The organism is Arenimonas fontis (assembly GCF_008386465.1).
Taxonomy (GTDB): domain Bacteria; phylum Pseudomonadota; class Gammaproteobacteria; order Xanthomonadales; family Xanthomonadaceae; genus Arenimonas; species Arenimonas fontis.
Genome location: NZ_VUOD01000001.1, coordinates 168,081 through 394,676, shown reverse-complemented (window position 1 = coordinate 394,676; position 226,596 = coordinate 168,081). Strand labels below are relative to the sequence as shown.

Sequence of the window (226,596 nt, the reverse complement as noted above, 5' to 3'; positions counted from 1 at the left end):
GCCGAAGCGCTCGGCCATCTTCATCAGGCGCAGGGCCTTGCGGTAACCCTCGGGGCGGGGCATGCCGAAGTTGCGGCGGATCTTGGCCTTGGTGTCACGGCCTTTCTGGTGCCCGATCACCATCACTGCGCGACCGTCCATGCGGGCCAGGCCGCCGACGATGGCGGCATCGTCGGCGAAGGCACGATCTCCGGCCAGCTCGTGGAACTCCTCGAACATCAGCTGGATGTAGTCGTTGGTGTAGGGCCGCTGCGGATGCCGTGCCAGCTGCGAGATCTGCCAGGGGCTGAGCGAGCGGAAGATCTCGGCGGTACGGGCGCGCAGCTTTTCCTGCAGGCCCTGCAGCTCGGCCTCGATATTGACTTCCGGCCCGGCGCTGGCCCGGCGCAATTCCTGGATCTTGGCGTCCAGTTCGGCGATGGGCTGTTCGAAATCGAGGAAGTTCGGGTTCATGGCGTCCTGGTTTGCCGGCCGCGGCGCCGGGACGGCCGCGGAGTGGAGCAATTGCTCGGGCCGGGGATTCTATCGGGCTTGCCCGGGCGCGGCCACGGTTCAGCCGCCCTGGGCCCAGGGGCGGTGCAGGGACAGGCTGACCCGGCTGACCCCTGGCAAGGCGCGCAGCTGACTGATCAGTTCGGGGTCGGTGCGCACCCCCTGGTTGCCGTTCACGCTGACGGTGCCCCTGGCCCGGGGCGTTACCAGGTCCAGGCGCAGCGGCGTCGCACCCGGGCGATAATCGGCCAGGGCCTTCTGCAGGCGTTCCCAGGCACCCTGGGCGCGCAGGTCCACGGTCAGGGCCAGGCAACGGGCGTGCTCGCTGCACAGCTGGCGGAAGTCCCAGCACTGGCGGGCCCGCAGCACGAAGCCGCCTGAGTACTGGTCCTCCCCCAGACTGCCCTCGACCAGCAGGATGCGGTCGCGGGTAAGCAGGTGGCCGAACTCGGTGCAGGCGTCGCGGAAGAAGGCCGCCTCCAGCTGGCCGCGTCCGTCTTCCATACGCACGAAGGCCATGCTGTCGCCGCGCCGGCGCACCCCGGTGACCAGACCGGCCAGCACCACGGCGGCCTCGCCGCGGCGGTCCTTCTTCGCGCTCCACAAGGCGTCCAGCTCGTTCAGGGAGACGCCGACCAGGGCCTGCAGCTCGGCCCGCCACGGATCCACGGGATGGCCGCTGAGGTAGTGCCCCAGGGTTTCACGTTCGCCCAGCAGTTTGGTTTGCAGCGGCCAGTCCGGGACTTCCGCCAGTTCGATGCGGATCTCCTCGCTGTCGCCGCCGCCGAACAGCGAGGCCTGGCCGGCGGCGCGCTCGCGCGCCAGTTGCTCGGTGGCCTTGAGCACCTCCGGCAGCTGCAGCAGCAGCGAGGGCCGGTTGGCGCCGAGCGAATCCAGGGCGCCGGCGTTGATCAGGGCCTCCAGCACGCGCCGGTTGAGCCTCGTGCCGTCCACCCGCCGACAGAAATCCAGCAGGTCGCGATAGTCGCCTCCGGCCCGGCGGGCCTCTACGATGGCCTCGCAGGCGCCACGGCCGACGCCCTTCACCGCACCCAGGCCGTAGCGGATGGTCCGGGCGTCCAGGGCCACGAACATGTAGTCGGAGGAGTTCACGTCCGGCGGCAGCACCTGCAGGCCGATCTCGCGCGCCTCGTCCAGGAAACCCACCACCTTGTCGGTGTTGTCCATGTCCGAGGACAGGGTCGCGGCCATGAACTCGGCCGGGTAGTGCGCCTTCAGCCAGGCGGTCTGGTAGGCGACCAGGGCATAGGCGGCCGAGTGCGACTTGTTGAAGCCGTAGTCGGCGAACTTCTCCATCAGGTCGAAGACGCGGCTGGCGGTGGCGGCGTCGATGCCGCGCCGTTCGGCGCCGGCTTCGAACTTGACCCGTTCCTTGGCCATCTCTTCGGGCTTCTTCTTGCCCATGGCCCGGCGCAGCAAGTCGGCGCCGCCCAGCGTGTAGCCGGCCATGACCTGGGCGATCTGCATCACCTGCTCCTGGTAGACGATCACTCCGTAGGTGGGGCGCAGGATCGGTTCCAGCAGCGGGTGCGGGTAGTCCACCTCGGCGCGGCCATGCCGGCGCTCGATGAAGTCGTCCACCATGCCGGCGCCCAGCGGGCCCGGGCGATACAGCGCCGCCAGCGCGATCAGGTCCTCGAACACCTGCGGCTGCAGCTTGCGGATGTAGTCCTTCATCCCGCGGGATTCGAACTGGAATACCGCCGAGGTCTGGCCCCTGGAAAGAAGGGCGTAGGTATCCGGGTCGTCCAGCGGCAGCGCGCCGACGTCCAGCGGCGACTCGCCGGCGGCGGCGCGCCGGGCATTGATGGCCTTCACCGCCCAGTCGATGATGGTCAGGGTGCGCAGGCCGAGGAAGTCGAACTTGACCAGGCCGACCGCCTCGACGTCGTCCTTGTCGAACTGCGTCACCACCGGGCGTGGGCCGCCTTCTTCGCCGCGCACCGGCGGGTCGGCGTACAGCGGGCAGAAATCGGTCAGCGGCGCCGGCGCGATCACCACGCCGCCGGCGTGCTTGCCGGCATTGCGGGTCAGGTCCTCGAGCCTGCGCGCCAGGTCAATCAGATCGCGTACCTCGTCTTCGGACCGGTAGCGGGCGATCAGCTCCTGCGAGGCCAGGTCCGGATCCCTGCGCGCCTTCTCGCTCATGCCCAGGGCATCGTCCAGGCAGATCCCCAGGGTGTTCGGGATCAGCTTGGCGATGCCGTCCACGAAACCGTAGGGATGGCCGAGCACGCGACCGCAGTCGCGTACCACCGCCTTGGCGGCCATGGTGCCGTAGGTGATGATCTGGCTGACCCGGTCGCGGCCGTACTTGCGGGCGACGTAGTCGATGACCTCGTCGCGCCGGTCCATGCAGAAATCGATGTCGAAGTCCGGCATCGACACCCGTTCCGGGTTGAGGAAGCGCTCGAACAGCAGGTCGTAGCGGAGCGGGTCCAGATCGGTGATCTTCAGCGCGTAGGCCACCAGCGAGCCGGCGCCGGAACCGCGGCCGGGACCGACCGGGATGTCGTTGCGCTTGGACCAGTTGATGAAGTCCGCGACGATCAGGAAGTAGCCCGGGAAGCCCATCTTGCAGATGACGTCGAGCTCGGTTTCCAGGCGGGCACGGTAGCTGGCAGCGTCATGACCGGGGGCCGGCGCGATCCCGCGCAGGCGTTCCTCGAGGCCGCGTCGGGCTTCCTCGCGGATCCAGGTGTCCAGGGTATGGCCTTCCGGCACCGGGAACATCGGCAGGTAGTACTTGCCCAGGCTCAGCTCGAGATTGCAGCGCATGGCCAGTTCGACACTGTTCTCGAGCGCCTCGGGCAGATCGGCGAAGCATTCGGCCATTTCCTCGGCCGACTTCAGGTACTGCTCGGGCGAATACTCGCGCGGGCGCTTGGGATCGTCGAGCACGCGGCCGCCGGCGATGCAGACCCGGGCCTCGTGCGCCTCGAAATCGTCGCGGGAAAGGAATCGCACATCGTTGCTGGCCAGCAGCGGCAGGCCGTGCCGGCCGGCCAGTTCGATCGCCGCGGCGTTGAAGGCCTCCTCGCCCTCGCGGCCGGTCCGGGTCAGCTCCAGATAGAGACGGTCCGGGAAGGCCCGCATCAGCTCATCCAGGGCTAGGGCAGCGGCCTCGTCGCGGCCGGCGGCCAGGTGCCGCCCGAGCGGGCTTTCCCGCCCCGCCAGGGCGATCAGTCCGCGGCAAGCCCCGTACAGCCAGTCCGGCTGCAGCTCGACATGGTCGCCGGCATGGCCGTCCAGATAGGCGCGGCTGAGCAGGCGGGACAGTGACAGGTAGCCTTCGCGATCCTGGCACAGCAGCGTCAGTCGCGCCGGCGCCAGCTCGCCCTGCGCCAGCCACACGTCGGCGCCTGCAATGGGCTTGACCCCGGCCGCTTCGGCGGTCTTGTAGAACTTCACCAGGGCGAACAGATTGCTCTGGTCGGTGATCGCCACCGCCGGCAAGCCCAGCGCGGCGCAGCGCGACACCAGGTCCGGGATGCGGATGCTGGAATCGGCGAGCGAGTACTCGCTGTGCAGGTGCAGGTGGACGTAACGGGGCGTGCTCATGCCGGGTGCCCGGGGCCGGCCGGCAGTTTACCCCGAGGGTGGGGTCGGGCAAGGCTTGACAGTCCCTGGTTGCCAGTGGCCTTGCCGCGGCCCCGTCGGAGAGATGCAAATACTCAGCTGACGCGGATCATCGGCCGCAGCGGCTCGCCGGCGGCATAAGGGCGGGCGCGCAACTCGCGTCGCTGCTGAAGCAGCGCCGCTTCGGCCAGCACGGCGTTTTCCCAGGCCAGGCGGCGCTCGGCCGGCGTGCCGCGCGGACGCCGTTCGCTGCGGAAGCGGCAGAAGTCCTGGTAATCGGCGGCCTCGGCGGCGAAGCTGTCCCAGGCCAGCTCGACCAGCAGGGCGTCGTCGAGCCGGCCGATCAGCGGCAGGTGGTCCGGAATCAGGTCGTGCACTTCCTGCAGGTAGCCCAGCAGCAGCGCCGAACGTTCGCGCAGGCCGGGTTCCGCTTCCCAGTCGTCGTCGGTCAGCATGCGCCGCAGCGGTTCTGCCCGGCACAGGCGTTCGGCCAGCACCGCCTCGGCCCGGGCCGGCGGCAGCGACAGCAACCAGCGGCCGAGGGTGGCGACCTGGTCGGCGCTGATCTCCGGTGCCTCCGGTCGCAGCTCGACCAGCAGGCGGTTGAAGCGCGCCAGTGCTTCGGGTGCCAACACCAGGCCGTCGAGCGAGCGGCGTTTCCCGGGGCCCGGGTGCAGCGATTCGAGCGGCAGGCGGTTTCGTTCGGCGACGGTGTTCATGCGGGGCCTCGTTGTCCGGCCGCCCCGGACCACCCGGGGCCGGCGCTCCATCCTCTGGATGCGCCACCAGCCTGCACCGTTGCAGTCGTTTCCGCCCCGGCCGTTGGTCGGCGTGACCTTTGGCCGGTTCAGTCGCCGGACAGGTCCCGGATCACACCACCCGCAGGCCGCCCTCGAGGGGTCCGTAATCCACGTAGTGCTGATTGCGCACGCGGTGCAGCTGTTCCCACAGCGCGCCTTCCTCCAGGCGCGTGCGCAGCCAGCGCTCGCGATCGGCGTGACCACCGTTCTCGTCGCGGAAGCGGCAGAAGTCGCGGAAGTCCTCCAGCTCGTCGGCGATCATCGGCCAGGCCAACTCCACCAACAGGGCGTCGTCGAGGCGGCCCAGGCGGGGCAGGTCGTCGGGGATCAGGTCGCGCGTCTGTTCGACGTAGTCGAGCAGGCGGCGGATGCGTCGGGCCAGGGCCGGCTCCAGTTGCCAGTCCGGGTCCTCGCACATCCGGCGCAGTTCCTCCAGGCGACCGAGCCTGGCCTGCAGCAGGGCTTCGGCCTCGTGAACGGGCAGTCCGTCCAGCCAGCGCGCCATGCTGGCGAGCGCGGCCTGGTCGACGTGCGGCGCATCAGGGTGCAGTTCGTGGAGAAGGTCGTTGAACGCGGCGATCGCGGCAGGCGCGAGCGGTACCGGCGTGGCGCCAGGTCCCGCGGGCGCTCCGCGCAAGGGCAGGGCCTGGCCTGCCGGAAGGGGAGCGTCGTGACGCATGGCAGTCCTCGCTGCCGGCCAGGAAGTCGGGGCCGTGCGCGGCCGGTCGGCTGAGCCGCCCGCGGCCGCATCCGTGCGGGATGCGCTTATTGGTCTACGCCTGCGGCGCCACGGAGTCAAATTGCCGGCATCAATCGAGAAGGGGCGTGGCCATCGCCGCCCGCACCGGCGCGAAGCTGCGCCGGTGCGCGTCGCAGGGGCCAAGCCGGCGCAGGGCCTGCAGGTGCTCGGGCGTGGGATAGCCCATGTGCCGGGCAAAGCCATAACCCGGGTAGCGTGCGTCGAGTTCGCGCATCAGCGCGTCCCGCGCGGTCTTGGCCAGGATGGAGGCGGCCATGATCGCCGGTTCACGGGCGTCGCCGCGAACCAGGGCGCGGGCCGGGCAGGGCAGGCCGGGCGGCAGCCGGTTACCATCCACCAGGACCAGGTCCGGACCGGGGCGCAAGGCCCGCACCGCACGCGCCATGCCGGCGAGAGTGGCGTGCAGGATGTTGAGGCGATCGATCTCGGCCACGTCCACCCACTCCAGGTGCCAGGCCAGGGCATGTCCGCGGATGAGCGGCGCCACCGCCTCGCGACGCGGTTCCGACAGCGCCTTCGAATCGGCGAGTCCTTCGATCGGCCGGCTGGGGTCGAGAATGACGGCCGCCACCGCGACCGGTCCGGCCAGGGGGCCGCGCCCGGCCTCATCCACGCCAGCGAGCAGTGCCGCTGCGCTCATGGCGGCAGCAGTTCGGCCACGGCATCGGCGGCGTTGGCCGAGGCCTTGCCGCGCAGCTTGGCATGGATGTGTTCGAAACGTGACACCAGGGCCGCACGGGCCTCGGGCCGCTGGAACCAGTGCAGCACCGCCGCGGCCAGGTTGCCCGGGGTGCAGTCGCGCTGCATCAGCTCCGGCACCACCGGCTCGTTGGCCAGGATGTTGGGCAGGCTATAGCGACTGACCCGCATCAGCCCCAGGCCCATGACCAGCCGATAGGTCAGCGGCGAGATGCGATAGCCCACCACCATGGCCCGTTTTGCCAGCATGGCTTCCAGCGCGGCGGTGCCCGAAGCCAGCAGGACCACATCGGCAGCGATCATGGCCTGATGGGCATCGCCGTCGAGCAGCAGCACGTTGGCCAGCGAGCGCCGCGACAGCTCGCGTTCGATGGCCGCGCGACAGGCGCGATTTGCCGCCGGCACCACCACCACCAATCCGGGCAGGCTCACCGTCACTTCCCGGGCGGCTTCCAGGAACGCCGGCCACAACCGCTCGATCTCGCCCAGCCGGCTGCCCGGTAGCACGGCCAGCACCGGAGCCTGCGGATCCAGCCGCAGGCGGGCGCGGGCGGCGGCGCGGTCGGGCGTCATCGGGAAGGCATCGGCCAGCGGATGGCCTACGAAGCGGGCGTCCACGCCGTAGCGCTGGTAGATCGGCGGCTCCATCGGGAACAGGCAGAGTACCCGGTCGGCGCTGCGGCCGATCTTCGCCGCTCGGCCCTGGCGCCAGGCCCAGATCGAGGGGCTGACGTAGTGCACGGTGCGGATGCCGGCCTGCTTGAGCTTGCGCTCCAGGCCCAGGTTGAAGTCGGGGGCGTCCACGCCGATAAAGGCGTCCGGCTGCCATTCCAGCAGCCGGCGACGCAGGCCGGCGCGCAGGCGCAGCAGGCGCGGCAGATGCTTCAGCACTTCCGCCAGGCCCATTACCGCCAGTTCGGAGCAGTCGTGCCAGGCGGCGAAACCTTCGGCGCGCAGCATCGGACCGCCGACGCCGGCGAATTCCGCATCCGGGAAACGGTGCCTCAGCTCGCGGACCAGGCCGGCGGCCAGCAGGTCGCCCGAGGCCTCGCCGGCCACCAGCGCGAACCGCCGCGGTCGGCCGGCGCCCGCCATCACCTTGCCTCAGCGCAGCAGGCCGCGCTGGCTGCGCTCGATGAACTCGAGCATCAGCCGCACGTCCTGCGATTCGCCGGCGCCTTCCGCCAGTTGCGCACGGGCCTCGGCCAGGGGTTTGCCGGACATGTACAGGGCGCGGTAGGCGCGCTTGATCGCAGCGATACGGTCGGCGTCGAAACCGCGCCGTTTCAGGCCCTCGGCGTTGATGCCGCGCGGCGAGGCATATCGGTCTGCCACCATCACGAAAGGCGGTACGTCGGCATTCACCAGGCTTCCCATGCCGATGAAGGCATGGGCGCCGATCGTGCAGAACTGGTGAATGCCGGCAAAGCCGCCCAGGATCACCCAGTCGCCCAGCGTGACATGGCCGGCGAGGGTGGCGTTGTTGGCCAGTACGCAGTGGTTGCCTACCACGCAATCGTGGGCGATGTGCACGTAGGCCATGATCCAGTTGTCGTCGCCGACCCGGGTGGCGCCGCCGCCGTCGCCGGTGCCGCGACTGACGGTGGTGAACTCGAAGAAGGTATTACGATCGCCGATCAGCAGCTGGCTGCGCTCGCCCCGGAACTTCTTGTCCTGCGGATCGTTGCCGAGGGTGGCGTGCGAATGCACGACGTTGTCGCGGCCGATCCGGGTCGGGCCGGTGATGACGCAATGGGCGCCGATGCGGGAGCCGGCACCGATCTCCACGTCGGGGCCGACGACCGCAAACGGCCCGATGACGACGCCGTCGCCCAGGCGGGCGCCCGGATCCACCACCGCCGTCGGATGGATGCCGCCGCTCATTCCCTGCCTTCGGCGCAGAGGATTTCGGCGCTGGCCACTTCCCTGCCGTCCACGCGGCCGATGCAATCGTACAGCGCCATGTTGCGGATCACCCGCTTGACCCGCACTTCGATGTCGAGCTGGTCGCCCGGGCCGACCATGCGGCTGAAGCGGGCGTTGTCCACCTTGACCAGATAAAACAGTTGCCCTTCCTTGTGCGCTTCCGGCGGCGCCGACAGCTGGGTGAGCAGGCCGCCGACCTGGGCCATCGCCTCGATCACGAGCACGCCCGGCATCACCGGCCGGCCGGGGAAATGGCCCTGGAAGTAGGGCTCGTTGTAGGTGACGTTCTTGATCGCGCGGATGCGCCGATGCGGTTCCAGCTCGACCACCCGGTCCACCAGCAGGAACGGGTATCGGTGCGGCAGCAGGTGCAGGATGCACGAGACATCCACGGGCAGCTTGATGGCGTCGTCGCTCATCCGGGGTCTTTCCTTGCTCGATCCTTGGTTGGGGCGCCTATCTTACGCGCCAGTTCGTCCAGTTGCCGGAAGCGAGCGGCATTGCGGCGCCAGGCGCGGGCCTCCTGGACCGGCATGCCGGAGGAGTACTCCCCGGGCTCGCTGATCGACGCGGTGACGAAGCTCATGGCGGTGATGGTCACCCCGTCGCAGATCCGCAGATGCCCGGCGATGCCGGCGGCACCGCCGATCAGGCAGTAGCGGCCGATACTGGCCGAACCGGCCACCGCCACGCAGCCGGCCATGGCGGTGTGGGCGCCGACGCGGACGTTGTGGCCGATCTGCACCTGGTTGTCCAGGCGAACGTCCTCCTCGAGCACGGTGTCGTCGATGGCGCCGCGGTCGATGGTGGTATTGGCGCCGATCTCGCAGTCGTCGCCGACTTGCACGCCGCCCAGTTGCGGCACCTTGATCCAGCGGCCTTCGTCCATAGCCAGGCCAAAACCGTCGGCGCCGAGCACGGCGCCAGGATGGATGCGTACGCGGGCGCCCAGGCGTACCCGGGCCACCAGGGTGACGCGGGCCAGCAGCACGCTGCCCGGGCCGACCTCGCAGTCCTCGCCGACGACGCAGCCCGGTCCGACGACCGCGCCGGCACCGATGCGGCTGCGGGCGCCGACGCTGGCGTGCGGGCCGACATGGGCGTCCGGGGCGATCACCGCGTCGTCGGCGACCACCGCACTCGGATGAATGCCTGCCGGCGTCGCGGCCGGCGGCTCGAACAGCGCGGCGATGCGGGCAAAGGCCACGTAGGGATCGCGGGCGATCAGGCAGGGAACCGGGCAGTCGGCCGCATCGGCCTCGCGCAGCACCACGGCGGAGGCGCCGGTTCCGGCCAGCCCGCGCCGGTACTTCGGATTGGCCAGGAAGGCCAGCTGGCCGGGGCCGGCGCCGGCCAGAGTGCCGACGCCGCGAATCCGAACCGTGCCGTCTCCGCGCAGTCCCAAGTCGAACCGCGCCGCCAGTTCGGCCAGGGCATGGTCCTGTTCCCGCGCGGGCAAGGCAGACTCCTCAGAATGTGCCGCCGAAGGTGAACTGCACGCGTTCGATGCGGTCGCTGCGCTCATACTGGAGCGGGATCGCGTAGCTGATCGCGATCGGACCCATCGGCGATTGCCAGGTCAGGGAAATGCCGGTGGAAATGCGCAGGGTCTTGGCTTCCCAATCATCGTAGCCGAGATAGACGTTGCCGACGTCCACGAAGGCGGACAGCCTGGCAGCCCGCGTCTCGAATGCCGTCGGGAAAATGAACTCGAGGTTGCCCAGGGTCTTCAGCGATCCTCCCAGCGGCTGCGGGAACCCACTGCCGCTAAAGGAGTAGGTTGGGCCGACCGTATTGGTCTCGAAGCCGCGAATGGAGCCCGGTCCGCCGACGTAGTAGTTGCGGAAGAACGGCAGGCCGCACTTGGCGGTATCGGTGATGACATCACCCTCGTTGTCGAACGTCGGGCAGTTGCTCTTGGCGGTGTCGCCGTAACTGTCGCCGAAGCCGACGTCGGCACCAATCTTGAGTACCAGCCACGAAGCCAGGGGCAGGTACTTCTCGTAGCTGTAGTTGATCCGGTAATACTCCAAGTCGCTTCCTGGCAACACCACCTCTCCGCCTATGCGATGGTAGGAGCCGCGTGTCGGCATCAGATAGTCGTTGCGCGAGTCGCGCAGCCAGCCTGCCTGCAGCCGCCAGGCATTGACGTTCCACTGGCGCAGGTTGCCGCAAGCCTGCTGGTCAGGGGTGCCCGGATCGTCGTCGTCGTTTTCCGGGGGTGTCGTTTCGTCGTCGTCATCGTCGACATCGAAACAGGGAAAGTAAGCCCGATCGCCCAAGGTGGCCACGAGGTATTCGATCAATGGCGGCGGCGTCGAGCCGTCGGATGTGGTGATTTCGTTGCGATCGATGCCCAGGGCAAACTGCACCGTATCGGTCTCGGTCAGTGGAATGCCCACCTGCACGTCGGCGGATGCCACCGTATTGTCGTAACGGGCAAGGTTGGAATCGCGACTGGCGTACTGCAGGTCCCGGTAGGAAAGGTTGTAGCCGAGGCTTATGCCGTCATCGGTGAAATACGGGTCGGTGTAGGAGAAGCCGAACTGGCGCGAGTAGCTGTTGTTCTGCACTTCCAGGGAGAACCGGTTGCCGGTGCCGAGGAAGTTGTTCTGGACCAACTGAATGCTGGTGATCAGGCCGTAGGTTTCCTGGTAGCCCAGGCCAAAGGTGAACTGGCCGGAGTTTCGCTCCTTGACGTTGACCACGACATCCACCTGGTCGGGTTGCCCGGCCACTTCCGGTGTCTGGATGTCGACCTCCTCGAAGAATCCCAGCCTCTGAAGGCGGACCTTGGAGCGATCTATCGCCGCCTGCGAGTACCATGCGCCTTCGAACTGGCGCATCTCGCGTCGCAGCACCTCGTCTGCGGTGCTGGTGTTTCCCTTGAAGACGATCCGTCGAACCTGAACGCGCGGGCCGGGTTCGACGTAGAAGTTCAATGCAACGGTACGGTTATCGCGATCCAGGGTCGGCACTGGCGTCACCTGGGCGAAGGCGTAGCCGATGTTGCCGAGCGTGGCCGTGATCGCGTCAGTGGTGAACTCGACCCGCGCCCGCGAGAAGGTGTCGCCCTCGGCGATCATCAGCAGCTTCTCGACGTCTTCCTGCGGAAGCACGGTGTCGCCGGAGATGCGCACGTCGGAAACCGTGTAGACCTCGCCCTCGACGACGTTGGCGGTGACGAAGATGTCGCGCCTGTCCGGACTGATCGCCACCTGGGTGGACTCGATGTTGAAGTCCACGTAGCCGCGGTCGAGGTAGTAGTTGGTCAGCTTTTCGAGATCGCCGGAGAGCTTTTCCCGCGAGTACTGGTCATCGCGCCGGTACCAGGACAGCCAGTTGCTGGTGTTGGACTCCCAGCCGCGGCGCAGCTGGGTTTCCGTGAACAGGTCGTTGCCGACGATGTTGATGTCGCGGATCTTCGAGGCTTTTCCCTCGGCGATCGTGATGGTGATGTCCACCCGGTTGCGGTCGAGCTCGGTCACGGTCGGCCGGATGGTGACGCCGTACTTGCCGCGATTGTTGTACTGGCGCAGGAGCTCCTGGGTCACCCGGTCCAGGGCCATCGGGTCGTAGGTTTCGCCCTCGGCCAGGCCGATGTTCGCCAGGCCCTTGGTCAGATCCTCGGTCTTGACGTCCTTGTTGCCGACCAGGGTGATCCGGTTGATGGCCGGGCGCTCCTCGACCACCACCACCAGGATGTCGCCCTGGCGCTCGAGCCGCACGTCGTCGAAGAAGCCGGTACGGAACAGCGCCCTGATCGCCTCGCTGGAACGGGTGCGATCGAGCAGGTCGCCCCGCTCCACCGGCAGGTAGGTGAAGACGGTGCCGGTGGAGATGCGCTGAAGGCCCTCCACACGAATGTCCGAGACGGTGAACGGCTCGAATTCCTGGGCCTGGACCGGGGCGGCGAGGGCGGCGGCGAGCGCGAGGCTCAGGAGGCGGCGGCGGGCGATCGGTCGCGTCATCATCAATCCGTGGGTGTTTGCGGGCGGAACGTTGCCCGCGATGGAGGTGGGGTCAGGATCCGAGCCGGAGGATGTCGTTGTAGAAGGCCAACCCCATCAGCCCGGCCAACAGGACCAGGCCGATGTATTGCCCTGCCATCAAGACACGCTCGCCAACCGGACTGCCCTTGACCAGCTCGATAAGGTAATACAGCAGGTGCCCGCCATCCAGTATGGGGATCGGCAGCAGGTTCATGATGCACAGGCTGAGCGACAGGATCGCCAGGAAGTTGAGGAACCAGGCCGGCCCCAGGCTGGCGCTGCCATTGGCGACCCGGGCGATGGTGATCGGACCAGAGATGTTCTTGAGCGACGCCTGACCGGTGACCATGCGCCAGAGCATGCCGGTCACGTCCCGGGTCATGCGCCAGGTTTCCGACAGCGCCGCCGGGATCGCCGCCAGCGGCCCGTGCCGCAGCAGCGCGTTGGCCTCCGGGGCCGCCGCCAGCACGCCCAGTTGCCAGGCCGGACCGCGCTCCGTCTCGACCCGGCGCGGGCTCACCGGCAGCGATACCCGCCGACCATCGCGTTCGACCAGGACCGTCAGGGGACGATCCGCGCCGGCCAGCGCCTGCAACATCGGCGCCAGCTGGTCCCAGGTATGTACCGGCAGACCGTTCAGGGCGAGGATGCGGTCGCCTGGCCGGAGCCGTCCGTCGGCGGCCGAGCCGGGCGCCACCTCGGCCACCACCGGCGGCCAGGCAGGCACCAGACCGAGGCTGGAGAAGGGGCGTTCCTCGTCGAGCGCCAGACCCGGGCGGTCCAGGGGCAGGATGCGCACTCGCTCGCCGCCGCCGACCGTGCGGACCCGCACCGGGGTCGGCTCGCGGTCGATGGCGGCGGTGGCAAGGGCGATGCCGGCCTCGGTGAGGGTGCGGATCTGGCGTTCTCCCACTGCCAGGATGCGGTCCCCGGGCTGGAAGCCGGCCTCGGCGGCGATGCCTTCGGCGCGGCCGACCTCGGGCAGGCTGTCGGGCTTGCCGACCAGGAACATGGCCCACAGCAGGGCCACACACAGCAGCAGGTTCGCCAGCGGTCCGGCGGCGACGATGGCGATGCGCTGGCCGACCGGCTTGCGGTTGAAGGCCTCGCCGCGCTGGTCCGGCGGCACCTCGACCTCGCGTTCGTCCAGCATCTTCACGTAGCCGCCCAGCGGCAGGGCCGCCACCACGTACTCGGTACCGTCCCTGCCCAGACGCTTCCAGAGCGGCCGGCCGAATCCGACCGAAAAACGCAGCACCCGCACCCCGCAACGGCGCGCCACCCAGTAATGGCCGAACTCATGGAAGGTGACCAGCAGCCCCAGGCTGACGATCAGCCACCAGACCGAGCCGAAGAATTCGCTCATCGCCGCCCCCTGTCGATCAGCGATTCCGCCACGCGACGCGCCTGCGCGTCCAGCGCCAGCAGTTCGTCGAGGCTGTCAGTGAGACCGCCGGGCAGGACATCGAGGCTGGCCTGGATCAGGTCGGGAATGCCAAGGAAAGCCAGCCGGCCCTGAAGAAAGGCTGAAACCGCCACTTCGTTGGCGGCGTTGAGCACGGCAGTGGCGCCGCGGCCGGCGGCCAGGGCACGGTAGGCCAGGCCCAGGCAGGGAAAGGCCTCGTGGTCCGGGCGCTCGAAGTCGAAGCGGGCGAGGGCGGCCAGATCCAGCGGTGCCACCCCGGATTCGATGCGTTCAGGCCAGGCCAGGCCGTGGGCCAGGGCGGTGCGCATGTCCGGGTTGCCGAGTTGGGCCAGCACCGAGCCGTCCACGTAGTCCACCAGGGAATGGATGACGCTCTGCGGGTGCACCACCACCTCGATGGCCTCGGGCGGAAGTCCGAACAGGTGCCGGGCCTCGATCACTTCCAGGCCCTTGTTCATCAGCGTGGCGGAGTCCACCGAGATCTTCCGCCCCATGGACCAGTTCGGGTGGGCGCAGGCCTGGTCCGGACTGATGTCGGCCAGCTGCTCGCGGCGGCGGCCGCGGAAGGGGCCGCCCGAGGCGGTCAGCAGCAAGCGGCGCACACCCTGGCGACTGCCGTCGGCCGGCAGGCACTGGAAAATGGCATTGTGCTCGCTGTCCACCGGGAGCAAGGTGGCATCGCCCTCGCGTACCGCCTGGACCAGCAGTTCGCCGGCCAGCACCACCGATTCCTTGTTGGCCAGCAGCAGGCGCTTGCCGGCCCGGGCCGCGGCGAGGGTGGAGGCGACGCCGGCGGCGCCGACGATGGCCGCCACCACGGTGTCGTTGGACGGGTCGGCGGCTACCTCCTGCAAGCCTTCCTGGCCGGCCAGGGCACGGGTGGCCAGCCCGAGCGCGCGCAGGCCCTCGCGCAGCGCCGGCCAGGCAGCCGGGTCGGTCACGACGGCGGCCTCGGGCCGGAAGCGCGCGCACAGGCTCAACAGCTCCTCCACCCGGGAGTGGGCGCTGAGAGCGCCGACCCGGAACCGGTCGGGATGGCGGGCCACCACGTCGAGGGTCGAGCCGCCGATCGAGCCGGTTGCCCCGAGCAGGGCGATCGTTCTCACAGGCCCAGCCATGCCTTGCCCACCGCGAACACCGGCAGGGCCGCCAGCAGGCTGTCCAGCCGGTCCATGACGCCGCCGTGGCCCGGAAAGATCCGGCCCGAATCCTTCAGGCCGGAGTGACGCTTCATCAGGCTTTCCAGCAGATCGCCCACCACCGAGGCGACCGCGGCCAGCAGCACCAGCAGGACCAGGGCAGGCAGCTGGCGCCAGCCCAGACCCAGCAGGCCGAAACCCAGCACTGCCAGCAATGCGCAGGCCGTCAGGCCGCCCCAGACGCCCTCCCAGCTCTTGTTCGGGCTGACCGCCGGGGCCAGCTTGCGCCGGCCGAACTTCGAGCCGGCGAAATAGGCGCCGCTGTCGGCCGCCCAGACCAGCGCGATCGCGAACAGGGCCCAGCGTGGGCCCAGTTCGCCGGCATGCAGCCAGACCAGGGCACACCACGCCGGTACGACCGCCAGGCTGCCGGCCAGCAACTTCAAGGCTCCGGCGCCCTGGCCCTCGCCGTCGGCAAACCCCGGGTGCAACACCCAGAGCACCACCGCCAGCCACCAGAGCACGCCCAGCAGGGCCAGCAGCTTGAGCGGGAACAGGCTGGGCCCGGCGCCCCAGGCCAGGGCGGCAATCAGCAGCGCGTTGGCGGCCAGGAAGGCGATCCGGGGCAGGGTGTCGCTCAGGCCGGCGAAGGCGGTCCACTCCCACAGGCCGGCCAGCAGCACGGCGGCGACCAAGGCCGCCAGCCAGGGCGTGGGCAGCAGCAGCAGCGCCAGGACCGGCAACGGCGCCAGCAGCAGGGCGGTGGTGACCCGCTGGCGCCGGCTCATGTGCCGCCTCCGGCCAGCTGGGCGCTGGTCAGGCCGAAGCGCCGCTCGCGCCGAGCGTAATCGGACAGCGCGCGCTCCAGCAGGGCCTCGTCCAGATCCGGCCACAGCGTCTGGGTGAACCACAGCTCGGTGTAGGCCAGTTGCCAGAGCAGGAAGTTGGAGATCCGCATGTCGCCGCCGGTGCGGATGAACAGGTCGGGCTCGGGCAGGCCGGCCAGTCCCAACCGGGAGGCCAGCAGCGATTCGTCTATGGAGGCCGGGTCCAGCCGGCCGGCCGCGGCTTCCGCGGCCAACTCCCGGCAGGCGCGGGCGATGTCCCAGCGGCCGCCGTAACCGATCGCCAGGGTGAGGACGAGGCCGGTGTTGCCGGCGGTCGCGGCCTCGGCCCGGGCCATGCGTTCGCGGATCTCCTGGGGGAAGGCGGCGCGTTCGCCGATGAAGCGCAGACCGACCCCGCGCCGGGCCAGTTCGTCCACTTCCGTGTCCAGCGTGCGCATGAACAGCCTCATCAAGGCGCCGACCTCCTCGGCCGGGCGCTTCCAGTTCTCGCTGCTGAAGGCGAACAGGGTCAGGGCCGGGATGCCGCGGGCCAGGCAGAAATCGATGCAGATCCGCACCGCCCGGGCGCCGGCACGGTGGCCGAAGGTGCGCGGGCGATGGCGGCGCTCGGCCCAGCGGCCGTTGCCGTCCATGATGATGGCCAGGTGGCGGGGCAGGTGGCCGGCGTCAGACGAGGAAGGCATGGGCCGGCGCGGCTCAGACCGCCATGAGCTCCTGTTCCTTGGCCTTGACCACGTCGTCCACGTCCTTGACGTGCTTGTCGGTCAGCTTCTGGATGTCGTCCTCGGCGCGCCGGGCCTCGTCCTCGGTGATCTGCTTGTCCTTCAGCAGCTCCTTGACGTGCTGGATGGCGTCGCGGCGGACGTTGCGGACGGCCACCTTGGCGTTCTCGCCCTCGTGGTGCACGTGCTTGCTGAGCTCCTTGCGCCGCTCTTCGGTCAGCGGCGGCAGGTTGATGCGGATCACCTGGCCGGCGGTGTTGGGCGTCAGGCCAAGGTCGGAGGCCAGGATGGCCTTTTCCACCGCCGACACCATGCCCTTCTCCCAGGGCGTGATGGTGATCGAGCGGGCATCGGAGACGGCCACCGTGGCCACCTGGCTGAGCGGCATGTCCGAGCCGTAGTAGTTCACCTTCAGGTGGTCCACCAGGGCAGTGCTGGCGCGGCCGGTGCGCAGCTTGGTCAGTTCCTGGCGCAAGGCCTCGACCGACTTGGCCATCCGGGTCTGGGCGTCCTTCTTGATCTCGTTGAGCATCGCGGGCTCCGCGTCGTTCTGGGCTATCGGCAGGGAAGGCGGGGATTATAGGCCTTGCGCCGGCGTCCGCCTCAGTGGTGATCGCCTTCGGCTACCAGGGTGCCCAAAGGCTCGCCGCGAAGGATCCGCATCAGCGCGCCCGGCTGCATCATGTCGTAGACCCGCACCGGCACCCGGTTCTCGCGGCACAGGGCGAAGGCGGCGGTGTCCATCACCTGCAGGTTGCGGGCGATCACCTCGTCGTAGCCCAGCCGCTCGAAGCGCCTGGCCTTGGGGTTCTTCTTCGGGTCGCTATCGTAGATGCCGTCCACCTTGGTGGCCTTGAGCAGGAGATCGGCGCCGATCTCGCTGGCGCGCAGGGCGGCGGCCGAGTCGGTGGTGAAGAAGGGGTTGCCGGTACCGGCGGCGAACAGGCAGATACGACCCTTCTCCATGTGCCGGATGGCGCGCCGGCGGATGTAGTCTTCGCAGACCTCGTTGATCTTGATCGCGCTCATCACCCGGGCGTAGCCGCCTTCCTTTTCCAGGGCATCGGCCATGGCCAGGGCGTTGATGACGGTGGCCAGCATGCCCATGTGGTCGCCGGTGACCCGGTCCATGCCGGCGGCAGCGAGGCCGGCGCCGCGGAAGATGTTGCCGCCGCCGATCACCAGGCCGATTTCGGCGCCGGCACGCTGCGCTTCGACGATGTCCCGCGCCAGGGTCTTCAGGACCTTCGGGTCGATGCCGTAGTCCTCGTCGCCCATCAGGGCCTCGCCGGAGAGCTTGAGCAGGATGCGGCGGTACTTCAGCGGGCTGGCGCTCATGGGGTTCTCCGGGCGGGGCAGACAAACGACCGGATTCTATCCGATGATCCGCGCCGCCGCGCGAAGGGATTCGGGGCGCCGCGGGCGAGAAGAGAAAGGGCCGCGAGTTGCCCCGCGGCCCTTCCGGGACGGCGTGCGGCCGGACGATCAGGCCAGGCCGGCCTGCTTCATCACCTCGGCGGCGTAATCCTCGACCACCTTCTCGATGCCCTCGCCGACGGCCAGGCGCTGGAACTGCACGACCTCGGCACCAGCGGCCTTGAGCACCTGCTCGACCGTCTGGTTGGTGTCGATCACGTAGGGCTGGCCGTACAGGGTGACTTCGTTGACGATCTTCTGCACCTTGCCCGAGATGATCTTCTCGAGGATCTCGGCCGGCTTGTTGCGGTCCTTCTCCGGCATCTTGGCCAGCTCGATCTCCTTCTCCTTGGCGAGGAAGTCGGCCGGAACGTCGGAGGCCTTGTTGTAGGGTGGGTTCATCGCCGCCACGTGCATGGCGATGCCGCGCGCAAGCTCGGCGTCGCCGCCCTTGAGCTCGACCAGCACGCCGATGCGGCCGCCGTGGATGTAGGCGGCGACGGTGTTGCCGCTGTCGATACGGACCAGGCGGCGGACCTGCACGTTTTCGCCGACCTTGGCGACGACGGCGGCACGGGCCTCCTCGACGGTCTCGCCGGAAGCGACCCTGGCCGCCTTCAGCGATTCCGCGTCGGCGGCGCCGGACTTCAGCGCGGCCTGGGCCACGGCCTCGGCGAATGCGCCGAAGTTTCCGTCCTTGGCCACGAAGTCGGTCTCGGAATTGATCTCGACCAGCACCGCCTTGCCGCCGTCCTGGGCGGCGACGATGCGTCCCTCGGCGGCGACGCGGCCGGCCTTCTTGTCGGCCTTGGCCAGGCCCTGCTTGCGCAGCCACTCGGCGGCGGCGTCGATGTCGCCCTTGTTCTCGGTCAGGGCCTTCTTGCATTCCATCATGCCGGCGCCGGTGCGCTCACGCAGTTCCTTGACGAGGCTCGCAGTGATTTCCATGGGGGTCTCCAGCTAGAAACGGGTCGCGACGGCAAGGCGCCGTCGCGCGGATTCGACGAAGGCCGCGGCGCCGTCCGGCGCCACGGCAGGGCGGGCCTTACTTGGCCTCGCGGCTGCGGCGCGGGGCGCGGCGCGGGGCGGACTTCTTCTCTTCCTTTTCTTTCGCCACCGGGTTGCCCTCGGCGTCCAGCTCGACGAAGTCGTCGGCGGCGGCGACGGCGGCCTGCGGCGAGGCGGCCTTGCCTTCGAGCACGGCATCGGCGGCGGCGCGCACGTACAGCTGCACGGCGCGGATGGCGTCGTCGTTGCCCGGGATGGCGTAGTCCACCAGGTTCGGGTCGTAGTTGGTGTCCACCACGGCCACCACCGGGATGCCGAGCTTCTTGGCTTCCTGCACGGCGATGTTCTCGTGGCCGATGTCGATCACGAACAGGGCATCGGGCAGGCGGTTCATGTCCTTGATGCCGCCCAGGGAAGCCTCGAGCTTGTCGCGCTCGCGGCGCAGGCCCAGCACTTCGTGCTTGACCAGCTTCTCGAAGGTGCCGTCGGTCTCGGCCGCCTCGAGCTCCTTCAGGCGGGCGACCGACTTCTTCACGGTGGCGAAGTTGGTCAGTGTGCCGCCGAGCCAGCGCTGGGCCATGTACGGCATGCCGCAGCGTTCGGCCTCCTCCTTGATGGCCTCGCGTGCCGAGCGCTTGGTGCCGACGAACAGCACGGTGCCACGCTTCTGGGCGATGCCGGAGATGAAGTTCATCGCGTCCTGGAACAGCGGCAGGGTCTTTTCCAGGTTGATGATGTGGATCTTGCCGCGGGCGCCGAAAATGTACGGCGCCATCTTCGGGTTCCAGTAGCGGGTCTGGTGGCCGAAGTGGACGCCGGCTTCCAGCATCTGGCGCATGGTGACCTGGGACATCGGGTATTGCTCCTGACAGGGGAACCGGCCGCCGGACAAGGGTTGGGCGGTGCGCCGCCCGGACGGGCGGGCAGGGTTCCGGGGTTGGGCCTCCCCGTCGCCTCCGTGTCCGAACCCCGGAGACGACTCCTGGGCACCCCGGCACGGGGAATGGCGGCGGGTGTGGATTCGCCGGTGACGCCCGGCGTGGGCGGCCTGGAGCCCGGTCAGGGCCCGGCAAAGCTGCGGGAGTATATCCGGCTGGCCCAAGTGCCTGCAAGTATTGGATAATCCGGGCCCATGAAGATCAGCCTCAAGAGCCCCCGGGAGATCGCCGCCATGCGCGAGGCCGGCCGCCTGGCCGCCGAGGTGCTGCAGGTGGTGGCTCCGCACGTGAAGCCCGGGGTCAGCACGGCCGAACTGGACCGGATCTGCCACCGGCACATCGTAGAGGTCCAGAAGGCGATTCCGGCCAACCTGGGTTACAAGGGCTTCCCCGCCACGGTCTGCACCTCGGTCAACAATGTGATCTGCCACGGTATCCCGAGCGACGCCAAGGTGCTCAAGGACGGCGACATCATCAACATCGACGTCACCGTCATCAAGGATGGCTGGCATGGCGACACCAGCCGCATGTACTTCGTCGGCGAGCCGAGCGTGAAGGCCCGACGCCTGGTCGAGGCGACCCGCGAGGCCATGTTCCGCGGCATCCGGGCGGTGCGTCCGGGCGCCACCCTGGGCGACATCGGACATGCCATCCAGAGCTATGCCGAGGCCCAGCGTTTCTCGGTGGTGCGCGAGTACTGCGGCCACGGCATCGGCCGGGTTTACCACGAGGACCCGCAGGTGCTGCACTACGGGCAGCCCGGTACCGGCCTGCAACTGCGCGAAGGCATGACCTTCACCATCGAACCGATGATCAACGAGGGCGCAAGGCATACCCGCCTGCTGCCCGACGGCTGGACCGTGGTGACCCGTGACAAGTCGCTGTCGGCGCAGTGGGAGCACACCGTGGCGGTGACGGCCGATGGGGTCGAGATCCTGACCCGGCTGCCCGGCGACGACAACGAGCTCTGAGCGGGGACGGCCGGTGAGCGCCGTGCAGCCCGTACACGAGACCGGCCTGGCCGGCCTGCTGGCCGGCGCGGCCACGCCGGACGCCTGGCGTGAGAAGGCCCGGACCGGCCTGGCGGCCGGCCGGGAAGCGCTGCGTCGCCGGTTCGAAGCCGGAGAGGCCGTGGACCGGCTGGTGCCGGCCTGCTGCGCCGATGCCGATGCCCTGGTGCTGTCGGCCTGGCGGCTGTGCCTGCCGGAGGACGCGCCGCTGCACTTGCTGGCTACCGGCGGCTACGGTCGGCGTGAGCTGTATCCGCAGTCGGACATAGACCTGCTGGTGCTGGGAGAGCCCGAGGCCCAGCAGGCCCACGAGGCCGCCATCGGCCGTTTTCTCTCCCTTCTGTGGGATGCCGGCCTGGCCACCAGCCACGCCGTACGCTCGCTGGCCCAGTGCGCGGAAGCGGCCGGCACCGACATCACTGTGCTGACGGCGATGATGGAGAGCCGCCTGCTGGCAGGCGATACGGCCATGCCCGCTGCCCTGGCCGCGGCCCTGGCGCCGCCGGGGCTGTGGCCGCCCGCGGACTATTTCCGTGCCAAGCGTGCCGAACAGATGCAGCGGCATGCCCGCTTCAACGATACCGCCTACAACCTCGAGCCCAACATCAAGGAAGGCCCGGGCGGGCTGCGCGACCTGCAGACGGTCACATGGATGGGCATGCGGCTGTACGGCGTGCCCGGCCTGCGCGCCCTGGTGCCGCTGGGCCTGCTGGGCGAGGACGAGTGCGCCAGCCTGGAGCGCGAATGGCGGGTGCTGGCCCGGCTGCGCTTCGGTTTGCACCTGCTGGCCGGGCGGCGCCAGGAGCGCCTGGGCTTCGACCACCAGAAGGCCCTGGCGGCCCTGTTGGGCCTGCGCGACGAACGCCGCGACAACCTGGCGGTCGAACAGATGATGCAAGGTTTCTTCCGCGCTGCCGCCACCGTCATCCGCATCAATGACCGCCTGCTGCAGCGCTTCGAGGAACAACTGGCTGGCGAGGAACTGCCCGAACCGGTCGGCGAACGCTACGAATTGCGCCATGGCTATCTCGCCATGCGCGAACCCGAACGCCTGCGCGCCGGCATGGCGCCGATGATCGAGTTGTTCGCCGCCTGGGCCGGCGCGCCGCTGGCGCGCGGCCTGCACTCGGAAACCGCCCGCGCCCTGGGCGAATCGCTGGGTGCGATCCGCCCCTATGGCGAACAGCCCGCGGCCACCCGTCAGGCCTTCATGGCCCTGCTGCAGGGCCCGGCGGCGGTGACGACCCTGACCCGCATGGCCAGGCTGGGTGTGCTGGGCCGCTACCTGCCGGCCTTCGGCCAGGTGGCCGGGCGCATGCAGTACGACCTGTTTCATGTCTACACCGTGGATCAGCACACGCTGACCGTGCTGGCGCACATGGACGGCTTCGCCCGCGGCCCGGATCCGCGTTTCGCCCTGGCCCACGAGGTGCTGCCGCGGCTGCGCAAGCCGCACCTGCTGCTGCTGGCCGGCCTGTTCCACGACATCGCCAAGGGCCGCGGCGGCGACCACAGCGAACTGGGTGCGGTGGACGCGCGTGCCTTCGCCGAGGCGCACGCGCTGCCGCAGGCCGACACCGACCTGGTGGCCTGGCTGGTGGAGAAGCACCTGCTGATGTCGGTGACCGCCCAGCGCCAGGACATCTCCGACCCGGACGTGGTGGCGCGTTTCGCCCGCGAGGTGGCCGACCGCGAGCATCTCGACTACCTCTACCTGCTGACCTGTGCCGACATCGCCGGCACCAGTCCCAAGCTGTGGAACGCCTGGAAGGACCGGCTGCTGGCCGACCTGTACGCGGCCACCCGCTTCGCCCTGCGGCGTGGCCTGGAGAACCCGGTGCATGCCAACGAGATCGTTGCCGAGACCCGGGCGGCAGCAATGGAGCGGCTGCTGGCCGAGGGCCTGTCCAGGCAGGAGGTGGAGCGGATCTGGGCGGCCTACCCGGACGTCGGTTTCCTGCGCTACCGGCCCGAGCAGATAGCCTGGCAAACGCTCGGCATCGCCGGTGCCGGCGGTGAGGAAACCATCGTGCTGGTACGCCCGCATGCCGCCGGCGGCGGTCTGGAAGCCTTCCTGCGCACGCCGGACCGGGACGGCCTGTTCGCGGCCATCGTCGCCACCTTCGACCGTTTGGGGCTGAACGTGCTGGAGGCGCGGGTGCTGGGCTCCAGCGACGGCCACGCGCTGGACAGCTTCCAGCTGATGTCGCCGCAGGGCACACCGCCGGAGCCTGCGCAGGTGGCGGCAGCCCTGCGCGCCGCCTTGCGCGATCCGGCCCGGGTGCGGCCGTCGCGGCGGGCGGCCCCGCGTCAACTGCGCCACTTCCGGGTGCCGGTACAGGTAGGCTTCGACCATCTGGCCGACGGCAGCGGTACCCGGATGAGCCTGGTCTGTACCGACCAGCCCGGTCTGCTGGCACAGGTGGCGCAGGTGCTGCGCCAGCATCGGCTGCGCGTGCACGATGCCCGCATCGCCACCTTCGGCGAGCGGGTCGAAGACTTCTTCCTGCTGACCGACGAGCGCGATCGTGCCATCGGCGAGCAGGCCAGACTGGAAAGCTTGCGCGAGGCGATCGTCGCCTGCGTGGATGGAGACGGCGGACATGGCAAGGAAAAAGCCCAGCACTGAACAACTTCAGGCGATCATCGAGGATGCCTTCGAGCGTCGCGCCACCCTGACCGCGGCGGAGATCGAGGGCTCGACCCGGCCGGCGGTGGAAGAGGCCATCGCCCTGCTGGAATCGGGCAAGGGGCGGGTGGCGGTACCCGGCGCCAAGGGCTGGGAAGTGAATGCCTGGCTGAAAAAGGCAGTGCTGCTGTACTTCCGGGTGAACGACATGCATCTGGTCGAGGCCGAGCCGGCGCCGTACTGGGACAAGGTGCCGTTGCGCTTCGAAGGCTTCGACGAGGCCGAATTCCACAAGCTCGGCGCCCGCGTCGTGCCCGGTGCGGTCGTCCGTGCCGGCGCCCACATCGGCAAGGACGTGGTGCTGATGCCGAGCTTCGTCAACATCGGCGCCTATGTCGGCGCCGGCACCATGGTGGACACATGGGCCACCATCGGCAGTTGCGCCCAGGTAGGCAAGAACTGCCACATCAGCGGCGGCGCCGGCATCGGCGGGGTGCTCGAGCCGCTACAGGCCAGCCCGACCATCATCGAGGACGATTGTTTCATCGGTGCCCGCTCCGAGATCGTCGAGGGCGTGGTGGTGGAGAAGGGCAGCGTGATCGGCATGGGCGTGTTCATCGGCCAGTCCACCCGCATCTACAATCGCCTGACCGGCGAGATCGGCTACGGCCGGGTGCCGGCCGGCAGCGTGGTGGTGTCCGGCTCGCTGCCGTCCGCCGATGGCCGCTACTCGCTTTACTGCGCCGTCATCGTCAAGCAGGTGGACGCGAAGACGCGGGCCAAGACTTCGGTCAACGAGCTGCTGCGTGGTGCCGTGGAGTAGTTTCTCGCCGCGGACGAACGCGGACGAGCACAGACCATGAGGCTTTATTCGCGTTCATCCGCGTCAGAACAATACCGACAGGAACCCAGCAATGGTAACGGTGTACGGCTTGGCCACCTGCGATACGTGCCGGAAGGCGCGCAACTGGCTGCAGCGCTTCGGCGTCGAGTTCGGTTTCGTGGACTATCGCGAGAACCGGGTGCCGCCGGAGACGCTCAGGTCCTGGGCCACCCAACTGGGCGGCTGGGAGAAGCTGGTCAACAAGGCCTCAACCACCTGGCGGCAGTTGCCCGAAGCGAGAAAGTCTCCCGGCAGCGATCCGGAATGGACCTTGCTGCTGAAGGAGTACCCGCAACTGGTGAAGCGACCGGTGCTGGTCACCGATGACGGCACCGTCAGCGTCGGTTTCACCGACAATGCCTGGAAGGCCCGCTTCGGGGTCCGCAAGTGAGCGATGTTCTGCGGCTGACGAAGGAACTGATCGCCCGGCCCTCGGTGACGCCCGAGGATGCCGGCTGCCAGGCCCTGTTGTCGGCGCGCCTGCAGGCGGCCGGCTTCAGGTGCCGGCAGCTGGACTTCGGTGCGGTGAAGAACCTCTGGGCCAGTCACGGCGAGGGCGGCCCGGTGCTGTTGTTCCTCGGCCATACCGATGTGGTGCCGCCCGGCCCGCGCGAAGCCTGGGACAGCGACCCGTTCGAACCGGTCGAGCGCGATGGCTGGCTGTACGGACGTGGCGCCGCCGACATGAAGGGCAGCGTCGCCGCCATGCTGGTGGCGCTGGAGCGGTTCGTCGCCGCCCATCCCGGCCACCCGGGCACCGTCGCCCTGCTGCTGACCTCGGACGAGGAGGGCGATGCCATCGACGGCGTGCGCCGTGTCGCCCAGCATCTGCGCGAAACCGGCCAGCCTGTGCACTACTGTGTCACCGGCGAGCCCTCGTCGAAGGAGCACCTGGGCGACCTGTTGCGCGTCGGCCGCCGCGGCACGCTCTCGGGTACCCTGCTGGCCAAGGGCATCCAGGGCCATGTCGCCTATCCGGACAAGGCGCGCAATCCCATCCACGACCTGATGCCGGCCCTGGCCGAGCTGTGTGCCCGGCGCTGGGACCCGGGTTACCCGGAGTTCCCGCCTACCAGCTTCCAGATCTCCAACATCCACGCCGGCACCGGCGCCAACAACGTCATCCCGGGGCACTGCGAGCTGCTGTTCAACTTCCGCTACAACCCCGGCTGGCAGGCGGAGGCGCTGCAGAGGGAGGTCGAGGAGACGCTGCGCCGGCACGGCGTGGACTTCGAGTTGCGCTGGCATCGCGGCGGTGAGCCTTTCCTCACGCCGGAAGGCCGGCTGCGGGCGGCGGCGCGGGCCGCCATCGCCGCCACCTGTGGCGGCATCGTGCCGGAGGAAAACACCGGTGGCGGCACCTCGGACGCCCGTTTCATCGCGCCCCTGGGCGCCGAGGTGGTGGAGCTGGGTCCCGTGAATGCCAGCATCCACAAGGCCAACGAGCGCATAGCGGTGGCGGAACTCGAGCATCTCCCCATGCTGTACCGGGAACTCGCCGAGCGCCTGCTGCTCGCCTGACCCTCCGCTTCTTCCGGTCGCCGCGGTTCAGGCCGCGGCGTTGAACCAGGCCTGCTCGGCCGGGGCTTGCGCCTTCACCGTCTCCCGCAGCTCACGCAGGATGCCCAGCACGCTGCGGTGCACCGCCTGCAGGCCCGGGTCCCGGGCCTGGCGGGTTTCGTGGTAGACCACCGCCAGCCACAGGGCGATGCCGCGCTGGCGCAGTTGCACGGAGCGGTCGGTGGCGCGCTGCGCCGCCCGGCTCGCCACCGGCGACCAGGGCTGGTACAGCGATTGCTGGGTGTCACCGTGCAGATGCGGTATGGGCAGGCAGGCGGCCGCCTGGATCTCGGCCAGGGTCTGATCGGCCGTCTGCCGGCGTTGTTCGGGAGTGAGGCCGGAAACGGCCCTGCGCACCACCTCGGCCTGGCGGGCCAGCATCCACCGGCGCCAGAGCGTCAGCATCGTAATCATCGTGTCCATCACCTACCTCAGCGGTTTGAAGGCTGCGATAGGTCGCTCCCCCTGCACGCGACCTGCCGGTCCGCCGCCCGACGGAGCAGTCGGGCGTGGGCCGTTTATGGCCGAAATCGTGACGGTTGTCATCCATTCATGCCGAAACTGTGAACCAGTTCACATTTCCGGGCGGAGTCTCAGGGTGTGGACCGCCGGGCCAGGCAGGAAGGGCGAGGGCCGGCCGGCCACCCAGTCGGCATGTCCGGCGCCCCAGAACGGTGACAGTGGATGGCCGCTCTGGCCACCGGGCATGTGCGCCAGGCCTTCGGCCTCGCGGCCCGGCGCCACCACCATGCGCTGGCTGGCGCCGAAGGCCGGGGCCTGCACCCGCGGCATGTTGCCGTCGCCGGGCAGCGGGTCGGCCGGCATGCACAGCGGACCGCGCAGGAAGCCCGGCAGGCCATTGGCCAGGGGGTGGCAGACGCGGGCGGTGTTGCGTTCGCCCCAGGTGCGCTCGTGCAGCGGGCCCAGGGCCTCCAGTTCGCTGCGCACGTCGCCGGCGGCCTCGGCCAGCAGCGCCTCCCAGCTGTCGTAGCGGCGCGGCAGCAGATGCATGGGCCGTTCCTGCAGCAGCGGCCAGGCCACCGCCTCGAACTGCGGCAGGTCGGGCATGACGAAGTCCTCGCCCAGGGCCACCATCGCCGGCGCCAGCAGCCCTTCGCGCAGGCGCTCGATCAGCCTCAGGCGCCAGGCCCGTACCAGCCGGTAACTCACCGCCTCGGGCATGGCGCGCCCTTCCCAGTCGCGCGCCGCCTCGGCGAGGGCGCGCAGGTCGGCATTCGGGGATGCCCGCGCCGCTTCCTGCAGCAGCCCATGCCAGCGCTGCAGGAACAGGGCACGGTCGTCGAGCTGGATGGCCAGCAGGTCGGCCTCGCTGAAGCGGTCGCGGGCGAACAGGCCGTCGCGGATCTGTCTGGCGCGGGCGCCGTTGGCGTAGCCGGCGTCGCCGACCAGGGCCAGGGCCGCGCCGTCCACCACGCGGGCATTGGCGGTCCAGACGCGGCCGCTTTCCGGGTCCACCAGGCTGGGGTTTTCCGTCGGCGCCAGCCAGCCGGCCCAGCGGCAGGCCTGCTCCGGTTCCAGCGGCGTCCGCGGGTCGCAGTCGCCGGCGCGCTCGGGTATCTGCGCGGTCAGGCGCCAGGCGATGCGGCCCTCCCGGTCGCCGATCACCAGGTTCTGGCCGGGAATGCCGGCGAGGTCGGCCACCGCCAGGCCTTCGTCCAGGCTGCCGGCACGGGCCATGCCGGCCAGGCCGAAATTGAGCGCGCCCGGCAATTGCGCCGCCCAGCGCAAGGCCAGCGAGCTGCCGTCGTCCAGCTCCACCGTCACCGGTCCCCAGCGGGTTTCGGTGACCTTGAGTTCGACGGGACCTTCGCCCTTGACCTCGATCCATTCCGATTCGGTGCGCGCCACCGCCTCGCCCCCGGGCACGCGGTAACGCAGCCGGTCCTGGTCCAGCCAGCGCACGCGGTAGAAATCGGCCCAGTCGCCGTAGCTGTTGGTGAAGCCCCAGGCGATGTGGCCGTTGCTGCCGACGATCACCGCCGGGATGCCCGGCAGGGTGAAGCCGGTGACGTCCACCCGGCCGTCGGGGGCGGCCGGATCGGCGTAACGCAGGCGGGCCCGGAACCACAGGGCCGGCACCTGCAGGCCCAGGTGCATGTCGTTGGCGACGATGGCATGGCCGTGCGCGCTCAGCGCGCCGGCGACGGCGAAGTTGTTGCTACCTGGTGCCGCCGGTTCGGCTTCCGGATAGTCGCCGCCGTCATCGGGGGCGGGCAGGGCGCGCAAGTCCACTTCGTCCGCGCCGGGCAGCACGGCATTGCCGCGCGGCCCACCGAGCATGGGCGCGTCCCACTCGCTTCCGTCCACCGCCAACAGCGCGTACAGCGGCGCCGGCAGCACCTGGCGGATGCGCCACAGGGCCAGCTCGCGCGAGTTCATCTCGTCCTGCAGGTCGAAGAACATGGCGTAGCCGACCAGGGCGGTGTCTTCCGGCGTCCACGGCGCCGGTTCCGCGCCCAGCAGCCAGTAGGCCCAGGGCTTGCTGTCCAGTGCCGCCAGGCCGGCGTTGGCGCCCTCGGCATAGGCCTGCAGCAGCGGTAGGCGGTCGCCGGCCACCTCCGGCAGGTACTGGCCGACGCGGGCGCGCAGGCGGTGCAGGCGGACCTCCCGGTCGCGCTCCAGGGCCAGCGGGCCGAAAAGTTCGGACAGCTCGCCAGCGGCGGCGCGCCGCATCAGGTCCATCTCGAAGTAGCGTTCCTGCGCGTGCAGGAAGCCCAGGGCGCGGGCGGCGTCCGCCTCGTTGGCGGCATCTATCGTCGCCACGCCCAGGGCGTCGCGTTCGATGCTCACCGCCGCCGACAGGCCGGACAGGGCACGTTCGCCGTCAAGCTGTGCAAGGCTGCCCCGCGCCAGCCAGAGGGCCGTCAGCACCGCCAGTGCGGCGAGGATGACGAGGACGGCCAGCAAGCGCAGGGCAAAGCGGGCAATGGATGGCGCGGGGGCCGGTGAGCCAGAGGATGACTGCCTGCTTTCCGGGATCGCCCGCATGAGCCCTCAGCTACCGATCATGATCAAGGGGTGGAGGCCGGTCGATGCTACGACGGCCATGATTGGTCTGGCAAAGAGCCACTGCCAGCCCAAAGCCGTGGCGGGACAGCTCCGGCCGGAGGCGCCGATCCACCCGCGAATGTCGTTCCTCAAGTGCTGTCCACCCGATCCACCTTGGTGAATCCTCGCGGCAGCATGTGGCCGCGGCTGGCACGGGCGCCCTCGTAGGCCTGCAGGTCGCGCCAGGACAGCACCAGCTTCTGCCGGCCGCTGTAGATGGTCAGCTCGCCGCCCTCGCGGACGCTGGCGACGGCCACCACCTTCTCCTGGCCGGCCTTCAGCTTCGCCGGCGGAATCTGGATCAGCTTGTTGCCCTTGCCCTTGTCCAGCTCGGGCAGCTCGGTCACCGGGAAGGCCAGCAGGTGGCCGGTGCTGGTGATGGCCACCACCCGGTCGCCGGCCGGGTCGGTGACGGGCACCGGCGCCAGCACCTCGGCCTCGCCGACGTTGAGCAGCTGCTTGCCGGCCTTGTTGCGGCCGGTGAAGTTCTCGAAGCGGGTGACGAAGCCATAGCCATGGCTGGAGGCCAGCAGGTAGCGCTGGTCGCTGTCCGCCACGGCCAGGCCGACGAAGCCGGCGCCGGCCGGCGGGCTGAAGCGGCCGCTCAGCGGCTCGCCATTGCCGCGGGCGCTGGGCAGGCTGTGGGCGAGGGTGGAATAGCTGCGGCCGGTGGAATCCAGGAAGGCCACCTGCTGCGTGCTGCGGCCGCGGGCGGCCTGCAGCAGGCCGTCGCCCTCGCGGTAGCTCAGGCCGGCGGCGTCCACGTCATGGCCCTTGGCGGCACGCACCCAGCCCTTCCTCGACAGCACCACGGTGACCGGCTCGCTGGGCACCAGTTCGGTCTCGCTCATTGCCTGGGCGGCCTCGCGCTCGACCAGGGGCGAGCGGCGGGCGTCGCCGAACTTCTTGGCGTCCGCCAGCAGCTCGTCCTTGACCAGCTTGCGCAGCCTGGCCTTGCTGCCGAGGGTGGCGGTGATCTGCTCGCGTTCCTTGCCCAGCTCATCCTGCTCGCCGCGGATCTTCATTTCCTCCAGGCGGGCCAGCTGCCTGAGCTTGGTCTCCAGGATGTACTCGGCCTGCTCCTCGCTGAGGCCGAAGCGCCGCATCAGCACCGGCCTGGGCTCGTCCTCGCTGCGGATGATGCGGATCACCTCGTCTAGGTTCAGGAAGGCCACCAGCAGGCCTTCCAGCAGGTGCAGGCGGCGCTCGACGCGCTCCAGGCGGTGGCGCAGACGGCGGATGACAGTGTCGGTGCGGAACTGCAGCCACTCGGAGAGGAAGTCGCGCAGGTTCTTCACCTGCGGGCGGCCATCCAGGCCGATCACGTTGAAGTTGACCCGGAAGCTCTTCTCCAGGTCGGTGGTGGCGAACAAATGGCCCATCAGGGCCTCGACGTCCACCCGGTTGCTGCGCGGGACCAGCACCACCCGCACGGGGTTCTCGTGGTCGGATTCGTCGCGGACGTCCTCCAGCCAGGGCAGCTTCCTGGCGCGCATCTGCTGGGCGATCTGCTCGATCACCTTCGAGGGCGAGACCTGGTAGGGCAGCTGGGTGACGACGATGTTGCCGTGCTCGCGCACCCAACTGGCGCGGGCGCGCAGGCTGCCGCCGCCGGTTTCGTAGATGGCGCGCAGCTCGGCGGCCGGGGTGATGATCTCGGCGCCGGTCGGGTAGTCGGGGCCGCGCACGTGCTCGCAGAGGTCGGCGACGCTGGCGTCGGGATCCTCGAGCAGGCGCACGCAGGCGCTGACCACCTCGTTGAGATTGTGCGGCGGGATGTCGGTGGCCATGCCGACGGCGATGCCGGTGGTGCCGTTGAGCAGCAGGTGCGGCAGCCGCGCCGGCAGCCAGCCGGGCTCCTGCAGGGTGCCGTCGAAGTTCGGATTCCAGTCCACGGTGCCGTGGCCCAGCTCGCCCAGCAGCACCTCCGCGATGGGCGTGAGCTTGGCCTCGGTGTAGCGCATGGCGGCGAAACTCTTGGGATCGTCCGGCGAACCGAAGTTGCCCTGGCCCTCGATCAGCGGGTAGCGGTACGAGAACGGCTGGGCCATCAGCACCAGGGCCTCGTAGCAGGCGCTGTCGCCGTGCGGATGGAACTTGCCTATCACGTCGCCGACGGTGCGGGCGCTCTTCTTGGGCTTGGCGGCGGCGCCCAGGCCCAGCTCGCTCATCGCGTAGACGATGCGCCGCTGCACCGGCTTCAGGCCATCGCCCAGGAAGGGCAGGGCGCGGTCCAGCACCACGTACATCGAGTAGTCCAGGTAGGCGCGTTCGGCGTATTCGCGCAGCGGGATCTGCTCGAAGCCGTGGAAGGCGGGGCGGGCGGGTTCGGTCATGTGGAGCAAGGTCGTGCGGGAAGCGGGTTCGACATTCTATCGCCGCCGGTGCCGGCGCCGCGTCGGCCGCGAGCTTCGGCGCCAGGCCGGCGCCGGATCGGCGCCGGATCGGCGCCGCCTCGCCGTGCGCCCCGTTGGGGCGGTGTTCAAGGGCCGGAGCACGCCTGGGGGTACGCTGCCGGGCTTCCCGCGTCGCGATCTTGCCGATGAACAGCCCGCTCGCCATTCCCCGTGCCCGCCTGGCCCTGATCCTGGCGGGCCTGGCCATGTTCGGGCCGTTCTCGATCGACACCGTGTTTCCGGCCTTTCCGGTGATGGCGGCCGACCTGGGCGCCGGCAAGCTGGCCATGCAGCAGACCATCAGCGCCTACCTGATCGGTTATGCGGCGATGTCGCTGTTCCACGGTCCCATCTCCGATGCGATCGGCCGCAGGAAGGTGCTGCTGGCCGGCACCCTGATGTTCGCCCTGGCCTCGGTGGGCGCGGCGCTTGCGCAGGACCTGCCCACGATGCTGGCCTTTCGCGTGCTACAGGGCCTGTGCGCCGGCGTCGGCCTGATCGTCGGCCGGGCGGTGATCCGCGACTGCCTGCAGGGCGACGACGCCCAGCGCCTGATGAGCCAGGTGTCGATGATCTTCGGCGTGGCGCCGGCGATCGCGCCGATCATCGGCGGCTGGATCCTGGGCGTTGCGGACTGGCACGCCATCTTCTGGTTCCTGGCCCTGTTCGGCGCGGCGCTGGCGGCGGTCACGGCCTGGGGCCTGCCCGAGACGCACCCGCCCGAGCAGCGCCTGCCGCTGCGGCTGGGGCCGATCCTGGCCGGCTACCGGGAAATGCTGGGCAACGGCCGCTTCCAGCTGCTGGCCCTGACCGGCATCGCCAACTTCGGCGCGCTGTTCCTGTACATCGCCTCGGCCCCGGCCTTCGTGATGGATCTTCTTGGGCTTGGAGAACAGGATTTCGGCTGGTTCTTCGTGCCGACCATCGGCGGCATGATGCTTGGTGCCTGGGTCAGCGGAAAGGCGGCCGGCCGCATCCCCGGCACCCGTCTGGTCGAATGGGGGTTCGGTTTTTGCGGGGCGGCTGCGCTTTACAACATCGTCTACAACCTGCTGGCGGAGGCCCCCAGCCTGCCCTGGGCCGTCCTGCCTACGGCAGTGGGCGCCTTCGGCATCGCCCTGGTGTTCCCGATCGTCACCCTGGCCCTGCTGGACATGTATCCGCGCCAGCGCGGCGGCGCCTCGTCCATGCAGGCGTTCATGGGCCTGCTGTCGAATGCCCTGATCGCCGGCGTGCTCTCGCCGCTGCTCAGCCATGACGGCCTGGCGATGGCGCTGGGTGCCGCCTGCTTCACCCTCACGGCCTGGAGCCTGTGGCGGCTGTACCGGGCGCGGATCGCCCACGCCTGAGCGCGCCGGGGCACGTTCGGCCCCGCGGAGTGAATGCGTCGCGGCCGTCCGGGCGGTTCAGGGCGTGGCCCGATAGGCGGCGCGCAGCAGTTCGTGGAAGTGGTGCAGGGCGTTCTCGCGGTGCGGGTTCAGCCGGCCGCTGCGGTAGGAGCCGGAGGCCAGTCCGCGCTGCACGTGTTCGCAGATGGCGATGTCCTCGTCCTGCACCTGGTGGGCAAAGGCATGGTCGGCGTGGAAGCGGGCTTCGCGGGCGCCGGTCTCGGCCTCGGCGTAGTAGTAGTCGAACTCTACCAGGCAGCGGTCTGGGCCCAGGGGCAATACCCGGTTGCTCTGCAGCCGTCCCGGCAGCAGGTTGAGCATGGTATTGGGATAGATGAAGTAGTACAGCGCGTCGCCGTCGCCATACAGGCCGGCCTCGCTCTCCAGCGGGCTGTACTGGTAGCTGAACCAGTCGCCGCATTCGGTCAGGTATTGCCGGTAGTCCAGCAGCCGGTTCAGGCCCGGATGGATGTGCGGGACGTGATAGCCCTCGAGGTAGTTGTCGCAGTAGACCTTCCAGTTGCAGGCCACTTCGTAGCGCACCCGCGAATGGAAGTGGTAGCCGCGCGGTGACAGTGAACGCAGGGGTTCGTCCAGTCCGCGGCTGAAGTCGGCGAAATCGGGCGCGCCCTCGCTGCCGACGAAGACCAGGCCCTGCCACAGGCCGACGCGGAGCTCGGGCAGGCGGACCGAGGAGGGCTCGAAGTCGGGGGTGCCCTTCATCTCCGGGGCGCTGCGCAGCACGCCTTCGAGGCTGTAGGTCCAGCCGTGGTACTGGCAACGCAGGGCCTTGGCGCCCTTGCCGTTGCAGGTGGCCAAGGGGCCGGCGCGATGCCGGCAGACATTGTGGAAGGCCCGCAGCACGCCTTGGCTGTCGCGCACCACCAGCACCGGCAGGCCGGCCAGGTCGGTGACCAGGTGGTCGCCGACGCCGGCCAGGCTGTTCTCGTGGCCCACCAGCTGCCAGCTGCGGGCGAACACCGCCCGCCGGTCGCGGGCCAGCATCTCCTCGCCCAGGTAAAAGGCCGCTTCCAGGGCGGTCGCCTGGGCCAGGTCCTGCGGGGCCAGCGGGTCGGGCAGGGCGGAGTTCATGCGGGTTCCGGTCGGGCGGCCAGCGGATGGTACCGCCGGCCGCACGGTGACGCTCGCGGGATCAGGAACCGGCCGGCATCCAGCCGCAGTCCTTGCCCTGGTTCTGCTCCTGCAGCCAGGTCTGCAGCGGCTGGAAGTACTCCAGCACCGCCGAGGCGTCCATCTGCTCGCCGCCGGTCAGCTCGCGGAGGGTCTGCTGCCAGGGCTGGCTGGCACCCCGCTCCATCATCGCCCAGTAGCGCTTGCCGGCCTCGGAACTGTTGGCGAAGTTGCAGGTGTACAGCGGGCCCTCGTGGCCAGCGGCGTCGCACAGCGCCTTGTAGAACTGGAACTGCAGCACGTGCGAGAGGAAGTAGCGGGTGTAGGGCGTGTTGCCCGGCACGTGGTACTTGGCACCGGGGTCGAAGAACTCTTCGCCACGCGGCTCGACCGGGGCCACGCCCTGGTACTTCGCCTTCAGCTCCCACCAGGCGCGGTTGTAGTTCTCGGGGCTGATCGAGCCGTCGAACACTCCCCAGCGCCAGCGGTCGATAAGCAGGCCGAAGGGCATGAAGGCCACCTTGGACAGGGCCATGCGCATCTGCGCGTTGATCACCGCTTCCTGGCTGAGCAGCGGCTTGTCCACCAGGCCGATCGAGGCCAGGTATTCCGGGGTCATGGACAGCACGATGGTGTCGCCGATGGCTTCGTGGAAGCCGTCATGGGCGCCGTTCTGGAACACCGGCGGCTGCGACTTGTAGGCCAGGTAGTAATAGATGTGACCGAGTTCGTGGTAGATGGTGGTCAGCTCCTCCTCGGTCGGCTTGATGCACATCTTGATGCGCACCTCGCCCTCGGTGTTCATGGGCCAGGCGCTGGCGTGGCAGACCACGTCACGGTCACGCGGCTGGATCAGCATCGAGTCGGTGTAGAAGCTCTCGGGCAGGGCCGGCATGCCCAGGCCGGTGTAGAAGCTCTCGGCCAGCTTGGTCATGCGCACGGCCATCTCGCGGTCGGCCTTGCGCTCGAGCTCGACCTGCTCGGCGGCGGTCAGCTTCGACATGCCGCCGGCCTCGGCGACCATTTCGGCCAATAGGGCGTCGCGCTGCTTCTTGAGCGCGGCGCTGATGTCCAGGCTGCCGGCGTCCGGATAGGGCTGCACCAGAGGCCAGAGGTTCGACCAGTCCTGCTGCCAGAGGTTGCCGGTGAGGTGGGCCGGGATCATCCCGTCCACCTGGCCGCGCTCGCCGTACCTGTCCTCGAGCTTGCCGCGCACGTAGCAGTGCAACTGCTCGTACAGGGGCTCGACCTGGCCCCACAGCCGGTCGGCCTCGGCCTGGAAGTCCTCGGCGGGCATGTCGTAGCCGGCGCGCCAGACTTCGCCGGTGTTGGCGTAACCCATTTCCCTGGCGCCCTCGTTGGTCAGCTCGACGAAGCGCTGGTAGTCCTTGCGCATCGGGATCGAGATGGTGTGCCAGCCCTCCCAGGCGGCCTTGAGCTGGTCGTAACTGTGGCCTTCGATGTCGGCCAGGATGTCGGTGATCTGGCCGATGTCCTTGCAATCGCCGTCCACGCACCATTTGCCGGCGCCGTAGGCGGCCTCCATGCCCGAGGCGATCGTGGTCAGTTCCTTGAGCTTTGCCGGATCGCGCGGAGCCGGCATCGAGGCGCCGACCTTGATCAGGGTGAGGGCGCGGGCGGTTTCCGGCTTCTGCGCGCTCACGTCGTACAACTTGGCCTGCTCGATGAAGCCGTTGGTCGTCGCCAGGGCGCGCTCGTTGGCGGCGGCGGCGACCCGCTGGCTGTCGGCATTGATGTAGGTGGAGGACAGCCAGAACGCGGAGGTGATCTCAGGGGTCATCTCCTTCTGGGTCTTGTTGACGCGGGCGATGAATTCGTCGGCGCTCTCGGCCGGCCGGGCATCGGCGGACTTGTCGTCGGCGGGGGTGCAGGCGGCCAGGCCGGACAAGCCGGCGGAAACGGCGAGCGCCAGCAGGGCGCGGTGGTATTTCACGGGTTCACTCCAGGCTGATGGTGCGGGAATGCGGTCCGCAGGCTAGTCCCCCCGCCGGGCCCGGCGCAAGCGAGAACCGCGCCGCCCGCCCCACCGACAGGGCGCATGCGGGGCCGGCGCCGCCTCAGGACGGCAGCCCGCGCCCGGCCAGGAAGGCGCGGGCATCCTCGGCATCGCCTTCGAACCAGGCGCGGGCGCTGCCCAGCCGGAAGCTGTAGCCCCAGGCATCCATGTCGGCCATCAGCCGCTCGCGGCCGACGCCGGGCAAACGATCCGCCAGCAGGATCTGCAGGTAGCAGGCGGCGTCCTCCTCCGCCACCGAATCGGTGGCGTCGGTATGCACGGCAGCGCGTCGCTCCGCCGGCATCACGATCAGGTGGCAGGCCTCGTGCAGCAGGGAATGCACCGGGGTGTCGGCGCGGGCGTAGACGGTGTTGCCGATCAGGCCGGCTTCGCACTCGCCCCAGTAGCTGCCGGGGATCGGCCGGCCTTCGGGCACGCGCTCCAGCCGCAGGCCGTAACCGGCCAGCAGGGCGGTGGCCGCCTCGAAACCGACGTCGGCCAGGCGCAGCACCGCCGGGGAGCCTGGCGGGCTACCGGCCGACACCGCACCGCCCGGGGAATGCCCGTCCCCCGCCGGCGTTTCTGCGCGGCCTGGCGACGGTGAAGCGGCGGCGACCGCGGCCGGGGCGGGGTCGCCCGCCATGTCTCAGCCGTTGGCGGCCGCCGGCTTGTCCGGCAGCGTGACGGAGATGTCCAGCAGCTCGGCGTCGCCGTCGCGGTGCAGGTCCACCTTCACCGCCTCGGCTTCCACGTTGATGTACTTGCGGATCACCTCGAGCAGCTCGCGCTGCAGCACCGGCAGATAGTCCGGTGCGTTGCGCATGCGCCGCTCCTGCTGGATCAGGATCTGCAGACGGTTCTTGGCGACACTGGCGGTGTTGCGGTTGCGCTGGGTCAGGAAATCGAACAGGCCCATGGCTCAGCCCCCGAACATCTTGGAGAAGAAGCCCTTCTTCTCGACGGTGGTGAAGCGCATCGGCCGGTCCTCGCCGAGGATGCGGGCGACCGCATCCTGGTAGGCCTGGCCGGCTGGCGAGGCCTCGTCCAGGATCACCGGTACGCCGGCGTTGGAGCTTTGCAGCACTTCCGGCGCCTCCGGGATCACGCCGACCACGTCCAGGCCGAGGATTTCCTGCACGTCCTTGATCGACAGCATGTCGCCGGCCTCGACCCGCCTGGGGCTGTAGCGGGTCAGCAGCAGGTGCTCGCGCACGCGCTCGCCGGCCTCGGCCTTGCGGGTCTTGCTGGCAAGCAGGCCGAGGATGCGGTCGGAATCACGCACCGAGCTGACCTCGGGATTGACCACGACCACGGCCCGGTCGGCGAAGTACATGGCCAGGAAAGCCCCCTTCTCGATGCCGGCCGGGCTGTCGCAGACGATGAAGTCGAAGCCGTCCTCGCCCAGGTCCCTGAGCACCTTCTCCACGCCTTCCCTGGTGAGCGCGTCCTTGTCGCGGGTCTGCGATGCGGCCAGCACGAACAGGTTGTCGAAGCGTTTGTCCTTGATCAGGGCCTGCCTGAGGCTGGCCTCGCCGTTGACCACGTTGACGAAGTCGTACACGACCCGCCGTTCGCAGCCCATGATCAGGTCGAGGTTGCGCAGGCCGACGTCGAAATCGATGACGGCAGTCTTCTTGCCCGCCCTGGCCAGGCCGCAGGCGAGCGAGGCGCTGGTGGTGGTCTTGCCGACGCCGCCCTTGCCCGAGGTCACCACGATGATTTCAGCCAATGTCGTTCTCCTGACGTCCTTTCAGTCGAGCTGCTCGATCAGCAGCTTCTCATTCTCGAGCCGGATCTGCACGGCCTTGCCGACCAGTTCCCGGGGGATTTCCTCCAGCACCTTGTAGTGCCCGGCCACCGCCACCAGCTCGGCATGGAACTCACGGCAGAAGATGCGTGCCGAGGCCAGGCCGGAGGCGCCGGCCAGGGCCCGGCCGCGCAGGGCGCCGTATACATGGATGGACCCGTCGGCGATGACCTCGGCGCCGGCGCCGACGGTGGCGCAGACGGTCAGATCGCGGTCCTGGGCATAAACCTGCTGTCCGGAGCGGACCGGCTGCAGGTGCAGAAGGCCGGCCTGCGCCCGCGGCGCCGGCGCCGCCCGGGCCTCGGGGGGCGGCGCGGACGCCGCCGCGGCGGCGCCCGCGGGCGGCGACACGGTCGCCGGCGTTTCGCCACCGGCCTGGTCGCTCCGTTCGTACTGGGCCCGGAATTTGGCCAGCAGCGGCAGCTCCACCGCCTCCGCCAGGGCCTCGACCTCGCGGGTGCCGTAGGCCAGGGCCACCGGCAGCACCCCGGCCCGGCGCAGGGCCTGGATCAGCTCGCGGGTGGTGGCCGTGTCCGGGCAGGGGCTCAGCCCGCCAAAATCCAGGATCACGGCCGCCCGGGCGAACAGCCTGGGCGCGCGCCGTACCCGCTCGGCCATCTCGGCTTCGAGCTTGTCGAGATCGAGCCGGCGGATCCGGAGATTGGCGATGCCGACCTGGCCGAACTTCAGCTCGCCGGCCTGTTCGTAATCCATGTTCGCCGCCATCGGGCTCAGGTTCCCGTGGCGAGGGCCGGGCGCCGGCCGCTCAGTTCGCGGGCCCGCAGCCAGGGCTGGTCGGGCAGGCGCCCGCCATAGGTCTGGGCGACCCAGGCGTGGCTGCACAACTCCTTCATGAGCATGGCGGCGCGGATGCCGGTGCCGGCCATCACCTGCTGGCCGACCTCGCGGAAACCGAAGCCGCCGTGGAAGAGCAGGGCGGGGTCGTTGCCGCTCTGCAGGAACACCTCGCAGCACAGCAGCGGCCAGCGCACCTCGGCGAAGCTTTGCACGTCGGCGTAGAAGGCCCGGCCGCGACCGCCACCGCGGCGGGGCCGGGCAATGACGATGCGGTCGATGTACAGGAAGCGTTCGTAACGCTCCCGGAACCAGAGGAAATTGGGGCTGTCGTGCGGGGCGTCCTGGCTGAAGGCGGCCAGGAAGCCGGTGATATGGCCGTCCTGTTCGGCGACCCGGAAATATTCGGCGTGGTCCCAGAAGAAACGGGCCCGGGCCGTGTCCATCGGCAGGATGGCCGGGCCGGCGGCGTTGTTAAGCGCCATTACTGAATCCAGCTCGTGCTCGCGCACGTCGCGGAGGGTGATCGGCATGTGCTCCGTCGCTCCGATGTCGGGGAACGCCGCCGCGAGGGGCGCGGGCGGCGCGATCGGGCCGGGATTATCGCATGGTCCGGGGGGCAGGGTGGGCGGCCCCGGGTCATGACTTCCGGGGCGGCGCGGCGCGCCCGGCTGCGCCTATGATGGCGCCATGCTCAACCGTCTCAGCCATACCCAGTTGCTGCGCTACGCCGGTCTGTTCACCTGGGCGGTGCTCGGCGTTCCGGTGTTCGTGGTGCTTTACCTGGGGCCGGATGGCACGGTCGGTGCGCACGGCGCCGCGCCGCGGGCGGTGGTGGCGATTTCGGCCTACCTGGCCTTCGGCCTGATCTACTGGAAGGTGACCCACTCGCTGGGCTTCCGCCAGCAGCGCCTGGGCGACCTGCTGCTGCTGGCGGCGCTGACGCTCTCGGCCATCCTGGTAAGCGCCGAGACCGGCACCGGCCTGGCGGCGATCCTGATGATGATCATCGCGGGGGTCATTCCCTGGCTGGTGAACATCCGGGTCGGCGTGGTCTGGCTGGTACTGCAGCACGCGGCCCTGATTCCGGTGTTCAACCGGGTCGAAGGCTTCACTCCCGGTCTGGCGGTGATGCAGGCCCTGACCTACGTCGGCTATTCCAGTTTCGCCCTGGTGATCGGCCTGGTGGCCCGACAGCAGGCCCAGGCCAGGGAGGAGCAGCGGCGCCTGAACGCCGAGCTGCGCGCGACCCGGGCCCTGCTGGCGGAAAGCTCGCGGATGAGCGAGCGGGTGCGCATCTCGCGCGAGCTGCACGATCTGCTCGGCCACCACCTGACCGCCCTGAGCCTGAACCTGGAGGTGGCCGCCCACCTCACCGAAGGCCGTGCCCAGGAACATGTGCGGCAAAGCCTGACCCTGGCCAGGCTGCTGTTGACCGACGTACGCGAAGCGGTCAGCGAGATGCGCGAGGACGGCGCGGTGGACCTCAGCGGCGCCATCCGCACCCTGGCCGAGGGCGTGCCGGCTCTGGACATCCGCCTGGACCTGCCCGAGCCGCTCAACATAGAAGATCCGGAGCGTGCCCACGTGCTGCTGCGCTGTGCCCAGGAGATCATCACCAACACCGTCCGCCATTCGGGCGCCCGCACCCTATGGCTGAGCGTCAGTCGGGACGGTCGCGAGGCCCGCGTGCAGGCCCGGGACGACGGCCGCGGCGCCGAGCCGGCCTTGCTCCAGGGCAATGGCCTGCGCGGCATGCGCGAGCGCCTGGCCGCCTTCGGCGGTCGGGTGGATATCATCACCGGGCGCGGCCAGGGCTTCGCGCTCGACATTCGACTACCGCTGGAGAACCCCGCATGATCCGCGTCTGCCTGGTTGACGATCAGACCCTGGTGCGCCAGGGCGTCAAGTCCCTGCTCGAGCTGGCCGACGGCATCGAGGTGGTGGCCGAGGCCGCCGACGGCCGCCAGGCCGTGGATATCATCCCGGAGATCGGGCCCGACGTGGTCCTGATGGACATGCGCATGCCGGTGATGTCCGGCCTGGAGGCGCTGCAGGCGCTGGGTGCCAAGGGGCAGCTGCCGCCCACCATCATCCTGACCACCTTCGACGACGATCAGCTGGTGTTGGCCGGCATCCGCGCCGGTGCCAAGGGCTACCTGCTCAAGGACGTGTCCCTGGACCAGCTGGTCAGCGCCATCCAGACCGTGGCCGCCGGCGGTTCGCTGGTGCAGCCGGCCGTCACCCAGCGCCTGCTCTCGGGCCTGGAGGGGCTGCAGAACGAGTTCGTCAGCCTGGACCAGCCCGACCCGCTGACCGACCGCGAGACCGAGATCCTGCGCCTGATGGCCGGCGGCTTCTCCAACAAGGAAATCGCCAACTCCCTGGGCGTGGCCGAAGGCACGGTCAAGAATCACGTCTCCAACATCCTGTCCAAGCTCGGCGTGCGCGACCGCACCCGGGCCGTACTCAAGGCCTTCGAACTCAAACTGGTCTGAGCCGGCCGGGTTGCGGCTTCATGGACGGGCGCTGCGCGTCCGCGATGGCCGGACGGCCCCCTGCCGGGCCCCGGTCCGACCTGATATCCTCCCGGGTTCATGCGGCCGGGCACCCACCGACCCCGCGCGCGGCCGCCCCTGGAGAGATTCCGAATGACGCGAATTATCGAGTGGCTGATTTCCCTGCTGATCGTCGTGGCGCTGTTCGTGGTGATCGGCCTGTTCCTGCCGGCGAAGCGTGTCGTCTCGCACTCCGTCGAGACGAACCGGCCGATGACGACGGTCTACGACACGCTCAACGGCTTCGTCCGCTTCAAGGACTGGAACGCCCTGGTCAACCATGACCCGAACGTCCGCCTGGACGTCTCCGGCCCGGAGGCCGGCGTCGGCGCCCGGCTCGCCTACGTCTCCGCCGACCATCAGATCGGCGAGGGCAGCTGGGAGATCGTCGAGTCGGTGCCGGGCCAGCGCATCGTGTTCGCGCTGAACACCCCGGGGCGCGGCAAGGACAAGCGCATGACCTTCGAGTTCGAGCGCACCGGCCAGCGCCGGCAGAACGTCAAGATTACCCAGACCTACAGCGTGGACTACGGCTGGAACCTGCTCGGCCGCTACGCCGGCCTGTACGTCACCCGCGACATCGGCGATGACATCAAGCGCGGCCTGGCCAAGTTCTCCAACCTGTTGGCCACCATCCCGCGCTTCGACTACAGCCGCCACGACGGCGAGTATGCGGTCGTCGAGCTGCCGGCCGTCAACGCGCTGCTGGCCAGGACCAACGCCAAGCGTGCCAACGACGAAATCGCCCTGGCCATGACCAACCAGATGAAGTGGATCGAGCAGGTCATGGAAAAGAGCGGGCTCGAGCCGGCCGGGCCGATGCGCATCGTCACCAACGACTTCGGTCCCGAGTCCTACGCCTTCGACGTGGTCCAGCCGGTCCGCCGCAAGGGCAGCGGCCCGGCCGAGGGCGAGGACGCCGCCGGGGAAGCGGACGGCAACGGCGCCGGGGACGGCGCGGACGCCGGTGCCGATGCCGTCGCCGACACCCTGCCGCCGGAGCGTCTGGAGGTGGTGCTGGACGGCGACAACAATCCGGTCTTCTACGTGCAGATTCCGGCCATGAAGGCGGCCACCACCACCTATGTCGGGCCGTCGCCGGGCCTGGCCCTGGTGCGCGACCAGCTGCGCGCCTGGGCGATGGTGCGCGGCCACGAGACCGGCGGCCGGCCGTTCGAGGAATACCGCGTCGAGATCAAGAACATGCTGGCCGAGGACGCGGAATTCACCGTCTACTGGCCACTGCGCGTGGACGGCAAGAATCCTCCGGAGCCGGTGCAGATCCTGCCGGAGCCCGAGGAAGACGAGGCGCCGGCGGCCGGCGAGGGCGAGGCCGAGGCCGGGCCGGCACAGGCGGACGAGGCCGCCTGATTCCGGCGCAGGGCGGGCCCAGTGCCCGCCCTGTCGTTTCCGGGGCCGGAAATCCGCCGCGGAACTTCCCGGCCCTCGCATTGTCCAGCGGGCTGGCGCCCGCCGCGCCTTCCCCGCATCACCGACGAGGCAGACGCAACGCGATGATCGAGGCAAACGCCCTGCACAAGCGCTACGGCCGCCTACTGGCCGTGGACGACATCAGCTTCAAGGTCGAGCCAGGCGAGGTGCTCGGCTTCCTCGGCCCGAACGGGGCCGGAAAATCCACCACGATGAAGATGATCGCCGGCTTCCTGGCCCCCAGCGCCGGCACTGCCCGGGTCTGTGGCCATGATGTCCAGCGCGAACCGCTGGCGGCGCGCCGCGCCTTGGGCTATCTGCCCGAAGGCGCGCCCGCCTACGGCGAAATGGAACCGGCGGCCTTCCTGCGTTTCGTCGGCCAGGTGCGCGGCTTGCGCGGCGAGGTGCTGAAGTCGCGCCTGGACGCGGTGATCTCGCGCCTGGCCCTGGGCGGCGTGCTGCGTCAGCCTGTCGACACCCTGTCCAAGGGCTTCAAGCGCCGGGTCGGGCTGGCGGCGGCGATCCTGCACGACCCGCCCGCCCTGATCCTGGACGAGCCGACCGACGGCCTGGACCCGAACCAGAAGCACGAAGTGCGCACGCTGATCCGCGAGCTGGCGCGCGAGCGCACCGTCTTGCTGTCCACCCACATCCTTGAAGAGGTGGAGGCGGTATGCACCCGCGCCATGATCGTGGCCCGCGGCAAGGTGCTGGCCGATGCCGCGCCGGCCGAGCTGCTGGCGCGTTCGCGCTACCAGGGCGCGGTCTCCCTGCAGGTCGAGGACAGCATCGCCGCCCGTGCCGCCCTGGAGGGCATGCCGGGCAGCAGCGGCCTGCATCACGATGGCGGGGACGGTCGGCTGTACGTGTTCCCGCAGGGTGGCAAGCCGGTGTCCGCCGAGGCAGTGGCCGAACGCCTGCGCCAGCGCGGTGTCGCCTTCAGCGGCCTGCAGACCGAGCGCGGCCGCCTGGACGAAGTGTTCCGTCGCATCACTACCGGGGAGGGCGCGGCATGAGCCCGGTGCTGTCGGTGTTCCGGCGCGAGTTCGCCGGCTACTTCGCCACGCCGCTGGCGGCGGTGTTCCTGGTGATCTTCCTGGCCCTGGCCGGTGCCTTCACCTTCTACCTGGGAGGTTTCTACGAGGCCGGCCAGGCCGACCTGCAGGCCTTCTTCCGCTTCCACCCCTGGCTGTACCTGCTGCTGGCGCCGGCGGTGGCCATGCGCCTGTGGGCCGAGGAGCGCAAGTCCGGCACCCTGGAGTTGCTGCTGACCCTGCCACTGACCCTGTGGCAGGCGGTGCTGGGCAAGTTCCTTGCGGCCTGGGCCTTCCTCGGTCTGGCCCTGGCCCTGACGTTCCCGATGTGGCTGACCGTGGCCTGGCTGGGCGAGCCCGACCACGGCGTCATCCTGGCCGGCTACCTGGGCAGCTGGCTGATGGCCGGTGCCTTCCTGGCGGTCGGCAGCGCCCTTTCCGCCGCCACCCGCAGCCAGGTGGTCGCCTTCATCCTGACCGTGGTGACCTGCCTGCTGCTGCTGTTGGCCGGCTATCCGCTGGCCCTGGACCTGGTGCGCGGCTGGGCGCCGCAGGCGGTGGTGGATGCGGTCGCCGGACTCAGCTTCCTGACCCACTTCCAGGCCATCAGCCGTGGTGTGCTGGACCTGCGCGACGTGGCCTTCTTCCTGCTCTGCATCGTCGCCTGGCTGGCCGCCACCGTGCTGGTGATCGACATGAAGAAGGCCGACTGAACGCCATGAAGAAGCTGCACAGACGTTCCCTTCCGCTGTTGGCCCTGGTCCTGCTGGCCCTGGCCTTCGTCGCCGCGGTGGCACTGAGCTCGGTACTGCTGCGCGGCGCCCGTCTGGACCTGACCGACAAGGGCCTGTACACGCTGTCCGAGGGCACGCTGCGCATCCTCGACAAGATCGAGGAGCCGGTAACCTTGAAGCTGTACTACTCCGAGCACGCCAGCCGCGATTTCCAGCAGTTCCGGGTGTTCGCCGCGCGCGTGCGCGAGCTGCTGGAGGAGATCGCCGCCCGTTCCGGTGGCAAGGTGAAACTGGAGGTGATCGACCCGCTGCCCTTCTCCGAGGCCGAGGACCAGGCCGCGGCCTACGGTCTGCAGGCGGTGCCGCTGGACAGTGCCGGACAGAAGCTCTACTTCGGACTGGTCGGCAGCAACAGCACCGACGGCGAGAGCCTGATGCCGTTCATCCAGCCGGACAAGGAGGCCTTCCTCGAATACGACGTGGCCAAGCTGCTCTCGACCCTGAGCGCCGACCGATTGCCGGTGGTCGGCCTGATCAGCGGCTTGCCCACCGGGCCGCGCCTGGATCCCGTCACCGGCCGCGCCAGCCCGGGCTGGGTGGTGGACCGGCAGATCGCCGAGCTGTTCGAGCTTAGGCGCTTGCAGGACTACCCGACCTCGATCGCCGAGGACGTGGACCTGCTGATGCTGGTGCATCCGCGCGAGCTGCCCGAAGACACGCTGTACGCGATAGACCAGTTCCTGCTGCGCGGTGGGCGCCTTCTGGCGTTCGTGGACCCCGACGCCGAGGCCGATGTCGGCGGCGTGGACCCGCTGGATCCGCTATCCGGTGCCGAGCCGCGGCCCTCCGACCTGTCGCGCCTGTTCGATGGCTGGGGCATCCAGTTCGATCCTGCCCGGGTGGTGCTGGACGAGAAACACGCCCTGCAGGTGCAGCCCGATCCCGGCGGGGCGCCGGTACGGCACCTGGCGGTGATCGGCCTGGATGCCGCCGCGCTCAACCAGGACGACGTGGTCAGCGGCGACCTGGAGCGTCTGCACTTTTCCACCGCCGGCGCGCTTGGGCTGGGCAAGGAGTCCACCCTGCAGATGGAGCCGCTGGCGCAGAGTTCGGCTGCCTCGGCGCTGGCCGATGCAAGGGCCGTGCGTGATGCCGCCGCCAATCCCGACCGCCTGCGCGAGGACTTCCGGCCCGGCGGCAATGCACTGGTGCTGGCGGCGCGCTTCAGCGGCGAACTGTCGAGCGCGTTCCCGGAGCGCGCCGATCGCGAGGGTCATCTCGCCCGCAGCGTGGAGCCGGTGAACATGATCGTGGTCGCCGACACCGACGTGCTGAGCGATCGGCTCTGGGTACAGGTACGGGACTTCCTTGGCCAGCCGGTCTACAACGCCTTCGCCAACAACGGCGATTTCGTCTACAACGCGGTGGACAACCTGGTCGGCAATGCCGACCTGATCGCCGTGCGCACCCGTGCCAGCGCCCAGCGGCCGTTCGAGAAGGTGGAGGCACTGCGACGCGCCGCCGAGCAGCGTTACCGTGCCAAGGAGCAGCAACTGCAGCAGCAGCTGGACGAGCTGGAGCGAAAGCTCGAAGCCCTGCAGCAGGCCGGAGCCGACGGCCAGGCCGTGGCGGTGACGGCGGAGCAGCAGGCGGAGATACTGCGCTTCCAGGACGAGCGCCTGCGTACCCGCAGGGAGCTTCGCGAGGTGCAGCACCGGCTCAATGCCGACATCGAGGCCTTGGGCAACCGGCTCAAGCTGATCAACATCCTGGGCATGCCGGCCCTGGTGGTGCTGGCGGCCCTGGCGCTGGCCTGGCGGCGCTGGACGCGCAGGCGGGCGGCGGCGGAGGGCTGAGCCATGCTGCGCGCACGCAATCTCGGCCTGCTGGCCCTGGCGGCCGGTGTGCTGGCCGGTGCCGCCTGGTGGGCGCTGTCGGAACGCGCCCCCGAGGGCGCCGGCGACGAAGGCCTGCTGCTGCCCGGCTTCGAGGACCGGATCGAAGCGGTGGACCGCATCGAAGTGGTCGGCGCCGGCGGCAAGACCCTGGTGGCCGTGGTCCGTGTGGACGGCTCGTGGCGCATGCCCGACCGGCTGGACTGGCCGGGCAATCAGCGCGAGATCAGCCGGGCGCTGTTCCGTCTGGCCGGCGCGAGGAAGCTGGAAGCCAAGACCGCCAATCCCGGGCTTTACGACCGCCTGGGCGTGGAGGACGTGACCGGCGAGGACGCCACCGGTGTCGAGCTGCGCCTCGAGGGCGGTGGCGATCCGGTCCGTCTGGTGATCGGCCGCAATCATCCCGGCCTGGGTGGCAGCTACGTGCGCCTGGCCGACCAGGCCCGCAGCTGGCTGGTGGACGAGGACTTGTCGCCGGCACGCCGGCCGGCCGACTGGCTGGACCGCCGCCTGGTGGATCTGCCCATGGCTCTGGTCGCGGAAGTGGAAGTGAAGCCGGCCGAGGGCCAGGCCTTCCGCCTGGTGCGCGACCGCGACGGCCGTTTCGTCCTGCCCGCGGCGCCGCGCACTGCGACGGTGCGGATGGACGAGGCCAGCGCCACCGCCGGCGTGCCCGACCAGTTGGTGCTGGACGACGTCGCCGCCGACGATGGAAGCGAGCCCGGCCAGACCCTGACCTGGTTTGCCGACGACGGCGTCCAGCTGAGCATCGCCCTGTGGCAGCCGGAAGGGCAGCAGACCTGGGCCCGCCTGTCCGCGCGCCTGGACGAAGACAAGGCCTTGGCCTGGTACGAGCGCGCCGTCCGTGCGGAAGTGAAAGCCCGCGCCGCCGAGTCCGGGGGAGGCGAGGGTGGCGCCGGCACCGGCGCCGAGGAGGCCGCCGACGAGGCGGGCGTGGTGGAAGAAACCGAGGCTGCCGCCGATGACACCGACACGGATGTGGCCCGTGCAGCCGCCGAACGTGTTGCCGCCCGTCGCGCCGAGATCGAGGCCTGGCAGGCCCGCTTCGCCGGCAAGCGCTTCCTGATTCCGCCCTACAAGGCGGCCAACCTGCTCAAGGGCCGCGCCGACTACCTCGAGGCGCGCCGGTGAGCATGGCCCGCCGCGTCCTCGCCGCCGGCGGCGCCGTCGCCTGCGCGGTCGCCGTCGGTCTGTCCGCCTGGGCCAGCCACGGCCTGAGCGGCGATGCCGCCCGCCTGGTCGGCCTGGCGGCGGCCTTCGCCTTCGCGCATGGCCTGGCGCTGGCACTGCTGGCGCCGCGCGAACGCCTGATCGGACCGTGGATGTTGGCGGCGGGCCTGCTGCTGTTCGCCGGCTCGCTGTTGGGCAAGGCCCTGGCCGGCTGGCCGGGCACGCTGGCGCCGGCGGGTGGTGTGCTGCTGATGGCCGGGTGGCTCGTCATCGCTTTCGGCGTTTTCCGCCGCCGGGACTGACATGCCCAGATACCGTCGCGGCTTCGACCTTGCCGCTGCCGCCGACCAACTGGCCAGGCGCGACCGCAAGCTGGGCCGCTGGATTCGCCGCATGGGTCCGCTGGACGTGGCGGCGCGCTGGCGCCGTCCCTTCGATCCCACCGATGCCCTGGCCCGCGCCATCCTCTACCAGCAGCTGTCGGGCAAGGCCGCCGCCACCATCGTCGGTCGGGTCGAGGCCGCCATCGGCGCCAGGAAGCTGCACGGCGACACCCTGGCCCGGGTGGACGACGCTACCCTGCGCGCCTGCGGCGTCTCCGGCAACAAGACCCTGGCTCTGCGCGACCTCGCCGCCCGCGACCTGCGCGGCGAGATTCCCTCGCTGCGCGAACTGGCGTACATGGCCGACGAGGCCATCGTCGAACGCCTCACCGCCATCCGCGGCATCGGCCGCTGGACGGTGCAGATGATGCTGATGTTCCAGCTCGGCCGGCCCGACGTGCTGCCGGTGGACGACCTGGGCGTGCGCAAGGGCGCGCAATTGCTGGATCGCCTGAAGGACATGCCGACGCCGCGCGAGCTGGCCGAGCGCGGTGAGCGTTGGCGGCCCTGGCGCACGCTGGCCGGCTTGTATCTGTGGCGGATCGTGGACGGCGCCGGCCCGGCGAAGGAACCGATCAAGCGTTCGCAGGACTGAATCGGTCGGGGGGAGCCCGTGCCGCAGCCCGCGGCCGTGATGGGCGAACGCTGGCGCCGTCCCTCGTGCCGCCGTGATCGGCGGGCTCAGGCGCCGTCCCGCGCGCCGGCCGGATGCCAGCACCAGTGCCAGGGCTCGTAGACGATGCCGTGCGGATTGCCGCGCGGATAGCTGAGCCGGAAACCGAACTCGCCGGCACGGCGGCGCAGCCAGGCAAAGGCCGGGGTCGTTTCGAAACTCTCCTCGGCCGGCGGTTCGCCCGGCGTGCCGATGTCCAAGGCCCGGCCGCCGTGGTGCTCGCTGTAGCCCGGGGCGGCGTTCACTGCCAGGATCCGCTCGACGCTCAGGCCGCGGGCGAGTTTCCGGGCGAAGATGCCCAACTGGTAGTCGTGGCTGCGGTAGCCGGAGATGGCCTGCAGCACCACGCCGTCCTCGCGGGCGGCGCTGCGCATGGCCAGCCAGGCGCGCGCGGCCGGCGCGCGCAGCCACAGCGGCCGGCGGAAGCGGTCGTGGCCGGCGAACTCCAGCCGAACCGGCTCGGCGACCAGGGCCAGGCCGCTGCGCCGGCCGTAGTCCTCGTCGATGCCCAAGCGCTGCAGGCGTTCCCGCAGGCCGGCCAGGGGCAGGTCGAGGTCGCAGCCGGCGCGTTCGAGGGGACCGTCCAGCGAGCTCAGGATGTCGGTGATGCCCGGCTCGCGATCCAGCCGCGGCACCAGGGCGCGCAGGCGCAGGCCGTCGAAGGTGGCCAGGTAACGACCGTCATGCTTGCGCCGCAGGCACCAGCGTGTTTGCGCCAGGGCGCGGGCGTCGGCATTGCCGCGCGCGCGCAGCAGATGCGCCGGCCAGGCCTCTACGTGTTCGCTGTTGACCAGATGCCAGGGCAGGGCGCGCATGCCCGGCAGCTTAACAAAGCCGGCTCAGCCGGCGCGCAGGCGGTCGCGGGCCTCGCGCAGTACCGACAGCACCGCCCGCGGGCTCTCGACGCTGAGCAGCCAGGTGCTGCCGTCGGCATGCGGCAGCATCAGCACCCGGGTCGGGTCGTTGACCAGGCAGAGGGCCCTGGCCTTGTTGCGCAAGCGGAAGTGTCCGGCCTGCAGGCCCGGGATGGCGAAGCCGTTGGTCTTGAGAGCGGGCTTGAACTCGGTATGCTCACGCAGGTCCAGCACCCGGGCCTGGTCGAGATCGAACTGCCGCACGTCGGCCTCGCGGGTGTACCAGGTGGCCTTGACCCGGAGCCTGCGGTCGTCGAAGGCCACTTCGCGCCGGAACATGGGCAGCAGCACCGCCAGCACGATCAGGGCCACGAGGGCCTGCACGCCCAGCACCACCGGCAGCCGGGCGCCCCCCGTCTGCACCTGCAGCATCAGGCCCACCGCCACGCCGACCGGCATCAGCACGCCCAGCAGCAGGGCGAACAGGACCGGGGCCTTGCCCAGTGGCGGCAGGCGGAAGCGGCGGAAAGCGCCGCTCACGGCAGGAACAGCAAAGCCAGTCCGGTCAGCAATGCCAGGGCCGAGCCGATCAGCCAGGGCAGGGCGGCGGCGAGCGGCTTGCCGGCGCGGCGGCGTTCGATCAGTTTCACGATGTGCAGCATGGCTTGTCTCCTCATTCTCCGTCGTGGACGTCAGCGCCGGCCTGCGATTCCCGCGGCAGACGGCCGGCCTTGCGCAAGGCCTCGCGCAATACGTACTCGATCTGCGCGTTCACCGAGCGCAGCTCGTCATCGGCCCAGCGCTGGACGGCGTCCAGCACCCGGGCGTTGATCCGCAGCGGATAGGCCTTTTTCTCCGCCAAGATGCCGGCCTCAGTACAGGCTGCCGGTGTTCAGCACCGGCTGGGTGCCGCGCTCGCCGCACAGCACCACCAGCAGGTTGCTGACCATGTGCGCCCGCCGCTCCGGGTCCAGGTCGACCACGTTGCGCTCGGAAAGCTGCGACAGGGCCATCTCGACCATGCTGACCGCGCCTTCGACGATGCGGGTGCGGGCGGCGATGATGGCGCTGGCCTGCTGCCGCTGCAGCATGGCCTGGGCGATCTCGGGGGCGTAGGCCAGATGGCTGATGCGCGCCTCGATCACGTTCACGCCGGCCTGGGTCAGCCGCTCCTGGATCTCTTCGGTGAGGTGCCGGGAGATCTCGGCGGCGTGGCTGCGCAGGGCGATGCCGCCGTCCTCGTGCTGGTCGTAGGGATAGCTGCTGGCCATGCCGCGCAGCGCCGCCTCTGACTGGATGTGCACGAAACTCTCGTAGTCGTCCACGTTGTAGACGGCTTCGGCCGAATCCACCACCTGCCAGACCACCACGGCGGCAATCTCGATGGGGCTGCCGTCGAGCTCGTTGACCTTGAGCTTGCCGGACTCGAAGTTGCGTACACGCAGGCTGATCTTGCGGGCGGCGTAGAAGGGATTGTTCCAGCGCAGGCCCTGGTCCTTGACCGTGCCGACGTACTTGCCGAACAGGCTCAGCACCGCGGCCTGGTTGGGCTCGACCATGTACAGGCCGAACATCAGGAAGAAGGACGAGGCCACGATGACGACGCCGGCGGTGATCCGCATCGCGTCAGGGTCGGCACCGAGACCGGAGAAGAAGGACCAGCCGCCTGCCGCCACGGCCAGCAGCAGGACGATCAGCAGCGGAATGCCGGGGATGGAGCGCAGCGGTTGTTCTTTCATGGCGGGTCTCCCGAGGTTCGGGAGAACGATATCACAACGATATCAACTTGCAAGGAGTTGGACGTGCGCCGCCGGCATGACGGAGAATCTCTTAAAAAACAGCTACTTGCCTGAGGCTTTCAAGCGGTAACGCAGGATCGGCGAGGGTAGCTGCTCGCTGGCCACCCGCAGTTCCCGGCCATCCACCGAGAAGGCGATGGCTTCGGCCTGGGGCATCCAGGGCATGGGCAGGGACTGGACCGGCCGCGCCAGCGCCTCGGCCCAGCCGGTGCCGGCCTCGCGTTCCAGGTAATGGACGGCGCGGTAGGTGAGCACCGCCAGGATCCGTCCGTCCGGGCCGAGATCGGCGGCGGTGACCTGCGAGCGGTAGCGGCCGTAGACCGGATTGCGCGCCAGGTCCTCGGCGCTGGGCTGGGGGATGCCCTGCAGGGTGCCCAGCAGTTCGGCCACCTGCAGGCCCTCGGCGCGCAGCGGCAGGCGGAACAGTTCCGGCGGTACCCGCTTCTTGGACACCAGCAGGATCTCGCCACGGGCCGGGTCCACGGCGACCGCCTCGCAGTCGCGCGGGCCGTCCGGCCAGCGGAAACGCACCGTCCAGGCCAGGGTCGGGGCCTGTTCCAGCGAGCGCGGCTCTTCCAGCACCTGCAGGGCCAGTTCCCGGCGCAGGCCGCCGTTGTCGCCGGTATCGGCGATCAGCAGGTAGCGGCGGCCGTCCAACTCGAACGAGGCCAGGTCTTCCCAGTCCACGTTCGGCACCGGCGCCGGCACACTGCCCATGAACCGGCCGCGGCCGTCCAGCAGGGCCAGCACGGCGGCATTGCCGCTGTCGTTGATCGCCCAGTAGTGGCCCGGCCGGGTGCGCGAGGCGGCCAGGCCGCTGATTTCGTCCACTTCCGCGCGGGTGACCAGGCCGGCGATCTCGGGTTCGCTCCAGCGGGCCGCCGGCACGGCGGCGGGCAGCAGCAACAGCAAGGACAGCAGGCAGGGGGCGATCGGCTTCACGGAAGCGGAAGCATCCCAGAAAACCATGACGGTCGGAACCGCGGCGGTCGCGCCGCTACAATTGCCGCCTCGCCACCGGAGTCGCGCCCATGACCGATGCCCCCGTCACCCTCGGAACTCCGCTCAGCGCCTCGGCCCTGCGGGTGCTGCTGCTCGGTTCGGGCGAGCTGGGCAAGGAAGTGGTGATGGAACTGCAGCGCTTCGGCGTCGAGGTGATCGCCGCCGACCGCTACGACCATGCGCCGGCCATGCAGGTGGCGCACCGCTGCCACACGCTGAACATGCTGGACCCGGCCGCCCTGCGCGACCTGATCGCACACGAGAAGCCGCACCTGGTGGTGCCGGAGATCGAGGCCATCCACACCCCGACCCTGGTCGAGCTGGAACGCGAGCACGGTCAGCGGGTGGTTCCGACCGCCCGTGCCGCCCGCCTGACCATGGACCGGGAGGGCATCCGCCGCCTGGCCGCCGAGACCCTGGGTTTGCCGACCTCGCCCTACCGCTTCGTGGACAGTCGCGAGGAGTACCTGCAGGCGGTGCGCGGGATCGGCCTGCCCTGCGTGGTCAAGCCGGTGATGTCCTCCTCCGGCAAGGGCCAGAGCACGGTGCGCCGCGAAGCCGACATCGAACGCGCCTGGGACTACGCCCAGACCGGCGGCCGTGCCGGCGGCGGCCGTTGCATCGTCGAGGGCTTCGTGGACTTCGACTACGAGATCACCCTGCTGACCGTGCGCCACCGCGACAGCACCCTGTTCTGCGACCCGATCGGCCATCTGCAGCAGGATGGCGACTACCGCGAAAGCTGGATGCCGCAGCCGATGTCGCCGGCGGCGCTGGCCGAATCGCAGCGCATCGCCCGCGCCATCACCGACGATCTCGGCGGCTGGGGCGTGTTCGGCGTCGAGCTGTTCGTGAAGGGCGACAAGGTCTGGTTCAGCGAGGTCTCGCCGCGGCCGCACGACACCGGCCTGGTGACCCTGGTCTCGCAGGAACACAGCGAGTTCGCCCTGCATGCCCGCGCCATCCTCGGCCTGCCGATTCCCTCCCTGCGTACGTATGGGCCCTCGGCCAGCTGTGCCGTGCTGGCGCACGGCCATGGCGTGCCGGTGTTCTCCGGTGTGGACGCGGCCCTGGCCGAACCCGACACCGCCTTGCGCCTGTTCGGCAAGCCGGTGGTCGAGGGTCATCGCCGCGTGGCGGTGACGCTGGCACGCGGCGCCAGCGTCGACGAAGCGCGGGCGAAGGCGCGGCGCGCTGCCGCCGCCCTGAAGGTCGAGCTGAAGGCCTGAGTCCGCTCGGCGACGCCTACTCGGCGTCCGCCGCCTCCAGGTCCACCCAGACCAGGCGGTGGTCGCTTGCATCCAGCCATTCGGCGCCAGGTTCGCCTTCGCGCGGCCAGAACACGCCGCTGTCCACGACCCGGAAGCCCACCGACGGCAGCACGTAGTCCACCCGGAACACGCCGGCGCGGCCGAACACCGCGGTGGCGTGGGCAGGCGCCCCGCGTTTCTCCGGCGGCGTTTCCCCGGCTGCGGCCTGCGCGGTGGCGATCGCGGCTTGGGTTTCCGGCCCGCCCTCGCTGCGCGGCGTGGCCATGCGCAGCACCCGCGGGTGTTCCAGCAACTGGTGGATGGCGCCGGGCAGGCTGGCGCCGTCGGCCGGGTCGGCGTTGTAGTCGCCGAGGATGACGAAGCGCTCGCCCTCGGCCAGGCCGCCGCAGCGGCCGTCGTCGTCACAGAGCCAGTCGCCGTTGCCCGGGTTCAGGTATTCGGCCCAGAGCCGGATCTCGTCGTGGTTGCGGTGGGCGTTGCGCCGCTCCGGCCCGTCGAACACCGGCGGAGTCGGGTGCGCTGCAAGCAAGTGGATGCGGCCCAGCGGCGTGTCCGCCGGCAGGTCCCAGTGCGATTTCGAGCTCAGCCGCAAGGCCTGCCAGACCTCGGGTGGATGGAAGGGGCGGCCATCGGGATGCCGCGGCCGGCTGGCCCGCGGCAGTGCGCTCCACTTCAGCAGGCGGAAGCTGCGGGCGGCGCCGGCGTCCAGCGGATGGCGCGACAGCACCAGCATGCCGTACTGGCCCGGATGCAGACCGTAGCCCCAGGCATCGTTGCCGCGCTGCCGGCCTTCGCCGCCCACCTGGCCATCGCCGTCCAGGTCCAGGCCGCTGGGCACGCCGGTGTTCACCGGCGCCAGGTAGCGCCAGGGGTAATGGATCGCCTGCTGGCCGTGCTGGCCGACCTCCAGGTAGCGGGTCCGGAACAGGTCGGCGGCCTCGCCGCCGGCGTCGTAGTCGAATTCGTTGAGCAGCAGGATGTCCGGGCGGACGCGCTGGACGATGGCGGCAATCCTGCGCGCGTTCTCGTCGCCGGCACGCAGGCGCGCGACCAGGCCGCCGGGCGCCTGATCGTACAAGGAGGCATTGAAGGTGGCGACGCGCAGGCGGAGTGGCTCGCTCATGGCCTGATCCCGGTCACTTGGCGCGACGGGCACGGCGGCGCAGGCGGCCAGCAGCAGGAGCAGGGCGAGAAAGGGGACGCGAGACGGCGTCGGGCGATGCGGCAGGTGCATGGGCCGGCATTGTGCCGCATGGACATGACAGCCGGCAGTCCCGCGGCAGTCCCCGCGACGGCCGACATCAATCCGGCATGGGTCGCCACTGGGCGCCGTCCAGGTATTCCAGCGGGCGGAAGGCGCGCTTGTATTCCATCTTCGGGTGTCCGCGCAGCCAGAAGCCCAGGTACAGGTAGTCGCGGCCGTCCTCGACGGCCCGCTGCACCTGGCGCAGGATGGCATAGGCGCCCAGGCTGCGATGGCCCAGTTCCGGTTCGAAGAAGGTGTACACGGCCGAGAGCGCGTCCGGCACGACATCGGTCACTGCCACCGCCACCAGCCTGCCGGCCAGGCGCAGTTCCATGAACTGGGTCGGGCTCCAGCGGCAGGCCAGGAAGTTGTCGAAGTTCTCCGGGCTGGGGTCGTCCATGCCGCCGCCGCGATGCCGGCTGTCCAGGTAGCGCCGGTACAGGGCGAAGTTCTCGCGATTGCGCCGGGCCGGCACGATCGCCAGCTCGAGATCGGCATTGCGGGCCATGCAGCGGCGCTGCGCCCGGTTGGGCCGGAACCGGCGCACCGGGATGCGCACCGAGATGCAGTCGCGGCAGCCCTTGCAGTAGGGCCGGTACACATGGCCGCCGGAGCGGCGGAAGCCCATGGCCAGGGCCTGGGCGTAGACCGAGGGCAGGTGCGGATCCGCCGGATCTATCACCAGGTCGCGCGAGAGCCGCTCCGGCCAGTAGCCGCAGGGATGCTCGATGGTCTGGAAAAGACGGATGGCGTGCTGCTGCTGACCCATGCCGGCCAGTCTAGCGCCGGATCAGCCGCGCGGCAGGACCTGGCCCAGGCGCTGCCCGACCCGGGTCGGCGCCTCGCTGTCGAAGCCGTCCAGCTCCACCGCTCCGCGCGGGAAAAGCAGGATGACCGTGGAGCCGTAGTTGAAGCGGGCCATCTCGGCGAAGCGGGCCAGGCGGATGCCCTGGCCGCGCCAATCGCGCCGCACGGGCCGGTGCGCGTAGGGTGGTATCTCCTCGCCGTTCCACACCGTCTCCACGCCGGAAACCAGCAGGGCGCCCACCATCACCACGCACATCGGCCCGAACTCCGTCCCGAAGTGGCAGACCAGACGTTCGTTGCGGGCGAACAGTCGCGGAATGGCGCGTACGCCCCACGGCGCCACCGTGAACAGCCGGCCCGGCACGTGCAGGGTTTCCTGCAGCTCGCCGTCCCAGGGCATGTGCACGCGGTGGTAGTCGCGCGGCGACAGGTAGACGTTGGCGAACCAGCCGTCGGCATAGGGCGCGGCCATGGCCTCGCTGCCCAGCAGTTCGGCGGCGCTGTAGTCCCGGCCCTTGGCCTGGAAGATGCGACCTCCGGCGATCCGCCCGACCTGGCTGACCTTGCCGTCGGCCGGCATCAGCAGGGTGGACGGGTCCGGGTCCGGCCGGCGCGCACCGGGTTTCAGTTCGCGGGTGAAGAAGGCGTTGAAGTGCAGGTAACTGCGCGGGTCGGGGTTGGCGGCCTCGGTCATGTCCACACCGAAGCGGCGGATCACCAGCCGGATCAGCCAGTCCTTGAACCAGCCCACCCGCACCCGCGCCACGCCGTAGGCCAGGCGCGTAAGCAGCCGGTGTGGCAGCAGGTACTGCAGCGCGACCTTCGGGCTCACGGGATCGTTTCCGCCAGCAGGCGCAGGTCGGCGGCGATGTCGGCCGGCACCAGCGGCGGCCGGATCAGCCCGGCCTGCCGGCCCCGCGGATCCAGCACCACCACGGCGGTGCTGTGGTCCATGCTGTAGTCGCCGCCTTCCAGCGGCACCTTCATGTAGACCAGGCCCAGGGCGGTGGCGAACTGCTGCAGGGCCGGCTCCTGCGCGGTCGCGGCCAGGGTGTCGGGGTGGAAGTAGCGGGCGTACTCGCCGGCGCGCTCCGGGCTGTCGCGGTCGGGGTCCACCGAGACGAACAGCACCCGCGGCCGGCGCGGTTCCGGAATCCCCATCCAGGCCCGCTGGGCGCCGGCCAGCTCGGTCAGGGTGGTGGGGCAGACGTCCGGGCAGTGGGTGAAGCCCAGGAAGACCAGGGTCCAGCGACCGGCCAGCTCGCTGCCGGTCAGCGGCGTGCCGTCGGACTGCTGCAGCTCGAAGGGCGGCAACGGTCGCGGCTGCGGGAAAAGGCGCACCGCGCTCAGGGTGGCCGGGTCGAGCGCAGGGCCGTCGTCGCGCGGCAGCGAGGGGGCGAAGGCGATCTGGGCGGCCCAGAGGCCCAGGCCGGCGGCCAGGGCGGCCAGCAGGATCAGCAGGGTCTGGCGGTTGAACACGATGCGGTTCCGGTCGGCGCGGGGTCGGCAATTATAGCCGGCCGGCCGCTATACTCGCGGTCCATTCAAAGGGTTGCAGGGCAATGCCGGCGGAACTGCGTACCATCGTCGACTTCATCCGTTACGGCGCCAGCCGTTTCAATGCCGCCGGCCTCAGTTTCGGCCACAGCATGGACAACGCCCTGGACGAGGCGACTCAACTGGTCCTGCATGCCCTGCACCTGCCGCACGACCTGCCGCCGGCCTATGGCCAGGCCGCGCTCACCGGCGAGGAGAAGCAGGAGGTGATGGCCCTGTTCGCCCGGCGCATCAACGAGCGCATCCCGGCCTGTTACCTGACCGGCGAGGCCTGGTTCGCCGGCCTGAGCTTCAAGTCCGATCCGCGTGCGCTGGTGCCGCGCTCGCCGATCGCCGAGCTGATCGAGGCCGGCTTCGAGCCCTGGCTTGGGGGACGGGAGGTCCGGCGCGCGCTCGACCTGTGCACCGGCTCGGGCTGCATCGGCATCGCCATGGCCCACTACCACCCGCACTGGCAGGTGGATGCGGTGGACATCAGCGACGACGCCCTGGCCCTGGCCGCCGAGAACGTCGAGCGCCTGCATGCCGACAACGTGCGGCTGCTGAAGTCCGACCTGTTTTCCGGCCTGCGCGGCGAGGTCTACGACCTGATCGTCAGCAACCCGCCCTATGTTACCCACGAGCAGACCGATGCCTTGCCGCCCGAGTATCGGCACGAGCCCGAGCTGGGCCTGCGCGCCGGCGAGGACGGCCTGGACCTCGTCCTGGCGATCCTGCGCGACGCGCCGGCGCACTTGTCCGAACACGGCCTGTTGGTCTGCGAGGTCGGCGAGAGCGAGCGGGCGCTGGCGATGCTGCTGCCCGGGATTCCCTTCGCCTGGGTCGAGTTCAAGGTCGGGCAGATGGGCGTGTTCGTGGTCGAGCGTGCCGACCTGCTGGCCCACCACGACCGCATCCGCGTCCTGGCCGACGCACGGGGGCGCTGAGCGCGAGCGCATGAGCGACAACAGCTTCGGCCGCCTGTTGCGCGTCACCACCTTCGGCGAGAGCCACGGGCCGGCCATCGGCTGCGTGGTGGACGGCTGCCCTCCCGGCATCGGGCTGGCGCCGGAAGACTTCGCCCATGACCTGGCCCGGCGCGCCACGGGCCGCAGCCGGCACACCTCGCAGCGGCGCGAGGCCGACGAGGTGGAGATCCTCAGCGGTGTCTACGAGGGCCGTACCACCGGCACGCCGATCGCCCTGCTGGTACGCAACACCGACGCCCGCAGCAAGGACTACGCCGCCATCGCGGGGCAGTTCCGGCCAGGCCACGCCGACTACACCTACTGGCAGAAATACGGTATCCGCGACCCGCGCGGGGGCGGCCGCAGCTCGGCCCGGGAAACGACGATGCGCGTGGCCGCCGGCGTGATCGCCAAGAAGTGGCTGGCGGCGAAGGGCGTGTCCGTGCGGGCCTGCGTCAGCCAGATCGGCGAGGTGCTGCCGCGCGGTTTCGACTGGGGTGTGGTCGAGGACAGTCCCTTCTTCTGGCCCTGCGCGGAGCAGGTGCCGGAACTCGAGGCCTTCATGGACGCGCTGCGCAAGTCCGGCGATTCGGTCGGGGCGCGGGTGCGGGTGCAGGCTCTGGGCGTGCCGCCGGGCTGGGGCGAGCCGGTCTACGGCAAGCTCGACGCCGAGATCGCCGCCGCCATGATGTCCATCAATGCGGTCAAGGGCGTGGAGATCGGCGCCGGTTTCGCCGCGGTCAGGCAAAAGGGCAGCGAGCACCGGGACCTGATGTCGCCACAGGGCTTCGCCAGCAACCACGCCGGCGGCATCCTGGGCGGCATCAGTACCGGCCAGGCCATCGAGGTGTCGGTGGCCTTCAAGCCGACCTCCAGCCTGCGCCTGCCCGGCGCCACCGTGGACGTGAGCGGCGCGCCGGTGGAGGTGGTGACCACCGGCCGGCACGACCCCTGCGTCGGTCTGCGGGCGCCGCCGATCTGCGAGGCCATGCTGGCCCTGGTACTGATGGACCAGGCCCTCCGCCACCGCGCCCAGTGCGGCGACGTCGGGCCGGTTGTCCCTCGGGTGCCGGGGGAAGGGTCGTAGTCGCGGCCAATAATCATCAAGGAACGATCATGAGCAGGACGTTCAATGTGGCGGTCGTCGGTGCCACCGGCGCCGTCGGCGAGGCGATGCTGGAGATTCTGGCGGAGCGGAATTTTCCGGTTGGCGAGTTGCATGTGCTGGCCAGCGAGCGGTCGGCCGGCCGCGAGGTGGATTTCGGCGGCCGCAAGCTGCCGGTGCGGGATCTGGCCGGCTTCGATCCGGCCGGCGTCGACGTGGCGCTGTTTTCCGCCGGCGGCAGCGTCTCCAGGGCCTACGCGCCGAAGTTCGCCGCTGCCGGCGCCGTGGTCATAGACAATAGCTCGGCCTTCCGCTACGACGAGGACGTGCCGCTGGTGGTGGCGGAAGTGAACCCGGAAGCGCTGGCGGAGCGCCCGCGCGGCATCGTCGCCAACCCGAACTGCTCGACCATGCAGATGATGGTGGCGCTGGCGCCGATCCACCGCGCCGTCGGCATCGAACGCATCAACGTCGCCACCTACCAGTCGGTGTCGGGCGCAGGCCGCAGCGCCATGGAGGAGCTGGGCCGGCAGACCGCCGCCCTGCTGAACTTCCAGCCGCAGGAGCCGGCGAAGTTCCCGGTTCAGATCGCCTTCAACCTGATCCCGCACATCGACGAGTTCCTGGACAACGGCTTCACCCGCGAGGAGATGAAGATGGTCTGGGAAACCCGCAAGATCCTCGGCGACCCGGACATCCTGGTGAACCCCACCGCCGTGCGGGTGCCCGTGTTCTACGGCCATTCCGAGGCGGTGCACCTGGAGACCCGGGAGAAGATCACGGCCGAGCGGGCGCGCGAGCTGCTGATGTCGGCGCCGGGCGTCGAGGTGGTGGACGAGCCGGAGGCCGGCGGCTATCCGACCCCAGTGACGCATGCGGCCGGTCGGGATCCAGTCTACGTCGGACGCATCCGCGAGGACCTTTCGCACCCGCGCGGCCTGAATCTCTGGATCGTCGCCGACAACATCCGCAAGGGCGCGGCCCTGAACGCCGTGCAGCTGGCCGAACTCGTGGTCAAGGCCGGCGGCTGACGGGTATATTCGGGCCGCCAGCCGGCCCGGCTGCCGCGGGGGAAGGCGTCGGGCCCATCAGGTTCTGCCGTCCAAGGAACGGGGAGACATCCGAGCGTGAACAACCGGCAATTGCAGCTGTCGCTGGCCCTGGCCCTCGCCCTGGGCGCGGGCAGCGCCCATGCCCTGGGCCTGGGCCAGATCGAGGTCAAGTCCCGGCTCAACGAGCCGCTGGTGGCGGAGATCCCCATCGTCTCGGCCGCCCCCGGCGAGCTGGAGGATCTGGAGGTACGCCTGGCTTCGCCCGAGGCCTTTGCCCGGGTAGGGCTGGAGCGTCCGGTCGGCCTGACCGCGAACCTGCAGATGGAGGTGGGCCGCAACGCCCAGGGCCAGCCGGTGATCAGGGTGACCACCACGAGCCGGTTCAACGAACCTTTCCTGACCTTCCTGCTGGAGGCCGACTGGGGCCGCGGCAAGGTCGTGCGCGAGTTCAGCGCCCTGGTGGACCCGCCCTACATCGCGCCGGCGGTGGTCAAACCACTGGAAACGCCGGTGGTTTCGGTGCCCGCCACGCCGGCTCCGGCACCCGTGCCGGCGCCGGCCGAGCCCGAACCGGTACCCGATCCCGAGCCGGTCTTCACTTACCGCGACATTCCGCCTGAGCCGTTGCCGGAGCCCGGCCCGGCGCCGGTGGAAGCCCTGCCACCGGAGACGGAACCGGCGGCGCCGGTGGCGATTGCCGAACCGGGTCCGGCCGCGGCGGCGGAGCCCGTGCCCGAGCCGGCTCCGCTGCCGGAACCCGGTCCGGCCCCGATGCCGGTGCCCGAGCCGGCCCCAACGCCGGCGCCGGAGCCGACCCCGCCACCACCCAGCCGACCCCTGCCGCCCCCAGCCCCGGCCCCCGGCGATGTCGGCCCGGTGGCCGACGGCCAGACGCTCTGGAGCATCGCCCAGCAGGTCCGCCCGGATCCGGCGGTCACCATGAACCAGGTGATGCTGGCCATCCAGCGGGCCAACCCCGAAGCCTTCATCGACGACAACATCAATCTGCTCAGGCGCGGCGCCGTGTTGCGCATTCCCGGCCGCGAGCAGATGTTGCAGTTGGGAGCGGCGGAGGCCGCGGCCCTGGTCCGCCAGCAGGCCGAGGCCTGGCAGGCCCGGCGCGTGCCGGTGCCGCAGCCGGCCGAGGCGGTCGCCGAGGCGCCGCGTCCCGCGCCTGCGCGCCCGGCCCCGACACGACCGGCGGCGGAGGGACGCCTGGAAATCGTGCCGCCCGCCGAGGGCGAAACCGCAGCCCGCGGTGCCCGTTCCGGCGCCAGCGCCGACGGTGCAGGCGAGGAGCTTCGGGCCGAACCCGGTCAGGACCAGGAGGATCTGGCTGCACGCGAAGCCGAGGTGGCCGAGCTGCGCTCGCAGATCGCCGAGATCGAGCAGCAGCAGGCCGACAGCGAGCGTCTCATCGAGATGCAGGAAGCCCAGCTCAAGGCCCTGCAGGACCGCCTGGGGCAGCAGCAGGCGCAGGCAGAGGAGCCGGCGGCGGCGGAGTCCGCGGCAGGCCAGCCACCGGCGCCCGCCCCCTGGTACCTCGATCCCTACGTGCTGGGCGGTGCCGGCGTGGTGGTGCTGGGTGGCCTGGTGCTGGCCCTGCGTGGCCGGCGCAAGCGCGAGGTGCTGCCGAGCCCGCCGCCGCGGCGCATCTCCGACGACGAGGCGCTCAAGCGCAGCCTGCCTGGCGCCGCCGCCGCGGCCGTGGCGGAGGAGGAGATCGACGAGGAGGAAGTCGAGGCCGCCGTCGACGACCAGGCCGAGGCCCTGCGCGAGCGCATCGCCGCCAATCCTTCCGACCTCGAGGCGCACATCTGCCTGCTGCGGCTGCTGCACTCGCGCGGCGAGGCCGCGGAGTACGAGCGCGCCGCCCAGGCCATGCGCGCGCAGGTGCGCAGCACCCTGGACCCGCGCTGGCGCGAGGCGGCGGTGATGGGCCTGTCCCTGCTGCCCGGCCATCCGCTGTTCCAGCAGTCCGGCTGGAATGCCCCGCGCTTCGGCGACACCGGCGTGATGTCGGCGACGGCGACGCCCGAGGCCGCTGCCGCACCGGAGCCGGCGGACGCGGAAGACGGCGACCGGGCGGTGCCGGCCGCGGAGACCTCGGACCGGTCCGGGGCGCCGGCGCCGGTTCCGACGTCCGGGGCTGAGCTCGTTGCCGACTTCGATGCCGCCGTCGATCTGGAAGAGGCGTTCCCGGCCGACCTGGCCGGCGACGCCGGCATGGCGGGCGAGGCCGGCGAAGACGAGGCCGGCGAAGGCGAGGCGCCCGCGCTCGACGATGACGCCAGCGCCACCAAGATCGAGCTGGCCCGGGCCTACCTGGACATCGGCGATGTCGAGGGCGCCAAGGCCATGCTGGAGGAAGTGATCGCCGAAGCCGGGCCGGCCGGCCGCGCCGAGGCCGAGAAGCTGCTCCGGGAAATCGGCTAAGCTGAGCCCACTCGACGGGCAATACGACGAGGGCCGGGGCGACCCGGCCCTCGGCATTCAGGGCATGCGCTACGCACTGGGCATCGAATACGACGGCACCGGCTTCCTCGGCTGGCAGCGGCTGGCGCACGGCGCCACCCTGCAGGCGGCGGTGGAGTCGGCGCTGGGCTTCGTGCTCGACCACGAGGTGCAGGTGACCTGCGGCGGCCGCACCGACGCCGGCGTGCACGCCGCCTGCCAGGTGGTGCATTTCGACACCGAGGTCGAACGCGGCGACTACGGCCTGCGCCAGGGTTGCAACAGCCGCCTGCCGCACGGAGTCACCGTGCTCTGGGCGCAGCGCGTGCCCGACGATTTCCACGCCCGCTACTCGGCCCGCGCCCGCCGCTACCGCTACACGCTGCTGAACCGGCCGACGCGGCCGGCCCTGTACCGGCATTTCCTCGCCTGGGAGCGGGCGCCGCTGGACGTGGAGGCCATGCATCGCGCCGCCCAGGCCCTGCTCGGCGAGCACGACTTCAGCGCCTTCCGCACCGTACACTGCCAGGCACCGCACCCGGTGCGCGAGCTGCAGGAAATCGAGGTGCGCCGCGAGCCCGGCGACAGGGTGGTGGTGGAAGTGCAGGCCAATGCCTTCCTGCACCACATGGTGCGCAACATCGTCGGCAGCCTCTTGCCGATCGGCCGCGGCGAGCGGACGGAGGCCTGGCTGGCCGAACTGCTGGCAGGGCGCGACCGGACCCTGGCCGGGCCGACCGCGCCGGGTGGCGGCCTGGTTTTCCTGGGGCCGCGTTATCCGCGCCGCTGGGGCCTTCCCGAGGAGGTCTGCCTGTGAGCCGCACCCGCATCAAGTTCTGCGGCCTGACCCGGCCGGGCGACGTGCGCCTTGCGGTGGAGCTGGGCGTGGACGCGATCGGCTTCGTGTTCGCCGCGGGCAGCCCACGCCGGCTCGAGCCTGGCCAGGCACTGGCGCTGCGCGAGGCGGTGCCGCCGCCGGTGGCGGCGGTGGCCCTGTTCATGGACAACCCGGCTGAGGAGGTGCGCCGGATCGTGCGGGCACTGCGGCCGGACTTGCTGCAGTTCCATGGCGGCGAGGATGAGACCTTTTGTCGCGGCTTCGACCGGCCTTACCTCAAGGTGCTTGCCATGGGGCAGGGTGGAACGGAGGCGAGGCAGGCGCTGGCGCGTTACCCTTCGGCAAGCGGCTTCCTGCTCGACGGCCACGCGCCCGGGCAGCGCGGCGGCAGCGGCCAGGCCTTCGACTGGTCGCGGGCGCCGGCGCCGGGTCGGCCGGTCTGGCTGGCCGGCGGGCTCGGCCCCGACAACGTCGGCCGGGCCATCCGCGCCGTCCGGCCGTACGCAGTGGACGTATCCAGCGGAATCGAGCGCGCGCCGGGCATCAAGGACGGCGCGAAGATGCAGGCATTCGTGGAGGAGGTGAGACGTGCAGACCGGTCCGGATCCGAATGAGTCCCCCGGCGGGCCACCGGCGCGGGGGGTCGGGACCTGGCCGGACGAGCACGGCCACTTTGGTCCTTACGGCGGCGTGTTCGTGCCGGAAACCCTGGTCGAGCCGCTGCGCGAGCTGGCGGCGGCCTACGCGGCCGCCAGGGTGGACCCGGCCTTCCGGGCCGAGCTGGAGCACGAGTACCGGCACTACGTCGGCCGGCCCAGTCCGGTCTATGAGGCCCGGCGGCTGTCGGAGGAGGTCGGCGGCGCCCGCATCCTGCTCAAGCGCGAGGACCTGAACCACACCGGCGCGCACAAGATCAACAACACCATCGGCCAGGCCATGCTGGCCCGGCGCATGGGCAAGACCCGCATCATCGCCGAGACGGGCGCCGGCCAGCATGGCGTCGCCAGTGCCACGGTGGCGGCGCGTCTGGGCCTGGAGTGCGTGGTCTACATGGGCGCCACCGACGTCGAGCGGCAGGCGCCGAACGTGTTCCGGATGAAACTGCTGGGCGCCACCGTGGTGCCGGTGCAGTCCGGCAGCAAGACGCTGAAGGACGCGCTGAACGAAGCCATGCGCGACTGGGTCACGAACGTCCGCGACACCTTCTACATCATCGGTACCGTGGCCGGTCCGCATCCCTATCCGATGCTGGTGCGCGACTTCAACGCCGTGGTCGGCCGCGAGGCGAGGGCACAGATGCTGGCCGAGTACGGCCGGCTGCCGGACGTGGTGACTGCCTGCGTCGGCGGCGGCAGCAATGCCATCGGCATCTTCCATGCCTTCCTGGACGATGCCGGCGTGCGCCTGGTCGGCGCCGAGGCGGCCGGCGAGGGGCTGGCCAGCGGCCGGCATGCGGCATCGCTGGCCGCCGGGCGGCCGGGCGTGCTGCACGGCAACCGCACCTACGTGCTGTGCGACGACGACGGCCAGATCGTCGAAACGCACTCGGTCTCGGCCGGCCTGGACTACCCCGGCGTCGGTCCCGAGCACGCTTTCCTCAAGGACATCGGCCGGGCCGAATACGTCGGCATCAGCGACGACGAGGCCCTGGAAGCCTTCCACCTGCTGGCGCGCAGCGAGGGCATCCTGGCGGCACTGGAATCCAGCCACGCGGTGGCGCAGGCCATCAGGCTGGCCCGCGAACTTCCCCGCGACGGCCTGGTCCTGTGCAACCTCTCGGGCCGCGGCGACAAGGACATCTTCACCATCGCCCGCCGCGAAGGTATCGAACTTTGAGTGGAATTGGCGGCGGCCGGATGCCCATGAACAGACTGCAGCGAAAGTTCGAAGTCCTGGCGAAATCCGGCCGGAAGGCGCTGGTGCCGTTCATCACCGCCGGGGATCCGTCGCTGGAGGCGACGGTGCCGGTGATGCATGCGCTGGTGGCCGCCGGGGCCGATGCCATCGAGCTGGGCGTACCGTTTTCCGATCCCATGGCCGACGGGCCGGTGATCCAGCGCAGCTCGGAACGGGCCATCGCCCGCGGCGCCGGCCTGCGCTGGGTGCTGGCGCAGGTACAGGCCTTCCGCGAACGCGACGCGACGACGCCGGTGGTACTGATGGGTTATCTCAACCCGGTCGAAATCCTCGGCGCCGGGGCTTTCGCCCGCGCCGCCGCCGAGGCCGGCGTGGACGGGGCGCTGCTGGTGGACCTGCCGCCCGAGGAGGCCGGCCCGACACGGGCGGCGCTGAACGCCGAGGGCCTGGCCCTGGTGGCGCTGGCCGCCCCGACCACGGCGCCTGCGCGTCTGCAGCGCCTGGCCCGGGAAGCGCAGGGCTATCTGTACTACGTCTCCCTGGCAGGAGTAACCGGCGCCGGCCATCTCGATCCGGGCGAGGTCCGCCGGCGTGCCGGCGAGCTGGCACAACGGGCGGTCGTTCCGGTGCTGGTGGGCTTCGGTATCCGTGACGCGGCAACGGCAGCGGCCCTGGCCGTGGCGGCCGACGGCGTGGTAGTGGGCAGCGCCCTGGTCCAGGCCATGGCCGGCGCCGGCGGCGCCGTCGAGGCCGCGCGCCGGGCCGGCGAGTTCCTGGCACCGCTGCGGGCGGCCCTGGACGGGGCGGCCCGGGCGACGCCTGCCGGGCCCCGTTCGGGATAAACTGCCCGCCCTCGCAAGACCAGACCGGATACCGAATGAGCTGGCTGAGCAAACTGATGCCCTCGCGCATCCGCACCCAGGGGACCGGCAAGCGCGGCGTTCCCGAAGGCCTGTGGGAGAAGTGCGACAGCTGCGGCGCCGCCCTGTACGGCCCCGAGCTGGAGCGGAACCTGCGGGTCTGTCCCAAGTGCGGACACCACATGGCGATCGGCGCCCGCGAGCGCCTCGCCGCCTTCCTGGACGAGGACGGCGTCGAGGAGATCGGTGCCCGCCTGGGCCCGGTGGACGCGCTGCATTTCAAGGACCAGAAGAAGTACGCCGACCGCATCAAGGCCGCGCAGAAGGCCACCGGCGAGCGCGATGCCCTGGTCGCCGTGCAGGGCCGGCTGAAAGGCCGGCCGATCTGCGCGGCCGCTTTCGAGTTCCGGTTCATGGGCGGCTCCATGGGGTCGGTGGTGGGCGAGCGCTTTGCCCTGGCTGCCGAACGCGCCGTCGAACGGGCCTGCCCGCTGGTCTGCTTCTCCGCCACTGGCGGCGCCCGCATGCAGGAAGGCCTGTTCTCGCTGATGCAGATGGCCAAGACGTCGGCTGCGCTGGGCCGCATGCGCGCCGCCGGCCTGCCGTTCATTTCGGTGCTGACCCATCCGACCACCGGCGGCGTGTCCGCCTCGCTGGGCATGCTTGGCGACATCAACGTCGGCGAGCCGCAGGCGCTGATCGGTTTCGCCGGCCCGCGCGTGATCGAACAGACCGTGCGGGAAACGCTGCCGGAAGGCTTCCAGCGTTCGGAGTTCCTGCTCGAGCACGGCGCCATCGACCTGATCGTCGATCGCCGGCAGATGCGCGACAAGCTGGCTGCGCTGCTGGCCCTGATGATGCGCCAGCCGGCCCCCGAGGCCGATCCGGCGCCGGCCGCTGCCTGAGCCCATGACGCGCAGGTATTTCGGTACCGACGGCATCCGCGGCCGGGTGGGGCAGTTCCCGGTCTCGGCCGATTTCATGCTGCGCCTGGGCGCGGCTGCCGGCCGGGTGCTGGCCAACGGCGACGCTGGCCACGCCACCGTGGTCATCGGCAAGGACACCCGCATCTCCGGCTACATGTTCGAGTCGGCCCTGGAGGCCGGCCTGGTGGCGGCCGGCGCCAATGTGCGCCTACTCGGACCGATGCCGACCCCGGCCGTGGCCTATCTGACCCGTTCCCTGCGCGCCGACGCCGGCATCGTCATCTCCGCCTCGCACAACCCGCATGAGGACAACGGGGTCAAGTTCTTCTCCGCCCAGGGCGAGAAGCTGGCCGATGCGGTCGAGGAAGCGATCGAGGCCGAACTGGAGCAACCCCTGCGAACCGTGCCGTCAGAACGCCTGGGCAAGGCCTCGCGGGTCACCGACGCGATGGCGCGTTACGCCGAATTCTGCAAGTCCACCGTGCCCGAGGACTTGATGCTGGGAGGCATGCGCATCGTGCTGGATTGCGCCCATGGCGCCACCTATCAGGTGGCGCCGCGGGTCTTCTCCGAGCTGGGCGCGCGGGTGGACGCCATCGGCGTCGATCCGGACGGGCTGAACATCAACCTCGGCGTCGGCTCCACCCATCCGGAGGCGCTGATCGCCAGGGTGCGCGAAACCGGTGCCGACCTCGGCATCGCCTTCGACGGCGACGGCGACCGCGTGCAGATGGTGGACGGGCAGGGGCGGCTGGTGGACGGCGACGGCCTGATCTGGCTGCTGGCCCGCGACTGGCAGGCGACCGGCCGACTGGAGGGACCGGTGGTCGGCACGCTGATGAGCAACTATGCGCTCGAGGCGGCCCTGGCCGAGCGCGGCATTCCCTTCCTCCGCACCCAGGTCGGCGACCGCTACGTGCATCAGGCGCTGGTGGCCCGCGGCGGTGTGTTGGGCGGCGAGGCCTCGGGTCACCTGCTGTGCATGGACCGGGCCAGCACCGGTGACGCCATCGTGGCGGCCTTGCAGGTGCTGGAGGTGCTGCGCCGGCGCGGTCAGAGTCTGGAACAGGCCCTGGCAGGTTACCGGCCCCTGCCGCAGCGGACGGTCAACGTGCGGATCGGGCCTGGCGCGCGGCCGCTCGAGGACGGGCAGGTTCTGGCCGCACGTGCCGAGGCCGAAGCGGCCCTGGCCGGGCGCGGCCGACTGGTGCTGCGGGCCTCCGGCACCGAGCCGGTGGTGCGGGTCACGGTCGAGGCGGCGGACGAGACCCTGATGCAAGACGTGCTGGAGCGGCTCGCCGGCGCGGTCCGCGCCGCGGCCGCGGCCTGAGCCGTCGCGGTCTTGCATGCCCCGTCCGGGCGCCTAGACTTCCGCCCAACGCCGACCGAGGACCTGCCGTGAGCGCCAGCATCCCTACCCTGGACATCCAGCGTTTCGACACCGACCGCACCGCCTTCGTGGCCGATCTCGGCGCCGCCTACCGGGAATGGGGCTTTGCCGGCATCCGCAATCACGGCATCCCGCAGTCGTTGATCGATCGCGCCTACGAGGTGTTCCGCCGGTTTTTCGCCCTGCCAGAACAGGTCAAGCGCAAGTACCACGTGCCTGGTGGCGGCGGCGCCCGCGGTTACACGCCTTTCGGCATAGAAACTGCCAAGGGCGCCGAGCATTACGACCTCAAGGAGTTCTGGCACGTCGGCCGGGAGATTCCCCGCGACGGCAAATACGCGGACGTGATGCCGCCGAACCTGTGGCCCGAGGAAGTGCCGGAGTTCCGGGAAGTGGCCTATGCGCTGTACGAGGCGCTGGACGCCCTGGGCTCGCGGGTTCTGTCGGCGCTGGCCCTGCACATCGGCCTGCCGGAGGACTGGTTCGCCGACAAGACCGATGTCGGCAACTCCATCCTGCGGCCGATCCACTACCCGCCGATCACCGCTACCGACATTCCGAACGTGCGGGCCGGCGCGCACGAGGACATCAACCTGATCACCCTTCTGGTCGGCGCCAGCGCCGAGGGCCTGGAAGTGCTGTCGCGCAAGGGCGAATGGGTGCCGTTCACCGCCGATGCCGACACCATCGTGGTCAACATCGGCGACATGCTGCAGCGCCTGACCAACCACGTGTACCCCTCGACCACCCACAGGGTGGTCAATCCGCCTGGCGACAAGGCGCGACAGCCGCGTTATTCCACGCCGTTTTTCCTGCATCCGAATCCGGACTTCCTGATCCGCACGCTGCCGCAATGCGTGAGCGCCGACAATCCGGATCGGTACCCCGAGCCGATCACCGCCCAGGACTACCTGCTCGAGCGCCTGCGGGAGATCAAACTGGTCTGAGGCCTGCCCGCGCCGGCGGACCCGGGGCCGACATGGTGGCCTGACGCCGCGTCCGGGCAGGATGGTGGCGTCAGGTGTTCCTGCCCTAGTGTCTGCCGCCGCGCGACCGCCCGCGGTCTTCGCACGATCATCACCGCGTCGCAGCGACCATCCGCGCCAGCGACCGACTGCAGGGGGCGGGTGTGCGGAGGGATGACGGCATTGGCGGCTTGCTGCTTCCCGTGCTGCTGGGCCTGGCGGGGCCGGCCCATGCGGCCGAGTTGCTGGTCAGGGTGCTGGCGGAAGGCCAGCCGGTCGCCGACGCGGTCGTAAGCCTGCACGGACCACCCCGGTCGCCGCCGGAAGCGCCGGGCCGGGCCATCCTGGACCAGCGGAACTCCGCCTTCGAACCGGGAGTGTTTGCCATCCGCGTCGGCACCGAAGTCGAGTTCCCCAACAGCGACAGCGTCCAGCACCAGGTGTATTCGTTTTCCGAAGCGCGGCCGTTCGAGCTGCCTCTCTACTCCGGTACACCGCCGGATCCGATCCTGTTCGATCGTCCCGGCGTCGTGGTGGTCGGCTGCAACATCCATGACTGGATGGTGGGCCACATCGTGGTGCTCGATACGCCGTACTTCGGCAAAACCGACGCCGATGGCCTGGTTCGCCTCGAGGCACCGGCCGGGGAATACGGGCTTCGCGCCTGGCACGCCCGATTGTCCGCCGAACAACCGGAGCTCGGCTTGGCGCTCGATGAAGGGCATGAGACCGAGCTCGTGCTCAGGCTGGAGCTGCGGCCGGAGGCGCCGACGCGCCGGGGTAGCGAGCGGTTGCGGATGCTCCAGGATCGGCTCCGCAAAGCCGGGACCGGGCGATGATACGTTCCAGTCTCCGGTTTCGCCTCATCGTGCTGCTGGTGCTGGTAGTGGTCGCAGCGCAGGTGGCGACCCTTGCCATGGTGCGCATTGCCACGGAGCGGAGCGTGGCTGCGCAGCTGCAGGCGGAACTTCAGGTCGGCGAACGGGTCTGGCGCCGCTTCCACGCCGCGCGCGAGGACCAACTGCTCTCGTCGGCGATGGTGCTCGCCGACGACTTCGGTTTCCGTGCCGCGGTCGCCAGCAACGATGCGGCGACCCAGATCTCGGCACTGAGGAATCACGCCGGGCGCCTGGGCGCGGATGCGGCGATGCTGTTCCGCCCCGACGGCGCGTGGCAGGCAGGATTCGCCCCGGAAAGCGAGTCGGCGCAAGCCGAGGCGCTCGCACCGCTCCTGAATCGGGCCGAAGAGCTGGGTTATGCCAGCGGAGTCCTCATCCTCGGCGGGCATGCCCACCTGACGGTGGTGCTGCCGGTGATGGCTCCCGAACAGATTGCCTGGGTAGCGATAGCCGTCAGTTTCGGCGACGCCTACGCCGGCGAGTTTCGCGCCCTGACCGGGCTGGATGCCAGTTTCGCCCGCGTTGAAGGCGGGAAGTTGCGTCTTTATGGCTCCAGCCTGGCCGGAGCGGCCCGTGCCGACCTCGGTAGCCTGCTTGCACCGGCCGTGGTGGCGGACGGCGGCGTGCGACGTCTGGAAGTAGGCCGGGAGGAAACCTTTCTGCTGGCCGAGCCCATGGCGGAATCGGGGTCGGACATGCTGGTCGTCCTGCAGGGCTCCCTGGAGCGGGCGATGGCACCGTTCGACGCGCTCGAGCGACGGATCCTGCTGCTGTCCGCCCTGGCGACGGGGCTTGCGATTGCGGTCGCGGTACTCTTGGGTCGTGGCATCGTTCGGCCGGTGGCGAAGCTGGCCGAGGCTGCCCAGCGCATTGCGGCAGGAGACTACACCCAGCCGGTGGTGGTCGAGGGCAGGGATGAGCTGGCGGGCCTTGGTCACGCGCTGGAACAGATGCAGGCCGGTATCGCCGCCCGTGAGGCCAGGATCGTGTATCAGGCCAATCATGATGGATTGACCGGCCTGCCGAACCGGGCTTGCGCGCGTGCCGAGCTGGATGCGCTGGTGCGGACGCAAGGCGGCCAGGCGGCGGTGCTCATGCTCGACCTCGATCGCTTCAAGGAGATCAACGATACGCTGGGGCATGGCTTCGGGGACAAGGTGCTTCATGAGGTGGGGCGCAGGCTCAGCGATGCCGTGCGCGGCGATGACCTGGTCGCGAGGCTGGGTGGCGACGAGTTCATGGTGCTGCTCCGGGATGCCGATCCGGATCAGGCCAGGCGCCGGGCCCGGCAGTTGCTTGAAGAACTGCGCCGGCCGCTGGAGCTTCCGGATGCCCGCATGTCCCTGGATGCGAGCCTGGGGGTGGCCGTGTATCCGCTGCACGGCCGGGATGCGCAGACCCTGCTGAGACGCGCCGACATAGCGCTGTACGACGCCAAGGAAGCCAAGGCGGGTGTCGCCCTCTATACCGAGGGAAGGGACGAACTGCACCTGCGTCAGCTTACCCTCATGGGGGATCTGCGCGGAGCCATCGCGGAAGGACAGCTTTCCATCCGTTATCAGCCAAAGATCGACCTCGGCAGGAATCGCGTGGGACACGTCGAGGCGCTGCTTCGCTGGCAGCATCCACGGCTCGGTGCCGTTCCTCCCGATGAGTTCATCCCGTTGGCCGAGCGGTCCGGCGTCATCCGCGATCTGACCCGGTATGTTCTGGACGGTGCTGTGGCACAGAACGCCCGCTGGAGTGCCGATGGACTGGAGATTGGGCTGGCGGTGAACCTGTCGGCGATGGACCTGATGGACGATGGCCTGCCCGACATGGTGGTCGGGTGCCTGCGCCGTCATCGTGTTCCCGCCACCAGGTTGATTCTGGAGATTACCGAGAGCGCACTGATGCGGGACGTTGACTACGCGGTGCGCATGCTGCACAGGTTGCGGGCGATCGGCGTTCGGCTTTCCATCGACGATTTCGGTACCGGCTATTCCTCGCTGGCGCAACTCAAGAGAATGCCGGTGGACGAGCTGAAGATAGACAAGAGTTTTGTCGTTCAGCTGCGCGAGGACAGCGATGACGCCGTCATCGTGCGTTCGACGATAGATCTTGGGCACAACATGGGGCTGTCGGTGATCGCCGAGGGCGTCGAGCATCCTTCCGGTCTCGCCCTGTTGCGGCGATATCGCTGCGACATGGCCCAGGGGTATCTCTTCAGTCCTCCGCTGGATGGAGGCGCCTTGCTGGAATGGTGCCGGAAGTTCGAAGGAGTGGAGGCATGAACCGCCGTTCCTCGAGGGCGAAGATTCTCGCGCGCGCAGTCTTGCTGGCCTGCCTGGCCTGCCTGGCCGGGCCGACGTTCGCGGCCGGGGGGCGTCTGCTCGCCAGCGGCGGAGCCAGTCAGGTGGAGGGAGCCGCCGGAGGCGGTCTGGTTCCCTGGGCGGTGTTGGCGGGCTACGGAACCCGGGACGAGAATGGCGGAACCGCGTTTGCCAGCCGCCTGCACACCGATGACTATCGCCTCGAGGCTTTCGGGCTGGCCTGGACCTTCCGGAATCGCCTCGAACTTTCCCTGGCGCGCCAGCGTCTGGACATCGGGGTGCTGCAGCGGCAGCTGGATTTGCCCTGGGCGGCCCTGGGTCAGGACGTCATTGGTGCCAAGCTTCGGCTTGGCGGCGATCTGCTGTACACCCCCTGGCCCCAGTTCAGCCTGGGAGTGCAGTACAAGCGGTCGCATGACGATGCCTTGCCCTTGGCGATCGGAGCGCGTTCCGGAGACGGCTGGGATGTTTATCTCTCGGCAAGCAAGCTGTTTCTGGACATGGCGGGGCAGCAGGTGTTGTTCGGCCTGACCCTGCGTTCGACCCGGGCGAACCAGTTCGGATTGTTGGGGCACGGAGGAGACCTCGGGCGCGGTCGCGACCTGGTCTGGGAGGGGGTTGCCGCGCTGCTGCTCGACCCGTCCTGGGTCGTGGGGGCCGAGTACCGGCAGAAACCGGACAATCTGGCGTTCGCGGCAGAGGAGGGTGCCCGTGACCTGTTCCTGGCCTGGTTTCCGAACAAGCGCGTGGCCGTCGTCGCGGGCTGGGTGGATCTGGGAGATGTCGCCACGCTCGGGCAGCAGCAGGGGCCCTACCTTTCCATCCAGGTAAGCCATTGAGGAGAGCGCATGATCCGGAGTTTGCTGCTGATGGTGCTGCTGCTCTCCGGGTGCGCAAGTCTGGCCGGAGACACCCCCTACAGGCAGTTCGGAGGCCGGCAAGGCCTTGAGGTGCTGGTCGAAGACCTGCTCGTCCGTGTCCTCGAAGACCCCGGGATCGGCCATTACTTCCTCGATGTCGACCTGGACAACCTGCACGCGCGCCTGGTCGAGCAGTTCTGCGCGGAGCTCGGTGGCCCCTGTGTCTACCGCGGACGCACGATGCGTGAATCCCATGCCACGCTGGGAATCTCCGAAGCCGACTTCAACGCGCTGGTGGAGCACCTGGTCGCCGTCATGGAAGCCAGAGGTGTGCCCAGGACAGCCCGGAACCGGTTGCTGGCGAGGCTGGCGCCGATGCGACGGGAGATCGTCAGGCCCTGAGCAAACGGGTATCCTTGCCGGCCTGGTCTGCAGGGAGAAAACGATGCGTCCGAGGATCGTCGCCGGAAACTGGAAGCTCAACGGCAACCGCGTCTTCGCCCGCGAACTCCTGGACGCGCTGGCGGCCGCTGATAGGCCGGCCGGGGTCGAACTGGTGATTTTGCCGCCGGTACCCTACCTGGCAGAGTTGGCCGGAAACTATGCCGGCCGGGGCCTGGCCTTCGGCGCCCAGGATCTGGACCTGCACGAGCAGGGCGCCTACACCGGCGAGGTGTCCGGGGCAATGCTCCGGGACGTCGGCGCCCGCTACGTGTTGGTAGGCCACTCCGAGCGGCGCGAGTACCACGAGGAGGACAGCCGGCTGGTGGCCGAAAAGTTCGTGGCGGCCCGGAAGGCCGGCCTGGTGCCGATCCTGTGCGTGGGTGAGACGCTGCACCAGCGCGAGGCCGGCCAGACCGAGTGGGCGATAGAGAAGCAACTGGCTCCGGTACTGGAGCTGGCCGGCATCGCCGGTTTCCGGGATGCCCTGGTGGCCTACGAGCCGGTCTGGGCGATCGGCACCGGCCGCACCGCCAGCCCGGCCCAGGCGCAGGAGGTGCATGCCTTCATCCGTGGCGAGCTGGCCGCCCACGATGCTACAATCGCTGGCTCGCTGCCGATCCTTTACGGCGGCAGCGTCAAGCCCGCCAACGCCGCCGAGCTGTTCGCCCAGCCGGACGTGGATGGCGGCCTGATCGGGGGCGCGTCCCTCGTCGCCCAGGATTTCCTGGCCATCGCCGCCGCGGCGGCGAGGTAGAGAAGACCATGCTGCTCACCATCGTCAGTGTCGTTTACGTGCTCGTCGCGGTCGCGATGATCGTGTTCATCCTCATGCAGCGCGGCGCCGGCGCCGCGGCTGGCTCCGGCTTCGGCGCCGGCGCTTCGGCCACGGTATTCGGCGCCCGCGGTTCGGCAAACTTCCTCTCCAGCGCCACCAAGTGGCTGGCCATCGTGTTCATGGCGATGAGCCTGGGCATGGCCTGGTACGCCGGCCATGGCGGGCGTCCGGCCGCGCCGGCCCAGGAGGACATCGGCGCTATGGCGGAAGTGCCGGCGACGCCTGCTGGCGCGGCATCCCCGTCCGAGCCGCCTGCCGGCGAGATCCCCGCCGCCGCCGAGGTGCCGGCGATTCCGGCCGCCTCCGGCGGCGACGTTCCGGCCGCCGGACAAGCGCCGGCGAGCGCCGGAGACCAGGCCGGGAAGGAAAAGGCCGAAGATCCGGCCGCCGACGGCAACAAGGGCGGTTGATCCGCTGGTACAATTTCACGGCTCCGTTCCGGTCTGGCCGGAACGCGGCCAGAGCCCAGGTGGCGGAATTGGTAGACGCACTACCTTGAGGTGGTAGCGACGAAAGTCGTGGGGGTTCGAGTCCCCCCTTGGGCACCAGATCAATCGGGTCGCCGCCCGATCTCCCGGACGGCGGCCCGGACGCGCCCCTGTGGCGCAAGGTGAGGAAGCGCGCGTGCTGGGCGAATATCTGCCGATCCTGCTGTTCCTTGTGGTTTCCACCGGCCTGGGCATCGCCCTGCTGGCGCTGGGCTGGCTGTTGGGCCCGAAACGCCCGGAAGCCGAGAAGCTGTCCCCGTACGAGTGCGGTTTCGAGGCCTTCGAGGACGCACGCATGCAGTTCGACGTGCGCTATTACCTCATCGCCATCCAGTTCATCATCTTCGATCTGGAAATCGCCTTCGTGTTTCCGTGGGCGGTGAACTTCCGCAACCTCGGCATCGTCGGCCTCACCGAGATGGGCATCTTCATCGGCCTGCTGGTGCTCGGTTTCGTCTACGTCTGGAAGAAGGGAGCGCTCGAATGGGAGTGACCTCTGCGATCGCGCGCGTGATGAACAACCCCGAGCCGGTCGGCTCGGTGGACGACATCCTGCGCCCCGAGGGCGACAATCCGCTGCTAGAGCGCGGCTTCGTCACCACTTCGGTGGATGCGCTGGTCAACTGGGCCCGCACCGGCTCGATGTGGCCGATGACTTTCGGCCTGGCCTGCTGCGCGGTCGAGATGATGCACGCCGGCGCTTCGCGCCTGGACCTGGACCGCTATGGAGTGATCTTCCGTCCGTCGCCGCGCCAGTCCGACGTGATGATCGTGGCCGGCACCCTGGTCAACAAGATGGCGCCTGCCCTGCGCAAGGTCTACGACCAGATGCCCGAACCCAAATGGGTGATCTCGATGGGCAGCTGCGCCAACGGTGGCGGCTACTACCATTACTCCTACTCGGTGGTGCGCGGCTGCGACCGCGTGGTGCCGGTGGACGTCTACGTGCCGGGTTGCCCGCCTACGGCCGAGGCGCTCGTGTACGGCATCCTGCAACTGCAGAAGAAGATACGCCGAACCAACACCATCGCCCGCTGAGGACCGAGCCGCCGCCATGGTCGAACCCGTCGCAAGTTTTCCCGAGCGCCTCAAGGCCGCCTTGCAGGACCGCGCCAGTTCCGTGCGTGAGGCCCTGGGCGAGGTCACGGTCGAGATTCCCGTGCAGCACTGGCTGGAGGCCGCGCGCATCCTGCGCGACAGCGAAGAGCTCTCCTTCGAGCAGCTGATCGACCTGTGCGGGGTCGATTACCTGGGCTGGGGCCAGGGCGAATGGGAGACCGTGGACGTGTCCTCCGAGGGTTTCTCGCGTGGCGTCGAGGGCGCCGGCCCGGGGCGCTTCCGCTGGGAGGATCGGCCGCGCGGGCAGGGGCCGGAGCAGCGTTTCGCTGTGGTCGTGCACCTGCAGTCGGTCCGCCACAACCGGCGCCTGCGCATCCGTTGTTTCGCCGCCGACAACGATCTGCCGGTCGTGCCATCGCTGGTCGAGATCTGGCCGGTGGCGAACTGGTTCGAGCGCGAGGCCTTCGACCTGTTCGGAATCGTTTTCGAGGGCCACCCGGACCTGCGCCGGATACTGACCGACTACGGTTTCGTCGGCCACCCGTTCCGCAAGGATTTCCCGTTGATCGGCAACGTCGAGGTGCGCTACGACCCCGAGCGCAAGCGCGTGGTGTACGAGCCTGTCTCCATCGAACCGCGGGTGGGCGTGCCGCGCGTGGTGCGCGAGGACTCGCGCTGGCTGCAGGCGGCGTCCGAGGCCGGCAGCAAGGACTGAGCCCGTCATGACCCAGGAAATCCGCAACTACACCCTCAACTTCGGTCCGCAGCACCCGGCTGCGCACGGCGTGTTGCGCCTGGTGCTGGAGATGGACGGCGAGGTGGTGCAGCGCGCCGACCCGCACGTCGGTCTGCTGCATCGCGCCACCGAGAAGCTGGCCGAGTCCAAGCCGTACAACCAGTCGATCGGCTACATGGACCGCCTGGATTACGTCTCGATGATGTGCAACGAGCATGCCTACGTGCGCGCGATCGAGAAACTGATGGGCATCCAGGTGCCGGAACGGGCGGAATACATCCGCACGATGTTCGACGAGATCACCCGCATCCTGAACCACCTGATGTGGATCGGCTCGAACGCGCTCGACCTCGGCGCGATGGCGGTGTTCCTGTACGCGTTCCGCGAGCGCGAAGAGCTGATGGACTGCTACGAGGCGGTCAGCGGCGCGCGCATGCACGCCACCTACTACCGCCCGGGCGGTGTCGCCCGCGACTTGCCCGACAGCATGCCCAGATACCGCGAGTCGCCCTGGCGCAAGGCGTCCGAGATCAAGCGTCTCAATCAGTGGCGCGAGGGTTCGCTGCTCGACTTCCTCGACGCCTTCACCGACGACTTCCCGAAGCGGGTGGACGAGTACGAGAACCTGCTTACCGACAACCGCATCTGGAAGCAGCGCACGGTCGGCATCGGCGTGGTGCCGCCGGAGATGGCTTTGGCCTGGGGCATGACCGGGCCGATGCTGCGCGGCTCAGGGGTTGCGTGGGACCTGCGCAAGAAGCAGCCCTACGCCGCCTACGACAAGGTCGATTTCGACGTGCCGGTCGGCGTGCAGGGCGACTGCTACGACCGTTACCTGGTGCGGGTCGAGGAGATGCGCCAGTCCAACCGCATCATCAAGCAGTGCGTGCAGTGGTTGCGTGCCAATCCGGGGCCGGTGATGGTCCGCAACTTCAAGGTCGCGCCGCCCCGGCGCACCGAGATGAAGGACGACATGGAGGCGCTGATCCACCACTTCAAGCTGTTCACCGAGGGCTACAGCGTGCCGGCCGGCGAAGTCTACTCCGCGGTCGAAGCGCCCAAGGGCGAGTTCGGCGCCTATCTGGTGTCGGACGGCGCCAACAAGCCATTCCGCCTGAAACTGCGCGCCCCGGGTTTCGCCCACCTGTCGTCCATGGACGCGATCGTGCGCGGCCACATGCTGCCTGACGTGGTCGCAATGATCGGCACCTACGACATCGTCTTCGGCGAGATCGACCGCTAAGGACTCGCGACCGATGAAAGCCACCGGAAACTTCGCCGCCTGCCAGCATGTCGACCCGATGGTCGCGTTGAGCGAGGCCACCCGCGCCCACATCGACCACTGGGTCGCCAAGTTCCCGCCCGACCGCAAGCGTTCGGCGGTGATCCAGGGCCTGATGGCCGCGCAGGAGCAGAACGGCGGCTGGCTCAGCGACGAGATCATCGCCGCCGTGGCCAAGTACCTGGGCATTCCGCCGGTCTGGGCCTATGAGGTTGCATCCTTCTATTCGATGTTCGACCTGCAGCCGGTCGGCCGGCACAAGGTCGCCATCTGCACCAACATCAGCTGCTGGCTCAACGGCGCCGAGGACATCGTCCGCCATTGCGAGCGCAAGCTCGGCATCCGCCACGGCGAAAGCACGCCCGACGGCCGCATCTTCCTCAAGGTCGAGGAGGAGTGCCTGGCCGCTTGCGCCGGCGCGCCGATGATGGTGGTGGACGGCCATTACCACGAGAAGCTCACTGCCGCGAAGGTGGACGAGCTGCTCGACGGACTGGAGTGAGGCAGGCGATGGGCAAGCACCACGACTATTCCGCGCCGACCGGCCCGGTCGGTCCGGCGCCGCAGGAGCACAACGTCGTCTACACGACGCTGCACTTCGACAGGCCCTGGTCCTACGAGAACTACCTCAAGACCGGCGGTTATGCCGCCTGGCGCAAGATCCTCGCCGAGAAGATCCCGCCCGAGCAGGTCATCGAGATGGTCAAGCAGTCCGGCCTGCGCGGCCGTGGCGGCGCCGGTTTCCCGACCGGCCTGAAGTGGAGTTTCATGCCGCGCAACGCGCCCGGGCAAAAGTACATCCTGTGCAATTCGGACGAATCCGAGCCCGGCACCTGCAAGGACCGCGACATCCTGCGTTACAACCCGCACTCGGTGATCGAGGGCATGGCTATCGCCTGCTACGCCACCGGCGCCACCGTGGCGTACAACTACATGCGCGGCGAGTTCCACCACGAGCCCTACGAGCGCTTCGAGCAGGCGCTGAAGGAAGCCTACGCCAATGGTTGGCTGGGCAAGGACATCCAGGGTAGCGGCGTGGACGTGGACATCCACTCGGCCCTCGGTGCCGGCGCCTACATCTGCGGCGAGGAGACCGCACTGATGGAGTCGCTGGAAGGCAAGAAGGGCCAGCCGCGCTACAAGCCGCCGTTCCCGGCCAACTACGGCCTGTACGGCCGGCCGACCACCATCAACAACACCGAGACCTACGCCTCGGTGCCGGCGATCGTGCGCAACGGCCCGGAGTGGTTCCTGAACCTCGGCAAGCCCAACAACGGCGGACCCAAGGTGTTCTCGGTGTCCGGGCACGTCAACAATCCGGGCAACTTCGAGATCCGCCTGGGTACGCCGTTCAGCGAGCTGCTGGCCATGGCCGGCGGCGTGCGCGGTGGCCGCAAGCTCAAGGGCGTCATCCCCGGCGGCTCCTCGATGCCGGTGCTGCCCGGAGACGTGATGATGGCCTGCACCATGGACTACGACTCGATCCAGAAGGCCGGCTCCGGCCTCGGCTCGGGCGCGGTCATCGTGATGGACGAGACCACCTGCATGGTGCGCGCCTGCCTGCGTATTTCCCGCTTCTACTACAAGGAGAGCTGCGGCCAGTGCACACCCTGCCGCGAGGGCACCGGCTGGATGCACCGGGTGCTGAGCCGCATCGCTGGCTTCCAGGCCACCCTGGAAGACCTGAAGATGCTCAGGGCCGCCGCCGGCCAGATCGAAGGCCACACCATCTGTGCCTTCGGCGAGGCCGCGGCCTGGCCCGTGCAGGGCTTCCTGCGGCACTTCTGGCACGAGTTCGAATACGCCGTCACCCACAAGCGTTTCTACGTGGACGATCTGGCCGCCGGCCGGCTCGCCAGCACGGAGCAGGCCGCATGAGCGCCCAGCCGAGCAACAACACCGCCCCTGACATGGTGAACATCGAGATCAACGGCGTGCCGATGCAGGCGCCGAAGGGCTCGATGATCATCCAGGCTGCCGACAAGGCCGGCATCCCGATCCCGCGCTTCTGCTACCACGAGAAGCTACCGATCGCCGCCAACTGCCGCATGTGCCTGGTGGACGTGGAGAAGATGCCCAAGCCGGCGCCGGCCTGCGCCACGCCGGTGATGGAGGGCATGAAGGTCTACACCCAGTCGCGCCGCGCCCTGGATTCCCAGCGCAACGTGATGGAGTTCCTGCTGATCAACCATCCGCTGGACTGCCCGATCTGCGACCAGGGCGGCGAGTGCGAGTTGCAGGACCTGTCCATGGGCTACGGCCGCTCGGTCAGCCGCTACGCGGACCGCAAGCGGGTGGTGCCCGACGAGGATCTGGGGCCGCTGGTGGCGACCGAGATGACCCGCTGCATCCAGTGCACCCGTTGCATCCGGGTCACCTCAGAGATCGCCGGTACCCACGAACTGGGCGGCATGTACCGCGGCGAGTTCCTGCAGATCGGTACCTACGACGGCAAACCGCTGATGACCGAGCTTTCCGGCAATGTCATCGACGTCTGCCCGGTCGGCGCGCTCACCAACAAGGTGTTCCGGTTCCGGGCCCGCGCCTGGGAGATGCTGGCGCATGAGTCCATCGGCTACCACGACGCGCTCGGCTCCAACCTGTTCCTGCACAGCCGGCGCGGCGAGGTGCTGCGCACCGTGCCGCGGGACAACGAGGCAGTGAACGAGTGCTGGCTGTCCGACCGCGACCGTTATTCCCACCAGGGCCTGGCCGCAGCCGACCGCGCCACCCGCCCGCTGCTCCGCGAGGGCGATACCTGGCGCGAGGCCGGCTGGGACGAGGCCCTGGCCTTTGCGGCCGGGCTGCTGAAGGAGGCCGGCGCCGATCTCGGCATGCTGGTCCATCCGGCCACCTCCAACGAGGAGGGTGCCCTGCTGGCGCGCCTGGCCGCCGGCCTGGGCACCGGTCATCTCGACCATCGCCTGCGCGCCCTGGACTTCGCAGACCAGGCTTTTGCCGAACCCTTCCAGATGCCGGCCGCCGAGCTGGAGAACGCCGATGCGGTGCTGCTGGTCGGTTGCAACCTGCGCCACGAGGTGCCCTTGCTGCACCAGCGCCTGCACAAGGCCGGCAAGCGCGGCGCCCGCATCTTCGCCCTCAATCCGGTTGACTTCGAGTTCACCTTCGGCCTGGCCGGCAAGCGCATCGTCGCGCCCTCGCGGTTGCCGGGCGCACTGGCGGCGGTGGCCGAGGCGGCCGGCGCGACCCTGCCGGCCGGCGTCTCCAGCGACGGCGACGACTCCGCCCGAATCATGGCCGAGGCTCTGGCCAGGGCTGGCCATGCGGCGATCGTGCTCGGCGAGATCGCCGAGAACCACGCCCAGGCCTCCTGGCTGCGGGCCGTCGCCCGCGCCTTGGCCCAGGCTACCGGCGCGCGTCTGGATCGCGTTCCGCAGGGCGCCAATGCCCTGGGTCTGGCCCGTCACGGCGTGCGCCCGGCCGGGCAGGGCAGGGACGCCGGTGCCATGCTGGCGCGGCCGCTGCCGGCCTACCTGCTGTACGGCATCGAGCCGCAGTACGACTTCGCCCACGGCGCCCAGGCCATGAAGGCCTTGGCCGGCGCCAAGGTCGTGGCCTTTTCGGCTTACGCGTCCGAGGATCTCAGGAAGCTGGCCCGGGTGATCCTGCCGATCGGCCTGCTGCCCGAGATCGAGGCCACCCTCACCAACCTGGACGGCAACGACCAGTCCACCCGCGCCGGCGGCAGGCTGCCGGGCGAATCCCGCGCAGGCTGGCGCGTACTGCGCGCCCTGGGCGGTCAGCTCGGCCTGGCCGGTTTCGAGTTCACCGACCTGGCCGGTCTGCGTGCCGGCCTGAGGCCGGAAGCGCCGGCGTCCGGACAGGGCCTGGCCGCGCCCGGCAAAGCCGAGCCGGGCCTGGAGCGCATCGTCACCACGCCGATCTACCGCGGCGACGCGGTCCTGCGCCGGGCAACGGCCCTGAACGCACACCCGCTGACCCGCGGCGCCCGCATCGTCCTGCATCCGGAAGAGGCTTTGGCGCGTGGCCTTTCCGAGGGCGCCATGGCCAAGATCGGTGACGGCACCGGCAGCGCCACCCTGCCGGTGAGCGTGGACGCGCGCGTGGCCCGCGGCGCCGCCTGGATCGAGTCGTGCTACGAGGCCACGGCGCCGATGTCGCCGGTGGCCCGCCTGGCAGTGGTGGGAGCCTGAGATGATCGCAGCGATCCGCGAGTCCTTCCTGGCGATGGGCGACATCGGCCTGGTTCTTTGGACCCTGGTCAAGATCCTCTGCATCACCCTGCCGGTGGTGGTGGGCGTGGCCTTCTACACCCTGGCCGAGCGCAAGGTGATCGGCTGGATGCACGTGCGGCACGGACCGGTGTACATCGGCCAGTTGATTCCCGGCCTGGCGGTCGTCCAGGCCTTCGCCGACGTGTTCAAGATGCTGTTCAAGGAGCTGGTGGTGCCGAGCAACGCCAGCGGTTTCCTGTACCGGCTGGCGCCGCTGCTGGCGCTTGCGCCGGCGCTGGCGGCCTGGGCGGTCATTCCCTTCGACGACGGCGTGGTGCTGGCCGACGTCAATGCCGGCCTGCTGGTGCTGCTGGCCCTGACTTCGATGGGCGTGTACGGCATCATCGTCGGCGGCTGGGCCTCCAACTCCAAGTACGCCGTGCTGGGCGCATTGCGCTCGGCCGCGCAGGTGGTCAGCTACGAAATCGCCATGGGTTTCGCCCTGGTCGGCGTGCTGGTGGCCGCCGGCACCATGAATCTCAGCGGCATCGTCGAAGCACAGGCGGGCAATCTCGGCATCGGCGAATGGTTCTTCATTCCGCTGCTGCCGCTGTTCCTGATCTATTACATCTCTGGCGTGGCGGAAACCAACCGGGCGCCTTTCGACGTCGCCGAAGGCGAGTCGGAGATCGTTGCCGGCTTCCACGTCGAGTATTCCGGCTCGGCCTTCGCTATCTTCTTCCTGGCCGAGTACGCCAACATGATGCTGGTCAGTCTGCTGACCTCGCTGTTGTTCTTTGGCGGCTGGCTTTCGCCGTTTCCGCCGTCCTGGGGCGTGCTGGGCGAGCCGGGCTGGTGGTGGCTGGCGGTCAAGTTCCTGTTTTTCGCCTTCACCTTCCTGTGGTTGCGCGCCACCTTCCCGCGCTACCGCTATGACCAGATCATGCGCCTGGGCTGGAAGGTGTTCATCCCGATCACCATCGTCTGGATCTTCGTGACGGCCATCATGGCCTACAACGAATGGTTCGCCCTGGGCGCCTGAGCAGAGCCATGGAACGCATCAAGAACTACCTCAAGAGCCTGATGCTGCTGGAGCTCCTGGCAGGCTTGCGGCTGACTCTGGGTTACATGTTCAAGCCCAAGTACACGGTGCATTACCCGTTCGAGAAGATTCCGCAGTCGCCGCGGTTCCGTGGCCTGCACGCGTTGCGTCGCTATCCGAACGGGGAAGAGCGCTGCATCGCCTGCAAACTGTGCGAGGCGGTATGTCCGGCCCTGGCCATCACCATCGAGTCGGAGCCGCGCGCCGACGGTTCGCGCCGCACCACCCGCTACGACATTGACCTGTTCAAGTGCATCTACTGCGGCTTCTGCGAGGAAAGCTGCCCGGTGGACTCGATCGTCGAGACGCACATCCACGAATACCATTTCGAGAAGCGCGGCGAGAACGTCGTCACCAAGTCGCAACTGTTGGCCATCGGCGACCGTTTCGAGGAAGAGATCGCCGAACGCCGCGCCGCCGACGCGGCCTATCGCTGAAGGCAGGGGAGAGCAAACGGACATGACGTACGAACTGGCCTCCTTCTGGACCTTCGCCGCCGTCACCGTGCTGGCGGCCCTGGGTGTCATCAGCCTGCGCAATCCGGTGCACGCGGTGCTGAGTCTGGTGCTTGCCTTCTTCTCGGCCGCATGCCTGTGGCTGTTGCTGCAAGCCGAGTTCCTCGGGGTGGTGCTGATCCTGGTCTACGTCGGCGCCGTGATGGTGCTGTTCCTGTTCGTGGTGATGATGCTGGACATCAACATCGCGCCGCTGCGCGAGGGCTTCATCCGGCACGTGCCGCTGGCGCTGGTGGTGGCGGTGGTAATGGCCGCCGAGATGATCATGCTGCTGAGCGGCAAGCGCTTCGAGGCCGGCCTGTCCGGCAGCGATCCGGCCGCCGCCGTCGGCAAGACCAACATCCAGTGGCTGGGCGAGACCCTGTTCAGCCAGTACATCCTGCCGTTCGAGACCGCGGCGGTGATCCTGACGGTGGCGCTGGTGGTGGCGGTGATGCTGACCCTGCGCCGGCGCCCGGGCACCAAGCACCAGGATCCGGCCCGGCAGGCGGCGGTGCGCCGCGAAGACCGCATCCGTCTGGTCAAGATGCCGGCCGAGGGTGGCCAGGAGGGCAAGCAGTGATCACGCTCGGACATTACCTCGCGCTGGCCGCGGTGCTGTTCTGCATCGCCGTTGCCGGCATCTTCATCAACCGCAAGAACGTCATCGTGCTGCTGATGTGCATCGAGCTGATGCTGCTGTCGGTGAACATCAACTTCGTGGCGTTCTCGCGCTTCCTGGGCGACCCCTCCGGCCAGGTATTCGTGTTCTTCATCCTGACCGTGGCCGCCGCCGAGGCGGCGATCGGCCTGGCCATCCTGGTGACCCTGTTCCGCAGCCGGCGGACCATCAACGTCGCCGAACTCGATTCGCTGAAGGGCTGACGCGATGATCCAGATGAATACCCTGCTGGTGATCGCCCTGGCGCCCCTGTTCGGCGCCATCGTCGCCGGTCTGTTCGGCCGTAAGGTCGGCCGCGCCGGCGCCCATTGGGTCACCATCCTCGGCGTGGCGGTGAGCTTCGCGCTCTCGGCGCACGTGCTGTGGCAGTTGCTGCAGGGCGCCGACCCGTTCAACCAGAACGTCTACACCTTCTTCCAGGTGGGCGGCTACTCTGCACACGTCGGCTTCATGGTCGACAACCTGACTGCCATGATGATGGTGGTGGTGACCTTCGTGTCGCTGCTGGTGCACGTCTACACCATCGGTTACATGGCCGACGACCCGGGTTACCAGCGCTTCTTCAGCTACATCTCGCTGTTCACCTTCTCGATGCTCATGCTGGTCATGAGCAACAACTTCCTGCAGCTGTTCTTCGGCTGGGAGGCGGTGGGTCTGGTCTCGTACCTGCTGATCGGCTTCTGGTACAAGCGGCCGACGGCGATCTTCGCCAACCTCAAGGCCTTCCTGGTCAACCGCGTCGGTGACTTCGGCTTCCTGCTGGGCATCGCCGGCGTGCTGTTCTGGATCGACACCCTGGACTATGCGACCGCGTTCTCGAACGCGGCCAACTCCAGCCTGCAGGCCAGCTTCACCCTGTGGTCGGGCAAGATCGGCATGGGCGGCTGGAGCATGGACATCCTGTCCGGCCCGGTCGAGGTGCAGGCGATCAGCTTCATCTGCATCTGCCTGTTCATCGGCGCCATGGGCAAGTCGGCACAGGTGCCGCTGCACGTCTGGCTGCCGGACTCGATGGAAGGCCCGACGCCGATCTCGGCCCTGATCCACGCCGCCACCATGGTGACCGCCGGCATCTTCATGGTCGCCCGCATGTCGCCGCTGTTCGAGCAGAGCGAAACGGCGCTGGCGTTCGTGCTGTTCATCGGTGCCACCACGGCGCTGTTCACCGGCCTGATCGGCATCGTCCAGAACGACATCAAGCGCGTGGTCGCCTATTCGACCCTGTCGCAGCTGGGCTACATGACCGTGGCCCTGGGTGTGTCGGCCTACTCGGCGGCGGTGTTCCACCTGATGACGCACGCCTTCTTCAAGGCGCTGCTGTTCCTGGCCGCCGGCTCGGTGATCATCGGCATGCACCACGAGCAGGACATGCGCAAGATGGGCGGCCTGCGCAAGTACATGCCGATCACCTACTGGACCAGCGTGATCGGTACCCTGGCCCTGGTCGGTACGCCGTTCTTCTCCGGCTACTACTCCAAGGACACCATCATCGTCGCCGCCCAGCAGGCGGCCGGCATTGGCGGCTGGGTGCAGCAGTACGCCTACTGGGCGGTCATGCTGGGCGTGTTCGTCACCGCCTTCTACAGCTTCCGCCTGCTGTACATGACCTTCCACGGCAAGGAACGCTTCCGTGAGGCGGCCGCACACGGCCATGACGGCCACGGCGACGGCCATGCGGACGCCCATGCCGATGCCCACCACGACGACCACGGCCACCACGGTCCGGTCGAACCGCACGAATCGCCCTGGGTGGTGACCGTGCCGCTGGTGCTGCTGGCCATCCCCTCGGTGCTGATCGGCTTCTTCACCGTCGGTCCGGCCCTGTTCGGCGATTTCTTCCGCGGCGCGATCACCGTGCTGCCGGAGCACGACAACGTCGCCCGCGCCGCCGAGGTGCTCTGGCACGACCACCACGGCTGGTTCCAGGCCGCGGTCGGCTTCGGCCTGCACTTCGTCACCTCGCCGGTGTTCTGGCTGGCCTTCGCCGGCTTCGCCAGCGCCACCTTCATCTACCTGTTCCGGCCGGAGCTGGCGGAGCGGGCGCGCAAGAGCGCGGTCGGTGGCTTGCTCACCCGCATCCTCGAGAACAAGTACGGTTTCGACGACCTGTGGATCAAGGGCTTCGCCGGCGGCGGCGTCAAGCTCGGCCGCCTGTCGTGGAAGCGCGGCGATGCCGGCCTGATCGATGGCCTGCTGGTGAACGGCTCGGCGGCGGTGGTCGACCGCATCGCCGGCATCATCCGCTACGTGCAGACCGGACGCCTCTACAACTACGCCTTCGCCATGATCCTTGGCCTCATCGTCCTGCTGGCGGTGCTGGTCCGGATGGCCGGCGCCTGAGAACGACAAGGAAGCCATGATGGAAGCCAATTGGCCCCTGCTCAGTGCGTTGATCTGGCTGCCGATCTTCGGCGGCCTGGTCACGCTGGCCTTCGGCGATGCCCGCGCCCGCCAGGCGAAGTGGTTCGCGCTGCTGGTCGCCCTGGTCACCCTCGCGCTCAGCCTGCTGCTGCTCGGCGGCCACGACAATGCCTCGGCGGCGATGCGCTTTGTCGAGGACAAGGAGTGGATCCCGAGCTTCGACATCCGCTACCACCTCGGCGTCGATGGCCTGTCCATCGCCCTGATCCTGCTGACCACCCTGACCTCGGTGCTGGTGCTGGTCGGCGCCTGGGGCTCGGTGGAGCGGCGCGCGCACCAGTACTTCGCCTCCTTCCTGCTGCTGGAAGGCTTCATGGTCGGCGTCTTCGCCGCCATGGACGCGATCCTGTTCTATGTGTTCTTCGAGGGCATGCTCATCCCGATGTTCATCATCATCGGCGTGTGGGGCGGCCCGAACCGCGTGTACGCGTCCATCAAGTTCTTCCTGTACACCTTCCTCGGCTCGGTGTTCATGCTGATTGGCCTGGTCTACCTGTACCTGGTCAGCGGCGAGCGCCTGGACGGCGGCGCCAGCTTCCAGCTGGCCGACCTGTACCAGCTCAAGCTGACGATCACCGAGCAGAAGTGGCTGTTCGTCGCCTTCCTGGCCGCCTTCGCGGTCAAGGTGCCGATGTTCCCGGTGCATACCTGGCTTCCGGACGCCCACGTCGAGGCGCCGACCGGCGGCTCGGTGGTGCTGGCGGCGATCATGCTGAAGATCGGTGGCTACGGCTTCCTGCGCTTCACCCTGCCGATCGTCCCCGACGCCGGCCAGGAGTGGGCCTGGCTGGTGGTGGCGCTGTCGCTGATCGCGGTCATCTACATCGGCCTGGTGGCGCTGGTGCAGGAGGACATGAAGAAGCTGATCGCCTATTCGTCGATCGCCCACATGGGCTTCGTCACCCTGGGCAGCTTCATCGTCTTCGCGCTGGTGCGCGAGCTGGGCAAGCTGGACGCCGCCCAGCTCGGCCTGCAGGGCGCCATGGTGCAGATGATCTCGCACGGCTTCGTCTCCGGCGCGATGTTCTCCTGCGTCGGCGTGCTGTACGACCGCATGCACAGCCGCATGATCCGCGACTACGGCGGCGTGGTGAACACCATGCCCTGGTTCGCCGCCTTCTTCGTCTTCTTCGCCATGGCCAATGCCGGCCTGCCGGGCACCTCCGGCTTCGTCGGCGAATTCATGGTCGTGCTGTCCTCGTTCCAGTACAACGTCTGGGTCGCGATCGGCGCCGCGGTCACCCTGATCCTGGGCGCGGCCTACACCCTGTGGATGATCAAGCGGGTGGTGTTCGGCGATGTCGGCAACCACCACGTCGCCGAGCTCGAGGACATCAACGGCCGCGAGGCCCTGGTACTGGGCGTGTTCGCCCTGGGCACCCTGCTGATCGGCGTCTATCCCAAGCCGCTGACCGACCTGATGGAAGCCCCGATCGCGCAGTTGATCGCCCAGCTCACCGCCACCAAGCTGCTGTAAGGAAGCCCCGATGGCCTTGCCGATGCCCACCACCGCTGACCTGCTGCCGCTGGGACCGGAGATATTCGTCTGCGGCGCGGCCTTCGCACTGCTGATGGTCGACCTGTTCCTGTCCGACGCCCGGCGCGGCCTTACCCACTTCCTGGCCCTGTTCATCCTCGCCGCGGCGGCGGTGATGACGGCACGCAACCTGGGGGCGGAGCCGGCCTGGGGGTTTGCCGACCTGTTCGTCCGCGACACCGTCTCGGACGTGCTGAAGCTGGCGATCTACGCGGTCACCGCCGCTGCCTTCGTGTATGCCAAGCCCTATCTTCAGGATCGGGGCCTGTTCAAGGGCGAGTTCTACGTGCTCGGGTTGTTCGCGGTGCTGGGCATGATGCTGATGGTGTCGGCGGGCAGCCTGCTGGTGGTCTATCTCGGTCTGGAGTTGCTGGCGCTGAGCTCCTATGGCCTGGTCGGCATGGACCGGGACAACCCGCGTTCGACCGAGGCGGCGATGAAGTACTTCGTGCTCGGCTCGATGGCCTCAGGCATCCTGCTGTACGGCATGTCCATGGTCTACGGCGCCACCGGTACCCTGCAGCTGGGCGAGATTCACGCTGCCGCGGCTGCGACCGGGGACAGCACGCTGCTGCTGTTTGGCGTGGTCTTCATGCTCGGCGGCATCGCCTTCAAGTTCGGCGCGGCGCCCTTCCACATGTGGCTGCCGGACGTCTACCACGGCGCCCCGACCGCGATTACGCTGTTCATCGGCTCCGCGCCCAAGGTGGCGACCTTCGGCATGGCCTATCGGCTGCTCGAGGTCGGCGTCGGTCCGCTCGACCCGTATTGGCAGGACATGGTGGCCTGGCTGGCGGCGATCTCGCTGGTGCTGGGCAACCTTATTGCCCTGGTCCAGTCCAACCTCAAGCGCATGCTGGCGTATTCGACGATCTCGCACGTCGGCTTCCTGTTCATGGGCCTGTCCCAGGGCGGCACGGTCGGCTACTCGGCAGCGATGTTCTACGCGATCGCCTATGCCCTGATGTCGGCAGCGGCCTTCGGTGCCATCGTGCTGCTCTCGCGCAAGGGATTCGAGGCCGAGGAAGTCGCCGATTTCCGCGGCCTGTGGGCCCGCAGTCCCTTCCAGGCGATGCTGGTGCTGTTCATCATGGCTTCGCTGGCCGGCGTGCCGCCATTCCTGGGCTTCTGGGCAAAGCTGGAGGTGCTGCGCGCTGCGGTCGAGGCCGGACTGATCTGGTTGGCGATCGTCGGTGTGGTCTGCGCGGTGGTTGGTGCCTACTACTACCTGCGCGTGGTCAAGGCGATGTTTTTCGAGGAGCCCGAAGGCGAGGCCGTTCGCGTGCATGGCGACGGTCACCTGCGCCTGGTCTTCGCGGTCAACGCCGTGCTGTTGCTGGTGCTGGGCGTATTCGCCGACACCATCCTGCACTGGTGCCGCCTGGCCTTCCCGGTCTGAATCCCGTCCGGCGGCTTCGGGCTTGCGCCTTCGAAGCCCGCCCGCCTATAATGCGCGTCCGCTGCTGCGGGGTGGAGCAGTCTGGCAGCTCGTCGGGCTCATAACCCGAAGGTCGCAGGTTCAAATCCTGCCCCCGCTACCAGTTTCTGGCGAGGCGGCCCGAACCGGGCCACCTGCCCAGGCTCTTCCCCGGGATGGCCCCCTGGCCAGCCCGAGGGAAGCCGGAACCTGGATGTACCGGAAAGGGCCTTCAAGGCCCTTTTTTGTTTCCGTTTTCCGGCGGCCGGAATCCCTCCTGCCGTCGAACCGGAGTGACGAGGATGAGCGGCAAGGCGACGGAAATCAGCGAGCTGCTGGCGCCGACGGTCGAGGCGCTGGGCCTGGAGCTGCTGGGCGTGGAGTACGCTCCGCACCGCTCCGGCGGCGTGCTGCGCCTGTACATCGACGCGCCCGGCCGCCACGTCGGCATCGAGGACTGCGAGGCCGCCAGCCGCGAGGTGTCGGCGGTGCTCGACGTGGAGGATCCGATAGATTCGGCCTACACCCTGGAAGTGTCGTCGCCGGGCATCGACCGGCCGCTTTTCACTCCTGCCCAGTTCGCCCGTTTCGCCGGCGAGCAGGCCAAGGTGAACCTGCGTCTGCCGGTGGACGGCCGGCGCCGCTTGCAGGCACGGATCGTCCGGGTCGAGGGAGACAGCATCGTGCTGGCCCCGGAGGAGGGGCGCGAGCTGGTGGTCGCGCACGAGAACATCGAGAAAGCGCGCCTGGTCCCCGACCTGGTGGCGCTCGGCCTGGCCGCCGCGCCCAAGCCTTCGGGCCCGAAGCGCGGCAAGGGCAAGGTCGACCAGGAATCCTGAGCAAACCCCGAGGCGGCCTGCCGCCTTCCACGGAGCTGTTGAGATGAGCAAGGAACTGTTGCTGGTGATGGAGGCGGTAGCCAACGAGAAGGGCGTGCCGCGCTCCGTGATCATCGAGGCCATGGAAGCCGCGCTGGCGTCGGCGGCCCGGAAGCGTTATCCCGACCAGGACGTGGCCATGCGTGTGTCCATCAATCCCAAGGACGGCAGTTACCAGACCTTCCGGCGCTGGGAGGTGGTGGCGGACGACGCGGTGATGGAGTCGCCGGACCGGCAGATCCGGCTGATGGATGCCGTCGAAGAAAAGGCGGACGCCCAGGTCGGCGACTACATCGAACAGCAGGTGGAGAACGCCGAGTTCGGCCGCATCGCCGCCCAGGCCGCCAAGCAGGTGATCGTGCAGCGGGTGCGCGAGGCCGAGCGCGCCCAGGTGGTGGACGCCTGGAAAGACCGGGTCGGCGAGCTGGTCAACGGCATCGTCAAGCGGGTCGAACGCGGCAACGTCTACGTGGACCTGGGCGGAAACGCCGAGGCGCTGATCCCGAAGGACAAGGCCATTCCGCGCGATGTGCTGCGTCCGGGCGACCGGGTGCGCGGCTACCTGCTGGACGTTCGTTCCGAACCGCGTGGCCCGCAGCTTTTCATCAGCCGCACCGCTCCCGAGTTCATGATCGAGCTGTTCAAGCTCGAGGTGCCCGAGGTCGGCCAGGGGCTGGTCGAGATCAAGGCCGCCGCCCGCGACCCGGGCGACCGTGCCAAGATCGCCGTCATCGCCCATGACCATCGCACCGACCCCATCGGCGCCTGCATCGGCATGCGCGGTTCGCGCGTGCAGGCGGTCAGCAACGAGCTCAACGGCGAACGCATCGACATCGTGCTGTGGTCGGACAACCCTGCCCAGTTCGTCATCAACGCGATGGCGCCGGCCGAGGTCCAGTCCATCATCGTGGACGAAGAGAAACACTCCATGGATATCGCCGTGGCCGAAGACAAGCTGGCCCAGGCGATAGGCAAGGGCGGGCAGAACGTCCGCCTGGCCAGCCGTCTTACCGGCTGGCAGCTCAATGTCATGACCCAGGACCAGGTTGCGGCCAAGTCCGAAGCCGAACAGGCCGCCGCCCGCCAGCTGTTCATGGACAAACTGGAGGTGGATGAGGAGATCGCCGGCATCCTGGTTTCCGAGGGGTTCAGCACGGTCGAGGAGATCGCCTACGTGCCGGTCGCCGAGCTGCTGGCCATCGAGGGATTCGACGAGGACATCGTCGAGGAACTGCGCGCCCGCGCCCGCGATGCGTTGCTCACCGAGGCCCTGCAGGTCGAGGAGGAAATCGAGGAACACAAACCGGCCGACGACCTGCTCTCCCTGGAGGGCATGGACGAGGCCACTGCCTACGCCCTGGCCGCCCGTGGCATCGTCACCCGCGACGATCTTGCCGAAATGGCCACCGACGAGATCCTGGACGTCGAGGGCATGGATGAAGAACGTGCCGCAGAGCTGATCATGGCCGCGCGCAAACACTGGTTCGAGTGACCGCCATGCGCCGCTGAACCCTGGAACCACACCCGCGCCACGGCGCGAAGAAGCAAGGAATCGCGATCACATGTCTGAAGTCACCGTTCGTTCGCTGGCCAAGGTACTGGGAATGCCTGTCGAGAAGCTGCTGGAGCAGCTGGCCGACGCCGGCATGTCCTTCAGCGGCCCGGACCAGGTGGTCAGCAGCACCGAGAAGATGAAGCTGCTGGGCTTCCTGCGCCGTACCCACGGCAAGGACGAGAAGCCGGGCGAGGCCGCGGTTCCGAAGAAGATCACCCTGCAGCGCCGCAAGCAGGAGGAGCTGACCGTCAGCGCCGGCAAGAGCAAGGCCACGGTCACCGTCGAAGTGCGGCAGAAGCGCACTTACGTCAAGCGCGATGACGTCGGCGCCGCGCTGGACGAGGAGCGCGCCGAGGCACTGCGCAAGCTCGAGGAGAGCAAAGCCCGCAACGAGGCGGAGCTGGCCGCCCTGGCAGAAGCCGACCGCAAGCGCCGCGAGGAGCGCGAGGCCGAGGAGGCCCGCAGGCGCGCCGAGGAGGAGGCGGCCCGCGCTGCCGCCGAGGAAGCCGCTCGCGCCACTGTGGATCTGCCGGACGAGGAGGGCGCAGAGCGCCCGGTTCGCGCCCACAAGGAAAAGGAGAAGGCAGCGGCTCCGCGCGCCGCCGCCCGGGAAGCGGGCAAGCCGGCCCGGCACAAGGTGCGCGGCTCGCATGCCATGGTGGACAACGAGGGTGACGAGGGTACCGGCCGCTACGTCGCCGGACAGTTGCACCTGACCGACTCGGAGCGGGCCCGTCGTGGCGCCGCTGGCGTCCGCAAGAAGCCAAAGGCGAGGGTTGCCGAGCCTTCCCGCACCGGCGGCGGCCAGCACGGTTTTTCCCGGCCGACCGCGCCTATCGTCCGCGAGGTCGCCATCGGCGACTCCATCTCCGTGGCCGACCTGGCCCAGAAGTTGGCGATGAAGGGCGGCGAGGTGGTCAAGGCGCTGTTCAAGATGGGCGTGATGGCCACCATCAACCAGGTCATCGACCACGATACGGCGGTGCTGGTGGTCGAGGAGCTTGGTCACAAGGCCACCCGCGCCGCCGAGGACGACGCCGAACAGGCCCTGGTCGCCCATATCGAGGAAGTCAAGGGCGAGAAGCGCAACCGGCCACCGGTGGTCACCATCATGGGCCACGTCGACCATGGCAAGACTTCGCTGCTGGACTACATCCGTCGCACCAAGGTCGCTTCTGGCGAAGCCGGCGGCATCACCCAGCATATCGGCGCCTACCACGTCGAGACCGACAAGGGCGTGATCAGTTTCCTGGATACGCCTGGCCATAGCGCCTTTACGGCCATGCGCGCCCGCGGCGCCAAGCTCACGGATATCGTGGTGCTGGTAGTCGCAGCCGACGACGGCGTCATGCCGCAGACCATCGAGGCGGTGAACCACGCCCGTGCCGCCAAGGTGCCCTTGATCGTAGCCATCAACAAGATCGACAAGTCGGACGCCAACCCGGACAACGTCAAGCAGGGGTTGGTCAACATCGAGGTCGTGCCCGAGGAATGGGGCGGTGATACCCAGTTCGTGCCGGTGTCGGCCAAGACCGGCCAGGGAGTGGACGCGCTGCTCGAGGCGATCCTTGTCCAGGCCGAAGTGATGGAGTTGAAGGCCGTATACGACGGCCGCGCCACCGGCACCGTGATCGAAGCCGCCCTGGACAAGGGCCGCGGCCCGGTTGCGACGGTGCTGGTGCAGCAGGGGACCCTGCGCAAGGGCGACTACCTTGTCTGCGGCACGCACTACGGCCGCGTACGCGCCCTGTTCGACGAGAACGGCCGGCAGGTTGGCGAGGCCGAGCCCTCGATCCCGGTACAGGTGCTCGGCCTGTCGGGCGTGCCCGAGGCCGGCGACGACTTCGTGGTGGTTGAGGACGAGCGTCTGGCCAAGGACGTCGCCCAACAACGTGACGCCAAGAAGCGCGAATCGCGACTGGTTGCCGCCGCCGGCAGCCGCATGGAAGACATCATGGCCCAGATGGGCCAGGACAGCGGCCAGGTCACCCTGAACCTGCTGGTCAAGGCCGACGTGCAGGGTTCGGTGGAGGCACTGCGTCAGGCCCTGGTCGGGCTGTCCAACGACATGATCAAGATCAACGTGATCGCTTCCGGTGTCGGCGGCATCACCGAGTCCGACGCCACCCTGGCGGCCACGTCCAAGGCGGTCATCATCGGCTTCAACGTTCGTGCCGACGCCGCCGCCCGCAAGGTCATCGAGGCCAACGGCCTGGACCTGCGTTACTTCTCGATCATCTATGACGTGATCGACCAGGTGAAGCAGGTGGCGTCCGGCCTGCTGGGCAAGGAGGTGCGCGAGGAGATCATCGGCATTGCCGAGGTACGCGAGGTCTTCCGCAGTTCCAAGTTCGGTGCCGTCGCCGGCTGCCTGGTGGTCGAGGGCACGGTCAGGAAGAACAAGCCGATCCGGGTCCTGCGCGACAACACGGTCATCTTCGAGGGCGAGCTGGAATCGCTGCGCCGCTTCAAGGAAAACGTCGAGGAGGTCAAGAGCGGCACCGAGTGCGGTATCGGCGTGAAGGCTTACAACGACGTGCGCCCGGGCGACCAGATCGAATGCTTCGAGCGCATCGAGGTCGAGCGCACGCTCTGAGGAGGGCGCAGGCATGGCGACCCGCAGCTTCCACCGCACCGATCGGGTATCGGCACAACTTCGCCGCGACCTGGGGACCCTGGTGCACGAGGCGGTGCGCGAGCACCGTCTGCCTTCGGTAAGCGTCTCCGACGTCGAGGTAACCCGCGATCTGGCCCACGCCAAGGTGTTCGTGACCGCCCTGCTGGCCGAGCAGGGCCCGGCCGCGGTAGCGGCGCTGCAGGAGCTGGCGCCGGAGCTGCGGCGGCAGTTGGCCAGGATCGTGCGCATGCGGCACGTGCCCGAACTGCATTTCCATTACGACGATTCCGTGGATCGCGGCGAGCGGATCGAGCAGTTGCTGCGCGAGAATCCGCCTGCCGCCGACGGAGACTGATCGCCGGTGGCCCGCGGCGCGTTCCGGGCGGTCGACGGCATCCTCTTGCTCGACAAGCCCGCCGGCATGAGCTCCAACCAGGCCCTGCAACGGGTACGCCGGCTACTGGCGGCGGAGAAGGGTGGCCACACCGGCGCCCTGGACCCTCTGGCGACCGGTCTGCTGCCCCTGTGCTTCGGTGAGGCCACCAAGATCGCCGGTTTGCTGCTGGGTGGGCGCAAGGCCTACGAGGCAGGGATCGCACTGGGCACCTGCACCGATACCGACGATGCCGATGGCCAGGTGCTGCGGACCCGGCCGGTGCCGCCCCTGGATCGGGCCATGGTCGAGGCGGCCATCCGGCCCTTCATCGGCCGGATCCGCCAGCGCCCGCCAGTCTACTCGGCTCTCAAGCAGGGCGGCGAACCCCTGTACGCCAGGGCACGCCGCGGCGAGGCCATCGAGGTGCCGGAGCGCGAGGTGGAGGTCGAACGCGTCGAACTGCTCGCGCTGGAAGGCTCCCGGCTGCGGCTGGCCGTGACCTGCGGCGCCGGCACCTACATTCGCAGCCTGGCGCGTGACCTGGGGGAGGCCCTGGGCTGCGGCGGCCACGTCACCGCCCTGCGCCGGACCTGGGTGGAACCCTTCCTCCGGCCCCGGATGTACACCATGCCGGAGCTGGAAGCCCTGGCCGCTCAGGATGGCCCGGCCGCGCTGGAAGCCCTGCTGCTTCCGGTCGGGGCCGGCCTGGCGCATTGGCCGACCGTCGCACTGGACGCTGAGCGGGCCGCCAGGGTAGGCCGGGGCCAGGCCGTGTCGCTGACCGGACGGGTGCCTGGCCGGGTCCACATGGTCGGACCCGACGGTGCGTCCCTGGGCCTGGGCGAAGTGGACGAGGCCGGCCGTCTGCATCCGCGCCGGCTGTTCCGCTGGGCCGTGCGGGCATGATCCGGTCCGCCGGTTCAGCTTCGTGAGGCGTAACGCCTTGTCCGGACTAGCCGATACCGATAGAATTTTGCGGCTTTTTCCGAAGCATCCCCCAACCGGCGGGCCATGCGGTGCGTCGCCACGGACCGGCGGCGGCGTTCCTGCAGGCTGCGCATCACAAAGGAAAATCCAATGTCCATCGATACCGCCAAGATCATCGAAGAGTTCAAGCGCGTGCCCAACGACACCGGCTCGCCGGAAGTCCAGGTGGCGCTGCTCTCCGCCCGCATCGAGCAGCTGACCGAGCACTTCAAGGTGCACAAGCAGGACCACCATTCCCGCCGTGGCCTGCTGAAGCTGGTGAACCAGCGTCGCTCCCTGCTGGCCTATCTCAAGCGGAAGGACGCGGCCCGTTATCAGGCGCTGATCGAGCGCTTGGGGCTGCGCCGCTGACAAACGAACACTCCCACGCGGCGCGGCAACGCGCCGCGTGCCTTTTGGAGGCAGGAAATCATCCCCACCGGGCGGGGCCCGGCGGGTGGCAGCTTGAACCGAGAGAACAGGAAGCGACAAACGTGGCGAAGGTAACCAAGACGTTCCAGTACGGGCAGCATCAGGTGACGCTGGAGACGGGCGAGATAGCCCGTCAGGCCAGTGGTTCGGTCGTCGTGAAGATGTCCGACACCGTCGTGCTGGTGACGGCGGTCGGCAACAGGCATGCGAAGGAGGGCATGGACTTCTTTCCGCTCACCGTCGACTACTTCGAGAAGTTCTACGCCGGCGGTCGCATCCCGGGCGGCTTCTTCAAGCGTGAAGGCCGTCAGACCGAGCGCGAAACGCTGATCTCGCGCCTCATCGACCGGCCGATCCGGCCGCTGTTCCCCGAGGAGTTCCGCAACGAGGTGCAGGTGATTGCCACGGTGATGTCGCTGAATCCGGAGGTTCCGGGCGACATTCCCGCCATGATCGGTGCTTCCGCCGCCCTGGCCCTGTCCGGCATCCCGTTCAACGGTCCCATCGGTGCCGCCAAGATCGGCTACGCCAACGGCAAGTACCTGCTCAACCCGACCAGCACCGAGCTCAAGGGCTCTGACCTGGAGCTGGTGGTGGCTGGCACCGCCAAGGCGGTGTTGATGGTCGAGTCCGAGGCCAACCTGCTGCCCGAGGACGTCATGCTGGGCGCGGTGATGTACGGTCATCGCGAAATGCAGGCGGTGATCAAGGCCATCAACGAGCTGGCGGCCGAGGTCGGTGTCAAGCGCTGGGACTGGCAGCCGCCGGCCAAGCCGCAGGCCGCCGTCGACGCGCTCAGGGCCGCGGTCGGCGACCGCCTGGCCGAGGCCTTCCGGATCCGCGACAAGCTGGAGCGCCGCGATGCCATCGCCACCCTGAAGAAGGAGGTGCTGGAGTCACTCAAGGCCCGGGCCGAGGCCGAGGGCTGGGACATGGGCTTCCTCGCCAAGGAGTTCGGCGAGCTCGAGTACCGCACCATGCGCGACGCCGTACTCAGGACCAAGACCCGCATCGACGGCCGCGATCTGGTGACGGTGCGCCCCATCGTCGCCAAGACCGGCGTCCTGCCGCGCACCCACGGCTCGGCGCTGTTCACACGCGGCGAGACCCAGGCCGTGGTGATCGCCACCCTGGGCACCGCCCGCGACGGCCAGATCATCGATGCCATCGAGGGCGAGAGCAAGGACCATTTCCTGTTCCACTACAACTTCCCGCCTTACTCGGTCGGTGAGGCCGGCCGGATGATGGGTCCGAAGCGCCGCGAGATCGGTCACGGCCGCCTGGCCCGCCGCGGCGTGCAGGCGGTGATGCCGACCATGGAAGAGTTCCCGTACACGATCCGCGTGGTTTCGGAGATCACCGAATCCAACGGCTCTTCGTCCATGGCCTCGGTCTGCGGTTCCTCGCTGGCCCTGATGGACGCCGGCGTGCCGGTCAAGGCGCCGGTGGCGGGTATCGCCATGGGCCTGATCAAGGAAGGCGACGAGTTCGTGGTGCTGTCGGACATCCTCGGTGACGAGGACCATCTGGGCGACATGGACTTCAAGGTGGCGGGCACCGAAACCGGCGTGTCGGCGCTGCAGATGGACATCAAGATCGACGGCATCACCGAGGAGATCATGAAGGTGGCGCTGGCCCAGGCCCGGCAGGGTCGCCTGCACATCCTCGGCGAGATGGCCAAGGCGATCACCGCGCCGCGCGCCGAGCTCAGCGAGTACGCACCGCGGCTGCTGACCATCAAGATCCACCCGGACAAGATCCGCGAGGTGATCGGCAAGGGCGGTGCGACCATCCAGGCCATCACCAAGGAAACCGGCACCCAGATCGACATCCAGGACGACGGCACCATCGTCATCGCTTCGGTGAATGCCGCGGCCGCCCAGGCTGCCAAGGCCCGCATCGAGCAGATCACTTCCGACGTCGAGCCGGGTCGGGTCTACGAGGGCAAGGTCGCCAAGATCATGGACTTCGGCGCCTTCGTGACCATCGCGCCGGGCAAGGACGGCCTGGTGCACGTCTCGCAGATTTCCAACGAGCGCGTCGAGAAGGTTTCCGACAAGCTCAGGGAAGGCGATACGGTGAAAGTCAAGGTGCTGGAAGTGGACAAGCAGGGTCGTATCCGCCTGTCCATGAAGGCCGTCGAGGAAGGCGAGACCGCGTAAGCGGCCCTCGCATCGTGCCAAGCGGCAAAGGCGGGCCTGGGGCCCGCCTTTCCTTTTGACGCGCTCACTCCCCGGACAAGGGCCGATCCGACTGTGGAACCATGCGCAGGCGTTCCATCGGATAGCCGAGCTCGCGCAGGAAATCCACGTGCGCCAGGTAATCGGCCTCGGGGATGCTCGGCGTGCGCGCCATGATCCAGGCGTAGTCGCGCTTGCTGCGGGCGATCACGGTCTGGGTGTAGTCCCGGTCGAGGCGGACGATCACGTACTCGGCCTTGATCGGCCAGACGAACTGCATGTCCCATACCGCGTTGCCGGTGCCCGGGCGCACGTGACCGACCGGCCGCATGGTCTCGACCGGCGCATCGAAGCCGCCGTCGCGGAAGCGGAACGTCGTCAGTACGCGTCCATCCGCGGCCAGGCGGTAGGACTCGACGGCGTCGTAGGCCTCGCGCTCCGGCCAGGAAGGGATATGGGCGATCACATACCAGTCGCCCATGAATCGTTGCAGGTCCACCTGTTCGACCGGCGGCACCGATGGTCGGGTCTGGCCGGCGCAGGCCGCCAGCAGCAGCGCCAGCAGGGAAAACGGGCCGCGCATGCTCAATCGCCTGCCGGGTCTGGCCGGGTGAAGCGGTAGTGCGCCACCAGCCATTCCTGGCCGTTCCGGTAGCCGAACAGCTCCGCGCAGGCCATCCAGAACATGCGCCAGCGCTGGAACCAGAGCGCGGCGCTGGCGGCGCCGTAATGTCCGGCCAGCACGGTCAGCACCCGCTCCCGGTTGTCGTCCTGGTTCCGCAGCCAATGGTTGGCCGTGCGCCGATAATGCCGGCCATCCACCAGCCATTGCCTGTCGATGCGCAGGTCGCGCTGAAAGTGCAGCAGAGTGTCGGCGGCCGGCATCAGGCCACCGGTGAAGAATCGCCGACCCATCCAGTTGTCGCCGCCTTCGGTCTCGAACGGGTACAGCAGGTGCCGGTGGGCGAAGATGTGCACGAACAGCTTGCCGCCGGGACGCAGCCACGAGGCGATGCGGGCCATCAGCACGCGGTAGTTGCGCATGTGCTCGAACATCTCCACCGAGACGCAGCGGTCCCAGCGGCCGGTTTCCAGCTCCAGGGTGTTGACGTCCCGGGTCAGCACCCGGACGTTGGCCAGACCGAGCTGACGGCACCGGGCTTCGATGTGCCGGCGCTGCAGGGCGGAGTTGGACACGGCGGTGATGCGGGCATTGCGGAAGCGCTCGGCCATCCACAGCGTCAGCGATCCCCAGCCGCAACCGAGCTCGAGGATTTCCTGGCCGTCTGCCAGCTCGGCGCGCTCCGCGTAGAGCGCCAGCATGGCCTCTTCGGCCTCGGCCAATGTCTCGTCGCCGCGAGGGTAATAGCAGCAGGAATACTTCAGGCGCGGCCCGAGGCAAAGCCGGAAGAACTCCGGAGGCAGCTCGTAGTGCTGGGCGTTTGCCGCGTCCGCGTGCAGGGCCACCGGGCTGTCGGCCAGTTCCTGCAGGCGCAGGCGCGCGCGCGCCGACTGCAGTTCCGGGCCGCCGGCGGATTCCTCGCGCAGGCGCCGGGCGCAGAGCCGGCGGATGCCCAGGCGCAGCAGCGGATCGGGAATCCAGCCGCGTTCTGCCAGGCCGATCAGGCCGGCATCGGGACGTTCGATCGGCATGGTGGCGGTGTCGACGGTAGGCGTGCTCATCATTCACTCCTGCCCGTATCGGGCTTGGGAAACCAGGGGAAAAACGCCGGCGTGCGCCGCTGATAGTCGCGATAGTCCTCGCCGCGACTGCGCAGGGCCTGGGCCTCGGCCCAGGGGATGCCGCTGAGCCAGCGCAGAAAGACGTACATCAGGACGGGCCCCGTCCAGGCCAGCCATGCCAGTGGTGAGCCGACCGCCAGGCAGGCGTAGCCCAGCCACAGCGTCCATTCGAAGAAGTAGTTCGGGTGGCGGGAGTAGCGCCACAGCCCCAGCCGGCAGCTGCGACCGCGGTTCTCCGGCTGCTCGCGGAAACGGGTCAGCTGGCGGTCGGCGACCGCCTCGCCCAGCATGCCCGCGCACCAGATCGCGATGCCGGCCAGCCACCAGGGCCCGGGCCGTGCCAGCGGATTGGCCGCCACGGCCAGGAACGGCAGCGAGAACAACAGCACCGCCAGCGCCTGGCCCTGATAGAAAAGAAAGAACCTGACCTGGTCGTCCCGCCAGTGTTGGCGCAGGTAGCGGTAGCGACCATCTTCGGGTTCGCGGCTGACGCGTCGCCACAGGTGCCAGGCCAGGCGCAAGCCCCAGAGCCCGCCCAGGACGCCGATGCTCAGCCGCGAAAGCGCGCTGCCGGTGCCAGTGGCGCCCAGGAAGATCGCCGCGGCGCCGAGGCTGCCGGCCCACAGCACGTCCACCGGGCCGGCATTACGGCTGCGGGTTTGCCGCCACCAGCCCAGCAGCATCACCAGGGCGGCGGCAGCCCAGATCTGCGCGGCGGCCAGCCAGGGGCTCATGCCGTCGCCTCCCTGCCTGGCGGCGGCGCCGGCGTGGCAGCGCGGACCAGCAACCACATCGCCAGCGCCCAGCCGATCGCCAGCAGGAGCCAGCCCGGCGGCAGCAGCTGGACCGCGTTCCAGCCACGGGCGGCGGCCAGATAGGCCAGCGGGCCGCCCACCGCGCCCAGGCACAAGGCCAGGCATTGACGGTTCACCAGGAAGGCCAGGCCGTGCCGCAGGGTCAGCGCGAACGCCAGCCACAGGGCCAGTATCCACAGCGGCGAGGCGGCCAGGGCCGGCGCCGGCGTCGCATACCGCAGCCAGCCGCCGGCGACCAGCAGCGCGTCCAGGGCCAGGCCGCAGGCCAGGGCCAGGGCGACCAGGCGCAGGTCCGGCCACAGCGGACGGACCGTGGCCAGATGCCAGGTGGCGAACAGGGCCGCCGCGGCCGGTCCTGCCCATGCCAGGCCCTCGCCGGCACCGATGACGGCGGCCAGCCAGACCAGCTGGTTGCCCAGCAGGTTGGGCAGCGGATGGGCGCGGGCCTGTCTGCTCATGTCACACCGGGTGCCAGACGTGGTCGCGGTGGCCAGGCTTGGCCAGCAACAGGTGCGCCACCCCGATCGAGCGTTCCAGGAAACCGCCCTCGCAGTAGGCCAGGTAGAACTCCCACATGCGCAGGAAACGTTCCTCGTAGCCCAGCTCGCGGACCCGACTGGCGTTGGCGAGGAAGCGCTTGCGCCAGGCATTCAGCGTGCGGGCATAGGAGAGGCCGAAGTCCTGCAGCTGTACCAGTTGCAGGTCGCTGGCCCGGGTCTTGGCCGCCAGCATCGCCTCTATCGAGGGGATGAAGCTGCCCGGGAACACATGCCGCTTGATGAAGTCCACCGTGCGCAGCGCCTGTTGGTAGCGATGGTCTTCGATGGTGATGGCCTGCAGCAGCGCCAGGCCGTCCGGCGCCAGCAGCTCGCCCAGCTTGTGGAAGTACGTATCCAGGTAGTCGGCGCCGACCGCCTCGATCATCTCGATCGAAACCAGCTTGTCGTAACGGCCCGCCAGTTCGCGGTAATCCTGCAGCAGCAGGGTCACCCGGTCCTGCAGGCCGGCCTCCCGCACCCTTTGCGCCGCCAGCGCATGCTGCTCGCGGGAGATCGTGGTACTGGTGACCTGGCAGCCGTAGTGGCGGGCGGCATGGATGGCGAAACCGCCCCAGCCGGTACCGATCTCCAGGACCCGGTCGCCTGGCTTGAGCGCCAGGCGCCTGCAGACGACATCCAGCTTGCGGCGGGAGGCCACTTCCAGCGTGTCGTCGGCACCGGCCCACAGGGCCGAGGAATACATCATGTCCGGCGACAGGAACAGGGAGAAGAAGTCGTTGCCCAGATCGTAGTGAGCGGCGATGTTGCGGCGGCTTCCCGCCATCGTGTTGCGGCGGAGCGCGTGCCAGCCGCGCAGGACGAGGCCGCCGAGCCGGGCCAGGCCGCCCTCCATGTCGTCCAGCAGGGCGCGGTTGCGCAGCAGCAGCCGCACCAGGCCAACCAGGTCGTCGCACTGCCACAACCCGTCCATGTAAGCCTCGCCGGCGCCCACACTGCCCTGACTGGCGACGGCGCGGTAAAAGCCCGGGTCGTGCACGCATACCTGAATCGGCGGGCTTGCGTCTTGCCGGTCACCCAGCATGCTGGTGCCCAGGGCGTCACTCAGCTCCAGGCAACCGTGACGCAGGTAACGCAGGTGGTCGAGCAGGCGCGCGCGCAGCAACCGGTCGAGCTTGCCGTAGGGTTCGCCGGTGCGGCTGACGGAATCGGTCGCAGCATTCATGGACGGGTTTCCAGTCGCGAAGGGTGGTCGTAAACGGGCACGCCCTTGAGCCAGAGCCGCAGGGCCTGCCAGTGGATGGCGGCGATGATCCGGGTCGTCATGAGCGGGTAGCGGACCAGCACCCTGGCCAGGCCGGGGCCATCCAGCGGTCGTCGCGCCAGCGCCAGACTGGCGTCGAATTCGCATCGTTCGCCGTCGAACACCTCCATGTGTACGCCCAGCCGCTCGCCGGGGAAGCCAAAGCGCCAGGCGTAACGCCGCTGCATGGCCACGAAGGGCGAGACGTGGAAATCCTTGTCGAAGCGCCAGCGGTAACCGCCGCTGCGGTCTGCCTCCGCCGCCGCCACCGGCAGCACATAGGCGTGGCGTTCCTTCCACGGCGTGTTGGTGATCTCGGCCAGCAAGTGCCTGAGCTGGGTGCCGGACTCGTCGAAGCAGTAGTAGAAGGAGACCGGGTTGAACACGTAGCCGAAGTAGCGCAGATGGGTGAGCAAGCGAATCGGCCCGGCCGACCGTTCACCGGTGGCGGCGTGCACGCGCCGGCGCACGGCTTCGGCCAGGGGCAGATCGTGCGGCGCCAGATAGTCGCGGCGGCGGAACTGCGCCAGGTTGGGCCGCTCGAGCGACCACAGCCAGCGCCGGTCGAATACATGCCCAAGCTCATCCAGGTCCAGGTAGAGCTGGGCGACCCGGTACTCGAAGGCATGTGCCCGCGGCAGGTGCCGGCGGTGCCGCAACCTGCCCTCGTAGATGGCGGAATGACGGACTGCCGCCTTCATGCCCGCTCCGGCCAGCGCAGGCCCAGGCCTTCGGCGACCTCGACCGCGCTGCGCATGCCGTCCTCGTGGAAGCCCCAGCCCCAGTAGGCGCCGGCGAACCAGGTGTGGCGCCTGCCCTGGATCTCGGGCTTGCGTGCCCGCGCCGCCACCGAAGCATGCGTATAGACCGGGTGGCTGTAGCGAAGCCGGCGCAGCACCCTGGCCGGATCCACCGCCTCGCCGCGGTTCAGCGTCACCACCACCGGCGTGCGCACCGGCAGGCCCTGCAGCAGGTTCATGCAGTAGCTGACGGTGCAGGGCGCGCCCGGCTGGCGCGGCACCCAGGCATTCCAGGCGGCCCAGGCCTTGCGTCGGTGCGGCAGCAGGCGAGGGTCGGTGTGCAGCACCACTTCGTTGTCCTGGTAGGGAATGGCGCCCAGGATGTCGCGCTCGCGATCGTCGGCGTCCGCCAGCAGGGCCAGGGCCTGGTCGCTGTGGCAGGCCAGCACCACCCGATCGAAGCGCTCGCTGCCCTGGGCAGTGGACAGCTCCACGCCTTCGGCGTCGCGGCGCACTGCCAGCACCGGGCAACCGCTGCGTTCGCGCACCTGCCAACGGGCACGCAGCGCCGCCACGTATCGCGATGAGCCGCAGCGCACGACCCGCCAGGCGGGCCGGCCGCTCAGCTTCAGCATGTGATGGTTGGCCATGAACTGCACGAGGTACCTGACGGGGAAGGCGAGAATCCTTTCCGGTGGCGAGGACCATAAGGCCGAGGCCATCGGCACCAGGTGAAGTTCGCGGAACATGCGGCCGTAGCCGCCGGCTTCGAGGTATTCGCCCAGGCTGGGGCCCGGCCCGTCGGACGCCAACAGCTCGGGGGCCGTCCGGTAGAAGCGGACCAGGTCGGCGAGCATGCCCAGGAATCGCGGAGAGACCAGGTTGCGACGCTGGCAGAACAGGGTATCCAGGGAGGTGGCGTTGTACTCCAGCCCGCTGGCCTCGTCGTGCACCGAGAAACTCATGGTCGTGGCCTGGCTTTCCACGCCCAGGGTCTCGAACAGGCGGGTCAGCAGCGGATAGTGCACCGGGTTGTGCACGATGAAACCGGTGTCCACCGCCAGGGACTGTCCGTCCACTTCGACCTGGTGGGTATGGGTATGGCCGCCAAGACGGAACTCGGCTTCGAACAGGCTCACTTCGTGTTGGCGGGACAGCAGCCAGGCCGAAGCCAGGCCAGCGATGCCGGAACCGACGACGGCGATGCGCATGCTCAATCCTTCGCCCGGTCCAGCACCCAGGCCGGCACCGGCTTGAGGTCGCGCACCAGGCCCAGGGCCGCCATCGCCCGCAGCAGGTACCAGGTCAGGTCCGGTTCCCACCAGCGGAAGCCCTGGCGGGCGCTGCCCGGGAAGAAGTGGTGATTGTTGTGCCAGCCCTCGCCGAAGGTCAGCAGGGCCAGCCAGAGGTTGTTGCGGCTGTCGTCGCGGGTGTCGAAGCGGCGACTGCCGAACCGGTGTGCCAGCGAGTTGATGGTCACGGTGGCGTGAAACAGCGCCACCGTCGAGATGAAGAAGCCCCAGACCAGCATCTGCGGCCCGTCGGTGCCCAGGCCGGGCGCAACCCGTTGCAGCCAGGCGCCCAGCCCGTACAGGCCGGCGGCCAGCAGCACCGGGACGACAGTGTCGAAGCGGTCCAGCCAGCGCAGTTCCGGGAAGGCCGCCCAGTCCGGCACCCGCGCCAGGTCGGTGCGGAAGGCGCGTGGGGTCAGGAACCAGCCCATGTGGCTCCACAGGAAGCCGTGCTGGCGCGGCGAGTGCGGATCCCGCGGGGTGTCGGCATGGCGATGGTGATTCCGGTGGTGGGCGGCCCACCACAGCGGCCCGCGCTGTACGCAGGCGGCGCCGATCACCGCGAACAGGAACTGCACCGCCCGCGAGGTGCGGAAGCTGCGGTGGGAGAAGTAGCGGTGGTAGAAGCCGGTGAGGGCGAACATCCGGATTGCGTACAGCGCGACCGCCGCCAGTACGGCCACCGGCGACACGCCCACCCAGAACACCGCCAGGCAAGCCAGATGCATGAGCACGAAGGGCAGCGCGCGCAGCCAGTCTATGCGGTCGTCGTCGCTGTCCGGCGCGGCGGAGGCATCCAGCCAGAGACGCACGGAGCGCAGGGCGCTGCGTGCCTTGACAATGGGTTTCGACATGGCGCCAGCTTGACACGCGCGCCGGTGACGGAGGCGTGAACCGCGCCGCTCAATCCGGGCAACGCATCGCCAGCGGCCGTTCCAGCGCGGCCAGCGCTTCGCTCAGCGGCACTTCCCGCAGCGCCGAACGCGGCGGGAAGTCGATCCGTACCGGCAGCGGCCGGCCATCATCGCCGCGGATCGTGCCCAGGCCCTCGAAGCGGCGCAGCCAGCGGTGCTGGCGCCCGTAGGTGAGCTCGAACACCGGCACGAAGGGCCGGTAGAGGATCGGCGGCGACATGCGCAGGCGCAGGGCCGGCTCGCCTTCGAACTCCAGCTCGCGGGCGCCGGCCAGCCGGAAATCGAGGTAACGGCCGCGGCTGGGCACGAGGAAGGACAGGGTCTGCGCGTGCCCTGCCGCCAGGCGTTCCCACTGCCGCCGCACCCGGGCGTCGAAACCGGCGTCGATGACGCTGCCATCGGCCAGGGCAAGGCGTTGCTGTCGCGGCGCCTCTGCCTCCGGTTCCTGGATGAGGACATGGACCGCGCCGTCGCGCAGCCGGACCCGCTCGCGGTAGCCGTCGCGGCCATCCACCAGGTCGAACTCCGGCCGCTCCGGATCCACCCCCAAGCGCAGGCGCTTGCGGGCGAAGGGGCGACCGTCTGGGCACAGGTACAGCACCAAACGCTGCGGGGTGCCGCCGAGTTCGAACAGCCAGTGGCTTTCCCGGTAGAGCAGGGAGCCGTCGTCCAGGGCGCGGGCCTCACCTTCGTAGTGCAGGGCGAGGCCCGGTCGCGGGGAGGACACGGCCGAGGCCGCGCCGGCCAGCGCCAGCAGCAGCCAGGTCAGGGACGACAGCCGGTGCGGTCGGTCAGGGAGCGGCATGGCGACCTCGTCGTGGCCCGGACAGCTTGGTCCGGGCCACGTGTCGGCGGCGTGACGACGGCGCTCAGACCCAGCCGGTCAGGTAGAACAGGCCGATCACCACGAACACGGCGGCGGTCTTGATGAGGGTGATAGCGAAGATGTCCCGATAGGCCTGGCGGTGGCTGAGCCCGGTCACCGCCAGCAGGGTGATGACCGCGCCGTTGTGCGGCAGGGTGTCCATGCCGCCGCTGGCCATGGAGGCGACCCGGTGCAGCACGTCCATCGGGATGCCGGCGGCGCCTGCGTTGGCGATGAAAGTGTCGCCCATGGCCGCCAGGGCGATGCTCATGCCGCCGCTGGCCGAGCCGGTGATGCCGGCCAGCGCGGTGACGGTGATCGCCTGGTTGACCAGCGGGTCGGGAATGCCCGCGAGGGCATTGGCCACCACCAGGAAACCGGGCAGGGCGGCGATGACTGCGCCGAAGCCATACTCGGAGGCGGTGTTCATCGAGGCCAGCAGGGCGCCGCCGATCGCAGGCTGGGTGCTTTCGGCGAAGTGGCGGCGCACGTCTCCCCAGGCCAACAGCAGAACCGCCAGGATACCGGTGAGGAGGGCAGCCTCGACCGCCCAGATCGCTGCGACCTTCGATACCTCCTGCACCACCGGGGCCGGCTCGCCCACCACCGAGGGCAGAAAGCTGTGGCTGTCGCCATACAGGCGTGGGATCAGCAGCGTGTAGGCTTTGTTGGACACTCCCACCAGCAGCAGCGGCAGCAGGGCGATCCAGGGATTGGCCAGGCGTTCGCCGGCGAACGGCGCCGGTTCGTTCTTCAGGTCGCGGCCATAACCTTCGCCACTGGCGCGGGCGATCCGGCGGCGCCATTCGAGGTAGGCCAGGCCGACGCCGAGGATGAACAGGCCACCTAGCGTGCCCAGTACCGGCGCCGCCCAGGCATCGGTGCCGAAGAAGCCGGTCGGGATGATGTTCTGGATCTGCGGCGTTCCGGGCAGCGCATCCATGGTGAAGGTGAATGCCCCCAGGGCGATGGTGCCGGGGATCAGCCGCTTGGGGATGTCGGCCTGGCGGAACAGTTCGGCCGCGAAGGGATAGACCGCGAACACAACCACGAACAGCGACACCCCGCCATAGGTGAGCAGGGCGCAGACGACCACGATGGACAGCATGGCCCGGTCGGCGCCGAACAGCCGGATCACCGCGGCGACGATCGAGCGCGAGAATCCGGAGATCTCCACCAGCTTGCCGAACACCGCCCCGAGCAGGAATACCGGAAAGTAGAGCTTGAGGAAGCCGACCATGCGCTCCATGAACAGGCCGGTGAACATCGGTGCGACCAGGTGCGGGTCGGTCAGCAGCACCGCGCCCATGGCCGCCACCGGCGCGAACAGGATCACGCTGTAGCCACGATAGGCCACCAGCATCAGGAAGCACAGGGCGGCGAGCACGATCAGCAGGGACATGCGGGAGAGTCCCCCGGGCAACTGGACCGGTTCGCAGTGTCCCTGCCGTGCTGCCGGCGGGGCACCTGTACCAAGGTACAAGTCCGTGGCCGGCCGGCGCGGCATACCCTGCGCAACGTCCGGCCATCCGGCCGCCCAACCGCTCTGCAAGGGGAGACCATGAAGCGCAACCATCTCAGCCTGGCCATCGGCCTGTCCCTGTCGCTCGCCGCACCGCTGGCGTCGGCCCAGGACGCGGCCACAGAGGCCGACGACGCGGCTGCCGAACGTTCCGCCGTCACCCTGGACGCCATCCAGGTCACCGCCCGCAAGCGCGAGGAAACCCTGCAGGATGTGCCGGTGGCGGTCACCGCCTTCACTCCGGAGTCCCTGGACAAGCTCAACATCCGTGACCTGGGTGACCTGGACGCGCAGGTGCCCAACCTCACCATCTACGCTGCCCGCGGCTCCACAAGCACGGTCACCGCCTATATCCGCGGCGTCGGCCAGGCCGATCCGCTCTGGGGCGTGGACCCCGGTGTCGGCATCTACCTGGACGACGTCTACATCGCCCGCCCGCAGGGCGCGCTGCTGGACGTGTTCGACGTCGAGCGGATCGAGGTGCTGCGCGGCCCGCAGGGAACGCTGTATGGCAAGAACACCATCGGCGGCGCCATCAAGTACATTTCCCGCGGGCTGCCGACCGAGTTCGGCGGCATGGCCGAACTGACGGTGGGCAGCCACGGCCGGCTCGACGCCAAGGCCGCCGTAGGCGGCCCGATCGGCGGCGAGGACAGCGGCCTGCGCGCCCGCGTCTCGCTGGCCAGCCTCAACCATGATGGCTATGGCGAAAACCTGTACACCGGCCAGGACGTCAGCGACAAGGAGATCAATGTCGCCCGCGTGCAGCTGGGCGCCTTCGTCACCGAGGACTTCGACGTCCAGTTCAGCATGGACTGGCTGGACGACCAGTCCGGCGTGCGTGGGGCGCAGATGCTGGTGGCCAACCCGCTGGCACCGGGCTTCCTGCCGCTGGACGACCGCTATGACATCCGCAGCGGCATGAAAAACATCAACGACACCACCATGAAGGGTGCTTCGGCGACCCTCAACTGGCGGGTCAACGACGATTGGGCGCTGAAGTACGTGATCGCCAAGCGCGAATCAGACACCGAAACCAACATTGACTTCGATACCCTGCCGATGCCGCTGGTGGACGTGCGTGCCTTCTACTTCGATGAGCAGGTCAGCCACGAACTGCAGGCCAACTACGATGCCGGTGGTCGTGCCCGCGGCGTGATGGGCCTGTACCTGTTCAACGGCGACGCTGGTGGTCAGGTGCTCAACCACTTCAACAACCCGTTGATCCCGCCCAGCCTGACCAACCCGCTGTTCGGCGATACCCAGGGTTACGTCAACACGGACAGCATGGCTGTCTACGCTGACTGGAGCTTCGACCTGAGCGACCGGCTCAGGCTCGACGTCGGCGCCCGCTACACCGACGAGGACAAGCACGCGGTGGCGCTAAACCGGTTCTACACCGACCTCAGTTACACCACGCCCTGGGCCACTGCCGCCAACTTCGACAAGACGGTCAACTTCAAGAACGTCTCGCCGAAGATATCGCTGGACTACCAGCTGAGCGACGAAGTGATGATCTATGGCCTGGCATCGCGTGGCTTCAAGTCGGGCGGCTTCAACATCCGTGCCAACACCACGGCGGTACCGGCTTCAGGCGAGCCCTTCGACGACGAGGTGGTGGACAGCTACGAGATCGGCAGCAAGATGTCGCTGCTGGACCAGCGGCTGTTCCTGAACCTCGCCTACTTCCACAACAAGTACAAGGACATCCAGCTTTCGGTCTTCACCTCCTACACGCTGCCGGATGGCAGCCAGAGCTTCTTCGGCGACTTCACCAACGCCGGCAGGGGCACGGTGCAGGGTATCGAAGTCGAGTACCAGTTCCTGCCGACCGAGAACTGGCTGATCAGCGGCAACCTGGCCTGGCTGGATGCCGAGTACGACGAGTTCATCAGCGCTGGCGTCAACATCGCCGACAGCCAGCGCTTCACCAATGCGCCAGAGTTTTCCGGGGCCATCAACGTCGAGTACCGCACCGGCCTGGCCAACGGCGGCAACCTGTCGGCACGGGTCGGCTACAGCTACCAGTCGGAGGTCTGGCCGACCACCGATCTCAGCCCACTGATTCGCCAGGACGGCTATGGCCTGGTCAATGCCGGCGTCATCTGGCAGATCAACGATGCCTGGATGCTGTCGCTGCAGGGCAGCAACCTGACCGACGAGGAATACCGGACCACCGGCTACAACATCGGTGCTTTCGGCGTGGTGACCGGCTTCTACGGCCCGCCCCGCCAGTACAGCCTGAGCGCGCGCTACAGCTTCTGATGGAACGGTTTCCCCGGGGAATGTCCCAACGGGCCGCGCATGCGGCCCGGCTCTTTTTGCTGTCGGCGATGGTGCTGGTCGCCGCCTGCGGCGGCAGTCGCGGCGAGCCGCTGCCGCGACTGGACATCGAGCGCGGGCGGGTCGCCGTGGCGGGACTCTCGTCGGGCGCCTACATGGCAGCGCAGGCGCATCTGGCGCTGGCGGAGCGGCTGGATGGGGTGGCCCTGATTGCCGGCGGCCCACCGGGTTGCGCGCAGGGACAGTTGCAGGTGGCGCTGGGCCCCTGCATGGTTGCCCGGCCTCACGGACCGGATGTCCCGGCCTTGCTGGCCCGCGCCCGTGAGCGCGCCGCCGATGGCCGCGCGGCACCGCTGTCGGCCCTGGCCGGTGACCGCGTGCTGGTCATGCACGGCACCGAGGACGCGACGGTGAACCCGGCGGTCGGCGCTGCCGCCCGCGACTTCTACACCGCACTGGTGGAAGAGGGCATCGCCTTCGAGCTCACCTGGGACGGCGAACGTCGTTTCGGCCATGTCTGGCCGACAGTCGCCGAGGGCGGCGACTGCCTGGACGGCGGCAGCCCCTGGCTGGGCGCCTGCGGCTTCGATGCCGCCGGCGAGGTCATGCATCACCTGTTCGGGCCGGTGGAAGGTGCACCGGGCGAACCGCGCGGCGAACTGCGCCGCTTCGGCCAGGCCGGGCTGGCCGCCGATGGCGGCGATCCGTTGCTGGCCGACGAAGGTTTTCTCTACCTGCCGCCCGAGTGCGCGGCCGGCGAAGCCTGCGGCCTGCTGGTCGCCTTCCACGGCTGCCAGCAGGACATCGGCAGCGTCGGCGACACCTTCGCCCGTGGCAGTGGCCTCAATGCCTGGGCCGACCTGCATCGCGTGGCCGTGCTGTATCCTCAGGCGCGATCGAGCTACCTGCCGCTGAATCCGAAGGCATGCTGGGACTGGTGGGGATACACGGGCGAGGACTACGACACCCGCACGGGTGCCCAGCTGCGCTGGCTGGCCGCCGTCCTGGACGCGCTGGGCGCGCCCTGAGGAAGCACGGGTCGTGCTGAGCGCCGGCCTGGTGGTGGGCGCGGGCCTGGTCTGGCTGGGCCTGTTGTTCGGCACGGCCTTGTGGGCGGAACGGCACCCGGGACTTCTCGCCCGGCGCTGGCCGGTGGTCTACAGCCTGTCGCTGGCGGTGTACTGCACGTCCTGGACCTTCTACGGCACGGTCACCCAGGCCCAGCGTTCGGGCTGGGCCATTCCGCCGACCTTCCTCGGCACCATCCTGCTGTACCTGCTCGGCTTCGGCTTCCTGCTCAAGCTGCTGCGCATCGCCCGCGAGCACAACTCGACCTCGCTGGCCGACCTGGTGGCCACGCGCCTGGGCCGTGACTCCTGGCTGGCGGCAGCGGTCACCTTCGTGGCGGTGCTGGGCATCATTCCCTATATCGCCCTGCAGCTGAAGGCGGTGGCGATGAGCTTCGGCCTGCTGACCCGGGCCTCGGAGCTGTCGCCGCCGGCCTGGCAGGACAGCGCCCTGTACGTGGCCCTGGCCATGGCGGTGTTCGCCATGCTGTTTGGTACCCGCCGCGCCTCGGCGATCGAGCACAACCGCGGCCTGGTGCTGGCGATGGCAGTGGAATCGCTGCTGAAGCTGGGAGCGATGCTGGCCCTGGGCGCCTTCGTCTGGTTCGGGCTGGACCTGCCCGACGCACCGGCGCCCGCGCCACCGGCCGACGGCGCCAGCGGCTTCCCGGCGCTGGTACTGCTGGGCGCGCTGGCCATGTTCACCCTGCCGCACCAATTCCACGTCGGCGTGGTCGAGTGCAGGGACGAGGCGCAGCTGCGCACCGCGCGCTGGCTGTTTCCGCTGTACATGCTGCTGATCGCCCTGCCGATCCTGCCGCTGGCCAGGGCCGGCCATGCGCTGCTGGCGCCGCTGGGTGTGCCCTCCGACCTGTACGTGCTGGCCTTGCCGCTGTCGGAAGGGCGGGAGGGACTGGCCCTGCTGGCCTTTCTTGGCGGCCTCAGCGCCGCCACCGGCATGGTGATCCTGGCGACGCTGGCGCTGAGCCTGATGATCGGCAACCACTGGCTGGCGCCGCTGCTGGTGCGTGGTCCCTGGGCGGCGCATGCCGACGCCGGCGAGGCCGACCTGCGCGGCGCCGTGCTGTTCCAGCGCCGCGTCGGCATCCTGGCAGTGGTGCTGCTGGCCTGGGTCTACAGCCGTGCCATCGCCGGCAGCGAGGCCCTGGCCGACATCGGCGCGGTGTCTTTCTCCGGCCTGGCCTCGCTGGCGCCGGCGGTGGCCTTCGCGGTCTGGCGGCCGCAGATGCCGCCGCGGGCGGTGCTCGTCGGCCTGGTGGCGGCGGTGGCGGTGTGGAGCTGGGTGCTGCTGGCACCGGCCCTGGCCGAGGCCTTCGACTGGCGCTGGAGCTGGCTCACGCACGGCCCCTTCGGCCTGGCCTGGCTGTCGCCCGACGGTTTCCTCGGTCTGGACGATTGGAGCCGGCTGGGCCGGGCCACCCTGCTGAGCCTGGGCGCCGGCGCTCTGCTGCCCTGGCTGCTGGCCGCAGGCCTGGGCCAGACGCAGACGCCGGAGCGTGGCAGCGGCGGCACCTTGCCGCGCGCCAGCCTGCGTGCCCTGGCCCTGCGGTTCCTGCCGGCGCCGCGTGTGGACGCGCTGCTGGCGCCGGTGAGCGGCGAGGACGTACCGCGGGAAGTGGAGCGGCAGGTCGAGCGCGAACTCTCGGCGGTGCTGGGCGCCGCCTCGGCGCGGCTGCTGCTGGACGCGGCGCGCCGGGCCCAGGAAAGCGAGCTGGACACCGTTGCCAGCATCGTGGACGAGGCATCGCAGGCGCTGCGCTTCAACCAGCGCGTGCTGGAGGCGGCCCTGGAGAACATGAGTCAGGGCATCAGCGTGGTGGACGCCGAGCTGCGCCTGGTTGCCTGGAACCGCCGCTACGCCGAACTGTTCGGTTATCCGGATTCGCTGCTGCAGGTCGGCGTGCCGGTGGCCGACCTGGTCGAATACAACATCCGCCGCGGCCTGGCCGGCGAGGGCGCGGCAGACGAGGAGGTGGCCAAGCGCATCGCCCACATGCGCGCCGGCACGCCCTACGTGACCGAGCGCCGCGTCGGCGAGCAGGTGGTGGAGATCCGTGGCAACCCGATGCCAGGCGGCGGTTTCGTCGCCACCTTCACCGACGTCACTGCCTTCCGCCGCAGCGAGGCCGAGCTCAAGTCGGTGGCCGAAACCCTCGAGCAGCGCGTGGCCGAACGCACCGCCGAACTGGCCCGGGCCAAGGCCGAGGCCGAGCGTGCCAACCGCGCCAAGACGCGTTTCCTGGCCGCCGTCAGCCACGACCTGGCGCAGCCACTGAACGCGGCGCACCTGTTCGTGCATGCGCTGTCGCCGGAGCTGAAGGAACCGGCGCACCGCGAAGCCCTGTCCAACATCGACGGCGCGCTCGGTTCGGCCGAGGCGCTGCTGGCCGGGTTGCTGGACATTTCCCGCCTGGACGCCGGCGGCATGAACGCCTCGCCGCAGCCCTTCCGCCTGGAGGAGCTGCTGCAGCCGCTGGCCGCCGAGTTCCGCGTGCTGGCGGCGCAAAAGGGCCTGGACCTGGACCTGGTGCCGACCCGGGCCTGGGTGCGCTCGGATCCGCAACTGCTGCGCCGGGTGCTGCAGAACTTCCTGGCCAACGCTGTGCGCTACACCCGCGGGGGCCGGGTGCTGGTGGGTTGCCGGCGCCGCGGCAATGCGCTGGCGATCGAGGTCTGGGACACCGGCCCGGGCATCGCCGAGGCCGACCAGGGGCTGATCTTCGAGGAATTCCGTCGGCTCGACCGCGGCGGCCAGGGCCTGGGCCTGGGCCTGGCCATCGCCGAGCGCGTGGCGCGGCTGCTGGGGCATCCGCTGAGCCTGCGGTCCTGGCCGGGCAGGGGCACGGTCTTCGCCATCGGGGTGCCGCTGGCCGAGCCGGTGGCCGCGGTGCCCGCGCCGGAGCCGCCGGCGCCCGTGGAAGCGCCGCGCAGCCGGGTGCTGGTGGTGGACAACGATGCCGACGTGCTTCGCGGCATGCAGGCCCTGCTCGGCGGCTGGGGCTGCGAGGTGCTGGCCGCCCACGACGGCCGCGAGGCGCAGGCGCGCCTGGCCGGCCATCCACCACCTGACCTGCTGCTGCTGGACTTCCACCTCGACGGCGACCGCACCGGCCTGCAGTTGCGCGAGGAGCTGGGCCCGGCCTGCGCCGGCATTCCCTGCGCGATCATCACCGCCGACCACAGCGCCGCCGTCCGCGACGCCGTCACCGCCGCCGGCTGCCTCCTCCTGCACAAGCCACTGAAGCCCCTGGCCCTGAAGTCCGCCATGTCCCGACTGCAGCCGAGGCGGAAATAGGGGTTATTAGCCGCGCAAATCCGCGGCCAATATTCCTTTCACGGCAGCGCGTCGGACGCGGGATTACCGGCGGCGACGCGGGACCAGGCGTCGTCGAGGGCCCGGTAGCCGGGTTCGAGCATCGGCACGTACACCGGTCGCAGGAAGGGCAGGCCGAGGAAGGCGTCGAAGTGCTGGGCGTCGGCGACGGGGCGGTATTCGACGTCGCGGCCGGCCGTCCGGGCGCCGGCGACGTAGGGCCTGGCGCTGAAGGCTTCGGGGATCAGGCCGTCGTCGCTGCCGTGCAGGACGATCACCGGCAGGCCCTCGCGTGGCAGGCCGGCGCGGGTGGCGGCGACGCCGGCGCGCGCGGCCGAGCCCTCGTCCTCCCAGAGCGCGCGCAGGCAGCGCAGGCCGGGCAGGTGCGGATCCTCGCCATCGGCCATCGTGTCCACGATGCCGACGCCGGCACCCGGGGGAATGCCGCTGGCATCGCTCCACCAGACCGCGCGTTCGGCTGCGGTCGGGGCGCGCGCCACGCCATCGGCGCCCATGGCGGCCAGGCGGTAGCCGCAGGGCATGTCGAAGGGACCGGTGCCGGCGTAGGACGAGGCATAGGTGACCAGTACCGAGCGCCAAAGATCGAAGGCGGTGCTGAGCGCGCCGGCGGCGAGGGCCTCGTCGGTCCAGCCTTGCGCGCGCAGGAAGGCGAGCGCTGCGGCGGCCTGCTCGCGTGGCGTCTCGGCCTGCAGCTCACCGGCGGCGCGCAGCGAGGCGCAGCGCTGCAGCGCCGCCGGCGCCGGCTGGCCGCCCGGGCGGGCCAGCACCACCGCGTCGAACGCCGGCGCGGCGAGGGCACAGGGCATCCAGATCGCCGCTTCGCTGGCGTAGTCGAACAGGGCGCGGCCGCTCCCGGCCGGCCAGACGTTGGGCGAGATCGCCACCACCGCGTCGAACTCCGGACCCGGCAGCTCGGCCGCGCGCAGCACGGCGCCACCGCCGTTGGAGAGGCCGGTCAGCAGCACGCGGGTGTTGTCCCAGGTGTAGGCGCCATCCTGCGGCCGTTCGCGGTTGAGCACCTGCAGGGCGAACTGCGTCGCCTGCTGCGCATGTCGGCCCCAGTCGGCTTCGGGCTTGTCGCCGGAGTGGGCGTGCTTGACGGCGATGGCGGGCGGCGCGCCTTCGGATGCCGCCGCCACGGTGAATTCCACCGGCTGGCCGTCTTCCGCAATGCGGCCGTCCAGGCCTATGCCGCGGCCGTCGCTGGTATCCACGTAACCGGTACCGGCGCCCTTGTCGGTATAGGCGACGGCACAGCCGCGCGGCAGGCCCCAGGCGCCGGCCAGGGCGATGGCGCCGTAGATGCCGCGCGAACCCGAGGACACCGCCACCACCAGGCAGCGCGCCTGCGCGTCATAGTCGTCGGGCAACTGCAGCAGCACCCGGTGCGGCTGCTTCGCGCCCGGCAGACGCATCAGCGCATGGAACTCACGGCCCGGCACCGGCTGCAGCGAGCCATAGCGCTCGCCGTAACCGCCATCCGGCGCCAGGTCGGCGATGCCGCGCCAGTTGCTCCAGATCGCCCGCCGGCGCAGTTCCCCGGCCGTGGGGGCTTCGGGGTTGGCGAAGGCGGGCGGTATCGGGCTGCGCAGGCCGTCGGCGCCGAGGCCGGCGGTCAGCAGGTCGTCGCCGTCGCGATGCGTGCTGAGCCTCAGGCCTGCCTCGACATCCACGCCGGCGCGGGGCAAGGGGCCGGCGCAGGCGCCGGCCAGCAGGATCGCGCCGGCCAGCAGGGTCGGGCGGGGCAGGGTACGGGCGTTCATCGTCCGACCTTAGCAAGGCGGCAGGGAGCGGCCATCGTACCTTGGTACGACGCGGCGGCCGGGTCGCCGTTGCTAGGGTGGGGACTCCCGGAATTCTGGCGGTTGCCCCATGAGCGAGCGTTTCCTTTCCGGCCGCACGGCCCTGGTCACCGGCGCCACCTCCGGTATCGGCCTGGCCATTGCCGAGGCCCTGGGCGCCGCCGGCGCCCGGGTGGCGATCAACGGCCTGGGCAGCGCCGAACAGATCGAGGCCGCGAAGCAGCGGGTGGGCGCCGCCGGTGCCGCCGAGGTGCCCTACTTCGACGCCGACCTGTCCGACCCGGCCGCGGTGGAAAGCATGATGGCGAAGGTGCAGGCCTGGTCGCCGCCGGACGTGCTGGTGAACTGTGCCGGCGTGCAGCACACCGCGCCGATCGGCGAGATGCCGGCCGCCACCTGGGACCGGATCGTCGCCATCAATCTTTCCGCCGCTTTCCACACCATGCGCCTGGCGCTGCCGGGCATGGTCGAACGCGGCTTCGGCCGGGTGGTGAACATCGCCTCGGTGCACGGTCTGGTGGCTTCGGTGCAGAAATCGCCGTACGTGGCCAGCAAGTTCGGCCTGGTCGGCCTGAGCAAGGTGGCGGCGTTGGAAGCGGCGGCCGCCGGTTCGCGCCAAAGTGGCGGCGTCACCGTCAACTGCGTCTGCCCGGGCTGGGTGGAGACGCCCCTGATCGAGCCGCAGATCTCCGCCCGCGCCCGGGCCGCCGGCGGCGACCGCGAGGCCGGGGTGCGCGAGCTGCTGCGCGAGAAGCAGCCCAGCCTGCGCATGTCGCTGCCGGCCGACATCGCCGCCACCGTCGTCTTCCTCTGCCGGCCGGAGGCGCACAACCTCACCGGCGCGGCGATTCCGGTGGATGGCGGGTGGACCGCCCAGTAGCCAACCGTCGCGGAAGGCTAGAATCGGGTCATGCCGCGCATCCTGATCGCCGACGACCATCCGCTCTACTGCCTGGCCCTGGTGCAGGCGGTGCGCGGACTGTTGCCGGAGGCGGTGCTGGACGAGGCCGAGGACATGGCCGGGGTGCAGGCGGCGCTGGCCGCGCATCCGGACATCGACCTGGTGCTGCTCGACCTGCACATGCCCGGCAGCCACGGCCTGGTCGGCCTGGCGGCGCTGCGGGCGGAATACCCGGGCGTGGCCGTGGCCATCATTTCGGCACACGAGGAGCCGGCCACCATCCGCCGCGCGCTCGCGCACGGCGCCGCCGGCTACCTGACCAAGCGCGCCGGTCTGGACGAACTGCAGGCCGGCATCCGTGCGGTGCTGGACTGCCAGCAGTGGCTGCCGCCTTCGCTGCGCGAGGCGGTGGCGCGGACGCCGGCGGCGGCGGACGAGGGCGAGGTGGCCGCGCGCCTGGCCTCGCTCAGCCCGCAGCAGTTCAAGGTGCTGAGCCGGGTGGCCGAAGGCCGCCTGAACAAGCAGATCGCCGACGAGTTGGGCATCCAGGAACGCACGGTCAAGGCGCACATGAGCGCCATCTTCGAGAAGCTGGGCGTGCGCAACCGCACCCAGGCCGGCGTGTTGCTGGGCTCGCTTTCGTTGCAGGAACCGGGCCGGGAACCGGGCTAGCGCCAGAACGGAATGCGCTCGGGCCGCGGCAGGGGCGATGCCGAGCCGGGCCGGCGCGGATCGGGCAGGGTGATTTCCAGCTCGTGCCGGCCCGGCGCCAGTTCCGCGAGCGGAATCATGTAGATCAGCCCACGCAGATCGCGCGACGGGTCCAGGTAGAATTCGGGACGCACAGGCAGCGGTCTGCCGTCCAGCTTCACCTCGTGCAGGCCGGCGTAACAGTCCAGCAGGGCCAGACGGGTGGCGGCTGCGTCGGCCCCGCCCGGCGAGGCCCGTTCACAGGCGGCCAAGTGCCGGGCATGTCGGGCCGGTACGAACGGCAGCACCAGGGCGGCATGGCGGCCGCGCAGCACCGGCGCCGGCAGGAAGGGGCGCTCAGGGCTTTCGCCGGGCTCCTGCAGGCTGGCGTAGTGGGCGCCGTCCACCGTGCCGGGCAGGCCGCGCCCCGACTCCGGGAAGCGGCCGTACTGGCCCGGGCCCAGGTCGGCCTGTTGCCAATCCAGACTGGTCGAGGCCAGGAAGATGGACACCAGGATGATGGCAGTGACCACGACGCCGCTGCGTCGTTCGCCGACATGGCTGGAGTACAGCGTCACCAGCGGATTCGATTCGCGGCTCATGCCCAGCCGCGCATACAGGCCGAAGCAGGCCGCCAACGCTCGGCGCGGCCAGCCCTCCGGAGTCAGGCGCTCGCCCAGCCAGCGGTCCAGGGCCATGCACAGGAAATAGGGCAGCAGGACCAGACCGGTGACGGCAATGAAGAGGCGCGGCACCAGGTCCAGCCGGTCCAAGGCCCAGCACAGGCCCAGCACCAGGCCATACAGGGCCGCCACCATCAGGGTGATCGGCACCAGCACCGCCGCCACGCCGATGCCCAGGCCGAATACCAGGGTGGCGCGGTTGTCGGCCCGTTCCATCGCCTGGTCCATGTCCTGCCAGCGCCGCCGCAGCGCTTCACGGGCCACCGGGCCGGCCCGCAGGCGGTCCAGGCGCAGGCCGCCGGGGAAGACCGAATGCATGCCCACCAGGGCCACCCAGTAGGCGCGCAGCGCCAGGTGCAGGACGAAAGCCATGCCCAGCGTGATCACGCCGGTGGCCAGGTAGAGGTAGAGCATGGCGCCAATGGTGGACAGGCGCGGATCCAGCCGCGGCAACAGCCCGGCGGTGAACGGCGCCATCCAGCCGGCCAGCTGCCACAGGGCGAACACGGTGGCGCCGGAGAGCAGCAGCTCCATCTCCCAGGTGGGCGTGGTGCGGCCGGGCAGGCTGGGCACGGGCGCGGCCGACGGCGGGTCGGCCTCGGAACGGGATGGCGGGAGCACGCGGGTCTCCTGGCAGGCAGTCGAAGGGCGCAGGTTCCCAGACGCGACCGAGACCGGCAAGGCGAGCGGTGATCAGGTGCCCCGGTGAGCCGGCCCGAGCGGATCGGCAACCGTCCGCCGCGGCCGCCGCCCGGGCGCTTCCGGTTTGACCGGGCGCAAACGGCCGGTTGCCGGCCTTGGTAGACTGCCGCCACCCGGAACCCACCACGGTGACGCCATGCTGGCCCTGGAATTTCCCGGCTGCGACCGCCTGCTGGCCATGATCGACGCTGCGGTCAGCGGCGACTGTGAACGCCGCACCACCGACTGCCTGCGCAACGGCCTTTCCGCCCTGATCCGATCGCAGGAGGTGCGATTGCCCGACTGCGTGTTCGAGCCGGTCGCCGACCACTACGCCCGGCGCGAGCTTTACCGCTGCGAGCGGGCCGGTTACAGCGTGGTGGCGATGACCTGGGGTCCGGGCCAGGGGACCCCCATCCACGACCACGCCGGCCTGTGGTGCGTGGAGGGCGTATGGACAGGCCAGCTGGAGATCACCCAGTACGAAGTGCGCGAGCGGGACGGCGAGCGCTTCCGCTTCGAGGCCGTGGGCACCACCCTGGCCGGGGTGGGCTCGGCCGGCAGCCTGATCCCGCCGCACGAGTACCACGCCATCCGCAATCCCAGCGATGCCGCCATCGCCGTGTCCCTGCACATCTACAAGCAGGCGCTGACCTGCTGTGCGACCTTCCAGCCCCAGGACGACGGCTGGCATACCCGCTGCGCCCGCCAGCTGGGCCTGGACGAGGCGGCCTGAACCGGCCCGCCTGGGCTATACTTGCCGCGCCTCCGTGCCGGTGTGGCGGAATGGTAGACGCGGCGGACTCAAAATCCGCTGCCAGCGATGGCGTGTAGGTTCGAGTCCTATCACCGGTACCAGACAGACCCGCTTCGGCGGGTTTTTCTTTTTCTTCTTCGTTGACGCGGATCTGCACGGATGAACACGGATAAAGCGTTTGATCCGCTTTTCCATATCCGCGTTCATCCGCGTTGATCCGCGGCCAGTACCTTCAACCGGGAACGTCGCGCGCCGGCACCGCCTCCAGCTCGTTCGGCACGCATCCCGTGTCGGCGAACCCTTCCGGAACGCCTTATCCGCGTTGCTCCGCGTAAATCCGCGTCAAAAACCGCTCTATCGCCGGCCCGAAGCGGGCGATGTCCACCAGGAAGGCATCATGGCCCTGCGGCGAGGGCAGGGGCAGGAATTCGCTGTCGGCGCCGCCGGCGCGCAGCCCCTCGGCGACCTGCTCCTGCTGCTGCAGCGGGAACAGGATGTCGGTTTCCACGCCGATGCTCAGGGCGCGCTCGACACGGATCTTCGCCAGTCCCTTCATCACGTCGCCCTCGCCGTACTCGGCCACGTCGAACCAGTCCATGGAACGGCTGAGGTAGAGGTAGCAGTTCGGGTCGAAGTAGCGGGCGAAGCGGCGGGCATGGCCTTCCAGGTAACGTTCGACCTCGAACTCCAGGCCGAAGGGATCGTCCTCGCGGCATTCACTGTCCAGCTTGACCCGGCCGAAGCGGCCGTCCCACTCCATGGCCGAGCGGTAGGTCACCACGCCCAGCTTGCGGGCGATGCGCATGCCGGTCTCGGGATAACGCTGCTCGTCGTAGTGGCCGCCGTTCCAGTTCGGATCCAGACGGATGGCCTCGCGCTGCAGCGAGCGGATGGCGATGGAAAAGGGCAGGGCGCGGGCGCTGCCGGAAACGTTGATGTGGCTGCGGGCGCTGCCCGGATGCAGCAGCAGGTAGGCCAGGGCCGCCATGCCGCCCATGGAGCAGCCGATCACGCAGGCCAGGCGCTCGATTCCCAGGGCGCGCACCACCGCGTGGGCGGCGCGGGCGCCGTCCTCGATGCTCAGCTCGGGAAAGTCCAGGCGCCAGGGCTGGCCGGTGCCGGGGTTGATCGAGGCCGGGCCGCTGCTGCCCTTGCAGCTGCCCAGTGAATTCACGCAAATGACGAACCAGCGCGCGGTGTCGATCGGCTTGCCCGGGCCCAGCATGGCTTCCCACCAGCCGGCCTCGGGATTGTCGGCATGACTGGCGGCGTGGGCGTTGGGGGACAGGCCGGTGAGGATCAGGATGGCGTTGTCGCCGGCGGCGTTGAGCCGGCCCCAGGTCTCGTAGGCCATGCGGCCACCGCGCAGCTCGCCGCCGCGCTTGAACACGAAGGGCGAGGGCAGCTCGACGTAACGGGTGCCGGCCGGGATGAACTCCGTCATTCGACCTCCGTGGCGATGCGCAGGGTGGCGCGGGCGCCGTCGGCCACGGTCAGCTCCACCGGCGCGGCTTCCAGGTCGCCGGGCGCGGCGGCGGCATCGCCGCTGCGGGAGACGCGCGCCAGCAGGTGTACCCGCGCCTGTTGCGAGAGTTTCTGCGCCGGCATCAGCCCGTCGGCGTCCGACAGCGTCAGGGTGAGCGGGAAACCGGCGGCGGGCAGCCGTTTCACCGCCACCGGCAGGCCGACGCCGTCCGGCGTGCGTGCGAACACGAACAGCACGTCGCCTTCGCGCAGGCGATCCGCCAGCCCGGGATCCAGCTCCACGGTCACGGTGATGGCCGGCCCCGAGGCGGTGCCGGGCGCCTGCGCGGGCAGGGGCGGCAGCCCGGCCTGGTCGCGGGCCAGGGCGATCTGCTCGCGCAGGGCAGCGGCGGTGTCGCCCCGCAGCAGCGGCAGCAGCCGCTCCCAGAGTGCCGCCGCCTCGGCGGGCTGGCCGGCCTGCAGGCGCTGGGCGCCCAGGTAGAACAGGCCGCGCTGGTGCCCCGGGTGTTCGTCGACCACCTGCTCCAGCAAGGTCACCGCCTCGGCCGGGAAGCGGCCGTCGGCGGCGGCGCGCATCAGCGCGTCGGCGTACTCCACCGCCAGGTCGGGGTTGTCCGGGGCCAGGGCATGCGCCCGGGCCAGGGCATCGCGGCCCTCGGCCCAACGCTGCTGCGACATCTGTGCGCGGGCCAGCAGCACCCAGCCTTCGACGCTGCCGGGCTCGTCGGCCAGACGGCGCTGCAGCTGGGCGATGGCCTCGTCGAGGGTTTCGGGTTGCCTGAGGTTGGCCGGGTCCAGCGCCGCCGGGGTGCCGACCAGGGCGTAGACCAGCACGGTGCCGGCGGCCAGCACGCCGGCCAGGCCAAGGCTCAGGCCGCGCTGCGCCCGCCACAAGGGCGCCAGCGCCAGGGCCAGCATCGCCAGCAGCAGGACGGCCAGGCTTGCCGCGAATGCGCCCATCACCACTCCTGCTCGTCTTCGGCCGGCGGCGTCGCCGGCGCGGCGGCGGCGCGGCGGCGCACCACCACGGTCACCACCACCAGGCCGGCCAGCAGCACCAGGGCGGGGCCGAACCACAGCAGCCAGGTGCGCGGTTGCACCGGCGGCCGGTACAGCACGAAGTCGCTGTAGCGGGCCACCAGGTAGGCCTTGATCTCCTCGTCGCTGCGGCCTTCGCGCATCAGCTCCAGCACCTGCAGGCGCAGGTCGCGGGCGATCTGGGCGTCGGAGTCGGCCAGGCTCTGGTTCTGGCACATCACGCAGCGCAGCTCGGCGGTGAGGGCGCGAAAGCGCGCCTCTTCCTCGGCGTCGCGGAACTCCAGCGGCTGGATCGCCGCCGAAACGGCGCCGGCCAGGCAAAGCAGCAGGGCGGCCAGCCAGGCCCTCATCGCAGCGCCTCCAACTGCGGGTCCAGTTGCTCACGCACCACTTCGGGTGTGAGCGGACCGACGAACTTCCAGCGGATCACGCCCTCGGCATCCACCAGGAAGGTTTCCGGCGCGCCGTAGATGCCCCAGTCCAGGGCGGCGCGCCCATCGGCGTCCACCAGGATCAGCGAATACGGGTTGCCGAACTGCGCCAGCCAGCGCCTGGCCTCCTCCGGCTCGTCCTTGTAGTCGTAGCCGATCACCCGGATGCGGCCGCTTTGCGCCAGCTCGGTGATCACCGGATGCTCGTCGCGGCAGGCCGGGCACCAGCTGCCCCAGACGTTCAGCAGGTAGGGCTGGCCCAGCAGGTCGGCCTTGCGGACGATCCGCTCCGGCGCGTCCAGCACGGGCAGGGCGAATTCGGGCGCGGGTTTGCCGATCAGCGGCGAGGGGATGGCCCTGGTGTCGCGGCCGGCATTCATCAGCACGCCCACGCCCAGGAGCAGGCCCAGGCCGAGGAAGACCAGCAGGGGCAACAGGCGCTTGATCATGCGTCGGTTCCGGGTCTGGTGGCGGGGGCGGCGGCACCCGCGGACGGGCGGCGGAAACGGCGGTCGAACGCCGCCACGAAGCCACCCAGGGCCATCAGCAGGGCGCCCAGCCAGATCAGGCGGATCCAGGGCTTCACGTACAGGCGCAAGGCCCAGCCACCGGCCTCGCCCAGGGGCTCGCCCATGGCGACGTAGAGGTCGCGGTGCAGGCCACCATGCAAGGCGGCTTCGGTCATCACCTGACCGCCGCTGGCGTAGGCGCGCTTCTCCGGGTGCATCACCGCGATCCGCCGCCCTTCGCGGCTGACCACGACGGTGCCGCGGTCGGATTCGTAGTTCGGGCCCTGATGGTGTTTGGCGCCCTGGAACTCGAAGGTATAGCCGCGCAGCTCGAAGCGGGAACCGGGGGCGGCCGCGACGTCACGTTCGATGCTGGTGCTTTCGGTCAGCAGTACGCCGGCCACGAACACGGCGATGCCGGCGTGCGCCAGCACCATGCCCGCCATCTCGGCGGTGAAACGGTGGCCGCGGCTGCCCGAGCGCAGCCGGTTCCAGACGAAGCGCAGGGTGCCGCCGGCCACCCAGGCGGCGCCGAGGATGCCGAAGGCGGTCCTGGCGGTGCCGTCGGGCCAGGCGAACCAGGTCAGCAGCGCCGCCAGCACGGCCAGCCCCGCCCAGGGCACCAGCCAGCGCAGCGGCTGGCCGACCTGCTCGCGTTGCCAGCGGCTGAGCGGGCCGAACGGCACCAGCGCCACCAGCGGCACCATCAGGAGGGTGAACATCAGGCCGAAATAGGGCGGGCCGACCGAGATCTTGCCCAGGTCCAGGGCCTCGGCCAGCAAGGGGTACAGGGTGCCCAGCAGGATCATGGCCGTGGCCGCGCTCAGCAGCAGGTTGTTGAGCAGCAGGAAGGTCTCGCGCGAGACCGGCGCGAACGGTTTGCCGGCCTCGTCGCGCGGCGCCCGAAGCGCGTACAGCAGCAGCGAGCCACCGATCACCAGGCCCAGGAACGCCAGGATGAACAGGCCGCGCCCCGGGTCGGAGGCGAAAGCGTGCACCGAGGTGATCACGCCCGAACGCACCAGGAAGGTGCCCAGCAGCGACAGCGAGAAGGCGGCGATGGCCAGCAGCAGGGTCCAGCCGCGGAAGCTGCCGCGCTTTTCCGTCACCGCCTGCGAGTGCAGCAGGGCGGCGCCGGCCAGCCAGGGCATGAAGCTCGCGTTCTCGACCGGATCCCAGAACCACCAGCCGCCCCAGCCCAGTTCGTAGTAGGCCCAGAAGCTGCCCAGGGCGATGCCAAGGGTGAGGAAGGCCCAGGCGACATTGGTCCAGGGTCGCGACCAGCGCACCCACTGCGCGTCCATGCGGCCGTCGATCAGCGCCGCCACCGCGAAGGCGAAGGCGACGGCGAAGCCGACGTAGCCCGTGTACAGCAGGGGCGGGTGGAAGATCATGCCCGGATCCTGCAGCAGCGGATTCATGTCGTGGCCTTCGGCGGCCTCCGGCAGCAGGCGGGTGAAGGGATTGGAGGTGAACAGGATGAAGGCCAGGAAACCCACCGCCACCATGCCCAGCACCGCCAGCACCCGCGCCAGCACCGGCGCCGGCAGGCTGCGCGAGAAGCGCGCCACCAGCGCCGTCCAGAAGGCCAGGATCAGGATCCACAGCAGCAGCGAACCCTCGTGCGCGCTCCAGACCGCGGTGATCCGGTAGTGCAGGGGCAGCAGGGAGTTGCTGTTCTGGGCCACGTAGGCCACCGAGAAGTCCTGGTCCAGGAAGGCCCAGGTGAGCAGCGCGTAGGACAGCGTCACCGCCGCGAGCAGGGCGTAGGCCAGCGGTCGCGCCGTCGCCATCCAGGCGGCCCGGCCCCGCTGGGCGCCGGCCAGCGGCAGGCCCGACAGGGCCAGGGCCAGCATCAGGGCCAGCGCCAGGCTGGCCAGGCCGAGTTCGGGCAGCACTCAGTAGCCTCCGTCACCGCCGGCGGGCGGGTCATCGGTCTGCACCTTGTGCTTGCGGTGGGCCTTGCCCATGGCCTCGGCGACTTCGCGCGGCATGTATTGCTCGTCGTGCTTGGCCAGCACCTGGGTGGCGTGGAATTCGTCGCCGACCCGCCTGCCGGTGGCGATCACCGCCTGGCCCTCGCGGAACAGGTCGGGCAGGATGCCTTCGTAGCGCACGGTCATCACCGCGTCGCCGTCGGTGACGCCGAAGCTGAGCTTCAGGCTGCCGGGCTCGCGCCGCAGCGACTGCTTGGCGACCATGCCGCCGAGCCGGAACACGGCCTGGTCGGCGGCCTCGCCGGCGTAGACCTGGCTGGGCGTGTACAGGTAGGTGATGTTCTCGCGCAGGGCCAGGGCCACCAGGGTGGCGGCCACCGCCGAAGCGGCTACCAGGGCCAGCACCAGCAGCAGCCGTCGCTTGCGGACCGGATTCATGCGCTCGGTTCCCCGTCGGCCCGGGCGGCCTGGCGTCGGGCCCGGGCGGCGATCTCGCGGCGGGTGCGGGTCAGGCGCAGGCGCGGCGCCCAGAAGTCCCAGGCCAGGAAGACGGCGAACACGGCGTAGGCGCCGAGCACGTATCCGAGGTAACTCACCGGTCCACCCCCGCCGCGGCGCGCGCCCAGTCCTTGCCGGCCTCGCGGGCCAGGTTGTCGGCCCTGGCCCGCTGCAGCAGCGAACCGACGAACCAGAACTTGGTGGCCAGCACCATCACCCACAGTGGCCAGGCCATGGACGAATCCATGGTGGATTCGCCGAACACCCGGATGGTGGCGCCCTGATGCAGCGAGTTCCACCACTCCACCGAGTAGCGGATGATCGGCAGCAGCACCACGCCGACGATGGCCAGGAAGCCGGCGGCGCGGGCGGCGGCGCGCCGGTCCTCGATGGCGGCGTTCAGGCCGATCACGCCCAGATACAGGAACAGCAGCACCAGTTCCGAGGTCAGGCGCGGATCCCAGTCCCACCAGGTGCCCCACATCGGCTTGCCCCAGATCGATCCGGTGGCCAGGGTGACGGCGGTGAACCAGGCGCCGATCGGCGCGCAGGCCATGGCCAGCACTTCGCACAGCTTGATGTGCCAGACCAGGGCGATCGCCGCGTAGACGGCCATCAGCGCGTACACCATCAGGCTCATCCAGGCCGCCGGCACGTGGATGTAGAGGATGCGGAAGCTGTCGCCCTGCTGGTAGTCGGGCGGCACCACGAACAGCGCGCCGTACAGGCCGATGGCCATGCCCAGCAGGCCCAGGCCGAAACCCCAGGGCGCCCAGCGCGCGGCGAAGCGGTCGAACACCGGCGGCGAGCCGAGTTGGTGGAACCAGAGCAGGAGGCGATTCACGGCAGCGGTCAGGTCAGGGCAATACGGATGGCCGCGGCGGCGGCCAGCGGCGCGAGCACGAGGGCCAGGGCCAGTCCGGCCGCCAGCAGCAGCAGCGCACCGGCCCAGGGCAGGCCCTGGGCGGCGGCCATCACGCTGCCGGCACCGAACACCAGCACGGGCAGGAAAAGCGGCAGCGCCAGCAGGGCCAGAAGCATACCAGAGCGCCGTATCCCGACCGTCAGCGCCGCCACCACCGCCCCCAGCAGGCTCAGCAGCGGCGTACCCAGCGCCAGCGAGACCAGCAGCACCGGCAGAAGTTCCCGCGGCAGGTACATCAGTTCGGCCAGTACCGGCGCCAGCAGGACCAGGGGCAGGGCGGTGGTGGCCCAGTGCACCGCCACCCGTACCGTCAGCAGCCAGGCCAGCGGCACCGGCGCCAGCAGCATCTGCTCCAGGCTGCCGTCCTCGACGTCGCTGCGGTACAGCGAATCGAGGGTCAGCAGGCCGGCCAGCAGCACCGCCACCCACAGCACGGCCGGGGCGATCCTGGCCAGTTGCTCCGGTTCCGCTCCCAAGGCCAGCGGGAACAGGGCCACCACCATCACGGTGAACAGCAAGGGCTGGGCGGCATCGCCGCGCCGGCGCCACACCAGTTGCAGGTCGCGCCGGGCCTGGGCCCGCGCCGCGTCCCAGGCCGAGGCCACGCTCACGGCTCGCCCCGGGCCGGGCCCAGGTGCAGGGTGCGCACCGGCACCGGCGGCGCCGCGTAGGCGCCATGGGTGGTCAGCAGCACCGCACCGCCTTCGCCCAGATGCGCCTGCACCAGGCGATTCACCAGGGCGATGCCGTCCAGGTCGAGGTTGGCGTAGGGCTCGTCCAGCAGCCACAGCGGCGCCGACTGCAGGCGCAGCCGGGCCAGGGCCAGGCGCTTGTTCTGGCCGGCGGACATGCGCCGGGCCGGGACGTCCTCGTAGCCGGCCAGGCCGACCTCGGCCAGGGCCTCGGCGATGTCCGGGCCACCGCCCCCGTGCAGGGCTCGGCTGTAGGCCAGGTTCTCGGCTGCACCCAGTTCGGCCTTGTGCCCGGGCTGGTGGCCCAGGTAGGCGCTGCCGCGGGCCAGGTGTTCACGGTCCACCGGGCGGCCCTGCAGGCGCACTTCGCCGGCGGCGGCGGGCAGCAGGCCGGCCAGCACGCGCAGCAGGGTGGTCTTGCCGGCGCCATTGCCGCCCTGGACAAGCAGCGCTTCGCCGGCCCCGAGCCGGAAATCCAGCGGGCCGAACACCGGCTCGTCGTTGCGGGCGAACGCCAGGCCGCGGGCTTGCAGCAGGGGCACGGCGGCGGCGGCGGAGTGATCCATCGGCGCGGATGCTACCGACTGGGCGCGTCACCGGTCCATGACGAGGGTCAATCCCGGCGCGAATGCTTCACCCGGCCGGCCTGGCCGGCATAATCGCCGGAAACCATGCCGACCACGCCGATGACCCCACGCACGCGCCTGCCCCGGGTGGGCACCACCATCTTCACCGTGATGAGCCAACTGGCCGCCGAGCACGGCGCGGTCAACCTCGGCCAGGGCTTCCCCGATTTTCCGCCGCCGCAGCGGCTGGTGGACGCCCTGGCCCGGGCCGTGAGCGAGGGCCGCAACCAGTACGCCCCCTCGACCGGCATCCCGGCCCTGCGCCAGGCCATCGCCGACAAGACCCTGGCCTGCTACGGCCGCCGCGTGGACGCCGATGCCGAGGTGACGGTGACCGGCGGCGCCAGCGAGGCGATCTTCGACGCGGTGCTGGCCCTGGTGCATCCGGGCGAGGAGGTGATCGTGCTCGATCCCTGCTACGACTGCTACGAACCGGCCATCGAACTGGCCGGCGCCCGCGCCGTGCACGTGCCGCTGGACCCGGCCGATTTTTCGGTGGACTGGCAGCGGGTGCGCGACGCCATCAGCCCGCGCACCCGCATGCTGATGGTGAACAGCCCGCATAACCCGTCGGGAGCGATGTTCGGTGCTGCCGACCTGGCGGCGCTGCGCGGAATCCTTGCCGGTACCGACATCGTGCTGTTGTCCGACGAAGTCTACGAACACATCGTCTTCGACGGCCGCCGGCACGAGAGCGTGCTGCGCGACCCGGAACTGGCCGCGCGGGCGGTGGTGGTTTCCAGCTTCGGCAAGACCTACCACTGCACCGGCTGGAAGATCGGCTACGCGATCGCGCCGCCGGCGCTCTCGGCCGAGCTGCGCAAGGTGCACCAGTACAACACCTTCTGCAGCTTCACTCCGGCCCAGTGGGCCCTGGCCGAGATGATCCGCGACGAGCCCGGGCACCACGAAGGCTTGGGCGCCTTCTACCAGGCCAAGCGTGACCGTTTCCGCCGCCAGCTGGAGGGCACGAGGCTGCGGCCGTTGCCAGTGCCGGGCGGTTATTTCCAGCTGGTGGACTATTCGGCCGCAAGCGACCTGTCCGACGTCGAGTTCTGCCGCTGGCTGACTGTCGAGAAGGGCGTGGCGGCGATCCCGCTTTCGCCCTTTTACCAATCGCCGCCCGCCGGCCAGCGCCTGGCCCGGCTGTGTTTTGCCAAGCTCGAAAGCACCCTGGACGCCGCCATCGAGCGCCTGGAGCGGTTGTGATGCAGGACCTGCGGGTATCTCTGGTGCAGGGCGACACGCGCTGGCACGACCCGGCCGGCAACCGCGAGCGCTATGCACGGCTGATCGCGCCGCTGGCCGGCGCCACCGACCTGGTGCTGCTGCCGGAGACCTTCACCTCCGGATTCAGCAACGAGGCCCTGGCCGGGGCCGAAGGCATGGACGGCCCGACCGTGGCCTGGCTGCGCGAACAGGCCGCTCGCCTGGGCGCCGTGGTCGCCGGCAGTGTGCAGATCCGGGAAGGCGCTGGCGTGTACAACCGCCTGCTATGGGCCACGCCGGACGGCGGGCTGTGCCACTACGACAAGCGGCACCTGTTCCGCATGGCACGCGAGCACGAGCGCTACGCGGCAGGCCGCGATCCGCTTGCCGTCGAGCTCAAGGGTTGGCGGATCCGGCCGCTGGTCTGCTACGACCTGCGATTCCCGGTGTTCATCCGCAACCGCTTCGATCACGAAGCGCCGGGCCGTTTCGACTACGACCTGCTGCTGTTCGTGGCCAACTGGCCGGCGCCACGCCAGCATGCCTGGACGACGCTGCTGCGGGCCCGCGCCATCGAAAACCTGGCCTACTGCGCCGGCGTGAACCGGACCGGGCGCGACGGCAACGGCATCGATTACCTCGGCGGCAGCGCCGTCAACGATTTCCTGGGCCAGCCGCTGCTGGAACTGGACGCGCGCGAGCAGGTGGCCACGGTCACGCTGTCGGCGGCAGCGCTGTCGGCGCATCGGGAGCGTTTCCCCGCGCACCTGGACGCCGACGCCTTCGAGCTGCGCTGAGATCGCGAAGTGGTTGCTGACTCAGTCGTCGCCGGGCAGTCCTTCCGGACGGCGTTGGCCGCCGCCCTGACGGCCACGACCATGCCGCTTGCCGCCACCCGGGCGGGCGGCGCCGCCCGGCTTGCCGCCGCCGCCCGGCTTGCCGCCGCCGCGGTTGCCCGGGCGCGCGTCGGGACGGCCACCCGTTCCCGGCTTGCCCTGACCTCCGCGCCCCTTGGCTGGGCGGGCGCCGCGCGGGGGCGCCACCCGCGACACGGTATCCACGCCCTCTGGCACGTACCAGCTTCGGAAGGCGGCCGGGTTGGCCTCGTGGTGCACATGCGCCGGCTGGGGGTCGCCGCGGCTGCCGGGCCGACGCCGCTTGCCGCCCGGCACCTGGCCGCCCGGTGCGGTGGCGCGGTTGCCGAAGTCGTCGTTGCGCGGACCGCGGCCGGGTTTGCTGCCGCGCTTCTTGCCTTTGCCGGGTGCGCCGCGCCGGCCGCGGCGCGGTTCTTCACGCACGTGGTCGAAGCGGCGCAGTTCGCGCGCCTCCTCTTCGAGCATGGCGCCGTTGACGTAGGACGCCTGCTTGCGGTCCTTGCCGACCCGGATTTCGGTGGGGCGGGAGCGGCGCTGGCCGATCACCGGCTGCAGGGTGAGCGCGGGTATGCCGTCCTCCAGGCCCAGCTTCGCCCGCAGGCGCCGCACTTCGGCCTCGGGGAGCTCCTGGCTGTGGCCACGCTTCAGCGTGCGCGGCAGGACGATGTCGCCGTAGCGCACGCGCTTGAGCCGGCTGACCTGGAAGCCCTGCGACTCCCACATCCGGCGCACTTCGCGGTTGCGGCCCTCGTGCAGCACCACGCGGAACCAGGCATGCGAGTCGGAGCTGCCGATGCGCTCGATCTCGTCGAAGCTGGCCGGGCCGTCGTCCAGCTCGACACCCCGGGCCAGGCGCTGCGCCACCTCGTCCGGCACCTCGCCGTGGATGCGGCAGACGTACTCGCGCTGGATGCCGCTGGAGGGATGCATCAGGGCATTGGCCAGCTCGCCGTCGGTGGTCAGCAGCAGCAGGCCCGTGGTGTTGATGTCCAGGCGGCCGACCGCGACCCAGCGCGAGCCCTTCAGCCGTGGCAGCGACTCGAACACGGTCGGCCGGCCCTCGGGATCCTCGCGGGTGGTGAGCTCGCCCTCGGGCTTGTTGTAAAGCAGCACCGCCGGCGGTTCGCTCAGGGCGGTGGCGACGAAAGTCTTGCCGTCCAGTTCGACCCGGTCGCCGCTGCGCACCGACTGGCCGGTGCGGGCGACCTCGCCGTTGACCCGGACCAGGCCCTGGGCGATGCGCTCCTCGAGCGCGCGGCGTGAGCCCAGCCCGGCCTGGGCCAGCACCTTGTGCAGGCGTTCCTCGGCGCGCGGGGCGGTGGTGTTTCCGGTGTCCTTGGCCTTGAGCGAAAGGACCTTGCGTGGGGCGCTCATCGTGTCTGCTCCGGCTCGGCGTTTTCGCCGGCCTCTTCGTGGATGTCGGAGGCGGCCTGGTCGCCAGCCTCGCCGTGGCCGGGCTCGCCGGCGTCGTGGTCGTCGTGGGCGACCGGTGCTTGCGCGCCGGTCCCGCCGTGTACACCGGTCGCAACCGGCGCGGTTTCGCCGCCGGCCTCGCCGTTGTCGCCGCCGCCGTCCTCGCCCATGGCGGCACTGGCCACGCCCGGCGGGATGCGCTCGAAGGGCAGCTCCGGTTCCAGCTCCGGGATTTCCTTCAGCTCGGCCAGCGGCGGCAGTTCGTCCAGGCTTCTGAGGCCGAAGTAGTCGAGGAAAGTCTTGGTGGTGCCGAACAGGGCCGGCCTGCCGGGCACGTCGCGGTGGCCGACCACGCGGATCCACTCGCGCTCCTCCAGGGCCTTGATGATGTTGGAGCTGACGGCGACGCCGCGGATCTGTTCGATCTCGCCGCGGGTGATCGGCTGCCGGTAGGCGATCAGGGCCAGGGTCTCCAGGGTGGCGCGGGTGTAGCGGGTCTGGCGTTCGGTCCAGAGCCGGGCCACCCAGGCGTGCACCGAGGTCTTGACCTGGAAGCGGAAACCCGAGGCGACCTCGACCAGCTCGACGCCGCGGTCGGCACAGGCCTCGCGCAGTTCGTCCAGGGCCTGCTGGAGGCTGCCCGGCGGGGCCGCTTCCTCCTCCGGGAAGAGCTCGGCCAACTGGGCCAGGGTCAGGGGCTGCGGGGACGCCAGCAGGGCGGCCTCGACGATCTGTCGGATCAGGGTCGGGTCCATGGTCTCGCGGATCTGGGAGGGTTCACTCGGCGACGGTCTCGCCGCCGTCCGAGGTCGGTTCTGGGAGTTCGGGTTCGTTGGCCGCCTCGCCGGCCACGGCCAGCGACTTGAGGTAGATCGGCGCCAGCGGCGCCTCCTGTACCACCTCGATCAACTGCTCCTTGGCCAGCTCGAGGATGGACAGGAAGGTGACCACCACGCCCAGCCGGCCTTCTTCGGCACTGAACAGGGTCTGGAACAGGTGGAACTGGCCGTCGCCCAGGCGCGCCAGCACCTCGCCCATGCGCTGGCGCACGCTCAGGGCCTCTCGCCGGACCGCATGATGGCTGTACAGCTCGGCCCGCTTGAGCACGTCGCGCAGGGCCAGCAGCATCTCGCGCAGCTCCACCGGCGGCGGCACCTTCAGCGTGGCCCGATCCGGCACATGGGCGCCGGCGACGCTGGTATCGCGGTCCAGGCGCTGCAGCAGGTCCAGATCCTCGGCCGCCTTCTTGTAGCGCTCGTACTCCTGCAGCCGGCGCACCAGTTCGGCGCGCGGGTCTTCCTCGAGGCCTTCCTCGCTGGGCGGGCGCGGCAGCAACATCCGCGACTTGATCTCGGCCAGGATGGCGGCCATCACCAGGTATTCGGCCGCCAGTTCGAAGCGCAGCTCGCGCATCACCTCGATGTAGTCCACGTACTGGCGGGTGATCTCGGCGACCGGGATGTCGAGGATGTCCAGGTTCTGCCGGCGGATCAGGTACAGAAGCAGGTCCAGCGGGCCCTCGAAGGCTTCCAGGATGACTTCCAGTGCGTCCGGGGGGATGTACAGGTCCTGCGGCATCTGCAGCACCGGCTGGCCCATGACGATGGCCAGCGGCATCTCCTGCTGCTGGGGCCTGGGCGGGATACCCGGGCGCGACTGCTCGGCGTCGGCGGCGTTCGGTTCGGTCATCGGATGTGGTTCTCGGGGTCCCCGCCCGGGAGGCGCCCGCGGGAGCGGGCGCCTGGCTGTTTCAAAGCGCCACGGGATGGAAACCCTGGCGCACGAGGACGGGCTCCTCGCCCGTGCAATCCACGATGCTGGTCGGCCCCGGCTCGCAATCCCCGGCGTCCAGCATCAGGTCCGCCCAGCGCAGCCAGCGTCCGGCGACATCCTCGGCCCCGTGGCTGGCCGGGGCCTCGTCGCCGGGCAGCACCAGGCTGGTAGACAGCAGCGGTTCGCCGACGGCTTCCAGCAGGGCCTGGCTCACGCGATGGGCGGGCAGGCGTATGCCGATGTCGCGCCGCTTGCTGCGGCCGCTGTTCCTGATGCGCTTGGGCAGATCCGCGGAGGCCGGAAGGATGAACGTGCAAGGCCCCGGGGTCAGCGATCGCATCAGCCGGAAGGCCCGATCGTCGAGCCGGGCCAGGCGGCCGGCCTCACTCAGTTGGCGACAGAGTAAGGTGAAAGGATGCCGGCTGTCCAGTTCGCGCAGGCGCAGCACCCGTTCTTCCGCTTCCCTGGCGTTCAGGCCCCAGGCCAGGCAGTAGCCGGCATCGGTGGGGGCCAGGGCGAGGGCGCCGTCGCGGATGCGCTCGGCCGCCTTTTCAATCAGGCGTGCCTGGGGTGTGACAGGATGGATCTGCCAGCGTTCGGCCATGCGGCATCATGCCGTGCACAACGCGGTGCGCACAGCCCCGGCTTCCCGAGGTCCGGTGGCTTGGTCGATACTGCTGCCTCCCGGCTGGAGCAGATGTCGTGTGGTATTTCATCCTCGGACACGATCACGAGCATTCCCTGGCCGCACGCCAGGCCAGCCGGCCTGCCCATCTGGCGCGGCTCGAGGCCCTGCGCGAAGCCGGCCGGCTGAAGCTGGCCGGACCCTTGCCGGCCCTGGATGCCGAGGACCCCGGGCCGGCCGGTTTCACCGGCAGCCTGATCGTGGCGGAGTTCGCCAGCCTGGAAGAGGCGAAGGCCTGGGCCGAAGCGGATCCCTACGTCGCCGCCGGGGTGTATGCCCGGGTCGAGGTCCGGCCGTTCCGGCCGGTATTGCCGTGAGCCTGCCGCGCGAGCAGCGTCCGGTCGCGATCCGGGCCGCCCTCGAGGCGGCGCTGGCGCCGCTGGTTCTGGAGGTTCGCGACGACAGCCACAAGCATGCCGGCCACGCCGGTGCCCGCGACGGCCGTGGACATTTCCACGTGCGCGTGGTCAGTCGGGCCTTTGCCGGCCTCGCTCCGCTGGCCCGCCACCGGCGGGTCTACGCCGCCCTGGGGGAGCTGATGCAGACCGACATCCACGCGCTGTCCATAGACGCCCGGACCCCGGAGGAGGTGGGGCTGGGCTAGGCTCGCCGGACGGTGTCGGTGGCAAGGGGTCTGGGCCTTGCCGGGGCGCTGCTATACTGCCGCGAAGCTCCGGCTGGGGCGCCGCGCACTCCAAGTAAAATCAATAACTTGTAGTGACACGCGGCCGGTCCGGAGACACCCCATGAACCCAGCAGCGGGGCGTGACCTGCGCCCCGTGGCCGGTGCCCTCGCCCCGGCCGCCCGGAAACCCGACGCATGCGCCTGTCCACCATCAAGCTCGCCGGCTTCAAGTCCTTCGTGGACCCGACGGTCCTGCATCTGCCCACCAACATGACCGGCATCGTCGGTCCCAACGGCTGCGGCAAGTCCAACATCATCGACGCGGTGCGCTGGGTCATGGGCGAGAGTTCGGCCAGCCGCCTGCGCGGCGATTCGCTGACCGACGTGATCTTCTCCGGCAGCTCGGCGCGCAAGCCGGTCAGCCAGGCCACGGTCGAGTTGATCTTCGACAACAGCGACGGTGCCATCGGCGGCGAATATGCCCGTTTCAACGAGATCTCGGTCAAGCGCACCGTCAGCCGCGACGGCCAGAGCAACTACTACCTCAATGGCGCCCGTTGCCGTCGCCGCGACATCACCGACCTGTTCCTCGGCACCGGCCTGGGGCCGCGCAGCTACTCGATCATCGAACAGGGCATGATCAGCCAGATCATCGAAGCCCGGCCCGAGGACCTGCGCGTGTACCTGGAGGAGGCCGCCGGCATCTCCAAATACAAGGAGCGGCGCAAGGAAACCGAAACCCGCATCCGCCACACCCGCGAGAACCTGGATCGCCTCAACGACCTGCGCGAAGAGGTGGACAAGCAACTCGAGCACCTCAAACGCCAGGCCCGCGCCGCCGAGCAGTATCAGGCCCTGCAGGCCGAACGCGTGGTCAGGGACGCGCAGCTCAAGGCGCTGGAATACCGGCGCCACGACGCCGAGCTCAAGGGTCTGCGCGAGGCGCTGACCCAGGACGAGATACGGTTGCAGGCCGTGCTGGCCGACCAGCGCAGGGCCGAGGCGCAGATCGAGGAATGCCGTGCCCGCCACGTCACTGCCTCCGAGGCCCTGGGCAAGGCCCAGGCAGAGGTCTACCGGGTCGGTGGCGAGCTGGCCCGCATCGAACAACAGATCCAGCACCAGAAGGAACTGCGCCAGCGCCTGGAGAAGGCCCGCGCCGAGGCCGACGCCGCCTTCGCCGAAGTCGGCGAGCACATCAGCGGCGACGAGCGCCAGCTGGCCGAGCTGCACAACGCCATCGCCGCCGACGAGCCGCGCCTGGCGCAGCTGCAGGCCCAGGACGCCAGCCGCCAGGAGGCCCTGCGCGTCGCCGAGGCGGCGCTGCAGGACTGGCAGCAGCGCTGGGACACCTATGCCCGTGCCCAGTCCGAAGCCGCGCGCTGGGCCGAGGTCGAGCGCACCAAGATCGAATACCTGGAGAAGCAGGCGCTGGAAGCCGGCCGCCGCCGCGAGGCGCTGGCCGTCGAGCGCAGCGGTCTGGACACCGCCGCCATCGTGTCGGCGCTGGAAGAGATGCGCAGCCAGCACGACCGTCAGAAGGCCGGCCTGGATGGCCTGGCCAGCCAACTGGAGCAACGCAAGGCCGCCCTGACGGCGCTGCAGGATAGGCAGCGGCAGCAGCAGGCCGAGCTTGCCGAGGTGCGCAAGCACAGCCAGGCCGCCCGTGGCCGCCTGGCGTCGCTGGAAGCCCTGCAGCACGCCGCCCTGGGTCAGGAAAAGAACGCCGCCCTGGACTGGCTCAAGGCCCAGGGCCTGGACGGCCAGACCCGCCTGGGCGAGGCCCTGGAGGTGGAGCCGGGCTGGGAGACCGCCGTCGAGACCGTGCTCGGCAGCCTGCTGGAAGCGGTGGCGGTGGATGCGCCGTTGGACTATCTCGAGGCCCTGGCCGGCCTGGGCCAGGGCCGCGTCGCCCTGGTCGGCGCCGCCCGCGGCGGTTTCGAGGCGCCGGCCGGTTCCCTGGCCGCGAAAGTGCAGGGACCGGACGCCGTGCGCCGCCTGCTGGCGCGCGTGCGCGCCGTCGAGGACATGGCCGCCGTCCGTTCGCTCAGCCTGGGCGAGGGCGAGGCCGCCGTCACCCGCGCCGGCGAATGGCTGGGCCAGGGCTGGCTGCGCGCCATCCGCAGCGGCGAGGCGCAGCAGGGCGCCCTGGCGCGCGAGCGCGACATCCAGGGCCTGCGTGCCGAGATCGAAGCGCTGGCCAGGCGCGAACAGGAACTCAACGAGTCCCTCGCCGGCCTGCGCGACCGCCTGCTTGAGGCCGAGCAGCATCGCGAGGACGCCCAGCGCAGCCTCTACCTGGCCCACCGCAGTGTCTCCGAGCTGGCTGGCCAGCTGCAGGGCCAGCAGGGCAGGCTGGAATCGGCCCAGGCCCGGGCCGCCCGCATTGACGGCGAACTGGAAGCCCTGGCGGCGACGCTGGAGGAGTCGCAGGCCAATGCCCGCGAGGCCCGTGCCCGCCTGGAGCAGGCGGTGGCGAAGATGGGCGAGCTGGAAAACGAGCGTCAGCGGCTGGACGCCCAGCGCCGCGAGCTGAGCGAGCAGCGCGACGCCGCCCGTCAGGCCGCGCGTGAAACCCGTGAGGCCGCCCACCAGCTGGCCCTCACCCTGGAATCGCAGCGCGCCCGCGTGGTCGCGCTCAGCCAGTCACTGGCCCGCATGGGCAACCAGAAGGCGCAGCTGGAAGTGCGCCTGAACGAACTGAAGGCCCAGCTGGCCGAGGGCGACGCGCCGGTGAAGGCGCTGGAAGCCCAGCACCAGGCCACGCTGGAGCAGCGCGTCAGCGCCGAAAAGGCGTTGGCCGCCGCCCGCTCGCATCTGGACGGCATCGAGGGCGAGATGCGCGAGCTGGAACAGAGCCGGCAGCAGCGCGACCAGGAAGCCCTGGCCCAGCGCGAGGCCATCACCAGCCGCCGGCTGCAGGAGCAGGCGGTGGCACTGCGAGCCAGCCAGCTGGCCGAGGCGATCGCCGGGGCCGGCCAGTCGCTGGAGGAGGTGCTGGCCGGCTTGCCCGAGGATGCCGCGGTCGAGCCCTGGCAGAAAGCCCTGGCCGACATCGAGGCGCGCATGCGCCGGCTGGAACCGGTCAACCTGGCCGCCATCCAGGAGTACGGCGAGCAGTCCCAGCGCAAGCAGTACCTGGATTCCCAGCACGCCGACCTGACCCAGGCCCTGGAAACCCTGGAGGAGGCGATCCGCAAGATCGACCGCGAGACCCGCGGCCGCTTCAAGGAAACCTTCGACCGGGTCAACGCTGGCATCCAGGAACTGTATCCGCGCCTGTTCGGCGGCGGCCATGCCTACCTGGAGCTGACTGGCGAGGACCTGCTGGACACCGGCGTGGCGATCATGGCCAGGCCGCCGGGCAAGCGGGTCAGCAACATCTCGCTGCTTTCCGGCGGCGAGAAGGCGCTGACCGCGGTAGCGCTGGTGTTCGCCATCTTCCGGCTCAACCCGGCGCCGTTCTGTCTGCTGGACGAGGTGGACGCGCCGCTGGACGAGGCCAACGTCGGCCGCTTCAGCAGCATGGTCACGGAGATGAGCGAAAAGGTGCAGTTCCTGTTCGTTACCCACAACAAGGCGACCATGGAGGCCGCCAGGCAGCTTTCGGGCGTGACCATGCGCGAACCCGGCGTCAGCCGCCTGGTGTCGGTGGACCTGGCTGAGGCCACGCGCCTGGCCGGCGCGGCCTGACCGCAGCCGCGAATTCGGGCATCATTTCGCGGGTTGGCCGCGCCCGCGCGGCCGGATGGCGGCAGGGAGGGAGCCATGTTCGACGGACTCAGCGAGACCGCGTTGCTGCGCATCGCCATCGGCGCGGCCGCCGTCGTCCTGTTCGCGGTCATCATCCTGACCAGTCGCCGCCGCCCCGGCCAGGGTCAGCGTGCCGCCGGCACCCGCGGCAGCCGCGACCGGCAGGAGCCAACCCTGCGCGAGATCCTCGAGGCCGACGCCGGCGCCGGCGGGCAGGAACCAGCCGTGGAGCAGGGAGAGCTGGACCTGCTGGAGAAGACCCTGGCCGGCGAGCCTGTGCCGGACCGCCGTCCTGCGGTGGCGGCGCCCGGGGCCCGGCCTGGCGGGAACTTCGACAAGATCGTGACCCTCTACCTGGCGGCGCGCGCCGGCCAGGCCTTCCATGGCCCAGACCTGGTGGTGGCGGCGGAGAAGGCCGGGCTGGTGTTCGGCCACATGAACGTCTTTCACCGGCTGGTTGACAACCACCCGGAGCAGGGGCCGGTGTTCAGCGTGGCCAACCTGGTCAAGCCGGGATCCTTCGACATGGCCCGAATCCAGGACTTGCGCACGCCGGGCATCAGCTTTTTCATGGCCCTGCCGGGGCCGCTGCCGGCCCTGGATGCCTGGGACGCCATGCTGCCCACCGCCCAGCGCATGGCCGAGCTGCTCGATGGCGTGTTGCTGGACGAGGAGCGCAACGCGCTCGGCCGCCAGCGCATCGCCCACATCCGCGAGGACCTGCGCGGCTACGACCGCAAGCAGCAGAAGTGGGACCTGCGCACCACCCGCTGACGCAGCCATGAGCGAACCTGCCGCGCGCGTCGCCGAGCTTCGGCGGCTGATCGAGGACGCCAACTACCGCTATCACGTGCTCGACGATCCGGCAATCCCGGACGCCGAGTACGACGCCCTGATGCGAGAGCTGGAGGCGCTGGAGCGCGAGCATCCGGAGCTGGCCGCGGAAGATTCGCCTACCCGGCGGGTCGGCGCGGCCCCGTCCTCGGCCTTCGCGCCGGTTCGGCACGAAGTGCCGATGCTGTCCCTGGGCAATGCCTTCTCCGACGAGGAGGTGGCCGACTTCGTCCAGCGCATCGCCCGCGAGCTGGGCGAGCCGGAGCCGGAATTCTCGGTCGAGCCCAAGCTGGACGGCCTGGCGATCAGCCTGCGCTACGAGCAGGGCCTGTTCGTGCGCGGCGCCACTCGCGGCGACGGCGCCACCGGCGAGGACGTCACCGCCAACCTGCGCACGGTCAAGGCCATCCCGCTGCGCCTGCGCGGAGGACAGGTTCCGGCGGTGCTGGAGGTGCGCGGTGAGGTCTACATGCCGCGGGCCGGCTTCGAGGCCTGGAACGCCCGCATGCGCGAGACCGGCGGCAAGGTGCTGGCCAACCCGCGCAATGGCGCTGCCGGTTCCCTGCGCCAGCTCGATCCGAAGATAACCGCCAGCCGGCCGCTGGCCTTCTTCGCCTATGGCCTGGGCGTGGTGGAAGGCTGGACGCTGCCGGCCAGGCATTCGCAGACCCTGCGGGCGCTGCGCGAACTCGGCTTCCCGGTTTCGCCGGAAGCCGGCACCGCCCGCGGCCTCGGCGGCCTGCTGGCCTATTTCCGCGCCGTCGGCGAGCGGCGCGATTCGCTGCCCTATGACATCGACGGCGTGGTCTACAAGCTGGACCGCTACGACCAGCAGAAGGCCATGGGCTTCGTCTCGCGGGCGCCGCGTTGGGCGATCGCGCACAAGTTTCCGGCCCAGGAGCAGCTGACCACGGTCGAGGCGATCGAAGTTCAGGTCGGCCGTACCGGCGCGCTGACGCCGGTGGCCCGGCTGGCGCCGGTGCAGGTGGGCGGGGTCACCGTCACCAACGCCACCCTGCACAACGCCGACCAGATCGCCCGCCTGGACGTGCGGGTGGGCGACACGGTGATCGTACGCCGCGCCGGCGACGTGATTCCCGAAGTGGTGCGGGTGGTCGAGGAGCGCCGGCCGCGCGACCGCCGCGGCCGTCCCCTGCACCCGCCCTACGAGTTCCCGGACCGCTGCCCGGCCTGCGGCTCGCACACCGAGGCGGTGCGCAAGGTGCTGCGCCAGACCAGGGCCGGCGTCGAGTACGCCGAGGGCGCCACCATCGTCTGCACCGGCGGCCTGTACTGCCCGGCCCAGCGCAAGCAGGCCCTGGTGCATTTCGCCTCGCGCCGGGCCATGGACATAGACGGCCTGGGAGAACGTTACATCGAGGCCTTGGTGGATTTCGGCTACGTGAAAACGGTAGCCGACCTGTACGCCCTCACCCTGGACGATTTCCTGGAGATGAAGCGCCGCGCCGACGAGCGCGACGGTACCGTGCCGGAGACGGTCAGAGCCGGCAAGATCGCCACCCGCTGGGCCGAGAACCTGGTGGAGGCCATCGCCGCCAGCAAGGCAACGACCCTGGAGCGGCTGCTGTTCGCCCTGGGCATCCGCGACGTCGGCGAGTCCACGGCGCGCACCCTGGCGCGCTGGTTCGGCGCCCTGGAACCGATCATGGCGGCCAGCGAGGCCGAGCTGGTGGAGATACCCGACGTCGGCCCGGTGGTGGCGGCGCGCATCGCCGGCTTTTTCGCCGAGCCGCACAACCGCGAGGTCATCGCCGCGCTGCGCCGGGCCGGCGTGCACTGGGCGGAAGGCGGGCCGCAACGGGCGGCCGAGGGGCCGCTGGCCGGCCGTACCGTGGTGCTGACCGGGGCGCTGTCCTCGATGTCCCGCGACGAGGCCGGGGCACGCCTGCAGGCGCTCGGGGCCAAGGTGGCCGGCAGCGTCAGCAGGAAGACCAGTTTCGTGGTCGCCGGCGAGGCCGCGGGTTCCAAGCTGGACAAGGCCCGCGAGCTGGGCATCGAGGTCTGGGACGAGGACCGCCTGCTGGCCTTCCTGAACGGACACGGAGCCGCTTGACGGCCGTCACGCCGGCGGCCCGGATGCCGGCGTAGCCTATTGCGTCATGAAGGACTGGAAACCCACCGCCAAGCCGGAGGCCCTGCGCCTGCGCGCCGAGCTGTACGCGATGATCCGCCGCTTCTTCGCCGAGCGCGGAGTGCTCGAGGTGGAAACGCCGATCCTGTCGGCCGCCGGCAATACCGAGCCGAACATCGAGAGTTTCCGCCTGCGTTTCGAGGGTCCGAAAGGCGCCGGGGCCCCGGAGCGCTGGTTGCGCACCTCGCCGGAATTCCCGCTGAAGCGCCTGCTGGCCGCCGGCGTCGGTGACTGTTACGAGCTGGGCCGGGTGTTCCGCAACGGCGAGGTGGGCAAGCGGCACAATCCCGAGTTCACCATGCTGGAATGGTACCGGGTCGGCTGGGACCATCACCGGCTGATGGACGAAACCGCCGAGTTGCTCAAGGCTGCCCTGGCCCTGGCCGGTCGCCGGGCCAGCGTGCGCGAGACCAGCTTCCGGCAGCTCTACCTCGACCACTTCGGCTTGGATCCGATGACCGCCAGCGAGGCCGAGCTGCGCGCGCCGCTGTCGGTCTACGACATAGATCCGCGCGGTCTGTCGCGGGACGACTGGCTGGATCTGTTGATGACCCACCTCGTCCAGCCCGGCATCCCGGCCAACCGCATCCTGCTGGTCTACGACTGGCCGGCCAGCCAGTGCGCGCTGGCGCGGATCCGCCCGGGCGATCCGCCGGTGGCCGAGCGTTTCGAGGCCTATGTCGGCCCGCTGGAGGTCGCCAACGGCTACCACGAACTCCGGGATCCGGTGGAACAGCGGGCACGCTTCGAAACCGACCTGCGCCGGCGCCAGGCCAGGGAGGCGACATTGCCGCCGATGGACGAACGCTTGCTGGCGAGTCTGGGCAAGCTGCCCGATTGCGCCGGCGTCGCCCTCGGCGTGGATCGGCTGCTGATGGCACTGCTCGGCACCGACAAGGTGTCCGACGTGCTGGCCTTCCCGTTCGAACGGGCGTGAATCGCCCCTGAGCGCTTGCCGGCGCCGGGTGGCGGATTGCCCGGCGATTCATCCCCGGCTGCCCAGACTCGCGGCGACGGTCCGTGGAGGACCGCTGCCACGGAGTCCTGCGATGAAGTCGATCTCCTTTCGTCCCGCCCTGTTTGCCCTTGCCGCCATCCCCGGCATCGCCGGCGCCTGGCATGGGGACCGCCATGGCGACGGGCCGCCGTCCGGCCGCTACATCGTCGACTGCGCCTCGATCGACCATCGCGACCGTTATTGCCCCGCGGACACCCGCGGCGGCGTACGTCTGCTGAAGCGCGATTCGAAGGCGGCCTGCGTGCCCGGACACACCTGGGGTTACGACCGCGGCGGTATTTGGGTGACCGGCGGCTGCCGGGCCCGGTTCGAGGTCGGCGGCGGCTACCGCGGCGGCGGGTACGGCCGTGGCCATGGCGGCTACGATGACGGTTACGGCGGCCAGGGTTACGGTCACTACGGTCCGCGCGTCGTGCGCTGCGAGTCGGTGGAGCACCGCCCGCGCTTCTGTCGCGTGCCCGGCGGCGTGCGCGGCGTGCGCGTCGAGCGTCGTCTGAGCAAGGCCGGCTGCGACTACGGCTACAGCTGGGGTTTCCTTCGCGACGGCATCTGGGTCGAGCGCGGCTGCCGGGCCGATTTCCTGGTCTTCTGAGCCGTGCGTGGGCGGGCTCCGGTTTTCGGTGGCGTGGCCGGCGCCGGCTCGATCAGTCCCGCCAGCCGTCGGCCCAGGGCACCGGCCAAGCGCACCGGTGGCAGGGCAAGCGACAGCGCCTCGGCACTCCAGTCGCGTAGTGTGGACGGAGCCAGGCGCAGGGCATCGGCGAGCGGCGCCGGCAGCCAGTCGACGCCTGCCTGGCGAATGCGGCAGACGCTGTCCGCATAGCGGCCGGCCGCCCAGGTCGCGGCCACCGCCCGGGCGGTGGCGGTCACCAGCGGTTCCAGCGGCGTGTAGCGCACCAGGGGGCCGCTGAGCGCATCCGGCAGCCAGCGTGAGAGCAGGGCGCGCAAGCCTTCCTGGCTGGCCAGCGGCGCCATCACCGCCTGGGTCTGGGCCACCGCCAGCACAGCCTCCAGCTCCCAGGCCGCCGGCTTGAGGCCATGACGCCGGTATATCGCCTTGATCAATCGGCGCTGGATGGATTCCACCGATTCACTGCGGGCGGCCCGGCGCAGGCCTGCCGGCAGCAGCGGCCGCAGCAGCGGCGCCCGCTCCAGACCGATCTGCAGGGCTGCGCCGGCGCCGGCCTTGACGCAGGCGGTGTGCAGCAGCGCTTCGGTGCCGGCCTCGCCCGGGCCGCGTCCGGAAGCGGCGCCGGCCCGGCGCGGACCGGCGGCACGACTTGGGGAGGCGGGACGACTGGCCATGGCGGCAGCATACACGCGGGTCCCGGCCGCCCCGGCTTGTTAGACTCGCGCCCCCCTTCCGCAGCGCAGGCCAGGCATGGATTTCGACCGCTACGACCGCATTCGCCCGATCCGCTGGCAGGGCGACCGCCTGAACCTGCTGGACCAGCGCCGTCTTCCCTTCGAGACGGTCGTGTTGGAATGCCGGGACAGCGACGCCGTGGCCCAGGCCATCCGCGACCTGGTGGTGCGCGGCGCACCCGCCATCGGCATCGCTGCCGCATGGGGCCTGGTCCTGGCGGGGCAGAGCACCGAGGCGGCCGACGGTCGCGAGGCCCTGGCGCGGCTGGGCCCGGATCTGGCCCGCCTGCGCGCCGCCCGCCCGACCGCCGTCAACCTGATGTGGGCGCTGGACCGCATGGCGCGCGTGCTGGCCGGCGCCGGCGCCGACTGGCGGGAACGCCTGGAGCGGGAAGCGCAGGCGATCGCCGACGAGGATCTGGCCGCCAACCGGCGCATGGGCGCGCTCGGCGCGGCGCTGATCGCGCCCGGCAGCGGCGTGCTGACCCACTGCAACACCGGCTCTCTGGCCACCGCCGGCTTCGGTACCGCCCTGGGCGTCATCCGCGCCGGCGTCGCCGAAGGCCGCATCGCCCGGGTGTTCGCTTCGGAAACCCGGCCTTGGCTGCAGGGTGCGCGCCTGACGGTATGGGAACTGCTGCAGGACGGCATCGCCGCCACCCTGATCGCCGATGGCGCCGGCGCGCACCTGATGAACACCGGGGCCGTGCAATGGCTAGTGGTCGGTGCCGATCGCATCTGCGCCAACGGCGATACCGCCAACAAGATCGGCACCTATGCCCACGCCATCGCCGCCCGCCATCACGGCGTCCGGGTGATGGTGGTGGCACCGTCCTCGACCGTGGACATGGCCACTGCCCGCGGCGAGGACATCGAGATCGAACTGCGCGACCAGGCCGAACTGCTGTCGGTCTCCGGCCTCCGCACCGTGGCCGAGGGCGTGCAGGCCTGGAACCCGGTCTTCGACATCACCCCGGCCGGCCTGATCGACGTCATCGTCACCGAGCGGGGTGTCGTCGAACGGCCCGATCCGGCCGCGATGGCCCGGCTGTTCGGTTGAGATCGCGCCGGCGCGCCCGGCTACCCGGGCAGGGACCCCGGCAGCGGCCGCAGCCCTGTCGCGGCGGCTGCCGAAGGCCGCTGCAAGGGTTTGGAATCAAGGGCTTGGGGCAGCGGTTCAGCGGGCGTTTCTGCTAGAATCGGGCACTTCCGGCCCGGTGCCGCGGCAGGCCCGCGGCGCGTCCCGCGCCGGAGTCCGCGCCGCCCCCGACGCGGGCCCCAGAAACCCGGATTACGGACGATAAATGGCAGACCTCGCGAAGGAAATCATCCCGGTAAACCTCGAAGACGAGATGCGCAGGAGCTACCTCGATTACGCCATGAGCGTGATCGTCGGCCGCGCCCTTCCGGATGTCCGCGATGGTCTCAAGCCGGTGCACCGCCGTGTCCTGTTCGCCATGAACGAGCTGGGGGCGCACGCTGGCAAGCCCTATTACAAGTCGGCGCGCATCGTCGGCGACGTCATCGGCAAATACCACCCGCACGGCGATACCGCCGTTTACGACACCCTGGTGCGCATGGCCCAGCCGTTCTCGCTGCGCTACCTGCTGGTGGACGGCCAGGGCAACTTCGGCTCCATCGACGGCGACGCCCCGGCGGCCATGCGTTACACCGAGGCGAGGATGTCCCGGCTCAGCCACGAGCTGCTGGCCGACATCGACAAGGAAACGGTCGACTTCCAGCCCAACTACGACGAGAAGGAACTGGAGCCGACGGTCCTGCCGACCAGGGTGCCCAACCTGCTGGTCAACGGTTCGGCCGGCATCGCCGTGGGCATGGCCACCAACATCCCGCCGCACAACCTCGGCGAGGTGATCGACGCCACCATCGCCCTGATCGACGACCCCGACGCCAGCATCGGCGACCTGATGCAGCACATTCCCGGTCCGGATTTTCCCACCGCCGGAATCATCAATGGCTCGGCCGGCATCCATGCCGCCTACCACAGCGGCCGCGGCCGGGTGCGCATTCGCGCCCGCGCCGAGATCGAAGTCAACGAGGACAGCGGCCGCGAAGCCATCATCGTCACCGAGCTGCCCTACCAGGTGAACAAGGCGCGGCTGATCGAAAAGATCGCCGAGCTGGTGAAGGAAAGGAAGATCGAGGGCATCAGCGAGCTGCGCGACGAATCCGACAAGGACGGCATGCGCGTCTACATCGAGGTCAAGCGTGGCGAGAGCGCCGAGGTGGTGCTCAACAACCTGTACGCGCAGACGCCGATGGAGTCGGTATTCGGCATCAACATGGTTGCCCTGGTGGACGGCCGGCCGCAGACGCTCGACCTCAAGCAGATGCTGGAGGCCTTCGTCAGGCACCGCCGCGAGGTGGTCACCCGCCGCACCATCTTCGAGCTGCGCAAGGCCAGGGCGCGCGCCCACATCCTCGAGGGCCTGACCGTCGCCCTGGCCAACATCGACGAGATGATCGAACTGATCAAGACCTCGGAGAGCCCCGCGGTGGCCAAGGAGCGCATGCTGGCGCGCCGGTGGCAGCCGGGCCTGGTCGGCAGCCTGCTGGCCGCCGCCGGTGCCGAAGCGTCCCGCCCGGAGGACCTGCCGCCGGGCGTCGGCCTGCTCGAGGGCCACTACCAGCTCACCGACACCCAGGCCCAGCAGATCCTGGAAATGCGCCTGCACCGCCTGACCGGCCTGGAACAGGAGAAGCTGACCGAGGAGTACCGGCAGCTGCTGGACGCCATCGGCGAGCTGATCGGCATCCTCGAGAGCCCGGAGCGCCTGCTGCGGGTGATCCGCGACGAACTGCTGGCCCTGCGCGCCGAGTACGCCGATCCGCGCCGCACCGAGATACGCGCTTCCGAGGAAGACCTGGACATCCTCGACCTGATCGCCCCGGAGGACGTGGTGGTCACGCTGTCGCACGCCGGCTACGCCAAGCGCCAGCCGCTGAGCGCCTACCGGGCGCAGCGGCGCGGCGGCAAGGGCCGTTCGGCCACCGCGGTCAAGGAGGAGGATTTCGTCGAGCGGCTGTGGGTGGTGAACACCCACGACACCCTGCTTGCCTTCACCAGCACCGGCCGGGTGTTCTGGCTGAAGGTGTACCAGCTGCCCGAGGCGGGGCCGAATTCCCGCGGCAGGCCGATCGTCAACTGGATCCCGTTGCAGGAAGGCGAAAAGGTGCAGGCGGTGCTGCCGGTGCGCGAGTTCGACGACCAGCACTACGTGTTCTTCGCCACCCGCAACGGCACGGTCAAGAAGACGCCGCTCAGCGACTACTCGCGGCCGCGCGCCACCGGCATCTGGGCCATCAACCTGGACGAGGGCGACGGCCTGGTGGACGTCCAGCTGACCGACGGCGGCTGCAACGTCATGCTGTTCGCCAGCAATGGCAAGGCAGTGCGCTTCGATGAGGCCGAGGTCCGGCCGATGGGCCGCACCGCCACCGGCGTCCGCGGCATCCGTCTGACGGCGGATGAGCAGGGTCGGCCGGCCCGGGTGGTCAGCCTGATCGTGCTGGACGGCGAGGGCGACATCCTGACCGCCTGCGCCAATGGCTACGGCAAGCGCACGCCGGTGGCCGAGTTCCCGCGCAAGGGTCGCGGCACCCAGGGCGTGATCGCCATCCAGACCAGCGAGCGCAACGGCGAGCTGGTCGGCGCCATCCAGCTGACCGAGCGGCACGAGATCCTGTTGATCTCCGACCAGGGCACCCTGGTGCGCACCCGCGCCGCCGAGGTCAGCCAGGTCGGCCGCAATACCCAGGGCGTGACCCTGATGCGGCTGTCCGAGGGCGAGCAGCTGATCGCCGTGGAGCGTGTGGACGAGCTGGGCGGGGACGAGGGCGTCGAGGGCGCCAGCGAAGGCGACGGCGGCACCGCAGGGGCCGCCCAGCCGCAGCCCGAGCCCTGAGGCCGGGCCTCGTGCAAGGCCGCGCGGAACTCGCCGCGCCGCCTGTACCCTAAATCCCGTCTTTCCTGGAGGAGGTCATGCGCGTGCATCGAACCGTTGCGGCCGGACTGGTCGCGCTCCTGTTGGGGATGGCGCCCGGGGCGGCGCTGCCGGCGCAAGACGAGTCGGCGCCGGCCGCGACCGGCGACGCCGAACGCATGGCCGCCGCCCGCGACCGGGTCCTGCCGGTGGTCGTCAGCATCCTCACCGTGCGCGAGGACTTCCAGCAGGGCGAGCCAGTGCTGACCGTCTCCAGCGGCAGCGGCACCGTCGTAACGGCCGAGGGCCACGTCGCCACCAATGCCCATGTCACCCAGAACGGGCGCAGCTTCCGGGTGGTATTCGCGGACGGCCGCGAGTTGCCTGCGCAACTGGTCGGCGAGGACAGCTTGTCCGACCTGGCCGTGCTGAAAGTGCAGCCACCGGCGCCGGAAACCTTTGCCCACGCCGAGTTCGCCGAGCGCCTGGATCTGCGCCCGGGCGACACCGTGCTGGCCATGGGCGCGCCCTGGGGCCTGTCCAACTCACTCAGCGCCGGCGTGGTGAACAATCCGCGCCGCCTGCTGGTTTCGCTGTTCGACGACGAGGCCGACTACGAGGATCGTCTCGGTGCCGACCAGCCGACCGGCCGATACTACGCCTGGATCCAGCACGATGCCGCCATCGCGCCCGGCAACTCCGGCGGTCCGCTGGTGGACCTGCACGGCCGCATCGTCGGCGTCAATACCCGCGGCATGATCTTCGGCGGCGACCTGGCCTTCGCCATTCCCGGGCCCGACGCCGCCGTGGTCGTTCGCGAGCTGATCGGCAAGGGGCGGATCGAGCGGGCGCATCTCGGTTTCCGGCTGCGCTCGCTCAAGGGGACGGGGTTCGAGCGCGGCGTGCTGGTGAACGCGGTCGAGCGCGGTTCGGAAGCGGAACAGGCCGGGCTGCGACCCGGCGATCGCATCCTCGGCCTGGACGGCGACAGGGTGGACGCCCCGCAGCCGGTGGACGTGCCGGCCCTGCAGCGGCGCATCGCCGAACTGCCGATCGGGCACCGGGTGAGGCTGGACATCGAGCGCAAGGGCAGGCGCGAACGGCTGCTGCTGACCGCCCTTGCGCAACCGCCCGACCGCGGCGAGGAACGCGCCTTCCTCCCCTTCGGCGCTTCGTTGGTGGAGTTGACGCCGGCCATGAGCCGGCGCCGGCAGCTCGACACCGAGTCCGGCTTGCTGGTCACCGGTGTCCGGCCTGGCGGTCCGGCGGCGATCGCCCGACCGGCGCTGCAGTCGGGTGACGTGATCCGTGCCGTCGACGGCCGGCCGGTCGCCAGCCATGCCGACCTGGAGGCATTCGCCGTGCCCGGGCCCGGCCGCAGCCTGGTGGTTGAATTCCATCGTGGCGCCGAACGCCGGCTGACGGCGCTGGTTCCGGTGTACGGGGACCGGGTGCGGACGCCGCTGCCGGAGCTGCCCAAGGCCTGGGCCGGCGTCGAGGTTCAGGCGGTGACGGGGTCCCTGGCCCGCGAACTCGGCCTGCCCGGCCCTGGCTACCGGGTCACCCGCATCTATCCCGGCAGCCCGCTCGGCCAGGCCGGCGCCCGAGTGGGCGACCTTCTGAACGCGCTCGAAGGGCAGCCGTTGCTGCCGGCCAACGACAACAACGCCGACGGCTTTCACCAGCGGGTGCGGGAGCTGCCGATCGGGCACCGGGCCCGCTTCCTGGCCTTGCGCGAGGGGCGGGAGCGGCACCTGGAAGCCGATCTGGCCGCGGCGCCGGCCGACGCCTCGGCCCTGCGCACGCTGTCGCAAAGCCTGCTGCGCGCGCAACTGCGGGAACTTGGTTTCTACGACCGCGTGGCGCGCCAGTTGCCGGCCACACAGGCCGGGGTGTTGGTGGATGGCGTGGAGTCCGGCGGTCCGGCCGGCCTGGCCCATCTCAAGACCGGCGATCTGATCGTCCATCTCGGCGACCAGCCCGTCCGCGACCTGGACGGCCTGGCGGCCGCGCTGGATGCGGCCCTGGGCGAGGGCAATGGCCGGGTGATCCCGCTGCAGGTGATTCGCGGCGCGGAAACGCGCATTCTCTACCTCGAACGCTACTGGCTCACGGAGACCCGATGAAACTCGCCGCCCTGTTGTTGCCCCTGGCCCTGCTCGCCGCCCCCGTGCCGGGGGTTGCCGCGGAAGAGTTCGAGGACTACCGGGAGATATACCGGGACCTGGCCCGCCGGCACGGTGACGCGGTGGTACCGGTGAAGTTCGTGATCAGCGTGCCTGACGGCGCCAACCAGCAGCGGATCGAGGACCGCACCCAGGGACTCCTGGTCAGCACCGACGGCCTGGTGCTGGTGCCGGCCCGTGCGGTCAGCGTGGACCTCGGCATCTTCGGCGGTGGCGGTCCCGGGCAGGCCGCGCCGATGGCGACGTCCAGCGAGTTCCGGGTACGCCTGCCCGGCAGCGAGGAATGGCTGGACGCCGACCTGGTGACCCGCGACGGCGAGCTCGGCCTGGCCTGGCTGCGCTTGCGCGAAACGCCCGGCAAGCTGCCGTTCGTGGATCTCAGCCAGGGCGCCAGGGCCGAGCCCGGCATGGTGTTCTTCTCGTTGCTGCGAACCTCGGACGAGTGGGGTGGCGTGCCGGTGTTCCGGCCCGGCCTGGTGCTGGGCGAAACGCGCACGCCGACCTTCCGCCTGCTGGTGGACGGGGTGCCCGGCATGGCCTTCTCGCACGACGGCCGGCCGATGGGCTTCGTGGACGTGGACCTGGCGTCGCTGGCCCGTCAGGGCAATACCGGCATCGGTCTGGACATGGCCGACCTGGTGCTGCGCATGACGCCAGTCGAGCGCGTCGCCGCTGCCACCGCCCAGGCGGCCCGCCTGCCCGTGGTGCGCGCCGACTGAGCGACGCCCGCCCGCATCCTGCCATTCCGTCGCCACATGCCGGCCAGGCGGCCGGCCTATACTGGCCGCAGCCATCGCGGAGTCGGCCATGGAAGCGAAATCCTCCCGGGGAATCCTGCGCGGCGGTGCCGCCTTCGCGCTCGTCCTGCTGCTGGCGCTGACGGCCTGCCGCCGTGACGAGGCACAAGTGCCGGAACTGCAGCGAACTGCGGTGGATGCCCGGCCGCAGGTCGAGGGTTTCGCCCTGATATCGGCCGGGCACGGTCGCCAGGACGGGCAGCCGGCGATCCAGCTGGAGTTTTCGCGAGCGCTGGCGGCCGGTCAGGACTTCGACGCACTGTTGTCCGTGCAGGGACCCGGTGGCGAAGCGGTCAGGGGCAGCTGGGTGCTCGACGAGGGGGCGAAGATCCTGCGCTTTCCTTTCGTCGAACCAGGCCGAGATTACCGAGTGAAGCTGCGCGCCGGTCTGGCCGCGGCCGACGGCAGCACCCTGGGCGCCGACCTCGAACGCAGCGTCAACACCGGTCCGGTCGAGCCGGCCGTGGCCTTCGCCTCCCAGGGCAGCGTGCTGCCGGCACGCGACACCCGCGGCTTGCCGGTGGTGTCGGTGAACGTGCCGGAGGTGGACGTCGAGTTCCTGCGGGTGCGCGAGCGCGAGCTGGCCAACTTCTTCGGTTCCTACCAGCGCGGCGGCGCCCGCAGCGGCTGGGATCTGAGCGAGGCGCGCTGGATGGACCGGGCGGCGATCAACCGCCTGGCCGATTCGGTCTACCTCAACCGCTTCGTGCTGGGCGGCGGCGAGAACGAGCGCCGGCTCAGCTTCCTGCCGGTGCAGAACATACCGGAGCTGCAGGAACCGGGCGTGTACTTCGCGCTGATGCGGCGGGTGGGAGATTACGAGGGGACCTTCGAGACGGCGATATTCTTCGTCTCGGACCTGGGCCTGCATCTGCGCGCCTACGGCGACAGGGTGCTGGTGCATACCGCTTCCTTGCGCTCCGGCGAGCCGATCGGCGACGTGGCCCTGGAGATACTCGGCCGCAAGGGCGAAACCGTGCTCAAGGCCAGCACCGACGGCGCCGGCAATGCCCTGATCGCCTACACCCTGGACGCCAGCCATGCCCTGGTGGCGCGCAGCGGCAACGACGTTTCGGTACTGCCCTTCAACCAGCCGGCCCTGGACCTGTCCGAGTTCGCCGTGGCCGGCCGGCCACAGGCCTGGTTCGATGTGTTCGCCTGGTCCGGCCGCGACCTGTACCGGCCGGGCGAGACCCTGCGGCTTGCCGCCCTGATGCGTGACCACGACGGCCGCGCCGTGCCGCCGCAGCCGCTCTACCTCAGCCTGCGCCAACCCGACGGCAAGGTATACCTGGAAACGCGGCTGGATCCGGGCGAGGGCGGCTACCTGGAGTGGAGTCACGCCCTGCCTCCGGAGGTGCCCACCGGCCGCTGGCGGGTGGAGTTCCGGACCGCGCCGGGCGCCGGCGAGGTGGTGCAGGGCATGAGCCTGAGGGTCGAGGAGTTCCTGCCCGAGCGCATGAAGCTGGAGCTGGACAGCCCGCAGCCGGGCCTGATGCCGGGCCAGGCCCTGGAGCTGCGCGTGCGGGCCGCCTACCTGTACGGTGCGCCCGCGGCCGGCAACCGTTTCAGCGCCAAGCTTGCGGTCCTGCACGAAGCGCATCCGGTGCAGGCCCTGCCTGACCACCATTTCGGCGACCCGACCCTGGCCTTGCCCCGGGATGCCAGGGATGTCCTGGACGAGGCTCTGGACGAACGGGGCGAGCTGGCCCGCGACCTTGCCCTGCCCGAAGAAGCGGCCGCATCGGGCGCGCCCCTGGCCGCCGTGCTCACGGGCAGCGTCTACGAAAGCGGAGGACGCCCGGTCAGCCGCAGCCTGAAGCGGGTGGTGTGGCCGGCCGCGCATCTGGTGGGCGTGCGTCCGCTGTTCGACCTGAAGGAAGGTGCGCCGGCCAACGGCGTGGCCGGCTTCGAACTGGTGCGCAGCGATGCCGCCGGCGCGCTTTCGGCCGCCGAGGTGGAGGTACGGCTGGTGCGCGAACTGCGCGACTACCACTGGTTGCGCACCGACGCCGGCTGGAGCTTCGACTACACCGCCCGTTACCAGACGGTGGACACACGGCCCTTGCGCTTGCGCAGCGATGGCGGCGAGCGGGTGGATTTCCGGGTGGAGTGGGGTGAGTACCGGCTGGAAGTGACCGATCCGGCGACCGGCCTGGTGACCCGGCTGCCCTTCGTCGCCGGCTGGAGCTGGGACAACCAGAACCGCGGTCTGGACGCGCGTCCGGACAAGGTGAAACTGGCCCTGGACAAGACCGCCTACCGCGCCGGCGACACCCTGAAGGTGACGGTGACGCCGCCGCAGCCCGGGCCGGGCTTCCTGGTGGTGGAAAGCGACCGGCCGCTGCACCTGCAGCCGTTGCTGGCCAAGTCCGGCGAGACTTACGAAATCCCGGTCACGGCCGAGTGGGAGCGGCACGACGTTTACGTCACCGCCGTGGTCTTGCGTGGCGGCTCGGCCTTGGAGAAGACCACGCCCGCCCGCGCCGTCGGCGTCGCGCACGTGCCCATGGACCGCACTGACCGACGTATCGCGGTCGAGATCGAGGCGCCGGCCCAGGCCAGGCCCGAGCAGACCCTGCCGGTGACCGTGTCGGCGCCGGCCCTGGCCGGCAGAACCGCATGGGCCACGGTGTCGGCGGTGGACCTGGGCATCGTCAACATCACCCGCTTCCCGGTGCCGGACGCGGCCGGGCATTTCTTCGCCCAGCGCCGCCTGGGCGTGGAAGCGCGCGACCTCTATGGACGGGTGATCGAAAGTTACGAGGGCGAAAGCGCACGCCTGCGTTTCGGCGGCGACATGGCGCTGCCGCCCCTGCCGCAGGCACGCCGGCCCACCGCGCGCGTGCAGACGGTGGACCTGTTCACCGGTCCGGTACGCCTGGACGCAGGGGGCCGGGCCACGGTCGAGGTGCCGGTGCCGGATTTCAACGGCACCCTGCGGGTCTCGGCCCTGGTGTTCGGCGAGGACAGCTACGGCCAGGCCAGTCGCGAGAGCGTGCTGCGGGCCCCGCTGTTGGCCGAGCTGAGCGCGCCGCGAGCGCTGGCCCCCGGCGACCGCAGCACGGTGACGGTGGACCTGCAGAATTTCACCGGTGCCGCCGGCGAATTCACCGTGCGCCTGGAGGCGGGCGGCCCGCTGAGCGTCGCCGAGGGTCGGCGCCGCCTGCACCTGGAACCCGAGGGCAGGCAGACCCTGCAGTTCGCCCTGGGAGCCGGCGAGGGCGCCGGCATCGGCACCCTGGTGCTGAGCGCGGAAGGCGGCGGACATGCCGTGCGCCGCAAGTTCGAGGTGCCGGTGCGGCCCGCCTGGGGCGCGGTCGCCCGTTCGCAGGCGCGTTCGCTGGCGCCGGGCGAACCCCTGGTCTTTGGCAGCGAGGCCGCCGCGGGATTGCTGCCGGGAACGGTGTCGGCGCGCCTGAGCGTGACCGCCGATCCGCCCTTGCCCTTGGCGCGCGCACTGCAGGACCTGCTGGACTACCCCTACGGCTGCGTCGAACAGACCACCACCCGCGGCTACGCCGCCCTGCTGCTGGACGAGGCCAATGCCCGCCGCCTGGGTTTCCCTGGCCTGGACGAAGGCGAGCGCAGGCGCCGTCTGGAGGCGGCCTTCAGCCGCCTGCAGGCGCTGCAGGTCGGCAACGGCCACTTCAGCTTCTGGGGCGGCAGCGAGACGGTGCCGGTGCTGACGCCCCATGTCGCCGAGTTCCTGCTGTCGGCGCGCGAGGCCGGTTTCGCCGTGCCCGAGGGCCTGTTGCAGAAGAGCCTGGAGCGGCTGGGCGAGGATCTGCTCACCGGTGGCTTGCCGTTCTACGCCTACGACCACCCCGAACACCTGCGCCTGGCCTACCAGGCCCATGCCGGTTACGTGCTGGCGCGCCTGAACCGGGCCCCGCTGGGCACCCTGCGCGCCCTGCACGACAATGAGCGCGGCAAGGCCCTGACCGGGCTGCCACTGGTGCACCTGGGCCTGGCCCTGGCCCTGCAGGGCGACGAAGCCCGGGCGGCGGTGGCAATCCGTGAGGGACTGGCCAAGGTGTCCGAGCGCCCGCGTTGGCTGGGCGACTACGGCAGCGAGCTGCGCGACGAGGCGATGATGCTGGCCCTGCTGCGCGAGCACGGCCGCGGCACGCCGGAGCAGGAGCAGCGCCTGCTGGCGCTTTCGCGCGAGTTGCAGGCCCGCACCGACCGGCCCTACTGGTTCAGTACCCAGGAGCGCCTCGCCCTTGCCCGGCTCGGACGGAGTCTGGTCCTGGACGGCGAACGCAGCTTCTCCGGCACCCTGACCGTGGGCGGCGAGACCCTGGAGCTGCCGCCCGACCGGATCTTCGGTCGCGATTTCTCATCGGAGCAACTCGCCGCCGGCGTGCGTTTCCTGGCCCGGGCCGAGGTGCCGGTGTTCGCGGTACTGGACCTGGCCGGCGTGCCGCGCGCGGCGCCGCCGGCCGACGACAGCAAGGTCAGTGTGGTCCGTCGCTGGTACCGTCCCGACGGCAAGCCCTGGCAGCCCGGGCCGCTGCGCGAGGGCGAAGTGCTGGTGGTCGCCTTGCGGGTGGAGGCGCGCGAGAACATGCCCGATGCCCTGGTCGAGGACCTGCTGCCGGCGGGCCTGGAGCTGGAGAATCTCAATCTGGCCGATCCGGCCCAGTGGGCCGAGGTCAGCATTGACGGCGTCAGGCTGGCCGAGCGCGGCAATGCCGCCGAACTTCAGCATGAGGAATACCGCGACGACCGCTACGTGGCCGCGCTGCGCCTGTACGCGGGCCAGCCGGCGCATCTGTTCTACCTGGTGCGGGCGGTGACGCCCGGCAGCTACCAGGTGCCACCACCGCGGGTCGAGGACATGTACCGGCCGGAGCTGCGCGGGGTCGGCCGGGCCGTGCCCGGGACGATCACCGTCACGCCGCCCTGACGCCATGTCGGCGGCAGCGGCCAGGCGGTGGCGGCGGCCGGCAACAGCGCTGGCCGGGCTGCTGCTGGCCCTGCTGGTCCTGGACCGGTCGTTTCCGCCGCCGCTGCCCGATGACCGCGGCGCCACGGTGGTGCTGGCCGCGGACGGTACGCCCTTGCGCGCCTTCGCCGGGCCGGACGGCGTGTGGCGTTATCCAGTGACGCTGGAAGACGTGTCGCCACATTACGTCGAGGCTCTGCTCGGCTACGAGGACCGCTGGTTCCATTGGCACCTGGGCGTGAATCCGCTGGCGATGCTGCGCGCGGCCTGGCAGTGGGCCAGGCACGGCCGCATCGTTTCCGGCGGCTCCACCCTGAGCATGCAGGTGGCGCGCATCCTGGAACCGCAGCCGCGCAGCCTGGGCGGCAAGCTGCGGCAGTCGCTGCGCGCCCTGCAGCTGGAGGCACGGCTGAGCAAGCGGGAGATCCTCGAGATCCATCTCAACCACGCGCCCTATGGCGGCACCATCGAGGGTGTCGAGGCCGCCAGCTGGGCCTACCTGGGCAAACCGGCTTCGCGGCTGTCGCGGGCGGAGGCGGCGTTGCTGGCGGTGTTGCCGCAGGCGCCCAGCCGCCTGCGGCCGGACCGGCACCCGGAGGCGGCCCGCGCCGCCCGCGACAAGGTGCTGGCGCGCCTGGCAGCGCATGGTGACTGGAGTCCCGCCGAGATCGCCGACGCCCGCCTGGAGCCGGTGCTGGCGCGCCGGCTGCGGCCGCCGATGTCCGCACCCTTGCTGGCCCGGCGCCTGCAGGCGGCGGAGCCGGACAGGGCGCGCATCGCCAGCACCGTGGATGCGGTGCTGCAGCGCAGCCTGGAAGAACGCATGCAGGTTTGGGCGGCGCGCCTGCCGCCTCGCACTTCGGCGGCGGTGCTGGTGGTGGAGAACGACGGCCTGCAGGCGCGCGCCTACGTCGGCTCGCTGGCCTTCGCCGATCCGGAGCGCCTGGGTCACGTGGACATGGTTCGGGCCACCCGTTCGCCCGGTTCCACGCTCAAGCCCTTCCTGTACGGCCTGGCCATGGACGATGGCCTGGTGCATTCCGAGAGTCTGCTGGTGGATGCGCCGCAGAGTTTCGGCGATTACCGGCCTGGCAATTTCGACCCGGCTTTCAATGGCCCGGTCTCGGTGGCCGAGGCCTTGCGGCTGTCGCTGAACGTGCCGGCAGTGGACCTGCTGGACCGGGTCGGGCCCGAACGTTTCGCTGCCCGGCTGGCCCATGCCGGTCTGGGCCTGCGTTTCCCGCGCGGCGCACCGCCCAATCTGAGCCTGATCCTGGGCGGCACCGGCATTTCCCTGGAGCAACTGGTCGGAGGCTACGCCGCCTTGCACCGCAAGGGCCTGGCCGGCGTGGTGCGCTACCGGCCGGAGCAGCCGCTGCAGGAGCGTCGCCTGCTGTCGCCGGGCGCGGCCTGGATCGTCCGCGAGATCCTGGCCGCGGGCGGTCGGCCGGAAGAGCGCGAGGCCCTGTTCGAGCGCCGCGGCCGGCAACCGGTGGCCTGGAAGACGGGCACCAGCTACGGCTTCCGCGACGCCTGGGCCCTGGGCGGCACGCCGGCCTATACGGTCGGGGTCTGGGTGGGGCGGCCGGATGGCACGCCGCTGCCGGGCCAGTACGGCGCCATCACCGCCTTGCCGCTGTTGCTGGAGGTGGTGGACAGCCTGCCGAAGGTTGCCGGCCACGAGCTGCCGCCACCGCCGGCATCGGTGCAGCGGCGCGAGATCTGCTGGCCGCTGGGCTTGCCGGCCGAACAGACGCCGTCTTCGCTGTGCCATCGGCGCCGCGAGGCCTGGTTGCTGGCCGGCAGCCTGCCGCCGACCCTGCCCGAGCGCGGGGCCCGGCTCTGGGGACCGGGCCGGCTGGTGCTGGAGGTGGATGCCGACACCGGCCGGCGCCTGTCGGCCGAGTGCGCGCAGTCGCACCGGCGCCAGCGCCGCGAGATCGCCCGCTGGCCGGGCCTGGCCTATCCCTGGCTGCCGGCGGAGACGCGCCGCGCCAGCGCCATCCCGCCGCTGGCCGGCGACTGCGTGCCCGACGCGCTGGCGGCGATGGAGAACCTGCGCATCGAGGGCGTGGCACCCGGCGCCGTCCTGGCGCCGCCACCGGGCAGCGATCGGGCACCGGTGCTGCGCTTGCGGGCGCTGGGCGCGCAGGGCAGGGTGCGCTGGCTGGTGAACGGCCGCCTGGCCGGCGAAACCTTGGGCAGCCGCTACTGGCGGCACCGCTTCGACGCGCCGGGCATTCAGCGCATCACCGCCCTGGCCGAATCGGGCGCCTGGGACGAGCTGGAGTTGCGGGTCCTGCGCTGACGCGGGGCCCGAACGGCGGGACATGGCGCGGGCCACCGGTCCATGCCGACGCTGCGCCGATGGCGCTAGCCTGCCGCCGCTCAGGCCGGCAGATGCTCCAGCACGTATTCCGCCGCCGATACCCTGAACTCGCCCGGTGCCTCGACATACAGCTGCTTTACCACGCCATCCTCCGCGTACAGGGCGAAACGCTTGGCGCGCAGCCCCATGCCGAAGCCGCTGGCATCCAGTTCCAGGCCCAGGGCGCGGGTGAACTCGCCGTTGCCGTCGGCCAGCATGTGGATGGCCGCCGGCACATTCTGGTCGCGCGCCCAGGCGCCCATGACGAAGGCATCGTTGACGGCCATGCAGGCAACCTCGATGCCGCGGGCGCGGAAGGCCTCCAGGTGCTGCACGTAACCGGGAAGGTGCCTGGCCGAGCAGGTCGGGGTGAAGGCGCCGGGGACGGCGAACAACAGCACTTTCCTGCCGCCGAACAGCTCGCCGGTGCTCACCGTCTGGACGCCGTCGCGCAGGACGTTCAGGACCGCCTCGGGAATTCTGTCTCCTACCTGGATGGCCATCTTCGTCTCCGTGGGTTGGGGTCGCCGAGTGTAGCGGCGCCCGCCCGGGCCGGGCAGGGGGTCTTGAACGCACGGACCCCGGCCCCCATCTGGCGGGCATGGCGGCGAGACCGCCCAATGCACGGAGACCAGCCATGAGCCTGATTCGCTACAGCGCAACTGCTCCCCGCCTGCTGGAGGACGAAATCAAGCAGGTGTTCGACAAGTTCTTCAACAGCGACGACGGCGATGCCTCGTCGGTGGTGACCAGCCAATGGGTGCCCCGGGTGGACATCAAGGAAGAGCCCGAACGCTTCGTCATCTACGCCGACCTGCCGGGCGTGGATCCGGCCCAGATCGAGGTGCAGATGGACAAGGGCATCCTTTCCATCAAGGGCGAGCGCAAGACCGAGTCGGTGACAGAAAACGAGCGCTTCTCCCGGGTCGAGCGCGCCCACGGCGTGTTCTATCGCCGCTTCGCCTTGCCCGACAGCGCCAACCCCGACGGCATCACTGCCAGCGGCAAGCACGGCGTGCTGGAAGTGGTGATCCCCAAGCGCCCGGAAACCACGCCGCGCCGCATCCAGGTGCAGTGAGGCGGCGAAGGCCAGGATCCGCCGCGGTGCCGCCGTCGCGGTCCGCGTAGACTCGGCCCGCGGGCCTTCCCCGCGGGCCTTCCTTTTTCAGGTGCCTGAGGCATGGAGTTCAAGGACTACTACCAGACGCTGGGGGTGGAGCCCACGGCCGGCGAGGCCGAACTCAAGACCGCGTATCGCCGGCTGGCCCGCAAGTACCACCCGGACGTAAGCAAGGAGCCGGGCGCGGAAGAGCGCTTCAAGGCCATCAGCGAGGCCTACGAGGTGCTGCGCGACCCGGAGAAGCGGGCGGCTTATGACCAGCTGCGCGCGCGCGGCTACCGGCCGGGCGAGGAGTTCCGGCCGCCGCCGGACTTTGGCGGCTTCGATGGCCAGGGCTTCCGTTTCGAGGGGGATTTCGGCAGCGGCTTCAGCGACTTCTTCGAGTCCCTGTTCGGCGGTCGCGGCTTCCGCGGGCGTGGGCCGGCGCCGCCGGGCGATACCCGCGCCAAACTGGCCATTCCGCTGGAGTTGGCCCATGCCGGCGGCCGCCAGCGCATCGAGGTGGATGGGCGCACGCTCGACGTGACCGTGCCGGCCGGCATCGGCCAGGGGCAGGTGATCCGCCTGGCCGGGCAGGGCCGCGGCGGAGGCTCGCTGCTGCTCGAGGTGCATTACCGGCCACATGCCGACTTCGAGGTGGACGGACGCAACATCCTGTACACCCTGCCGCTGGCGCCGTGGGAGGCGGCCTTGGGTGCGACCGTCAGCGTACCGACCCTGGGCGGACCGGTGGATCTCAAGGTGCCACCGGGCTCCGATACCGGCCGCAAGCTCCGCCTGCGCGGCCGCGGCCTGCCGGGCCGGGCCGGTCAGCCGGCCGGTGACCAGATCGTCGAACTCGAAGTCCACGTTCCTTCCGCCCGCAGCGAAGAGCAGAAGGCCCTGTACCGGCGCATGGCCGAGGCCTTTTCCTTCGACCCGCGCAAGGGCTGAACCCGGCACGGGAAGTGTCCGGCGGGCCGGCCCGGCAAAAACATCGGGGCGGTCCGCACGGGCCGCCCCGATCAGTGTCCGCCGCCGTCAGGAGCGGGCAAGTGTGCGGCCGGCGCGCATGCGCGCCGCACGTCCGCATCAACCGCCGGCCAGCAGGCTGTTGATGACCTCGATCAACTGGTTTTCGTTGAAGGGCTTGGTGATGTAGGCCTTGGCGCCCTGGCGCATGCCCCAGACCTTGTCGGTCTCCTGGTCCTTGGTGGTCACCAGGACGATCGGGATGTGGGCGGTGCTGGCTTCCTTGGAGATGGCGCGGGTGGCCTGGAAGCCGTTGAGGTTGGGCATGACCACGTCCATCAGGATCAGGTCGGGCATCTGGGCCTTGGCGGCCTCGACGCCGGCGGCGCCATCCTCGGCGGTGATGGCCTCGTGCCCCAGCTTCTCGACAATGCGCTTCATGCCCATCAGCTGGGACGGGGAATCGTCAACGATCAGGATGCGTGCCATGTTGGGCCTCCAATGGTTGGGCGATTGTATGCCGGGGGGGCGGTAATGGTGCAAGCCGGAACGGGGCCGCGGCTCAGAGCCGCACGACCGTCCGTCCGAAGGACTCGCCGGCCAGCATCGTCGCGAAAATGCCGGGAAGTTCGTCCAGCGTGACCTCCCGGGTGCAGATACGGTCCAGATGCGCCGGCTTCCAGGGGCCCGCCAAACGGTCCCAGATCTGTTCGCGGATGTCGCGGGCGGTGCCGGCCGAAGCCACGCCAAGCAGGCTGACGCCGCGGATGATGAAGGGCATCACGGTGGTGGACAGCTCGCTGCTGCCGGCCAGACCGCAACTGGCGACGTTGCCGTAGGGCACGGTCTGGGCCAGCAGGCTGGCCAGCATCGGGCCGCCGACGTTGTCCAGGCCGCCGCCGAAGCGGGCCGATTCCAGCGGCCGGGACATGGCCAGGGCTTCGCGGCCCAGCACCTCGCGGGCACCGAGCTGGCGCAGGAATGCGGCGCGGTCGGCCTTGCCGCTGACGGCGTGCACCTCGTAGCCGGCACGTGTGTAGATGTCCACCGCCAGCATGCCGACGCCGCCGGTGGCGCCGGTGACCACCAAGGGGCCCAGCCCGGGTTTCTGCCGGTTCTCCTCCATGCGCAACAGGCCAAGAGCGGCGGTGAAGCCGGCGGTGCCCAGCACCATGGCCTCGCGCAGGTCCAGGCCGGCAGGCAGGGGAATGGCCCAGTCGGCTTCCAGGCGGACGATCTCGGCATAGCCGCCGTCGCGGGTCTCGGACAGGCCGCAGCCAGTGCAGAGCACGGCGTCGCCTTCGCGGAAACGCGAATCGCCGGACGCCAGCACGTGGCCGGCGACGTCGATGCCGCCGACCAGTGGAAAGCGGCGCAGGATCCTGCCCTTGCCGGTGCCGGCCAGGGCGTCCTTGTAGTTCACGCTGGACCAGGCGGCGCGGACGACGATCTCGCCGGGGGCCAGGTCGTCCAGTGACAGTTCCTCGATGCCGGCGCGGTGGCCGGCATCGTCCCGGTGGATGCGGAAGGCGCGGAAGCGGGCAGGGATGGCCATGCCGCCGAAGCGCTCAGTTCGCCTTGTGGATGGCGCGCTTGTCCACGGCCATGGCGGCGTCGTGGATGGCCTCCGACAGGGTCGGGTGGGCGTGGCAGATGCGCGCCAGGTCCTCGGCCGAGCCGTGGAACTCCATGGCCAGCACGCCCTCGTGCACCAGTTCGGAGACGTTGGCGCCGACCAGGTGCATGCCCAGGATGCGGTCGGTCTCCGCATGCGCGATCACCTTCACGAAGCCGGCCGGCTCGGCCATCGCGACGGCACGGCCGACGGCAGCGAAGGGGAAACTGCCGGTCTTGTACGGGATACCCTCGTCCTTGAGCTGTTTTTCGCTCTTGCCGACCCAGGCGATTTCCGGCTCGGTGTAGATGACCCAGGGGATGGTGTCGAGATTGACGTGGCCAGGCAGGCCGGCGATCAGCTCGGCCACGGCGATGCCTTCCTCGAAGCCCTTGTGTGCCAGCATCGGGCCGCGCACGCAGTCGCCGATGGCCCAGACGCCCTCGACGCCGGTGCGGCAGTGTCGGTCGACTTCGATCTGGCCGCGCTGATTCAGCTTGACGCCGCTGTCCTCGGCCAGCAGGCCCTTGGTGGCGGCACGACGACCGACGGCCACCAGCAGTTTGTCCACGACCAGGCTCTGCTCTTGCTTACCGTCGTCGTAGCTCAGGTGGACCTCACCCTTCCTGACCTCGGCCTTGCTGACCTTGGCGCCCAGTCGGATGTCCAGGCCCTGCTTCCTGAACTCGCGCAGGGCAGCCTTGGCGACGTCGGCATCGGCGGCGGCCAGGAAATCCGGCAGGGCCTCGAGGATGGTGACCTCGGCGCCCAGGCGCTTCCAGACGCTGCCCAGCTCCAGGCCGATCACGCCGGCGCCGATCACGCCCAGGCGCTTTGGCACTTCGGTGAAGTCCAGGGCACCGACGTTGTCGACGATGTGCTTGCCGTCGAACCTGGCGAAGGGCAGTTCGATCGAGTCCGAGCCGGCGGCCAGAACGACGTGCTTGCCCCGCAGCTCGACCTCGCCGCCCTCGTGCTGCCTGACCTTGACCAGCCTGTCCTTGTGCAAGGTGGCGAAACCGTAATACGGCGTGACCTTGTTGGCCTTGAACAGCTGGGCGATGCCGCCGGTAAACTGTTTCACGATCTTGTCCTTGCGGCCGATCATCGTCTTGACGTCGATCTTCGCGTCCTTGGCGCTGATGCCGTGCTCGCCGAACAGGTGCTGCAGGTTGTGCCATTGGCGCGAGCTGTCGAGCAGGGCCTTGGACGGGATGCAGCCCACCCGCAGGCAGGTACCGCCGAGGGCAGGCTTGCCGTCCTTGCCCAGGGCGGCGTCGATGCAGGCGGTTTTCAGGCCCAGCTGGGCCGCGCGGATGGCCGCGTGGTAGCCGGCCGGGCCGGCACCGATGACGACGACGTCGAACTGTTCGCTCATGAAGGAACCTCTTCCGGTTTCCCTCCCGCCGGGTGCGGGAGGGCTGGGTGGGGCAAGGCCGGGCTCAGAGTCCCAGCAGCATCCGGTGCGGATTCTCGAGCTGGTTCTTGATGTCCACCAGGAACAGCACCGCGTCCTTGCCGTCGATGATGCGATGGTCGTAACTGAGCGCGATGTACATCATCGGCGCCACCACCACCTGGCCGTTCTCGGCGATCGGCCGCTCCTTGATCGCATGCATGCCGAGAATGGCCGACTGCGGCGGGTTGACGATCGGCGTGGACATCAGCGAGCCGAAGGTGCCGCCGTTGGTGATGGTGAAGGTGCCGCCCTGCAGGTCCTCCAGCTTCAGGCCGCCCTCGCGGGCCGCCTTGGCATAGCCGGCGATGGCCGCCTCGACCTCGGCAAAGGACATGTTCTCGACGTTGCGCAGGACCGGGGTCACCAGGCCCTTGTCGGTGGCCACGGCGATCGAGATGTCGGCATAACCGTGGTAGATGATGTCGTTGCCGTCCACCGAGGCATTGACGATCGGGTGTCGCTGCAGCGCGTTGGCGGCGGCCTTGGCGAAAAAGCTCATGAAGCCCAGGCGCACGCCGTGGCTCTTCTCGAACGGCTCGCCCAACTCCTTGCGCATGGCCATGACCTTGCCCAGGTTGACCTCGTTGAACGAGGTCAGCATGGCGATGGAGTTCTTGGATTGCATCATGCGCTCGGCGATGCGCTGGCGGATGCGGGTCATGGGCACCCGCTGCTCCGGGCGGGCGCCGCCGCCACTGGTGACGTGCCTGACCAGGTCCTCCTTGGTGACGCGGCCGCCGCGACCGGTGCCCTCGACCTGCGAGGCGTCCACGCCCTCGCGGGCCGCGTAGGCGGCGGCGCCGGGTGGCAGCTCGACCTTGCCGGTTTCCTTGTCCTTCTTCGGAGGCCCGGCTTCGGCCGGCCTGGCGGCCTCCTTGCCTGCCTCGTCTTTCTTAGGCGCGTCCGCCTTGGTTTCGGGCGCCTTCTGCCCGGCTGCCGCGCCTTCCTCGATGATGGCCACGACCTGCTGGCTGGTCACGGTGTCGCCGGCCTGGAACTTGATTTCCTTGAGCACGCCGTCCACCGGCGAGGGCACTTCCAGCACCACCTTGTCGGTCTCGAGGTCGAGCAGGTTCTCGTCGCGACGGACGGTGTCGCCGGCCTTCTTGTGCCAGCTGGCGATGGTGGCGTCGGACACGGATTCCGGAAGGACCGGGACTTTGACTTCGATGCTCATGGACGAGGTCCTGGCTGCGTTGAAAGGGTCATTCGGCGGTATGGCCGTTGGGTGCGTTGACGAGAGCGTCCTCGATCAGCGCCGCCTGCTCGGCATTGTGGGTGGCCAGGTGGCCGCAGGCCGGCGCGGCCGAGCGGGCGCGGCCGGCATAGCTCAGCGACTGGCCCTTGGCCAGGCAGAAATCCAGATGATGGCGAATCTGGTACCAGGCGCCCTGGTTCATCGGCTCCTCCTGGCACCACACCACTTCCTTCGCGGCGCCGAAGCGCTTGAGTTCGGCCGCAAGTGCCGGGCGCGGGAAGGGGTAAAGCTGCTCGATGCGGACGATGGCGACATCCCTGATCTTCTTCGCATCGGCGGCCTCGACCAGGTCCCAGTAGACCTTGCCGCCGCAGACCACGACCCGGCGGGCCTTCTTCGGATCCTTGCAGCGGCTGTCCGGGATCAGCTCCTGGAAACCGCCCTCGGCCAGCTCTTCCAGCGTCGACACCGACAGCTTGTGCCGCAGCATGGACTTGGGCGTCATCACCACCAACGGCTTGCGGGTGGCGCGCAGCATCTGCCGGCGCAGCATATGGAACATCTGCGCCGGCGTGGTCGGCGTGCAGACCTGGATGTTCTCCAGCGCGCACAGCTGCAGGAAGCGCTCCAGGCGTGCCGAGCTGTGCTCGGGGCCCTGGCCCTCGTAACCGTGCGGCAGGAACAGCACCAGGCCGCACAGCCGGTCCCACTTGGCCTCACCGGAGGTGATGAACTGGTCGATCACCACCTGGGCGCCGTTGGCGAAGTCGCCGAACTGGCCTTCCCAGATGTTCAGCGTGGTCGGCTCGGCGGTGGAATAGCCGTATTCGAAGGCCATCACCGCCTCTTCGCTGAGCAGCGAATCGACGACCATGGCGTGCTCCGGATTCGCCACCAGGGCGCGCAGCGGCATGAAGGTTTCGCCGCTCTCCTGGTCGTGCAGCACGGCGTGGCGGTGGAAGAAGGTGCCGCGCCCGGCATCCTGGCCGACCAGGCGCAGCTTGTAGCCCTCGCTGAGCAGGCTGGCGTAGGCCAGGTTCTCGGCGAAGCCCCAGTCCATCGGGATCTTGCCGGCGGCCATGGCGCGCCGGTCTTCGTAGATCCTGGCCACACGCGGGTGCAGTTTGAGGTGTTCCGGCAGCTGGTTGATGCGGTCGGCCAGCGAGACCAGCGCCGGCATCCCGACGGTGGTGTCCACCGGGTCGGACAGCTTGCCGTGCAGCCAGCGGCTCCAATCCACCGAATACGGGTCGCCACCGTTGTCGCCGCCGTTTTCGCCGGCGACGTCGGCGGTTACTTCGCCGCGGTCGAGCTTGTCACGATAGGCGTCCACCATGGCCTTGGCTTCGCCGGCGGCGATCACCCCGGCAGCCTCCAGCGCCTCGGCGTACAGCTCCCGGGTGGACTTGCGGGCGCGAATGGCGCGGTACATCAGCGGCTGCGTCGCGGCCGGCTCGTCGGCCTCGTTGTGGCCGTGCTTGCGATAGCAGACCAGGTCGATGACCACGTCGCGGCCGAACTCGTGGCGGAAGTCGAAGGCCAGCTGGGCGCAGAACGCCACTGCCTCAGGGTCGTCACCGTTCACGTGCAGCACCGGCGCGCCGATGATCTTGGCCGGATCGGTGCAATAGAGCGTCGAACGGGCGTCGTCCGGTCGCGAGGTGGTGAAACCCACCTGGTTGTTGATCACGACGTGCACCGTGCCGCCGACGGCGAAGCCGCGCGCCTGCGACATCTGGAACAGTTCCATCACAACCCCCTGGCCGGCAAAGGCGGCGTCGCCGTGCACCAGGATCGGCAGCACCTGGCGCCGCTTCGCGTCCTCGCGGCGCATCTGCCGCGCCCGCACCGAGCCGGCGACCACCGGGTCCACGATCTCCAGGTGCGAGGGGTTGAAGGCCAGGGCGAGGTGGACCGGGCCGCCGGGGGTGGCGACGTCGGCGGAAAAGCCCATGTGGTACTTCACGTCGCCGCTGTGGGCCGGATCGTGGTCGTGTTCGAACTTGCCCTCGAACTCGGCGAACAGCTTCTGCGGCGGTTTGCCCAGGGTGTTCACCAGCACGTTCAGGCGGCCGCGGTGGGCCATGCCGATCACCACGTCCTTGACGCCGGCGCTGCCGCCGCGCCGCACCAGCACGTCCATCAGCGGAATCAGCGAGTCGCCGCCCTCCAGCGAGAATCGCTTCTGGCCGACGTACTTGGTGTGCAGGTAACGCTCCAGGCCCTCGGCCGCGGTCAACCGCTCCAGCAGGCGCTTGCGTTCCACCGGCGCCAGACCGTACTGGCCGGCGGCGCCCTCGAGCCGCTGCTGCATCCAGCGGCGCTGCTGGGCGTCGGTGATATGCATGTACTCGGCGCCGATACTGCCGCAGTAGGTGGCGCGCAGGCGCGACAGCAGATCGCGCAGCCTGAAGCGGTCGGCGCCGAAGAAGGTGCTGGCGGCGAATTCCTGGTCCAGGTCGGCGTCGGTCAGGCCGTGGAAGGGCAGGTCGAGGTCGGGGGCCTCGGGACGCTGCCACATGCCGAGCGGGTCGAGCCGGGCGGCCAGATGCCCGCGCGAGCGGTAGGCGGTGACCAGCTTGCCGACTGCCGTCTGCTTGCGGGCGGCTTCGGCGTCCAGGCCGCCGCCGTGCCGGGCGGCGCGGGCCGCGGCCTGGATGCGGGCCATGACCGCCGAATGCGGTACGTCGCCGGCGGCGCGACCGTCCAGGGTGTCGAAGTAGCCCCTCCAGGCGGCGGGAACGCCGTCGGGGTCGACCAGGTAGCGTTCGTACAGTTCTTCGATGAAGGCGGCATTGCCGCCGGCAAGTTGCGAGGTCTGCTTGAACTGCTTGATCAGACTGTCCACGACCCTGGCCTGGACCCGCTCGCGTGGCGGGTAAGTGATTGACGGAAAGGGGAAGTCGGAGGGCCGCAGGCGGCCGCGACAAGGCCCGGGATTATAGCCCGCGGCCGCAGGCGGGGGAACCCGAAAACCTGCCGGCCGGACCCGTGGCCGGACCTCGGCGCCCGGCCCGCGGCCCGCTGCCGGCCCGGCGCGTCGCAGGTCCGCTCAGATGCCGAGGGCGCGGAACTCGGTGCAGGGCCGCGAGCGTTCCCAGACGCGGCCGAAGTGTTCCAGCAGTTGCCGGCAACGGGCCGGATGGGCCGGGCTCCAGTCACCCTCCCAGCGGCTTCCCAGGCTTCGGAACAGGAAGCCGTCGGCATCGTTGGCCAGGTAGGCGGAGGGATACTGCAGATCCACGTCGTCGGTGGGCGCACGGAACTGGAACACCGAGCTCATGCGCTGGGCGAGCAACAGGAGCGGATGTCCCTGTCCCTGTACGGCGCCCGGCTCCAGCAACAGCACCCGCACCGTACCGCCGCGACCGGCGATGGCGAACTGCTTGAACGCCTCCACCAGCGCCGGCTGGCCGAAGACGGTCGGCTCCAGGTCGCGGCTGAGCAGGACGATCTCGCGTCGCGCCGCCCGGACCAGGGCCAGGCAGGCGTCGGCCACGTCGCCGGGGCCTTCGGTGTCACGGACCGGCACCGAGGGCCCGCGCGGCTTCGCCGGTGGCCGCTCCGGTGTCGCCAGCGGCTCCAGCCGCCGGCGCATGGCCTGGTGTTCGATGCCGGCCTCCATGAAACGTTCGCCGTATGGCTGGAAACCGTGCCGGGCATAGAAGTCGATGGCCTGGACCTGGGCGTTGAGGCCGACTTCCGGCCAGCCGAGGGCGCGCGCCTGTTCGAGCAGGGCGCGCAGCAGGGCGTCACCGACGCCACGTCCCCGCCATTCCGGAAGCACGGCCATGCGGCCGATCTTCCGTTCGGGCGTCAGGCGGCCCGTGCCGATCGGGCGATTGTCGGCATCGCGGGCGATCACATGGTGGCAGCGCGGATCCAGTTCGTCCCACTCTTCCTCTTCCGGCACCTTCTGTTCGAGCACGAAGACGGTTTCACGGACCCGGCGCAGGTCCTGGAAATCGGTCCGGTAGTCGGCGGGTTCGACCCGGAAGTCGGCGTTGATCATGGGCTCACCGGCGGCGCGGAGGCGGACGCAGTACATAGTGGCCCCGCGCGACCAGGCTTGCCAGCGCCTTCTGCGCGGCGGCGTCCAGGGCGGCCACGGTGGCGGCTTCCAGCTCGTCCGCCGCGGCCAGGCTCCGGGCCGAGCGCAGGCCCATGTCGAAGCCCAGGCCGTTGGCGAACAATCGGGCCCGTCGGCCGGTCCTTGCCCAGGCGTACCGGGCCTGGGGGTGGCGCAGCAGCCTGCCGCCGCGCTCCAGGCTGGCCAGCACTCGATCGAAGGTGGGCGCCCGGCGCGACGGCGGTATCTCGCCGCCACTGCGGTAGCGGGTGATGAAGCGGCCGAACCAGTCGGCCAGCGTCGCCCCGTCCGGCGCCGCCATGCCCGACAGGGCAGCGCGTACCCGGGCCAGGGCTGCCGCGTCTATCTCGAAAGGATCGGCCGGCGGTTCGAGGTCGGGGTCGGCATAGCGGTCTTCCTCGGGCAGGGCGGCTGCCAGCGCTTCGGCCAGGTCGAGCAGCAACTCCGCCCGCGAGGGCGCCCGCATGCCCACGGAGAAGGTCAGGCAGGCGTCCACCGCCACGCCGTGATGGGGCAGGTTCGGCGGCAGGTAGAGCATGTCGCCCGGGGCGAGCACCCAGTCGTGGTCTGGCTCGAAGTGCCGCAGCAGTTTCAGTTCCGCGTCCGGGCGGAAGCCGCGCGGGGCATCCGGACGGGTGTCGATCTGCCAGCGGCGGCGGCCCTGCGCCTGCAGCAGGAACACGTCGTACTGGTCCACGTGCGCGCCGACCGAGCCGCCCGGGGCGGCGAAGCTGACCATGATGTCGTCCAGGCGCCAGGCCGGCAGGAAACGGAAGTACGCCAGCAGGGCGCGAACGTCCAGGTCCCACTTGTCCACGTCCTGGACCAGCAGGGTCCAGTCCCGCTGCGGCATGGCCGGGAACACCGCCTCGTCGAAAGGACCGTTGCGCAACTCCCAGCGGTCGCCGCGCCGATGATGCACGACGATGCGCGACAGCACCGCTTGCTCGCAGGCCAGGCCGGCCAGATCCTCCGGTGTGATCGGCGAGACGAAGCCGGGGAAGGCGTTGCGGATCAGCAGGGGCCGCTTCTGCCAGTAATCGCGCAGGAACCTTGCCGCCGGCATGCCCAATGGCCGCCGCGCGCTGCCTTCCACCTCGACCGGGAGTTTCTTCATTCTGGGTATCCGGCGCGGATTGACGCTGATGGATGCGGACAAAGCATTCGAGTCGGGTGTTTTGGCCGCGGCCGGTACAAGAGCCTTGCCTGCGGCCATCCGCGTCAAAGAATCAGACTTTCTTCGCCAGCGAGGCGGCCAGGCCGGTGTAGGTGGCAGGCGTCAGCGCCAGCAGGCGGGCCTTGGCGTCGGCCGGCAGGTCCAGGCCCTGGATGAAGGCGCGCATGGACTCGGCACCGATGCCCTGGCCGCGGGTCAGCGTCTTGAGCTGCTCGTAGGGATTGGGCAGGCCGTATCGGCGCATCACCGTCTGCACGGGCTCGGCCAGTACCTCCCAGGCGGCGTCGAGATCGGCAGCCAGGCGCTCGCTGTTGGCGCTCAGCTTGTCCAGGCCGCGTAGCAGGGCGTCCAGGGCCACCAGGGCATGGCCGAAGCCGGTGCCGAGGGCGCGCAACACGGTGGAATCGGTCAGGTCGCGCTGCCAGCGGCTGATCGGCAGCTTCTCGGACAGGTGCGAGAGCAGCGCATTGGCCAGGCCGAAGTTGCCTTCGGCGTTCTCGAAATCGATCGGGTTCACCTTGTGCGGCATGGTCGAACTGCCCACCTCGCCGGCCTTCACCGCCTGGCGGAAATAGCCCAGGGAGATGTAGCCCCAGATGTCCCGGCAAAGATCGATCAGGATGGTGTTGATACGGCGCTGGGCGTCGCAGATCTCGGCGATGCCGTCATGCGGCTCGATCTGGGTGGTATAGGGATTGAAGTCCAGGCCCAGGGACTCGACGAAACGTTGCGCCAGCGCCGGCCAGTCCACCTCCGGGTAGGCCACCACGTGGGCGTTGTAGTTGCCGACTGCGCCGTTGATCTTTCCGGGGAACTCGATGCCGTGCATGACGGCGATCTGCCGTTCAAGTCGCGCCACCACGTTCGCCAGCTCCTTGCCCAGCGTGGTCGGCGAGGCGGTCTGGCCGTGGGTGCGCGAGAGCATGGGCAGGTCGGCCAGTTCATGCGCCATGGCGCGCAGTCTGCTCACCAGCTCGGCGTGTTTCGGCGCCAGCACGCCGGTGTAGGCCTGTTGCAGCATCAGCGCATAGCTGAGGTTGTTGATGTCCTCGCTGGTGCAGGCGAAGTGCACGAACTCCAGCGCCGGACCCAGTTCGGCGTCGTCGCGCAGGCGCTCCTTGATGAAGTACTCGACCGCCTTGACATCGTGGTTGGTGCTGCGCTCGATCTCCTTGACCCGGGCGGCGTCGGCCACCGAGAAGCCGTCGGCCAGGGCCCGCAGGCGGCCGGTGGCGGCCCCGGAAAAGGGCTGGAGCTCCACGATGCCGGGTTCGGCGGCCAGGGCCAGCAACCATTCCACCTCGATCCGGACGCGGGCCCGGATCAGGCCGAACTCGGAGAAGATCGGCCGCAGAGCCTCGGCCTTGGCGGCATAGCGCCCATCCAGCGGCGAAAGGGCGGTCAGGGTGAACTCGGACATCGGCGGGCTCGCGGCGGCGTGGCGGGGCGCAGATTCTACACCGGCGCCTGTCCGCGCCCGGCGCTATGCTGACCCGGCCAGGGAAAGTCGAGGAGACCGCCAACATGGCCGCCAGAACCCGTACCGAGCGCGACAGCCTGGGCGAACTGCAGGTGCCCGCCGAAGCCCTCTACGGCGCCCAGACCCAGCGGGCGGTACAGAATTTTCCCATCTCCGGCTTGCGCATGCCGCGCGACTTCATCCGCGCCCTTGGCCTGGTCAAGGCCGCGGCCGCCGAGGCCAACGCCTCGCTGGGACACCTGCCCAAGACCGTGGCCGCGGCGATCCGCGAGGCCGCCTTGCAGGTCGCCGCCGGCGATCTGGACGACCAGTTCCCCGTGGACGTGTTCCAGACCGGCTCCGGCACATCCACCAACATGAATGCCAATGAGGTGATCGCCAGGCTGGCCAGCCGGCGCCTTGGCCGCCGCGTGCATGCCAACGACCAGGTCAACATGGGCCAAAGCTCCAACGACGTGATCCCGACCAGCCTGCAGGCGGCCGCCGTACTGGCGTGTCGCGAGCGGCTGCTGCCGGCATTGCGGCACCTGCGCAGGACCATTGATCGCCGGGCCCGCGGCCTGCAGCGCGTGGTCAAGACCGGGCGCACCCATCTGATGGATGCCATGCCGCTGACGCTCGGTCAGGAGCTGAGTGCCTGGTCGGCGCAGCTGGCTTCCGCGGTCGAGCGTGTCGGCGACAGCCTGGTCCGGCTTCGCCGGCTGCCGATCGGTGGCACGGCCGTGGGCACCGGCATCAATGCCGACCCGCGTTTCGGCAGGCGAGTGGCGATCGGGGTCGGAAAGCTCACCGGCGAGCGCTTCGTCCAGGCGGAAAACCTGTTCGAGGGAATGGCCGCCCAGGACGGGGCGGTGGAACTTTCCGGTCAGCTCAACGTGCTGGCGGCGGCGCTGATGAAGATCGGCAACGACCTGCGCTGGATGAATTCGGGGCCGCTGGCCGGTTTGGGCGAGATCGAGCTGCCGGCGCTGCAGCCGGGCAGTTCGATCATGCCTGGCAAGGTCAACCCGGTGATTCCGGAAGCGGTGTGCATGGTCTGCGCCCAGGTGATGGGCAACCACACGACGGTGACCGTTGCCGGGGCCAGCGGCAATTTCCAGCTCAACGTGATGCTGCCGGTGATCGCCCACAACCTGCTGCAGTCCATCGAACTGCTGGCCAATGCCTCGCTTCGGCTGGCCGATGCCGCCATCGCCGGCTTCACGGTGCGCCGCGACCGGCTGCAGGCGGCCCTGGACCGCAACCCGATCCTGGTGACGGCGCTCAATCCGGTGATCGGCTATGAGAAGGCCGCCGCCATCGCCAAGCAGGCCTACCGGGAAGGACGGCCGATCCTGGACGTGGCCCGGGAGGTCACCGGCCTGCCCGAAGCGCGGCTACGCAGACTGCTGGATCCGGCGGTACTGACCCGCGGCGGCATCCGCGGAAAGCAGCACGGTGGGGCGGGCTGAGCGGCCTGCTTGCCCCCGCCGGGCAGCAGGCCGGCCGGTCCGTCAACGACCTTCGGGCAGCGAGACCTTGCCGCGAACCTCGCGCACGTAGGCGTCGCCGCTGCCGATCGAGCGCACGGTGACGTCGCCGGTCACGTCGACGATATCGGCATCTCCCGAGCCGATGGACCCGATGGTGACGTCGCCCCGGACGCCGCGAAGGCTGGCATCGCCGGAGCCGATCGAGCCGATCTCGACGCTGCCGCCGACCCGATGCAGCTCGAGGTCGCCGGAGCCGATGCTGCCGACCCGGGCGTCGCCTTTCACGCCGCGCACCTCGGCATCGCCGGAACCGATCGAGCGGACCATCAGCGAGCCGATGTCCTCGGCGAGGAAATCGCCGGAACCGATGCCGGTGGCTACCCGGCCGGCCACGCCGAAGACCTCGAGCTCGCCCGAGCCGACTTGCGAATCCAGACTGGCGACGTCGCGCACGGCTGCCTCGCCCGAACCGACGTCCACCTCGTAGGCCAATCCCCGCGGCAGTGTGGCGGTGACCTTCAGGTAGGCATAGGTGGGGCGGAAGAACAGGCCCACCGACTGTCCGTCGCGGCGGGCGGTGATGACCAGGGTGTCGCCGCGCCGCTCCTGGGTGAAGCGGAGCTGGTCGAAATAGTCGGGATCGGAAACGCAGGCCAGGGCCGACAGCGAGGCTTGGCCATCGCTGCCGCGCAGATCGAGTTCGCTGGCGCCGATCTCGAAACGGATGCTCGCCACGCCCTTGAGGTCGGGCTCGAGCGGAATCGGTCGGCTGTGTTCGCAACGATCGTCGTCGGCCAGGGCGGGGAGGGCGGCCAGGCTGAGCAGAACCGGCGCGAAAACACGGGCTGGCGGCACACGCAGCATCTCAGATCTCCTTGTTGCAATTGTTGATGTCGGTGAGCTCCATCTCGGCGTAGGGTGCGAACTCCGGGACCGCCGAGGCCAGGGCGTCCCGGGCCTGACGCAGGGCCGGCAGGCGGTCGCAAAGGGCGCTCGCCGACGCGCGGATCCGCTCGGCCTCGGCCTCGATGCGGGCGTCGATGCCGGCAGTGTCGCCCGACAGCAGGGCGCTGGCGGCCTCGCCCAGGGCGCGGGTGGCCAGGGCCGCCCCCTCCACTCCGATCTCGGCACCCGCCGAGGCGACCCCGATCACTTCGTTGCGGTAGGCCAGCGCCAGGCCGCGCTGTTCCGGACCCAGTCCCAGCGGCTTGCCGTCGATCAGCAGCTCGCCCTCCGGCGTGATCTCCGCCCTGGGCAGCGCATCCGCACCACCGCCCAGGCGGAGGTTGCTCCCGGCCACATCCCTGCGCACCCGTTCGGCGATCTCGCTGGTTCGGGCCTCGACCCTCTCAGCTGCCGATTCCAGCCGCCGGGCCACGTCTTCAGCCCGGTCCTGGGCGCCTTCCAGTCCGCAGCCGGCAAGCGGCAGCAGCATCAGCAGGGCAAATCCTCGAGCGGCATGTTTCATGGTTCCAGTCCTCAACCTTCGTCGCGCCAGCGGCGCATGCGGGTGGCGGCCAGCAGCAGGGCGACGCCGACCGCCGCGCCTATCCAGATATCGGCCTTGCCCAGCAGCTCCAGGGTATGGGCCGCCGAGAAGATATCCGGGATCTGCTCGGGCCCATGCACCTCGATGGCAGGTCCCTGCAGGGTCGGAGCCCAGCTGCCCGGCACCGCGCTCAGCAGGCCGCGGTAGGCGACGGTGTACCAGAGCGTGTCATGCGGGATCTCCACGCCCTGGAAGATGTCGGTGAAGCTGATCAGGGCGCAGCCCAGGATCGGCAGCATGGTCGCCCACAGGAAGGGGATGCGGCGCGACCAGGCCGAGCAGAACATCAGCCAGCCGACGGTCGGCAGCGACCACAAGGCCTGCACCGGCAGCATCAGCAGCATCGAGCCCATGATCCGGAACGGATGCGAATGCACCAGTATGCTGCCGGCTCCGGGCACGCCGTTGATGGTCGTGGTCAGCATGCTGATGACCCAGAAGGCCAGCCCGATCACCATGCCCACGCCCAAGGCGATCAGCGGCGCGAGGAACAGGGCCCAGGCCAGCTTGGACAGCACCATCTGGCCGTCGGACAGCGGCAGCGATTTCCAGAACAGGATGCTGCGGTCGCGCCGGTCGTCGTAAAGCGAGGCCAGGCAGTAGAAGAAGACCACGAAAGCGAGGATGGCCAGGGCGATGGAGATGCCCGACAACAGGGCCACGTCGCCCACTGCGCCCATGGCCTCGGCAATCTCGGAGGCATCGCCGTCGTCAATGATTACGCCATTGTGCTTGCTCAGCATGGTGCCGGCGACCGCCGCTACCAGGGAGAACAGGATGGCAATGGAGCCGGCGATCAGAGGGGCCCAGAAGAAGCCGCCCCGGTGTTCCCAAAACTCGCGCTTGATCAGCCACTTCATCGTGTTCATGCGTAGGTTCCCTTCATGGTGGCGACGAACAGGTCGGCGACGCCGGGGTTGCGGACTTCGCCGAACTCGGCCAGCTTCTGCCGCGGCTGGCCGTCGAACAGCATCACGGCCTTTCCGAACACCTGGCGCTCGTCGATCGGGCCCAGGGCCCGGGCTGCCTCGGTCCGGTCGGCGGCCACCATCACTTCGTGGAAGCGTTCGCCGACCTCGTCCATGGAGGCCGACAGCACGATCCGGCCCTCGCGGATGAACATCAGGTCGGTGAGGATGTGCTCGATCTCCTCGACCTGGTGCGTGGTCACGACGATGGTCTTCTGTTCGTCGAAATAGTCCTCCAGCAGGTTCTGGTAGAACTGCTTGCGGTAGAGGATGTCCAGGCCCAGCGTCGGTTCGTCCAGCACCAGCAGCCTGGCGTCAATGGCCATCACCAGGGCCAGGTGCAGTTGCACGATCATGCCCTTGGACATCTGCTTGACCCGCTGGTTGGGCTGCAGCTTGGTCTTGGCCAGGTAGGACTCGGCGCGCTTGCGGTCGAAGCGGGGGTGCACGCCTTCGACGAAATCCAGCGCATCCTTCACCTTCAGCCAGCGCGGCAGCACCGCCACGTCGGCGATGAAGCAGACGTCCTGCATCAGCGCATCGCGCTCGGTGCGCGGATCGCGGCCCAGCACCTTCAGTTCGCCTTCGTAGGGAATCAGGCCGAGGGCGGCCTTCAGGGTGGTGGTCTTGCCGGAGCCGTTGGGGCCGATCAGGCCGACGATGCGCCCGGCGGGAATGTCGAAGCTGATGCCGTTGACGGCAATGGTGCCGTTGTAGCGCTTGCTGAGATTGCGGGCGGAGATCACGGCGCTCATCGCTGCGACTCCCTGGCGGCATTCATGAGCCGCTCGACGTCGAGGCCGAGGCGGTGGATCCGTTCGACCACCTGCGGCCATTCCTCTTTCAGGAAACGCTCGCGCTCGGAAGCCAGCAGCTTCTCGCGCGCTCCTTCGGTCACGTACATGCCAAGTCCCCTTCGTTTCTCGACGAGTTCCTCGTCCGCCAGCTCCTGGTAGGCGCGGGAGACGGTGATCGGGTTGAGCTGGTATTCGGCGGCGATCTGCCGGACGGAGGGCAGGGCATCGCCCGGCTTGAGCAGGCCGTCGAGCATCATCGCCACCACCTTTTCCTTGAGCTGCCGGTAGATCGGCGCGCTGTCGTTCCAGGCGACATTCATGTCAGGACTCCCGGCGCGGCTTCAGCGCCGCGATGGATACGAAGGGCATGGCCAGATGCCGGCGCATGGCGCCCCGGGAGGCATGGCTCCGGGAGGCCTCCTCCCCCTCCAGGGCGGCCTCGGCGTCCTTCTCCAGCACCAGGATGTAGGCGGAGTCGTGCGCCGCAGTCGGCAGGCTGGGCGGCTGGCCCAGGGCGTAGCCGGCGGTGACGGCGCCAAGCGCGACGGCCAGGCTGACCAGGTTTGTCTTGAACTTCGGGTTCATCTCCGCCTCCCGTGGTGAGGTAGGGGTTAGGTGTTGTAGGAAACTATAACACTAGATTCTGCGGCGTCAACACCTTTTTCATCGGTTTGGGTCCAAACTGATGGCACAGGAAGCGGGGCGGGCCCGGTCGCGTAAGGAAAAGACGATGAAAATCAGCAAGTTGATTATCTTTGCCGGGGTGTTGGCGGCGCTGGCCTGGGGCCGGCCGGCCGCGGCCGGCGGCGTGCTGGATCACGAGTACCGGCGGCTGGCCTCGGAGGAGACGGTGCACCTGGGCCGGGCCTATGCCGGCCAGGTGCTGCTGGTGGTGAACACCGCCAGCAAATGCGGCAACACGCCGCAGTACGAAGGCCTGGAGGCGATGTACGAGAAGTACCGCGATCGCGGTTTCGCCGTGCTCGGGTTTCCGTCCAATGATTTCATGGAGCAGGAGCCGGGCACGGAAGAGGAGATCCGCGAGTTCTGCACCCTTACCTACGGGGTCAAGTTCCCGATGTTCGAGAAGGTCCAGGTGCGGGGTGCCGGCGCCACGCCTCTCTATCGCGACCTTGCCACAGCCACCGGCGAGACGCCGGGCTGGAACTTCCACAAGTACCTGATCGATCGCAACGGCCGTGTGGTCGCCAGTTTCGGCCACCGTGTGCAGCCGGACGATCCGGAACTGGTGGCAGCCATCGAGCGGCAACTGGCCCTGCCGGCGCCGTGATCCTGAACGCGGCAAACGCTCGGCCGCCGCCGTCGTTGCCGTGACGGCGGCGGGCCGCGACAATAGCCGGCGACGCGCCATCCCGGCGCGGATCGACGGAGTCAAGCACCCATGAAGTCCCCCCTGCGTTTCGCCGCGCCGATGGCGCTGGCCGGCTTGGTGTTCGCGCTGTCCGCCTGCGGCGGGAAGCAGGCCGACGAGGCCGAGCACGAACCCGTCGCCGACGGAACCACCGCTGCCGGCGCCCAATCGGCCGAGCCGGGCGCGCCGGCCGTGGCCGGCATCGAGGGCCTGGACACCGAGCGCAAACAGGTCAGCTACATGATCGGCCTGGACCTGGCCAACTCGCTGATGCCGATCAAGGACGACCTCGACGTGGACGTACTCGCCCAGGCGATGTCCTCCCGTTTTGCCGGTGAGCCGCCCAGGCTGAGCGAAGAACAGGTGCGGATCGTCCAGGAAGCCTATACCGCCAAACTGCAGGCGCGGCAGGCTGCCGAGTTCGAGGCCAAGGCGGCCAGGAACCTGGAGGAAGGCAAGTCCTTCCTGGAGGCGAACAAGGATCGCAGGGGCGTGCGCGTCACCGAAAGCGGCCTGCAATACCGGGTCGAACGCGCCGGCAGCGGTCCGCGTCCGTCCCCGGAGGATGTGGTGCGCGTCCATTACCGGGGCACGCTGCTCGACGGCACGCAGTTCGATAGCTCCTACGAGCGCGGCGAGCCAGCCGAGTTTGGCCTGGGGCAGGTGATCCCGGGCTGGGCAGAGGGAGTGGCGCTGATGCCGGTAGGCAGCAAGTACACGTTCTGGATTCCGGCCTCGCTGGCCTACGGCGAGACCGGCACCGGCCCGATTCCGCCGAACGCGACGCTGAGTTTCGAGGTCGAACTGCTGGACATCGTCAAGTAGGCCGGCCATGCGCGTCGCCGTCTTCGGTACCGGTTACGTCGGCCTGGTCACCGGCACCTGCCTGGCCGAGGTTGGTCATCGGGTGACCTGCGTGGACATCGACCGGGACAAGATCGAGGGTCTGAAGCAGGGCCGCATTCCGATCTACGAGCCGGGCCTGGAGCCGATGGTGCTGGCCAACCACGCCGCCGGCCGCCTGGATTTCGATACCGATGCCGAGGCGGTGGTGGCCCGGGCCGACGTGCTGATGATCGCGGTGGGTACGCCGCCGGACGAGGACGGTAGTGCCGACCTCAGTCATGTGCTGGCGGTGGCGCGCACGATCGGCCGGAGCCTGTCGCGCCCGGCGGTGGTGGCGAACAAGTCCACGGTGCCGGTCGGTACGGCCGACCGGGTGCGCGCGGCCATCGCCGCCGAGCTGGCGGCGCGCGGGGTGGCGGTGGAGTTCGAGGTGGTGTCCAACCCCGAGTTCCTGAAGGAGGGCGCGGCGGTCAACGATTGCATGCGCCCGGACCGGATCATCGTCGGCTCGCGCAATCCGCGGGCGGTGGAGACGATGAAACGGCTGTACGCGCCGTTCAACCGCAGCCACGAGCGGGTGGTGGTGATGGACGAGCGTTCGGCCGAGCTGACCAAGTACGCCGCCAACGCCATGCTGGCGACCAAGATCAGCTTCATGAACGAAATGGCCAACATCGCCGAGCGGGTGGGGGCCGACATCGAGATGGTGCGGCTGGGGATCGGCTCGGATCCGCGCATCGGCTACCACTTCATCTACCCGGGCGCCGGTTACGGCGGCAGCTGTTTTCCCAAGGACGTGCAGGCGCTGGAGCGCACGGCGCGCCAGCACGGTTACCGGGCCCGTATCCTGGATGCGGTGGAGGCGGTCAACGCCGAGCAGAAGTCCAAGATGTTCGAGCTGCTGGCGCGCCACTATGGCGGCGAGGCGGGGTTGCGCGGGAAGGTGGTCGCGGTCTGGGGTCTGGCCTTCAAGCCCAATACCGACGACATGCGCGAGGCGCCCAGCCGGACCCTGCTGGCGCAGTTGTGGGCGGCCGGGGCGAGGGTGCGGGCCTACGATCCCGAGGCGATGACCGAAGCGCGGCGCCTGTTCGGCGGGCGCGAGGACCTGGTGCTGTGCGACAGTCCCGAGGCGGCGCTGGCCGGTGCCGACGCCCTGGCCCTGGTGACCGAATGGAAAGCGTTCTGGAGCCCGGATTTCGCCCTGCTGGCCCGCGCGCTGGGCGACAAGGTGATCGTCGACGGCCGCAATCTCTACCCGCCGGACGAAGTCGAGGCGGCCGGACTGGCCTACTACGGCATCGGCCGCGGCCGCAGCCTGCGCCGGGGGGTCACCGATGCCTGAGCTTCCGTTCGGGTCGCTGCAAGCGCGGCTTGAGGAACTGGAAACCCGCTTTGCTTTTCAGGAGCAGGCATTGGCCGAGCTGAGCGAAGCCCTGGCCGAATCGAGGCTGGAAACGGCGCGCATGGCCGAACGCCTGGAACGGGCGTTGGCCGACCTCAGGCAGTTGCGTACGCTGTTGTACGCCGATCCCGGGGCGGAGCCGCCGCCGCCGCATTACTGACACGACGTACCGCTTCGAACCCGTCATGAGCAATTCCCTTCGAGACCAGTTGCTGGACCTGGGCTTCAAGGCAAGCAAGCCGGAGCGTGAGTCCGGGCAGCGCAGGCTCGGCAAGGGCGGAAGGCCTGCTCCGGAAGGCAAGGGCGAAAAAGCCGGTCCGGGCAGGACGGCTGGGGGCGGCGCCGGCAAGTCCCGGCCTCCCGCCGGCAAGGAACGGCTGCGCAGCCAGGAGGAGATCGATCTGGCCAAGGCCTATGCCCTGCGCGCGCAACAGGAGAAGCAGGAGCGCATCGCTGCCGAGCAGGCCCGCCAGGAGGAAGCGCGACGTCGGCGCGAGGCCAAGGCCAGGCTGGCCGAGTTCCTCAAGGACAAGGCGCTGAACGTGCCGGAGGCGGAGATTGCCCGGCACTTCCCCTACGGCGGCAAGATCAAGCGCATCTACGTCACGCCCGGGCAGCTCAAGGCGCTCAATGCCGGCGAGCTGGGTGTGGTGCAGCTGGACGGCCGCTACCTGCTGGTGACGGCGGCGCATTTGGCAGAAGCCGAGGCGATCTTCCCGCAGGCCGTTGCCCTGAAGGTGGACCCGGAGGCGCCGGCCGGGGACGATCCCTACGCCGACCCGAAGTACCAGGTCCCCGACGACCTGGTCTGGTGAGTCACTCCGGATCGTAGTCCAGGTTGCTGGCCAGCCAGCGCTCCGCCTGCGCCAACGGCACGCCCTTGCGGCGGGCGTAGTCGGCCAGCTGTTCGCGCGATAGCCGGCCGACGACGAAGTACTGGCTGTCGGGATGCGAGAAGTACAGGCCGCAGACGGCGGCGGCCGGCTGCATGGCGAAGTTTTCGGTCAGGCGCATGCCGGCATGGCGTTCGGCATCGAGAAGGCGAAACAGGGTGAGTTTCTCGCTGTGGTCGGGGCAGGCCGGATAGCCAGGGGCGGGGCGGATGCCCCGGTATTGCTCCCGGATCAGCGCTTCATTGTCCAGACGCTCGTCGGCGGCATAGCCCCAGATCTCCGTGCGTACGCGCTGGTGCAGGCGCTCGGCCAGGGCCTCGGCCAGGCGGTCCGCCAGGGCCTTGAGCAGGATGGCGCGGTAGTCGTCGTGATCGGCATGGAAGCGTTCGAGATGCGGCTCGATACCCAGGCCGGCGGTGACCGCGAAGGCGCCCAGCCAGTCCTCGCGACCGCTGTCGCGCGGAGCGACGAAATCGGCCAGGCAGAGGTTGGGGCGGTCCTCCGGCTTGTCGGCCTGCTGGCGCAGACAGTGCAGCACCTCGATGCCGCGGCCGCTGTCCAGCTCGATGTCGTCGCCCACCGCGCGGGCGGGCCAGAGGCCGCAGACGGCCCTGGCCTGCAGCCAGCGCTCCGCGACGAGGCGTTCGAGCATCTCCCGTGCGTCTCGGTACAGCTCGCGCGCCTGCGCCCCGACCAGCGGATCGTCCAGGATCGCCGGGAACCGGCCGGCCAGCTCCCAGGCCTGGAAAAACGGCGTCCAGTCGATGCAGTCCACCAGCTCGGCCAGCGGGTAGTCGTCGAATACCGTCAGGCCGGGTCGGCGCGGCGGCGGCGGCAGGTAATGCGCCCAGCCGCCGTCGAAGCGCTTGGCCCGGGCCCGTTCGAGCGGCAGCAGCGGCTTGGCATCGCCACGGTTGGCGTGGCGTCTGCGAACCTCGGCGTAGTCGGCGGCATTGGCGGCGACGAAGCTTTCGCGCAGCTCGGCGCTGAGGAGGGACTGGGTGACGCCGACCGCGCGCGAGGCATCCTTGACCCAGACCACCGGCGCCTGGTAATGCGGGTCTATCTTCAGGGCGGTGTGCGCCCTGGAGGTGGTGGCGCCGCCGATCAGTAGCGGCTGGGTGAAGCCCTGGCGCTGCATCTCCCGGGCCACGTGCGCCATCTCCTCCAGCGAGGGCGTGATCAGGCCGGACAGCCCGATCACGTCCACCGCCTCCTCGCGCGCCCGGTCGAGGATCTGCTGCGCCGGCACCATCACGCCTAGATCGAGCACCTCGAAGTTGTTGCAGCCCAGCACCACGCCGACGATGTTCTTGCCGATGTCGTGCACGTCGCCCTTGACCGTGGCCAGCAGCACCTTGCCGCGCGGCCTGCCGGCCTCGCCGCCGGCGGCCCTTTCGGCCTCGATGTGGGGGATCAGGTGCGCGACCGCTTTCTTCATCACCCGCGCCGACTTCACCACCTGCGGCAGGAACATCTTGCCGGCGCCGAACAGGTCGCCGACCACGTCCATGCCGGCCATCAGCGGCCCCTCGATCACCGCCAGCGGCCGCGGCGCCGCCCTGCGGGCTTCCTCGGTGTCCTCGACGATGTACTGGTCTATGCCGTGCACCAGGGCGTGACGGATCCGTTCGGCGACCGGCAAGGCGCGCCAGGCCAGTTCTTCCTCGGCCTTGGCCTGACCCTTGCGCGGCTGGTGCCGGGCGGCCTCGGCCAGCAGGCGCTCGCCGGCGTCGGGGCGACGGTTCAGCACCACGTCCTCGACCGCGTCGCGCAGGGCCGGGTCGAGATCGTCGTACAGGGCCAGGGCGCCGGCGTTGACGATGCCCATGTCCATGCCGGCGGCGATGGCGTGGTACAGGAACACGGCATGGATGGCTTCGCGCACCGGGGTGTTGCCGCGGAAGGCAAAGGAGACGTTGGACACGCCGCCGGAGACGTGGCTGTCCGGGAAGCGCCGGCGTAGCTCGCGTGCCGCCTCGATGAACGCCAGGCCGTAGCCGTCGTGCTCGGCGATGCCGGTGGCGATGGCAAAGACGTTCGGGTCGAAGATGATGTCTTCGGGAGGGAAGTCCAGCCTCTCCCGCAGCAGGCGGTGGGCGCGGGCGCAGATCTCCACCTTGCGCTCGAGGGTATCGGCCTGGCCCTGTTCGTCGAAGGCCATCACCACCACCGCGGCGCCGAAGCGGCGTAGCTCGGCGGCCTGGTCCAGGAAGGCCTGCTCGCCTTCCTTGAGCGAAATGGAGTTGACGACGGCCTTGCCCTGCACGCACTTCAGGCCGGCCAGGATCACGTCCCACTTCGAGCTGTCTATCATCACCGGCACCCGGGCGATGTCAGGCTCGGCCGCCATCAGATCCAGGAACCGGACCATGGCCGCTTCGGCGTCGAGCAGGCCCTCGTCCATGTTCACGTCCAGCACCTGGGCGCCGTTTTCGACCTGTTGCCGGGCCACGGCCAGAGCCTCGTCGTAACGGCCCTCCAGGATCAGCTTCTTGAACTTCGCCGAGCCGGTGACGTTGGTGCGTTCGCCGACGTTGACGAAGTTGCTCTCCGGAGTGATGACGAAGGGCTCCAGTCCGGCCAGGCGGGTACGCCGTGGCAGTTCAGGCACCGCCCGAGGTGGCAGCCCGCGTATGGCTGCGGCGATGGCGGCGATGTGTTCGGGGGTGGTGCCGCAGCAGCCGCCGACGATGTTGAGCAGGCCGGCGCGGGCGAACCCGCCCAGCACGGTGGCCATCTCCTCCGGCCCCTCGTCGTAGCCGCCGAAGGCGTTGGGCAGGCCGGCGTTGGGATGGCAGCTGACGTGGGTGTCGGCCACACGCGCCAGCACGTCCACGTGCGCGCGCAGGTCGCGGGCGCCGAGCGCGCAGTTCAGACCGATCGCCACCGGCCGCGCATGCCGCACCGAGTACCAGAAGGCCTCGGCGGTCTGGCCGCTGAGCGTACGGCCGCTGCGGTTGGTGATGGTGCCGGAGACCATGACCGGCAGGCGCGCGCCCAGGCGTTCGAACAGGCGGTCGAGGGCGTACAGCGCCGCCTTGGCGTTCAGCGTGTCGAATACGGTTTCGACCAGAAGGATGTCGGCGCCGCCCTCCACCAGGGCCTCGGCGGCGACGCCGTAGTCGGCGGCCAGCTCGTCGAAGCGGATGTCGCGGTAGGCCGGATCCTCGACCTTCGGGCTGATCGAGGCAGTGCGGCTGGTCGGCCCCAGGACGCCGGCGACGAAGCGCGGCCGCGAGGGATCGGCGGCCTCGGCGGCGGCGCAGGCAGCGCGCGCCAGCCGGGCCGCCTCGCGGTTGAGCTCCGGCACCAGGTGTTCGAGCCGGTAGTCGGCCTGGGACACCGCCGTACTGTTGAAGGTATTGGTCTCGACGATGTCGGCTCCGGCCTCGAGGTAGGCGCGGTGGATGGCGGCGATCAGCTCGGGACGGGTGAGGCTGAGCAGGTCGTTGTTGCCCTTGAGGTCGCGGGCCTCACAGCCGCAGCCGGGGCCATGCGCGTGCCCCTCGGAGAAGCGCAGGCCGTCGTAGCCGGCGGCGAAGCGCTGACCGCGGTAGTCGGCTTCGTCCAGGCCCTGGCGCTGGATCATGGTGCCCATGGCGCCGTCCAGCACCAGGATGCGTTCGGACAGGGCCAGAAGCAGGGCCTCGGCCCGGGCCGGCTCCTTCCAGGGCAGGCGGCTCACGGCTTGCGCGCCAGCAGGCTGACCAGTTCGAAATGGGGCGGGCGCTTCTCCCGGGTCACCGGTTCGCAGACCAGCACCTCCAGTCCCGCCTTCTCGGCGAAACGGCGCAGCTCGCGCGGCGTGAAGCCGAGATTGACGTGCCCGTAAGGGGTGACGGCGCCGCGGTGTTCGTGCTTGTTCAGGCAGGCTGCGACGAGGCGGCCGCCCCGGCGCAGTACCCGTGCCGCTTCCGAAACCGCTGCCGCCGGCCGCTGTGCGTAGGTGAGGGCGTGCATCAGCAGGACCAGATCGAAGCTGCCGTCGGCGTGGTCGAGCGCGTGCATGTCGCCCTCCAGCACCTCGACCTGGGGCAGGCGGCGGAGCCGTTCGCGGGCGGCGGAGACGACCCGGGCGCTGGCGTCCACGCAGACGTAGCGGCGCGAGTGCGGCGCCAGCAGTTCGGCCAGGACGCCGTCGCCGGAGGCGATGTCCAGCACGTCGCCCGGTTCCAGCAGCGGCAGCACGCAGCGGGCCAGGGCTTCCCAGGTGCGGCCCGGCGAGTAGTGCCGTTCCATGTCGCCGGCCACCGAGTCGGCCCAGTTCTGGTCGGCGGCGCGCATGGCCAGCACCGCCGGCAGCCGCTCGGCGTCCTGGCGCAGCAGCGGGTCGTCGGTGCTGTCGCGCAGTGCTTCCCACAGGCGCGCTTCGGCCGGGTCCAGGTACTCGGCATTGAACCGGTAATAGGCCGAGACGCCGGCGCGGCGATCGCGGACCAGATCGGCTTCCTTGAGCCGGGCCAGATGGGTGGAGACACGCGGCTGCGCCAGGCGGGTGATGGCCGAGAGTTCGGCGACGGTGAGCTCTTCCCGTTCCAGCAGGGCCAGCAGGCGCACCCGGGTAGGATCGGCCAGCACCTTCAGGCAGGCCGACCAGGCGTCCAGGTCCATGATCTATCCTTTCATCCGGATTCAGAGATATGTGAAGCCTAGGCCCGAGCCCGGCCTTGCGTCAAGGCGTGCGCCGTACCGTGTCGCGGGCTTGCGTACGGCGTCTCGACGGTCACAGCCGGTACAATGCCGCCCTTGCCCCCGAGCAGCGAGGACGTGACGTGGATTTCCGATTCACCGAAGAGCAGCTGATGATCCAGGACGTGGCGCGCCGGATCGCCCAGGAGAAAATCGCCCCCAGTGCCGAGCACTTCGATCGTAGCGGCGAGTTCCCGCTGGAGAACATCCGGACGCTCGGCGAGAGCGGTCTGATGGGCATCGAGGTGCCGGCCGAGTACGGCGGCGCCGGCATGGACCCGATCAGCTACGTGCTGGCGATGATCGAGGTGGCTACGGCCGACGCTGCCCATTCGACCATCATGTCGGTGAACAACTCGCTGTTCTGCAACGGCATCCTCACCAACGGCAACGAGGAGCAGAAGCAGAAATACGTGCGGGCTATCGCCGAGGGGCGCGAGATCGGTGCCTTCGCCCTGACCGAGCCGCAGTCCGGTTCCGACGCCACCGCCATGCGTTGCCGCGCGGTCAGGCAGGCCGACGGCAGCTACGTGGTCAATGGCAAGAAGAGCTGGATCACGTCCGGCCCGGTGGCCAAGTACATCGTGCTGTTCGCACAAACCGATCCGGACAAGGGTAGCCGTGGTATCACCGCCTTCCTGGTGGATACCGCCAAGCCGGGCTTTCATCGCGGCAAGACCGAACCCAAGCTCGGCATCCGCGCCTCTGCTACCTGCGAGATCGAGTTCCAGGACTACGTGGTCGCCCCGGAAGAGGTGCTGGGCGAGGAGGGTCAGGGCTTCAGGATCGCCATGAGCGTGCTCGACGCCGGCCGTATCGGCATCGCCAGCCAGGCCATCGGCATCGCCCGCGCCGCCTACGAGGCCACCCTCGCCTACGTGAAGGAGCGCAAGGCCTTCGGCCAGCCGATCGGGGCCTTCCAGATGACCCAGGCCAAGATCGCCGACATGAAGTGCAAGCTGGACGCGGCCCTGCTGCTGACCCTGCGCGCCGCCTGGCTCAAGGGGCAGGGCCAGCGCTTCACCACCGAGGCATCGGTGGCCAAGCTGACCGCTTCCGAGGCGGCGATGTGGATCGCCCATCAGGCTGTGCAGATCCACGCGGGCATGGGGTATTCCAAGGAAATGCCCATCGAGCGCTATTTCCGCGACGCCAAGATCACCGAGATCTACGAGGGCACCAGCGAGATCCAGCGCCTGGTGATCGCCCGCAACGAAACCGGGCTGCGCTGAGCTCCACCGCCCGCCCGGTTTCCGTACCCGGGCGTACCCGGAAGCCCCGCTGAACCGGGGCTTCGAGCCTTGCGTCATGGCTGGCCGGGGCGAGGGGGCAGGGCTACAATTCGCGACTTTATCCACGCCCCGCGAGCAAGCAGTCCATGAACGCCACCGCCCTGGCCTCCGACGACTCCATAGATGCCGTAGTCTCCGCCCTGCCGAAACGGCTGCCCGCCTCCGAGCTGGCCCGGCTGGAGAGCTTCGTCAGGGCGTTCTACCGACGCTTGCCCCAGGACGAGATGGCGGCCCGGCCAGCGGCGGAGTGGGCGGCGGCAGCGGCTTCGTTCTTCGCCTTTGCCGGCCGGCGCGAACCGGGCCGGCCCAGCATCGCGGTACTGAATCCGAGCCTGGCGGTGGACGGCTTCGAAAGCACCCACACGGTGGTGCGTATCGCCAACGACGACATGCCCTTTCTGGTGGACTCGGTTCGCATGGCCCTGGCCCAGTTCGGTCTGGGCCTGCACCAGATCGTGCATCCGGTGATAGAGGTGCGGCGCGGCGAAGCCGGCGAGCTGCTGGCGGTGGGCGAGGGCAATGCCGAATCGTACATGCACCTGGAAGTCGATCGCCTTGCCGATCCGGAGCGCATGCAGGCCCTGGCCGACGCCATCCTGGCGGTACTCGCCGACGTCCGTGCCGCCGTCGCCGACTGGCAGCCGATGCGGGAACGGATGTTGGCCATTGCCGAGCGCCTGGAAAACAGGGACATGCCGGTGGAACCGGCGGCGCGCGCCGAGGCCCGGGATTTCCTCCGCTGGGCCGCCGACAACCATTTCACCTTCCTGGGTTACCGCGAGTACGAGGTGCGCGATCGCCAGCTCTGCCCGGTGCCGGGCACCGGCCTGGGCCTGCTGCGCGGCAAGGACGACAAGGCCAAGTCGCGACCGGTGGCCGGCCTGGCGGCCGCCGACCTGCCGCCCGGCACCCGCAAGGAAGTGCTGATCCTGACCAAGACCAATGCCCGCGCCACCGTACACCGGCCGGGTTACATGGATTACATCGGCGTACTGGAGTTCGATGCCGAAGGCAGGGCGGTGCGCGAGTGCCGCTTCCTGGGTCTGTACACCTCCAGCGCCTACAACCGCAGGCCCTGGGACATCCCGGTGGTGCGGCAGCGTTACGAGTACGTGATGTCACAGTCGGGCCTGCCGCTGAACAGCCACAGCGGCAAGGCCTTGCGCCATATCCTGGAAACGCTGCCGCGGGACGAGCTGTTCCAGTCCGGGGCCGAGGAGCTCAAGGCCACCGCCATGGGTATCCTCGGCCTGCAGGAGCGGGCCCGCACCCGCCTGTTCCTGCGCCGCGACCGTCATGGGCGCTTCTTCTCCGCCCTGGTCTACATTCCGCGCGACCGCTTCAACACCAGCGTCCGCAATCGCATCGAAGCCGTGCTGATGCGCGAATTGCAGGGCGAGCGGCTCGACCACGCCGTGCAGATCGGCGAGTCGCCGCTGGCGCAGCTGCATCTGGTGATCCGCCCGGCCGCCGGCGCCCGGGTCGAGCCCGACCATGCCCGGCTGGAAGCCGAGGTCGCCCGGATCGTGCGCGACTGGCACGACGAGCTGCGTGAGGTGCTGGTGCGCGAACTGGGCGAAGTCGAAGGCCTGCGCCTGGCCCAGCACTTCGGCAAGGCCCTGCCGGCCGGTTACATCGAGTCGGTATCGCCGGAGTCGGCCGCCGCCGATGTCATCCAGCTGTCGCGGCTGAGCGGTGCCGAGGACCAGCGGGTGTCCTTCTTCCGGCATGGCGATCAGCTGCGGCTGAAGCTGTTCCGCCGCTCCGGCGACCTGGCCCTGTCCGACGTGCTGCCCGTGCTCGAGAACCTGGGCCTGCGCGTCCTGACCGAACATCCCTACGAGCTGGCGTTGGCCGAGGGCAGCGTGCACATCCAGGATTTCGAGGTGCAGCCGCTGGCGGGCGATGTGGATGTCGAGGCCGCACACCGGCCGTTCGAGCAGGCCTTCGAGGCAGTCTGGCGCGGCGAGGCCGAGAACGACGGCTTCAACCGCCTGCTGCTGAGCGCCAGGCTGGAGTGGCGCGACATTGCCATGCTGCGTGGCTACACCCGCTACGCCCAGCAGACCGGCGTGCCGTTCTCGCAGCAGTACATGGAAGAAGCGCTGCAGCGTTATCCGGTGATCGCGCGCTTGCTGTACGAGCTGTTCGAGGCCCGCTTCGAGCCGGGTCGCGAGGTGCCCCTCGACGCCGCCGGTCAGAAGGCGCTGCACGACCAGATCGCCTGGGTGCTGCCGTGCGAGCAGCGTCAGGCGCTGGACACCATCCCCCAGGAAATCGCCGCCGCCCGCACGCTCGATCGTCAGGCCCAGGTGGACGCCATCACCGATGCCCTGGAGATCCTGCTCGACCGTCTGGTCGGCAGCATAGACGACGATCGCATCCTGCGTCGGTATATGGCGCTCATCAACGCCACCCTGCGCACCAACTTCTTCCAGAAACGGGACGGGCGCCATCGCGACTACATTTCCTTCAAGTTCGACCCGGCCAGGGTTCCGGAGCTGCCCAAGCCGGTTCCTTACCGCGAGATCTTCGTCTACTCGCCGTATGTGGAAGGCGTGCACCTGCGCTTCGGCCCAGTTGCCCGCGGCGGATTGCGCTGGTCCGACCGGCGCGAGGATTTCCGTACCGAGGTGCTGGGCCTGGTCAAGGCGCAGATGGTGAAAAACACGGTGATCGTTCCGGTCGGCTCCAAGGGTGGCTTCGTCGTCAAGCGGCCGCCGGCAGGCGGCGACCGTGATGCCGTGCTGGCCGAGGGCATCGCCTGCTACAAGCGTTTCATAAGCGGGATGCTCGACATCACCGACAATCTGGTGGACGGGCAGGTGGTGCATCCGCAGGACGTGGTCCGGCACGACGGCGACGATCCCTACCTCGTGGTCGCGGCCGACAAGGGCACTGCCAGCTTTTCCGATATCGCCAACTCGATCTCGGCCGAGTATGGCTTCTGGCTGGGCGATGCTTTCGCTTCCGGTGGCTCGGTCGGCTATGACCACAAGGGTATGGGCATTACCGCCAGGGGCGCCTGGGAGTCGGTGAAGCGCCATTTCCGCGCGCTCGGCATTGACAGCCAGAGCCAGGATTTCACCTGCGTGGGCATCGGTGACATGTCCGGCGACGTGTTCGGGAACGGCATGCTGCTCAGTCGCCACATCCGCCTGGTGGCCGCCTTCGACCACCGGCATATCTTCCTGGACCCGAACCCGGACGCGGCGCGCAGCTATGCCGAGCGCGAACGCATGTTCCGTCTGCCGCGCTCGAGCTGGGATGACTACGACCGGGCGCTGATCTCCGAGGGCGGCGGCGTCTACCCGCGCTCGCTCAAGGCCATCGCCGTCAGTCCGCAGGTGCGGGAAGCCCTGGGCATCGACCCCTCGGTCGAGCAGATGAGCCCGACCGAGCTCATGAATGCCATCCTCAAGGCGCCGGTGGACCTGCTATGGAACGGCGGGATCGGCACCTATGTGAAGGCCAGCAGCGAAAGCCACGATGAGGTGGGCGACCGTGCCAACAACGGCCTGCGCGTCAACGGCAATGAGCTGCGCTGCCGGGTGGTCGGCGAAGGCGGCAACCTTGGCCTGACCCAGCGCGGCCGCATCGAGGCAGCGATGAACGGCGTGCTGCTCAACACCGATTTCATCGACAACTCGGCCGGTGTGGACACTTCCGATCACGAGGTGAACATCAAGATCCTGCTGTCGGCGCCGGTGGCCAGGGGCGAACTCAGCCAGGAGCAGCGCAACCGGCTGCTGGCCGACATGACCGACGAGGTCGCCGAGTTGGTGCTCAACGACAACTACCGACAGAACCAGGCGATAAGCCTGATGGAGCGGATGAGCGCCGCCCGACTGGGTTCCTTCGGCCACTTCATGCGGACGCTGGAATCGCAGGGTCTGCTCGACCGCGGCATCGAGTTCCTGCCCAGCGATGCCGAGTTGGCCGAGCGCAAGGCCCGTGGACTTGGCCTGACCCGGCCGGAGCTGAGCGTGCTGTTGAGTTACGACAAGATCGTCGTATTCAACCAGATGCTGGACTCGGACGTGCCGGAAGATCCGTACCTCGGAAAGGAACTGGTCCGCTATTTCCCCAGGGCTCTGCAGGACCGCTTCGCCGCCGACATGGAAAACCATCGGCTGCGCCGCGAAATCATCGCCACTGCTGTCACCAACTCGACGATCAACCGCATGGGCGCGACGTTCCTGCTGCGCATGCAGGAAGATACCGGTCAGTCCGCCGGCCAGATCGCCAAGGCCTTCACCATCAGCCGCGAAGTGCTGCAGGCGCGCGAGCTGTGGGCGGCGATAGACGCGCTGGACCTGCAAGTGCCGGAGTCGGCCCAGCTCGACGCCCTGCTGGAAATCTGGCATCTGCAGCGGAGCATGACCCGCTGGCTGCTCAACCGCCCGGGCGGCGGCCGACTGGAGATCGCCGAGAAGGTGGATCGCTACGCCGGCGGCGTGGCAGCGCTGCGGGCAGCGCTGGACCGGGTACTGCCGGAGGAATCGGCGCGATCCCTGGCCGGGTCGCGGGCCCGCTGGCAGGAACTGGGCTTCCCGAGCGGATTGGCTGGCGCTTTTGCCGGCCTGCCCTATCTGGCCTACGCCCTGGACATCGTCGAGATCTCCATCGAGCGCCACATGCCGGTGGACAAGGTCGCCGCTGCCTACTTCGCCCTGGGCGACGCCCTGCACACTGCCTGGCTGCTGGAGGCGGTGGAAGGGCTGCCGGTCGAGGGTCGCTGGCATGCCCAGGCGCGCGGCGTCTTGCGCGATGAACTGCAGGCGCAGCAGCGGGCCCTGGTCGGGCAGGTGCTGGCGGCGGGGCAGGGTGAACCGCTGGAGCGGGTGCAGGCCTGGCTTTCCCGCGACGATGCCAACCTCCGTTACACCCTGGGCATGTTCGCCGACATGCGCAACCTGCGCGGCATGGACTATCCGACCCTGTCGGTGGCGGTTCGCCGGCTGGCCCAGCTGGCCCAGGCCTGAGGCCGGGCAGCCCCGGGGCGCTACCGCCGGTCGCGCCCCCGGCCGGACCTGAAGTACCCTGCGTGCATGAGCCTGCCACCGGTCCCGCGCATCGCTTTCCTTGCCAGTCCGACTCCCGAGGCCGAGGCGGCCAGGGCGAAACTGGCCGCCAGGCATGGCGCGTGCGAGCCGGCCGATGCCGATGTCATCTGCGCGCTCGGCGGCGATGGCTTCATGCTGCATACCCTGCATCGCTACGGTGGGCTCGGCCGGCCGGTGTACGGCATGAAGCTGGGCTCGGTCGGGTTCCTGATGAACCAGCATCGGCCCGACGATCTGGTCGAGCGCCTGCACGCGGCCGAACCGACCGTGCTGAGGCCGCTGGAAATGGTGGCCAGTTCCGATTCCGGCGCCACCACGCATGCCCTGGCCTACAACGAGGTGTCCCTGCTGCGGCAGACCCGCCAGGCCGCGCACCTGCGCATCTACCTGAATGGCCAGCAACGCCTGGAGGAGCTGGTTTGCGACGGCATCATCGTTTCCACCCCGGCCGGTAGCACCGCCTACAACTTTTCCGCGCACGGGCCGATCCTGCCGCTCGGTTCCCAGGTGATCGCCTTGACGCCGATCGCAGCGTTCCGGCCGCGACGCTGGCGCGGCGCCATCCTGCGGGCGGACACCGAGGTGCGTCTTGAGGTGCTGGACCGTTACAAGCGTCCGGTCAGCGCCACGGCCGACTCCCACGAAGTACGCGATGTGGCGGAAGTTCGTGTGCGGGAGTCGCTCGAGCGTACCGTGACCCTGCTGTTCGACCGCGAACACAACCTCGAAGAGCGTATCCTCAACGAGCAGTTCCAGGCCTGAGACCGTTTCATCGCCTGGGGCCCTCCGCCTGAAGCCCGCCCACATGGTCACGTCCCATCCATCGCAGCCTCCTGGACGACTGGTGGTGGCCATCACCGCCCGGGCCCTGTTCGATCTGGAGGAGAGTCATGCCGTCTTCCAGAAGGCGGGCCTGGAGGCCTATGCCGATTACCAGCGCCAGCGCGAGCACGAGGTGCTGGCCCCCGGCATCGCCTTCCCGCTGGTGCGCAAGTTGCTTGCCCTGAATGAGGGCGCGCCGCCGGATAGCCCGCGGGTCGAGGTGGCGCTGCTGTCGCGCAACTCCTCCGATACCGGCCTGCGCATCTTCAACTCGATCAGGCACTACGGCCTGGGCATCATCCGGGCGGTTTTCACCAGCGGCAACGAGGTGTGGCCATACATCAAGCCGTTCGGTGCGCAGCTCTTCCTCTCGGCCAATCCGGCTTCGGTGCGCGCGGCACTGGAGAACGGTGTCGCCGCCGCAACCATCCTGCCGTCCAAGGCTCCCGAGCGTTCGCATCCCCAGCTGCGCATTGCCTTCGACGGCGACTCGGTGATCTTCGATGACGAAGCCGAGCGCATCTCCAAGACTTCGGGACTGGCGGCTTTTCACGACAACGAAACGAGTCGGGCGCGGGAACCGCTTTCGGGCGGCCCGTTCCGCGCCTTCCTGGCGGCGCTGCACGACCTGCAGGCGGCGTTCCCGGCCGGCGAGGACTCGCCAATTCGAACCGCCCTGGTCACCGCCCGTTCGGCGCCGGCGCACGAGCGGGTCATTCTGACCTTGCGCGAATGGGGCGTGCGCCTGGACGAGGCCATGTTCCTCGGCGGCCGCGACAAGGGGCCGTTCCTGGAAGCCTTCGGCGCCGATATCTTCTTCGACGACAGCCGCCATAACGTCGAGAACGCCCGTCGCCACGTCGCCACCGGCCATGTGCCCTTCGGCGTCACCAACGAGGACTAGTGCCCGGCACCGGCACTAGGTCCGGAACTGGCGCCGTGCCAGCCAGATCGCCCAGGCCAGGGCCGTTGCCGCCGCCCCCAGGGTGAAGGCCAGCGCGCCGCCGCCGGCGCTTTCCCAGGCCAGCGCCGCCATCGCCGCGCCCAGCACGCCACCGAAGCCCTGGCTGAAGCCGAAGAACAGGCTTTGGCCGGCGCCGGCGCGCCGCCCCGGGAAGAAGCCGGCCATCAGTTGCATGCAGCAGGCGTAGAAGGTGGCGAAACTCAGCGCGTGGCTGGCCTGGGCCAGGGCCATCAAGGCCAGGGAGTCGGCAAAGAATGCCGTCAGCAGCCAGCGCAGCACCGTCACCGCCAGGCAGGCGCCAAGCAGCGCGCCAGCGCCGAAGCGGGCAATCAGGCGCGGCGCCTGCCAGAACATCAGGATCTCGATCAGCACGCCCAGGGCCCAGAGCCCACCGATGGCCGCGCCCGAATGTCCATGCGCCTGCATGTGCAGGGTGTAGAACACGTAGAAGGGCCCAAAGCCCGCCTGCATCAGCAGCGCCACCAGCAGGAAGCGGCGAACGCCGGGACGCCTCCACAGGTGCCCGCCCGCATCGGCCGCCGCCGCAGGCGCTGGCGGCGTGTCGTCCCGGTGCCACCAGGCCGCGACCAGCATGGCCAGGAACAGCGGCAGGCTCAGCAGCGGGAAGCTGGTGGCGCCGAAGCGGTCCATCAGCGCGCCATAGCTGCCGGCCACCAGCAGGAACCCGATCGAACCCCAGACCCGCAGCCGGCCGTACAGGTCGGGACGTGGCCCCAGTGCCGTCAGCGTCATCGCCTCGAACTGCGGCATCACCGCGTTGTAGAACAAACCGAACACCGCCATCACCGCCAGCACCGCCCAGGCCTCGCGGGTGAACAGGAAGCCGGCAAAGCTGAGCAGGGTTAGCAGGCAGCCGGCCAGGAACCAGCGACCGGGGCGGGCACTGCGGCCGGTGAGGGCGGCCCAGACCGGAGGCGCGAAGATGCGCGTGCCGTACCACAGCCCCAGCATGCCGCCGACCACGTAGCCGCCGTGGCCCAGACCGTCCACCCAGCGGCCGATGTAGGGCGTGTAGGCGCCCAGCGCCGCGTAGTAGCAGAAGTAGAAGGCCGAGAAGCGATGCAGCCGCGGGTCCATGTCGGCTCCGGCAAAGGAAACGGCCGGACCCCTGCGGGCCCGGCCGTCGCCATTATCGCCTCGTCGTGTCTATTGGCGCAGGGCCAGCTCCCGGGTCTCGAGGGTGCCCATGCGCGACTGGTCCTTCAGCTCCAGGTGCCGGACTTCGAAGGGCGCGCCGTAGCCCGGCGGCAGCAGGCGGACGCCGAAGGGCAGGGACAGCTTGCGCGACCCCGGCTGCAACCAGCGTGCCGTGTGCGCCTGCGCCACCGGCCGCGCCACGCCGTCCGGCCCGGTGGCGTAGAGCGTGCCCCGCAGCTCGTAGCGCCCGGCTGCCGCCACCTGTACCGGCAGTTCCACGTGCAGGGTCCGGGCATCGAGGCGGTAGCCGCCAGCCAGCCGGGCGGTCGGCCGGCTGATCTCGATGGCAGTACGGGCCTCACGCTGCACGACCTGGCCGCCGTCCACCGCGCCGGCGAACACGTGCACCTCCCACAACCCCGGCACTGCGCTCCCCTGTATCGGCGCCGACAGGTGGGCAACACCCTTGCGCAGCTGCAGGGGAAACCGTTGGCCATCGGGCGAGACCAGTTCGGCCTCCAGCCGGGAGGCGCCAAGCCGTTGTCTGCCCCGCGACAGCGCCACGGCGACTTCCAGCGACTCGCCCGCGAGCGCACGCGGCCGCTCGGCCTGGATGCTGAGCACGTAAGGGCTGTCCGGCTCGAACACGTGCACCAGGTAGCGGCCCCTGGCCTCCGGCACCTGCAGTTGGAATCGGCCGCGACCATGCGAAGCCGCCAGTTGCAGTACCACCGAGCCCTCTGGCACCGCCATGCCGGCGGCCCGCAGCTCGGCGGCCGCTGCCCGGCGCTGGAAGCTCTCGGCCTCGGCCAGCCAGCGCCCGCCCCTGCCCACCCGCACGCCACCCGCCGGCACCGGCCGGGCGCCGGTTTCCGGGCTGATGCGGATCACCGCGCCCGGCGCGGTCGTGTCGATGTCCAGGCCGCGACGCAGTTGTCCCGCCTCGGCCACGAGCCAGTACTCCCGGCTCTCGGCCCGGTGCGCCACCGCCGCGGTGATCTCCTCCGCCGGGTCCAGCGCCCAGGCGAACTGCACCGGCGCGCGTTCCACCGCACGTTCCGGCAGAGGTGCCGACACCAGGCTGGCGGGGCGAAGATCGCCGGCACCAGCGGGCAGCAGTTCGCCCGCCTGCACGCCGGCGGCGAGCAACAGGGAGAGGCAGCTCAGGATTCGGTACGTCCTCATGGCTCAGTTCCTCATGTCGGCGCGCAAGATGGAATCCAGGCCGAAGCAGGCCCGGCGGCTCTGGTTGTGCGACAGCGGTTCGCGACCGGCCATGCGCGCCTTGTCCTGAAACCAGACGTAACCGGCGGCCGATTGGCTGGAGCACTCAAGGAAACCGTCGGAACAACTGCTGAGCCACAGCTGCGTGGTCTCCAGGCCGACGTTCTCGAAGTAGCCGCCGCAATAGCTGTCCGCATCCCAGATCGCCGAGTCCACGTCGGTGCCGACGACGCTGCGGAAGGGCTTGGGCAGGGCAGGGCGGCCGGATGTGCCGTACAGCCAGTTGGCGTTGTAGCTGGCCATCCAGCCGGTCTGTTGCATGCGCACGGCGTCGTTCTTGTAACCCAGCAACCAGCCGACCGAGCTCTCGAACACGTTTCCGGCGATGACGGCATCCGCCAGCGGCGTGCCGGCCGAGGACGGCGCCAGCGCATTGACGCGGACGATGCGGTTGATGATGTTCGGATAACGGCTGTCCCAGGTCGGGTTGCTCATGATCCAGCGCACGACATTGCCGCCATTGCTGTGGGTGATCACGATCAGGCGGGTGATGCCGCGTTGGTTGATGAAGCGGGTCAGCTGCTCGGCCAGGCAGCCGGCGGCAGCGTCGTGCCACATGTACTGGGTGAAGTCGCAGTTGATGACGACGTAATTGCCCGGATCGGCCAGTCCGCCGCGGATGTTGTTGACGAAGGGCGGCTTCCAGTAGTCGTTGTAGGCGTCGGTCTGTTTGCCGGTGCCGTGCACGAAGGCGACGCCGGTGTTGGCCTGGCACAGGCCGGAAAAGGCCGCCAGGGCGGCCAGCAGGATCCAGCGCATCTTCCCTCCCCAGGTTTCGATGCGGAACGCGCCGTCCCCGTCCTTGCGTTCATCGCGCCCGGATGGAACCGGCGCTCCCCTGCGCCGGCGTACGGTCCGCAGAGTGAACACCCAACTTGCTGATAGTCAACAACTTTTCGTGCTGCAATGCGGCAGCGTATGGTGCGCCACCTCCGCGAACCTTCGCCGGTGCCTGCCTCCAAGCCAACAGGCCGCCAGGCCATGCGCCACTACATGTACCGGCGAGCCGCGAGGAAGGCCGAGGCCCTGACCCGCGAACCCAGAACGATCCGCGCCCATCCGCGTGAACCTGCGTCGAAAGACCTGTCTCCCCCACCGACGACCTCGCCGGCAGCGCAAGCCCGCTCAGAACTCGAGGTCGAGCGCCGCGCAGAGGTAATCGACCAGCGGCGCCAGGCCGGAGAATCCGCGAGCCACCGCTTGCCGCAAGCGCGGCCCCAGCACGGTCCCGTCGTCGAGCGCCATGCCGGCGGTGAAATCCTTGCGCTTGATGTCCTCGATCAGCGGGTGATCGGCCGGAAAACCCCGCGGCGGACGCAGCAGCGAATCGCCCCACATTTCGTACCGTCGCCGGAACGAAGGCGAATGCACCGCCGCCCGCCACCCGGCCGGGTTGTCGGCGATGAAGACGCGCAGGCGCCGCTGCACCTCCGGCTCCGGATGCCAGATGCCGGCGCCGAGAAAACTGTTGCCCGGCTGGATGTGCAGATAGAAGGACGGCGAGGCCACCTCGCGCCGGCGCTCGTGGAAGAAGCGCGCGCCGCCCCAGGTCTTGTACGGTGTCTTGTCGGCCGACCAGCGGGTATCGCGGTGGATGCGGAACAGCGAACCGCCATTGCCGCGCGGATCGGCCCGGTAATGCGGGCTGATCGCGGCGAGGTCCGGTTGCAGGTCGGCGATCAGGCGCAGGAAGGGCTGCTTCAGGTGTTCGTCGTAGTCCCGGCGGTGCCGTTCGAACCAGGCCTTGTTGTTGTTCCTGGCCAGCTTGCGCAGGAAGAGGAAGGTCTTGTCGGTGAAATAGCGGCTCATGCCAGCTCCCGCTCCAGGTCAAGGCCCCAGGCCTCCAACGCATCCAGCAGGGCCTGGCCCGGGCCGGTCGGGGTGATGGCGCGCAGGCGAGCGATCTCGGCCCGGTAGCTGTCGAAATCGTATTCGGAAAGCTCGCTGCCCGCCGACAGGCGATGCCGGCGGTAGCTGTCCCAGCGCTCGCGTTCCTTCGCGTCCAGGGATTCTGGCCAGTTGCGGGCGCGGTAGCGGAACAGCAGCTCGGAATAGCGCGGGTCGTCGAAGCGCGATCCGTAGGCGGGCAGCTCGGCCAGCGGCGCGCTGCGCACCTGCGGGAACAGGCGGCGGTCGTGTTCGCTGGGGAAACCCTCGTAGAGGGCGGCGTCGGCATCGGCCGGGTCGCGGCGGGCTTCTTCGGTGAAGACCTGGCGGACCTTCTCGGCCAGGCCGGGTGCCTTGCGCAGGCGCTCGGCGCGGGCCAGCGCAAGGTCGCGGTCAAGGCCCAGGCGCCGGAAATCCTGCTCGCGCAGGTGCGCCAGCGGCACCAGCACCGGGCATCTGTTGGTGTGCACTTCCTTGAGCGGCACCCGCTGCTCGCCCTCGGGCAGGTCGGCGGCCGGCGTGTAGAGGCGGTCGGCGATGTCCTCCGGGGAAAGCGACAGCAACGCGTCCAGGGCCTCGTCGCTGTCCAGGCTGCAGACCAGCACCCGCGAATCGATGCGTGGATGCCGCGCCACCGGCGCCACCAGGGCCGAGCAGTGCCGGCTGGCGGGATAACGCGAGGAGACGTGCAGCACCGGCGTCATGCCTGCCACGTCGAGCAGGCCGGCGACCTTGCGCTTGTCACGGAAGCCAAGCGCGTACTCCCACAGTCTCGGCTGCGCCGCCCGGAACCTGCGCGCCAGGCCGAGCAGGGCGCGGACGTCACTCAGGGCTTCGTGTGCCTCGCCTTCGCGCACGCCGTTGGCACGGGCCAGGTCCTCCAGCCTGAAACTGGGTGCGCCATCCTCGCGCAGCGGCCATTCCATGCCTTCCGGACGCAGGGCCTCGGCCATGCGCAGCACGTCCAGCAGGTCCCAGCGCGAGTTGCCGTTGCGGTACTCGCGCTCGTAAGGGTCGTGGAAGTTGCGGTACAGGCCGAAGCGGACGAACTCGTCGTCGAAGCGGATAGAGTTGTAGCCGACCGTGCAGGTGCCGGGCTGGCCCAGTTCCTCGGCCAGGCGGGCGAAGAACTCCGCCTCGCGCAGGCCCTCGGCCAGCGCCTGTTGCGGGCTAATGCCGGTGATCAGGGAGGACTCGGGCGAGGGCAGCAGGTCGCGGGCCGGCTGGCAGTACAGGCTGATCGGCTCGCCGATCTCGTTGAGCTCGGTATCGGTGCGGATGCCGGCGAACTGGGCGATACGGCTGCGGCGCGGATCCCTGCCGAAGGTTTCCAGGTCGTACCAGAGGAAGCTGGCGGCCATCGGGGCGGGTCGTCAATTCAGGCCCAGGGCCGTCAGGCGCCGTCGAACCTCGGCATCGGCAGCAACGAGGTTCACCTGCTCCAGCCTGTCCAGCCCGCGGGTGGATTCGACCAGGATCTCCCGTTGCACCCGCCCGCGTTCCAGCGCGGTGGCGTAGGGCACGCGGGTGAAGCTGACCATCGAGTAGCGCGGCACGAACACGCCGGGATGGCGTTCGGCCAGGGTGCGTTCCAGTTCCCGTTGCAGCAGGAAATCCGGGTCGTCCACCCGGTCGCGCATCTCGATGTAGTTCTCCAGCGCCATGTGCTGGATGGCCTCGGCATTGGGCCGGCGCTCGGCCTCGAAGGCGGCGAAGGCGCTGGCAAAGTCCGGCGCCTCGCCCAGGTGCCGGTCAAGCGCCACGCAATCCTCGAAGGCGCAGTTCATGCCCTGGCCGTGGAAGGGCACCATGGCGTGGGCGGCGTCGCCCAGCAGCACCGCCTGGCCGCCCAGGTGCCAGCGGTCCAGGTAGAGCGTACCGAGCACGCCGATCGGATTGCCGGTCCAGTCGCGGTCGAACTCCGGGATGAGCGGCAGGGCGTCGGCGAAATCGCGCTCGAAGAAGGCGCGGGCCGCCGCCAGGTCGGGCAGGGTGGCGAAGGAGGGATGTTCGCCCTCGTTGGGCAGGAACAGGGTGACGGTGAAGGTGCGCTCGGTATTCGGCAGGGCGATGCACATGTAGCCGCCGCGCGGCCAGATGTGCAGGGCATTGGGCTCGATGCGGAAGCCGCCGTCCTCGCCGGGCGGGATCTCCAGTTCCTTGTAGCCGTGGCCCAGCGGCTCGAAGCGCTCGCCCAGGTCCAGGCGCTTGGCCATGGCGGCGCGCAGGCCGGAGCCGGCGCCGTCGCAGCCGAGCAGGGCCTCGAAGCCGACCTCATGGGCGCAACGGTCGTGGTCGTCGACGAAGCGGGCAAGGCCGGCGTCGAAATCCACGTCCAGCAGGCGCCGGTTGAAATGGAGGCAGGCTCCGGCGGCTTCGGCGGCGTCGAGCATGGCCAGGTTGAGGCGGCCCCGGTGTACCGACCAGATCACCTCGCTGTCGTCGCGGCCGTAGCGCTGCAGCATGGTTTCGCCGCCCAGCGGGTGGACCATCCGCCCGCGCATCATGATGGCCTGGGCCAGCACGGTTTCGGCCAGGCCGGCCTGGCGCAGGGCGTGCAGGCCACGTTCGGCCAGGGCCAGATTGATCGAGCGGCCACCCTCGTAGCCGCGCCGGCGTGGGTCGGGTCGCTTCTCGTAGACGTCCACGGCCCAGCCGCGCCGGGCCAGCAGGGTGGCCAGCAGGGCGCCGGCCAGGCCGGCGCCGACGATGAGCAAAGGATTCTTGGGCTTCATGCCTGTGTTCCTCCGATGCCGGCCCAGGCCTCGACCTCGGCGACGAATCGGGCGATGTCGGTGAAACGGTTGTACAACGGCACCGGCGAAATGCGGATGACGTCCGGCTCGCGCCAGTCGCCGATCACACCACGTGCCATCAGGTGCTCGAACAGCTCGCGGCTGCGGCCGCGGCCGCCGCGCACCCGGATGGAGAGCTGGCAACCGCGCCGGGCCGGATCGGCCGGGGTAAGGATCTCCAGCACCCGGTCCAGGCGCGCGCGCACTTGCGCTTCCAGATAGCCGGTCAGGCGCCGCGAACGCTCGCGCAGGGCCGGCATGCCGACCTTCTGGAAGATCTCCAGCGAGACCCGCAGCGGCGCCAGGGCCAGGATCGGCGGATTGCTCAGCTGCCAGCCCTCGGCACCTGGCGTGGGCACGAACTCCGGGCCCATGCGGAAGCGGGTGGCCTGGTCATGGCCCCACCAGCCGGCGAAACGCGGCCGCTCGCTGCGGGCGTGGCGGGCGTGCACGAAGGCGCCGGCGACCGCGCCGGGGCCGCTGTTGAGGTACTTGTAGCTGCACCAGGCGGCAAAGTCGGCGCCGCTGTCGTGCAGGGCCAGGGGCAGGTTGCCGGCGCCGTGGGCCAGGTCGAAGCCGACCAGGCAGCCCTGCGCATGTGCCAGCCGCACCACTTCCTTCAGGTCGAAGGCCTGGCCGGTGCGGTACTGCACCCCGGGCCACAGCACCAGGGCGATACGCCGGCCGTGTTCGGCCAGGCAGCGCTCCAGCGAGGCCATGGAGATGATGCCGCCGGGCTCGTCCGGCTCCAGCTCGATCAGGTCGCGCTCCGGGTCGTAGCCGTGGAAGCGCAGTTGCGAGGTCACCGCATGTCGGTCGGAAGGAAAGGCGCCGGCCTCGATCAGGATTGCCGGGCGCTCCGGCGTCGGCCGGTAGAAGCTGACCATGAGCAGGTGCAGGTTCACCGTCAGCGTGTTCATGGCCACCACTTCACCCGGCCCGGCGCCGGCGATGGCGGCCAGGCCGTCGCGGACCTCGGCATGGTAGGGCATCCACGGGTGGCGGCCGCGGAAATGCGCCTCCACCGCCAGCCGTGCCCAGTCGTCCAGCTCCTGCAGCAGCGCCTCGCGGACGCCGCGCGGCTGCAGGCCGAGCGAGTTGCCGCAGAAATAGGCCTGCTCGCCGTCGCCGTGCGGCGGCACCAGGAACTCCTGGCGCAGGGCCGACAGCGGGTCGGCGGCGTCCAGGGCGGCCGGGTCGGCCTGCAGCCAATCGCCGTTCATTCGAACCTGGTTCGCGGCAGGCCCAGCCACTCGAGGGCAGTGCCGTGGTAGAGCCGGGCCTGTTCGGCCTCGGAGAGTTCCAGTGCGGCGATGCCGGCGCCCGGTTCCTGCTCGCCCAGCGGGAAGGGATAGTCGGTGCCCAGCATCACCCGTTCGCTGCCGACGGTGTCGAGCAGGTAGCGCAGGGCGCGCTGGTCGGCCACCCAGCTGTCGAAGTACAGGCGCGGCAGGTAGTCGCGCGGGTTGTGCGGATTGTCGGTCGCCACCAGGTCCGGTCGCATGCGGAAGCCGTGCTCGATGCGGCCGATGGTGTAGGGGAAGCTGCCGCCGCCGTGCGCCAGGCAGACCTTCAGGCGCGGGAAGCGCTCCAGCACGCCGCCGAAGATCAGGCAGCAGGCGGCCCGGCTTTGCTCGGCCGGCATACCGACCAGCCAGGGCAGCCAGTACTTGGGCATGGACTCGGCGCCCATCATGTCCCAGGGATGCACCAGGATGGCTGCGCCCAGGTCCTGTGCCGCCTCGAAGAATGGCTGCAGCTCGGGTGCGTCCAGGTTCCAGTCGTTGACATGCGAGCCGATCTGCACGCCCTGCAGGTCAAGCTGGTCCATGCAGCGTTCCAGTTCCTGGACGGCAAGGCGCGGCGACTGCAGCGGCACGGTGCCGATGCCGGCGTAGTGCCGCCGGTGTTCCCGGCAGGTGGCGGCGAGGTGGTCGTTGAGCGCCTGATGCAGTTCCAGGGCGTGCTGGGGCTTGGCCCAGTAGCTGAACATCACCGGCACCGTGCTCAGCACCTGCACCTGCACGCCGAAGGCGGCGTACTCGGCGATGCGCAGCTCCGGATCCCAGGTCTTGGGCCAGATCTCGCGGAAGAACTTGCCGTCCTTGTAGATGCGCGCCCGGCCGTCCTCGCCGTGGTGGATCACCGGGAAGCGCTGGTCGCCGTACTTCTCGGCCAGGTTCGGCCAGTGTTTCGGCAGGTAGTGGGCGTGGGTGTCAATCTTCAGCATCGTATTTCGCCGGCGCCGGGTTCAGGTGGCCGCAGGCCTTGCAGGTGCGGTGCTCGCGGGAGCGGTAGAAGCGCTCGAAGACGGCGCCGAACTGCGTCTCGATGTTCTCCAGGACGAAGAACTCCTCGTAGAGCTTGTGGTTGCAGCGCTCGCAATACCACAGCAGGCCATCCTTCTCGTGCGGCAGGCGCCTGCGTTCGATCACCAGGCCGACACCGCCCGGACCGCGCTGCGGCGAGTGCGGTACCCGCGGCGGCAGGTAGAAGATCTCGCCGGCGCGGATGGGGATGTCGCGCACCTTGCCATCTTCCTGGATGCGCAGGGTCATCTCGCCCTCGAGTTGGTAGAAGAACTCCGGGCCCTCGTCCCAGTGGTAGTCGGTGCGCTGGTTGGGACCGCCGACCACCATGATGATGAAGTCGCCGTCGACGATGCACTTGTTGCCCACCGGCGGCTTGAGCAGATGCCGGTGCTCGTCGATCCACTGCTGCAGGCTGAAGGCGGAACCCAGGTTCATCTCGGACCTCCTTGGCGCGCCGCTCAACGCGGCTCGGGGAACGCCGCCACGCACTTGAGCTCGATGGCGATCGGCGTGGGCAGGGCGCTGATGCCCAGCGTCGTGCGGCAGGGCGCCTTGTTGATGTCGGGGAAGTATTCGGCCCAGACCGCGTTGAAGGCCTGGAAGTCGCGGTGCATGTCGGTCAGGTAGACGGTCACGTCCACCAGCCAGTCCCAGCGGCAGTGGCTGGCCTCCAGCACCGCCCGGACGTTGGCGAAGACCGAGTGGCACTGGGTGACGATGTCGTAGTCCACCAGCTTTCCCGCCGGGTCATAGACGTTGCCCGGAATGACGTTGTTTCCCGGGGTGCGCGGGCCGATACCCGACAGGAACAGCAGTTGGCCGACCCTGCGCGCGTGCGGATAGCGGCCGACGGGCACCGGCGCGCCATCGGCGTGAATGCCCTCGATCATGCCTCCTCCTCCCGCCGCTCCCGGATGTGACGGATGGCCAGTTCGTATGCGGCGGAAAGCCCCTCGGCGGAATCGACTCCCATGCCGAGCTCCCGGACCAGGCCGTCGCGCAAGGAGTACACCCAGCCATGCACGCTCAGCTTCTGGCCGCGTGACCAGGCGTCCTGGACGATGGTGGTCTGGCAAACGTTCACCACCTGTTCGGCCACGTTCAGTTCGCACAACCGGGCATGGCGGGCCCGATCGGAGGCGGTTTCCGAGAGAAAGGCAGCGTGCTTGTGGGCGACATCGCCCACATGACGCAGCCAGTTGTCGGCCAGCCCGACCCGGGTACCGGTCAGCGTGGTGTGGACGCCACCGCAACCGTAGTGGCCCACCACCAGGATGTACTCGACCTTCAGCATGTCCACCGCAAACTGGATGGTGCTCAGGCAATTGAGGTCGGTGTGCACCACCACGTTGGCGATGTTACGGTGCACGAACACCTCGCCGGGCATGAGGCCGGTGATCTGGTTCGCCGGCACGCGCGAATCGGAACAGCCGATCCACAGATACCTGGGCGCCTGCAGCCTGGACAGGCGCTCGAAGAAGGTCGGGTCTTCGGCATTCATCGCCTCGGCCCAGGCCTTGTTCCTGTCCAGCAGTTCCTTCAGGGGCATGGATTCATTCCAGGCTGACGGTGACGTTTTTCGGCTCGGTGAAGAAGCGCATGGCCTCCCAACCGCCTTCGCGACCCAGGCCGGATTGCTTGACGCCGCCGAAAGGCGTGCGCAGGTCCCGGTTCAGCCAGGTGTTGATCCAGACGATGCCGGCCTGCAGGCGCGCCGCCAGCCGGTGGGCGCGGCCCAGGTCGCTGGTCCACAGGCTGGCGGCCAGGCCGTAGGGCACGGCATTGGCCAGGGCCAGGGCTTCCTCCTCTTCGTCGAAAGCCTGCAGGCTGACCACGGGGCCGAAAATCTCCTCGGTATTGGTCCGGCAGTCCTGGCCAAGGCCCTCGATCACGGTGGGGGCGACGAACCAGCCGCCGGCGCAGCGGCCCGGCACCTGCACCGGTTCGCCGCCGCAGAGGACGCGGCCGCCTTCGGCGCGCGCGACGTCCAGGCAAGCGAGCACCTTGTCGTAATGCGCCCGCGACACCAGCGGGCCCAGCTGCGTTGCCGGTTCCTGCGGATCGCCCGTGACCAGGGCGCGCACCTGCTCCAGCATGGCGTCGCGGAACTCGTCGTAGCAGCGCCGCTCGACCAGGATCCGCGAGCCGCAGAGACATATCTGTCCGCTGTTGAGGAAAGCCGAGCGGAGCACGGTGTCCAGCAGTTTCCCGCGCGGCGCATCGGCGAATACCAGGGTCGGGTTCTTGCCGCCGAGCTCGAGCGAAACCTTGCGCAGCCGCTGCGCGCAGGCCCGGGCGATCGCCGTGCCCACCGCAGTGCTGCCGGTGAAACTGATCGCCGCCACGTCCGGATGTTCGACCAGGGCCTGGCCAGCGCCGGGGCCGCGTCCGTGCACGATGTTGAGGACGCCAGCCGGGAAACCGATCTCCCGCGCCAGTTCGCCCAGCATCCAGGCGGTCACCGGGGTCACCTCGCTGGGCTTGCCGACCACGCAGTTGCCGGCCGCCAGGGCCGGCGCCAGCTTCCAGGTGAACAGGTACAGCGGCAGGTTCCAGGGACTGATCACGCCGGCCACGCCCAGCGGCTGGCGCAGCGTGTAATGCAGGGCGCCCGGCGCCGTGTGCGATTCGCTGGCGAACTGGGTGGCCGCGTGGGCGAAGAAACGCAGGTTGGCCACGGCGCGCGGGATGTCCAGGGTCCTGGCCAGGGACAGCGGCTTGCCGGAATCGCGCGATTCGGCGGCCGCGAATTCGTCCAGGCGTGACTCCAGCGCCGCGGCCAGTTTTTCCAGCCAGGCCGCGCGCTCGCCGGCGGCCAGGCCGGACCAGGCCGGGAAGGCCGCGCGGGCGGCGGCGACGGCGGCGTCCACGTCGGCGGCGTCACCGTCCGGGCAGCAGGCAAAGGCCTGGCCGGTGGCAGGCTCGAACACCTCGAGCCAGACGCCGCCGGCAGGCGGGCGGGCCTGGCCGCCGATCAGCTGGGAGAGCCGCAGGAACATGCCGCCAAGCTTACCCGTCGCGCCGCCCGTACGGACAGGTCGGGTTCGCGGTCTGCCGTGCCGGTGCCGGTTCCGCGGCGATCCGTGGCTGGCGTGGAAACGCTACGCGTCAGCCCTTGAGGACCGGCGGCACCTGCTGGGGCTCGTGGTATTCGAAGCCGAGCAGGCCGTCCTGGACGCGCGCGACCCGGGCCGGCACCAGGACGGCCCGGCCAGGCTCATCGAAGAAGATCAGCTGGACGATGTCCGCGACATCGAGCGTGCATGCCTCCGGCCGGAACAGGCCGCAGCCGCCCTCGGACAGGTCCACGACCTCGCCCAGCCAGGCGTCACCGCCACGCACGACGACGACCCGGGCGGCATAGGGGACACGGGTGGAGAAACGCTGGTCTTCCATCCCCGGAGACTCAGAGCGAACGGGTCCGGCCGCCGTCCACCGGCAGGTTGATGCCGTTGACGTAGGCGGCGGCGGGCGAGGCCAGGAAGGCGATGGCGGCGGCCACCTCGGCGGCTTCGGCGAAACGTCCGGCCGGCACCGTCGCCAGCATGGCCTGGGCGATCGCCTCGGGCGACCGGCCGGTGGCGGCGGCGCGTTCGGCCAGGATCTGCTCGAGCCGGCGGGTACGGGTGTAGCCGGGCAGCACGTTGTTGACGGTGATGCCGTGCGGCCCCAGCTCGCTGGCCAGGGTCTTGGCCCAGGCGGCGACGGCACCGCGAACGGTGTTGGACACGCCCAGGTTGGCGATCGGTTCCTTCACCGAGGTCGAGATCACGTTGACGATGCGACCCCAGCCGGCCGCCTTCATGCCGGCCAATACCGCCTGCACCAGGATCTGGTTGGCCACCAGGTGCTGGCGGAACACCTCGACGTAGCGCTCGGGCTCGGCCTCGTGCGCACTGCCGCCGGGCGGGCCGGCGGTGTTGTTGACCAGGATCTGCACCGGCCGCCCGACCACCAGGGCCGAAACCGCGGCGCGCAGGCCATCGCCGTCGCTGCTGTCGGCGGCGACGTGGCCGTGCCGCTGGCCGGCATGCACGCGCGGCAGGGCGGCTGCCACTTCGGCCAGTACCTCGGCCCGGCGCGCCAGCACGGTGACGTCGGCGCCCAGCCCGGCCAGGGCTTCGGCGGCGGCGCGGCCGATGCCTTCGGAGGCACCGCAGACCAGGGCGTGGCGGCCCTTGAGGTTCAGCTCCATGGACTCAGTCTCCCCGTTCGCGCCGTGCCAGCCGCTCCCGCATCAGTGCGGCTATCTCCCGGTCGGCCTCCCGGCTGCTGCCGGCCAGCGCGTCGGCGACACTGCGCATGTTGGCATCCGGGTGATTCTGGTTGAGCTTGAAGCTCAGTTCCACCCGGCGAACGTGCAGGACGAAGCCGACGATGCCCCTGAGCTGCGCCGTTTCGCGCTGGTCGTCCGGATTGAAGCGCCAGTCGCCGCCGACCGCCTCCTCGTGGCATTCGCCCAGCCCGGCGACCACCGCCGCCAGGAAGGTGGGGTCGGTGCTGGGTTCCAGCTCGCCATGCAGGTGCGCCACGGCGTAGTTCCAGGTCGGCACCCGTGCCCGTTCGGCCTTGTCCGGATACCAGCCCGGAGAGACATAGGCGTGCGGGCCGTGCACGATGGCCAGGGCCGGCCCGGCGTGGCGCGACTGCGGGTTGGCCCGCGACCAGTGGCCGCGCAGGCTCACCGATTCGCCCTCGCGCCGGTACAGCACCGGCAGGTGGCTGACAGCGGGGCTGCCGTCGGCCACCGTCACCAGGGTCACGAAAGCGTCGCGCGCGATCAGCGCGTCGAGCCCGGTCAGATCGGTTTCGGCGAAGTGGCGCGGCGTGAACATTCAGTCGCGCCCGGTCAGCGGGTTCTTCACCGGCCGGGTCATCTGCTCGCGCAGGGCCTCCTCGTCCTCGCCCCGCGGAGGCTCCAGCTCGTCCAGGTCCAGGCCCCAGGCGGCGGCGTCCTCTTCGTCCATGCCGTCCAGGGCGCGGAACTCCGCGTCCATCAGCGCGGCCCGGGCGATGTCCTCGCTTTCGTAGACGCTGGTGCGACCGTCGCAGTCCAGCACTTCGGCCACGCCGCTGTCGAGCACCCGCAGCCGGGCCCAGACCAGCATGCGCGGCAGCGAGGCCAGCCACCATTGGACCCTGTCGTCGGCGCCGCTCATTCCGAAGTCCTCACTGCAGGAGTATCAGTACCAGCACGCCCAGCGCGCCGGCCAGACACAGCCAGCCGCTGACCGCGACGATATTGCCCAGCGAGCGCAGGCCGGCGTCGGCCACTCCGGCGTGGCCCCAGCGCATCAGCCACCAGGAATAGGCCAGGCCGCCGTCTTCGGTGCCGGGCGCGAAGGGCAGACGGCGGTCCAGCTGCAGGCGGTGGGCCAGCACCCGGAAGCCGAAATGCGCCGGTCCGGCCGAACCCGTCAGGCCCAGCATCAGAAAGATCAGCAGCGAACCCGGACCGGTCTGCATGGTTCAGAAGGTGGCCAACCCGGGCGCGCGCGGGTAGGGGATGGCGTCGCGGATGTTGGTCAGGCCGCAGACGTAGACCACCAGGCGTTCGAAGCCCAGGCCGAAGCCGGCATGCGGCACGGTGCCGTAGCGGCGGAAATCGCGGTACCAGTCGTACTGCACCGGATCCAGGCCGAACTGCGCCATTCGCCGGTCCAGCACCTCCAGGCGCTCCTCGCGCTGACTGCCGCCGATGATCTCGCCGATGCCGGGCGCCAGCACGTCCATGGCGGCGACGGTCCTGCCGTCGTCGTTCAGGCGCATGTAGAAGGCCTTGATCTGCTCCGGGTAGTTGGTCACCACCACCGGCCGGCCGACGTGTTTCTCGGTCAGCCAGCGCTCGTGTTCGGTCTGCAGGTCCAGGCCCCACTCGACCGGAAACTCGAACTTCTCGCCGGATTTCTGCAGCAGCTCGACCGCCTCGCCGTAATCCAGGCGTTCGAAGGGGGCGTCCACGAAGGCCTGCAGGCGGCTGATGGCGTCCTTCTGCACCCGCTCGGCGATGAAGGCCATGTCGTCGCCGCGCTCTTCCAGCACCGCCCTGAACAGGTACTTCAGGAAGTCCTCGGCCAGCCGGGCGTCCTCGTCGAGGTCGGCGAAGGCGATCTCGGGTTCGATCATCCAGAACTCGGCAAGATGCCGGGTGGTATGGCTGTTCTCGGCCCGGAAGGTCGGGCCAAAGGTGTAGACCTTGCTCAGCGCCAGGCAGTAGGCCTCGACGTTGAGCTGGCCGGAAACGGTCAGGAAGGCCTCCTTGCCGAAGAAATCGCGGCTGAAATCCACCGAGCCATCCTTTCTCCGCGGCAGGTTGGCCAGGTCCAGGGTGGAGACCCGGAACATCTGGCCGGCGCCTTCGGCGTCGGACGTGGTGATGATGGGGGTATTGATCCAGTAGAAGCCGCGCTCGTGGAAGAAGCGGTGCACCGCCTGGGCCAGGCAGTGGCGGATCCGGGTGATGGCGCCGAACAGGTTGGTGCGTGGGCGCAGGTGGGCGACCTCGCGCAGGAACTCCAGGGAATGCGGTTTCGGCTGGATGGGGTAGGTTTCCGGGTCGTCCACCCAGCCGACCACCTCGATTGCCTCGGCCTGCAGCTCGAAGGACTGGCCCTGCCCCTGCGAGGGCACCAGCATGCCGGTGGCGATGACGGCACAGCCGGAGCCCAGATGCCGGATCTCGGATTCATAGTTGTGCAGGCTGGCCGGCGCCACCACCTGGATGGGGGCGAAGCAGGAACCGTCGCTGAGGTTGACGAAGCTCAGGCCGGCCTTGGAATCGCGTCGGGTCCGGACCCAGCCGCGCACCGTGACCTTCTCGCCCGGAGCGATCGCCCCGGACAGAGCCTGCTGGACGCTGACCACTGCCATCTTCTTGAATCCCCGGCCCCGCGGGCCCATCTGGCGAAGGAAGAGCGCAAGGATACCCGCAAGCCGCCGGTTCAGGCAGCGTGGCTATACTTGCCGGGCAGCATTCCGGAGGTTCCCCATGGCCGTCACCCTGACTCCTGCCGCCGCCGAGCGCGTCCGCCGCTACCTGGCCGAGACGCCGGGCGGCATCGGCCTGCGCTTCGGGGTGCGCAAGTCCGGGTGCTCGGGTTTCGCCTACGTGGTGGACATCGCGACGGCGGCCGGCCCGGACGACAGCGTGTTCGAGACCGACGGGGTCGCGGTGCGGGTGGATGCCGCCAGCCTGCCCCAGGTGGACGGCACGGTGATCGACTTCGTCAGCCAGGGGCTGAACCAGCAGTTCGTCTTCCGCAATCCGCGGGTGGCCGCCGAGTGCGGCTGCGGGGAGTCCTTCACCACGGACCCGTCGGCGGTCTAAGGACGGTCCCGCCCGTCCGGCGGGAAGCGGGACGGCGCCGGCGGCCGATGCCAGCCGGGCCGGCGGGCGGTCCCGTGTCCGGGGGCGGGCACCGACCGCCGCCTTGCGCAAACCCCTGATTTCAGCGAGAATGCGCGGCTCCCCTCGGGGAGAGCCTTGCTCCACGGCCGCGCGCCGGGGGCTGTCCCGGCCGTTTCGCGGCCGCATCCACAAGGAAAAACCATGCGTCACTACGAAATCGTTTTCATGGTCCACCCGGACCAGAGCGAGCAGGTTCCGGCCATGATCGAGCGCTACAAGGCGCTGATCGAGGCCGACGGCGGCAGGATCCACCGCCTCGAGGACTGGGGCCGGCGCCAGCTGGCCTACGCCATCGACAACCTGGTCAAGGCCCACTACGTGCTCATGAACATAGAGTGCGGCCAGAAGGTCCTCAACGAGCTGGTCGACGGCTTCCGCTTCAACGACGCGGTGCTGCGCCACATGGTCATCGCTCGCAAGGAGGCCGTGACCGAGCAGTCGCCGATCATGAAGAGCAAGGACGAGAAGGGCGAGCGCCGCCCCCGCCGTGAAGACGAGGAAGGCGCCGGCGACAGCGCCGACGTCGCCTGAGCCCGAGACCGGAGACGACCATGAGCAAGTTCTTTCGCCGCCGCAAGTTCTGCAAGTTCACCGCCGAGGGCGTCAAGGAGATCGACTACAAGGATCTCAACACCCTGCGCCAGTACCTGACCGAGAACGGCAAGATCGTGCCGAGCCGCATCACCGGCACCAAGTCCAAGTACCAGCGCCAGCTGGCCACCGCCATCAAGCGGGCGCGCGAACTGGCCCTGATCCCGTACACGGACAACCACCAGAACTGATCCTGACGGACAGCCACAAGTTGCGGGGCCGCGCGCCTCGCTAACGTTACGGAGTTTGAGAAATGGAACTGATCCTCCTGCAGAAGGTGGTCAACCTGGGCGGCCTGGGCGACAAGGTCAAGGTCAAGCCCGGCTACGGCCGCAACTACCTGATCCCCTACGGCAAGGCCGTGCCGGCGACCCCTGAAAACGTGGCCGCCTTCGAGGCCAGGCGCGCCGAGTACGAGGCCAAGGCCAATGCCCTGCTGGCCGAGGCCGAGGCCCGCAAGGCCAAGCTCGACGGGGCCAGCGTGACCATCAGGGCGCTGGCCTCCACCGAGGGCAAGCTGTTCGGTTCAGTGGGCCCGCGCGACATCGCCGAGGCGTTCACCGAAGCGGGACTGCCGCTGGAGAAGAACGAGGTGGTGCTGGGCGAGGGCCCGCTGCGCCGCACCGGCGAGTTCGAGGTCGAGCTGCGTCTGCATGCCGACGTGGAAGCCACGGTCAAGGTGGTGGTCGAGGCCGAAGCGGCCTGAACACCATCGTCGGGCAAGCCTTCCGGACGGGCGCCTTCGGGCGCCCGTCTGCGTTCCGGCTCCGTCTCAGTCCATGAGACGGGGGTGGGGTATCGGAGATGTGCACCGGTTATGCACAGGCTTGTGCCTAACGCTCCCGGACGAGGACCGCTAGGATGACCGACCCGATTCCCCTGACCAGCACGCCACGGACCCCGGCGACCATGCCTTCACGCTCCGAAGCCCTGCGCACCGACGCCAAGCTGGAAGCCCTGCGCGTACCGCCCCAGTCGGTCGAGGCCGAGCAGGCCGTGATCGGCGGCCTGATGCTGTCGCCGGACTCGCTGGACCGGGTCGGCGACCTGCTGACCGAGAACGATTTCTACCGGCGCGACCACCGGCTGATCTACCGGGCGATCCGCGAACTGGCCGAGAAGAACAGGCCCTTCGACGCGGTCACCCTTGGCGAGTGGTTCGAGGCGAACGGGCTTTCCGAACAGATCGGCGGCACCGGCTACCTGGTCGAGCTGGCCAGCACCACGCCTTCTGCGGCCAACATCAAGGCCTACGCCGAGATCGTGCGCGAGAAGGCCGTGCTGCGGCAGCTGATCGAGGCCGGTACCGAAATCGTCAACGACGGCTACCGGCCCGACGGACGCGATAGCCAGGAGATTCTCGCGGCCGCCGAGCAGAAGGTGTTCCAGATCGCCGAGCTGGGCCGGCGCGGGCGGGCCGATTTCGTGCCGCTGCGCGAGGCGATGAAGGAGGCCTTCCAGATCCTGCAGGAGCGCTACGAGAACCAAGGTGCGGTTACCGGCCTGCCGACCGGGTTCGGCGAACTCGACGAAATGACTGCCGGCCTGCAGCCTTCCGACCTGATCATCCTCGCGGCACGGCCGGCGATGGGCAAGACCACCCTGGCCCTCAACATCGCCGAGTACGGTGCGCTCAAGACCAGGAAGGCGGTGGCCGTGTACTCGATGGAGATGTCGGCTTCGCAGCTGGCCTTCCGCCTGATCAGTTCGATCGGCCGGGTCAACGCCACCCGTCTGCGCACCGGGCAGCTCGAGGACGAGGACTGGTCGCGGGTGAACATGGCGATCAAGATGCTGTCGGAAGTGAGGATATTCATCGACGATACGCCCGCCCTCTCGCCCGAAGTGCTGCGCGCCAAGGCCCGGCGCATCAAGCGCGAGCACGACCTGGGCCTGATCGTCATCGACTACCTGCAGCTGATGCAGGTGCCTGGCAGCCAGGAAAACCGCGCCACCGAGATCTCGGAGATATCGCGTTCACTCAAGGCCCTGGCCAAGGAGCTGAACGTGCCGGTGATCGCCCTGTCGCAGCTCAACCGCTCGCTGGAATCGCGCACCGACAAGCGCCCGGTGATGGCCGACTTGCGCGAATCCGGCGCCATCGAGCAGGACGCCGACATCATCATGTTCATCTACCGCGACGAGTACTACCACAAGGACTCGGCGGACAAGGGCCTGGCCGAGGTCATCATCGGCAAGCAGCGTAACGGTCCGACGGGCACCGTGAAGCTGAAGTTCTTCGGCGAGTACACCCGCTTCGACAACCTGGCCCGCGACAGCGTCGGCAGTTTCGAGTAACGGCGGCCGGCCGCCTGCGCGGATCCACATCTCGTCCGGGCTCCGCTACGACCGAACGGCTACAATTCTGGCCATGGCCGACACCGCCCGACCGACCCGAATCCGCGTCGACCTCGACGCGCTGAGCCACAACCTGCGGGTCCTGCGCGGTCACGTCGGCGTGCCGGTGATGGGCATCGTCAAGGCCAATGCCTACGGCCACGGCCTGGTGCCGGTGGCGAGGCACCTGCAGGCCCAGGGCGTCGAACAGCTGGGCGTGGCCTTCCTGGAGGAGGGCGTGGCCCTGCGCCAGGCCGGCATCACCCTGCCGATCCTGGTGATGGGCGGCATCTTCGGGCCGCAGGCCGCAGACCTGATCCGGCACGGGCTGGAGATCACCGTTTCTTCCCTGGACAAGCTGCGCCAGGTCGAGGCGGCGGCGGAAGCCCTGGGCCGGCCGGCGACCATCCACCTGAAGGTGGATACCGGCATGGAGCGGATCGGCGTGCACAGCTACAACGCCGGCCCCTTCATCGAGGCCGCCCTGGCCTCGCGCTGGTGCCGGCTCAAGGGCATCTACTCGCACCTGGCCTGTGCTGACGACCCGGATTCGCCGATGACGGCGTGGCAACTGGAGCGTTTCCTCGAGGCCTGCGCCCACTTCGAGCGTGTCGGCGCACCCATGCCGGTGCGGCACCTGGCCAACTCCGGCGGCGTATTGCATTTCCCGGGCACCCATCTGGACATGGTCCGGCCGGGCATCGCCCTCTACGGCGTGCTGCCCGACGCCGCGGCCCGTCCGCCGGTGCGGCTGCGTCCGGCGATGTCGCTGGTCTCCCAGGTGGTCTACTTCAAGGTCGTGCCGGCGGGGCACCCGGTCAGTTACGGGGCGACCTGGGCGCCGGCGACCGATACCCGGGTGGTGACCGTGCCCATCGGCTACGGCGACGGTTACCCAAGGTCGCTGTCCTCGCGCGGCGAGGTGCTGATCCGCGGTCGTCGCCGTCCGATCATCGGCCGCATCTGCATGGACCAGTTCATGGTGGACATCGGCCCGGACGGCACGGCCTACAACGAGGACGAGGTGGTGTTGATCGGCCGCCAGGGCGATCAGGAGATCCGTTGCGAGGACGTGGCCGAGGCCGCCGGCACCATCCCCTACGAGATCCTGGTCGGGCTCAATGGCCGCATCCCGCGCGACTACGTCGGCGGCTGAGGCCACTCCCCGGCCCGGATGCTCCGGTGTCGTGCCCTGCGCATCCGGTTTGGCCGTCCCTTCGGCAGACGAAAACCGCCCAGCGGCCATCCGCACGGGCACGCCACCGGACTTCACGTCTCCGCGACGGTGAGCCGGGCTAGGCTGCGGCTTTGTCGCGGGGACTCCGTTCGATGGCACATGCCTTGGTCTGGTTCCGGCGCGACCTGCGCCTGGCCGACAACCCGGCGCTCCTGGCCGCATTGGACGCCGGTCTGGCGCCGGTGCCGGTCTACATCCACGCGCCGGAGGAGGAATCCCCCTGGGAGCCCGGGGCTGCCAGCCGCGTCTGGCTCGATCGCTCCTTGCGGGCCCTGGATGCCGATCTGCGTGCCCGTGGATCTCGCCTGATCCTGCGCCGCGGCGACAGCCTGGCCGAGCTGGAACGGCTGGTCGCGGAAACCGGCGCAGTGTCCGTCTACTGGAACCGCCTGTACGAGCCGGCCTGCATCGCCCGCGACCGGCGGGTCGAGCGGGCATTGCGGGCGCTCGGCCTGGGCGCGGAGAGCCACAACGCCGCGCTGCTGATCGAACCCTGGGCGGTGAAGACGGGGCAGGGCGAGCCCTATCGGGTGTTCACGCCCTTCTGGAGGAAGGCCAGGCAAACCTTGGTGGACGTGAGGCCGGCAGATGCGCCGGTCCGCCTGCCCGCGCCACCCGAGGGCCTGGCTTCGCTGGAGGCGGACGGGCTCGGCCTGCGCCCGCCGCCGGGCCAGCCGCGCTGGGACCGCGGCTTCTGGTCGTTCTGGACGCCGGGGGAGGCGGGCGCCCAGGACCTGCTGGAGGCCTTTCTGGACGGCGCCGTGCATGGTTATAGGGAGCAGCGCAACCTGCCGGACCGGGTCGGCACCTCGCGGCTGTCGCCGCATCTGCATTTCGGCGAGATCTCGCCTCGCCAGGTGGTGGCGCGCCTGCGCGGCGGCGAATGGCCCGCAGAGCTTCGTCAGGACGTCGAGCACTTCCTTGGCGAACTGGGCTGGCGGGAGTTCGGCCACCATCTGCTGTTCCATTTCCCGCACATGGCGCAGGAGAACCTGGATCCGCGCTTCCGGCGTTTTGCCTGGGCCGAGCCCGATCCGGCATTGCTGGCGGCCTGGCGGCGTGGCCGCACCGGCGTACCCCTGGTGGACGCTGGCATGCGCGAGCTCTGGGCCACCGGCTGGATGCACAACCGCGTACGCATGGTGACGGCCAGCTTTCTGACCAAGAACCTGCGCTACCACTGGCGGCATGGCGCCGAGTGGTTCTGGAACACGCTGGTGGACGCCGACCTGGCCAACAACAGCCAGGGTTGGCAGTGGAGTGCCGGTACGGGCGCCGACGCTGCGCCCTACTTCCGCATCTTCAGCCCGCCGGCGCAGGCGCGCAAATTCGATCCCCGCGGTGCCTACATCCGCCGATGGCTGCCGGAGCTGGCAGGCCTGCCCGACGAGGCCTTGGCCGCACCGTGGGAACATGCCGAGCTGTGCCGACGGCTGGCACCGGACTATCCGCTGCGCCCGATCGTGGATCTCAAGGCCAGCCGGGAGGCCGCCCTGGCCGCATACTCGGGTGCCGGCGCGGCGGCGTCTCGCCGTTGACGCCCGCGCTGCGCCGCCGGCATCCTGCCGGCAGCAGGAGGGCAGACATGGCCGACGCGCGCAGCAGGGTTCGCAGGGAGCCGATGTCAAGGGTGGACACGGCCTGGCTGCGCATGGAGCGGCCGACCAACCTGATGATGATCACAGGCGTGATGATGTTCGAAACGCCGCTGGACATCCGTACGCTGCGCAAGCTCATCGAAACCAGGTTCCTGGCCTACCCGCGCTTCCGGCAAAATGCAGTGGACACCCCGACCGGAGCCTACTGGCAGGACGACGAGCATTTCGATCTCGACTGGCACATCCGGCTGACCGCCTTGCCCGGCCGGGGCGGCAAGCGCGAACTGGAGCGACTGACCAGCCAGCTGGCATCCACGCCCCTGGACACCACCAAGCCGCTCTGGCAGTTCCACCTGGTCGAGCGCTATGACGGCGGCTCCGCCCTGATCGCCCGCATCCATCACTGTTATGCCGACGGCATCGCCCTGGTGCAGGTGCTGTTGTCGCTGACGGAAGTGGAGGAAAAGGGGCGTCGTGCCGGCCTGGCCAGGCGCTGGCTGAAAAAGGAACATACGCCGGTCGCGCGGCGCGTCGGCCTGATCGGTCGTTACATGGCGCTGGGCAACAAGGTGCTGGCCAAGGGCATGGAGATGTACCAGGACCCCGGTCTGGCGGCAGTGCTGGCGCGGGAGGGCGCCGACATCGCCCGCGAGATCGGCCTGGCCCTGGCCCTGCCCGACGATCCTGAAACCGTGCTCAAGGGAAGGCTGGGCGTCAGCAAGCGGGTGGCCTGGGCCGAGCCGCTGGACCTGGCCGAGGTGAAGGCGGTGGCCAAGGCCTTGCACTGCACGGTCAACGACGTGCTGCTGGCCTCGGTCAGCGGTGCCCTGCGCAGCTACATGCTCGAGCGCGGCGAATGCCTGGACGGCGTCACCGTGCGCGCCACCGTGCCGGTGAACCTGCGGCCGCTGGAACACGCCCGCCAGCTCGGCAATCACTTCGGCCTGGTGTTCCTGGACTTGCCGGTGGGCGAGGCCAACCCGGTGGCGCGGCTGGAGCGCGTCGCCGCCTGCATGCGGGTGTTGCGCAAGTCGCGACAGGCCGTGGCCACCTTCGGCGCCCTGGCGGCAGTGGGCATGGCGCCGCCGGCCCTGCAGGCCTTTGCCCTGGAGATGTTCAGCCGCAAGGCCTCGGCGGTGGCCACCAACGTGCCTGGTCCGCAGATGCCGCTCTACCTGGGCGGCGCGAAGATCTCCGACCTGATGTTCTGGGTGCCGCAGACCGGCAGCATCGGCCTGGGCATTTCCATCCTCAGCTACAACGGCCGTGTGCACTTTGGCCTGATCGCCGACGCCCGGCTGATGCCGGATCCCGGCGCGGTCATCCGCCGCTTCGCACCGGAGTTCGAAAAGCTGCTCTACCTGGCGCTGATGGCGCGCTGGGAAGGGGAGCTGCGTCCCGAGGACGCCGAGGGCCTAATCGCCGACGTCATGGCCGCCGACGTCATGGCCGCCGCGGCCGAAGCCGCCGGCGCCCGGACCGACGCGGCGAGGGAGCAGGAATGATGGCCGATCCTTCCTGCGAGCTGCCCGGCCAGGGCCTGAAGGTGCCGCCGGCGGAGGTGCCCGACCCGGTCTTCGACCTGCTGCCGGGCGACGACCGTGGCGAGGCCGTGCTGGCGGGCGGCTGTTTCTGGTGCACGGAGGCGGTGTTCCGCCGCTTGGCGGGCGTGACCGAGGTGCTGCCGGGTTATGCCGGCGGCAGCGCCGACACCGCCAACTACGAGGCGGTCTGCTCCGGCCGGACCGGCCATGCCGAAGCCATCCGCATCCGTTACCGGCCGGAGCGGATCAGCTACGGCCAGTTGCTGAAGGTGTTCCTGGCGGTGGCGCACGATCCGACCCAGAAGGACCGCCAGGGCAACGACGTCGGCCCCCAGTACCGCTCGGCGATCTTTCCCCTCGACGAGGGGCAGCGGCAGGTGGCGCGGGCCTACCTGGAGCAGCTGGAGCGGGCTGGCGTGTTCGCCGCGCCCATCGTCACCGCCCTGGAGCCGCTGCAGGCTTTCTTCGTCGCCGAGGCCTACCACCACGATTACGCGGCGCGGAATCCGGGCCAGCCCTACATCGTGTTCGTGGCTGGGCCCAAGCTGGACAAGCTGGCCAGGACCTTCCCGGACAAGCTGGCGTAACGTTTCGTTGCGGCGGCACGGCTTGGCACGGCGTGACCGGGCAAGCAGGCTGTCGCTTTCCCCGGCATGGAGCGCGACATGAAGCTGTACTATCTGCCTGGCGCCTGTTCGCTGGCGCCGCACATCGCCCTTCGGGAGGCTGGCCTGGCCTTCGACCTGGTCCGGGTCGGACGCGACCGGAAAACCGAGCAGGGCGAGGACTACCTGGCCATCAATCCTTTCGGTTATGTACCGGCCTTGCAGCTGGACGACGGCCGTGTGCTGACCGAGAACATCGCCATCCTGCAGTACATCGCCGATCTCGAGCCCGCGGCCGGCCTTGCCCCGGCACGTGACGGCTTCGAGCGTTACCGCCTGCAATCGGCCCTGGCCTTCGTCAGCACCGAACTGCACAAGAGCCTGGGCCTGCTATTCAACCCAGCCCTGGACGAGGCGGGGCGCAAACTGGTCGGCGAGCGGGCCCGGGCTCGTCTGGACACGCTGGAGCGCAGCTGGAACGGCAGGACCTGGCTGCACGGGCAGCGATACGGTGTGGCGGACATCTACCAGTTCGTCGTACTGCGCTGGCTGGCCCACTTCGGCATGGACCTGCGCGAGTGGCCCTCACTGGCCGCGCATTCGGCGCGGGTGGCGGAGCGCCCGGCGGTTCGTGCCGCGCTGGCGGCCGAAGGCCTGGCCTGAGAGGCCCGTCCCCGGTTCCGGCCCGGTCCGGTCGGCGCCCGGTCTGGCCTCAGCCGCGGCCGGCCGCCAGCGCCGCCAGCAGCTCCTGGGCGACACTCGCGGCAGCCAGGGCGGTGATCTCGGCGTGATCATAGGGCGGACTGACCTCGACCACGTCCATGCCGACGATGTCCAGGCCGGCGAGGCCGCGCACCAGGCGCAGGGCATCGTGCGTGCTGAAGCCGCCGACTACCGGGGTGCCGGTGCCGGGCGCGTAGGCCGGATCCAGGAAGTCCACGTCGAAGCTGACGTAGCACTTGCTGCCACCGACGCGCGCGCGGATGGCGGCGACGGCTTCCTCCACGCCAATGGCGTGCAGTTCCCGGGCATCCACGACCCGGAAGCCATGCGTCTCGGCGTTGTGCGTGCGCATGCCCAGCTGGATCGAGCGGGCAGGATCCACCAGGCCCAGGCGGGCAGCGTGGAAGAACATGGTGCCGTGGTCGACGCGCCCGTCTGCGTCGCGCCAGGTGTCGCTATGGGCGTCGAAATGCACCAGGGCCAGCGGCCCATGGACCGGCTGCAGCGCCTGCAGGATCGGGAAGCTGATGAAATGGTCGCCACCCAGGGCCAGCGGTATCACACCCTGCGCCGCCACCGCGGCGAAGGCGCCGCGGATGGCCTCCGGTGCCTCCGCCGGCCGGCCCGGGTCGAAGTACACGTCGCCGGCGTCCAGTACCCGCAGCCGCTGCAGCGGGTCGAAATCCCAGGCATAGGGCGGGCACCAGGCCAGCGAGGCCGAGGCGGCGCGGATGGCCCGCGGGCCCAGACGCGCGCCGGGCCGGTTGGTGGTGGCCAGGTCGAAGGGCACGCCCAGCACGGCGACGTCGGCGACGGAAAGGTCCTTGCCGTAGGGGCGGCGCAGGAAGCTGAGCGCACCGGAATAGGTGGGCTCGGCCACCGTGCCATAAGGCGGGGTGGCGGCGAAGGCCAGGTCGATGGTGGCGGGGATGGCGGGCGACTTCGGTTCGGGCATGGCAGGCGTCCTCGCAAGGTCCGCTCGTCGTTCCTGCCTTGCGGCATCGCCGGGACGAGGGTCACCGGACGTGGCGCCGTCGCCTATTTCATCGTCGGCATCACGAACTCGGGGTCGCGCAGGCCGGTCGGCCAGCGCGCGGTGATCGTCTTGAGGCGGGTGTAGAAGCGCACGCCGTCCGGGCCGTGCATGTGCAGCGGGCCGAACAGGCTGCGCTTCCAGCCGCCGAAACTGTGGAAGGCCATCGGTACCGGGATCGGCACGTTGATGCCGACCATGCCGGCCTGGACCCGGTGGGCGAACTGGCGGGCGGCATCGCCGTCACGGGTGAACACCGCGGCGCCGTTGCCGTACTCGTGTTCGTTGACCAGCTTGAGCGCCGTCTCGAAATCGGGGACGCGCAACACGCACAGCACCGGCCCGAAGATCTCCTCGCGATAGATGCGCATGTGCGGCTGCACGTGGTCGAACAGGCAGCCGCCGAGGAAAAAGCCGTCGGGCGCACCTGGAACCTTCAGGCCGCGGCCGTCCACGACCAGGCGCGCGCCCTCGGCCACACCGCTGTCCACGTAGGCGCGCACCTTGTCGCGGTGGGCGGCGGTGACCAGCGGGCCCATGTCCGGATCGCCCTGGCAGCCGGGGCCGATCCGCAGGCCCTCGACCATGGGTTTGAGACGAGCCACCATCGCATCGGCCAGCTTGTCGCCGACGCAGACGGCCACCGAGATCGCCATGCAGCGCTCGCCGGCGGAACCGTAGCCGGCGCCCAGCAGCGCGCCGGCAGCCTGGTCCAGGTCGGCGTCCGGCAGGATCACCATGTGGTTCTTGGCCCCGCCCAGGGCCTGTACGCGCTTTCCGTTGGCACTGCCGCGGGCATAGATGTATTCGGCGATCGGGGTCGAGCCGACGAAGCTGACCGCCCGCACCCGCGGGTCGTCCAGCAGCGCGTCCACTGCCACCTTGTCGCCGTGCACCACGTTGAACACGCCGTCGGGCAGGCCGGCCTCCTTCAGCAGCCGGGCCAGGATCAGGGTCGGGCCGGGGTCGCGTTCGCTGGGCTTGAGCACGAAGGTGTTGCCGCAGGCCAGCGCCACCGGGAACATCCACATCGGCACCATGCAGGGGAAGTTGAACGGCGTGATGCCGGCGACCACGCCCAGCGGCGCGTATTCGGTCCAGGAATCGACCTCGCGGCCGACGTTCATCGAGTGCTCGCCCTTGAGCAGGTGCGGCGCGCCGCAGGCGAATTCGACCACCTCGATGCCGCGGGTCAGCTCGCCGCGGGCATCGGCCAGCACCTTGCCGTGCTCGGCGGTGATGGCGGCGGCGATCTCGTCGGCGTGCCGTTCCAGCAGCTCCTTGAACCGGAACAGGACACGGGCGCGGCTCAGCGGCGTGGTTTCGGCCCAAGCCGGAAAGGCCGCCTCGGCGGCAGCCACCGCCGCCGAGACCTCGTCGGCCGAGGCCAGGGCCACGCGGCCGGCCACCCGGCCGCTGGCGGGATCGAACACCTCGCCCCAGCGCCCGTCTTCCGCCGCCTGTTCACGGCCCTGGATGAAATGCGGGATGCGGCGGATGTCGGTCATGGCGGTTCCAGGTTCGCGGCCCCGATCCGGCGCCGGGGCTGGTAGGGCTCAGCCCTCGAGCGCGGTCGCGGCCGGCACGTAGTCGTAGCCAAGGTCACGGGCCACCGCCTCGTAGGTGACCTTGCCGGCATGCACGTTCAGGCCGTTGAGCAGGTGCGGGTCATCCAGCAGCGCCTGCGTGCCCTTGTTGGCCAGCTGAACCGCGAAGGGCAGGGTGGCGTTGGTCAGCGCGAAGGTGGAGGTTCGGGCGACGCCGCCGGGCATGTTGGCCACGCAGTAATGGATGATGCCGTCCACTTCGTAGGTCGGGTTCTGGTGGGTGGTGGCCCTGGAGGTTTCGAAGCAGCCGCCCTGGTCGATGGCCACGTCCACCAGCACCGAGCCAGGCTTCATCAGCGCCAGTTGCGTGCGGCTGACCAGCTTGGGTGCGGCGGCGCCGGGGATCAGCACCGCGCCGATCACCAGGTCGGCGTAACGCAGGCAGTCCTCGATGGCGTCTGCGGTGGAATAGAGGGTGGTGACGCGGTCGCCGTAAAGCTCGTCGAGGTACTTCAGGCGTTCCAGCGAACGGTCGAGGATGGTGACGCGGGCATTCATGCCCATGGCCATGCGGGCGGCGTTGATGCCGACCACGCCGCCGCCGATCACCAGCACGTTGGCCGGCTTCACCCCCGGTACGCCGCCGAGCAGGATGCCGGCGCCGCCCTGGGCCTTTTCCAGGGCGTGTGCGCCGGCCTGGATGGACATGCGGCCGGCGACCTCGGACATCGGCGCCAGCAGCGGCAGGCCGCCACGCTTGTCGGTGACCGTTTCGTAGGCGATGGCGGTGCAGCCGGACTTGACCAGGCCGGCGGTCTGTTCCGGATCCGGCGCCAGATGCAGGTAGGTGAACAGCAGCTGGCCGGGACGGAGCATGGCGCATTCGACCGGCTGCGGCTCCTTGACCTTGATGATCATGTCGGCGCGGGCAAAGATCTCCTCGGCCGTGTCCACGATGCTCGCGCCGGCCTTTTCGTAAAGCTCGTCGGTCAGGCCGATGGCCCTGCCGCCGTCGCGCTGCACGATCACCTGGTGGCCGTGGCCGACCAGCTCGCGGGCGCCGGCCGGGGTGAGGCCGATGCGGTATTCGTGGTTCTTTATTTCCTTGGGTACGCCGATAAGCATGGAGCTGCCCTCCCGGGGCAAAGTCGTTGGTTCTGCAGGGAACCGCCCGGTCAGGCGGTGGCGCGTATGGTAGCGGCCAGCCGCTCGAAAATCCGGTCGATGTGGCTCTCGTCCAGGATCAGGGGCGGCGACAGCGCCAGCACGTCGCCGGTGCAGCGGACCATCAGGGCGTGCTCGTGGAAGGCCCGGGCGAAGGCCTCGTAGCCGCGGGCGCCCGGGACGCCGGGCCGGGACTCCAGTTCGACGGCGCCGACCAGGCCGATGTTGCGGATGTCGGCCACGTGCGGCAGGCCGCGCAGGGAGTGGATGGCGTCCTCCCAGTAGCGTTCCAGGGTGATCGCCTTCCTGAACAGCCCTTCTTCCCGGTAGGTGTCCAGGGTGGCGAGGGCGGCCGCGCAGGCCAGGGGATGGCCGGAATAGGTGTAGCCGTGGAACAGCTCGATCACCTCTTCCGGCCCCTGCATGAAGGCGGCGTGGATGGCATCGGAGACCAGTACCGCGCCCATCGGCGCGGCGCCGTTGCTCAGCCCCTTGGCGGTGGTGATGATGTCCGGGGTGACGCCGAAGCGCTGGGCGGCGAAGGCCTCGCCGACCCGGCCGAAACCGGTGATCACTTCGTCGAAGATCAGCAGGATGCCGTGCCGGTCGCAGATCTCGCGCAGGCGCTGCAGGTAGCCTTCCGGCGGCAGGATCACGCCCGCGCTGCCGGCCACCGGCTCGACGATGACCGCGGCGATGGTGCTGGCGTCGTGCAGTTGCACCAGCCGCTCCAGGTCCTCGGCCAGCTCTGCGCCGTGTTTGGGGAGGCCGCGGCTGAAGCGGTTGCGTTCCAGGTCGAGGGTATGGCGCAAATGGTCCACGCCGGGCAGCTGGGCGCCGAAGAACTTGCGGTTGTTGGCCAGGCCGCCCACGGAAATGCCGCCGAAGCCGACGCCGTGATAGCCCTTCTCGCGGCCGATCAGCCGGGTGCGCTGGCCCTCGCCACGGGCGCGGTGGTAGGCAAGGGCGATCTTCAGGGCGGTGTCCACCGACTCCGAGCCGGAATTGGTAAAAAACACGTGCTTGAGGGGCGCCGGCGCGATGTCCGCCAGGCGTTCGGCCAGCAGGAAGGGCAGGGGGTGCCCCATCTGGAAACTGGGCGCGTAGTCCAGGGTCTCGGCCTGGCGCTTGATCGCCTCGACGATGCGCGGCCGGGCATGGCCGGCGTTCACGCACCACAGGCCGGCGGTGCCGTCCAGCACCTCGCGGCCGTCGGTGTCCCGGTAGTACATGCCCTCGGCGCTGGCCAGCAGGCGCGGGGCCTTCTTGAACTGGCGGTTGGCCGTGAACGGCATCCAGTAGGCGTCGGTACGCTCGGGCGCCCGGGTGGCGGGGTAGCCGGGGTCGGAGGCGGTCATGGCGGGTCTCCTGGGGAACGGCGGCACGCTAGCACCGATGAGAATATTTGACAACGGTCGCCCATCGTCCGGTTTCATTGACCACCTTGGGGGCGGGTGTTAAATATCCGGCAACACTGTGACCAGGAGCATGCCGTGGACATCGGAGGTCGGTTGCAGGCCGTCCGCAAGCGCAAGGGGCTCAGCCAGCGGGAACTGGCCAAGCGGGTCGGGGTGACCAACAGCACCATCTCGCTGATCGAGCAGAACAAGGTCAGCCCCTCGATCAGCTCCCTGAAGAAGGTGCTGGATGGCATTCCGATCTCCCTGGCCGATTTCTTCACCCTGGACCTGGCCGACACTGGCGACAGCCCCTTCTACCCCAAGGAGGAGCAGCCGGACCTGGGCAACGAGGAGATCCACTATTTCCTCGTCGGCCAGCATCGCCGCAACCGGCAGATGTGCATCCTGCGCGAGGTGATGCCGCCGGGCAGCGATACCGGCGAGACCATGCTCAGCCACGACGGCGAGGAGGGCGGGGTGATCGTCAAGGGCCAGGTGGAAGTGACGGTGGGCGACCAGGTACGTGTGCTGGGTCCGGGCGAGGCCTATTACTTCGAGAGCCGGATCCCGCATCGCTTCCGCAACGTCGGTGCCGACGAGGCGGTGATCGTCAGCGCCAACACCCCGCCCACCTTCTGATGCCAACGGCGGCCATCGGCCGCCCCGAACGAGTATCGCGCCATGACCATGACCAGGACCCGCCAGGACTGGGAGCAGCTCGCCAGCCGGCTGCAGTTCCCGCACCAGGCCTTCATCGACGGCCGCTACGTGGACGCCGCTTCCGGCGCCAGTTTCGAATGCCGCAGCCCGATTGACGGCCGCCTGCTGACCCGGGTGGCCGAGTGCGGCACCGAGGACGTGGACCGCGCCGTCGCGGCTGCCCGGCGCGCGTTCGAGGACGGCCGCTGGTCGGGCACCCGGCCGGCACACCGCAAGCGGGTACTGGTGAAACTGGCCCGGCTGGTGCAGGACCACGCCGAGGAACTGGCCCTGCTCGAAACCCTGGACATGGGCAAGCCGATCGGCGATGCGCTCGAGGTGGACATGGCCGCCAGCGTGCGCTGCCTGGCCTGGACCGGGGAGGCGATCGACAAGGTTTACGGCGAGGTCGCGCCGACCGGCCAGGACGAACTGGGCCTGGTGACGCGCGAGCCTCTGGGCGTGGTTGCCGCCATCGTGCCCTGGAACTTTCCGCTGCTGATGGCGGTGTGGAAACTCGCCCCGGCCCTGGCCATGGGCAATTCGGTGGTGCTGAAGCCTTCGGAGAAGTCGCCGCTGACGGCGCTGCGCCTGGCCGCGCTGGCCATCGAGGCTGGCATTCCCGAAGGCGTGCTGAACGTGCTGCCGGGCTTTGGCAAGACGGCCGGCGAGCCGCTGGCCCTGCACATGGACGTCGATGGCCTGGTCTTCACCGGTTCCACCGCGGTCGGCAAGCACCTGCTGGCCTGCGCCGGCCGCTCCAACATGAAGCGCACCTACCTGGAGTGCGGCGGCAAGAGCCCGAACATCGTCTTCGCCGACGCGCCCGACCTGGAGCGCGCCGCCCAGGCGGCGGCCAGCGGCATCTTCTACAACCAGGGCGAGGTCTGTACGGCCGCCTCGCGCCTGCTGGTCGAGCGTTCGATCAAGGACGAGTTCGTGGCGCTGGTGGCCAGGTTCGGCGAGCGCATGCAGCCGCGGCATCCGCTCGACCCGGAG

The 226,596-nt window shown here is 69.7% G+C and carries 200 protein-coding genes, 3 tRNA genes and 3 pseudogenes (2 of these 206 running past the window's edge); 102 read left to right on the top strand and 104 right to left on the bottom strand.

From position 1 onward, the window contains the following. From F0415_RS01835 to rpsB, 18 genes are all read right to left on the bottom strand, one after another. Window positions 1–453: the 5' portion of an acetyl-CoA carboxylase carboxyltransferase subunit alpha gene (locus tag F0415_RS01835; RefSeq protein WP_149859484.1), read on the bottom strand. 507 nt of this gene lie to the left of the window's left edge; only the first 453 of its 960 coding nucleotides appear in the window; its start codon is at window positions 451–453; its stop codon lies beyond the left edge, outside the window. Window positions 454–552: 99 nt separating this feature from the next. After that, on the bottom strand, window positions 553–4,074 hold the full coding sequence (dnaE, locus tag F0415_RS01830) for a DNA polymerase III subunit alpha (RefSeq protein ID WP_149859483.1): 3,522 nt from the start codon (window positions 4,072–4,074) through the stop codon (window positions 553–555). Window positions 4,075–4,187: 113 nt separating this feature from the next. After that, entirely contained in the window at window positions 4,188–4,811 is a 624-nt protein-coding gene (locus F0415_RS01825) for a YkvA family protein (protein WP_188310251.1), read from the bottom strand. A gap of 151 nt (window positions 4,812–4,962) precedes the next feature. After that, complete coding sequence (locus tag F0415_RS01820) at window positions 4,963–5,571, bottom strand: YkvA family protein (protein ID WP_149859481.1); 609 nt, start codon at window positions 5,569–5,571, stop codon at window positions 4,963–4,965. A 130-nt stretch (window positions 5,572–5,701) separates the two neighbouring features. Then, entirely contained in the window at window positions 5,702–6,292 is a 591-nt protein-coding gene (gene rnhB, locus F0415_RS01815; RefSeq protein ID WP_149859480.1) for a ribonuclease HII, read from the bottom strand. Next, entirely contained in the window at window positions 6,289–7,446 is a 1,158-nt protein-coding gene (gene lpxB, locus F0415_RS01810) for a lipid-A-disaccharide synthase (protein WP_149859479.1), read from the bottom strand. Before lpxB ends, rnhB begins: the two co-directional genes overlap by 4 nt. Before the next feature lie 9 nt (window positions 7,447–7,455). Further along, window positions 7,456–8,235, bottom strand: a complete 780-nt coding sequence (gene lpxA / locus F0415_RS01805) for an acyl-ACP--UDP-N-acetylglucosamine O-acyltransferase (protein ID WP_149859478.1) — start codon at window positions 8,233–8,235, stop codon at window positions 7,456–7,458. Further along, entirely contained in the window at window positions 8,232–8,696 is a 465-nt protein-coding gene (gene fabZ / locus F0415_RS01800; RefSeq protein ID WP_149859477.1) for a 3-hydroxyacyl-ACP dehydratase FabZ, read from the bottom strand. The genes lpxA and fabZ overlap by 4 nt, the downstream gene beginning before the upstream one ends. Continuing rightward, the gene (gene lpxD / locus F0415_RS01795) at window positions 8,693–9,736 is read right to left on the bottom strand and encodes a UDP-3-O-(3-hydroxymyristoyl)glucosamine N-acyltransferase (RefSeq protein ID WP_246149821.1); all 1,044 of its coding nucleotides are present in this window, start codon (window positions 9,734–9,736) and stop codon (window positions 8,693–8,695) included. Before lpxD ends, fabZ begins: the two co-directional genes overlap by 4 nt. A gap of 10 nt (window positions 9,737–9,746) precedes the next feature. Beyond that, window positions 9,747–12,248: an outer membrane protein assembly factor BamA gene (gene bamA / locus F0415_RS01790; protein ID WP_149859475.1), complete on the bottom strand. Its 2,502-nt coding sequence runs from the start codon at window positions 12,246–12,248 to the stop codon at window positions 9,747–9,749. 52 nt (window positions 12,249–12,300) lie between these two features. Then, the gene (gene rseP / locus F0415_RS01785) at window positions 12,301–13,635 is read right to left on the bottom strand and encodes an RIP metalloprotease RseP (protein WP_149859474.1); all 1,335 of its coding nucleotides are present in this window, start codon (window positions 13,633–13,635) and stop codon (window positions 12,301–12,303) included. Beyond that, entirely contained in the window at window positions 13,632–14,813 is a 1,182-nt protein-coding gene (locus F0415_RS01780; protein WP_149859473.1) for a 1-deoxy-D-xylulose-5-phosphate reductoisomerase, read from the bottom strand. The genes rseP and F0415_RS01780 overlap by 4 nt, the downstream gene beginning before the upstream one ends. Continuing rightward, a complete protein-coding gene (locus F0415_RS01775) occupies window positions 14,798–15,622 on the bottom strand; it encodes a phosphatidate cytidylyltransferase (RefSeq protein ID WP_149859472.1) in 825 nt (274 codons plus the stop codon). The genes F0415_RS01780 and F0415_RS01775 overlap by 16 nt, the downstream gene beginning before the upstream one ends. Further along, window positions 15,619–16,365 (bottom strand): polyprenyl diphosphate synthase, encoded by a 747-nt coding sequence (gene uppS / locus F0415_RS01770; protein ID WP_149859471.1) that lies wholly within the window; start codon window positions 16,363–16,365, stop codon window positions 15,619–15,621. The genes F0415_RS01775 and uppS overlap by 4 nt, the downstream gene beginning before the upstream one ends. 13 nt (window positions 16,366–16,378) lie before the next feature. Beyond that, window positions 16,379–16,936: a ribosome recycling factor gene (gene frr, locus F0415_RS01765; RefSeq protein WP_149859470.1), complete on the bottom strand. Its 558-nt coding sequence runs from the start codon at window positions 16,934–16,936 to the stop codon at window positions 16,379–16,381. Between the two features lie 71 nt (window positions 16,937–17,007). After that, window positions 17,008–17,742: a UMP kinase gene (pyrH, locus tag F0415_RS01760; protein ID WP_149859469.1), complete on the bottom strand. Its 735-nt coding sequence runs from the start codon at window positions 17,740–17,742 to the stop codon at window positions 17,008–17,010. Window positions 17,743–17,889: 147 nt separating this feature from the next. Further along, complete coding sequence (tsf, locus tag F0415_RS01755) at window positions 17,890–18,768, bottom strand: translation elongation factor Ts (RefSeq protein ID WP_149859468.1); 879 nt, start codon at window positions 18,766–18,768, stop codon at window positions 17,890–17,892. Between the two features lie 97 nt (window positions 18,769–18,865). Further along, on the bottom strand, window positions 18,866–19,681 hold the full coding sequence (gene rpsB, locus F0415_RS01750) for a 30S ribosomal protein S2 (protein ID WP_149859467.1): 816 nt from the start codon (window positions 19,679–19,681) through the stop codon (window positions 18,866–18,868). A 279-nt stretch (window positions 19,682–19,960) separates the two neighbouring features. Between rpsB and map the strand changes: the two genes are divergently transcribed. The 5 genes and pseudogenes from map to dapE all read left to right on the top strand — a co-directional run bounded on the left by map (window position 19,961) and on the right by dapE (window position 25,809). Beyond that, entirely contained in the window at window positions 19,961–20,737 is a 777-nt protein-coding gene (map, locus tag F0415_RS01745; protein WP_149859466.1) for a type I methionyl aminopeptidase, read from the top strand. 13 nt (window positions 20,738–20,750) lie between these two features. Continuing rightward, window positions 20,751–23,405, top strand: coding sequence for a [protein-PII] uridylyltransferase (gene glnD / locus F0415_RS01740; RefSeq protein WP_246149820.1), 2,655 nt, complete (start codon window positions 20,751–20,753; stop codon window positions 23,403–23,405). 10 nt (window positions 23,406–23,415) lie between these two features. Then, window positions 23,416–24,228 (top strand): annotated as a pseudogene (gene dapD, locus F0415_RS01735) (2,3,4,5-tetrahydropyridine-2,6-dicarboxylate N-succinyltransferase); the annotation flags it as partial. A gap of 91 nt (window positions 24,229–24,319) precedes the next feature. Then, window positions 24,320–24,679, top strand: coding sequence for a Spx/MgsR family RNA polymerase-binding regulatory protein (locus F0415_RS01730; protein WP_149859464.1), 360 nt, complete (start codon window positions 24,320–24,322; stop codon window positions 24,677–24,679). After that, window positions 24,676–25,809, top strand: coding sequence for a succinyl-diaminopimelate desuccinylase (gene dapE, locus F0415_RS01725; RefSeq protein WP_149859463.1), 1,134 nt, complete (start codon window positions 24,676–24,678; stop codon window positions 25,807–25,809). Before F0415_RS01730 ends, dapE begins: the two co-directional genes overlap by 4 nt. 27 nt (window positions 25,810–25,836) lie before the next feature. Here the strand turns inward: dapE and F0415_RS01720 are convergent, their stop codons facing one another. The 3 genes from F0415_RS01720 to parC all read right to left on the bottom strand — a co-directional run bounded on the left by F0415_RS01720 (window position 25,837) and on the right by parC (window position 31,253). After that, window positions 25,837–26,271, bottom strand: coding sequence for a hypothetical protein (locus tag F0415_RS01720; RefSeq protein ID WP_149859462.1), 435 nt, complete (start codon window positions 26,269–26,271; stop codon window positions 25,837–25,839). A gap of 150 nt (window positions 26,272–26,421) precedes the next feature. Continuing rightward, window positions 26,422–28,857, bottom strand: a complete 2,436-nt coding sequence (locus F0415_RS01715) for a penicillin acylase family protein (RefSeq protein ID WP_149859461.1) — start codon at window positions 28,855–28,857, stop codon at window positions 26,422–26,424. A 149-nt stretch (window positions 28,858–29,006) separates the two neighbouring features. Next, complete coding sequence (parC, locus tag F0415_RS01710; protein WP_149859460.1) at window positions 29,007–31,253, bottom strand: DNA topoisomerase IV subunit A; 2,247 nt, start codon at window positions 31,251–31,253, stop codon at window positions 29,007–29,009. A 206-nt stretch (window positions 31,254–31,459) separates the two neighbouring features. Between parC and F0415_RS01705 the strand changes: the two genes are divergently transcribed. Continuing rightward, window positions 31,460–32,662, top strand: a complete 1,203-nt coding sequence (locus F0415_RS01705) for a multidrug effflux MFS transporter (RefSeq protein ID WP_149859459.1) — start codon at window positions 31,460–31,462, stop codon at window positions 32,660–32,662. Between the two features lie 57 nt (window positions 32,663–32,719). Here F0415_RS01705 and F0415_RS01700 read toward each other — a convergent pair whose 3' ends face one another. The 7 genes from F0415_RS01700 to F0415_RS01670 form a co-directional block, all read right to left on the bottom strand. Then, window positions 32,720–33,793 (bottom strand): aromatic ring-hydroxylating oxygenase subunit alpha, encoded by a 1,074-nt coding sequence (locus F0415_RS01700; protein ID WP_149859458.1) that lies wholly within the window; start codon window positions 33,791–33,793, stop codon window positions 32,720–32,722. Between the two features lie 61 nt (window positions 33,794–33,854). Continuing rightward, a complete protein-coding gene (locus F0415_RS01695; RefSeq protein WP_149859457.1) occupies window positions 33,855–35,786 on the bottom strand; it encodes a M2 family metallopeptidase in 1,932 nt (643 codons plus the stop codon). A 124-nt stretch (window positions 35,787–35,910) separates the two neighbouring features. After that, window positions 35,911–36,360: a hypothetical protein gene (locus F0415_RS01690; protein WP_149859456.1), complete on the bottom strand. Its 450-nt coding sequence runs from the start codon at window positions 36,358–36,360 to the stop codon at window positions 35,911–35,913. Between the two features lie 135 nt (window positions 36,361–36,495). Continuing rightward, window positions 36,496–36,765 (bottom strand): cell division topological specificity factor MinE, encoded by a 270-nt coding sequence (minE, locus tag F0415_RS01685; RefSeq protein ID WP_149859455.1) that lies wholly within the window; start codon window positions 36,763–36,765, stop codon window positions 36,496–36,498. A gap of 3 nt (window positions 36,766–36,768) precedes the next feature. Then, window positions 36,769–37,578: a septum site-determining protein MinD gene (minD, locus tag F0415_RS01680; protein ID WP_149859454.1), complete on the bottom strand. Its 810-nt coding sequence runs from the start codon at window positions 37,576–37,578 to the stop codon at window positions 36,769–36,771. Between the two features lie 21 nt (window positions 37,579–37,599). Further along, on the bottom strand, window positions 37,600–38,382 hold the full coding sequence (gene minC, locus F0415_RS01675) for a septum site-determining protein MinC (RefSeq protein WP_149859453.1): 783 nt from the start codon (window positions 38,380–38,382) through the stop codon (window positions 37,600–37,602). Window positions 38,383–38,387: 5 nt separating this feature from the next. After that, window positions 38,388–38,984 (bottom strand): GNAT family N-acetyltransferase, encoded by a 597-nt coding sequence (locus tag F0415_RS01670; RefSeq protein WP_149859452.1) that lies wholly within the window; start codon window positions 38,982–38,984, stop codon window positions 38,388–38,390. Between the two features lie 157 nt (window positions 38,985–39,141). Here F0415_RS01670 and F0415_RS01665 point away from each other — a divergent pair, with 157 nt between their 5' ends. The 9 genes from F0415_RS01665 to F0415_RS01625 all read left to right on the top strand — a co-directional run bounded on the left by F0415_RS01665 (window position 39,142) and on the right by F0415_RS01625 (window position 48,272). Beyond that, window positions 39,142–40,311: a sensor histidine kinase gene (locus F0415_RS01665; protein ID WP_149859451.1), complete on the top strand. Its 1,170-nt coding sequence runs from the start codon at window positions 39,142–39,144 to the stop codon at window positions 40,309–40,311. Continuing rightward, the gene (locus F0415_RS01660; RefSeq protein ID WP_149859450.1) at window positions 40,308–40,949 is read left to right on the top strand and encodes a response regulator; all 642 of its coding nucleotides are present in this window, start codon (window positions 40,308–40,310) and stop codon (window positions 40,947–40,949) included. The genes F0415_RS01665 and F0415_RS01660 overlap by 4 nt, the downstream gene beginning before the upstream one ends. Before the next feature lie 153 nt (window positions 40,950–41,102). Next, the gene (locus F0415_RS01655; protein ID WP_188310250.1) at window positions 41,103–42,380 is read left to right on the top strand and encodes an SRPBCC family protein; all 1,278 of its coding nucleotides are present in this window, start codon (window positions 41,103–41,105) and stop codon (window positions 42,378–42,380) included. Between the two features lie 143 nt (window positions 42,381–42,523). Next, entirely contained in the window at window positions 42,524–43,456 is a 933-nt protein-coding gene (locus tag F0415_RS01650) for an ABC transporter ATP-binding protein (protein WP_149859448.1), read from the top strand. Beyond that, on the top strand, window positions 43,453–44,187 hold the full coding sequence (locus tag F0415_RS01645; RefSeq protein WP_149859447.1) for an ABC transporter permease: 735 nt from the start codon (window positions 43,453–43,455) through the stop codon (window positions 44,185–44,187). Before F0415_RS01650 ends, F0415_RS01645 begins: the two co-directional genes overlap by 4 nt. A gap of 5 nt (window positions 44,188–44,192) precedes the next feature. Then, complete coding sequence (locus F0415_RS01640; protein ID WP_149859446.1) at window positions 44,193–46,064, top strand: GldG family protein; 1,872 nt, start codon at window positions 44,193–44,195, stop codon at window positions 46,062–46,064. A 3-nt stretch (window positions 46,065–46,067) separates the two neighbouring features. Beyond that, window positions 46,068–47,255: a DUF4340 domain-containing protein gene (locus tag F0415_RS01635; RefSeq protein ID WP_149859445.1), complete on the top strand. Its 1,188-nt coding sequence runs from the start codon at window positions 46,068–46,070 to the stop codon at window positions 47,253–47,255. Window positions 47,256–47,257: 2 nt separating this feature from the next. Beyond that, the gene (locus tag F0415_RS01630) at window positions 47,258–47,596 is read left to right on the top strand and encodes a DUF423 domain-containing protein (RefSeq protein ID WP_149859444.1); all 339 of its coding nucleotides are present in this window, start codon (window positions 47,258–47,260) and stop codon (window positions 47,594–47,596) included. Between the two features lies 1 nt (window position 47,597). Then, window positions 47,598–48,272, top strand: a complete 675-nt coding sequence (locus tag F0415_RS01625; RefSeq protein ID WP_149859443.1) for a DNA-3-methyladenine glycosylase family protein — start codon at window positions 47,598–47,600, stop codon at window positions 48,270–48,272. 86 nt (window positions 48,273–48,358) lie between these two features. On the opposite strand, the gene F0415_RS01620 is transcribed toward F0415_RS01625, so the two are convergent. The 6 genes from F0415_RS01620 to F0415_RS01600 form a co-directional block, all read right to left on the bottom strand. Continuing rightward, complete coding sequence (locus F0415_RS01620) at window positions 48,359–49,165, bottom strand: M15 family metallopeptidase (RefSeq protein WP_149859442.1); 807 nt, start codon at window positions 49,163–49,165, stop codon at window positions 48,359–48,361. A 24-nt stretch (window positions 49,166–49,189) separates the two neighbouring features. Further along, window positions 49,190–49,744, bottom strand: coding sequence for a hypothetical protein (locus F0415_RS01615; RefSeq protein ID WP_149859441.1), 555 nt, complete (start codon window positions 49,742–49,744; stop codon window positions 49,190–49,192). Then, window positions 49,741–49,866 carry a hypothetical protein gene (locus F0415_RS12755; protein ID WP_281286572.1) on the bottom strand — a complete coding sequence of 42 codons (126 nt, stop codon included), beginning with the start codon at window positions 49,864–49,866 and terminating at the stop codon, window positions 49,741–49,743. Before F0415_RS12755 ends, F0415_RS01615 begins: the two co-directional genes overlap by 4 nt. A gap of 11 nt (window positions 49,867–49,877) precedes the next feature. Continuing rightward, window positions 49,878–50,066, bottom strand: coding sequence for a type II toxin-antitoxin system antitoxin (locus F0415_RS01610; protein WP_149859440.1), 189 nt, complete (start codon window positions 50,064–50,066; stop codon window positions 49,878–49,880). A gap of 10 nt (window positions 50,067–50,076) precedes the next feature. Next, entirely contained in the window at window positions 50,077–50,943 is an 867-nt protein-coding gene (locus F0415_RS01605) for an SPFH domain-containing protein (protein ID WP_149859439.1), read from the bottom strand. A gap of 102 nt (window positions 50,944–51,045) precedes the next feature. Then, window positions 51,046–51,945, bottom strand: coding sequence for a hypothetical protein (locus tag F0415_RS01600; protein WP_149859438.1), 900 nt, complete (start codon window positions 51,943–51,945; stop codon window positions 51,046–51,048). Between the two features lie 89 nt (window positions 51,946–52,034). On the opposite strand from F0415_RS01600, the gene purT reads away from it, so the two are divergent. Next, window positions 52,035–53,234: a formate-dependent phosphoribosylglycinamide formyltransferase gene (purT, locus tag F0415_RS01595; protein WP_149859437.1), complete on the top strand. Its 1,200-nt coding sequence runs from the start codon at window positions 52,035–52,037 to the stop codon at window positions 53,232–53,234. 16 nt (window positions 53,235–53,250) lie between these two features. Here purT and F0415_RS01590 read toward each other — a convergent pair whose 3' ends face one another. From F0415_RS01590 to F0415_RS01575, 4 genes are all read right to left on the bottom strand, one after another. Next, on the bottom strand, window positions 53,251–54,510 hold the full coding sequence (locus F0415_RS01590; protein WP_425457801.1) for an endonuclease/exonuclease/phosphatase family protein: 1,260 nt from the start codon (window positions 54,508–54,510) through the stop codon (window positions 53,251–53,253). A gap of 67 nt (window positions 54,511–54,577) precedes the next feature. Beyond that, complete coding sequence (locus tag F0415_RS01585) at window positions 54,578–55,291, bottom strand: arginyltransferase (RefSeq protein WP_149859435.1); 714 nt, start codon at window positions 55,289–55,291, stop codon at window positions 54,578–54,580. A 21-nt stretch (window positions 55,292–55,312) separates the two neighbouring features. Continuing rightward, window positions 55,313–56,161, bottom strand: a complete 849-nt coding sequence (gene asd, locus F0415_RS01580; RefSeq protein WP_149859434.1) for an archaetidylserine decarboxylase — start codon at window positions 56,159–56,161, stop codon at window positions 55,313–55,315. Continuing rightward, complete coding sequence (locus tag F0415_RS01575; protein WP_149859433.1) at window positions 56,158–56,808, bottom strand: SCO family protein; 651 nt, start codon at window positions 56,806–56,808, stop codon at window positions 56,158–56,160. The genes asd and F0415_RS01575 overlap by 4 nt, the downstream gene beginning before the upstream one ends. An 83-nt stretch (window positions 56,809–56,891) precedes the next feature. Here F0415_RS01575 and prmB point away from each other — a divergent pair, with 83 nt between their 5' ends. From prmB to pnp, 40 genes are all read left to right on the top strand, one after another. After that, a complete protein-coding gene (gene prmB / locus F0415_RS01570) occupies window positions 56,892–57,812 on the top strand; it encodes a 50S ribosomal protein L3 N(5)-glutamine methyltransferase (RefSeq protein ID WP_149859432.1) in 921 nt (306 codons plus the stop codon). 10 nt (window positions 57,813–57,822) lie between these two features. Then, window positions 57,823–58,920, top strand: coding sequence for a chorismate synthase (gene aroC, locus F0415_RS01565; protein WP_149859431.1), 1,098 nt, complete (start codon window positions 57,823–57,825; stop codon window positions 58,918–58,920). Window positions 58,921–58,949: 29 nt separating this feature from the next. After that, on the top strand, window positions 58,950–59,969 hold the full coding sequence (locus tag F0415_RS01560; protein ID WP_149859430.1) for an aspartate-semialdehyde dehydrogenase: 1,020 nt from the start codon (window positions 58,950–58,952) through the stop codon (window positions 59,967–59,969). A 96-nt stretch (window positions 59,970–60,065) separates the two neighbouring features. Further along, entirely contained in the window at window positions 60,066–62,426 is a 2,361-nt protein-coding gene (locus F0415_RS12750; protein ID WP_188310249.1) for a FimV/HubP family polar landmark protein, read from the top strand. A gap of 64 nt (window positions 62,427–62,490) precedes the next feature. Further along, window positions 62,491–63,261: a tRNA pseudouridine(38-40) synthase TruA gene (truA, locus tag F0415_RS01535; RefSeq protein ID WP_149859429.1), complete on the top strand. Its 771-nt coding sequence runs from the start codon at window positions 62,491–62,493 to the stop codon at window positions 63,259–63,261. Next, a complete protein-coding gene (locus F0415_RS01530) occupies window positions 63,258–63,896 on the top strand; it encodes a phosphoribosylanthranilate isomerase (RefSeq protein ID WP_246149819.1) in 639 nt (212 codons plus the stop codon). The genes truA and F0415_RS01530 overlap by 4 nt, the downstream gene beginning before the upstream one ends. Beyond that, a complete protein-coding gene (gene trpB, locus F0415_RS01525) occupies window positions 63,871–65,118 on the top strand; it encodes a tryptophan synthase subunit beta (protein ID WP_149859428.1) in 1,248 nt (415 codons plus the stop codon). The genes F0415_RS01530 and trpB overlap by 26 nt, the downstream gene beginning before the upstream one ends. A 26-nt stretch (window positions 65,119–65,144) precedes the next feature. Continuing rightward, the gene (trpA, locus tag F0415_RS01520) at window positions 65,145–65,981 is read left to right on the top strand and encodes a tryptophan synthase subunit alpha (RefSeq protein ID WP_425457800.1); all 837 of its coding nucleotides are present in this window, start codon (window positions 65,145–65,147) and stop codon (window positions 65,979–65,981) included. Between the two features lie 35 nt (window positions 65,982–66,016). After that, window positions 66,017–66,904: an acetyl-CoA carboxylase, carboxyltransferase subunit beta gene (accD, locus tag F0415_RS01515; RefSeq protein ID WP_149859426.1), complete on the top strand. Its 888-nt coding sequence runs from the start codon at window positions 66,017–66,019 to the stop codon at window positions 66,902–66,904. A 4-nt stretch (window positions 66,905–66,908) separates the two neighbouring features. Then, window positions 66,909–68,255, top strand: coding sequence for a phosphoglucosamine mutase (glmM, locus tag F0415_RS01510; protein ID WP_149859425.1), 1,347 nt, complete (start codon window positions 66,909–66,911; stop codon window positions 68,253–68,255). A 68-nt stretch (window positions 68,256–68,323) separates the two neighbouring features. Then, window positions 68,324–69,262, top strand: a complete 939-nt coding sequence (locus tag F0415_RS01505) for an isopenicillin N synthase family dioxygenase (protein ID WP_149859424.1) — start codon at window positions 68,324–68,326, stop codon at window positions 69,260–69,262. 209 nt (window positions 69,263–69,471) lie between these two features. Continuing rightward, window positions 69,472–70,119, top strand: a complete 648-nt coding sequence (locus F0415_RS01500; RefSeq protein ID WP_246149818.1) for a methylamine utilization protein — start codon at window positions 69,472–69,474, stop codon at window positions 70,117–70,119. Continuing rightward, window positions 70,116–72,452, top strand: a complete 2,337-nt coding sequence (locus F0415_RS01495; protein WP_149859423.1) for a bifunctional diguanylate cyclase/phosphodiesterase — start codon at window positions 70,116–70,118, stop codon at window positions 72,450–72,452. The genes F0415_RS01500 and F0415_RS01495 overlap by 4 nt, the downstream gene beginning before the upstream one ends. Continuing rightward, the gene (locus F0415_RS01490; protein WP_149859422.1) at window positions 72,449–73,330 is read left to right on the top strand and encodes a DUF3034 family protein; all 882 of its coding nucleotides are present in this window, start codon (window positions 72,449–72,451) and stop codon (window positions 73,328–73,330) included. Before F0415_RS01495 ends, F0415_RS01490 begins: the two co-directional genes overlap by 4 nt. A 9-nt stretch (window positions 73,331–73,339) precedes the next feature. After that, on the top strand, window positions 73,340–73,753 hold the full coding sequence (locus tag F0415_RS01485; RefSeq protein ID WP_149859421.1) for a group I truncated hemoglobin: 414 nt from the start codon (window positions 73,340–73,342) through the stop codon (window positions 73,751–73,753). 43 nt (window positions 73,754–73,796) lie between these two features. Continuing rightward, window positions 73,797–74,549, top strand: a complete 753-nt coding sequence (gene tpiA, locus F0415_RS01480) for a triose-phosphate isomerase (RefSeq protein WP_149859420.1) — start codon at window positions 73,797–73,799, stop codon at window positions 74,547–74,549. 8 nt (window positions 74,550–74,557) lie between these two features. Continuing rightward, window positions 74,558–75,040 (top strand): preprotein translocase subunit SecG, encoded by a 483-nt coding sequence (gene secG, locus F0415_RS01475; RefSeq protein WP_149859419.1) that lies wholly within the window; start codon window positions 74,558–74,560, stop codon window positions 75,038–75,040. A gap of 53 nt (window positions 75,041–75,093) precedes the next feature. Next, window positions 75,094–75,178, top strand: a tRNA-Leu gene (locus tag F0415_RS01470). A 76-nt stretch (window positions 75,179–75,254) separates the two neighbouring features. Beyond that, entirely contained in the window at window positions 75,255–75,611 is a 357-nt protein-coding gene (locus F0415_RS01465; RefSeq protein WP_149859418.1) for an NADH-quinone oxidoreductase subunit A, read from the top strand. Then, entirely contained in the window at window positions 75,602–76,156 is a 555-nt protein-coding gene (locus F0415_RS01460) for a NuoB/complex I 20 kDa subunit family protein (RefSeq protein WP_149859417.1), read from the top strand. The genes F0415_RS01465 and F0415_RS01460 overlap by 10 nt, the downstream gene beginning before the upstream one ends. A gap of 16 nt (window positions 76,157–76,172) precedes the next feature. Then, entirely contained in the window at window positions 76,173–76,892 is a 720-nt protein-coding gene (locus F0415_RS01455; RefSeq protein ID WP_149859416.1) for an NADH-quinone oxidoreductase subunit C, read from the top strand. A gap of 7 nt (window positions 76,893–76,899) precedes the next feature. Beyond that, window positions 76,900–78,156 (top strand): NADH-quinone oxidoreductase subunit D, encoded by a 1,257-nt coding sequence (locus F0415_RS01450; protein ID WP_149859415.1) that lies wholly within the window; start codon window positions 76,900–76,902, stop codon window positions 78,154–78,156. A gap of 13 nt (window positions 78,157–78,169) precedes the next feature. After that, window positions 78,170–78,697, top strand: a complete 528-nt coding sequence (gene nuoE / locus F0415_RS01445) for an NADH-quinone oxidoreductase subunit NuoE (RefSeq protein WP_149859414.1) — start codon at window positions 78,170–78,172, stop codon at window positions 78,695–78,697. 8 nt (window positions 78,698–78,705) lie between these two features. After that, a complete protein-coding gene (gene nuoF, locus F0415_RS01440) occupies window positions 78,706–80,073 on the top strand; it encodes an NADH-quinone oxidoreductase subunit NuoF (protein ID WP_149859413.1) in 1,368 nt (455 codons plus the stop codon). Next, complete coding sequence (nuoG, locus tag F0415_RS01435) at window positions 80,070–82,370, top strand: NADH-quinone oxidoreductase subunit NuoG (protein ID WP_149859412.1); 2,301 nt, start codon at window positions 80,070–80,072, stop codon at window positions 82,368–82,370. Before nuoF ends, nuoG begins: the two co-directional genes overlap by 4 nt. 1 nt (window position 82,371) lies before the next feature. Continuing rightward, window positions 82,372–83,433: an NADH-quinone oxidoreductase subunit NuoH gene (nuoH, locus tag F0415_RS01430; RefSeq protein WP_246149817.1), complete on the top strand. Its 1,062-nt coding sequence runs from the start codon at window positions 82,372–82,374 to the stop codon at window positions 83,431–83,433. A gap of 8 nt (window positions 83,434–83,441) precedes the next feature. Next, on the top strand, window positions 83,442–83,930 hold the full coding sequence (nuoI, locus tag F0415_RS01425; protein WP_149859411.1) for an NADH-quinone oxidoreductase subunit NuoI: 489 nt from the start codon (window positions 83,442–83,444) through the stop codon (window positions 83,928–83,930). 22 nt (window positions 83,931–83,952) lie between these two features. Continuing rightward, entirely contained in the window at window positions 83,953–84,570 is a 618-nt protein-coding gene (locus F0415_RS01420) for an NADH-quinone oxidoreductase subunit J (RefSeq protein WP_149859410.1), read from the top strand. Continuing rightward, complete coding sequence (gene nuoK / locus F0415_RS01415) at window positions 84,567–84,872, top strand: NADH-quinone oxidoreductase subunit NuoK (protein ID WP_149859409.1); 306 nt, start codon at window positions 84,567–84,569, stop codon at window positions 84,870–84,872. The genes F0415_RS01420 and nuoK overlap by 4 nt, the downstream gene beginning before the upstream one ends. Window positions 84,873–84,876: 4 nt before the next feature. Continuing rightward, window positions 84,877–87,009 carry an NADH-quinone oxidoreductase subunit L gene (gene nuoL, locus F0415_RS01410; protein ID WP_149859408.1) on the top strand — a complete coding sequence of 711 codons (2,133 nt, stop codon included), beginning with the start codon at window positions 84,877–84,879 and terminating at the stop codon, window positions 87,007–87,009. A 19-nt stretch (window positions 87,010–87,028) separates the two neighbouring features. Next, window positions 87,029–88,567 carry an NADH-quinone oxidoreductase subunit M gene (locus tag F0415_RS01405; protein ID WP_246149814.1) on the top strand — a complete coding sequence of 513 codons (1,539 nt, stop codon included), beginning with the start codon at window positions 87,029–87,031 and terminating at the stop codon, window positions 88,565–88,567. Window positions 88,568–88,577: 10 nt separating this feature from the next. Next, window positions 88,578–90,026: an NADH-quinone oxidoreductase subunit NuoN gene (gene nuoN, locus F0415_RS01400; protein ID WP_188310248.1), complete on the top strand. Its 1,449-nt coding sequence runs from the start codon at window positions 88,578–88,580 to the stop codon at window positions 90,024–90,026. A gap of 65 nt (window positions 90,027–90,091) precedes the next feature. After that, window positions 90,092–90,168 (top strand) — tRNA-Met (locus F0415_RS01395). A gap of 178 nt (window positions 90,169–90,346) precedes the next feature. Beyond that, window positions 90,347–90,883, top strand: coding sequence for a ribosome maturation factor RimP (rimP, locus tag F0415_RS01390; RefSeq protein WP_149859405.1), 537 nt, complete (start codon window positions 90,347–90,349; stop codon window positions 90,881–90,883). 43 nt (window positions 90,884–90,926) lie between these two features. Further along, window positions 90,927–92,414, top strand: coding sequence for a transcription termination factor NusA (gene nusA, locus F0415_RS01385; RefSeq protein ID WP_149859404.1), 1,488 nt, complete (start codon window positions 90,927–90,929; stop codon window positions 92,412–92,414). A 70-nt stretch (window positions 92,415–92,484) separates the two neighbouring features. Beyond that, window positions 92,485–95,073, top strand: coding sequence for a translation initiation factor IF-2 (gene infB, locus F0415_RS01380; RefSeq protein WP_149859403.1), 2,589 nt, complete (start codon window positions 92,485–92,487; stop codon window positions 95,071–95,073). A gap of 13 nt (window positions 95,074–95,086) precedes the next feature. After that, window positions 95,087–95,449, top strand: a complete 363-nt coding sequence (gene rbfA, locus F0415_RS01375) for a 30S ribosome-binding factor RbfA (protein WP_149859402.1) — start codon at window positions 95,087–95,089, stop codon at window positions 95,447–95,449. Window positions 95,450–95,515: 66 nt separating this feature from the next. Further along, entirely contained in the window at window positions 95,516–96,376 is an 861-nt protein-coding gene (gene truB / locus F0415_RS01370) for a tRNA pseudouridine(55) synthase TruB (protein WP_246149832.1), read from the top strand. 171 nt (window positions 96,377–96,547) lie between these two features. Next, complete coding sequence (gene rpsO / locus F0415_RS01365) at window positions 96,548–96,808, top strand: 30S ribosomal protein S15 (protein WP_149859400.1); 261 nt, start codon at window positions 96,548–96,550, stop codon at window positions 96,806–96,808. Between the two features lie 122 nt (window positions 96,809–96,930). After that, complete coding sequence (gene pnp, locus F0415_RS01360) at window positions 96,931–99,030, top strand: polyribonucleotide nucleotidyltransferase (protein ID WP_149859399.1); 2,100 nt, start codon at window positions 96,931–96,933, stop codon at window positions 99,028–99,030. A gap of 64 nt (window positions 99,031–99,094) precedes the next feature. Here the strand turns inward: pnp and F0415_RS01355 are convergent, their stop codons facing one another. From F0415_RS01355 to F0415_RS01310, 10 genes are all read right to left on the bottom strand, one after another. Further along, entirely contained in the window at window positions 99,095–99,631 is a 537-nt protein-coding gene (locus F0415_RS01355; RefSeq protein WP_149859398.1) for a lipocalin family protein, read from the bottom strand. 2 nt (window positions 99,632–99,633) lie between these two features. Next, the gene (locus F0415_RS01350; protein ID WP_425457799.1) at window positions 99,634–100,731 is read right to left on the bottom strand and encodes an SAM-dependent methyltransferase; all 1,098 of its coding nucleotides are present in this window, start codon (window positions 100,729–100,731) and stop codon (window positions 99,634–99,636) included. Beyond that, window positions 100,731–101,525 (bottom strand): DUF1295 domain-containing protein, encoded by a 795-nt coding sequence (locus F0415_RS01345; protein WP_149859396.1) that lies wholly within the window; start codon window positions 101,523–101,525, stop codon window positions 100,731–100,733. The genes F0415_RS01350 and F0415_RS01345 overlap by 1 nt, the downstream gene beginning before the upstream one ends. Further along, window positions 101,522–102,064, bottom strand: a complete 543-nt coding sequence (locus F0415_RS01340) for a DUF2878 family protein (RefSeq protein ID WP_149859395.1) — start codon at window positions 102,062–102,064, stop codon at window positions 101,522–101,524. Before F0415_RS01340 ends, F0415_RS01345 begins: the two co-directional genes overlap by 4 nt. Before the next feature lies 1 nt (window position 102,065). Next, on the bottom strand, window positions 102,066–103,328 hold the full coding sequence (locus tag F0415_RS01335) for an SAM-dependent methyltransferase (protein ID WP_149859394.1): 1,263 nt from the start codon (window positions 103,326–103,328) through the stop codon (window positions 102,066–102,068). After that, window positions 103,325–104,107 carry a DUF1365 domain-containing protein gene (locus F0415_RS01330; RefSeq protein ID WP_149859393.1) on the bottom strand — a complete coding sequence of 261 codons (783 nt, stop codon included), beginning with the start codon at window positions 104,105–104,107 and terminating at the stop codon, window positions 103,325–103,327. Before F0415_RS01330 ends, F0415_RS01335 begins: the two co-directional genes overlap by 4 nt. Next, the gene (locus F0415_RS01325) at window positions 104,104–105,357 is read right to left on the bottom strand and encodes an NAD(P)/FAD-dependent oxidoreductase (RefSeq protein ID WP_149859392.1); all 1,254 of its coding nucleotides are present in this window, start codon (window positions 105,355–105,357) and stop codon (window positions 104,104–104,106) included. The genes F0415_RS01330 and F0415_RS01325 overlap by 4 nt, the downstream gene beginning before the upstream one ends. 2 nt (window positions 105,358–105,359) lie before the next feature. After that, the gene (locus tag F0415_RS01320; RefSeq protein ID WP_149859391.1) at window positions 105,360–106,292 is read right to left on the bottom strand and encodes an acyl-CoA desaturase; all 933 of its coding nucleotides are present in this window, start codon (window positions 106,290–106,292) and stop codon (window positions 105,360–105,362) included. 49 nt (window positions 106,293–106,341) lie between these two features. Further along, a complete protein-coding gene (locus tag F0415_RS01315) occupies window positions 106,342–107,157 on the bottom strand; it encodes a hypothetical protein (protein ID WP_149859390.1) in 816 nt (271 codons plus the stop codon). A gap of 64 nt (window positions 107,158–107,221) precedes the next feature. Then, window positions 107,222–108,619, bottom strand: a complete 1,398-nt coding sequence (locus F0415_RS01310) for a GntP family permease (protein ID WP_149859389.1) — start codon at window positions 108,617–108,619, stop codon at window positions 107,222–107,224. A 159-nt stretch (window positions 108,620–108,778) separates the two neighbouring features. Here F0415_RS01310 and F0415_RS01305 point away from each other — a divergent pair, with 159 nt between their 5' ends. From F0415_RS01305 to F0415_RS01295, 3 genes are read left to right on the top strand one after another with little or no spacing between them, the layout of a single operon-like run. Then, on the top strand, window positions 108,779–111,004 hold the full coding sequence (locus tag F0415_RS01305; RefSeq protein ID WP_149859388.1) for a TonB-dependent receptor: 2,226 nt from the start codon (window positions 108,779–108,781) through the stop codon (window positions 111,002–111,004). Between the two features lie 20 nt (window positions 111,005–111,024). After that, window positions 111,025–112,050, top strand: coding sequence for an extracellular catalytic domain type 2 short-chain-length polyhydroxyalkanoate depolymerase (locus F0415_RS01300; protein ID WP_149859387.1), 1,026 nt, complete (start codon window positions 111,025–111,027; stop codon window positions 112,048–112,050). 13 nt (window positions 112,051–112,063) lie between these two features. After that, window positions 112,064–115,405 carry a hybrid sensor histidine kinase/response regulator gene (locus tag F0415_RS01295; protein ID WP_149859386.1) on the top strand — a complete coding sequence of 1,114 codons (3,342 nt, stop codon included), beginning with the start codon at window positions 112,064–112,066 and terminating at the stop codon, window positions 115,403–115,405. A gap of 38 nt (window positions 115,406–115,443) precedes the next feature. On the opposite strand, the gene F0415_RS01290 is transcribed toward F0415_RS01295, so the two are convergent. Beyond that, complete coding sequence (locus F0415_RS01290; protein WP_149859385.1) at window positions 115,444–117,207, bottom strand: 3-hydroxybutyrate oligomer hydrolase family protein; 1,764 nt, start codon at window positions 117,205–117,207, stop codon at window positions 115,444–115,446. Between the two features lie 109 nt (window positions 117,208–117,316). On the opposite strand from F0415_RS01290, the gene F0415_RS01285 reads away from it, so the two are divergent. Beyond that, window positions 117,317–118,126, top strand: a complete 810-nt coding sequence (locus F0415_RS01285) for a 3-hydroxybutyrate dehydrogenase (RefSeq protein WP_149859384.1) — start codon at window positions 117,317–117,319, stop codon at window positions 118,124–118,126. Between the two features lie 30 nt (window positions 118,127–118,156). Continuing rightward, window positions 118,157–118,819 carry a response regulator transcription factor gene (locus F0415_RS01280; protein WP_149859383.1) on the top strand — a complete coding sequence of 221 codons (663 nt, stop codon included), beginning with the start codon at window positions 118,157–118,159 and terminating at the stop codon, window positions 118,817–118,819. On the opposite strand, the gene F0415_RS01275 is transcribed toward F0415_RS01280, so the two are convergent. Beyond that, window positions 118,816–120,141 carry a hypothetical protein gene (locus tag F0415_RS01275; protein ID WP_149859382.1) on the bottom strand — a complete coding sequence of 442 codons (1,326 nt, stop codon included), beginning with the start codon at window positions 120,139–120,141 and terminating at the stop codon, window positions 118,816–118,818. The two genes, F0415_RS01280 and F0415_RS01275, sit on opposite strands and share 4 nt — an antisense overlap. 217 nt (window positions 120,142–120,358) lie before the next feature. Here F0415_RS01275 and F0415_RS01270 point away from each other — a divergent pair, with 217 nt between their 5' ends. Then, on the top strand, window positions 120,359–120,937 hold the full coding sequence (locus tag F0415_RS01270) for a cysteine dioxygenase family protein (RefSeq protein WP_149859381.1): 579 nt from the start codon (window positions 120,359–120,361) through the stop codon (window positions 120,935–120,937). A gap of 36 nt (window positions 120,938–120,973) precedes the next feature. After that, window positions 120,974–121,059 (top strand) — tRNA-Leu (locus tag F0415_RS01265). Window positions 121,060–121,271: 212 nt separating this feature from the next. On the opposite strand, the gene metX is transcribed toward F0415_RS01265, so the two are convergent. Genes metX through ccmA form a run of 10 tightly spaced genes read right to left on the bottom strand, consistent with a single transcriptional unit; the run spans window position 121,272 to window position 129,039 of the window. After that, window positions 121,272–122,402 (bottom strand): homoserine O-acetyltransferase MetX, encoded by a 1,131-nt coding sequence (gene metX / locus F0415_RS01260; protein ID WP_149859380.1) that lies wholly within the window; start codon window positions 122,400–122,402, stop codon window positions 121,272–121,274. Next, a complete protein-coding gene (locus F0415_RS01255; RefSeq protein WP_149859379.1) occupies window positions 122,399–123,403 on the bottom strand; it encodes a tetratricopeptide repeat protein in 1,005 nt (334 codons plus the stop codon). The genes metX and F0415_RS01255 overlap by 4 nt, the downstream gene beginning before the upstream one ends. After that, the gene (locus F0415_RS01250) at window positions 123,403–123,831 is read right to left on the bottom strand and encodes a cytochrome c-type biogenesis protein (protein WP_149859378.1); all 429 of its coding nucleotides are present in this window, start codon (window positions 123,829–123,831) and stop codon (window positions 123,403–123,405) included. Before F0415_RS01250 ends, F0415_RS01255 begins: the two co-directional genes overlap by 1 nt. After that, the gene (locus F0415_RS01245) at window positions 123,828–124,358 is read right to left on the bottom strand and encodes a DsbE family thiol:disulfide interchange protein (protein ID WP_246149829.1); all 531 of its coding nucleotides are present in this window, start codon (window positions 124,356–124,358) and stop codon (window positions 123,828–123,830) included. The genes F0415_RS01250 and F0415_RS01245 overlap by 4 nt, the downstream gene beginning before the upstream one ends. After that, window positions 124,358–126,319 carry a heme lyase CcmF/NrfE family subunit gene (locus tag F0415_RS01240; protein WP_149859376.1) on the bottom strand — a complete coding sequence of 654 codons (1,962 nt, stop codon included), beginning with the start codon at window positions 126,317–126,319 and terminating at the stop codon, window positions 124,358–124,360. The genes F0415_RS01245 and F0415_RS01240 overlap by 1 nt, the downstream gene beginning before the upstream one ends. Beyond that, window positions 126,320–126,796, bottom strand: coding sequence for a cytochrome c maturation protein CcmE (gene ccmE, locus F0415_RS01235; RefSeq protein WP_149859375.1), 477 nt, complete (start codon window positions 126,794–126,796; stop codon window positions 126,320–126,322). It abuts the gene before it with no gap. Continuing rightward, a complete protein-coding gene (ccmD, locus tag F0415_RS01230; RefSeq protein WP_149859374.1) occupies window positions 126,793–126,954 on the bottom strand; it encodes a heme exporter protein CcmD in 162 nt (53 codons plus the stop codon). Before ccmD ends, ccmE begins: the two co-directional genes overlap by 4 nt. Beyond that, window positions 126,951–127,700: a heme ABC transporter permease CcmC gene (ccmC, locus tag F0415_RS01225; protein ID WP_149859373.1), complete on the bottom strand. Its 750-nt coding sequence runs from the start codon at window positions 127,698–127,700 to the stop codon at window positions 126,951–126,953. Before ccmC ends, ccmD begins: the two co-directional genes overlap by 4 nt. Before the next feature lie 8 nt (window positions 127,701–127,708). Beyond that, window positions 127,709–128,392, bottom strand: coding sequence for a heme exporter protein CcmB (ccmB, locus tag F0415_RS01220; RefSeq protein ID WP_149859372.1), 684 nt, complete (start codon window positions 128,390–128,392; stop codon window positions 127,709–127,711). Then, window positions 128,389–129,039: a heme ABC exporter ATP-binding protein CcmA gene (gene ccmA / locus F0415_RS01215; RefSeq protein WP_149859371.1), complete on the bottom strand. Its 651-nt coding sequence runs from the start codon at window positions 129,037–129,039 to the stop codon at window positions 128,389–128,391. Before ccmA ends, ccmB begins: the two co-directional genes overlap by 4 nt. A gap of 120 nt (window positions 129,040–129,159) precedes the next feature. On the opposite strand from ccmA, the gene F0415_RS01210 reads away from it, so the two are divergent. Together F0415_RS01210 and F0415_RS01205 are read left to right on the top strand one after the other, a co-directional pair. Next, the gene (locus F0415_RS01210) at window positions 129,160–130,308 is read left to right on the top strand and encodes a pyridoxal phosphate-dependent aminotransferase (protein ID WP_149859370.1); all 1,149 of its coding nucleotides are present in this window, start codon (window positions 129,160–129,162) and stop codon (window positions 130,306–130,308) included. Further along, window positions 130,308–131,105 carry an amidohydrolase gene (locus F0415_RS01205; protein WP_149859369.1) on the top strand — a complete coding sequence of 266 codons (798 nt, stop codon included), beginning with the start codon at window positions 130,308–130,310 and terminating at the stop codon, window positions 131,103–131,105. Before F0415_RS01210 ends, F0415_RS01205 begins: the two co-directional genes overlap by 1 nt. A 27-nt stretch (window positions 131,106–131,132) precedes the next feature. On the opposite strand, the pseudogene rluB reads toward F0415_RS01205, so the two are convergent. The 4 genes and pseudogenes from rluB to F0415_RS01185 form a co-directional block, all read right to left on the bottom strand. After that, window positions 131,133–132,557 (bottom strand): annotated as a pseudogene (rluB, locus tag F0415_RS01200) (23S rRNA pseudouridine(2605) synthase RluB); the annotation flags it as partial. An 8-nt stretch (window positions 132,558–132,565) separates the two neighbouring features. Beyond that, a pseudogene (gene scpB / locus F0415_RS01195) lies at window positions 132,566–133,351 on the bottom strand (SMC-Scp complex subunit ScpB); the annotation flags it as partial. 22 nt (window positions 133,352–133,373) lie between these two features. Continuing rightward, a complete protein-coding gene (locus F0415_RS01190) occupies window positions 133,374–134,285 on the bottom strand; it encodes a segregation and condensation protein A (protein WP_149859367.1) in 912 nt (303 codons plus the stop codon). 61 nt (window positions 134,286–134,346) lie between these two features. Further along, entirely contained in the window at window positions 134,347–134,973 is a 627-nt protein-coding gene (locus F0415_RS01185) for an L-threonylcarbamoyladenylate synthase (RefSeq protein WP_149859366.1), read from the bottom strand. A gap of 98 nt (window positions 134,974–135,071) precedes the next feature. Between F0415_RS01185 and F0415_RS01180 the strand changes: the two genes are divergently transcribed. From F0415_RS01180 to F0415_RS01150, 7 genes are all read left to right on the top strand, one after another. Beyond that, entirely contained in the window at window positions 135,072–135,371 is a 300-nt protein-coding gene (locus tag F0415_RS01180; protein WP_149859365.1) for a YciI family protein, read from the top strand. Then, window positions 135,368–135,658 (top strand): BolA family protein, encoded by a 291-nt coding sequence (locus F0415_RS01175; protein WP_425457797.1) that lies wholly within the window; start codon window positions 135,368–135,370, stop codon window positions 135,656–135,658. Before F0415_RS01180 ends, F0415_RS01175 begins: the two co-directional genes overlap by 4 nt. 216 nt (window positions 135,659–135,874) lie before the next feature. Then, window positions 135,875–139,372, top strand: a complete 3,498-nt coding sequence (gene smc, locus F0415_RS01170; RefSeq protein ID WP_149859364.1) for a chromosome segregation protein SMC — start codon at window positions 135,875–135,877, stop codon at window positions 139,370–139,372. Between the two features lie 75 nt (window positions 139,373–139,447). Next, the gene (zipA, locus tag F0415_RS01165) at window positions 139,448–140,206 is read left to right on the top strand and encodes a cell division protein ZipA (RefSeq protein WP_149859363.1); all 759 of its coding nucleotides are present in this window, start codon (window positions 139,448–139,450) and stop codon (window positions 140,204–140,206) included. A gap of 7 nt (window positions 140,207–140,213) precedes the next feature. After that, complete coding sequence (gene ligA / locus F0415_RS01160; RefSeq protein ID WP_149859362.1) at window positions 140,214–142,340, top strand: NAD-dependent DNA ligase LigA; 2,127 nt, start codon at window positions 140,214–140,216, stop codon at window positions 142,338–142,340. Between the two features lie 46 nt (window positions 142,341–142,386). Further along, complete coding sequence (gene epmA, locus F0415_RS01155) at window positions 142,387–143,355, top strand: EF-P lysine aminoacylase EpmA (RefSeq protein ID WP_149859361.1); 969 nt, start codon at window positions 142,387–142,389, stop codon at window positions 143,353–143,355. A gap of 112 nt (window positions 143,356–143,467) precedes the next feature. Further along, window positions 143,468–144,028 (top strand): DUF3011 domain-containing protein, encoded by a 561-nt coding sequence (locus F0415_RS01150; protein WP_149859360.1) that lies wholly within the window; start codon window positions 143,468–143,470, stop codon window positions 144,026–144,028. Here F0415_RS01150 and F0415_RS01145 read toward each other — a convergent pair. After that, complete coding sequence (locus F0415_RS01145) at window positions 143,956–144,741, bottom strand: hypothetical protein (protein WP_149859359.1); 786 nt, start codon at window positions 144,739–144,741, stop codon at window positions 143,956–143,958. The two genes, F0415_RS01150 and F0415_RS01145, sit on opposite strands and share 73 nt — an antisense overlap. Before the next feature lie 76 nt (window positions 144,742–144,817). On the opposite strand from F0415_RS01145, the gene mtnA reads away from it, so the two are divergent. The 6 genes from mtnA (at window position 144,818) to pbpC (ending at window position 158,987) form a co-directional block, all read left to right on the top strand. Then, window positions 144,818–145,861 carry an S-methyl-5-thioribose-1-phosphate isomerase gene (mtnA, locus tag F0415_RS01140; RefSeq protein ID WP_149859358.1) on the top strand — a complete coding sequence of 348 codons (1,044 nt, stop codon included), beginning with the start codon at window positions 144,818–144,820 and terminating at the stop codon, window positions 145,859–145,861. Between the two features lie 244 nt (window positions 145,862–146,105). Further along, complete coding sequence (gyrA, locus tag F0415_RS01135; RefSeq protein WP_149859357.1) at window positions 146,106–148,727, top strand: DNA gyrase subunit A; 2,622 nt, start codon at window positions 146,106–146,108, stop codon at window positions 148,725–148,727. Window positions 148,728–148,804: 77 nt separating this feature from the next. Further along, window positions 148,805–150,871: a PDZ domain-containing protein gene (locus tag F0415_RS01130; protein ID WP_149859356.1), complete on the top strand. Its 2,067-nt coding sequence runs from the start codon at window positions 148,805–148,807 to the stop codon at window positions 150,869–150,871. Continuing rightward, on the top strand, window positions 150,868–151,650 hold the full coding sequence (locus F0415_RS01125) for a hypothetical protein (protein WP_149859355.1): 783 nt from the start codon (window positions 150,868–150,870) through the stop codon (window positions 151,648–151,650). Before F0415_RS01130 ends, F0415_RS01125 begins: the two co-directional genes overlap by 4 nt. Before the next feature lie 88 nt (window positions 151,651–151,738). Beyond that, window positions 151,739–156,640, top strand: a complete 4,902-nt coding sequence (locus F0415_RS01120) for an alpha-2-macroglobulin family protein (RefSeq protein WP_149859354.1) — start codon at window positions 151,739–151,741, stop codon at window positions 156,638–156,640. Between the two features lie 4 nt (window positions 156,641–156,644). Next, window positions 156,645–158,987, top strand: coding sequence for a penicillin-binding protein 1C (gene pbpC, locus F0415_RS01115; RefSeq protein ID WP_149859353.1), 2,343 nt, complete (start codon window positions 156,645–156,647; stop codon window positions 158,985–158,987). Window positions 158,988–159,067: 80 nt separating this feature from the next. On the opposite strand, the gene F0415_RS01110 is transcribed toward pbpC, so the two are convergent. Next, a complete protein-coding gene (locus F0415_RS01110; protein WP_149859352.1) occupies window positions 159,068–159,550 on the bottom strand; it encodes a peroxiredoxin in 483 nt (160 codons plus the stop codon). A gap of 134 nt (window positions 159,551–159,684) precedes the next feature. Here F0415_RS01110 and F0415_RS01105 point away from each other — a divergent pair, with 134 nt between their 5' ends. Together F0415_RS01105 and F0415_RS01100 are read left to right on the top strand one after the other, a co-directional pair. Next, a complete protein-coding gene (locus tag F0415_RS01105) occupies window positions 159,685–160,125 on the top strand; it encodes an Hsp20/alpha crystallin family protein (RefSeq protein ID WP_149859351.1) in 441 nt (146 codons plus the stop codon). A 102-nt stretch (window positions 160,126–160,227) separates the two neighbouring features. Further along, the gene (locus tag F0415_RS01100; protein ID WP_149859350.1) at window positions 160,228–161,100 is read left to right on the top strand and encodes a DnaJ C-terminal domain-containing protein; all 873 of its coding nucleotides are present in this window, start codon (window positions 160,228–160,230) and stop codon (window positions 161,098–161,100) included. A 138-nt stretch (window positions 161,101–161,238) separates the two neighbouring features. Here the strand turns inward: F0415_RS01100 and F0415_RS01095 are convergent, their stop codons facing one another. The 8 genes from F0415_RS01095 to purB form a co-directional block, all read right to left on the bottom strand. Further along, complete coding sequence (locus tag F0415_RS01095; RefSeq protein WP_149859349.1) at window positions 161,239–161,607, bottom strand: response regulator; 369 nt, start codon at window positions 161,605–161,607, stop codon at window positions 161,239–161,241. Window positions 161,608–161,680: 73 nt separating this feature from the next. Next, window positions 161,681–162,673, bottom strand: a complete 993-nt coding sequence (locus F0415_RS01090; protein ID WP_149859348.1) for an oxidoreductase — start codon at window positions 162,671–162,673, stop codon at window positions 161,681–161,683. A 13-nt stretch (window positions 162,674–162,686) separates the two neighbouring features. After that, complete coding sequence (gene lpdA, locus F0415_RS01085) at window positions 162,687–164,111, bottom strand: dihydrolipoyl dehydrogenase (protein WP_149859347.1); 1,425 nt, start codon at window positions 164,109–164,111, stop codon at window positions 162,687–162,689. A gap of 64 nt (window positions 164,112–164,175) precedes the next feature. Next, a complete protein-coding gene (gene sucB / locus F0415_RS01080) occupies window positions 164,176–165,369 on the bottom strand; it encodes a dihydrolipoyllysine-residue succinyltransferase (protein WP_149859346.1) in 1,194 nt (397 codons plus the stop codon). A gap of 28 nt (window positions 165,370–165,397) precedes the next feature. Next, window positions 165,398–168,238 carry a 2-oxoglutarate dehydrogenase E1 component gene (locus F0415_RS01075; protein WP_149859345.1) on the bottom strand — a complete coding sequence of 947 codons (2,841 nt, stop codon included), beginning with the start codon at window positions 168,236–168,238 and terminating at the stop codon, window positions 165,398–165,400. A gap of 204 nt (window positions 168,239–168,442) precedes the next feature. Continuing rightward, window positions 168,443–169,402 carry a GNAT family N-acetyltransferase gene (locus F0415_RS01070; RefSeq protein WP_149859344.1) on the bottom strand — a complete coding sequence of 320 codons (960 nt, stop codon included), beginning with the start codon at window positions 169,400–169,402 and terminating at the stop codon, window positions 168,443–168,445. 4 nt (window positions 169,403–169,406) lie between these two features. After that, window positions 169,407–170,597 (bottom strand): cupin domain-containing protein, encoded by a 1,191-nt coding sequence (locus F0415_RS01065; protein WP_149859343.1) that lies wholly within the window; start codon window positions 170,595–170,597, stop codon window positions 169,407–169,409. Window positions 170,598–170,709: 112 nt separating this feature from the next. Continuing rightward, window positions 170,710–172,077 carry an adenylosuccinate lyase gene (gene purB / locus F0415_RS01060; RefSeq protein WP_149859342.1) on the bottom strand — a complete coding sequence of 456 codons (1,368 nt, stop codon included), beginning with the start codon at window positions 172,075–172,077 and terminating at the stop codon, window positions 170,710–170,712. A 104-nt stretch (window positions 172,078–172,181) separates the two neighbouring features. Between purB and F0415_RS01055 the strand changes: the two genes are divergently transcribed. Further along, window positions 172,182–173,588, top strand: coding sequence for a class II fumarate hydratase (locus F0415_RS01055; protein ID WP_149859341.1), 1,407 nt, complete (start codon window positions 172,182–172,184; stop codon window positions 173,586–173,588). 42 nt (window positions 173,589–173,630) lie between these two features. On the opposite strand, the gene F0415_RS01050 is transcribed toward F0415_RS01055, so the two are convergent. The 6 genes from F0415_RS01050 to F0415_RS01025 are packed head-to-tail and all read right to left on the bottom strand — an operon-like array spanning window position 173,631 to window position 177,508. Further along, on the bottom strand, window positions 173,631–174,473 hold the full coding sequence (locus F0415_RS01050; RefSeq protein WP_149859340.1) for a DUF4097 family beta strand repeat-containing protein: 843 nt from the start codon (window positions 174,471–174,473) through the stop codon (window positions 173,631–173,633). Between the two features lies 1 nt (window position 174,474). Next, complete coding sequence (locus F0415_RS01045) at window positions 174,475–175,077, bottom strand: YggN family protein (protein WP_149859339.1); 603 nt, start codon at window positions 175,075–175,077, stop codon at window positions 174,475–174,477. An 11-nt stretch (window positions 175,078–175,088) separates the two neighbouring features. Next, window positions 175,089–176,027: an ABC transporter permease gene (locus F0415_RS01040; RefSeq protein WP_149859338.1), complete on the bottom strand. Its 939-nt coding sequence runs from the start codon at window positions 176,025–176,027 to the stop codon at window positions 175,089–175,091. Beyond that, complete coding sequence (locus F0415_RS01035; RefSeq protein ID WP_149859337.1) at window positions 176,024–176,881, bottom strand: ABC transporter ATP-binding protein; 858 nt, start codon at window positions 176,879–176,881, stop codon at window positions 176,024–176,026. Before F0415_RS01035 ends, F0415_RS01040 begins: the two co-directional genes overlap by 4 nt. After that, a complete protein-coding gene (locus F0415_RS01030) occupies window positions 176,878–177,243 on the bottom strand; it encodes a GntR family transcriptional regulator (RefSeq protein ID WP_149859336.1) in 366 nt (121 codons plus the stop codon). Before F0415_RS01030 ends, F0415_RS01035 begins: the two co-directional genes overlap by 4 nt. Before the next feature lies 1 nt (window position 177,244). After that, window positions 177,245–177,508 carry a hypothetical protein gene (locus F0415_RS01025; RefSeq protein WP_149859335.1) on the bottom strand — a complete coding sequence of 88 codons (264 nt, stop codon included), beginning with the start codon at window positions 177,506–177,508 and terminating at the stop codon, window positions 177,245–177,247. Between the two features lie 145 nt (window positions 177,509–177,653). On the opposite strand from F0415_RS01025, the gene F0415_RS01020 reads away from it, so the two are divergent. The 5 genes from F0415_RS01020 to F0415_RS01000 all read left to right on the top strand — a co-directional run bounded on the left by F0415_RS01020 (window position 177,654) and on the right by F0415_RS01000 (window position 181,361). Then, complete coding sequence (locus F0415_RS01020) at window positions 177,654–178,214, top strand: glutathione peroxidase (RefSeq protein WP_149859334.1); 561 nt, start codon at window positions 177,654–177,656, stop codon at window positions 178,212–178,214. A 111-nt stretch (window positions 178,215–178,325) separates the two neighbouring features. Further along, complete coding sequence (locus tag F0415_RS01015; RefSeq protein WP_149859333.1) at window positions 178,326–179,120, top strand: FKBP-type peptidyl-prolyl cis-trans isomerase; 795 nt, start codon at window positions 178,326–178,328, stop codon at window positions 179,118–179,120. Window positions 179,121–179,127: 7 nt separating this feature from the next. Then, window positions 179,128–180,486 (top strand): UDP-glucose dehydrogenase family protein, encoded by a 1,359-nt coding sequence (locus tag F0415_RS01010; protein ID WP_149859332.1) that lies wholly within the window; start codon window positions 179,128–179,130, stop codon window positions 180,484–180,486. Next, a complete protein-coding gene (locus tag F0415_RS01005) occupies window positions 180,479–180,706 on the top strand; it encodes a SlyX family protein (RefSeq protein ID WP_149859331.1) in 228 nt (75 codons plus the stop codon). Before F0415_RS01010 ends, F0415_RS01005 begins: the two co-directional genes overlap by 8 nt. A 25-nt stretch (window positions 180,707–180,731) precedes the next feature. After that, the gene (locus tag F0415_RS01000; RefSeq protein WP_149859330.1) at window positions 180,732–181,361 is read left to right on the top strand and encodes a DUF2058 domain-containing protein; all 630 of its coding nucleotides are present in this window, start codon (window positions 180,732–180,734) and stop codon (window positions 181,359–181,361) included. A gap of 1 nt (window position 181,362) precedes the next feature. Here the strand turns inward: F0415_RS01000 and metH are convergent, their stop codons facing one another. Together metH and F0415_RS00990 are read right to left on the bottom strand one after the other, a co-directional pair. Next, entirely contained in the window at window positions 181,363–185,127 is a 3,765-nt protein-coding gene (gene metH / locus F0415_RS00995; RefSeq protein WP_210244144.1) for a methionine synthase, read from the bottom strand. Then, window positions 185,124–186,053 (bottom strand): ArsR/SmtB family transcription factor, encoded by a 930-nt coding sequence (locus F0415_RS00990; protein ID WP_149859329.1) that lies wholly within the window; start codon window positions 186,051–186,053, stop codon window positions 185,124–185,126. The genes metH and F0415_RS00990 overlap by 4 nt, the downstream gene beginning before the upstream one ends. 161 nt (window positions 186,054–186,214) lie before the next feature. On the opposite strand from F0415_RS00990, the gene F0415_RS00985 reads away from it, so the two are divergent. The 4 genes from F0415_RS00985 to F0415_RS00970 all read left to right on the top strand — a co-directional run bounded on the left by F0415_RS00985 (window position 186,215) and on the right by F0415_RS00970 (window position 194,215). After that, a complete protein-coding gene (locus tag F0415_RS00985) occupies window positions 186,215–187,363 on the top strand; it encodes an acyl-CoA dehydrogenase family protein (protein WP_149859328.1) in 1,149 nt (382 codons plus the stop codon). 146 nt (window positions 187,364–187,509) lie between these two features. Next, a complete protein-coding gene (locus tag F0415_RS00980; RefSeq protein ID WP_149859327.1) occupies window positions 187,510–192,408 on the top strand; it encodes an NAD-glutamate dehydrogenase in 4,899 nt (1,632 codons plus the stop codon). A gap of 66 nt (window positions 192,409–192,474) precedes the next feature. After that, window positions 192,475–193,251: an NAD kinase gene (locus tag F0415_RS00975; RefSeq protein WP_149859326.1), complete on the top strand. Its 777-nt coding sequence runs from the start codon at window positions 192,475–192,477 to the stop codon at window positions 193,249–193,251. Between the two features lie 43 nt (window positions 193,252–193,294). Next, window positions 193,295–194,215, top strand: a complete 921-nt coding sequence (locus F0415_RS00970; protein ID WP_149859325.1) for a 5'-nucleotidase — start codon at window positions 193,295–193,297, stop codon at window positions 194,213–194,215. Between the two features lie 15 nt (window positions 194,216–194,230). Here the strand turns inward: F0415_RS00970 and F0415_RS00965 are convergent, their stop codons facing one another. The 18 genes from F0415_RS00965 to asnS form a co-directional block, all read right to left on the bottom strand. Then, entirely contained in the window at window positions 194,231–195,373 is a 1,143-nt protein-coding gene (locus F0415_RS00965; RefSeq protein WP_149859324.1) for an MFS transporter, read from the bottom strand. 69 nt (window positions 195,374–195,442) lie between these two features. Further along, window positions 195,443–196,618: a DUF4785 domain-containing protein gene (locus F0415_RS00960; protein ID WP_149859323.1), complete on the bottom strand. Its 1,176-nt coding sequence runs from the start codon at window positions 196,616–196,618 to the stop codon at window positions 195,443–195,445. A gap of 3 nt (window positions 196,619–196,621) precedes the next feature. Next, a complete protein-coding gene (locus F0415_RS00955; protein ID WP_149859322.1) occupies window positions 196,622–197,476 on the bottom strand; it encodes a lipase family protein in 855 nt (284 codons plus the stop codon). Between the two features lie 366 nt (window positions 197,477–197,842). Next, complete coding sequence (locus F0415_RS00950; RefSeq protein WP_149859321.1) at window positions 197,843–198,526, bottom strand: DUF2461 domain-containing protein; 684 nt, start codon at window positions 198,524–198,526, stop codon at window positions 197,843–197,845. Beyond that, window positions 198,523–199,965, bottom strand: coding sequence for an exodeoxyribonuclease I (gene sbcB / locus F0415_RS00945; RefSeq protein WP_149859320.1), 1,443 nt, complete (start codon window positions 199,963–199,965; stop codon window positions 198,523–198,525). The genes F0415_RS00950 and sbcB overlap by 4 nt, the downstream gene beginning before the upstream one ends. 12 nt (window positions 199,966–199,977) lie before the next feature. Continuing rightward, entirely contained in the window at window positions 199,978–201,339 is a 1,362-nt protein-coding gene (locus F0415_RS00940; RefSeq protein ID WP_149859319.1) for an FAD-dependent oxidoreductase, read from the bottom strand. Next, entirely contained in the window at window positions 201,336–202,622 is a 1,287-nt protein-coding gene (gene kynU / locus F0415_RS00935; RefSeq protein ID WP_149859318.1) for a kynureninase, read from the bottom strand. Before kynU ends, F0415_RS00940 begins: the two co-directional genes overlap by 4 nt. Then, a complete protein-coding gene (locus tag F0415_RS00930) occupies window positions 202,619–203,629 on the bottom strand; it encodes an amidohydrolase family protein (RefSeq protein WP_149859317.1) in 1,011 nt (336 codons plus the stop codon). Before F0415_RS00930 ends, kynU begins: the two co-directional genes overlap by 4 nt. Beyond that, window positions 203,616–204,146 (bottom strand): 3-hydroxyanthranilate 3,4-dioxygenase, encoded by a 531-nt coding sequence (locus F0415_RS00925; RefSeq protein WP_149859316.1) that lies wholly within the window; start codon window positions 204,144–204,146, stop codon window positions 203,616–203,618. Before F0415_RS00925 ends, F0415_RS00930 begins: the two co-directional genes overlap by 14 nt. Before the next feature lie 23 nt (window positions 204,147–204,169). Next, entirely contained in the window at window positions 204,170–204,601 is a 432-nt protein-coding gene (locus F0415_RS00920; protein ID WP_149859315.1) for a RidA family protein, read from the bottom strand. After that, window positions 204,598–205,260 (bottom strand): carbonate dehydratase, encoded by a 663-nt coding sequence (gene can / locus F0415_RS00915; protein ID WP_149859314.1) that lies wholly within the window; start codon window positions 205,258–205,260, stop codon window positions 204,598–204,600. The genes F0415_RS00920 and can overlap by 4 nt, the downstream gene beginning before the upstream one ends. A 4-nt stretch (window positions 205,261–205,264) precedes the next feature. Further along, window positions 205,265–206,710: an aldehyde dehydrogenase gene (locus F0415_RS00910; RefSeq protein WP_149859313.1), complete on the bottom strand. Its 1,446-nt coding sequence runs from the start codon at window positions 206,708–206,710 to the stop codon at window positions 205,265–205,267. A gap of 109 nt (window positions 206,711–206,819) precedes the next feature. Further along, window positions 206,820–207,107, bottom strand: coding sequence for a PilZ domain-containing protein (locus tag F0415_RS00905; RefSeq protein ID WP_149859312.1), 288 nt, complete (start codon window positions 207,105–207,107; stop codon window positions 206,820–206,822). Window positions 207,108–207,117: 10 nt separating this feature from the next. After that, window positions 207,118–207,906, bottom strand: coding sequence for an SDR family oxidoreductase (locus F0415_RS00900; protein WP_149859311.1), 789 nt, complete (start codon window positions 207,904–207,906; stop codon window positions 207,118–207,120). Window positions 207,907–207,910: 4 nt separating this feature from the next. Beyond that, window positions 207,911–208,546 (bottom strand): FMN-binding negative transcriptional regulator, encoded by a 636-nt coding sequence (locus tag F0415_RS00895; protein ID WP_149859310.1) that lies wholly within the window; start codon window positions 208,544–208,546, stop codon window positions 207,911–207,913. Continuing rightward, window positions 208,547–208,870 carry a hypothetical protein gene (locus tag F0415_RS00890; protein WP_149859309.1) on the bottom strand — a complete coding sequence of 108 codons (324 nt, stop codon included), beginning with the start codon at window positions 208,868–208,870 and terminating at the stop codon, window positions 208,547–208,549. A gap of 10 nt (window positions 208,871–208,880) precedes the next feature. Continuing rightward, on the bottom strand, window positions 208,881–209,177 hold the full coding sequence (locus tag F0415_RS00885) for a hypothetical protein (protein WP_149859308.1): 297 nt from the start codon (window positions 209,175–209,177) through the stop codon (window positions 208,881–208,883). Between the two features lie 3 nt (window positions 209,178–209,180). Further along, on the bottom strand, window positions 209,181–210,581 hold the full coding sequence (asnS, locus tag F0415_RS00880) for an asparagine--tRNA ligase (RefSeq protein ID WP_149859307.1): 1,401 nt from the start codon (window positions 210,579–210,581) through the stop codon (window positions 209,181–209,183). Window positions 210,582–210,699: 118 nt separating this feature from the next. On the opposite strand from asnS, the gene F0415_RS00875 reads away from it, so the two are divergent. The 10 genes from F0415_RS00875 (at window position 210,700) to gstA (ending at window position 219,694) form a co-directional block, all read left to right on the top strand. Beyond that, entirely contained in the window at window positions 210,700–211,038 is a 339-nt protein-coding gene (locus F0415_RS00875) for a HesB/IscA family protein (RefSeq protein WP_149859306.1), read from the top strand. A gap of 222 nt (window positions 211,039–211,260) precedes the next feature. Continuing rightward, window positions 211,261–211,650, top strand: coding sequence for a 30S ribosomal protein S6 (gene rpsF / locus F0415_RS00870; RefSeq protein ID WP_149859305.1), 390 nt, complete (start codon window positions 211,261–211,263; stop codon window positions 211,648–211,650). A 20-nt stretch (window positions 211,651–211,670) separates the two neighbouring features. Beyond that, window positions 211,671–211,901: a 30S ribosomal protein S18 gene (gene rpsR / locus F0415_RS00865; protein ID WP_149859304.1), complete on the top strand. Its 231-nt coding sequence runs from the start codon at window positions 211,671–211,673 to the stop codon at window positions 211,899–211,901. Between the two features lie 62 nt (window positions 211,902–211,963). Next, a complete protein-coding gene (gene rplI / locus F0415_RS00860) occupies window positions 211,964–212,416 on the top strand; it encodes a 50S ribosomal protein L9 (protein WP_149859303.1) in 453 nt (150 codons plus the stop codon). Between the two features lie 203 nt (window positions 212,417–212,619). Then, complete coding sequence (locus F0415_RS00855) at window positions 212,620–214,008, top strand: replicative DNA helicase (RefSeq protein ID WP_149859578.1); 1,389 nt, start codon at window positions 212,620–212,622, stop codon at window positions 214,006–214,008. Between the two features lie 73 nt (window positions 214,009–214,081). Beyond that, entirely contained in the window at window positions 214,082–215,203 is a 1,122-nt protein-coding gene (alr, locus tag F0415_RS00850) for an alanine racemase (RefSeq protein WP_149859302.1), read from the top strand. 173 nt (window positions 215,204–215,376) lie between these two features. Continuing rightward, window positions 215,377–216,822: a cryptochrome/photolyase family protein gene (locus F0415_RS00845; RefSeq protein WP_149859301.1), complete on the top strand. Its 1,446-nt coding sequence runs from the start codon at window positions 215,377–215,379 to the stop codon at window positions 216,820–216,822. Between the two features lie 47 nt (window positions 216,823–216,869). Further along, window positions 216,870–218,387 carry a WS/DGAT/MGAT family O-acyltransferase gene (locus tag F0415_RS00840; RefSeq protein ID WP_149859300.1) on the top strand — a complete coding sequence of 506 codons (1,518 nt, stop codon included), beginning with the start codon at window positions 216,870–216,872 and terminating at the stop codon, window positions 218,385–218,387. Continuing rightward, window positions 218,387–219,013 (top strand): peptide-methionine (S)-S-oxide reductase MsrA, encoded by a 627-nt coding sequence (gene msrA / locus F0415_RS00835; RefSeq protein ID WP_149859299.1) that lies wholly within the window; start codon window positions 218,387–218,389, stop codon window positions 219,011–219,013. The genes F0415_RS00840 and msrA overlap by 1 nt, the downstream gene beginning before the upstream one ends. Window positions 219,014–219,091: 78 nt before the next feature. Beyond that, window positions 219,092–219,694, top strand: a complete 603-nt coding sequence (gstA, locus tag F0415_RS00830) for a glutathione transferase GstA (RefSeq protein ID WP_149859298.1) — start codon at window positions 219,092–219,094, stop codon at window positions 219,692–219,694. Between the two features lie 49 nt (window positions 219,695–219,743). Here the strand turns inward: gstA and speB are convergent, their stop codons facing one another. From speB to aptA, 4 genes are all read right to left on the bottom strand, one after another. Further along, complete coding sequence (gene speB, locus F0415_RS00825; RefSeq protein ID WP_149859297.1) at window positions 219,744–220,709, bottom strand: agmatinase; 966 nt, start codon at window positions 220,707–220,709, stop codon at window positions 219,744–219,746. Window positions 220,710–220,792: 83 nt separating this feature from the next. Beyond that, on the bottom strand, window positions 220,793–222,295 hold the full coding sequence (locus F0415_RS00820; RefSeq protein WP_149859296.1) for a CoA-acylating methylmalonate-semialdehyde dehydrogenase: 1,503 nt from the start codon (window positions 222,293–222,295) through the stop codon (window positions 220,793–220,795). Between the two features lie 48 nt (window positions 222,296–222,343). Beyond that, window positions 222,344–223,459 carry an alanine dehydrogenase gene (gene ald / locus F0415_RS00815; RefSeq protein ID WP_149859295.1) on the bottom strand — a complete coding sequence of 372 codons (1,116 nt, stop codon included), beginning with the start codon at window positions 223,457–223,459 and terminating at the stop codon, window positions 222,344–222,346. 50 nt (window positions 223,460–223,509) lie between these two features. Next, complete coding sequence (gene aptA / locus F0415_RS00810) at window positions 223,510–224,856, bottom strand: omega-aminotransferase AptA (RefSeq protein WP_149859294.1); 1,347 nt, start codon at window positions 224,854–224,856, stop codon at window positions 223,510–223,512. Window positions 224,857–224,991: 135 nt separating this feature from the next. Here aptA and F0415_RS00805 point away from each other — a divergent pair, with 135 nt between their 5' ends. Together F0415_RS00805 and F0415_RS00800 are read left to right on the top strand one after the other, a co-directional pair. Further along, window positions 224,992–225,537, top strand: coding sequence for a cupin domain-containing protein (locus F0415_RS00805; protein ID WP_149859293.1), 546 nt, complete (start codon window positions 224,992–224,994; stop codon window positions 225,535–225,537). Window positions 225,538–225,579: 42 nt separating this feature from the next. Beyond that, window positions 225,580–226,596: the 5' portion of an aldehyde dehydrogenase gene (locus F0415_RS00800; RefSeq protein WP_149859292.1), read on the top strand. Its footprint extends 483 nt past the window's final position; 1,017 of the gene's 1,500 nt are visible here — the first part of the coding sequence; its start codon is at window positions 225,580–225,582; its stop codon lies beyond the right edge, outside the window.

Excerpts from the sequence above, each read along its gene's own strand:
- dnaE (WP_149859483.1), bottom strand. The coding sequence starts at position 4,074 with ATGAGCACGCCCCGTTACGTCCACCTGCACCTGCACAGCGAGTACTCG.
- F0415_RS01825 (WP_188310251.1), bottom strand. The coding sequence starts at position 4,811 with ATGAACACCGTCGCCGAACGAAACCGCCTGCCGCTCGAATCGCTGCAC.
- F0415_RS01820 (WP_149859481.1), bottom strand. The coding sequence starts at position 5,571 with ATGCGTCACGACGCTCCCCTTCCGGCAGGCCAGGCCCTGCCCTTGCGC.
- rnhB (WP_149859480.1), bottom strand. The coding sequence starts at position 6,292 with ATGAGCGCAGCGGCACTGCTCGCTGGCGTGGATGAGGCCGGGCGCGGC.
- lpxB (WP_149859479.1), bottom strand. The coding sequence starts at position 7,446 with ATGGCGGGCGCCGGCCGACCGCGGCGGTTCGCGCTGGTGGCCGGCGAG.
- lpxA (WP_149859478.1), bottom strand. The coding sequence starts at position 8,235 with ATGAGCGGCGGCATCCATCCGACGGCGGTGGTGGATCCGGGCGCCCGC.
- fabZ (WP_149859477.1), bottom strand. The coding sequence starts at position 8,696 with ATGAGCGACGACGCCATCAAGCTGCCCGTGGATGTCTCGTGCATCCTG.
- bamA (WP_149859475.1), bottom strand. The coding sequence starts at position 12,248 with ATGACGCGACCGATCGCCCGCCGCCGCCTCCTGAGCCTCGCGCTCGCC.
- rseP (WP_149859474.1), bottom strand. The coding sequence starts at position 13,635 with ATGAGCGAATTCTTCGGCTCGGTCTGGTGGCTGATCGTCAGCCTGGGG.
- F0415_RS01780 (WP_149859473.1), bottom strand. The coding sequence starts at position 14,813 with ATGGCTGGGCCTGTGAGAACGATCGCCCTGCTCGGGGCAACCGGCTCG.
- F0415_RS01775 (WP_149859472.1), bottom strand. The coding sequence starts at position 15,622 with ATGAGCCGGCGCCAGCGGGTCACCACCGCCCTGCTGCTGGCGCCGTTG.
- uppS (WP_149859471.1), bottom strand. The coding sequence starts at position 16,365 with ATGCCTTCCTCGTCTGACGCCGGCCACCTGCCCCGCCACCTGGCCATC.
- frr (WP_149859470.1), bottom strand. The coding sequence starts at position 16,936 with ATGCTCAACGAGATCAAGAAGGACGCCCAGACCCGGATGGCCAAGTCG.
- pyrH (WP_149859469.1), bottom strand. The coding sequence starts at position 17,742 with ATGAGCGCCAGCCCGCTGAAGTACCGCCGCATCCTGCTCAAGCTCTCC.
- tsf (WP_149859468.1), bottom strand. The coding sequence starts at position 18,768 with ATGGAAATCACTGCGAGCCTCGTCAAGGAACTGCGTGAGCGCACCGGC.
- rpsB (WP_149859467.1), bottom strand. The coding sequence starts at position 19,681 with ATGTCCCAGGTCACCATGCGCCAGATGCTGGAAGCCGGCGTCCACTTC.
- map (WP_149859466.1), top strand. The coding sequence starts at position 19,961 with ATGAAGATCAGCCTCAAGAGCCCCCGGGAGATCGCCGCCATGCGCGAG.
- F0415_RS01730 (WP_149859464.1), top strand. The coding sequence starts at position 24,320 with ATGGTAACGGTGTACGGCTTGGCCACCTGCGATACGTGCCGGAAGGCG.
- F0415_RS01720 (WP_149859462.1), bottom strand. The coding sequence starts at position 26,271 with ATGGACACGATGATTACGATGCTGACGCTCTGGCGCCGGTGGATGCTG.
- F0415_RS01715 (WP_149859461.1), bottom strand. The coding sequence starts at position 28,857 with ATGCGGGCGATCCCGGAAAGCAGGCAGTCATCCTCTGGCTCACCGGCC.
- parC (WP_149859460.1), bottom strand. The coding sequence starts at position 31,253 with ATGACCGAACCCGCCCGCCCCGCCTTCCACGGCTTCGAGCAGATCCCG.
- F0415_RS01705 (WP_149859459.1), top strand. The coding sequence starts at position 31,460 with ATGAACAGCCCGCTCGCCATTCCCCGTGCCCGCCTGGCCCTGATCCTG.
- F0415_RS01700 (WP_149859458.1), bottom strand. The coding sequence starts at position 33,793 with ATGAACTCCGCCCTGCCCGACCCGCTGGCCCCGCAGGACCTGGCCCAG.
- minE (WP_149859455.1), bottom strand. The coding sequence starts at position 36,765 with ATGGGCCTGTTCGATTTCCTGACCCAGCGCAACCGCAACACCGCCAGT.
- minC (WP_149859453.1), bottom strand. The coding sequence starts at position 38,382 with ATGGCGGCGAACATGGATTACGAACAGGCCGGCGAGCTGAAGTTCGGC.
- F0415_RS01670 (WP_149859452.1), bottom strand. The coding sequence starts at position 38,984 with ATGCCGATCACCCTCCGCGACGTGCGCGAGCACGAGCTGGATTCAGTA.
- F0415_RS01665 (WP_149859451.1), top strand. The coding sequence starts at position 39,142 with ATGCTCAACCGTCTCAGCCATACCCAGTTGCTGCGCTACGCCGGTCTG.
- F0415_RS01660 (WP_149859450.1), top strand. The coding sequence starts at position 40,308 with ATGATCCGCGTCTGCCTGGTTGACGATCAGACCCTGGTGCGCCAGGGC.
- F0415_RS01655 (WP_188310250.1), top strand. The coding sequence starts at position 41,103 with ATGACGCGAATTATCGAGTGGCTGATTTCCCTGCTGATCGTCGTGGCG.
- F0415_RS01650 (WP_149859448.1), top strand. The coding sequence starts at position 42,524 with ATGATCGAGGCAAACGCCCTGCACAAGCGCTACGGCCGCCTACTGGCC.
- F0415_RS01645 (WP_149859447.1), top strand. The coding sequence starts at position 43,453 with ATGAGCCCGGTGCTGTCGGTGTTCCGGCGCGAGTTCGCCGGCTACTTC.
- F0415_RS01640 (WP_149859446.1), top strand. The coding sequence starts at position 44,193 with ATGAAGAAGCTGCACAGACGTTCCCTTCCGCTGTTGGCCCTGGTCCTG.
- F0415_RS01635 (WP_149859445.1), top strand. The coding sequence starts at position 46,068 with ATGCTGCGCGCACGCAATCTCGGCCTGCTGGCCCTGGCGGCCGGTGTG.
- F0415_RS01630 (WP_149859444.1), top strand. The coding sequence starts at position 47,258 with ATGGCCCGCCGCGTCCTCGCCGCCGGCGGCGCCGTCGCCTGCGCGGTC.
- F0415_RS01625 (WP_149859443.1), top strand. The coding sequence starts at position 47,598 with ATGCCCAGATACCGTCGCGGCTTCGACCTTGCCGCTGCCGCCGACCAA.
- F0415_RS01620 (WP_149859442.1), bottom strand. The coding sequence starts at position 49,165 with ATGCGCGCCCTGCCCTGGCATCTGGTCAACAGCGAACACGTAGAGGCC.
- F0415_RS12755 (WP_281286572.1), bottom strand. The coding sequence starts at position 49,866 with ATGCTGCACATCGTGAAACTGATCGAACGCCGCCGCGCCGGCAAGCCG.
- F0415_RS01605 (WP_149859439.1), bottom strand. The coding sequence starts at position 50,943 with ATGAAAGAACAACCGCTGCGCTCCATCCCCGGCATTCCGCTGCTGATC.
- purT (WP_149859437.1), top strand. The coding sequence starts at position 52,035 with ATGACCGATGCCCCCGTCACCCTCGGAACTCCGCTCAGCGCCTCGGCC.
- F0415_RS01590 (WP_425457801.1), bottom strand. The coding sequence starts at position 54,510 with ATGCACCTGCCGCATCGCCCGACGCCGTCTCGCGTCCCCTTTCTCGCC.
- F0415_RS01585 (WP_149859435.1), bottom strand. The coding sequence starts at position 55,291 with ATGGGTCAGCAGCAGCACGCCATCCGTCTTTTCCAGACCATCGAGCAT.
- prmB (WP_149859432.1), top strand. The coding sequence starts at position 56,892 with ATGCCGGCGGAACTGCGTACCATCGTCGACTTCATCCGTTACGGCGCC.
- aroC (WP_149859431.1), top strand. The coding sequence starts at position 57,823 with ATGAGCGACAACAGCTTCGGCCGCCTGTTGCGCGTCACCACCTTCGGC.
- F0415_RS01560 (WP_149859430.1), top strand. The coding sequence starts at position 58,950 with ATGAGCAGGACGTTCAATGTGGCGGTCGTCGGTGCCACCGGCGCCGTC.
- truA (WP_149859429.1), top strand. The coding sequence starts at position 62,491 with ATGCGCTACGCACTGGGCATCGAATACGACGGCACCGGCTTCCTCGGC.
- trpA (WP_425457800.1), top strand. The coding sequence starts at position 65,145 with ATGAACAGACTGCAGCGAAAGTTCGAAGTCCTGGCGAAATCCGGCCGG.
- accD (WP_149859426.1), top strand. The coding sequence starts at position 66,017 with ATGAGCTGGCTGAGCAAACTGATGCCCTCGCGCATCCGCACCCAGGGG.
- glmM (WP_149859425.1), top strand. The coding sequence starts at position 66,909 with ATGACGCGCAGGTATTTCGGTACCGACGGCATCCGCGGCCGGGTGGGG.
- F0415_RS01495 (WP_149859423.1), top strand. The coding sequence starts at position 70,116 with ATGATACGTTCCAGTCTCCGGTTTCGCCTCATCGTGCTGCTGGTGCTG.
- F0415_RS01490 (WP_149859422.1), top strand. The coding sequence starts at position 72,449 with ATGAACCGCCGTTCCTCGAGGGCGAAGATTCTCGCGCGCGCAGTCTTG.
- F0415_RS01485 (WP_149859421.1), top strand. The coding sequence starts at position 73,340 with ATGATCCGGAGTTTGCTGCTGATGGTGCTGCTGCTCTCCGGGTGCGCA.
- tpiA (WP_149859420.1), top strand. The coding sequence starts at position 73,797 with ATGCGTCCGAGGATCGTCGCCGGAAACTGGAAGCTCAACGGCAACCGC.
- secG (WP_149859419.1), top strand. The coding sequence starts at position 74,558 with ATGCTGCTCACCATCGTCAGTGTCGTTTACGTGCTCGTCGCGGTCGCG.
- F0415_RS01460 (WP_149859417.1), top strand. The coding sequence starts at position 75,602 with ATGGGAGTGACCTCTGCGATCGCGCGCGTGATGAACAACCCCGAGCCG.
- F0415_RS01455 (WP_149859416.1), top strand. The coding sequence starts at position 76,173 with ATGGTCGAACCCGTCGCAAGTTTTCCCGAGCGCCTCAAGGCCGCCTTG.
- F0415_RS01450 (WP_149859415.1), top strand. The coding sequence starts at position 76,900 with ATGACCCAGGAAATCCGCAACTACACCCTCAACTTCGGTCCGCAGCAC.
- nuoE (WP_149859414.1), top strand. The coding sequence starts at position 78,170 with ATGAAAGCCACCGGAAACTTCGCCGCCTGCCAGCATGTCGACCCGATG.
- nuoF (WP_149859413.1), top strand. The coding sequence starts at position 78,706 with ATGGGCAAGCACCACGACTATTCCGCGCCGACCGGCCCGGTCGGTCCG.
- nuoG (WP_149859412.1), top strand. The coding sequence starts at position 80,070 with ATGAGCGCCCAGCCGAGCAACAACACCGCCCCTGACATGGTGAACATC.
- nuoH (WP_246149817.1), top strand. The coding sequence starts at position 82,372 with ATGATCGCAGCGATCCGCGAGTCCTTCCTGGCGATGGGCGACATCGGC.
- nuoI (WP_149859411.1), top strand. The coding sequence starts at position 83,442 with ATGGAACGCATCAAGAACTACCTCAAGAGCCTGATGCTGCTGGAGCTC.
- F0415_RS01420 (WP_149859410.1), top strand. The coding sequence starts at position 83,953 with ATGACGTACGAACTGGCCTCCTTCTGGACCTTCGCCGCCGTCACCGTG.
- nuoL (WP_149859408.1), top strand. The coding sequence starts at position 84,877 with ATGATCCAGATGAATACCCTGCTGGTGATCGCCCTGGCGCCCCTGTTC.
- F0415_RS01405 (WP_246149814.1), top strand. The coding sequence starts at position 87,029 with ATGGAAGCCAATTGGCCCCTGCTCAGTGCGTTGATCTGGCTGCCGATC.
- nuoN (WP_188310248.1), top strand. The coding sequence starts at position 88,578 with ATGGCCTTGCCGATGCCCACCACCGCTGACCTGCTGCCGCTGGGACCG.
- rimP (WP_149859405.1), top strand. The coding sequence starts at position 90,347 with ATGAGCGGCAAGGCGACGGAAATCAGCGAGCTGCTGGCGCCGACGGTC.
- nusA (WP_149859404.1), top strand. The coding sequence starts at position 90,927 with ATGAGCAAGGAACTGTTGCTGGTGATGGAGGCGGTAGCCAACGAGAAG.
- infB (WP_149859403.1), top strand. The coding sequence starts at position 92,485 with ATGTCTGAAGTCACCGTTCGTTCGCTGGCCAAGGTACTGGGAATGCCT.
- rbfA (WP_149859402.1), top strand. The coding sequence starts at position 95,087 with ATGGCGACCCGCAGCTTCCACCGCACCGATCGGGTATCGGCACAACTT.
- truB (WP_246149832.1), top strand. The coding sequence starts at position 95,516 with ATGAGCTCCAACCAGGCCCTGCAACGGGTACGCCGGCTACTGGCGGCG.
- rpsO (WP_149859400.1), top strand. The coding sequence starts at position 96,548 with ATGTCCATCGATACCGCCAAGATCATCGAAGAGTTCAAGCGCGTGCCC.
- F0415_RS01355 (WP_149859398.1), bottom strand. The coding sequence starts at position 99,631 with ATGCGCGGCCCGTTTTCCCTGCTGGCGCTGCTGCTGGCGGCCTGCGCC.
- F0415_RS01350 (WP_425457799.1), bottom strand. The coding sequence starts at position 100,731 with ATGAGCACGCCTACCGTCGACACCGCCACCATGCCGATCGAACGTCCC.
- F0415_RS01345 (WP_149859396.1), bottom strand. The coding sequence starts at position 101,525 with ATGAGCCCCTGGCTGGCCGCCGCGCAGATCTGGGCTGCCGCCGCCCTG.
- F0415_RS01340 (WP_149859395.1), bottom strand. The coding sequence starts at position 102,064 with ATGAGCAGACAGGCCCGCGCCCATCCGCTGCCCAACCTGCTGGGCAAC.
- F0415_RS01335 (WP_149859394.1), bottom strand. The coding sequence starts at position 103,328 with ATGAATGCTGCGACCGATTCCGTCAGCCGCACCGGCGAACCCTACGGC.
- F0415_RS01330 (WP_149859393.1), bottom strand. The coding sequence starts at position 104,107 with ATGAAGGCGGCAGTCCGTCATTCCGCCATCTACGAGGGCAGGTTGCGG.
- F0415_RS01325 (WP_149859392.1), bottom strand. The coding sequence starts at position 105,357 with ATGCGCATCGCCGTCGTCGGTTCCGGCATCGCTGGCCTGGCTTCGGCC.
- F0415_RS01320 (WP_149859391.1), bottom strand. The coding sequence starts at position 106,292 with ATGTCGAAACCCATTGTCAAGGCACGCAGCGCCCTGCGCTCCGTGCGT.
- F0415_RS01315 (WP_149859390.1), bottom strand. The coding sequence starts at position 107,157 with ATGCCGCTCCCTGACCGACCGCACCGGCTGTCGTCCCTGACCTGGCTG.
- F0415_RS01310 (WP_149859389.1), bottom strand. The coding sequence starts at position 108,619 with ATGTCCCTGCTGATCGTGCTCGCCGCCCTGTGCTTCCTGATGCTGGTG.
- F0415_RS01305 (WP_149859388.1), top strand. The coding sequence starts at position 108,779 with ATGAAGCGCAACCATCTCAGCCTGGCCATCGGCCTGTCCCTGTCGCTC.
- F0415_RS01300 (WP_149859387.1), top strand. The coding sequence starts at position 111,025 with ATGTCCCAACGGGCCGCGCATGCGGCCCGGCTCTTTTTGCTGTCGGCG.
- F0415_RS01290 (WP_149859385.1), bottom strand. The coding sequence starts at position 117,207 with ATGAACGCCCGTACCCTGCCCCGCCCGACCCTGCTGGCCGGCGCGATC.
- F0415_RS01285 (WP_149859384.1), top strand. The coding sequence starts at position 117,317 with ATGAGCGAGCGTTTCCTTTCCGGCCGCACGGCCCTGGTCACCGGCGCC.
- F0415_RS01280 (WP_149859383.1), top strand. The coding sequence starts at position 118,157 with ATGCCGCGCATCCTGATCGCCGACGACCATCCGCTCTACTGCCTGGCC.
- F0415_RS01270 (WP_149859381.1), top strand. The coding sequence starts at position 120,359 with ATGCTGGCCCTGGAATTTCCCGGCTGCGACCGCCTGCTGGCCATGATC.
- metX (WP_149859380.1), bottom strand. The coding sequence starts at position 122,402 with ATGACGGAGTTCATCCCGGCCGGCACCCGTTACGTCGAGCTGCCCTCG.
- F0415_RS01255 (WP_149859379.1), bottom strand. The coding sequence starts at position 123,403 with ATGGGCGCATTCGCGGCAAGCCTGGCCGTCCTGCTGCTGGCGATGCTG.
- F0415_RS01250 (WP_149859378.1), bottom strand. The coding sequence starts at position 123,831 with ATGAGGGCCTGGCTGGCCGCCCTGCTGCTTTGCCTGGCCGGCGCCGTT.
- ccmE (WP_149859375.1), bottom strand. The coding sequence starts at position 126,796 with ATGAATCCGGTCCGCAAGCGACGGCTGCTGCTGGTGCTGGCCCTGGTA.
- ccmA (WP_149859371.1), bottom strand. The coding sequence starts at position 129,039 with ATGGATCACTCCGCCGCCGCCGCCGTGCCCCTGCTGCAAGCCCGCGGC.
- F0415_RS01210 (WP_149859370.1), top strand. The coding sequence starts at position 129,160 with ATGACCCCACGCACGCGCCTGCCCCGGGTGGGCACCACCATCTTCACC.
- F0415_RS01205 (WP_149859369.1), top strand. The coding sequence starts at position 130,308 with ATGCAGGACCTGCGGGTATCTCTGGTGCAGGGCGACACGCGCTGGCAC.
- F0415_RS01190 (WP_149859367.1), bottom strand. The coding sequence starts at position 134,285 with ATGACCGAACCGAACGCCGCCGACGCCGAGCAGTCGCGCCCGGGTATC.
- F0415_RS01185 (WP_149859366.1), bottom strand. The coding sequence starts at position 134,973 with ATGGCCGAACGCTGGCAGATCCATCCTGTCACACCCCAGGCACGCCTG.
- smc (WP_149859364.1), top strand. The coding sequence starts at position 135,875 with ATGCGCCTGTCCACCATCAAGCTCGCCGGCTTCAAGTCCTTCGTGGAC.
- zipA (WP_149859363.1), top strand. The coding sequence starts at position 139,448 with ATGTTCGACGGACTCAGCGAGACCGCGTTGCTGCGCATCGCCATCGGC.
- ligA (WP_149859362.1), top strand. The coding sequence starts at position 140,214 with ATGAGCGAACCTGCCGCGCGCGTCGCCGAGCTTCGGCGGCTGATCGAG.
- epmA (WP_149859361.1), top strand. The coding sequence starts at position 142,387 with ATGAAGGACTGGAAACCCACCGCCAAGCCGGAGGCCCTGCGCCTGCGC.
- F0415_RS01150 (WP_149859360.1), top strand. The coding sequence starts at position 143,468 with ATGAAGTCGATCTCCTTTCGTCCCGCCCTGTTTGCCCTTGCCGCCATC.
- F0415_RS01145 (WP_149859359.1), bottom strand. The coding sequence starts at position 144,741 with ATGGCCAGTCGTCCCGCCTCCCCAAGTCGTGCCGCCGGTCCGCGCCGG.
- mtnA (WP_149859358.1), top strand. The coding sequence starts at position 144,818 with ATGGATTTCGACCGCTACGACCGCATTCGCCCGATCCGCTGGCAGGGC.
- gyrA (WP_149859357.1), top strand. The coding sequence starts at position 146,106 with ATGGCAGACCTCGCGAAGGAAATCATCCCGGTAAACCTCGAAGACGAG.
- F0415_RS01130 (WP_149859356.1), top strand. The coding sequence starts at position 148,805 with ATGCGCGTGCATCGAACCGTTGCGGCCGGACTGGTCGCGCTCCTGTTG.
- F0415_RS01125 (WP_149859355.1), top strand. The coding sequence starts at position 150,868 with ATGAAACTCGCCGCCCTGTTGTTGCCCCTGGCCCTGCTCGCCGCCCCC.
- F0415_RS01120 (WP_149859354.1), top strand. The coding sequence starts at position 151,739 with ATGGAAGCGAAATCCTCCCGGGGAATCCTGCGCGGCGGTGCCGCCTTC.
- pbpC (WP_149859353.1), top strand. The coding sequence starts at position 156,645 with ATGTCGGCGGCAGCGGCCAGGCGGTGGCGGCGGCCGGCAACAGCGCTG.
- F0415_RS01110 (WP_149859352.1), bottom strand. The coding sequence starts at position 159,550 with ATGGCCATCCAGGTAGGAGACAGAATTCCCGAGGCGGTCCTGAACGTC.
- F0415_RS01105 (WP_149859351.1), top strand. The coding sequence starts at position 159,685 with ATGAGCCTGATTCGCTACAGCGCAACTGCTCCCCGCCTGCTGGAGGAC.
- F0415_RS01100 (WP_149859350.1), top strand. The coding sequence starts at position 160,228 with ATGGAGTTCAAGGACTACTACCAGACGCTGGGGGTGGAGCCCACGGCC.
- F0415_RS01095 (WP_149859349.1), bottom strand. The coding sequence starts at position 161,607 with ATGGCACGCATCCTGATCGTTGACGATTCCCCGTCCCAGCTGATGGGC.
- F0415_RS01090 (WP_149859348.1), bottom strand. The coding sequence starts at position 162,673 with ATGGCCATCCCTGCCCGCTTCCGCGCCTTCCGCATCCACCGGGACGAT.
- lpdA (WP_149859347.1), bottom strand. The coding sequence starts at position 164,111 with ATGAGCGAACAGTTCGACGTCGTCGTCATCGGTGCCGGCCCGGCCGGC.
- sucB (WP_149859346.1), bottom strand. The coding sequence starts at position 165,369 with ATGAGCATCGAAGTCAAAGTCCCGGTCCTTCCGGAATCCGTGTCCGAC.
- F0415_RS01070 (WP_149859344.1), bottom strand. The coding sequence starts at position 169,402 with ATGATCAACGCCGACTTCCGGGTCGAACCCGCCGACTACCGGACCGAT.
- F0415_RS01065 (WP_149859343.1), bottom strand. The coding sequence starts at position 170,597 with ATGAAGAAACTCCCGGTCGAGGTGGAAGGCAGCGCGCGGCGGCCATTG.
- purB (WP_149859342.1), bottom strand. The coding sequence starts at position 172,077 with ATGTCCGAGTTCACCCTGACCGCCCTTTCGCCGCTGGATGGGCGCTAT.
- F0415_RS01055 (WP_149859341.1), top strand. The coding sequence starts at position 172,182 with ATGGCCGCCAGAACCCGTACCGAGCGCGACAGCCTGGGCGAACTGCAG.
- F0415_RS01050 (WP_149859340.1), bottom strand. The coding sequence starts at position 174,473 with ATGCTGCGTGTGCCGCCAGCCCGTGTTTTCGCGCCGGTTCTGCTCAGC.
- F0415_RS01045 (WP_149859339.1), bottom strand. The coding sequence starts at position 175,077 with ATGAAACATGCCGCTCGAGGATTTGCCCTGCTGATGCTGCTGCCGCTT.
- F0415_RS01040 (WP_149859338.1), bottom strand. The coding sequence starts at position 176,027 with ATGAACACGATGAAGTGGCTGATCAAGCGCGAGTTTTGGGAACACCGG.
- F0415_RS01035 (WP_149859337.1), bottom strand. The coding sequence starts at position 176,881 with ATGAGCGCCGTGATCTCCGCCCGCAATCTCAGCAAGCGCTACAACGGC.
- F0415_RS01030 (WP_149859336.1), bottom strand. The coding sequence starts at position 177,243 with ATGAATGTCGCCTGGAACGACAGCGCGCCGATCTACCGGCAGCTCAAG.
- F0415_RS01025 (WP_149859335.1), bottom strand. The coding sequence starts at position 177,508 with ATGAACCCGAAGTTCAAGACAAACCTGGTCAGCCTGGCCGTCGCGCTT.
- F0415_RS01020 (WP_149859334.1), top strand. The coding sequence starts at position 177,654 with ATGAAAATCAGCAAGTTGATTATCTTTGCCGGGGTGTTGGCGGCGCTG.
- F0415_RS01015 (WP_149859333.1), top strand. The coding sequence starts at position 178,326 with ATGAAGTCCCCCCTGCGTTTCGCCGCGCCGATGGCGCTGGCCGGCTTG.
- F0415_RS01010 (WP_149859332.1), top strand. The coding sequence starts at position 179,128 with ATGCGCGTCGCCGTCTTCGGTACCGGTTACGTCGGCCTGGTCACCGGC.
- F0415_RS01005 (WP_149859331.1), top strand. The coding sequence starts at position 180,479 with ATGCCTGAGCTTCCGTTCGGGTCGCTGCAAGCGCGGCTTGAGGAACTG.
- F0415_RS01000 (WP_149859330.1), top strand. The coding sequence starts at position 180,732 with ATGAGCAATTCCCTTCGAGACCAGTTGCTGGACCTGGGCTTCAAGGCA.
- F0415_RS00990 (WP_149859329.1), bottom strand. The coding sequence starts at position 186,053 with ATGGACCTGGACGCCTGGTCGGCCTGCCTGAAGGTGCTGGCCGATCCT.
- F0415_RS00980 (WP_149859327.1), top strand. The coding sequence starts at position 187,510 with ATGAACGCCACCGCCCTGGCCTCCGACGACTCCATAGATGCCGTAGTC.
- F0415_RS00975 (WP_149859326.1), top strand. The coding sequence starts at position 192,475 with ATGAGCCTGCCACCGGTCCCGCGCATCGCTTTCCTTGCCAGTCCGACT.
- F0415_RS00970 (WP_149859325.1), top strand. The coding sequence starts at position 193,295 with ATGGTCACGTCCCATCCATCGCAGCCTCCTGGACGACTGGTGGTGGCC.
- F0415_RS00965 (WP_149859324.1), bottom strand. The coding sequence starts at position 195,373 with ATGGACCCGCGGCTGCATCGCTTCTCGGCCTTCTACTTCTGCTACTAC.
- F0415_RS00960 (WP_149859323.1), bottom strand. The coding sequence starts at position 196,618 with ATGAGGACGTACCGAATCCTGAGCTGCCTCTCCCTGTTGCTCGCCGCC.
- F0415_RS00955 (WP_149859322.1), bottom strand. The coding sequence starts at position 197,476 with ATGCGCTGGATCCTGCTGGCCGCCCTGGCGGCCTTTTCCGGCCTGTGC.
- F0415_RS00950 (WP_149859321.1), bottom strand. The coding sequence starts at position 198,526 with ATGAGCCGCTATTTCACCGACAAGACCTTCCTCTTCCTGCGCAAGCTG.
- sbcB (WP_149859320.1), bottom strand. The coding sequence starts at position 199,965 with ATGGCCGCCAGCTTCCTCTGGTACGACCTGGAAACCTTCGGCAGGGAT.
- F0415_RS00940 (WP_149859319.1), bottom strand. The coding sequence starts at position 201,339 with ATGAAGCCCAAGAATCCTTTGCTCATCGTCGGCGCCGGCCTGGCCGGC.
- kynU (WP_149859318.1), bottom strand. The coding sequence starts at position 202,622 with ATGAACGGCGATTGGCTGCAGGCCGACCCGGCCGCCCTGGACGCCGCC.
- F0415_RS00930 (WP_149859317.1), bottom strand. The coding sequence starts at position 203,629 with ATGCTGAAGATTGACACCCACGCCCACTACCTGCCGAAACACTGGCCG.
- F0415_RS00925 (WP_149859316.1), bottom strand. The coding sequence starts at position 204,146 with ATGAACCTGGGTTCCGCCTTCAGCCTGCAGCAGTGGATCGACGAGCAC.
- F0415_RS00920 (WP_149859315.1), bottom strand. The coding sequence starts at position 204,601 with ATGATCGAGGGCATTCACGCCGATGGCGCGCCGGTGCCCGTCGGCCGC.
- can (WP_149859314.1), bottom strand. The coding sequence starts at position 205,260 with ATGCCCCTGAAGGAACTGCTGGACAGGAACAAGGCCTGGGCCGAGGCG.
- F0415_RS00910 (WP_149859313.1), bottom strand. The coding sequence starts at position 206,710 with ATGTTCCTGCGGCTCTCCCAGCTGATCGGCGGCCAGGCCCGCCCGCCT.
- F0415_RS00905 (WP_149859312.1), bottom strand. The coding sequence starts at position 207,107 with ATGGAAGACCAGCGTTTCTCCACCCGTGTCCCCTATGCCGCCCGGGTC.
- F0415_RS00900 (WP_149859311.1), bottom strand. The coding sequence starts at position 207,906 with ATGGAGCTGAACCTCAAGGGCCGCCACGCCCTGGTCTGCGGTGCCTCC.
- F0415_RS00895 (WP_149859310.1), bottom strand. The coding sequence starts at position 208,546 with ATGTTCACGCCGCGCCACTTCGCCGAAACCGATCTGACCGGGCTCGAC.
- F0415_RS00890 (WP_149859309.1), bottom strand. The coding sequence starts at position 208,870 with ATGAGCGGCGCCGACGACAGGGTCCAATGGTGGCTGGCCTCGCTGCCG.
- F0415_RS00885 (WP_149859308.1), bottom strand. The coding sequence starts at position 209,177 with ATGCAGACCGGTCCGGGTTCGCTGCTGATCTTTCTGATGCTGGGCCTG.
- asnS (WP_149859307.1), bottom strand. The coding sequence starts at position 210,581 with ATGGCAGTGGTCAGCGTCCAGCAGGCTCTGTCCGGGGCGATCGCTCCG.
- F0415_RS00875 (WP_149859306.1), top strand. The coding sequence starts at position 210,700 with ATGGCCGTCACCCTGACTCCTGCCGCCGCCGAGCGCGTCCGCCGCTAC.
- rpsF (WP_149859305.1), top strand. The coding sequence starts at position 211,261 with ATGCGTCACTACGAAATCGTTTTCATGGTCCACCCGGACCAGAGCGAG.
- rpsR (WP_149859304.1), top strand. The coding sequence starts at position 211,671 with ATGAGCAAGTTCTTTCGCCGCCGCAAGTTCTGCAAGTTCACCGCCGAG.
- rplI (WP_149859303.1), top strand. The coding sequence starts at position 211,964 with ATGGAACTGATCCTCCTGCAGAAGGTGGTCAACCTGGGCGGCCTGGGC.
- F0415_RS00855 (WP_149859578.1), top strand. The coding sequence starts at position 212,620 with ATGCCTTCACGCTCCGAAGCCCTGCGCACCGACGCCAAGCTGGAAGCC.
- alr (WP_149859302.1), top strand. The coding sequence starts at position 214,082 with ATGGCCGACACCGCCCGACCGACCCGAATCCGCGTCGACCTCGACGCG.
- F0415_RS00845 (WP_149859301.1), top strand. The coding sequence starts at position 215,377 with ATGGCACATGCCTTGGTCTGGTTCCGGCGCGACCTGCGCCTGGCCGAC.
- F0415_RS00840 (WP_149859300.1), top strand. The coding sequence starts at position 216,870 with ATGGCCGACGCGCGCAGCAGGGTTCGCAGGGAGCCGATGTCAAGGGTG.
- msrA (WP_149859299.1), top strand. The coding sequence starts at position 218,387 with ATGGCCGATCCTTCCTGCGAGCTGCCCGGCCAGGGCCTGAAGGTGCCG.
- gstA (WP_149859298.1), top strand. The coding sequence starts at position 219,092 with ATGAAGCTGTACTATCTGCCTGGCGCCTGTTCGCTGGCGCCGCACATC.
- speB (WP_149859297.1), bottom strand. The coding sequence starts at position 220,709 with ATGCCCGAACCGAAGTCGCCCGCCATCCCCGCCACCATCGACCTGGCC.
- F0415_RS00820 (WP_149859296.1), bottom strand. The coding sequence starts at position 222,295 with ATGACCGACATCCGCCGCATCCCGCATTTCATCCAGGGCCGTGAACAG.
- ald (WP_149859295.1), bottom strand. The coding sequence starts at position 223,459 with ATGCTTATCGGCGTACCCAAGGAAATAAAGAACCACGAATACCGCATC.
- aptA (WP_149859294.1), bottom strand. The coding sequence starts at position 224,856 with ATGACCGCCTCCGACCCCGGCTACCCCGCCACCCGGGCGCCCGAGCGT.